A 230,686-nucleotide genomic window follows, 5' to 3' on the forward strand; every position below is an offset into this window, starting at 1 on the left:
TTCATTAGTAACTGGGTAGAAGATTGGCTGCTCTGGCAGTCTTGGTGGCCACGCCTTGTAGCCGGACTCTTTTACCAGTTCCAGCTCTTTCTGTCCTACTGGCCGGAAGCAAACGACTGTTTTTATGGTGTCTACTTTTTTGCGTGTAACTATGGCATCTAGAGGAGCGGCCGATAAAAAACATTATTATGTCAAGACTTGCCCCCTTATGTTCTTCCCACTTGTAGTATCCTGCCGTGGATACTTTCAACAGGCGACACATCATCGTCAGCGGGAAGTCGTCCCGGCACTGCTCGATCAGTGCGCACTTCAGTCTTGGTTTTTCACGAGGTACGCCGTCGCCTTTTTTAGAAACTCGACCTCTTTCCGGAGCGTCTCATTCTCTCGCGTCAGCTTCTGCACAGACTCGCTTTCTTTCTTGGATTAGTCTACCCCATCGACAGAGTTGAATTATTTATCAGAGAGGCGGTGGAACTGCCGCCTCCAGTTATAGATCTACTCAGGGTGAATACCCAGCTAGAACACCCCTTCCATTAGCTCATGTGCACGCGCTTCCAATAGTTTCGACCGCTCACGCACAAAATTTGAGTAGTCTAATGAGCCGAAATTGCCGGGAATAATCGCCCCTTTGAGGTAATCATCCCGCTTTGATTCTGCTATATCTTTAACGTATTCAGCTGGAGATTTGTCCTTTATTTTGTTGTTGTCGGCACGAGTCAGAAAGCAGATGTTAGCAAGGACATTGATCTCCTGTCGGTCGACGCCAGCTTTATCAAGGTGGGCACGAGGGAAAATGTGATGATACTCGTGCTTACTGCCTTTCTTGAGTACTTTATCCAAATCTATAGCCGCCCCACTTAGAAATGATTTAGGTGAGGTCGAGTTAAGCATAAGAATTAGCGCTTTCGAGTTGGCATTACCAGTCGAAAAATTTGAATGCTCAAAATCAATCTTAACCACCTCTTTAGGTAAGCTAAAAGAGTAAGTTTCATCATCCTTGAGTTGCAACATTTGACGAATATCAAAGGCCTGTTTCTCGTTTACATCTGCACTGAATCTTCTAGAAAAAATTGATATCCAAAACCATTTTAGAATAACTTCCTTTTGTCTAGACGAGTATTTCTGACCGTCTTTTTTTGTGGTTGCAAAATAAACACTAAGTGGTACCAATAGAGCGGGGAATGGCAACATCTTAAAATGTTTAACTCCGGCTTCTCGACGAAGAAAATCAATAGCACCGAGAATTCCTGCATTTATTTCATCAAATCGGTCACGGATATCATCGCCTTTAAGGTCAAGAATTGTCTTTGGCGTAGTGGTTCCTGAAATAACCCCAGCACAAACCTTCAGGAGTAAATCCCTCTCCTTGCACAAATCGCCAAAATTGTGATCCTCTATTTTCTCTTCAAGATCCTGAAACTTTTGCACCAAGTCGAACTGATCTGACCAGCTCCAAGCCGCTAAAAGTTCGAATACATCGAGTTCCGTTCCTGCTCGATTGATTCGCTCAAATACAATAGCCACCTTATTCCGATCTTCAGTTTCAAATATTTCATTTGGGATAAGGTAAGTTTTAAATTTCTCTTGGACAGCATCAATTTTGACCACATCGTCGTCTGATAGGTCTCTTGTAGCTTTTCGGTACGCTACACTATCGAAAAATGTTTTGACTTGAAAATGTCTTGATGGATCTACTTCAGTAGGATCGAGCGCGGCAAATAGAGACTCCTGTATTGCTTCCTGTGCAGACATATCGAAGTAAACGTCGACCCATTCCTCCGATACTGGAGTAAGCTCCGTTTGGAATACGCTAAATAAACTTGTTAACCGTTGTTGGCCGTCGAGTACGTAATTTACAGGGTAGTCTTTTTTGGGAGGCGGTAGTTCAAAGCACCCCAGCCTTTTCTCTGTTTCCAGTCGCTTATCAGTCTTCCACAGGATCATAGTACCAATAGGAAATCCCTTATAGATGCTATCCAGAAGAAATGCTACTTGCTCTGGCTCCCAAACGAAGTCACGTTGAAAAGCAGGTATTCGGATATCACCGCTTGAGATTCGGTCAATAAGCTTAGTGATTGTAATTGGCTCACTCATTGGTAGATCCTAAATTTAGTTTCGGCACTTAACTATTCGCATAACGCCGTGCTCTGCGGAAAAATTGTCCGACAGCAGCGCTTTGTTATGGCTACGATACCCTACCTGGCGGCATGAACTCATAACCTGTTAGCTCACAAGACAGTTCGTCGATAAACTGTAACGGCGCGATGCTTATGAACTCCGAAAGAAGCCAGTTGTACCTGCCTTCAAAGTGCTTTGCCAGGCGTTCCGGGCTATATCGCGCTAGCTCGCTTAGTCTATGCATAGCTGCAAATATTAATGTTATTGTTGAACGCTCAATAAAACCTTCAACTCCGTTACTACGTTTTATGTACCAAAGACGTTGAGGGCTATGTATATAAAAAAGATCTTTTCTCAGTGTTTTATGATATTGCTGGTATCTCAGCAAGCTTTGGGCCTTTTGAGACGGAACCCATTGAAATCGCCGCGTGGAACGAATAACACAACGATCTGTGATACCTTCATCTCTTTCGTAGTTATTAGATAGCCTATTCACAGTATTCATATTTGAATATTTCTTATCCAATTCAGCAGAGAACCACGCCTCATTTGTAGTTCGGGAACGAACTATTTCTGGATTCTTGATCGGTATGAATAGCTCTGGCGCGGAATCATAGGATAGGTCATAGGCCCTATGGATGAATGGCATGTTATACAACAAGTGCTGCAGACTATGCTCTTCATTATTGGCTGATTCGTCCAGATGACGACAAAGCTCCGCAAGGATACCCCCACCTTTAAATTTAACTATTTCGTTCGAAAGGTATGTTTGGCCTGCTCTTTGACGTCCGCTAACACCATGCCTATCACTAAAAGTAATATTTTTGGCGAGCAAAAAAGCTTTAGCTGCATTCAACATGCAGTAATAGGCAGTTAGAGGTGAAGAGTTTTTAGGCAACTCAGTCGTTGCATGATAAAAGTGTTGCGCTTGCTGCCAATAAAACAGGGCTTTTTCTTTGTGATTCCGCTTGAACCATAATCCCATATAATCCCAGGTGCTCGTTACAAGAATAGTCTTCTCATTAAAGCTTGGATCGCTAACCGCCTTGTGAATCGTTAGCGGCTTGTTCTTGTATTGTATCTCTCGATGCGCCACTAAGACTCCAAAATATTAATTGCCATAACAGCTTGTTTGTGGGCGTGAGCATGAATAGGAGCCACCGAAATGCCTATGCCTGCCCACAAAGTATCCACATATGTACCAAAGCCCGTGAAGTGCCCATATATGGATATAAACCGCTATCTAGCCACAAAATGATAAATACGTCACGTTTTCAGCTCATAAAATCCATTACACACAATTACAGCGACGATGATCGACAGCCTTAGCCCTATAGGGCTAACGCTGACAGCAATACCAGCTGTAAAAAAAGACCACCGCAAAGGGTGGCCTTTCCATTAGTCGGGTTAACTACCGATCAGAAATTCGCGCTAGCCCGCAAATACCAGAACCCACCATTAAACCCGAACGGTGACGTCAGCGCCTGGCGGACGCCGAGGAATTGCAGGGTACCGTTGCCTTCTTCATCGGCTTCCACATCAAAAATATTCTCGCCGCCTACGGCAACGGTATAGTTCTCTGCGAAGGTGAAGCGGGCTTCGATGTCGGTCAGGATCTCGCCGCCGTAGCGGGTGGCATTGGAGGTGTCGTTACCGTCGGCTTCCAGCTGGCCGCCGGTAGATTGCCAGTCGCCGTAGCGATTGAAGCGCAGGTAGCCCTGCAGCATGCCGCCGGTGTCGTAATCAAACGTGAGCGTGCTGCGCTGGTTGGGCACCTGGTTTTCAAAGTCGAATACGCGGGTGGCGTTGACGGTGTTGGGGGCTACGTCGGTCACTTCCTGTTCGTTGTAGTTGTGGCGCAGGTCCACTACCAACAGGCCGCCGGCGAGGTCGAAGTCACTGGTCACCGCCAGATCAATACCGCTGACTTCGGAATCGAAGGCGTTGGTGAAGTAGTTAACGTTGCTGTTCAGCAGCAGGTTGGCATCGGCAACGCCGGCGCTGGTCAGCATGTCTACTTCGGCATCGCCGATGGTGTTGTTACGGAGTGCGAGGCGGTCTTCGATATCGATGTTGTAGTAATCGATGGTGACGCTGGTGTTGGGCAGCGGGTTGATCACCGCACCCAGGGTGAAGCTGGTGGACTCTTCCGGGCTCAGTTCCTGTGCGCCCAGTACCTGGGCAACCGGGTGGTCTACCGGGTAGGTGCCACTGGGGGTCAGGCTGCCGTCGGAGTTGGCGGTGGTGGTGACATTGAGGGTATTTACCTGCCCGGGTGTGGGCGCGCGGAAGCCGGTATTGGCGGTGGCGCGCAGAGCAAATATCTCGGAGAAGTCGTAGCGTGCGGAGAGCTTCCAGTTGGCGGTAGAGCCGAACAGGTCGTAATCCTCATAGCGCAGCGCTGCGCCGAGGGTGAACTGATCGGTGAGGTCGGCTTCCATATCCACATAGGCGGCCATGCTTTCACTGCTATAGCGGCCGGCCGCTTCTGTGGGGAACCCTTGAAAGCCGTCGGAGCCTACACCGAATACGGCAGCGGTGGGCCCTACCGCAATGGAGGCGTCATCACCGGCGCCGATTTTGTAGGTTTCATCCCGCCACTCCGCACCGAAGGCGACGTTCAGAGGTGTGGCCAGTGCGGCAATTTCGATGGGCTGCACGAAATCGGCATTCACACTGGTCTCTTCCTGGGTAAGCGTACCCGGGTTGAAGCTGGTGGGAGACAACAGCCCGAGGCTTGGGTTGATGGAATCCTTCAGTACGTATGTCACCTCGTTCTCGGCGGTGCGGGCGCGGAGGTCCCAGGTCATGCCGGAAGGCAGCTCACCGCGGGCACCCACCACTGCAGAGATATCCACAATGTCGGCACCGAACTGCGGGTTGTAGCCGCCGGGGAACTGGGTGTAAATCGGGTTGCGCAGCACATAGCCACTGGGGCTGTTGCTGTCAGCCACCAGGTAGTCAGCGGGGTCGAGGTTCTGGCCGAGGATGCTGTTGACCAGATCCATCGGTGCGTTGTCCGGCATAAAGTCGCCGTCGGCGTCAGCCTGCAAGGTGGCGCGGGCGTCGAATTCGTGTTCCGGATCCAGTACCGGACCGCGATAGAAGAAGTCGGAAATGGTGGCATTATCGGAATAGCCGAAATTGCCGTAGAGCTCGACGCGGTCGTTGAGATCGTAACCGGTGTTGATGAACAGCTTGGTGGTCTCCACTTCCGGATCGCCCCAGCGCTGGCCCAGACCATCTAGTGGCACCAGATCTGCGCCCACTACCGAGCCGACAAACTCAGCATCCGGGCGCGCGGCGCCGCGCCAGGTTTTGTCTGCGGTCGAGTGCTCTACCGTGGCATTTACGAAGCCCCGGTCACCGAGGCCGAAACCGGCGTTGGCGGCGAGACTGGTACGGGTGCCGTCGCCCTCAAAATATTCACCGGTCTGCGCGCTCAGGCTCACGCCCTCGGCATCGTCTTTCAGGATCACGTTCACTACGCCGGCAATGGCATCGGAACCATACTGCGCCGATGCACCATCGCGCAGTACTTCGACTCGGGCAATAGCCGCGGAAGGAATCGCGGAGAAGTCCACCGCCTGGGAGCCCTGGTTGTTGGTGCCGAGTGGGGCCAACTGCAGGTTCACCAGTGCGGAGCGGTGACGCCGGGTGCCGTTGACCAGAACCAGGGTCTGATCCGGAGAGAGGTTGCGTAGAGTTACCGGCCGGATGAAGGCGGTACCATCGGCAATAGGAAAGCGCTGGGTATTGAACGACGGGGCGATTTTGGAAAGGGAGTCGGTGAGATCGAAACTGCCCTGCTCGGACAAATTGGCGCCGCCGAGCACATCTACCGGCGACAGGGTTTCGGTGGGCAACACGCCCTCCTTGCGTGTACCGGTGGCGATCACCTCTTCCATCGCCTGTTGATCGTTACTGGTACTCTCTTCATCGGACTGCGCCATTGCCTGGCTAGCTGGGATCAGCATCGCAGCGGCTACGGCGAACGAAAGTGCATTTTTATTGAAATTATTCATAAAGTCCCGTCCTATTATTTTTCAAATTAATTGGGATGAATGTTTCTATTTATTATTGCCATTTGGTTGTCACCCTTGACGCAGGAAACGTTTACGTTAACGTCAAAAGCTGCACCAGATTAGGGCAAGGCCAATGGCACTTCAATGGGAAACAAGACGGGGAGAGGGAAACGCCAGACGTGTCACAAAGGGGATGGAACCGGTAGATAAATTTGGCGCCACGACGAATCAGGGCGCCTTTTATCCACCCTCAGGTGAGAGATTTGAGCTCTGGGCTTGGGCTCAGGGCGTGGTCTGTAGTGACGACATGGCAATATTCCCCAGCAAGGTTTGATAAATACAGCCAAAAAACATCGTCTGCCGGATAGAACTTTCCATTCAATCCTTTCATGCCGTAGGCTGCGGTAGCGTCTTGGGGGAGAAACACCGAGAAACCCAATCCGGCAGCGACTCTAATGGTTGCATCGATCGAATTATTTATAAGTACTCCACAAATCACGATCTCTGTGGCACCCAGGCTTCTAATTGCCGACTCGAGGTTGGTTCCGATGAACGCACAGTTTTCGCTTTTTGTAACAACACTCTCGCCGGGAGCAGGTTTTACAATACGCTTAAATGCAAATCCACTCGATGATTTATGGTAAGGCGAATTCTCATATTTGGATGAGTGCCTTACGTGGATGACTGGCAGGTTTTTAGCGCGCCACCCACCAATCAGACGAGACATATTTTCTTCAGCGTCAGGATTATTTCTCTCCGTTGACTCATAAGAATCAATGGCTTCCTGTACATCAACCACCAAAAGGATCGGGTTTACTGAATTAAACACGGTTCACTCGCCACGTATAACGGATTGATCATCGCTGTTTATGCTCGCAGACACGCTGGAAGGTTGACGACAGCAAGGGCTTATCTTTTCCAGTTCAAACTGAACTGTACTGAGTTATCCAGCCCTTTATCACCGGTATAACTGAACAGAGCCAGGGTACCATCCCATCGCTTACCAAAGGTCATTTTGGCGAATGGTTTAAAGTACGTTTCGCTGCCAAGCCCCACACCTTCGGTGTCACAGTTGCTGCAATTGGAAATTTCGCGCTCAGCCTCCAGTTGCCGGAACCCAACATTCAAGCCGAGAATAAGGTTTCCACTGCTGCTTACTGGATACTGTACGCCGGCATCGAGGTTGGCAGTAACGGCACTGATGGAAGAGCTCTCGGTACCGAAGCCACCGCCTTCATATTCTACGTCCTGCTCAAACTGATCTTCATCGTCGATCAGGATTACGCCCAGGGCGATATTGAAATTGAACAGGCCTTTTTCACCGCTGTACCCCGCTCCCAGACCGTAGCCGCTGTCAGATATACCCTCGTAACGCGCCACTTCTGGGTCAAAGTTGAAGAGCTCACCCTGGAAAGCCCAGCTTCCCTGATAAAAACTGTTTATTGGCTTTGCCGTACCCATTTCCTGCGCAGCCGTTGTGGAGGAAATAAATGTGGCGAGTGCCGCCACAAGCAGGTTTCGGTTTCGAATCAAAATCTTACCCCTTGTAATTCTATTTTTCTCTTTACCTATTTTTCGCCTATAAAACAAAGATACCGCACCCGGTTTGCAGGCACGGTACATTAGAAATTCTGGCGCAAAATTATACAAGGGTGAAGTTCAGAACTGGTCACTCTTTGAGCTTTGCAGTCCGCACTTCATTGATCAACCCACCGGCAATTACTGTGGCTACTTCTTCATCGCTCATATTGTGGGTAACCGTCAGGGTTTTTACGTCTGCAAGCTGAACCTGTACCTCTCGCCCATTTTGCAGTTGCGCTGGGAGGTCTTGCAGCGCCAGCATGTCCTCCTGGTTCAGGCGAGCCAGGTCGGAGGGTTTCTGGAATAGCAGTGGCACTACCCCAAAATTGATCAGGTTGCGACGGTGTATACGGGCCATGGATACGGCGATAACGGCACGCACGCCGAGGTAGCGCGGCGCGATGGCCGCGTGCTCGCGGCTGGAGCCCTGGCCATAGTTGTCGCCGCCGATGACGAAGCAATCTCCCTTATGCTTCATAGCGCGCTGATAGAAGGTTTCGTCGATACGCGAGAAGGTGTAGTGGCTGATGGCGGGGATATTCGAACGCAGTGGCAATATGTCGGTGCCTGCCGGGAGGATTTCGTCGGTGGACACATTGTCGCCGGTTTTGAGCAGGATGGGGCCGCTCAGTTCCTTTGGCAGTGGTTCAAAGTCCGGGAGTGGCTGAATGTTGGGGCCTTTTTCCAACTCTACAGGAATTTCGTTGCTGGTATCTTGCGGCGCAAGCAGCAGCGGGCGCATGTCGTTCAGTGTTTCCGGTTCGGTGAATTCCGGATAGTCCATGTCCATATCGCGCGGGTCAGTGATCTTGCCGGCGAGCGCGCTGGCGGTGGCGGTTTCCGGGCTGCACAGGTACACCTGGTCTTCTTGGGTACCGGAGCGGCCGGGGAAATTGCGCGGCACAGTGCGCAGGCTGATACGCCCACTGGCGGGAGCCTGGCCCATGCCGATACATCCGTTACAGCCGGTCTGATGCAGGCGCGCACCGGCCTGCAGCAAGCGGTTGAGGTCGCCACTGCGGCTGATCTCCTCCAGTAACTGGCGGCTGGTGGGATTGATGTCCAGGGAAATCTCTTCGGGAATGCTTTTTCCGTCCACCATCTGCGCGGGAATGACAAAGTCCCGCAGGCCAGGGTTGGCGGAAGAGCCGATATAACTCTGATAGATAGGCTTGCCGGCCACTTCGCGCACGGTAACCACGTTGCCCGGACTGGAGGGGCACGCAATCATCGGTTCCAGTTTGGACAGATCGATCTTTTCGTGGTGGTCGTAGCCCGCCCCTTCTTCCGCTTTCAATTCGACAAAATCGTCTTCACGCCCCTGCTGCTTGAGAAATGCGCGCAGGTTGCCATCCGCCGGGAAGACGCTGGCCGTTGCGCCCATTTCCTGGCCCATATTCGCAATCACGTGGCGATCCATGGCGGTGAGGTTGTCGAGCCCGGGGCCGTAATACTCGAATACTTTGTTGACGCCGCCTTTTACATCGTAGCGCCGCAGCATTTCCAGAATGACGTCTTTGGCACTGACCCAGGGTGGCAACTTGCCGGTAACTTCCACACCGATGACTTCGGGCATCACCAGAGAAAATGGTAAGCCGGCCATGGCCAACGCCACCTGCAGCCCGCCCGCGCCCATGGCGAGCATACCCATGGCGCCACCCGCACAGGTGTGGCTATCGGAACCCAGCAGGGTTTTTCCCGGTATGCCAAAGCAGGCCATGTGCACGGCGTGGCTGATACCGTTGCCGGGGCGTGAGAACCAAACACCCCACTTGCGGCTGGCACTGCGCAAGAACAGATGATCGTCGGCATTCTTGAAGTCCGCCTGGATCATATTGTGATCCACATACTGGGCGGAGAGTTCGGTTTTGACTCTGGGTAAACCCAGCGCCTCGAACTCGAGCATTACCATGGTGCCAGTGGCATCCTGACACAGGGTCTGGTCGATTTTGAGCTGTACGGCTTCGCCTGGATTCATCTTGCCGCTAACCAGGTGTTGCTCGATCAGCTGGTGGGTGAGATTTTTGGCCATGATGTCTCTCCTGTTATGCGTTCGGTGTCGATCGCCTGAGGTGAATCAGTTGGAAAACTCCACGTGTGGGGCTCCAGAATCAGTACCAATATAGTCCGGTGCGCACTGGATGAAATCTTCCTGATCGAGCCCCGCGTCAATCAGGAATTTCTGTACGTGACGGCTGCGGCGATTGGACAATCGCAGTAGCTCCTCGCGAATACCGCGGGGAGGGTCTTTGTAGAAATTCTCGCGGCTCTCGCCGGCACCACGCATGGCGTTCACTTCGTGGGGGAACATATACTCGAGATCTCTTGCGGTCGCCACACCACAGATGCCGGGGCGGGCCTTCTCGTTGTCGCGCATTTTTTCTACCATGCCGTTCAGCTGGGCTTTGGCAAACTCACTCAGGGTATCGTTTCCGGGCTCAAACTCAAGGTCGTTAAAGCTGACGGCGCGGAAACGCGCCCAAGCCAGTTTTGCCAGGCTGTACACACCCACCGGGGTAAAGTACGCAAACAGCGCTTCTAGAATGGCCCGCTGCAACAAGTCGCTGAAAATAAAGCTGAAGGAAAACTCGGGGTCGTACAGATCTCCGGTGACTGGCATATCAAAGTGCACGTCGCCATTGCCGTCTTTCATCAGCGCCAGGGCAAAACCCAGGGGAATAATGCTTCGCTTTACTGCCAGATGATCTGTATCACGCACCCTTCGCACTTTGATTTTTTGCAGTTCCATCTGTGCCAGTGCATCGACCTGATTATCGTCCACCTTGATATTCACTACGGCATCCAGCTGGCCCTGCAGAATTTTGTAACCAAGCAGATTCGCCATATAAGGCGTTGCCGGAATCAGATTGGCCCCCTCCACATAGCCGAGCAAGCCCGCATCCCACTTGCTGTCGTCCAACAGATTAACCTGGCCTGCCAGGTGCATCTCACTGAACCCGCCCGGGCGCGCATTGAAAACCAGCAGCGCTGGCGGATCCTCGTGGTAGTTGCTCAGGCCCTGCAGCAATAGATTGATTCGGCGGATCGGCAGGCGCGCATGATAATCGTTGGTATTGTCCAACCACAGGAATCGACCGCGATCCACATACACCTGACGCACCCGATAGCGGAACCGATTGGCCCCGCGCGCCAGATCCCCCCGCTGATAATGGTAACGGTCCAACTCCGGTGTTTCGCTGCGAAAACGCTCCCAGACCCCAAGCTTTCCCTGCCGACCGCGCGCGAGGATACTGCGCGGCTGGATCAAATCTACTGTATCGATTTTTAAGAGTTTTTCCGGTGGGAAATATTCAAACTGACTGACCCGCAGGGTTTCAATCTCGGTATTCCACTGGTGATTCGCAAACTCCTGGGCGCGCTCATCCCGGCGAAATACGCGGCTTTCGGCAATTTCCATATGCAGCAGGCGGATGACTTCCTTTGCCACCGTTAATTCGCGAACTTCCACATAGCCACTTTCCAGTAGCTGATCGCCCTCAATGTCGATAACCATCAGTTGTTCGACCTGTGCCAAGGAGAGGTCCAATCTGCGCTGGTCGAAACTGAATTTTCCGGAGGTGAGAATACGCTGCAGATTGACGCAATTCTGCACCCCGCTGATATAGCCAGCCGGCAGGCAGCTGCTGATATTTTCCAGCTTGAGGTTTTCACTAACCAGTTCGCGGTGGCCAAAGCTGAGCAGGTCGGCCTCCAGTGTGGCGATGTGCAGTAATTCCGAAGGCAACCCCGCGGGAAAGTCCTGCTGGGTCATACGCAAGCCATCCACCTTGATATTGCGGAACTGACGCTGGGCTTTACCGCTGCGCAGGTTACCCAGCAATACTTTGTGCTCACTGCCCACAGAAATCCGGCCAACCTCATAACAGGGCGCGAGCGCCTTTTCGCCGAGGTTAAATGGGCTCAGACATCCGCTGAGGCCGCTCATTTCTGCGCGCTGTAATTCCAAGGTCTTGGGAGAGAAGGCCAGACCATTCACCGCGAGATGCGTGAACCCAAGACGCTTGCGTTGCCCATGGCGGAAAACGAAGTCTTCCAGAGCGATATGGCCGGTTGTACGCAATTCATCCCCTGCGGTGAGCTTCTGGTTGCCACTGATATTTAATATGCCGAATGAGAAACACAGAGGATCTTTACGCGCAGCCTGCTCCGGCAGACAGCCAGAAAAATCCTGCGCGACCAGATCTTCCACCTGCACCCGTGCGCCGCCGGGCCAGCGCACGGATTGCCACTGCAGGTGCGCCAGTTGCAACGGGCTCCCCACCGCGGGATCAAGCTTCAGGCTGGACGCCTGCAGGGGGCCCAGCGCGAGCCGCGCAGTTTCTCGCGCTGCTGCTGTTTCCCCTGCACCGAGGCGCACAAGATTGTCGCCGCTCAGATGCAGGCTTCCGGACGACAGGCAACCGGCCCAGCGCGCGCTGTTTTCCCTGCGCAATTGTGGGGCTGCGAGCCAGTCGTTGAGACCGCATCCACTGATGCTCTCCAGGCGCAGATTGTGCAAGTTCAGCTGTACCGGCTGGCTAGCTATTGCGGGCTGCACCATACCGAGCTGTTCAATCTGGAGGCGCCCGAGCAGCAACTGGGAGGGATCCTCGAGCCGGTGGTGGAGGGCCAGCTCGACTACGGACAAGTTGCCATTTTCCGAGCCGAGATTTTTCCCCCGCACGCAGCGCGGCAACATCCGGTCCTTGTCACCAGCGGGCCAGCAAAAATCGATAGCCTGTGCCTGCAGTTGCTGAATATCCCACGCCGCGCGAGCGCCGGCGGTGCGTGGGAGGTTGGCGTGCAGAGCGAGGCCCTGCAGCTTGTCGACGTCGAGTGTGAGGTCCTGCTCGCTGCCGCTCAGGGTGAACTGGTCGAGCACCAGGTTATTGAGATCGGCGGTGAATCGGTCGCGACCATAGTAGAGTTCGAAGCGGTCGCCGGTGCGCAGGGTTTGTAGATCGACACAACGGTTTTTACCAAAACAGAAATCCGCAGCGTCCAGCACGGAACCGGGAAGCTTGAGCTGTACGCGCGCGGGGCGGGATTGCAGGCGGAAATCGGCCTCGGGTAATTGCAACTGTGACAGGGTCAGCAGGGATTGCTTGCTGGCACTTTGTATATTGGCGGACTCGATGCTGAGTTCGGCGGCAGCAAACAGCACGCGTAATTGTGCACCGCTGTTTGTGCTGGTGGTGCGCTGCCGGTCGACAACCAGATGTAATGGCTGTTTTTGCTGAAGGTTGACCACCTCGAAACATTCCGGCCTGCGTTCGGCAGCACCTCCCCCGGTCAATGCCTGCCAGGACACCGGCAGGCAGCCTTCCAGCTTGTTCAGTGACAGGGACGCCAGCTCCAGTTCCAACTCGCGGGCAACAATTTCGCTGCCGATCGCCGTGGACGATTTATCCCATTCCCCATTGCCATCCGCCAACAGCTCCCCAGGCAATTGGCCTTTTTCCGCACCGTCATCCAGGTTTTCATCTGCGGTACTTTGCTCCGCAAACCAGCCGTGCGCGTCCTCACCGGCAAAGTATTCCCCCGGCTTCAGTTTCTGGCTGCGCAGACGGAAAAAACCATGGCCGGTGTGAAGTTGCTGTAACGCCAGGCCGGTCTGCGCCGCCAGATCATCGCTCAGGTGGTCGGACAGCAATAGCGAAGCCAGCGTCAACTCGCCGAGTACAAGGTAGGGAGAAGGCGCCAGTTCGAGTACAAAATCTCCTTTGCCATGCAGTTGCTCAACCTGACTGCATAGCGGCGAGAGCCGCTGAGGTAACAGGCCATCCGGTACACAACCCACCAGCCGTTCGAGATTTACGTCTTCCAGCAGATAGCGTTTTTTGTCGGGGGACAGTTCGACCCGCTGCCAGTGGAGATCACTCAGTACCAGCTGGTCTTCGGGTTCTGCCTGTGCCGGCCCCAATTGAAACTTCTGCAATGCGAGTGGCCCACTATCCAGCGCCCAGGATTGGGCGGGCCGATTCTCTCTGGGTACTTTGCGTGCGAACTGCAGATTGAATGTTTCCGGCAGCTGCAATTGATTGAGCAGGACGCAGTGATCTTCCCGCTCCCACAGCTGACCGGGAATGCACCCGGTCGCGCCATCCAGGGACAGGTTTTGCAGTTGCAGCCGCCGGCGATCGTTGCGGTATTGCAGCGCCCCCACACGTAGGTGATTAGCATTTACCGGATTGCGGGCCGGCGTGGTTGCGTCCAGGTCCACGAGGGTGCCCTGGGTCAGGCTCGCCTCCGCCAAGTCGACGCGAAAACCGTTCAGCCATGCAAACGTCGTGGGCTGGGGAAGCCGCAGGCTGCCCGCGCGAATACAGTAGTGATGAGCGCCAGCAGCGGAAAGTCCCGCGCGCAATTGATTGGGGCACCAGGAAAATCCGCTGGCACCCGCGCTCTGCCACTCCAGGGATTTTGACGCGCGCAGAAAGTCGAAATCGTTGATGGCAATGGTTTCCGCGTGCCAGTTGGGGTGGCGCCGGTTTTGATAACGCAGCCGCACTTCCTGCCCGTTGACCCGGTGCCAGGCGATTTCCGACGCTTTACCGAAGGAAAAACTTGCCGGCCCACGCACCTGTAAACGGCGCGCGGTGGCGCAGTGACTGGTGATGCGGCGTAAGCCGGGCACGGCTTCTCCCCAGCGTGGCGGCGGACACCCGGCGAACTTGCGTGTGGTGGCTTCCGCGAGGGTCAGCAGATTGCCGGGGCGCTCGAAGTGAATATTGCGGGTTTTCAGGCGCACCACCGCCAAAGTGGGATTTTCCTGAGCAGACTTGCGCATGTCGCCCTCGCCGGGCTCCTGAGTTTTGCTGCCAAGCCCCGTCGGAGATTCCTTGCGGGGGTGTTCATCCCAGGCCAGCAGGTTGTCCAGAGCCAGATCATCGGCACCGATGGAAAACTGCAGCGGTTCGCCGGTTTTATCCCTGCGCCCGGCCACATAAAAGTCATCCAGCGTCAGATCGCCAAAACGGGCGCAACTGGGCGAGTTCCACTGCGGCTTGTGGTGGTAACAGACCACCGCATTGCGCAGGGTGGCGGCGGTCAGGTCCACACGCCAGTTTCTGGGCTTTTTCTCGCCGCCCTCGCTTAGCCGCCAGCCGCCGATTTCCCATACCCGGCCGTGCTTGCCGGGCTCGGACTCGAGATCCATATAGGCGTCAATCAAGTCCACCCGTTTGACGTGAACCTTGCCTTGCAATAAGTGCCACCAGCTAAGCCCAAGGGTGGCTTCGCGCACATTGAAACCGCGCTCAAATTCGTTGCGCACCTGCACGCCGCGCAGATGTGCGCTCAGGCGCGGCAGCGATATATCCATGTGCTCGATCTGCGCTTCCAGTCCGCGCTCGTGCAACCAGCGTTGCACCGCTCCGGGCAACAGAATGGAAACAAAGATATTCAGTGCGCCAATCAATAACAGAACGGATACCAGCAGCCACAGGAGGCGGCGGGTTCCTCGATATTCTGCAGTTTTATTCGTGGGCGGTGTGAACATCTAGACTCGGCGCACAAGGAATTTCGCGCAGCCGGTTTTGTGAGATTGGACGCTGCACGCTCCCTACATTAAAGACCAGCAGACTTGTGAGGGATGTCGCGAAACGCCGCAACAAGCCATTTTTATGCGCGAATGATTTCCCGGCGGCGCCTTAATTACAGATTCCGGCGCCACATGCTTCACAACAGCGCGCCCAGGCCGTGCTAAAGCCCGCAGCCCCGTTACACTGTTTATATTTCAACCAAACTGGTACAAACAAACCGGTCAGGGCAGGTCTCCGTGAAAGAGTCAGATAAGCAACACATGGGAGAGCACCCCAATTATCAGGACATCGTGCTGATTGGCGGCGGGCACAGCCACGCGGTTTTTTTGCAGTTGTGGGCAAAGAAACCTTTACCCGGCGTGCGGCTTACGCTGGTGTCACCGCAGGTGCAGAGCGCCTATTCGGGGATGCTACCGGGGATGATTGCCGGCCACTACGGCTTCAGCGACATTCATATCGACCTACCGCGGCTATGCCGCGCAGCGGGCGCGCGCTTTGTTCAGGCGTGCGCGCATCATATTGATCCCGTGGAAAAAAGGGTGTCTCTGCTGGGGCGTCCGGACCTGGAATACGATCTGATTTCTCTCGATGTCGGCGCCACCCCTTGCCGCAAGATTCCCGGGTCCGATCTCGCCATTCCGGTCAAGCCCGTGGGCCATTTCCACCGCTACTGGCAGCAGCTGAAACACCAGGTGCACGGTGAGCACCAACCACTGCGCCTGGGGATTGTGGGCGGTGGTCTGGGCGGCTGCGAACTTGCTATGGCCATGTCTTGGGCGCTGGAAGAACAGATATACAGCGGACGGGTGGAAATCCACCTGCTGCACGCAGGCAACCGGTTGCCTGAGGAATACGCACTACTGGCGCGCAGAATGGTGGCGCGAGAACTGGGGCGCCTGAAAATACGTACACACCGCAACTGGCGGGTGGCGGAAATTACCCACCGCGGCGTGCACAACGACGAAGGAGAATTCCTCGCTCTGGACAAGGTGCTGCTGTGCACCGAAGCCGGCGCCCCCCCCTGGTTGGCGCAGTCCGGCCTTGCGCTGGATGATGGCGGCTTTGTGCAGGTGGATGCATTCCTGCGCACCGTACAGCATCCATCGGTATTCGCAGCCGGCGATGTCGCCAGCCCGCTCACTGCCGACAAGACGGAACACAGTACTTCCCGGTCCGCCCGGAACGCACTGGATCAGGGCCCCGTGCTCTATCACAATCTCCGCGCCACACTGCTGGAGCAACCACTGAAACCCTACCGGGCAACAAAGCGCTTTTTCAGCCTGTTGTCTTGTGGCAGCCAGCGCGCTATTGCCGCCCGTGGCGGTTTTTCCTGTGCCGGCAGGCTGCTGTGGCTGTGGAAGGATCATCGCGACCGTCAGTTGATGCGGCGTTTCGAATCCCTGCCCGTGGCCGGTATAAAACCACAGCGCGCCCTTGCCGCGCCCGCACTGTCCGCGCTCTGGCATAACCTGGTACCGAGAGCACCCCACGGCCTGGAGCAGCGCGACAATATTTCCATCGCCGGGCTGCGCAATTGTGACACCACTGCGGTACGGGGGACGGAGCTACTGGACCGGACCCTCTCGTCACTGCCGCAACCTCAGCCGATTGCATCGACCCTCGCGCGCGGCAATGAAGCTGCTGTTATCAAGCTGCCCAGTGGAAAGTTACTGGCACAGAGCTCGGATCAGCTGCGCGCACCCGTGGCGGACCCCTGGCTGTTCGGGCGTTTGAGCGCCCTGCACGCACTCTCTTCGCTGATCTCTACACAGGTGCAACCACATACCGCGCAGGCACTTGTCACCCTCCCCCACGGGGCACCGGAGCTGGCTGCCCGCGATCTGCAACAATTGTTGGACGGCGCCGCACGGGAACTCAATCAACACAATTGCGCCCTGAACGGCGGCAGCACAACCGAGGGACCGGCGCTACAACTGGGGCTGACCATCAACGGTGTAACCGAGCCCGGGCAACCCGATGCCAGGGCTGAACTGCAGGCGGGGGACTGCCTGATACTCACCAAGCCGCTCGGTATCGGCACACTGCTGGCGGCCGAACGCCAGGGCAAGGCCCACGGCCGCTGGATACAGCAAGCGCTGGAATTGATGCTGCAGAGCAATGCCACCGCCGCAGATATCTTTGCCTCCAATGACGCCCACGCCATCAGCACTATCAACGATGCCGGCCTGCTGGGCCGGCTGCTGGAAATACTCCAGTATCAGGGCCATCACACGAGCCACCACCGCAGCCACCCGGCAGACCTGGAGCAGTCCAATCACCCGAGCGAACTCCGCCTGGGAGCCAGCCTGTTTGCCGATGCACTGCCCCTGCTCCCGGGGGCCACTTACTGCGCCGAGCACGGCCTGCTGGCCCATTTGCATTCGCACAATGCCCGGTCGTATACGGCCCTGCAAAATCCCGCCGCCTGGCGAGCCAAGCCGCTGCTGCCACTACTGGTGGATCCACAAATCTGTGGTGGACTGCTGGGCGCAGTACCTGTCGAGTTCGCCGAAGATTGCCTCACCGCACTGCAGGCTTCCGGCTGTCGCCACGCTGCGATTATCGGGGTTGTAGACGAGCTTCCCACGAGCAGTGACCAGCTGCTCTGCGCGCCGCAACCGATACACCTTGCACAGGGCGGCGACTGGAAAAAACTGGCCCGTCGGCACAGCGAACTGATTTCCTGAGACAGGGGCTACCGGCCCCAACACGCCAACAAAAAACGCTTTCCGATGAAACACTTTCCGCTGAAACTATTTCGGCCGTTGCCAACGCGGCTGAGTGCGCTAGTATGGCCACCCATACCATCAAAAGAATCCGAGGAAGGGCAATGTACTCTTCCTCCCGGGTCTTCACAGAGACCGTCGCCCGATTGCGAACGTGTACCCCTAAAAACAGGTTCGACTCCCGATCGTCCAACCATTGACGCTTGGACATCTCAGGGCGCGCGAAGAGCACGATTTTTTTAGCTCTACAGGAAATCTCTGTCATGAAGAAAATTGTCATTGTCGGCGGCGGCGCCGGCGGGCTGCAATTAGCCACCAGTCTCGGCCGTCACTTCTCCTTTAACCGTTTTCACCGCCGCAATACATCCCCCGCGGCGGAGATCACCCTCGTCGACAAAAATCGCACCCATATCTGGAAACCCCTGTTGCACCAGGTTGCCACCGGCGCACTGGACTCCAGCCTCGATGCCCTCAATTATCAGGTCCACGCCCGCGCGAATGGATTCCAATTTGAACTGGGCAGCCTGCGCGGCCTGAACCGGAAAGAAAAAACCATTGAACTGGCCGAGGTCTGCAGCGATGACGGGCAAGCGCTGGTGCCGGCGCGCAAACTGGAATACGACTACCTGGTGTTTGCCCTGGGCAGCCAGAGCAACGACTTCAATACCCCCGGGGTACGTGACAACTGCCAGTTTCTCGACAGCGCCGAGCAGGCGCAGAAGTTCCACACCAAGTTACTCGACCAGTTTTTGCAACTCGAAAACCGCGTAGCGGAAGAAGTGCACATCGCCATTGTCGGCGGCGGCGCAACTGGCGTGGAGCTGGCGGCAGAACTGGTGGACGCAGTGCATGAGATGGGTCACTACGGGCGCATTAAAAATGGCGACCTCAAGGTGACCCTGATCGAGGCCGGCCCACACCTGTTACCCGCACTCCCCCCACGGCTCGGTAACAGTTCAGAAAAAGAGTTGAGCAATCTCGGCGTGCGCGTGCTTACCGCTACCCAGGTAGCCGAAGCGACGCCTACGGGGTTCGTAACCAAAGACGGCGAGGAAATCCCCGCGGCCATTCGTGTGTGGGCTGCGGGCGTCAAGGCACCAGACTTTCTGCAAAAGCTGGACGGCCTGACGCTCAACCGCCAGAACCAGATCGAAGTGGAAGCAACCTTGCGCAGCAAAGCCGACCCGTCAATTTTTGCCCTCGGTGACTGTGCCGGCTGCATCGACGCCGCCGAGCACAAGGTACCGCCACGCGCTCAGTCCGCACAGCAAATGGCCAAAACCGCACGAGAAAACCTGATCGCACTGGTGGAAGACCCCGAAGCCGGGCTGCAATCCTTTACCTACAAGGACCGCGGCTCGCTGGTTTCCCTATCCAAATTCGATGCGGTTGGCAGCCTGATGGGCGGGCTGGTAAAAGGCAGCTTCACCATTGAGGGACGCCTGGCCGGGCTCGCCTACCGCTCCCTGTATCGTATGCACCTGGCGGCTCTGCACGGCTGGCCACGCGCCATGCTGCTGTATGTCATCGGGCAGGCCAACCGGTTTGTGAAACCGCGGTTGAAGATGCACTGAGTATAGCGACGCACAACTTTCCCCCTCCTAATCTTCCAGGCCTTGCCTAGTTCACACCCGCGCCATGACATCCCGTGTCATGGCGCGGGTGTTCCCTGCTGTCGAAAATTCACCTTCTCCCTGTAAAAGGGTGTGACAAATTTCGCAATCAGAAAAAGCGGGCGCAGCATGGAAACCGAAGAACTCCTCGAGAAAAAATCAACCACCGAATTCCCAAGACCCAGAACGGTGCCCAACTCGGGAAGCTACAACCAGGCCGGTACGGTGTTCCAGATGCCCGCCCACTTCGGCGGCGTGGAAGGCGGCCTCGCGCCACTGGTGTACCGCGACACCATTACCGCCGCCACCATGTACGAGACCGACGGCGAACAACTGGCGCGCCTGCTGCCGAAGAATTTCTCGCTGCTGCGCAACGAAATCATGGTCGCTTCCATGATGAACCGCGGCGTGGATTGGATGGGCGGCGAGCCCTACAACATTCTCGCGGTCAATGTGCCGGTGCGCTTCGAGGGCGAGCGGGATAATTTGGAGGGTTGGTACAACCTGGTCACCTGGGAAAACAATCCCATCCCCATCCTGCCCGGCCGTGAATCCGCGGGTATCCCGAAAATTCCCGGCAATATCGAGGATTTCCGTTTCGACGGCAGCGAGATGCGCTCCTGGGCACACCTCAGTGGTCACACCTTTTGCGAACTGCACTTCACCAATATCGCCGATGCGGATCCGCAAACCGAAGCCGCGGTAAAAGAAGAATTTACCGAAATGGACTGGATGGGCTGGCGGCACATCCCGAGCCTCGGCAACCAGGGCGGCGCCGACCTCTCCCACGCCACGCTGTTTCCGCAGGAATTCGAGTGCCGCTCGGTGCGCATCGCCCGTGCAGAGGTGCAGTGGTTTGCCCCCCAGCCCTGGAAGCTGCCCACCCAGGTACACATCATCAGCCAGCTGGCCGCCCTGCCGGTCAGCGGTACCGGTAAGGCCCTGCTGCTGGACGCGCGCAATGTACTGCGCGCCGATCTCACCAAGGTTCTCTACTAAGCGGCGCTGCCAAGCAACTCTACCCAGTAACTCGACGGATCACTCACGGATTTCAAGGTAAGTCATCGTTATGAGCAAACTCTTTCAAGACAAGGTCGCCATCGTCACCGGCGCCGGCAATGGGCTCGGAAAATCCCACGCCCTGGCCCTGGCGCGCCTCGGTGCCAAGGTAGTGGTGAATGATCTGGGTGGCGACCGCGCCGGTCAGGGCGCCTCTGCCACGGCCGCACAACAGGTGGTGGAAGAAATCACCGCTGCTGGCGGTACCGCGCTGGTAGATGGCGGCGATATCACCCGCTATGCCGACGCTGAAGCCATGGTGCAAAAAGCCATGAACGCCTGGGGCCGCGTGGATATCCTGATCAACAACGCCGGCATCCTGCGGGATAAATCCTTCGCCAAAATGTCGCTGGAGGATTTCCGCTCGGTGGTGGAAGTGCACCTGTTCGGTACCGTCAACTGCTGCAAGGCGGTGTGGGAGCCCATGCGCGCGCAAAATTACGGCCGCATCCTGATGACCACCTCCGCCTCCGGTCTCTACGGCAACTTCGGTCAGTCCAATTACGGCGCGGCGAAAATGGCCGTGGTGGGATTGATGAACACCCTGCGCCTCGAAGGCGCCAAGAACAATATCCACATCAACGCGCTGGCTCCCACCGCCGCCACCCGTATGACCGCAGAATTGCTGCCGCCGGATTTTGCCGACCTGCTGTCTACCGAATCCGTCACCGCCGGCGCATTAGCCATGTGCACCGAGGAAGCCCCCAGCGGCGAAATCCTGTGCGCCGGCGGTGGCTGCTATTCCCGCGCCACCCAGTTTGAAACCGAAGGCGTGTTCCTCCCCGCCGACAAACAGCAACCTGAACAGGTCGCCGCACAGCTGGCGCAGATCTCAGACACCCGGAACCCACACACCCTGGACTCCGCTGCCCAGCAGACCGAGCGGTTTATCCGCAAGGCACTCGGTGCGCTGCAAACAGGCGCTCAACCAAAAGGGGCAGCCACGGCCAACGCCTGACGCACCGCTCAAAGAATTACGGAAAAGCATTATGAAAGAAGCACTGATCGTCTCCGCCGCGCGCACGCCCATCGGCAAAGCCTACCGCGGCGCCTTCAACAATCTGGAGGCACCATCACTGTCGTCCTTCGCGGTGCAGGCGGCCATCACCCGCGCCGATCTGGATCCGGCAGACATTGAAGACTGCGTATGGGGCGCGGCCCTGCAGCAGGGCACCCAGGCTGCCAATATCGCCCGTCAGGTTGCCATGTCGGCCGGCCTGCCGGTGCGCGTTGCCGGCATGTCGCTCGATCGCCAGTGCGCTTCCGGCCTGATGGCGGTGGCCACCGCGGCCAAGCAAATCGTGCACGACGGAATGCCCATCGTGCTCGCCGGCGGCTGTGAATCCATTTCCCTGGTGCAGAATGACAAGCTCAACCTGCACCGGGTCGCCGACCCCCAGGCGATGGCCAATGTGCCCACCATTCATATGCCGATGCTGGACACCGCCGAAGTGGTGGCCAATCGCTACAGCATCGACCGCGAAGTGCAGGATGCCTATGCACTGAAATCCCAACAGCGCACCGCCGACGCCCAGGCCGCCGGTCGTTTCGACCGCGAGTTGGTCAAGGTCACCGCCACCAAACTGGTGCAGGACCGCAACACCGGTGAAATCAGCGAGCAGAAAGTCACCCTGGAAAAAGACGAATGCAACCGCCCGGAAACCGATCTCGGCAGCCTCAACGGGCTGAAACCGGTGCGCGAAGGCGGCTGTATTACTGCCGGCAACGCCTCACAACTCTCCGATGGCGCGGCGGCGATGATCCTGATGGAAGCCGCGGAGGCCGAGCGCCGCGGCCTGGAACCACTGGGTGCCTACCGCGGTATGGCGGTGGCCGGTTGCGAGCCGGACGAAATGGGTATCGGCCCGGTGTATGCCATTCCCAAACTGCTGAAAAATCACGGCCTCACCATGGACGATATCGGTCTGTGGGAGCTGAACGAAGCCTTCGCCGTGCAGGTGATTTACTGCCGCGACAAACTGGGTATTCCCGACGAGCGCCTCAACGTCAACGGCGGTGCCATTTCCATTGGTCACCCCTACGGCATGAGCGGCGCGCGCATGGTGATGCACGCGTTGATCGAAGGAAAACGCCGCGGTGTGCGTTACGTGGTGGTCACCATGTGTGTGGGCGGTGGTATGGGTGCCGCGGGCCTGTTCGAGGTGCTCTGATGTCCAATCCCGATAGCCACAGCGCACCGCACCGGCGTCTTAACCCGCTCACGGGGGAGTACGTACTGGTCTCCCCCCACCGCAACCAGCGCCCCTGGCAGGGCCAGGTGGACGCGCCACCGCCCGGGGAAACCCGGGCCTATGTGGAAGATTGTTATCTGTGCGCGGGCAATGCCCGCAGCGGCGGTGCGCGCAATCCGGGCTACCGGGATACGTTCGTTTTCGACAATGACTTTCCGGCGCTGCTCGATACCGCCCCCTCCCAGGCACAGGCCTCGTCCCACCCCCTGTTAAAGCAGGAACCGGTATGCGGAACCTGCCGGGTGATCTGCTATTCACCGGAACATCATCGGAGCCTCGCGGAACTGCCGGTGGAAAGCATTGCCCGGGTGATCGACACCTGGGCTGCGCAATCCGCCGAACTGGGGCGCGATTACCGCTACGTACAGCTGTTTGAAAACAAGGGTGCGGTCATGGGCTGCTCCAGCCCACACCCCCACGGACAAGTGTGGGCGATGGACGCACTGCCCAGCGAAGTGGTACGGGAAGAGGAACAGCAGCGCAATTATCTCAAGCATGAGGGGCGCTCCCTGCTGATGGAGTACGCGCACCTGGAAAGTGCCAGCGGCACCCGCACCGTGGTGGAAAATTTTCTGTGGATCGCGGTGGTGCCCCACTGGGCCGCCTGGCCCTTCGAGACACTGGTACTGCCCAAATTCCCGCTGACGCGACTGGAAAATGCCAGCGCCGAAGAGCGACGCCAACTGGCGGATTTGCTGAAGCGATTGCTGGTGCGCTACGACAACCTGTTTCAGACCCGCTTTCCCTACACCATGGGCTGGCACGGTGCGCCTTACCCGAATGAGGGCAATGAGACTGGCGAGCGGCAGACCGACCTCGGCGAAGTAAATAATGAAGACCAGCGCCACTGGCAATTCCACGGCCATTTTTACCCACCGCTGTTGCGCTCACACAGTGTGCGCAAATTTATGGTGGGCTTTGAAATGCTCGCGGAAGCACAACGTGACCTTACCCCGGAGCTGGCCGCGCAAATGCTGCGCGACTGTTCCGAACAACATTTTGCCGCGGCAAACCACGGCGTTTGATCGGCAACCGGAGACACACCATGCGTCTGGATTTTTTCTGCACCTACTGGGGCTCACACCATATCCCGCTCGTGGATTTTGTCGAAAAGGTACTGGCTGCTGGCTACCGCGGCATCGAAACCCCGATCCCTGATGCGCGCAATCAACAGGAGCAGATCGCCGCATTGATGTCCGCCAGCGGTATCGAGCTGATTGCCCAGGTGGTTCTGTGCAAAGAACCCAATTATGCAAACTACCGCGCGCAATATCTCGATGAAGTCACCGCACTGGCGGAGCTGAAACCGCGCATGATCAACTGCCATACCGGACGCGACTATTTCAGTCGCGAACAGAACCTGGAATTGATTGGCGCCGCCCAGGCCATTGCCGACCAGCACGGCGTACCCATCGTGCACGAGACCCATCGCGGCCGTTTCAGCTTCAACCCCTGGACCATCGAGGAATATCTCGATGCCCTGCCCGAGCTGCGCCTCACCGCCGATTTCTCCCATTGGTGTGTGGTGAGCGAATCCCTGCTGGAGCACCACCCGAAATTGATCCAGCGCATCGCACCGCGCTGCGGTTATATCCACGCCCGCGTGGGCCATTCCAACGGACCGCAGATCGTCGATCCGCGCTCGCCCCACTGGCAGGGGGAAGTCGATGCACATATCCACTGGTGGCAGACCATTCTCGACAGCCAGGAAGACCGCACGGCGTTTGCAATTACCCCGGAGTTTGGCCCACCCACCTATATGCCGGTGCACCCGCAAACCAACGCGCCGCTGGTCAACCAGTGGGACATCAATCTGTATATGAAAGACCTGCTGCAGGAAAAGCTGAACTAGCCGGCCGCGACAACAAAAACGGGAGATTCCGATGACAACGAATACCGACCAGACGGCGCCTATCCGCTGGTACAAAACACCGGTAGACAAGCAGGCGTTCCGCGCGCTGCTGGAAAAAAAGGATGGACCGGGGTTATTTTTGGTGGCGGTCACCCTGGCGCTGCTGGTGAACTTTGGCTACCTCGCCTACGCCACCCTCGGCACCCTGTGGAGCTATCTGTTCTTTTTTATCTACGGCAGTATCTATGTGCTGTCGGGTATGGCCGCCATGCACGAGACCCACCACCGCACCGCGTTCAAAACGCCGTGGTTGAACGAAGCGGTGAACTGGATTTCCGGATTCATGCTGCACAAGGAAGCGCGCTACGATCGCTGGCGTCACCTGCAGCATCACGCCTACACCCTGTATGAGGAACAGGACCCGGAATTCTTCACCGCCCGCCCGCCGGTGTCTCCCTGGGTTCTGCCCTTCGCCACCGCGCTGTTTTACCCCCGGGAACTGATTATTCCGTTTGTTCACGCCACCGGAAAACGTCCCGCCTATATCGACGAACGCATCAACGACAAACAGTGGCAGGACATCGTCTGGTCCTCCCGGTTGTTTGTGCTGGGTGTAGTCGCCCTGGTGAGCTGGTCGATTCTGGCCCAGTCCTGGTTGCCACTGGTATTTACCCTGTTTGCCCCCTACTACGGCGGCCTGCTTGCGACCCTGGTACAGACCACGCAACACACCGCACTGGCTGTGAACAATCCGGATCACCGCACCAGTACTCGCACCACTTATATGAACCCGCTGCTGCAGTTTTTCTACTGGAACATGAATTACCACACTGAGCACCATATGTACGCAGCGGTCCCTTTCCATGCACTGCCGAAACTGCATCAGCTGGTTAAACACGATTACCCGGAACCCTCGGATGGATTTGTGAATACCCTGAAAGAAATTCTTCCCGCCGCACACCGTGTGCGCAAAGCACCGCAGGATTTTATCCGGGTGCAGCTCCCCGAACACTCGTAAAACGCAAGCGGATAAAATCCCCCCAACAAAAAAGCGCTGCCAAGGCAGCGCTTTTTTGTTGGGTCGGATTCGCCCGTTCAACCGTCACGCGGTGGCAAGGGTCTGCTCCGCGATTTTCTGCGCATCAACCAACAGACCGGCTCCCGGCGCTGCGGCCACCGCGTAAACCTCCGGGGTAATGCCACTGCGTTGCTGGTAGCGTCGCGCGCAATCCTGCTCGAACGCCGTCACTTTGTCGCGCTCCACAAACGCCACCAGGCATCCGCCAAATCCGGCCCCCGCCTGGCGTACCCCAATAATGCCGGGTGATTCCAACGCGGCCGCAAACATCGCTTCCATATTGGGCACCGTAATCTCATACAAATCCCTGGCGCCCATAAACGAATCGCGGCACAACCGGCCAATTGCCACCCGGTCATCGTTTTCAAAAGCGTGTGCGAGATCAAACACCCGCTGGTTTTCCTCGACCACAAACTGACAGCGGCGCGCAGCCACCGGATCCAGCTGCGCGCTGACCTCGGCGAAGTCCTCCGCAGTCAGGTCCCGCAGTGAGCCAATGTCTCTGCCCTGGGCCTGAATCTGGCGAACACCGGTCATACAATTTTCCCGCCGTTCACCATACGCAGAATTGGACAGGCTGCGCGGGGTGCAGGTATTGCAGATTACCGGGAGGATATCGGCGGGCAGCGCCGCATAGGAGTGCTTCAGATCGCGGCAATCGAGTAACAGCAGGGAATCCGCTTCGCCGAGAATCACACTGTACTGATCCAGGACACCGCAATTGACGCCGACGATTTTATTTTCCGCACGCTGGCACAGTAGCGCCATGTCCACCGGGTCCAGCTGGAAACCACCCAGTTGCGAAAACAACACCGCCACTGCAGCCTCCAGTGATGCCGATGAACTGAGGCCGCTGCCAATGGGCAGGGTGCCGTGCACCATCACATCACAACCGGTCAGCGGGTACCCGTCTTCCACCAGCAATTGCGCCACTGCCTGCACATAGATCTGCCAGCCGGAAAGTCGCTCGGCGAGAACATCGCGGCAATCAAACTGACCATCGCCTTCGATATTGAGGGAAGACAGGTGCACCTGGTGATCGTCGCGGCGCGCCGCCACCAGCCAGGTATCGCGATCCACGGGCACGGTGAGCACGAAGCCACCGTTGTAATCCGTGTGGCTGCCCATGGCATCGACGCGCCCGGGGGCGCGCACCCAGCACTCTGGCTCACGTGCATATTTTTTGCGGAATGCCTCCGCGACGGCATCAAAGCGCGCTCGATCAAATGCAACGCCCGGTTGGCTGTCACCCTGGGTTGTGTGTTGTTTTCCCATGCCGTCACCGCCCCGCCGTCAGGCGGCTATCCCGGTGATACACCAGCGGATTCAGGGTACTGGCCACCTTGTCGCCGGCGACCAGGCCGGGCATCCAGCGCTGCAGATCGCGGTGCTGATTGAAATTCTGCGGCTCGGAAACCCGGCAGCCATCGGCCACCCAGATCACCGTCATCACTTCGCGCATACGCGGGCTCGAATTGGCGCCCGCGGAATGCAGTGTCCAGCCCGCGTGAAAAGTCGCATCCCCCGCACTCAATGCGGTGTCGCAACTGACCCGGTAACCGCGGTCTTGTACATAACTGGAAAACGCCGCTTCCGAATCATCAGAAATCGGCTGATCTCCCAGATAGCCATCGCGGTGGGAACCGGAGGCAAACTGCAGAATCCCCATGCTCGGGTCCAGGTCCACCATCGGCATCCACATGGTGATGGTGTTGTCGGTGTCCACCGGCCAGTAGTGCTGGTCCTGGTGCCAGGGGGTATGGCCGCCGCCGGGCTCTTTGTAGAGCGCCTGATCGTGATAGATACGTACCCCATCAACCCCCATCAAGCGCGCGGCAATTTCACCGTAGCGCTGGGCACAGATGTACTTACGCACTTCCAGATCCCGGGACCACAGATTCATATGCTTGAGAAACGCTTTCTGATAGGTATCCCGCTGTGCCATGGGCAGTGTGGTGTGCTCGGTGCGGGCAATGGCATCGGCAACCACCTGGCGCTGCTCGGCAACCTCACTGGCACTGGCCACGCCGCGCAGGGTGATGTGGCCATCGCGCGCGAAACATTTCGCCGCGGATTCCGGCAGATCGTAACTCTGACTCTGCCAGCGGTAGGATTCGGAATGGGGTTTCTTCTGAACGGGAGTTTCCATACTACTTTTCCAAAAACATTAGGCGGGAATCGCCTGAGCGAAAACTTCGCGCAGAGCGGGCTTGTGAATTTTTCCGGAAGCGGTACGCGGCAGTGGTTCGTCGCTAAACAGAATTTCCTGGGGAATCTTGAACTGCGCCAGGTGGCCCTTGAGAAAGTCGCGAATGGCATCGGCGTCCTGCTGGCCGTCACCGGTGTACACCACGGCAGCTACGGCCTCGCCGAGACGTTCGTCGGCAATCCCCACTACGCCCACTTCCAGTACATCCGGGCACTGGTACAGAGCGGATTCCACCTCCAGGCAACTGATGTTCTCGCCACCGCGAATGATGATGTCTTTGATGCGGTCGACGATATACAGGAAGCCCAGCTCGTCCCGGTAACCGACATCGCCAGTTTTAAACCAGCCATTCTCGAAAGACTTGGCGGTGGCCGCGGGGTTTTTCCAGTAGCCGACAATGTTTGCCGGGCCGCGGAAACAGATCTCTCCGGTTTCCCCTGCCGGCACTTCCGCACCGGTCTCATCAGCGATTTTCAGTTCGGTCACATTGGGGGTCACCATGCCCACGGAGCTGGGCCGCGCCTGATACATGCCCCCGGAGACCACACAACCCAGCCCATTGGTTTCGGTAAGGCCATAGGCACCGCCAGCATTGAGACCAAACTCATCGTGAATACGCAGCGCGTGCGCCGCCGGTCGCGCGGCACCGCCTGCAAACACTTCTTCCAGCGAGCTGGTATCAAACTGCCCGAATTCCGGATGGTTGAGCAGATCCTGAGACATGGTGGGCACACCGTTGAAATAGGTAATGCGCTCGCGCTCGATCAGCGCAAGCGCCGCCTTTGGATCCCATTTGTGCATCAATACCAGTTTGCGGCCGCTGGCAATGGACAACAGGAAAATCGCGTGGGAGCCGGTTACGTGGAAAAACGGTACCGTGACCAGTGCAGCAAGTTTTTTATTCGGGTCGGTAAGGTCCTCACCGAGACCGGCGGCATGATTGGCCACACTCATCAGCGCCCAGCTCATCAGCGCGGAAATAATTCCTCGATGGGTGGAGAGTGCGCCCTTGGGGTTACCGGTGCTGCCCGAGGTATAAAAAATGGATGCCTCGTCCTCGGGGTCTATGTCAGTCGACGGAAAGCTCTCCGCGGATTCCTGCACCAACGATGTATAGTCCACACAAGTATGCGAGTCCGGCGCGGTGGCCCCTGGCTCGACCACGTGAATCAAATGAATATTAGGCCCGTGATCCTGCCCCAGAATGCGCTGTGCGCGCTCGCCGTCCACCACCGCGATATCGGCGCCGGCATCCTTGAGCGCGTAAATCAGTTCTTCACCGGTCCACCAGCTATTGAGCGGCACCACCACCGCACCCATGGCGGTAATCGCTAGAAACGCGATACACCACTGGGGGTTGTTGCGCATGGCGATCGCTACCTTGTCGCCTTTTTTGACGGCGAGCTGCTGTTGCAGCCCGCGGGCGAAGGCGCACGCCTTCTGATAAACCTCGCGGAACGACAACCGCTGCTCGCCAGAAACCAGAAACTCTTTATCACCATGGGCGAGCATCATCTGGTACAGCTGGGCGAGATTGGCCGGTGCCGGTTTGTAATAGCGAATAGCGTGACCATCGCGCTGGGCTTCGGCAATTTCGAATGGCTGCCCGCTCTGGGTCAGGTGCGCAACCGCTTGCTGGTATTTCTCAACCTGCTGCTGCAGGGACACCGGAGTTTTGTTGTTATTTTGCATAGATTCCACTCATCAATGGCTGGTCGGCTGCAGCGCCGACCTAGTTGGATAATTCCGCTTGCAGACGCTCGCTGGAGGCGCCACTGGCCGCCAGCTCCCGCAAACGCTCCTGACATTCTTTACCCGCACGCATAAAGTCTCGCCAGTGCACACCGCGGTCGATCACCAGCTGACTGAGCGCGGGAACATCCGGTTTTGGCTCTTCTTCCTTTTGCGCGTTGTGTTTCGCTTTGCTTTTCCCTTTTTTCTTGGGAGGCGCAAAACCGGTGGCAAATTTTCGGCCGAGAAAGGAACCGTTCAGCCAGCCGGCGGTGGAGAACCCCTCGGGCAAGGGTTCGATACCGAGATACTCGCGCACTTCACTTAGCGGGCGCGGGAACAACTCTTCATAGGGGTAGGCCTGCGGCGGGAAATGCGCGCGGGCCTGGGCACCGCGGCGATAGGCTTCCTTGAGCAGGCGCCGCCATTCTTTCCAGCCCACCTTGGGAATAATGATACTGCTGAGGATTCCGAAGGGACCGGCAAATGCGAGCCAGCGGGGAACACCGTTCAACCCCTGGGCGTAGAGGATATTCAGCATCTCGCCACTCAAGTCGGTGCCATAGCCGGAGAGAATATGCGAGGGATCATGATCAAACAGACCGCGCTCCAGCAACCAGCGGGTATCCTCGTCCATATCGATGGAATCGAAAAATCCATCCCGGTAGGCAAGGCCCGCGAGCAGGTAGGCGGGGGCGATACCCGGTGCACTCATCATCTGGTAATAGGCGTGTCCGAAAGAACCCTCCGGCATGTTTTCCAAGTTCTTCAACTGGCAGGCCTCGCCAAAATCCGGTTTATCCCGCAGCAAACGCGCACCCACCGGATGCTGACGCATCTCTTCAACGTCCTTGAGAATCTGCGGGCCGGTAAGATAAATACGCGCACGCGGCACCTGCTTCGCGCCGCCCTCACTCACCGGGTTAATCATCCAGCGAAACGCCGCGTACAGGCCGCGTAGGTAATAGCGCCGATTGAGATGGATCATAAAGCCTCCTGCATTGCACTCTGTTTTGCGGACTCGACGGCAAGCGGCAATCCGTTGCGGGCAATCACACCCCGGTACCAGAGACCGCTGTCTTTTACCGTGCGCTCCCCGGTGTCGTAATCCACCCACACCAGCCCGAAGCGCGGCTCCAGGCCCTCAGCCCACTCGAAGTTATCCATCAGCGACCACTGCAGAAAACCCAGCACATCAACGCCGTCGTCAATCGCGCGGTGCACCGCACCCAGGTATAGAGAAAGAAACTCGATGCGGCTGTCATCGGCGACGGACTTGACCCCGTCGACATCCACCAGAGTGTCGTCCATGGCGCAGCCGTTCTCGGTAATCATGACCGGCAGGCCGTAGCGCTCGTGGGCGTCGGTGAGCACCTGATACATGCCCTGGGGGAAAACCTCCCAGTCCAAGGCGGTGTAGTGGGCGCCGGGCACCCGGTGGTCATCGCTGGCGACACCGGTGGGCGACTGGCCATCGGGTTTTACCCAGTAGCGGGTGTAATGATTGATACCGAGAAAATCACTGGGCGCAGACATGGCCGCGAGGTCGCCGTCTTGAACCAGGCCCGATTGCGCCTCGAGCATGGGTACAAGGCTCGCCGGGTATTCGCCTTTCAGCATGGCGTCGGTGAACAGCCGGTTGAAGCTGGTGTCCGATTGTTCCACCGCCTGGCGGCCCGCTTCAGAGCCGTCAGCGGAATCGAACAGGGCCTGGTGAATTACCGGGCCGATGCGACTATTCGGCACATTGCCGCGCACCCGTGCCACCGCCATGCCGTGAGACAGGTTCAGGTGGTGCGCCACACGGAAATAGCTATTCACGTCCTGCAGGCCCGGTGCGTGACTTCCGTGCAGGTGGCCGTTAAAGGCAAAAACATTGGGTTCGTTGTGGGTAAACCAGGTTTTCACCCGGTCGCCAAAGGCCCGCGCTGCGGTTTCGGCGTAGTCGGCGAAGTGGTGGCAGATCTCGCGATTAAGAAAACCGCCGTGGTCCTGCAACGCCTGCGGCAGATCCCAGTGAAACAGGGTCACCATCGGTTCAATATCGGCCGCCAGCAAGCCGTCGATCAACCGTTGATAAAAATCGATACCCGCCTGATTCACCGCGCCGCGCCCGGCGGGAAAGATTCGAGGCCAGGCCAGGCTGAACCGGTAAGCCTGCAGCCCCAGATCCGCCATCATGGCAATATCCTGCCGCCAGCGATGGTAGTGATCGCAAGCAAAGTTCGCATTGCTGCCATCGGCGATGCGCCCCGGCTCCGCGCAGAAGGTGTCCCAGATCGAAAGGCCGCGTCCGCCCTCGGTGGTCGCGCCCTCTATCTGGAAGGCGGCGGTGGCGCTCCCCCACAGGAACCCATCGGGAAAACGCCGGCTGCCACCCGCGCGGGCGGCCGCATCGAACCCGGAATCTACTTTATTGTTTTGCATCCCATTCTCTCCTGCGGGTCTCTCTCAAGCCCCCGTTGCGCCGCAACATCGCCGGCAACTGACAATGACAACCAACATTTGCAGTTGAAAAGATTTATTTTCAATATATCTTATTCACTCTGTGTGGAACAGGACATCGCTGGTCGGCACGGAAAAATAAACGCCAATGTGCGCCAATTTCGGGAGAAGAATAACGATGCATTTTCTAGTGACAGGCGCCGCGCGCGGGATCGGCGCGGCCATCTGTGAAGCCGCACAGGCCGCGGGCCATCAGGTCACCGCGTGCGACATCGACAGTGGCGCGCTGGAAGCGCGCTGGCAGGACACACCCAACTTGACCACCGCGAGGCTGGATGTAACCGATGCACAACAGTGGAGCGCCGTCACCGAAGCGCGCTGGCAAAGCGCACCGGTGGATGTGCTGGTGAACGTGGCGGGTATTCTGCGTCCGGCGGAAACCGGCGAAATGCGGGCGAGCGACATCGACCTGCAATTCAAGGTCAACACTCTGGGCGTGATCTACGGCACCAACGCGCTGGCGGAAAAAATGATCGGCCGCGGCAGCGGTCACATCATCAATGTGGGATCCACCGCGGGTCTGTTTGCCACCCCGGGTAACGCAGTGTACGCGGCGAGCAAACACGCGGTGCGCGGATTCACCATTGCCGCCGCAGGGGATTTGCGCCCCCACGGCGTAAACGTAAGCCTGGTTGCGCCCACGGCGGTACAGACCGAGATGCTCGACCAACAACGGGGCGACCACCGCGCCGCGCTTTCTTTCGAAGGCAAGCGCGCGCTGACACCCCAGGAGGTGGCGCAAATGATCATCGGCGAGGTGCTGGAGAAGAAACCGCTGGAAACCTACCTGCCAAGCTCCGATCACTGGACCGGCCGACTGTGCACGGCGTTTCCCGAGCTGTTCCTCAAGGTGGCAAAGAAAGCCCGGGAAAAGGGCGTGAAGAATTTCAATTCCGCCGCCTTTGGCGGCAGCGGTGGTAATGGCGGTAGCGACGGTCAGTAAACCGTCGCGATCACTGCTTTCCGCAAACCATCAAGAGAGCTGGTATTCCTTGCGCAGCAACCAGTCGCGCAGGGATACCGGCAGTTTTGCCAGGGTGCGCAACAAACGGTTATTGCCACCGCCGCTCACGATACGCGGCGCGCGCGACAACAGCAGCTTGGGTGCGATCTGAACGGCAAAGTCTTCGGCACTCATGGCCACTTTCTCGCCCCCTTCAAAACGCTTTCGAATACCCGCGTAGAATTTCTGGTAGCGGGAATCGGCACTGCCAAACATTTCCACCCCGGTGGCGGAGCGGGTTTCAATTTCCGTACTTACCGCCGCGGGTTGCACCGTGGTGACCTCGATATTGAAGGGCAACAACTCCATACGCAGCACATCCGAGAACATGTGGATCGCCGCCTTGGTAGCACAGTAGGTTGCCGTGAATGGCGCCGGCAATTCGCCGACCACGCTGCCCACATTGACGATGCGACCATGGCCCTGACTGGCCATATGCGGGAACACCGCCTGGGTAATGCCGATACAGGCGGTCAGGTTGGTATCCACGAGACCTTTCAGCTGCTCAAAATCCGCTTCCACCGCCGGTGCAGTGCTGCTGATCCCCGCATTGTTGATCAGCATGTCGATGGAGCCCGCTTCGCTGACCACGGAGCTTAGGGCATCTTCGACACTGCGCCTGTCGAGCACATCGAGACGCAGTGGAATCAGGTTTGCGGATGCGATGTCCTCGAGTACTTCCGGCCTGCGCGCAGTGGCGTAGACCCGACAACCGCGGCGCGCCAGCTCCAGGGCCAGGGCGCGCCCGATACCGGTGGAACAACCTGTGATCAATACATTCTGGATTTTTTTCATGGCCTGCGACCTTCCTGTAGACTAGCAACCGGCTGACAGGGCCATCCTGACCTTTGCCCGCCCGGATTTGCGGAAATGACCCGCAAATTCTGAATCGCAGTGCCCGCGCTGAACGCGGACCTGCGCCCCGAACATCCGTGTTCGGGTGTTGAACCCAATGGAATTCCGGTATGAACAAGACTTCACCACTCTCCGACTTGCTGCCCGTGGGCGACCTGTCCCGCGGTGTTGGCCAGAAGCTCACCAAAGAACAGCGCGACCTGCAGCGCATTGAGCGCATGACACTGGCGGCTTTCGAACTGTTTACCGAGCACGGTTACCAGAACACCACCATCGAAGCCCTGTGCACCCAGGCCAATGTCTCCACCCGGGACTTTTACAAACTGATCAAAACCCGCGAGTCCCTGTTGGCGCGGGTGTACGTGCGCGTGTTCGAGCACGTGGAAACCTGCATTGCCATCGCCCTGGAAAATGCCGAAGGGCTCAGCAACATGGAGCGGGTGCGCACCGCGGTGGACGCCTGGGTTCACGCTTACACCAATGACTACCGCTACGCGCGCCTGTCCTATATCGAAGTGGTGGGCGTGTCCGACGCACTGGAAAGACTGCGCCGCGAAGCTCACCAGCGCTTTTCCGCGCTGATCCGCCAAGAGTTCGCCAATCAATCCCGCGACCTGGACCAGGTCATGCACGGCAAACTGCCGCTGGCCATTGTCGGCGCCTGTAACGAGCTGGTGGTGGACTGGTTGAGCCAGTCCCCGCGCCCATCACCAGACGAGCTGTCTACTGAGGTCAAGGAAATGTATACGATTATCTTCGCGGGCCTCGACGCTTCAGCAGCCAAAAAATAAAAAGGGCGGAGCCACTGGGGGACTCCGCCAATCGCGACACCTCATTTCGACAAGGGTGTTCTTGCCCCCAAAAGCGGAGGAGTCAACAGGGGTCTAAAAATCAAAGGCCTGGACGTCATAGGGCTGGAAATCACAAAGCTGAGAGGCAAGACTTAAAACCACTCAGGCTGCATATCGTGGAAGCTTGATTCCAGTGTCCGCGCAAGCCCGAACCAGTGGTAAATCTTTCCCAACTCCTGGCGAAAGAAATACACCGTGGCCTGACGTTTACCCAGATAGAATTCTTTTTCCTGCAGGTGCAGGTTTTTATCGGCCAGCTGTCGGCAGGCAATCACCCCCTGACGGAGCCACAACCAGGCGGCCACGATATGCCCCGCGCCGCGCAGGTAGCTCACGGAATTGGCAAACACTTTTTCCGGCGACGCCTCACCAATACTTTCGAAAATTTCCCGGGTGGTAGACTCCCAGTTTTCTACCGCCTGGCGCAGCGACTCGACAAATTCCGCCAACTCACTGAATTCGCCGGCCTCAAATAGCGTGGTCTCAATTTTCTGAATCAACAAACGGAAACCCTGCATCTGGTTCATCGGTACCTTGCGCGCGAGCAAGTCCAGTGACTGGATACCGGTAGTGCCTTCGTGGATAGGATTGATGCGGTTGTCCCGGTAAAACATTTCTACCGGATGCTCATTGATATAGCCGTGCCCACCGAGCACCTGAATGGCCATATCGTTCGCCGCGAGCCCGGCCTCCGACGACCACGTCTTGATAATCGGAGTGAGGAAATCCAGCAGTATGCCGGCCTCCTCACGAGCACTTTCGCTGTCGCTGGTGTGAATGTCATCAGATAGTCTTGCGCCTAGCAGGCACAGCGCCATGGCGCCCTCAGACAGCGCCTTCTGCCCCAGCAACATACGGCGCACATCCGGGTGGTGAATGATATTGACCGGCTTCGAGCCGGGATCGCGATTGGACAGCAAGCGACCCTGAGGGCGCTCGTTGGCGTAGGCCAGGGAGTATTCGTAGCCGGCTAACGCCAGTGCTGCCGCACCGGTGCCGACCATGATGCGGGCCTCATTCATCATCTGAAACATATATTCCAGACCGCGGTTTTCCTCGCCCACCAGATAGCCGATAGCGCCATCCTGGTCGCCAAAGTTGAGCGCAGTGGATGTCTGCCCGCGACCGCCCATTTTGTGGAACAGGCCGGAGAGGTGTACATCGTTGCGCTCGGCCAGCGCGCCTGTGGTCGGGTCCAGCAAAAATTTGGGCACGACAAACAGGGAGATACCGCGCGTGCCCGCGGGGGCGCCTTTCACCCGCGCGAGCACCAGGTGCACGATATTCTCATTGAGATCGTGATCGCCACCGGAAATAAAAATTTTCTGCCCGCTGATACGGTAGGTGCCGTCTCCCGATTTTTCCGCGCTGGTACACAGGTCGGCAAGTCCAGAGCCGGCACCGGGCTCGGTCAGCGCCATGGTCCCAGCGAAACGCCCCTCGCGCATGGGCCGTACCCACTGTTCGACCTGCTCTGGCGTGCCGTAGCGCTGCAGCAGGTTGGCATTGCCGCTGGTGAGCGCGGTGTAACCGGACGCGGCACTGCCGGCAGCGGTCAACCAGGTGTAAATCACCGTGTTGACCAGCTCCGGCAACTGCATGCCGCCCAGCTCGAAATCCGCACTGGCACTGGCCAGCCCGGAATCAATAATCGCGGCGACCGCCTGCTTGACCTCATCCTGCACGCTGACGCTGTGACCGGTGAAGACTGGATCGGTGGTATCTACCGCGTGGCGGATGGGCAGCAGGTGGCGCTCGGCCACAACGCGGGCGGTATCCAGCGCCGCCTCGATGGTTTCACGACTGTGCTCACGATAACGGTCCCGCTCACACAGGGATTCCGCCTCAAACATTTCGTACAGCAAAAAGCTGAACTCGCGCTCTTTCAAAATCGCAGCCGACATCACTCAAATTCCTTAGCTGGTGTCCAGTTGCAGGCCAGTGTGCAGCGCTGCTGGCGGCGAAACCATGACATCCAGTGTCGGGAAGCACTCCCTGTCTGGCGCGAATTATCACGACGGGAATTTGGCGCAATTTAGTGCTCGCACAGGAAGTTGAAAACCTGATACTATTTTTGAAAAGATTTCTTTTCCAGCGGAAAACCCAGGAATCACTATGCACCAGCTACAACATAATAATTGCAGTGCAGTACGCCCGATCACCCCAGCGCCCCAGCCCGTAGAGACAGGTCACCCGGCGTTTGGCCGCTTCTTGCGGTTCTGGCGTGGCGTCTTCCATCTCAGCCAGGAGGACCTGGCGGAGCGGCTGGATTGCTCCCCACGACATGTGAGCCGCCTGGAAAACGGCAGCAGCCGCCCCAGCGAGGCCATGGTGCGCCAGATCTGCAGCGCCCTGGCACTTGGGCGGCGGGATTCCAACCACCTGATGGTGGCCGCGGGCTTTGCGCCCGACGAGGAGTTCCTCGACTTTCACGCACCGGAATACCGCTGGTTGCGCAAGGCCATGGCCATGAACCTGCGCGCCCTGGAGCCCTACCCCACCGCGCTGCTCGACAGCGCCGGCAACCTGGCCATGGTCAACCACAGCTGGGTGCGCTTTTTCCTCAACGCGGTACCCCGTGCGCGCCTGGACACCGTGGGCAATTACTACGAATTCCTGTTCCACCGCGACGGCGTCGGCGGCCATGTCAGTAACTGGGAGAATGCGCTCTCGGTGATTCTGATGACGATTACCCAGCACGCTCTGTTCACCAACAAGGAAGAGGATTTGCAGGTAATGCAGCGGCTGGAAAAGCACCCCTACCTGCCCGCGGACTGGAAACGCCGCGCGGCGGCCATGGAGCCCATGACCAGCTTCCGCCTGCAAATCACCATTGACGGAAAGCTGGAACGCTTTTTCAGTGTTATGAGTACCGTTGGTGCGCTGGGGCCATCGGAATACAACTCCGAGCCCAACTATTCCATTCACACCCTGTATCCGGAAAGCGATGATTTCGATCTCGAAGGCCTTGCCGAGCGCGCGGTGGATCATCCACTGCTCGCCTATTAGCCGTTAAGATGGACCCATGCGCACACCGTGACACGCAGCGGGAATAACAATAAAACCATGCACATATACGGAAACTGTTTATGTCGCCCTTACCCACGGCCAATGGCCGCTTCTGGCTCTATGCCCTGCCCCAGTTCGCCATCGCTTATGTGACCCTGGCGATCGTTAATTTTGTACCGGCCTTTTACGCCTCGGAAGTCGGGCTGCCGATGCTCACCGTCAGCGCCATGATGCTGCTCTCCCGCGCTCTCGATGTGATCACCGATCCACTGATCGGCAATCTCAGCGACCGCACCGCCTCTCCCCACGGGAGGCGCAAGCCGTGGCTGGTTGCGGGGTTGCCAATTTTGATTGCCGGCGCCTGGATTCTGTTTCTACCCCCGGAGGGTGCCAGCGGTACCTATTATTTCGCGGCCATCTCGGTGCTGTTTCTCGGCCTCACCATGATTCAGCTGCCGTATATCGCCTGGGGCGCCGAGCTGTATCAGGATTACGACACCCGCACCCGTATCACCAGTATCCGCGAACGGGTCGGCGCGCTGGGTAGCGCCGGTGCACTGGTGACCGCATTGATACTGGGAGTATTCGGGGTCGTCTCCCTCGGCAGCACCCTGCAGGCCATGGTCTGGGTCATCACCTTGGGAACACCGATACTGATTGCCATCGCCCTGGTGACGGTGCCAGCGGAGCCACCCGCAGCCGCTCACGAGCAACAGGTACCCTTCTGGCAGGGTATTCGTGTCGCGCTGGCCAATCCGGTGTTCCGGCTGTTCGCCGCGGGGATTTTTCTTGTGTATCTGGGACTGGCACCGGCGGGCGCTACCGGCTGGTTCCTGTTCGACCATATTCTGCAACGGGGCGATCTCTACGCGCCGTCGATACTGCTGGATTTCGCGTTCAGTTTCGCCGGCCTGCCGTTCTGGACCTGGCTCGCAACACGCACCTCCAAGCACCGCGCACTGACCGCCGCGCTTTTGTGGACCGCGTGCGTCAGCCTTTTGATTCCCCTGGTGGTTCCCTACGGACCCTTGGCAACCATGGCGATCAGTGCGGTGCGCACCTTTGCCCTGGGAGGCATTCTTATGCTGCCGTTTGCGATCGTCGCGGATGTGATTGATATGGACCGGCTCAAAACCGGCCAGCAGCGCACGGGCATTTACATGGCGTTTGGCGGTATCACCATCAAGCTCGCGGTCACGATTGGGGTTTCCCTGGCGCTGGCGATTCCCGGCCTGTTCGGGTTTGATGCCACTAGCCGCGACAACAGTGCGGACGCCATGTTTTCCGTCACCGGCACCTACGCCTGGCTCGGCGCGGTGTTTTTTATTCTGGCCGCGCCACTGTTCTGGCGCTTCCCGTTGAGCCGCAAGGAAGTTCAGGCGATGCAGGCGCTGATTGCTCGCAATCAGGGAGAGGGTGCCGCACATTTACCGCAGGCGGGGCCGGACGGCGAGATCGCTTGCGCCAGCCAGAATTAATCCGGCATTGCGCGGGCGCTTAGCAAGAAAGGAAAAATAACAGAGCGTCTTTTTAGCTCAGCGCTTCTGTGAGGTGCCGTCCTGGTTGCCCAGAAACAGACCGATTACGGTATCGCAATGGGCATCAATCATTTTGTTGCTGAGCATATCCATGCCGTAAACCGCGCGAATTTCTTCACTGGCCAGAAACGGATGGTGGATGGCGCCAAGGAATGCGTATTCCACCAGTACCGGATTCAGGTTGGGAAAGTAGCCGCGCTTCTGTAACGCCTCAATGCCGTCCTGAAACTGCTGATTGGATTCGCGAATCAGGTTCTGTACCGCCCACGCCAGCCGGGGGTTGGGTGCCGACGCTTCGCGCATGGTCATCTTGATGTATTGGGGATGACGGGCGGCGTGGTGCACATAGGCACGAATCCAGGCGGCGGTTTTTTCAACCGACAATTCCTGATCCTCACCAAACGGCGGCGGCGGCAAGTTTTCCGATAACAGGTCGTGCGCGCGCATCAGCGCCGCCTGCCACAACCCTTCTTTGTCGTTGAAATAAAACTTGATCAGGCCCTGACTGACTCCGGCGCGCTCGGCGATGCTGCGCCAGGTCGCCCCTTCATAGCCGCGCTCGGCAAACTCTTCGATCGCCGCTTCCAGCATGCGAAGCTCGCGGGCCTTGGCCTTGCTGTCATTTTTTTTTGCAGATGCTGACACGGTAGAACTTTCTGCCACGGTGATGCCCAATAGTAGTCGCTTTTTACAGAAGAAAAAAAACCGCACGGATCGCCGTGCGGTCAAGGTCAGATTCTACTGCAAAGTGCTTCAGGAAGGTATGCCGGCCCAAATGGGCCGGCGAGAGAGGACTGCTTAAAAATTGTAATTCAGCGCCATGCCAAAAGTGCGAGGCTCTACGGTAAATACATTGGTGAACAGACCGGCAGACGAGTCGGCCACATACATACCCTCGATGTGATCTTCGTCCGCCAGGTTTTTGGCAAAGGCGCGCAACTGCCAGGTGCCATCCTTGTCGGTCAGAGTGGCCTGTGCGTTCCAGATATCCCAGGCATCGATTTTATCGATGTCGTCGTTGTAGACGCGACCGTACATATCATCCTGCCAGTAGTAATCCAGGCGCAGCGCCAGGTCCGCCGCATCCAGATTCCAGGTGTACTCAGCACCCAGGCTCGCGGTCAGCTCCGGCGAGTTGGGCATGGCGTTGCCGTCAAGATTCTGCTCGATACCCGGCACAATGGCGTAGGGTGCCGGCAGACCAAGTGCGTCGGCGGAACAGCTGGTTACGTAACCCAGGCCCGGATCCGGTGCACCATTGTGCATCAGCACACAGTTGGACGCGGTGGTTAGATCTTTCAGTAACGATACATTCTCGGCACCGTTCGTAGGATCACGCGGGTCAATGGAGGAAAAGTCCTTAACCTCAGTGTGCAGGTAAGCGATGTTTGCGTTAAACAACCAGTTGTCGGTGGGCGCGTAGACGAACTCGGTCTCCAGACCATAGATCTCCGCCGCGGTGTTCTCGGTAAAAGAGGTGCGGTCAATAATTTTGGAAACCTGCAGGTCTTCGTAGTCGTAGTAGAACAGGCTGAAGTTCGCCTGCAGACTGCGCGACAGCAATTTGTTCTTCGCACCCAGCTCGTAGGCGTTTACGTACTCCGGGTCATACAGGGAGCTGAAGTCCGGATAGGCCACCGGGTCGAAAGGTGCATTGAAACCGCCGCCCTTGTAGCCGCGACTGAACGACCCGTAGAACAGGGATTCATCAGTGGCTTTCAGGTCCGGCGCCCAGTCCAGCACGATGCGGCCGGTACCTTCGGTCCAGCTGTCCTCCGCGGTGCGGCCGGGGCTCACCGCGCTCCAGTCCACATCGGTACCAAAGGGCAGTAAAACCGGAATGCCATCGGGGCCGTTGTTAAACAGGTTCGGACGATCGTCGATGGACTTTTCGTCTTTGGTAATCCGCGCACCCACGGTCAAACGCAATTCATCGTTGATGTCGTAATAAATCTCTCCAAAGGCCGCGCTGGAGGTCAACGCATATTGATTGGTCTGCTGGCGGAAGCTCGGGCTTACCCAGCCGGTACCATCAGCACCAAACGTCGCCGGGAATACCACGGAGAAGTAGTCCAGTCCGGTGCCAACTACCCAATAGTCATCGCTCAACTCGGCGTCCATATAGAAAGCGCCAGCGAGGAAGTTCAGCGGGCCATCAAAGTTGGAAGCCAGGTGTGCCTCAAAAGTGTGCTGACGCACGTCATTATTCGACTGATCATATACATCCATAGAGTTGCCGTAATAGGCAACGTCGCCACCCACCAGGCCGGTGTTGTTTGCGGACGGCGCAGAGGTCGGCAGGGTGCCATCGGCAAAGTAAGTGGCATAAGTATTTGGTGCAACAAACGGCAGTAGCGGTGAAGGTGTCCACTCGATGGTGCTGGCGTTCATATTGAAATCCTGAACCGACAACATGGAGGTTTCCTGATAGCTGCCGGTCATGGCCAGGGAGTAATCGCCAAAGTCGTGATCGAAACGCAGGATTGCCAGGGTTTCCTCTACTTCGAAGACCGGATCGGTGTCCGCATTCACTTTGCGTAGATCCGCGGGGTTTTCAGCAATGGAGCCCTCACCCGCAACCGGGGCCAAGGCCTCCAGCAACAACGGCAGAGTCCCGGTGATTTGAGCGAGCGGGTTCACATTGTCAAAGGTCAGCTCATCCGGGGAGCAGCCCAGCAGTCCGGTGGCGTCTGCTTTACACAACTGCTTCTGACTGCGAGTCCGGGTGCTGTCCTCTTCAAACTGGGAAACCATCAAATTGAGACTGGTGTTCTCCCCCGGGCTCCAATTCAGTGACAGGCGCGCGGACCACTGATCGCGGCCATCGATATCATTACCGGTAAACAGGTTCTCGGTGTAACCGTCACGTTCCAGGGCGATCGCTGCCAGACGCACGGCAAAGGTATCGGAAATAGGCAGGTTGACCGCACCCTTCACTTTCTTGTGGTCGTAGTTGCCGTACTGCCCCTCAAGGTTTGCTTCCACTTCATCGGGGTTGGCGCGCGCGGTAATCATATTCACCGCACCGCCGGTCGAGTTGCGGCCAAACAGGGTGCCCTGTGGGCCGCGCAGTACGGCCACCTGCTCCACATCGTAGTATTCGGTCTGAAACATACGCGGTGCCAGCAGTGGCACTTCATTCACATGAATGCCGACACCCGCATCGGAAGCCGCGGAAATAACGTCCTGGCCCACGCCGCGAATTTTAAAATTGCTGCCTACAAAATTGTCTTTGGAGAAGGACACATTCGGTGCAGAAAAGCGCATATCTGAAATGCTGTTGATCTGCTTTGCTTCCAGCGCACTGGCATCAAACGCCGTGGCCGCAATGGGTACGTCCTGCAATCGCTCTTCTTTTTTTTGTGCAACGACGGTGACTTCTTCCAGCTCCCAAGCCAGTGCCGGCGCAGCCGCCAGCAGTACTGCAGTGGCAAGCACGCTGCGCTGAAATTTTTGATTGGTGTATTTCATCATCAAACTCCCTCTGGTCTTTTTATTACTTTTGTAACCGGGCGAACCGCCCCGGAAGTTCGGCATACTCTGCCGATCCATACTACATGTGTGTGTAGATCCATTGCAGCCGTACCGCTTTTTTCGGCCATTTCTTTCGAACAATCAGTAACGCAAATTTACTCGCCAACCACGATGGTTTTCGCACTGGAAGAGCCCTGCATATCGCACAGCATACGGTAGCCATTCAGCATGGTTTGGGCATCCACAATCATGTCCAGGTCACCGGCTTCATCCAGCTGCACGTTGCAGCCGTAGATGGCAAACCACACGATGGTGGGACCGTCCTGATCTTCGGGGATCATCAGCGTGTGGCGACTGCCGGCAGGCTCATACAGGTAGCTGCCCGGCCCATTGACTGCCTCCGGAGATTCCTTGTAAAACCAGCGCCCCTGCAGGGTGACCGCGAACACCTGGCCGGAGTGATAGTGCGGGGAGATCTTGGCGCCCGGCTGAAAGCGGTTGAACACCACCCACAATCCCTGCTTTACATCCACCTGCAGCACTTTTACTTCAACGCCTTCGCCAATGGTGACGAAGTCCAGGTCGCCCTCGGCAATGTGCAGGGTTTCTGCATGCCAGTCCGGAATCTTCGGCAGTGCTGCCGCGATCTGATCCACATCCATCGGTGCCTCTACGGTGTTCTCTACCGCGCTCTCATCGGTCATGGGACTCTCCTACTCTCTTTTTATCCTTGGGTCTGGTTTTGGACCTGGTTAACATTTTAAGCATATGCTCAACGAATTTATCGAACGAATCCTTTATATGCAATAGAAACTAATTCTTTTTTTGAGCAAACACTTAATGATAGGCTTTGCGGCTCCACCAGTGGGCATACCAATAATGGAGAAACCGCATATGCCATCACCATCCTTACCTGCCTTCCTCTGGTCCATCGGGGAAGAGGGCTCCGACCCCTGGGTAACCCGTCAGGGCGGCCAGTACCGCATGGACCAATACACCTACAGCCAGCACCTGGAACACCAGGCTCAGGACCTCGCCGATATCGCCAGTACCGGTGTGCGCCACGTGCGCTACGGTATGCCCTGGCGACTGACCGAAAGCAGCCCCGGTGTTTTCGACTGGACCCTGTGGGACCAGGCTTTCGCCGCCTGCGAGCAATCCGGCCTGGTGCCCATCGTGGACCTGCTGCACTTCGGTCTGCCGGACTACTGCGACGGCTTCGGTAACACCGAGTGGATCAGCCACTTCAAACGTTATGTATCTGCGTTCCTGCGCCGCTATCCCGATCCGCAGTACTTCACCCCGATCAACGAGCCCTGCTTCACCGCCATCGGCTCCGGTTATCTGGGTGTCTGGAATGACCAGAAATCCAGCGAGGCAGACTTTGTTCGCCAGCTTACCTACCTGACACTGGGCAACCTGGAAGCACTGGCGCTGATCCACGCGGACCGCGAAGCGCTTTGGGTCAGCGCAGAAACCTTTAACGTCCCCATTGCCACCAGCCCCGAGTTTGAAACCCAAGCAGAGCGCCAGCGGCTGTTTGGCTGGCTGGTCTGGGACCTGCACCTCGGGCTGGATCCGGTGCCGGAAATTGCCGAGGCGCTGGCACAGTGCGTTGAACCCGAAGTGCTGAGCCGCATTCGCGAACTCGCACAAAAAGACCGCCTGATTGCCGGCCACGATTTCTACCCCAATGGGGTGCAACCCATCGGTGACACCGATAAAACCTTTTCCATCGATGAGCGCCTGGCACTCTATGAAGCCGATGCGCGTCGCTGGCATCAGCGCTACCAGGTGCCCTTCTGGATTTCCGAAACGTCCAACTTTGGCCTCGACGTCAGTAACCAATCCGAATGGCTGCAGAAATTCGCGCAGTCCATCGGCAAGCTGCGCGCAGAAGGCCTCCCGCTGGATGGCTTCTGCTGGTACAGCCGCGGCGACCAATACGACTGGGGCACACTGATGCGAGAACCCAATGGTGTGGTCACCGAAGTGGGGCTTTACTCCGCCGCGCGCAAAGCGCGCCCGGTGCGCGACCTGTTTACCCAACTCGTTCAGGCCGGGGTTCCCGCCACTGCAACCGCAACTCTCCGCGAGGATGCTATCGCCGTTGCCGACTGAGTTGTGGCCCCATCATCCAAGCCAGCGCCCCGCATTCCCGCGGGGTTGTCTCTCCAGATGTGTTTAGATACCGCAGCAAAACGTCAGACAACGGCAGGCATAACTTCCCCGAGCAATCAGCCGCAACCGCTCCCGGAAATTCAAATAAAAAAGTGGGCCGCCACCTGGCGACCCCGCCCTGAATCATTCAGAGCCACTCACTACCCAGCGATGAGACAGCGAAGAGATCCTGTGAGTATTTCTTCATCGTTAGACAAACCTTAGCCATGCATTGGCAACGCTTTACAAGCCCGTCAGAAGTTTGCCCGCAGGGAAACTCCCAGCAACCGGTCCGCTTCCTGAGGCCGGTACTGCACAATGTTGGCGGAATAGCCGGTGATAAAATCCTGGAACATGGAGGTCACATGGTTTTCCCCCAACAGATTGCGACCAAACATGGTGACCAGGTAACGACCATCGGCAGTGCCAAAACCGACACTGGCATTCCAGATACCGTACGCCTCCTGCACCGTGCGCGGATTCTGGTCCAGGTTGAATTGCACATCGCCCTGCCAGCTGTAACTGAGCTGGGCAAAGGTCAGCAAATCGGTACCGGCCAGCACACGCTCGTAACGGCCACCGGCGTAGGCTTTCCATTCGGGCGCCATCGGCAACTCGCCGCCGGCCAGGTTTTTGCTGTAGGGCGCGCTGTCGGTACAGGCGGAGTCTTCCATTTCCGGGACGTAACATTTCGCCCGGGGATAGTGCTGAATTTCCGCGTCGAGATAGGTGATCGCCATATCGAACGTAAATCCATCAGCGGGCTTCCAGGCACCTTCGAGCTCAACACCCTGGGTGCGAACTTCACCCACGTTGGCCAGGACAAACTGCTGGTCCGCGCCGCTGAACTGTTCCGCCTGATAGTCCGCATACTCACTGCGGAAGACGGTGGCCGCCCAGTAGCCGCGGCCGTTACCCAAAGCGCCCTTGACGCCCAGCTCAATGTTGTCGGAGGTTTCCGGGTCAATGGCCTGCACCGCACTGGCGGCGTTACTGGCAATCAGGCTGCTGCGCACCTCGCCAGTTGGTCCTTTGTAGCCCCGGGCGTAACTGACATACCCCATCAGGTCATCGGCAAACTGTTTCTGCAGACTGATTTTTCCAGAAAGCGCACTGCCGCTGACGGTGTCTTGCTGCGACGCCGCCGATGCCTCACCAAATCCAAAGCCGGGCAGCGGGTTGGCCTCGGTGACCGCAAAATCCAACTCGGTGCTGTCGTATTGGTAACGCAGCCCGGCGCGCAGTTCCAGGTCGTCCGCAAAGGCCAGAGTGCCCTGGCCGAACAGGGCATAGTTTTCACCCTGCACATTGCGATTGAGCCCGGCCAGGGTCAGCGCCGGTTTACCATCCACTTCCGGCAGCCCCATCAGGACACTGGCAGTGGACAGGGAAACGATATCGCCCGCGGGATCAAAGCAGGGGCTGCCCGGCGCAACACCCGACAGGGTCGGTTCTATGGGCAAACCAAGCACGGCGGGGTAGGTGCAGAAATCGAATTCGCGGCGGGTGGTATCGTCCAGCTCGTAGCGGCTGCCATAGGCACCGAGGATGTAACTGAACTTTTCATCCACCGGTGATGTAAAACGTATTTCCTGGGAATACTGTTCGATATCTTGCAGCACGAACTGATCAAAATTGATCGGGCCGAGAGAGCCAAGTGGCGTCGGCAGTGGCGAAAGATACAGCGGTTCGCGCAGTGCCACCGGTTGCTCGTCCACATCATCGGACTTATCCATCTGCCACTGACTGTAGGCCGTGACCGACGTCAGGGTGTGCTCGCCGGCAAACTGCCAGTCAACATTCAGGTGTGCGCCCTCTTCCTCACGCACTTCGCGATCGGTGCCACTAGCAAAGCTTTTGGTGCTGCGCGCGCCCGGTGCAACACCGTAGGCATCCATAAGGGCGGCAAGCATGGGGTCGGAAACTTCGCGCCATTGCAACTCGTGGCCGTCGATTTCCCGCTCCAGCTGATACGCAGAAAAACTCGCATCCAGAGACTCGTTCAGCTGAGCGGCCAATTGCACGCGTATTGACGTGGCATCCTCACCATTGACGCGTTCACCGGTAGTGGCGTTTTCAATAAATCCATCGCGCTCTTTCTGCGCAACCGAGATACGCCCCTGAACCCGGTCTGAAATTGGCCCACTGAGAGATAGTTTGGAGAGTGCGTCGCCGCCCTGAACGAGCTGAGTTTCCGCACTGGCGGAGAAAGACGTCGTCGGCCCCTTGGTTACAATATTCACCAGACCCGCGGAGGCATTTTTTCCAAACAGAGTACCCTGAGGACCGCGCAACACCTCCACTCGTTCGACATCGATCAGGTCAAAAAACGCCTGCGCAGAGCGGGTCATCACCACGCCGTCCACCGCAAACGCAACCGTCGGCTCCACCTGCACAGAAAACCCGACGCTCCCCATACCGCGAATGCCAATATTGTCATTATTGAAATTCAATGAGGGTGCGACGCGGGAGAGGGATTCCACCGACGCGATCATTTCACTATCGATCAGATTATCGGATACCAGGTTGACGGCTACTGGTACATCAACCAGCCGTTCCTTACGCTTCTGCGCGGTAACAGTGACCTCTTCGATAGCAAGTAGAGATTTATGCGCGCCATCTTGTGCGGCTGCAGCAATGGCTGCGGTCAGCGGCAGGACGGAGAAAAGTGTTCCGGCGGCGACTGCCACCGATGCGCGTACGGCTGTTTTACGTGGAGTGGACGTTTTCATGCTCACCATTCATTCCCTGATTGTTATGTTTATTAAGGCAATGCATTGCTATCTACCAGCAATAGGGTGTCAGGCTATATTCATCGAACCCTGCCCGCCCACGACATGGCATGTCCGCTGTCGGTCTTTCCTGATGAGATTTTTTTAATCGGCGAAATCAGGGTTGATAAACCGGTGCAAAGTTTATGAACGGGTGCGGGCCGCCAGCGCTCGTTTGATCTCAGCGTGACGCTCGCGGGTGATTTGATAACGGGTGGCAAAGTAGAAAGGGATCAGGTAAAACGCCGGAATCAGCAGGCCGCCAAAAATCCCCAAGTCGAATACGGTTTGCGGATTCACTTCCCCAGGTACGGCATTCGCGGGCCAGCGAATAATGAAATCCAGCATAAAACCGACCACCAGGATTCCGACGCCGGAAACCGCCTTGCCGGAAAACGCGATGGCCGAGGAAAACACTCCCTCTTGACGTAGGCCGGTCTTAAGCTCCTGAGCATCCAGCGTGTCGGCAACCATGGACACAAAAAGAATAACAGTCACACTCAGCGAGGCCATGCGCAAAAATTCGTTGCCCACCAGAAGCTGCAGTAACAGCGGATCACCGTTTTCCGGCAGAAAGCCCAGCAGGCGCGCCCCCACAACACAAAGTCCGTCCGTCAGTGAGAACAACATGGATCCGAGCAGCACGTCTTTTTTGTCGAAGCGCGCCTGCAATGGGCCCACAATAGCGGCACCAAACAGTGCGCCGAGGCCACCGAGCGATAGCCAACGGAGGTCGTCCGGGGAGAATTCCCAGAAATACGTGTGAAAATAAATCTCGAACCCCGCGACAACACCGGTCAGCACCGACGCCAGCAGCAGCCCCACAAACAGCACCAGAAAATCGCGGTTGGCCAGCGCCAGTCGAACATCCCGCAATGCAATGCCCACCGAAAAAGGCCGGGCCTTGTCTGGCTGGCGCAGTCGGGGCACCCACCCCACAGTCAACTGCGTGGTCAACAACGCGGTCAGGGATACCGCCAGGGCAATCACCAGGGCAAAGGTATCGTAGGCCTCGGGATTCAGTTGCCCTTTGGAAAAGGCCTCACTGGCGGGGAAGATAAAACTCCAGCTGCACCAGATAAACAGCACACCGCCCAGGGCACCGAGTACATAGCGGTAGGTAATGATCGCACTGCGCTCGTGGTAATCGTCGGTCAGTTCCGCAAACAGCGCACTCCACGGCACCAGAAAAAAGGTCATTGCCAGACGGGAAGCGGAGGAAAAAGCCAGCAACCAAAGAAACAGCTGTGTTTGACTGAGCCCTGCGGGCGGCGAGAACAAAAAGTAGAGCGTAAGCCCGAGGGGAATCACCGAGGCGTACATCAGCGGGTGGCGACGCCCAAGGCGGGTTTTCAGCCCATCCGAGTAGGACCCCACCAAGGGGTCACTGATTGCATCAAGCACCACCGAGAGCATCAGTGCGAGCGACGCGGTGGACGCAGGTAGCGGCAGTACCTGGCTGTAAAACAGCAGCAAAAATGTATTGAAGGCAAAGGTCTTGAAGGTATCCGGCAGCGCACCCAGTGCCTGGAATAGCTTTATTCGCACCGAAAGCTTTTGCTGGCGCTCCTCAACCGATGGCAAGCCATCCCCATGAGATTGCGTAACGACGGTCATAAATAATTTCCATCAAGCAATTGATGTTTCCCCGGCGCTTACACCCGCTTTGATCCCAGGCCGGGAAGGCGCAGCGTCTTCGCGGGAAACACCGGGAAACTGGAGAATGAAGTTGGCTCCCAGAGCGGTCGCCGGGGTTTGGTAGCCACGGGGCACGGAGGGATCGACCACTGCCTCGGCAACCGCCAGCGCAGTATATGCAGTCAGAGTGTAGGCCTCGGGCGTTTCCAGGCGGGCGGAGTAAGTCTCTCCACGCGCATTGGTTACTTCGGCGAGCAAGTACTGCCTTGCGGTATCTCGTGCTTCCGCCTCCGGGCCGTTGGGCAACAGACGAATAAAGCCCCGCAACAGCCACTGCACGAACTTTCGGTTCAACAAGAACGCCTTCGCAAACAGGACCGCGCGACTGGCAGGCTCTTTCTTAGTGGGGAAAAAGACCTGAATATTCGGGATTCTCGTGGAGTGCCAGGCGGTAACCAGGTCGCCCCAGGGACCAGCGCAGAAGCGTTGCTCGCCATCACCGCAGTCACGCGATCGCCCTTCAGACACAAGCCGCCGGATCAAACGTCCGTTTTCCCGGATCGGAACACCGCCGCCAATCATGCCGAGCCCCGAGCGCATGGTGCCTCTCGACATACCGACGCCACCGGAGAAATACATCTCGAGTTTCTCTGCATTTTCTACCCGGCTACTGACATGGGCCGCAAGGCAATCGGATGGCACGACGTCAAAGCCCGCCCCACTCAGCAGGGTTATGCCCGCAAGACGCGCCCGGTCGTGAAATTGCGCGTGGTCCTCGAAAACTTCCAGCTCACCGGTAATATCCACGTAGTGCACCCGGGTCGCAATACAGGCTGCGCGCATCGGTGCGGCCGTATGCCGATACGGGCCGGCGAGGTTGAGTACCACATCAAACTCCCTGACCGCATCCAGCAGTGTGGCCGAATCCTGCAAAGAGAGGCATCGGCTGGGTAAGTTGAGGCGGTTGCCCAGCTCAGACAGTTTTTCTTCATCGCGCCCACCGAGTACGGCATTTGCCGCCTGTTTCGCGGCAAGCTCGGCAACCAGCTGCCCGGTGTAACCCGTGGCGCCGTAGATAAAAATTTTCGGTTTTTGCTTACTCGACATCGTGTTGACCTACCTACCCTGGTGAGTATGTACATAAAAAAGGCGCTGAACCGTGGCAGTCTTGATATCAAGTACTTGCCGCCACGTTTCAGCGCCACTTTATCGTTCGATCAATAACACTTGATCAGTCCGTATTGAACAATCAGTAAACTTCCGCTTCAAACAGCGAGAATCCAATAATGGTTCCGCGGGTGTTCAGCTTCAGTCGGATGTAACGGGCTGAGGTGCTGGAGAAATTCACCACATCCGCACCACCATCGCCCGCGGCAACACTGGCAACGGTGTTCCAGCTACTGTTGTCGTTGGACACCTGAATGTCATAGTTAGCGGCGTAACCGCCTTCCCCATTGCCACCTTCCCACAGCAGTTTTACCTGGCTGACGGTCTGTGTACTACCCAGGTCAATCACCACCCACTGATTGTCGATAAACCAGGAAAGCCAGCGAGTAGTGTTGTTACCGTCGGTGATATTAGAAGGGGCACAGCAAGGCTCCTGGGAGCTGACGGTCACGGTTTTGCCCAGAGCGAGGTTGCCACCCGTCGACGGCGGTGGGGTGTCGTCTTCGCTGAACACAGCGGTCAATGACAGGTTGCTATTTACCGTGAGCGACAGCGGATTGCTGTTGCCGCTGGCATCGCCACTCCAGTTGGCGAAGCTCCAGCCACTGGCGGCAGTAGCCGTCAGGCTGATCTGGCTACCAGCGTTATAGGTACCACCACCGGTTACAGAGCCGGAACCCACAGTGCCTGTGGATACGGTATAGGTATCGGGGTCCGGATTGGGCGGAGCGCCGTTCAGGCGGTAAGCCTGTAGCATATTGCCCTGGCCACCCGCACCCGCACGGTAGCCGCTATCGGTAAACAGCATATTGCCCGCAACAATCGGCCAGTTTGCATCGATGGCACCGCCGTTACCCATAACGCCATTGGTGCCCATGCGATCGAACACCGTGTCCTGGGTCCACAGCACATTGCCGTTGTCCGCGTCAAACGCCATCACGTAACCGGACAGGGTGCCGGTAAATACCACACCGTCAATGACCACCGGGTTTCCGGAAATCACGGGTTTGTAGTTTTTGCTATCGCGCGCACTCCAGAAGTCCGCGCTGTTCTGCCAGACAATGTTGCCAGTGTTGATATCAATGGCGTACAGACCTGGAGTGGCGTTGGGGGAATTCTGCAGTTCACCGGATCCGGTGCCCGCAAGGAAATCAAATACACGCTCGGTTTTGGGGCCGGTTTTATCACTCACCGGAACATAAACGAGATCCCGCTGGTCGTCGATGGCAAAACCCCAGTGCACGCCGCCATAAGTACCGCCAGCTCCGATGCGGGTATTCCAAACCAGCTGGCCGTTGTCGGGGTTGATGCCAAAAACGTCACCAGATTTGGAGGCGGCAATCAAAATATCCTGGCCATCGATGCGTGTCGCCAGAGTCGGCGTCGCATTCAGGTCAAAGTCCAGAGCGTTGTCGCTGTTGATATGGTCGGGGTCACAGTTGGGCGGCTGCTGGCCACCAAAAAGTACCCAGTCGGTGCAGCCGAGGTTGAGAATATCGCTGGCGATTCCCTGGAAGGTCCACTTCTTGACCCCGGTATCCAGGTCCAGGGCGATGACAGCATTACCACCGTTGGTCTGCGGGCCGGTGTACTGCTGACCGGTTCCCACATACAGAGAATTTCGCTTGGCATCCACAAAGGGCACACCCCAGGCATTGGCACCAGAGGGTCCCTTGGCCGGGTCGCCCACGTATTCGTAACCAGGAGTCTGGTCGATGGTATAACGCTTCCATTTCAGGTCACCGGTCCAGGCATCCAGCGCGAGTACCACACCGCGGGAATCACAGCAGGCGTAGCCCGTGTTGTACGCCTCATTGATTTCGTTATTGGAAAGTCCGAGATAGACGGTGCCGTTGTGCAGTACCACAGAGGAGCGGGAGGAAACAAACGGGTGGTTATCGTGCTTGCGACGCCAGATCAGATCACCAGTGACGTAGTCGCGCTTTACGATTTCCGCATTCCCGTTGGTGTAATACACCGCGCGCCCGCTACCATTGGCATCTTTAGCACCGAAGGTAAAGCCACTGGCCACTTCCGCCGCTTCCGATTGTTGCCAGATGACACAACCACTCTGCTTGTTCAGCACGGTAACGTTGCCACCGGTATCGCCGACGATCACCGACTCGCCGGTAACGCCGAGCGAGCTGCGTCCACCGAGCAGCCAGGGGTGGCTATAGGTCCAGGCCAGCTCCAGATTGCTGACATTATTTTTGGTGATACTGGTATTCGGCTGATAGTGATTGGCAGACTGAGGGCCACTCAGGCTTGCGCCGTGCCCACTCCAGAGAATACTGGAGGTTGCGCTCAAGCCGCCGGGACAATTATTTACCGTACCGGTCACAGCGACAGGCTCGTTACTGCCACAGCCGGACAGAAGTGCGCTTAGTAGTGATGCTCCGGCGATCCACCGGAGAGCTGAAAGCATTTTCATAGTGTGCACCTCGCGCCTGATGCGCGTTTGCGATTATTATTTTTTAATCTTGCAGTGAAGGGGGCATCCCTTCACTGCAGCAGAACATTAAAATCCGCAGGCTACTTCGTAAATCGGGTAGAAGGGATTGTCGATATCACTATTGGGATCGGTCTGCCCTTCTTCCAGAGGAACCACAGTGCCACCAGCCAGGGTGCCGCCGTAAAAACCGCTCGGCATCAGGTCAGCCCACGGCTGTGGCAGGAAGTTTTCCAAATACACAAAACCTTCACGCAAAATCAGTTCGTCGGTGGGATTGGCGTAGGTCTGACCGCTGTTCAGCAGGCAACCATCTTCACTCAGGCTCATAAAGCCATTGGTGCCGTCAGATGTATCCGGCGCTTCACCATAAGTGGTCACGATACGGTTGGTGGTGTAATGCTGAAGCTTAAGTTCGGGCACTTCACAGCTTCCGAAGCTGAAGGTGTAGTAGTTGCCATCGTCGGTGTGACACATGGGCTGCACTTTTTTCGGATAACCCAGCGGAATACCGGTGTCATAGCCGATCTGCGCATTCAGTGGTTGATAAATCGGCCACCAGTAGTCATCGCCGTTGTAGTTGATGCGGATTTGCACCACACCTTCCAGATAGTAATCGCCACCGGCCATGGAGCCGATCACACTCATCTGCGGGCGCGCGGGTACAGACATACCCGGTAGGTCCGGTATCAGTGTTGCGTATTCCGCGTGCTGTGCCGGGGGGATATCGCGCACGATCATCAGGCTTTCGCCACGACAGGCGCCGAGCAGGAGCGCCGCAAGGAGGATGCATATTCTACTCATCATCGAAGAGCTCATTATTTTTTTCCTTTATCGTTGATTGTTTGGGCTCAGATTCCCGATCGTTAGATTTCCAACCTACAGGTTCAACATCGCACGAGTTGCAATCCAATGACCCTTGAGCAGGTCAAAGCTGACAAGATTCCTCCCGCTTATCCATGACATCCAGTGTCCTGTTGTAGCATTGTTGCCAGATCTGCAGGCCGGGTCTCATCGCAGCACGCGTCGGTCCAAAAAAACGCCAGCGTCACTTTACCGGCCGATGGGATTACCTATATCGTTTCACTGCGCTGACAGACGCCCGACGATTGCGCCACAGGCGAAGCAGCTGAAGAAACGACGATGTATGGGAAACAGGCAATCACAGTTGGAAATAAAAACGAGCACAGGAACCCGTCCGCAATGAAACTTTTCTGTAAAAACGCCCTGGCCACAGGCCTGATATTGGCCGCTGGCGCCGCGAACGCGACTGACGCACCGGCCGGATCCCACCGTCTGGAACAGTTAAGTGTGACCGGGACCCGCGAGTTGCGCCCCAGCAGCGAGCTCGCCGAATCCCTTTCCCTCGTCGACCAGAATACCCTGCAGGCCATCAGCGCCACACACCCGAGCCAGGTTTTAGCCAGTGTGCCAGGTGCATTCATCAATCGCGGCAATGGTCAGGAAAGCCTGATCGCCCTGCGCTCCCCGGTGCTCACTGGCGCGGGCAGTTGCGGCGCGTTTGCCATAACCCAGGATGGGGTTCCGGTGCGCGGCACCGGGTTTTGCAACGTCAATCAACTGTTCGACAGCCATTTTGAACAGGCCGGGCGCATTGAGGTGTTACGCGGGCCAGGCACGGTGCTCTATGGCTCCGATGCGCAGCACGGGGTGATCAATATATTGAGTGAGAGTCCCGTGGACGGACAGGAGTCCACAGCGATCATTGAAGGTGGCGCCAATGATTTTCAGCGAATAAAGCTGGACCACAGTGCTGGCGATGGCCAAGGTGGCTTCCGACTCGGCTTTAGTGGTGCGCGCGACGGTGGCTATAAAAACGATTCCGGATTCGACCAGCAGAAACTACAGCTGCGCAATGATAGCCAGTGGGAAGAGTGGTCCCTGCGCACACTGGTGAGCCTGACCAACCTGAATCAGGAAACTGCTGGTTATGTGACCGGAAAAGACGCGTACAAAGATGAAAGCCGTAAACGGGAAAATCCGAACCCGGAGGCCTTTCGCGATAGCCAGTCGGCCCGCGCACAAGTGCAACTGGAACGCACACTGAGCAATGGAGGCCAGCTTCAGGTCACACCTTACGTCCGCTATACGGATATGGAATTTCTGATGCACTTTCTGCCCGGTACGCCACTGGAACAAAATGGCCAGCAAGGGCTCGGCGTGCAGACGGCCTTTCGCCAATCAATCGGTAGCGGGGCTCAATGGATAAACGGATTTGACCTGGAATACACCGACGCCTGGCTGAAACAGACTCAGGACGGAGGCTTTTCATCCTTTCCCGATGGCAAACACTACGATTACTCGGTTTCCGCGGTGGTCGCCGCGGCCTTCACCCAGGTGGAGCGACAACTGAGCGATACTACAACCGGCACTGTGGGTGCGCGTGGAGAATATCTGCGCTATGACTATGTCAACCACATGATTAGTGGTGACACCACCGAAACCGGGGAGATCTGCATCAATGGATTCACCGGTGCCATTGGCTGCCGCTACTCGCGGCCCGAAGACCGCAGCGATGATTTCAGCAATCTCTCGCTGAATGCCAATGTCATTCACCACTTCTCTGAACAGATTACCGGCACGCTGCGGCTAGCCCACGGCTTCCGCGCACCCCAGGCCACGGAAATGTATCGCCTGCAAAATGGCCAGACCCGCGCGGACCTTGATTCCGAATCCATCGACAGCCTGGAAGCCAGCCTGCGCCACACTTCCGAGAATTTCCGCTACAGCCTGACGGGCTTTTATATGGAAAAATCCGACGTGGTTTTCCAGTCTTCCGACCGCCTGAACCTGAATGATGGTGAGAGCCGACATTACGGCGTTGAATACGAGTGGCAGTGGCTGCTGAGCGACAACTGGCAGCTAGACGTGGCCGGCACCCTGGCCCGACACCAGTACACAAATAATGTGAGCGAGGCCGGTTCGGGCCTGATCCAGACCGACGGTAACGATATCGATACGGCGCCCCGTCAGTTGCACAATATGTATCTGCGCTGGAAACCGGCGAGCACAACGGAGCTTGCCCTGCAGTGGCAGTACACCGGCAGCTACTACACGGATATTGAGAGTGCCCACCGCTACGATGGACATGAACTGCTGCATCTGCGGCTGAACCAGGCCCTGGCCGCGAATACGACTTTTGGCCTGCGCATTGAAAATCTGGCGAACGTGGATTACGCCGAGCGCGCCGACTATTCGAGTCTTGGAGGCGGAGACCGCTACTTTATCGGCGAACCGCGCAGCGTGTACGCAGACCTCCGCTTTCGCTTTTAATCGGACCCCTTTTAATCAATGTACTATGGCCGGATCACTACCGGCCCGCCCAGGTTTGCGCCGGGCGCTTTCCACGTCTCACCCCACAACAGCTTCCAGCGCATGGGCCAGCTCAACACACAAACGGTACCCTCTTCGGCAAAGCGATAGTTTTCGCAAGGCACATTGAGGTCAATGGTGCCGATTTCGGCGTAGGCCGGTTGGCGATAGCGGTAGTGGTCGATGAGATAGCGCAGCCCGTCATCGAACGGCAGATAGTGCCAGCGTATCCGGATCGGCGTATTGGTGATACCGGTGCGGCCCTCGCCTTCTCGATACCAGCTGGCCAGCTGGCCGCTGGATGCATAGGTGCGGACTACGGTAATACGGCTTTGCAGGGTGTCGCTGCCGTTGTAGGTGGTAATTTCTGATTCGCGCAGCTGTCCGCGGCTGTTGTAAAGATACTCCGCCAGTTGGCGTGCCTCCGGAGTGCCATCAGCGTTGTTATCCAGTGTCATTTCTTCACTGAAGAGATTGTCGTCACTGGTATAGCGGTAGGTGAATGTCCGGCGGGAATCGACATTACCGTCTGCGTTTACATCAAATTCCCAGGTCTGCTCGCGCAGCTTGCCACTACTCAGATAGATGTAGCTGTAGGTATTTTCCCGGTCCACAACGCCATCGCCGTTGTCGTCGATCTGCTGGATTTCTCGCAGCAAACGCTCACCACTGCTGTAGCGGAAATCCACTTCGGACCGCACATCGACTATACCGTCAACCGAGGCCAGGTCGCCGTCGTCCAGGGTGTCGACCATTTCCAGTAGCAGGCCATTGCGGTTGTAGCGGAATTCAAAACGCTGCCGCCGTTCGATGATGCCATCTGCATTCTGGTCCAGTTCTTCCCGACGCCAGTCCAGTAGGCCGTCATCGTTGTACAGGCTCTCTACGCGAAATATTGAGTCCACAATTTCGTCGACATTGTCATCCAGCTCGTAGATGGAAAAAATGTTGTTGCCGCCGTCATCGTAGTCAAACCGGTACACCCGCCGCTGCCGTACGAGCAATTCGCCATCTTCTTCAATCACCTCGACGAGGAATCCGTTGTCGTTGAAAAAACGCTCGGAGCGAAAGAACGCATCCACCGTGCCGTTTTCGTCCGTGTCGGTTTCCCGCAGGAGAAAAATCGGACGCCCTAAATCGTCGTAGGCAAACTCCAGTCGCTCGCGCCAGTTGGGCGCAGGCAAGGCATCCGGTAAAAGGGTGTAGCGCATGATCCGCGGCAGGCCGAGGCTGTTGTAGTCCCAGCGCACCTCCTGCTCGATACGGTCATCGTCCTGGATATCCCGGGTTTCCCGCGTGGGCAGGTGCACTGGCACCACAATTCCCAGGACGTCGTAGAGATACACAAGTGGCGCATCCAGCGGCAACTGGTATTGGATGGAAAAGGCTGTCTTTATCGCGGGCAGGGAATCCACACCGCGCCGGAAAGGAAAGGCGTAGAGGTCATAGAAAAAATCCACGCGGTAGTCCGTAAGGTCCGCGTTCCAGCCGGTGAGATCAATGCCATTCCCCGGGTCCTGATCGCGATCCAGAATCAGAAGTAGGCGCATCATATTGGATACGCGGTCCAACGCATCCACCTGCTGATGGTTTTCCAGCGCTGCGCGCAAATCGGCCTCGTCAGCATAGGGGGCAGCTCCGGCCAGGTCGAACAGTGTCAGTTCCGCGGCACCTGGCGCGCCCCCCAGCACGACGCCCCCGAGGAAAAACTCCACGTCTTCTCCGTCGCGATAGCGAAACGTGCCACTGCTGTCGGTCACCCCGGAAAAGCTCGGCGTGCGGTAGCCCAGCCCCTCCACTGCTCCGGCCAGGAAGGTTCCGGTCATTTCCGCACCCGTGCCCACACTGCCCCCGCTCGAGCTTCCCGAACTACTGGAACCCGAACGGGCGGTAGAATTGGAATTAGCACCCAGCGCTCGCGCACTAGGGTCGCGGTTGTCGCTGCTGCCGAAGTCACAGGCGGCCAGGATCAGGCAGAGGGATACACAGAGATACCGGGTAAAAGCCCTTGGCCACTGTGAGTACAGATCTCGGGAGGATCTCGGGGGCAATTTGCGGGACAATCCCGAGGACGATCCCGAGGACAGTCTCCGGGTCAGTCGCGGGAGACGGATAACAACACCCGGTAAAACAAGCCTTCCTGGCACTGGGCACTCCTTTTCGAGGAACAAGCCGAAGAGCAACTCGAAGAACAGCTGAAACTACAGCTCAAACAACAACAGATTTCGACTTCAAAAAAGTATTGTTGAAATCTGCACACAAGGCGTGCGAGGTAGCGCGGGATTGCACTGATTGACGTGAATTGGATGGGGTTTCGCGGGCTTACACGTGTTTCTGCGCCAAAAAACAAAGCCCCCGGCAGCTGGGACTGCCGGGGGCTTTGTTTTGACAGGAAAACCCTGGGGGGCGAGAAAATCAGATTTTCCAGGTCTTAACCAAGTCCAGACCGTGCTCGGCCACCCACTGATTCAGCTGCTTCGGGTTGCGCTTTTTCTTTTCAATCGTGGCGTTGGTGTAGGGGTTACGGTAGTGGCCTGTCTCCAGTTTGGGCTCTGCCGGCTTGCTGGAAGCGGCGCGACGAGTCGTGCGACGCGGGGTTTCACCTTCGCGCTTCAATGCGCGGGCTACCCGGGCTTTGAGACTGCGCACGTAATCCGGTGCGTCTTCATTGCTCAGCTGTGCGACCAGCCAATCAACGATCTGTTCTCCGCGGGCGCCGTACAGCTCCTCTTCTTCCATCTCGTATTCCGCTGCCAGATTGACCAGCGCCTTATCAAAGGCTATCACGCCCTGCTTTTTGCGCTCGGCTTTGGCCATCTGCTCCTGCAGCTCTTCGATTTTGGCCTGGTGCTCAGCAATCTGCTGTTCAATCTGATCGTGTTCCTGAAACATGTAATTTGAGCCTCGATATCTAGGGTTGTTGTTTTGGATATTGCTTTAAATGTTGCTTTGAATCTTGTTTAAGATCGCGCTGGACAGGTGAATACTCACCCGTATTTTTAATATTTATTGGGAATCTCTCTCAATAGCAGATAAGCCATTCGCCATCTTTACGGCCTAGATTCACCGACATACCGGGGCGATATCCACTGACCAGAAGATAGCCCATATAAGATAGTCCGGAATAACCAGTGCATATCCACAATTAAACGGATTTATATAACTGACCGTCGAAATATTGAAATACCGCACATAATCCCGCCGGTATCGAGATCAACACTTTCCGACTGCGATGCAGTAAATAAAAGAGATACGGATTGATATACGCCAATTTCAATCAAGTGGATTGATTTTGTTTATAGAACCGGGAAACCGCTAAATCCCAACAATGGTGGCATTTGCGGATATTTCAAGCTCTGTATTCCCCCCCGGCACACCGGGATAATAATCCCAATCCGGGGTAGTTTCCGGAAACTGGCCGGGAGCCAGCGAACGCCGCGCATAATACTGCGTTATTTTTTATTAGCCAACCGGTTGGATATCTTTTTATCTTTCCGCGCTCCCCTCCCCCATTGTTCTATTCTTGCCAATGTATCCGGAACCAATATTCCGGGCCACAACAGCAATCCGGGGGAGTTCAGTTCATGACGAAAACACGGGATATTCACCATATGCCCACGCTGGCGGCCCTGATGACGCCATTTCCCTATCATATTGATATAGACGCTTCCATCGAAGCCGCCCTCGCATTGATGGAAGAACACAAGGTGCACCACCTGCCGGTCACCCGCGACGGCGACCTGGAAACCATTATCTCTCAGGGGGATATCGAACGCGCCCAGTCGCCGGGGCATCGCCTGGAAGAGCAGCAGCTCTATGTCCGCGACCTGGCCGCACGGCGACCCTATATCGCCGATATCCATGATCCGCTGGACAAGATACTGCTGGCGATGGCGGATACAGGGATCGGATCAGTACTGGTGATGAAAGAGGGGGAACTGGCCGGTATCGTGACCGTCACCGATGCGCTGCGCTTCTGCGGGGAGTATCTCGCGGATCTTGCGCGGTCACCGGATGACGATGTGGCTTAACGAAACTCTACAGAAACCGGCAAGAAGATCCCGCTGCCGGGTAAGCCCGGGTCATAGCGGCCAGACCCACAACAGCATGGGTACCGATACGGCGACCACGATGATCTCCATGGGCAACCCCATGGGCCAGTAGTCGCCGAAGCGGAAGCCACCGGGGCCAAGTATCAGCGTGTTATTCTGGTGGCCCACTGGGGTAAGGAAGGCACAGGATGCGCCGATGGCCACCGCCATCAGAAAGCTGTCTGGATTCACATCCAACTGTCCCGCCACACTCAATGCAATGGCACACATCACCGCCGCGGTCGCCGCGTTGTTCATAAAGTCCGACAGCGTCATGGTAACCACCAGAATCAATACCAGGGCGAACACAGGGTTGCCCTGGGCCAGGTTATCCAGCATCGACTTGGCCACCACATCCGCCGCCCCGGTGGAGCCCATCACCTCCGCCACCGCAATCAACGCTCCCAGCAATACAATCACGGAACCATCGATAGACTCGTACATATTGCGCAGGGGCACTACTTTCAGCGCCATAAAAGCCAGCACACAGGTCGCAAAGGAAATGGCCGCCGGCAACAGGCCAAACGCGGCGCCCGCCACCGCCAGCCCCATGGCCACCAGCGCCACATAGGCTTTTTCCTTGTTGGGAATGGTGATATCCCGCTGCGCCAGTGGCACACAGCGCTGTTCGTTGGCGAAGCTGAGCAGGTTCTGCTCGGTCCCCATCATCAACAGGGCATCGCCACTTTTCAGCATGGTAGAGCGCAGGCGCTTCACCGAGCGGCGCCCCTGGCGGGAAAGCGCCAACAGATTGATCTCGTAACGCCCCGCGAGGCGCAGGTTTTCCGCGGTGCGCCCAATCAGGTAAGAATCCGGCAGCACAACCAGTTCACGCAGTACCACCTCGGCGCGGTCGCGCGCGCGCTTGTCGTCTTTTTCCCGACTTTCCTCTTCCCGGCTGTTGGCATCCTCCTCCACAGGTGAACCGTCCGGCGGAGCGGAACCTTCGTCTCCCCGGGCCAACTCTGGCGGCACGTCCACCGCACTCATATCGACTAGATCGCGAGTCAGGCCGGTCGGGCTCTGTGCCTGAGTGAGCGACTTTTCTGCCGCCGCTTCACTGTTTCGCGCCTCTTTTTCTTTGGGTTCCTGCCCCTCTTTTCCCTCTTTGTCCTCGTCCCCATTTTTATCGCCATTGGTCGGGTCTGCCGCCAGTGTCAGTCCCAGGCTGGAGAGTACTGCGGCGAGGGCTTCCGGCTCGGATTCGATCACCAGTAGATCACCGGCGCGTACCCGCAGCCCCGGCATGGCAGTGGAGACCCGCGCGTTGTTGTGCACCAGGCCGATCACCTGCGCATCTTCATCGCCAATCATCTTCACCAGGTCTGCCAGGGATTTGCCGATGGCGGCACTTTTCTCACCCACCAGGGCTTCGGTGAGATAGCTGCCGGTATCAAAGGTGCGCGCACCGGCCTGCGTGCGCGCCGGCACCAGGCGCCAGCCAACCAGGGCAACGAACGCCACCCCCACCAGTGCCACCACCAGCCCCACCGGGGTGAAGTCGAACATGCCATAACTACCAGCGCCGGCACTGGCGCGAAAGCCGGACACAATAAGATTGGGCGGGGTACCGATGAGCGTGGTCATGCCGCCGAGAATGGTGCCGAAAGACAAAGGCATCAGGACTTTGCCCGGAGGGAGCTCGTAGCGGTCTGCGAGATCGGTTGCCACGGGCATCAACAGCGCCATGGCGCCGACGTTGTTCATAAAGCCGGACATGCCGGCGCCGAGGGCGGTGAGGGCCGCGATAGCCAGGGTGATACCGCCCTTTTTGGGCACGACTTTCTGTGCCAGCGCATCCATGGCACCGGTGCTCTGCAATCCGCGGCTCAGTATCAGTACGCAGGCAACGGTCACTACCGCTGGGTGCCCAAAACCGGCAAAGGCGTCTTGCGGCTCAATCAGGCCGACAAAAACACAGGCCAGCAATGACGCCAGCGCCACCATATCGTGACGCCAGGGGCCCCAGACAAACAGGACAATGGTGACGGCAAGAATCAGCAGAATGACGATCTGATCAACGGTCATGGATAGATGAGATTCCACAGTGGGTTTGCCCGCCGAAAAGCGATCGGGCCAACCTCAAACATAGCGGATTTTCGACTACTGATTGGACACCAGCAGCCGTTTGAGCCCAAACCGCCGGGACAGCATACGGTCCCGCAACCAGCGCGGCAGCCAGCGGGCCATCCAGGGAAGCAGACGGCTTTTATTGCCAATCCGCAGCAGAATGGCCGGGCGTTTGCGCAGCAGTTCGGCGGCGAGACGCTTGGCCAGATCCCGTGCCAGGGTGGCATTCTGCTGGGATTCGACAGCGCGGGCGCGAACATGGTCTTCGCTGCGCTTGTACCAGGAGTCCGGCGCCAGAAGACCGCGCAGAGAGGTTTCCGCGTGGCGACCGAACTCAGAGGCAATAGCACCCGGCTGTACAGTCACTACACGGATACCGAACGGCTTCAGCTCCAGACGCAACACATCGGACAGGGAGTGCAGAGCAGATTTGGACGCACAATAGGCCCCGGAGAAGGGCGTGGGCATGACCCCGGAGACCGAGCCGATATTGCAGATGACACCGTGACGGCGGGATTTGAGCAGAGGTGCACAGGCCCGGGCCAGGGCCATGGGAGCAAAGACATTGGTGCGAAACTGGGCTTCCAATGAGCGGGTATCCAGCTCCAGCAGTGGCCCCATCTGACCGTAGCCGGCGTTGTTGACCAGGATGTCGAGGCGACCGTAAGCGGTCTTGATGGCGTGCACTACCCGGTTGATATCCGCTTGGGAGTTCACGTCCAGCGACTCGGTGGCGATACCCACATCGGCCAGCTCCAGCAGGCTTTCGGCACGGCGCGCAGTGGCAATCACGATGGTGCCGCGGCTGTGCAGGGCAAGCGCCAGTTCGCGACCAATACCACTGGAGCAGCCAGTAATCAGCGCGACCCGGTCCGGCACCACGTAACCGCGACCAATCTGCGCCAGGCTTTCGGCAGCAAAGGAATGATCTGACGGGCGAAACCGGTTGGCGGGAGGCTTGCTCACTTTACTGCTCCAAAACTGCGCTCGATCTTAATCGGATGGGTCCGCGGCCGGACTCGGTGTCAGTGTAAAGTGGGGGTTCTGGATCAACCCGAAAACATTGCCGAAGGGATCGAGGAAACTGGCCATCAGTATGCCCTCTCCCACATCGACCACTTCTCCGTGCTGGCGCGCGCCGAGGCTGTTCATACGCTCTACCTGGGCGGCAATATCTGCCACGCCCCAGTAGGCAACCACCCCATCCGCGCGGCTGATCACGTTGCGCGCGTTGGGATCCAGCCCCAGTTCGAAACCGCCGACACTGAAGCCCACGTAACACTCGGCCTCAAAGTAGGGTTCAACTTCAAGCAACGCGATATACCACGCTTTGGCTTCTTCCAGATTACTCACGCCATAAATGACGCTCTGCACCCCTGAAAACTGACTCACCTCAGACCTCCTGTTGGAGATTTGTTGCCGGCACTGCTGCGTATTTCATCGCAGTTGTCGCCAAGTTATTCTTGTTTGATTGTTGTTTGTTTTTTGTACATGCCGATTTGCCCGCTTGGGGATCAATCGAGCTCCTGCTCCAGCTGTTCGAGCAGGTCGAGGGGTTCGATTTCTTCCCCCTCCATTTCCGCATTCCAGTTAATGCCCACCAGCAGCACGTCTTCGTGCATGCCCTCGAGCCAGTCGTCCATAAACTCTTCAAGATCGACAGGGACCACCTGGTAGCCTGCCCAGTCATCGACAATATGCGCTTCGGCAAACTCCCGCTGGGACCAGAACGGCATGACATCGGTGTCTGCCCGGCGCTCGGACTCACACAGGGCGAAACCATCGTCCCCTTCCAGCGCCCACACACAGCCCAGCTCTACCGCCTCCGGCAGAAAGCGGGCGCAGTTTTCCTCAAAATCGTCTCCGAGAGGTTCCAATTCCATACCGGCTTGCCTTAAAAATGATGTGGGCAGTTTACGCCAGATTGGGCGGGATAAGTAGAAGCTTGCGCTGGCTTGTGGCTGGCCACTACAGCTGCAACGTGTGGCCATTGTCTTTGAGCCAGCGGCGAAGCCGTTTGTACTCTGGGCACAGGCTGGCAACCAGTGCCCAGAACTCCCGGCTGTGATTGTGGTGCTGCAAATGGCACACCTCGTGAACAACCAGGTAATCCACCACCGGCTCCGGCGCAAGACATACCAGCCAGTTGTACTGCAGCTCACCGCGAATGGTGCAGTGCCCCCACTTGCTGCGGGTGCGGCGGACTTTTACCGAGGAAAACGCCAGGCCGAGAAGCCCGGCAAAGTAAGCGGACTTTTCGTGCAGCAACGCCAGCGCTTCGCGCTGATAAAGTTTTTGCAGAGCAGCCTGGATCTGGGCTGCGCCCGGCTCGCGCGCACGGCTGTACAACTGGATAAACCCATCGCGTATCCCCGCGTCGGCAGCGCAGGCTGCGCGGTCCAGCTCCAGCGCATTGCCCAGCCAGGGAAAACGCGCACCAAATGCAAAATGATGCTCCGGAACCTGAGCCTGCCGTTGCGCGACACCGCGCAACTGATCGCGCACCCAGGTAATATTTTCCCGCAGAAACTGATGCCCGTGCCGCTCCGCACAACGCTGGGGAATCCGCACTTCCGCGCCCTCTTTCGTGACCACCAGCCCCAGGCGCTTGCGCCGTGGCGAGCGGGATAAACGGTAGGCCACGTCTTCGAAAGTAAACAGGTCCCCGCTCACGATAAATGCATCAACAGTTCAGAAAATTAATGGGAAGGCACCGGCACCACCGCCATGGTGATACGGGAAATACAATTGAGCTTGCCTCTGGGATCGTGAATACGAATCTCCCAGACCTGGCTGCTGCGGCCGATGTGTATCGCGGTGGCCTTGGCGGTCACCTCACCATCCGGCACCGGGCGCAGATGATTCGCGTTGATCTCCTGGCCCACACAATAAAATTTGCGGGTATCCACCACCATATTCGCCGCCATGGACCCAAGCGTCTCTGCCAGCGCGACACTGGCACCGCCGTGGAGAATCCCGAACGGCTGACGGGTGCGATCCTCTACCGGCATGGTACCGACAATATAGTCATCGCCGATTTCGGTAATTTTCATTCCCAGGTAACTGGGCATGCAATCGCCCATACTCTGATTTACTTCTTCCAGCGTCGGATCGCTGTGCCAGATTGCCATAAGTCACCTTGTATAATTTGCTGCCGCTATTTTTTTACAGAAAATGTCTGGCAACGAATATCAGTAAAAAAGCAGCGGGTTGAAAGCACCAAAACCACCAAAGCGCATCATCTCACCTTCCAGGTGACGCAGCTCCCTCAGCAGGCTACGGCGCTGGCTGCGCAGTGCACGGACTTCCTCTTTGCTCTCCGCGTCATCCATGGCCCGCTCTACCCTATACACCTCGCGCTCAACATCCTCGTAGCGGTTGGCCAGTGCAGCGTATTGCTGTTCCGCCTGATACACCGCAAGGCCTTGCTGATAATTGGCCATGAAAAGGTCTGCGGTAGGGCCGGTGCACACCCCTTCATAGTCGCGTCCACGGCGGCCAACAGCAAAACCGTTTTCCGGGGTGCAGTACTGCTCCACACCCTCTTCGTGACCACGCATCCAGGCGGCGGTATCGGTGCGTACACCGTACTCGTGACACTTTTGGGCGATCTGGTAGACGGTGGCTTGGCTGCGGCCGCGGGCACCGTCTTCGATGCCGCGCTCGTACCAGAGGCCGGCCTGACATTCGTTTTCTGAAATTACGGCGCAGCCACTTGAGAAGGCCAGAATTACGGGAACCGACAGCAGGGTGGTTATTTTCCAGAGCTTCATATTGTCATCCGCGGGTCGTACAGCTGTATTACATGTCCGTACCCGTGAACCTTCGCTGAATCAGCCAAAGCGTTTGTCCGCCACAAACGGATTAGTCTGGCGCTCCTGACCGAAAGTGGACATGGGACCGTGGCCGGGGATGAACTTGACGGCATCGCCCAGGGGCCAGAGTTTTTTGGTAATGGAGTCGATGAGGTCCTGGTGGTTGCTCTGGGGGAAGTCGGTGCGGCCGATGGAACCGGCGAAGAGGACATCGCCCACCAGGGCGAGGTTGCTCTCCCGATGGAAGAAAATGACATGGCCGGGGGTATGACCGGGGCAGTGAACAACTTCGAGCACATGGTCGGCGACGGTGACGGTTTCGCCGTCGGTGAGCCAGCGGTCGGGAGTAAAAGTCTCCACCGCGGGGAAACCGAACATCTGGGCCTGGGTGCTGATCTGTTCAATCCAGAACTGATCGGCCTTGTGAGGGCCCTCTACGGGGAGTTCGAGATCCCGGGACAGAGGCTTGGTCCCGCCTACGTGGTCGAGGTGGCCGTGGGTGAGCAGAATTTTTTCCAGCGTCAGGCCGCGCTCTTTGACGGCGGCGAGAATAGTATCGACATCACCACCCGGGTCGACCACAGCCGCACGCTTGCTCTCATCGCACCACAGGAGGGTACAGTTTTGCTGGAAGGGCGTGACGGGAACCGAGTGAAATTGCAGAGCCATGGGAGTACCTGTTTTGTCTTCGGTGCCGAGTATAACGCCCGTGGTCCTATCCGGCTAAGGTGACTCTGGTGCTCCGTAGCTAGTGCAGGGGCGGCGCCGCTACCGGGTAAGGGTCTGTGAGACACGCGGTGAACCCATCCCTGGGGCTCTGCACCGCCATCCATGGCGGTGAAGGTCTCACAGACCCTTACCCGCTATCGACACCTTCGATTCAGAGATTTGAGTCCTAAATTGCCGCCGCCGTCGCCCGCTGCATAGGGCTCGGTCTGCGTGTAGAGGACTTCTTCAGCACCTCTTGCACATCCTCAATCAGATTCTTCTGCACCAGCGCGTTCTGCCAGTAGCCATCGTGGGCAACCAGTTGCGGTCCCCAGCTGGCGGCACTCCAATCGGCGAGAGGTCGGGTCTCGTAGTCGCGATAGACGGCCTGGTTGTACGAGGGGCTAAGGGGTTTGAGAGGCCAACCGAAGAGGTCGTCCGGGTGGTAGAAGTTTTTCCAGCGGAAGTTGTAGCCACGGGTATCGGCAGTCACGGCCTGGATCTGGTCGCGGGCCATGGCGGCGGTCCACAGGGGGTTGCTGGCGCCGAGGGTGTACCAGTGGGCGAGGGTTTTGCCGCGCAGAAATAGGTCTTTGGCGGAGCCTTTATGGACGCCTTTGGGGCCACCGTCGCGCCAGATGCCGTGACTGATGGTGGGGCGCTGGGCGTCCCACAGATAGTTCGACAGGATGCTGCAGCCGATGGAGTGACTCAGCAGTATGACCGGGGCGTTGTCGCTGGTGGCTTTGGCGGCGCGCTCGAAGGTCTGGTAGATGGCCTGCTGGGTTTTGTCGTAGTTGCCGCCGCGCTGGTCGATATCGGCGAGCTGGGAGGCGGCTTCGGCGAGGCCGTAGAGCATGAACTTACGCGCCCGCAGGTAATCCATGTCGCGCTTCTGCATGGCGTCGAACACGCGCTCGAGGTTGGGCTGCAGGTGGCCCTGGCACTGGATGGTGTCGGTGTGGATGCGGGACCAGTCGTCCCCGAGGGCTGATTTGAGTGCCTGAAACATCGGCTCGGCAAAGTCTTCAGTCACGGCGCCCATCCCCGGCGCCGCAAGGATTACCAGGTCGGCCATTGTTCGCTCCCCGCGAGTGTGCTCTTGGTGTTGTTTTTAGTGCTGCTTATTATTTTATCGTTGGATACGAAACCCTCACCGGGGTTTTTCCGCGCATCGGATATTTATGTGTTCTGTCGAGTCTGTCCTGTAACGAACTGTGACACGAGTACCACAACGGCAAAGAAGTCACAGGGAAAGTAACACCGGACGGTCGCGATGGGAAGAAATGCGCCACAAATGAGGCATTAGGCGCCAGACATTGCCGATAGACGGGAAATTTAACAAAAAACTGCAGATTTTTTCACGCCGCAAGGAACTACCGCGCCAGACGCCCGTCAAACAGTACAGTTCCCCTGATCACGTTCGCCGTGTCAGCGATTGGTGATCGAACTCTCTCATCGTATCTCTGCTTGAAGCCGGCCTTGCGCCGGCTTTTCTTTGTCTGGGCGTCCTGCGCGGGCGCTTTACGCTGGCTCGGGTCGCTCGGCCCGGCAATAGGTGTCTACAAACTGCTGGTGCGCGGGCAGCTCGGCTACCGCCCGCTGAATATTGCCCTGCAGCGCCTGTAACGCCTGGCGCAGCTGTGCCTCGCTCATCAGGCGCCCCATAGGATGGTAGGTCTCGGGGGTAAGGCGCTGCCCCAGCATGACCTGCACCCAGCTGTCGGTTCTGAATAACTCATCCGCGGTGCGGTGTACCTGCGCACTTTCCCGGAACAGGGCGATTCGCTCCTCGAGAGACGCCGGTACCTGCATATGCCGGCAGTAGCGCCAGAACTCGGTGTCTTCGCGCTCGGTCAGCTTGTAGTGCAGCACCACGAAATCCCGCACCTTTTCCAGCTCATCCCGGGACTGCTGATTGAAGCGCGCCTGCAGGCTCGGGGTAATCCCATCAAACGGGAACAGCTGCATCAGGCGAGTGATGCCAATCATGATCAGGTGAATACTGGTACTTTCCAGAGGCTCGACAAAGCCGCTGGCAAGCCCGAGAGCGATGCAGTTTTTTTCCCAGACTTTTTTGCGACGGCCGGCGCGGTAGCGAATCAGGCGGGGATCAAACAAGGGCTCGCCGTCGATTTCCTCCAGAAATTGCGCCCGCGCCTCGTCATCAGATTGATAGTCGCTACAGAAAACCATGCCGTTGCCCATACGCGACTGCAGTGGGATCTGCCAGCGCCAACCGGCACTGCGGGCGATGGCGCGGGTATTCGGCCGCGCCGGCCCCACCAATTCCGACTGCACGGCGAAGGCGCTGTCCGTCGGCAACCAGTGGCTCCAATCTTCGAACCCGCACTTCAAGGTATCTTCTATCAACAGCGCGCGGAATCCGGTGCAGTCGATAAACAGATCGCCTGCGACTTCACGGCCATCTTCCAGCAGCAAGGATTCGATATAGCCACTCTCGCTGTGGGTGCGCACCTCGCGGATTTTTCCCTCAGTGCGTTTTACACCGCGCCCTTCACACTGTCCCCGCAAAAATTGCGCATAGCGGGTAGCATCCAGATGGTAAGCGTAATTCAAACCCGGCTTTTCCGAGGTGGCGAACTTTCTCGCATTCAGCGCCTGGGTTTCCAGACAGTATTCGCCAATATCTCCACCAAAGCCGAGGCTTTTGGCGTGCAGCCAGAACTGATGAAATTCAGCCATCCAGTTGGCTTTGCCCAGATGCCCGAAACCGTGCACATAGCGGTCCCCGTCCCTGCCCCAGTTTTCAAATTCGATACCGAGTTTAAAGGTGGCCTGGGTCGCGCGCATAAATTCCGCTTCGTCGATCCCAAGTAATGCGTGGAAGGAACAGATGGTAGGGATGGTGGACTCCCCTACCCCAACAGTGCCAATCGCATCGGACTCCACAAGTTCGATGTCGATCAGTGCACCCAGTTGTTTGGAGAGTGCCGCCGCCGCCAGCCAACCGGCGGTTCCGCCACCGGCGATAACGACTTTCTTAACGCGTTGATGCTGCATTTTTATTTTCCTCTTTGTCACCGGCCGCGAATCAACGATTCAGCCGTTGCATCAATTGTGCGCGCAAGCGGCGCGCACTCAGGGTATCCAGTTCTGCCAGTGCACCGCGCGCCTGTTCCGGTAAATGGGCGCGGGGCAATTCCGGGTCGCCGAACAGGTAAAAATCGAACAGGGCGCGCCAGGCCTGCTTTTCGCTGTCTGGCCTGTCGCGCAAGCTGAGCATGCCGTGCAACAGAGTGTTCATGGGGGTATCCATAAACGCCGGCGAGGGGTTCCACCAGTAATTGACCATGGCATTAAACGGCGCCTGCGCCTCCACCTGATGCCACCAGAGCGCCGGGTAAAACAGCAAGTCGCCGGGTTCCAGGTCGGCCACTTGAGCAGTGCTTATGGCTTCGCGAAAATTCGGGTACCGATCGAAATCCGGATTGCGGAAATCCACCATACTGACCACCTGCCCTCCCGGTGTGGGCTCCAGTGGCCCTGGGTAGAGATTCGCGATCTGCTCAGGGGGAAACAGAATAAAACGGCGCTTGCCCACAAGAGAGCAGGCAATATTGAGGGACTTATCAAAATGGGCGCGGGCCACGGTGCGGTTGCCGAGCCAGATACTGGCAAGCGGCGCAAACTGGGACAGGGCTTCACACCGGGGGAGCAGGTCGTTGTGCTCGCGGAATCCCGGCAGGCAGGCATCAATGGTGGTCGAGCCGATATACAGGGAGGGCGCATTCGGATCCTGCAGATAATTTTCCACATGCTGAAAAAAATCATTCAGCAGCACCCGCTCGGTGGAAAAATTGAGGCCGGTGAGCGTCTCGTTATAACCGAACTGCCCGTCAATTTCCGGCGCGCCCATATAGGCAATCAGCGGTGACCCATTGTAAAACTGCTGCAGATACGCCATAGCCGCCTGTGGCGATTCCAGTCCGGCCTTGACCAGGGGCCAGTCTCGGGCGAACCCTTTGAGCACTACCGGCGCATTGCCAGCCACCAACTCTTGCAACGGAAGTTCGGCGAGCGCGGCACCGTCGATTGCGGGAACTGTGTGAGTAAACATCGCCATTTACCTCATGTTTTATTAACCGAGCGACCAGTCAGGCGGCAGCCGCAATCCGACCACGCTTTCTTTCGATCAGGCGGGACATATTGCCGAGGGACGCCAGCACGTGAAATGCCAGCTGCAGAACCCCCTGGCGATTGAGCGTTTCCAGCTGCGCGCCCGTCAGCGCAGCGAGTTTATCGGCACTGATGGTACTGAAGTGCTCAATGGTGTACTGCTCGTTTTCTGTGAGCTTAAGTTCCAGCTTGACCGGCTCGATCAAGTCACAGGATTCAAACGCGGAAAACATGGTTTTGCTTTGCGTCAGGCCACGGTGGATCAGCTGCAGTATGCCGCTAATGCGACCAAGGTAAGGCGAGTGGCCACCGTGAGTAAGAAAAACCGGCTGGCCGTGATGGCGATTGACCCGAGGGTTTTCCATATCCACATGAATCATGGGCTCGCCCGAGGCGCCCTGCAGGCCAATCAGAAACGGGCCGCGGGCTTGCACGGCGGGCACATAACTGGCATTCCAGCCAGTATCATCGAGAAACAGATTTTCGTCCCGGTCTAACCCCAGCAGAGCAATGGACTGATATTCTCCGGTTGCGCTGTCGCGATGAAACAGGATGGGATATTCCCGCTGGATTTCTGCGTACTCCGTGGGAACGGTCAACACCTGGTTGACATTGTCGCCGAATTTTTCAGAGTACCCGGTAATGATTTTAAGATCGTGATGGTTGACGTTGTCCAGTAGTACCGAGTTGGTCATGTCTCTCACCTTATTGTTATTTTTACAATTTTCTACAACGCAGAAAGGGGCCACTGCAAATGCAGTGGCCCCTCCAGATTGAACAACCCGCAGGTTGTTGGCAAGTGCCAATTGCCCGAAAGCATCAGAACTTGTACTGCGCACCAATCAGGTAGCGGGCATCCAGTTCCTGGGCGTGCCACAACTGGTTCTTATCCCGACCAAATGCTTGCAGACTTTCTTCCGTCAGGTTCAAACCTTCAAACAGCACGGTGAAATTATCGTTCACTTCGTAGCTGATGTTCATATCCACCTGACCAAAATCGTCCATGTAGACCGGGTTATTGGAAGCACCCCGGTTAACATCCGCGAGGAACTGATCGCGCCAGTTGTAGGCCAGCCGCGCAGAAAGACCGAAGTTCTCGTAGATCACCGCCAAGTTAGCACTGTCGCTCAGGCCAAGCAGTGCAAATTGGGTTTGCGCGGGATCTGCGCCGTTGTCAAAACCGACATCGCCGCGCACGGTGGTCAGGTTGGCCTGCAGCCCGAATCCTGTTTCACCAAAGAAGTGCTGTGCTGCCAGTTCAAAGCCGTGAATTTTGGCTTCGCGATTATTCACCGGTGCGGACACATCAAAGGCAAAGTAAGGGTCATCGGCGTTGGCAACAACATCGTAATCCGTGAGGATATCGTCCACGTAACCCTGAGGCAGATTACCGTCAACCAGCTCGTTCTCAAACATGGTTTTGGCATCGTCGATACCAAAGTTGTCGATCAGCGCCGTCATGGTAAACAGGTGCGCTTCACTGGTATCTACACCCATTTCATCCAGTGCGGCCAGTGCATCTCCGGAGCGAGTGCCCGGCGCTCCGGAAGTCGGGTCGCGCAGGTCGAATAGTGACTCACTGAATTTACCGTCGCCAATAAAATTGGAAACCCGCTTCTCATAGAAGCCTGCAGACACGTAGCTGCTGTCGCCGTAGTACCACTCAACAGACAGGTCAAAGTTGTCGGATTCCAGTGGCAACAGGCCGGGGTTACCACGGCTACCCAGGGCAACAGCACCCAGCGCGGTGGGGCTCGGTGGGGTTTCTGCACTGGTGGACGCCAGCAGATTACTGTAGTCCGGGCGCGCGATGGTTTTACTGTAGGAAACACGACCTTTCAGGTCTTCACGAAGATCAATAGAAAAGTCTACGTTCGGCAGAAGATTGTTGTACTTCCCGTCCAGATCCACAGGTAATACATTCGCGGATAGTTTGCGTTCAAAATCGTTATCAGACTTCCACACGATATCGGACGGAACCTGGATCAACGACGTGGAAGTGGTATCGGTCTGTTCGAAACGTGTGCCAACCACCAACTGAGTCGGGAAGCTACCCAGTTCACCATCCAGCGTAAACTGAAAGTATGCTGCCAGAATATCTTCCTCAACAACGTTAAATTCCTGAGTATCGATGTTATCGGAAGACCAGGGACCCGCGAGCGCCATAAACAGCTCACCGGCATCACCGCGGAACGCATTCAGATCCTTGCTGCCAGGGTTATAGTCTTCAAACATACAGGTCATGCAGAATGCATCAACGAGATCCGCAGGAATGTCCGGTGTGCGGTTACCCCAACCACCCAGTGTCTGGGTGGTTTGCATCCGCGCCTGGGTCATTTCTGAACCGATGGAGCTCAGGCCAAAATCAATGCGGCCATTGCTGAGCTCCCAGCTACCGTCGAAGGCAAACTGATCAATCTGGTGCTCTTGGCTGGAGGTAGTTGTACGAGCGACAGACGTGGCCAGCTCACTTGCGTCGATCTGTCCATTCCCGTTACCAGCATCGTCATTGAAAACAATGTCGTGTACCGGGAAGCCGCTGCTCATATCCAGGGTGTGACCATCTACAACGAAAGCGCCGATACCAAAGCGAATAGAACTGGTACCCAGCGGGCCATTGGGGTTGGCTTGCGACTTGGAGGTGTGCGCGTCAAAGCTCAACGTCAGACTGTCGTTCGCGTCCCACTCGGCATTGAAACCAAAGGACTCCAGGCTGTCTTCGCTGGTACGAAGCTGCTGTTCAAAACCAATATCCTTCACATCGCCGGGAATATCCTGATATTGGTAAAGCGGTGTTGCCACAACGGAGTTGCCATCAAAGGTCAGCTCGTTGCGGATCGCGTTGAACCAGTTGCCCTGATCGGTGCGCTGCTCCAGCTGTTCGTTGTTCGCATACAGGGCGTCCGCGGTCAGGGTCAGGTCTTCGCGGGGGCGGAACTGCATGGTGAGCTGGGCGTTGGTGCGCTCGCGCTCGTGGCTGGATACGTGATAGCGACTGTCGTTGGGGATAGCAACCAACTGATCGTCTGCCGGAGGATTGTTTACTACGGTGTTATTGCCGACGTATTCGCTGGAGCCATCGTTGAAGCTGGCACCGCTGCGAATATTCCAGTCGTGCACGGTGGCACTGCGGGTGCCACCTTGGCGCTCCTGATAAGAACCGAATAGCGCTACGCCAAAGGTTTCCTCTTCATTGGTCCAACTGAACAGGCCGGAGGTTTCCGGGGTGATATCTTCCCCGTCAAAGTTCACACCGGTATCGTGCATACCCTTTACGCCCAGGGATGCCTGAATACCGGGGTTATCCAGTGGGCGAATGGTGTTGATATTGACCGTTGCGCCGATACCACCGGTAGGGGAGGAGGCGCGGCCAGTTTTGTACACCTCGAGCCCGGAAACCCCTTCAGACGCAAGATTGGAAAAATCGAACGAGCGGCCAGTCCCCTGCTGATCATCCGCAGATTGGTCACCGCCAATCATCACCACGTTTGCAGTGGGCATCTGACGACCATTCAGCGTCACCAGGTTGAAGCTGGGGCCGAAGCCGCGCACGGTAATTTCAGAACCCTCACCATTCACCCGGTTGATGGATACCCCGGTAATCCGCTGCAGGGATTCCGCCAGGTTGGTGTCGGGGAACTTGCCGATATCTTCGGCAGAGATGGCGTCAACCACACCGGCGGAGTCGCGCTTGATGTCCATCGCGCGCTCCATGGAGGCGCGGATACCGGTAACGGTGACTTCTTCCAGAGTGGTGCTTTCCTGCGCGAACAGTTGTGGTGCGCAGGTCATTGAGGCAATAGCCGCAACCACTGCACCGGATAATTTGGAGCGTTTGAACATTTGGTCTTCCCTCTTCGATTTCAGCCGCGGCCGACGCTTCTCGCTGAACTCCCCCGAGAAGGCCTTAGCAGCTTTTATTGGTTATTGTTTAAATTTTGAGCTTTGGCTCTACCGCCACCTGTATAGCGACAGTCCCTGCCCCAGTAAGCCTGGCGGTTTCTGCCCTATCTAAGTGAAAGACGATTGATTGGTGGCGATAGTCCCCCCTGGGGTAAAAAATCCCGGATATAAAAAAGCCACCGGGGTGAGCCGGTGGCTTGGTACCTCGATCGGGATCTCGATCAATCAGTTACATACATTACCGGTAATCGTCGGGATTTCCGCGCTGCTGCCGCCTTTGTCGCCCTGCATGCCGAAGCTCACGGTCTGGCCAGCACCGATGGTGTCGTTCCAGCCAGCGCTGGTTGCGGTAAAGGGTCCCATCCCGTTCACCACGGCATTCCAGGTATTGGTCAATGCGGTACCGTCGGAATACCCCCACTGCACTTCCCAGCCGCTGACGGGGTCATCGCCGGTATTGGTCAGGCGTACTTCTGCGGTAAAGCCGTTGCCCCACTCGTTGGAGACCACGTAATCACAACTCACACTGGCATCCACGCCACCTCCGGAGCTGGAAGAGCTGCCGCTGCCGGAGGAAGAACCGCCGGAAGAGCTACTGGATGCCCCGGATGAAGAACTGGACGAGGAGCCGCCCGAGGAAGAACTACTGGAAGATGAACTGCTGGACGAGCTGCTGGATGAAGAGCTGCTACTGGATGACGATGAACCACCACCGTCAAACGCCACATCCACGCAGCCGTGGAAACGCTCCCAAGTAAAGTAGTTCCGCCCCCACTCACCGTAAATAATATGCCGGCCTTCACGCTCGGGCACTTCACAGGTGGTGTGGAACAGGTTATTGGCTTTCTCTACGACCACATCCGGATTGGCCGTGGGGTTGGCATCATCGTAGTTCAGTACACAAAAGGCTTCTTCCTCAAAATCCTCCCAGGTCAGGGTGCCCCCAACCTGGTAATCGAAATCCTCTTTGGTAATCCAGTAGCGGAATTCTTCGGTGTCATCCCAGTGCGGGCCCCAGCTGATATTCCAGCTGAACGTCTGCTCGCCGCTGCTCATGGTGCTGGTGGGCCAGTCAAGCTGGTAGTCCCAGGGGGTGGGGCCACCGTCCCAGGTTTCGCTGTCAAAACCACATACATGGGTACTCTCTGCCTGCGCGCGGCCCTGCGCGTGGGTGAGCACACTCATAAACTGGTAACTTCCGCTGTAATCTTTCTGCGCAGCTTCCACACAGGCGGGGGTGGTTGCCATATCGGGTTTTTCATTCAGGCCGCAATGGGCGTTGCGCGATGGCGGCTCCACGATCAGACCATGACCAAATGCTGCGCTGGCAAGCAGTGAGGCACCTACGGCGCTCACCGCTTTTATCCATACCTTTTTTTTCCAAATACATTTTCTCATCATCGTTTTCCTCATTGTTCTGCGTTATATCGGACTACTACTGAAGAGGTGACGGGCGAACATCCCAGTGGGAACCCGGTGCACTGCGACAAAATGCCACAGTGTGGATAAGATCAAACTTACAGGGTGAAACAGGCGCAACAAGTGACTTGACGGACGGATTGTTAACTTAAATAGAGAGATCGCAGAGCAGATCCCAGGGTCTGATACGTCTTAAGAAAAACCACAATAATATTCACGACAATGCTCACAGGAATTCTCATGTCTTCGCCTTTCGGAGCAAGTGCGCTCACCGCCACCATTGCCACTACGATCGCCACCACCATCGCCGTCATGGTCCTCGCCAGTTCCGCCGCACTCGCCGACAAAACACCCGCGGACGCACACAGCACGAAGACGGCACCCAGCCAAACCAGCACACACATTCGGTTAAACCAGCTCGGTTACCACCCGGCCTCGAGCAAACTGGCGGTTTTGCTCACCGCGGAAGATCCCGGCAAGTTTTCCGTGCGGGATGCTGCAAGTGAACAAGTGATTTATCAGGGGGCGTGGCAAAAATCGACGGAAACGTCCTGGGGTGGAAGTGCGGCCTGGCAGGCCGACTTTTCCGAACTGGAACGCCCGGGGCGTTACTACATTGAGACAGATGCTCTTGACGCTGATGTGGTTGAGGGCGGCAGTCTGGACGGCGACAACCGCGATCCATCCGCACGCCCCTCACACGTTTTTCGCATAGACCAAAATGTGTTTGACACACTGGCCACGGCCAGCCTCAAGGCATTCTATTTTCAGCGCGCATCGGTAGCCATCGAGGGTGACTATGCCGGTCCCTGGGCGAGGGCGGCTGGTCACCCGGACGACAAAGTGCGGATTCACCCCTCCGCCGCCAGTCCCGAGCGCCCCGCAGGTACCACGGTTGCCGCCCCCAAAGGCTGGTACGACGCCGGCGACTACAACAAATATGTGGTCAACAGCGGCATCACCATGGGCACCCTGATGAGTGCCTTCGAGCGCTATCCGGACTATTTTTCCGCACAGTCCCTGAATATTCCCGAATCCGAAAATGCCCTGCCGGATATTCTCGATGAGGTGCTGTACAACCTGGAGTGGATGGCGGCAATGCAGGACCCGCACGACGGCGGTGTCTACCACAAACTCACCACCGCGAATTTTGAAGGCATGGTCGCCGCGCACCAGGCGGTGCAACCCCGCTATATGGTGCAGAAGACCACCGCGGCCACCCTCGATTTTGCCGCGGTAATGGCGCAAGCCGCGCGGGTATTTGCCCCGTATTTCCCGGAAAAGACCGCCGATTATCTGCACGCCGCACAGCAGGCCTGGCAGTGGGCGGAAACACACCCCGCCGTGCACTACCGGCAGGGCCAGCTCAACCAGCAGTTTGAGCCGAACATCACTACCGGCGCCTACGGCGACGAGCAACTGGACGACGAACGCTTCTGGGCTGCGGCCGAACTGTACCTGGCAACAAAAAAAGATCGCTACTGGCAAGTGCTGGCGAGCAGCACCGCGGACTACCAATTACCCAACTGGGCAGATGTGCGCTGGCTCGGTTACTACAGCCTGCTTGCACACAAAGACCGTTTACCGGAAGACAGCGGTACTTGGCGCAGCGCCGCCGAACTGTCTCTGGTCAAGGCAGCACGCAGCCTCCAAACGGCGGGCAGCCGCAACGCCTACCGGGTGCCCATGGTCAGCGACCCGGCGTTCTTTGTCTGGGGCAGCAACGCGGTGGCGGCGAATCAGGGGATTCTGTTTCTGGAAGCCTTTCGCATCACCAAAGACAGCGACTTTCTGCGCAGCGCCGAAGACACCCGCGACTATCTGCTCGGGAGAAACGCCACCGGCTACTCCTATGTCACCGGCTTTGGCCACAAGAGCCCGCAGCACCCCCACCATCGACTGGCAGCGGCCAAGCCCGACCTGCCGCCGCTGCCAGGCTTCCTTGTGGGAGGCCCCAACCCCGCACAGCAGGACGGCTGTACATATACCAGCAAGGTCGCGGACGAATCCTTTACCGACGATGTCTGCAGCTACGCCAGCAATGAAATCGCGATCAACTGGAATGCGCCCTTTGCCTACCTGATCAACGGGCTGCACACGATCGAGCGCAGTCACTCCGGCAGCTGTCCCCACCACTAAAACCCGATGCATAAATAGAAGGCATGGCCAGCCCGCACAGCGCCATGACGCGGGAACAAACTAATGTTCATGTAACGGGGATTTGCATTCTCCGTCTCCGCATTTCGAGACTCTATGGGTTAACGGCTGAGGAGATGCAGGGCAGTTTCTGACGGCAGCCGCCGCTGGCTGCAACAAAATACCGCTGTGTGGAAGGCGTCAAAGTATGGAGGGGAGTCAGGCGCAATCGAGGTGCGCCCAACGCAAAAAGGCCGGCGGGTTTCCCCACCGGCGCCACAATCGATGCTGGCCAGTACAAGGTGAACTTTTTTCGACAGGCGCCGGGTAATCCCCCGGCGCCTGCCGCTCACTGATCAAACCAATACTAGAACTTCACGCTGGCGCCAACAAAGTAGCGCGCACCGAACTCATCCACACTGTGGATAACACCATAGGTAGGCAGGCGTTGCACCAGCGGCTCGTTGAAGATATTCACCGCCTCAAGGGAAACGTCCAGGTTCTCCGTCGCGTGCCATATCACGGAGGCATCAACCTGGTCGTAGTCGTCGTAACGGCTTTCGGTACCACTGTTGTTGTAGTTTCCGTGCCAGCCATCGCGAGCATTGTAAGCAACACGCGCGCTGATCAGATCGTTTTCGTAGTAACCGGAGAGGTTGTAGGAGTTCTGGGACACTTCATCTACGTCAACTACTTGCCCTGCGGAGTTGGTTACGGAGCTGTCGGTGTAGGTGTAGTTGGCCTGCACACCGAATCCATTGCCGAAATCGTGCTGGTATTGCAGCTCGATACCGGAAATATCCGCGGTGCCTACGTTGCGTGCTCGGGTTACCTGACAGGTCTGCGAACAACCATCCAGCGCTTCCATGGCGGTAGTAAGCTCGATGTAGTCACTGATGTTCTTGTGGAACAGGGTTGCACCTACAACCGAAGCATCGGTGAAGTACCACTCCACACCCATGTCATAGTTATCAGACTTGTAAGGATCCAGATCCGGGCTGCCGATTGTGGCGGTACCCATATTGATCGCGACGGTGGAAGCCATCTGCATATCGTCATAGTCTGGACGGGATACGGTCGAGCCTGCGGCGAAGCGGAACAGCAATTCTTCGGAGATATCTGCAGCAAAGTTAATGCTGGGCAGGATATTGGTGTAGCTGCGCGCACCCTTGGCCGGCTCTCCAGCGATCCGCCCTTTGGACAGTACATCGGTATCCACCACACGCAGGCCGATGTTGCCGCGGAAACCATCGCCTTCGAAGTTCGCCTTGGCGTAGGCCGCGGTAATTTCTTCGGCAATGGAGAAATCACTGGTCACGGTGATGGTGTCAGCGCGGTTGGCATATCCATAGTCCCAGATGCCCCCGCTGACCACCGCAAAGCTGTCGAGAGTACCGTTGCGCCCCTCCTGGCCATGCAGACCGGAAGCCACACCGCCGTTGAAGTCCGCCAGGCTCAAACCTTCGGCCATGGCCGCGGCGAGATCAACATCGCGGTTATCTACACGGCCCAAGTATATCTGATCCTGGTATTTCAGCCCGGTATCGACGGTGGTGAAAATTCCCTGGTTTACATCGATGGCGAAATCGGCCTGGTAATACTCGATTTCATTCTGGCGAATGTTGTCGAGGAAAGTAAATTCCTGGAACAACTGCATGCGGCTGTGATCAGTCACATAGTTTGGATCGGTCGGAATAATCTCGTGTGCGTCGGCAAGATCGAAGGTAAAGCCAGTGCTCGCACGATCGTCCAGGTCTCCCCACCAGGTACTGGTTTGCGGCGTGAAGCTGTCCGCATTAGAGCGGCCCACCACCACATGGGAACGCCAGCCATCACCCTCATAATCCATGGTCAGGTTGAGCGCGTCGGTTTCCATCTCAGGCTTGCGAAGCACCGAGTTATTAAAGAATGGCACACCGCCTTCAGTCAGGTTACCCGGCATTACGGTCGCGCTGGTTACCGCACCGAATTCGTTAGTAACAACAGAGTCCGCATCCAGATACGCACCGTTGAAATCGGGAATGGCAAACAGTGCCGTATTCACATGGTCGTTATCCAGTGTGAACAGGTTGTAATCCAAGGAGAAGGTCAGCGCATCAGACGGTGAATACTGCATGGTGAACTGGCTACTGGCACGCTCGCGCTCTTCATCAAACAGAATGGATGCCATGCCCCAGGTCATGGTGTGAGAGCCACCTTCTGAATCCGGCACGTGATCATAGGGAGGTGCAAAGGAGCTCAGGGTTTCACGCACTACATGCTGCTGCTCGGAGGAATGCGCTACCAGCACGCCAAAAGTGGCGTCCGCGTTTTTCCAGCTGACCAGCCCGGAATAGGACGGAGACCAGTCTTCACCGGCTTCGCTGTAGCCGTTTTCCACAGATGCTGTCGCCGTGAATTCATCCATCTCCAGCGGTTTGCGAGTGCGCAGGTTTACGGTGCCACCCAAGGCGCCTTCATTCAGGCTGGCATCCACCGACTTGTACACATCCATGCCGGAAATCTGCTCGGCGGACAGCAGCTCGAAGTTGAAGCTGCGGTTGGTCCCACCCAGGTCGAACCAGCCAACACTGGCCACGTTCTGACCGTTCAGCAATACCACGCTGTGTTGTGGAGCGGTACCGCGAACGGTAACGCCATTTACTTCACCAAAACCCCGCACCACGGTAACGCCGGGAACACGCTGCAAGGCGTCGCCGATGTTTTTATCCGGGAACTTACCGATATCTTCGGCGGAAACAGAATCGATGACCGCGTCCGCATCGCGCTTGCTGTCGAGCGCGCTGCGCAGGCTACCGCGAATACCGGTCACCTGAATTTCTTCCAGAGTTGCATCCTGAGCAAAGCCCGGCGCAGCGATTCCAGCCAGTGCAAGTGCACTGATGGAGCCGTAGCGCAGGGCCAGTTTGTTGGCATGTTGAACGGCTGTTTTCAAACTGACTGACATGTTGAGTCCTCTTATTTTTATGAAGCAAAGCCAAGCTCCCCCGTATACCCCCTGGGTCGGCTGATGTTTCAGCTTTATCGAGCTGAAATTAGTCTATGCATTGGACTAATATTATGTCAAACAATTTTACTTATTAATTTTTACGGGGAAATGTGTGCGGGTAACACTGGGTAGGCCACACAGGACGGCGGCCCGGAAAGGAGAAAGCCAGAGTTTCCAGGCGGCGCGGAGTTGCCCGGATCGCGGTGACTGTGCACGTCAGGCGTACACAAGTTCTTGTAACTCGGTGACGTTACCCACCGCCTCGATGTCGACCGCGCCCGCCCCTTCAGAGCTGATTGCCGAGTAAATGGGCAAGGTAGCCGCACCCAGCAAAGCCATATTTTCCATTTTGGGGGCACGAATAAACCGGGGAATCTCCCGTTCACCGAACTGGGATACCGATGGGATAAACGGACGCAGACGCCGGATAAACTGATCGATAAACCAGTCCGGAATATCACCGCCGAGAATCACCGTCTGCGGATTGACCAGGTTCTCCACCATGTTGAAAGCAATGCGCATGGGCTCGCTCATCTGCTGGAACCAGGCATCCAATACCGCTTTGTGCTTGTCGGGGTCGGCAAGAATTTCCCACCAGTCCTGGCCGGGTTTGATCTTGCGTCCCAGTGCTTTGGACAAAGAACCGAGCGAGGCATATAGATCAAGACACCCATGGTTTCCGCACCGGCACTGTCCGCCATGCTGGTCAACGATGACGTGCCCCAGACGACCGGAAATGCCGTTGTACCCGCCAAACAGCTGGCGATTGAACACAATGCCTGCCTCGAGACTTTCCCCAAGGTGAATGTAAACAAAGCTCCGCAAGTCCCTTGCCGAACCGTAAAGCATCTCTGACGCGGATACGGCTGCCGCTACATTCTCACTCACCACGGGCAAGCGGATCCGCTCAACCAGCTGCGTGCGTACCTGCTGCACATGCTGATCAGTGAGATTTCCCAATTGACCGGCTTTTCGGGGATCGCGGCTGAACGACTGCGGTGGCGGCATTACCAGTCCCACACCCAGAACACGTTCGCGGCCCGCAGGGGCTCCCTGTAAACACGTATCCACAATCTGCGCCAAGGTCTCCACCAGCACATCTGGGCCCTGCTCGCTGAACGGGAACTGTCGCACTTCCATCGCTTCGCCAGCGATGTTGTACAACCCGGCTTCGATGCTGCGCGCCTTGACCCGAAGTCCGATGGTATAAGCTCCCTCGGGATTCAGGTCGAGCATCTTCGAGGGTTTGCCTACACCCTCGCGACGAATTCCTGTCTCGTGAATCAGACCGGCGCCGGCCAATTCGTCAGTGAGGTTGGAAATGGTCTGCTTGGTAAGCGCCGTGCGCCGCGCGATCTCCACACGGGAAATGGGCCTGGCGGTAGTGATCAGGTTAAGCACCAGTCGCAGGTTCGATGTTTTACTCTGCTTGGAATTATTGCCTCTCAAGCCGCTCTCCCTTCATCTAGTAATGCCAATATCGACTACTGCGCTCATCAAGTGCACAACAATCCTCGCTCGGCCGCATCTATCGCAAATTAACCGCAGCATAAAAGCTTAATTGCATTTAGTCAATTTGTTTGACTTGGAAATCAGGCTTCGCCAATATTGCGCTCATACACACAGGGAAAGCCCCTATTGAGCACTTCTGCAAAGCGCTGCAGCAACGACGCCGGAAAATAAAAATTATGTATCGAAAGTTCCTATTTCCTCTGCTACTTACCAGTCAGCTGGCGCATGCTGCACCGGATACCCAGACAGGGTTGAACGCCCCCCTGCGCGGCCCCCTGGGCAACATCGCGGTCAATGCCGAACAAGCAACTCTGTTGCAGCCGGAAGATATCGCCCGGGTTCACGAACAGGCCAAGCAACGGGGCAAGGGATTCAAGGCCGCACTGGTATGGCACGGATCCAGCAACTGGGTAAACGCCCTGAGCGAGGGGGCCAAAGATACTTTTTCCCAGTTGGATATCGAGATAGTCGCAGAAACCGATGCCCAGTATGACCCCGCCAAACAGGCGGCAGACATCGAAAATGTCATGGCGCTCAAGCCCGATATCATCCTGTCACTGGTAATCGACAGCACCAGTGCCGCCACCAGCTATCGCGCAGCGGTCGATCAGGGCAGCAAGCTGGTGCTGCTGTCCAATCCAATTCAAGGCTTTAAACCCGGCCAGGATTATGTGGGCATCGTCACCGATGACATGCGCGGGATGGGGGTCGCCGCCGCGGAAATGACCCGGGACGCCATTGGCGGCAATGGCGCCATCGGCATGATCTACCACGATGCCGACTACTTCATCACCAATAACCGAGACCAGGCATTCCGCGATGCCATTCAGCGAGGGCTCGCCGGTAATGAGCAAATTCGTATCGCAGTAGAGCGCGGTTTTACCAAAGAAAGCGAAACCTCGAATATCGCCTCCGCCATGGTATTGCAGCACCCGGAACTGAAAGCCATTTATGTGGCCTGGGATGCCGCCGCAGAGGGTGTGATCGAGGGGCTCCGCTCCATGGGGCGCGGCGATATCAAAGTCGTCACCCATGATCTGGGGGTTAACAACCTGGTGGACATGGCGATGAACGGCAGTATGTACGGCACTATCGCCGACCGGCCCTATGAGATAGGCCAGGCCATGGCTCGCCTCGGCGCCTACGGACTTATTGAAAAACCTGCACCGGCATTTTCCGTGGTCGGCTTCGATAAGGTGCAGCGGGACAACATCCGCGGTATCTGGAGCAGTGCCTATCGCACCGAACTCCCCAGGCTACTGGACAAGGCGCTGAAATAAATAATCGGCAACCTCGCCGCTCCATACCAACAAACAATTAGAACAACACTTAACCGGGGTCGAAGCATGCTCTCTTCGCTGAAGTTCAACAACTGGTTCTCTGCCAGTGCCCTTATTCGCAAGGAATACTTTGTCTACTACGTTTTCTTTCTGGTGTTACTGTTTTTTACTGTGACACTGCATGAATCCTCATTCTTTTCACTGGCGAATTTTATGAACATCATTCGCCAGACGACACCAATCACCATCATGGCGATCGGATTGACCTTCGCGCTTGCCGGTGGGCACATTGACCTGTCGATCGGCTCGGTGGTGGCACTGTCGGCTCTGGTTGCCGCGGTATTGATGCAACAGGTACCCATGCCGGTCGCGGTATGCGGCGCATTGATGGTCGGCGTTATCATTGGTCTGATCAACGGCCTGCTGATCGAATGGCTGAAAGTCTCCTCCCTGTTGATCACGCTGGGCACGATGGGTGTAATTACTGGCCTGTCACGGCAGATTACCAACCTAGAATCCGTGCCCATTATCAACAGCAGCTTTAATTTTATTTTCGGCTCCGGCAGTTTTGGCGCCATTTCCGTATTACTGGTGTGGACCATCGTCGCTTCGTTGATTGGCTATATCGTGCTGCGTAAATTGCGTTACGGCCGCCACCTGTTGGCCGTGGGCGGCAATGAGAATGGCGCGCGCGCGATGGGTATCAATACCGTAAAAATCCGTATCGCCTCTCTTGTTATTGCTTCCACTTCTGCTGCTATTGCCGGCCTGCTCTATGCCGGTCGCCTACACGGTGCGCGGTACACACTGGGGGAAGCCGACTTGCTCACGGTCATCGCCGCGGTTGCCATCGGCGGCACCAGCCTGTTTGGCGGCCGCGCGTCCATTCTGGGTGCGGTAATCGGATCCTGGCTGATGGGGCTGATCAACAACGGCTTGATTCTTTCCGGATTTTCTACAAATGAACAAATGATTGCTCGCGGACTGATCCTTGTTGTCGCGGTGGCCATCGGTGTGAAGGAGCAGCAGAAATGAGCAACGAATTGCTGAAACAACCCGCACTTACCATTAAAAATATTTCCAAGAGTTTCGGCGGTATTCAGGCGCTGAAAGATGTCAGTTTCAATATCAACAAAGGCGAAGTAGTTGCCCTGTTGGGTGATAACGGCGCAGGTAAGTCCACACTGGTACGTTGCGCGTCCGGCATTCACCCGCCGGACACCGGAGAGATCCAGGTCAATGGCCGCGCGGTAAAAATAGCCTCCCCCCAAGATGCGCGCGACCTGGGTATCGAAACCGTATTTCAGGATCTCGCCGTTATCCCGGAGTTTGACATCACCGCAAACCTGTTTCTGAACCGGGAAACACTGTCAAAAAATCCACTGCTGCGCTTTTTTGGCTGGCTGGATGACAGTGCCATGGAGGCCACTGCCAGCCGTTCACTACAGAGGTTGAACTCGCGCATTCCGGACCTGAGTGAAGCCATCAAAAAACTGTCTGGTGGGCAGCGCCAGGCCGTAGCCATTGCACGTGCGGTCAACAGTGGTGCCGATGTCGTCATTATGGATGAACCCACCGCGGCCCTCGGCGTCGAGCAGAGTGCACAGGTGAATGAGCTAATTCGCCTGATCAGTTCACAGGGCGTGGCGGTACTGTTGATCAGTCACAACATGCAACATGTAATGGAAACCTGTGATCGTGCTGTAGTGTTAATGCGTGGCGAAAGTATTGCGGATGTCGCGATCAACGATGTCTCCCCACGGGATCTTGTGGGTTTCATTACCGGCGCCCAGCGCCTGAGCGCATAAAACGGCGCAACAACCAATTGTCGCGTGGATTTAAAAGGATTAAGCGATGCCACAGGATACTCTGAAACATGTCAGCACGCTGATCAAACATATGTCGCTGGCAGAAAAAGTCGGTCAGTTATTCATTCTCGGTTACTCCGATAAAGACACAGAATACGCGAAGTCGCTGGTGCGGGACCTGCACGTAGGCGGCTTCTACCTGACCCATGACAATGCGGAAACTCCCGAGGAAGCCTACGCACTTACGTCACAGCTGGACTACGAGGCGCATTTACGTGCCTGTGATGCACCACTGCTTCTCGCTGTGGACCAGGAAGGCGCCTGGGGTGTACTGGTAGAGCACACGACCACCGGGCCCGGCAACCTGGCTCTGGGCTCGGCAGACAATCTGGCGCTGACGGAAAAGATGCACCAGGTACTTGGCCGTGAGATTCGCGCACTGGGCTTTAACTGTATCCTCGGCCCCTGCTCGGACATCAACAGTAACCCGAAAAACCCCATCATCGGCGTACGCTCTTTTGGTGAGGATACGGAAAAAGTCGCGGCGCATGCTGCAGCGGCGGTAAAAGGGCTACGCCAGGGTGGCGTGGTGTCTTCGGCCAAACATTTTCCCGGCCACGGCGATACCGGTGAGGATAGCCATCGCCTGCTTCCCACTGTGGATAAAACCTGGGATCAATTGCGACGTAGTGACCTTGCACCCTTCCAGTCCACCATCGATGCCGGCGTGGATCTGATCATGACCGGTCACATTCTTTATCCACACATCGATCCGCAAAACCCCGCCACTCTGTCAAAGAAAATTCTGCAGGACATATTGCGCAAAAAAATGGGGTTCAGAGGCCTGGTTATTACCGACAGTATGAATATGTGGGCCATGCGAAAAAACTACGCACCGGCGGAGGCTGCGGTACGCGCCCTCGCTGCAGGCGCCGATCTGATCATGCTCAGCGAAGAGCACTATGAAAATCAACTGGGAAATTACAAGGAAAAGCAGCGCGAAACCATTCTGGGTGTGATTCACGCAGTAGAGCGCGGTGAGCTGGCAGAGTCCATCATCGATACGGCCCTGACCCGCGTACTGTCCGTGAAGTACACAGGTGCGGAGTTTACTCATCCCTCGCGTTTTGTCCGCGGTGCACTGCAAAGCGGCGAGCATCAGAACATTGCCGCCGAGTGTGCCCACAAGGCACTGCAGGTTGTACGAAATCACTGTGGCGCATGGCCGCTAAAACGCGATGGTTTTACCCTCGCCGGCGGGTCCAACCCCGCCATGCACCAATTGGTGACCGGCACCCGCGGCATTGGGCCCAACGAACCCCATGCAGCCTATGATGTATTCCGGCAAGAGCTCCGGGCGCGGGGATGCAACTTTCGGGAAGTCGGGTACGAACTGCTGGACACACTGCTTGCCGAAGACAGCCGTGTTCGTATTGAACTACCCCTGGTGATAGTCACCGAAGACTACCCCTTACCGGGATTGGATTACGACGGCGACCAGCAGGCAGAGATCGTCCGACGGGCCGTGGCAAAGTTTGGCGATGCCGTGATCGTGATCGCACTGCGCTCCGATTATGAACTGGCAGCCTTTCCAGGGCTCTCCACCTACGTCTGCAGCTACTCCAGTCGAGCTTGCAGTGCCCGTGCAGCAGCACAACTGCTTAGCCAGGACCTGGAAATTTCAGCGAAAAACGCAGAAACCGCCTGACGCTCCTCCAAGTGATCAGTTGGAAAAAATACAATAACAACGGTACCAAACATGCGCACTTTGAATCTGGTTGGCTCCGCCCTGCTTACCTCGCTGCTCATCGGATGTGATCAACCCGCCAACGGCGCGGAAAGTACGATGAAGCAGCTCTCATCCACCACCTCAGAACGGGTTGCGAGCAGCCTATCGGTTACCCTGGAGGTACTAAAAAACTTCCAGGGGGTGGACGGCGATCTGCGACAGCAGTGCAAACGTGCTGGCGGCATCGGGGCCAAGTGCTCCACTTATCGCATGTCGCTGAACAACATTGGCGCGAAACTGGCCTCGGGACAGAGCGGCTGGAATCTTTATTTCCACAGTATCCGACGCAACCTTGTTCTGCTGAACAGCGATGCCTTTGCACTTGAGCACGTTAAGGGCGACCTTCACCGGCTGGTGCCTACGGCGCAATTCCCTGGACTTGCCAAGGGGCAGACTCTGCAACTGGATATCCTCATCGAAGAGCGGATCCAGTTCGAATCCGATTTTATGCCACGCTTTTTTATTGCCGACGATGCAGGTAATACGCAGGTCATTGCCAACACCGACAGCGAAACGCTCTCGGATTTTGTCCGCCCCATCATCAGTAATGACCCGCTGAACTGGAAACACACCGCGGACGACGGCAATACCCTGGCGAGCGCAGCCAGTCGCTACCAGAGTCATACAGCCGCCGGCACACCCGTAAATGATGGCCGCGCGCGGATTATCCCCAAGCCCCTGTCCAGCACTCCTTATCCTCAGGCGCCACTATCGCTCACGGCAGGTATTCGTGTAGCAGGCACAGTACTGGCCGAGAACAGCCATGTCGCAATCCAACATCGGCTGCAACAACTTAACCTGACAGAAACCGGCGATGCGGCATATCCCGTTGATATAACCATCCAACCGGAAACCTTCGACGAAGCCATTGCCGGCAGTTATCGCCTCGACGCACGGGGTGGGGGCGCAACCATTATCGGCTTTGATCAGGCTGGTGCATTTTACGGGATGCAATCCCTGCTCTCGCTTGTGGATGCCAAACAGCGCACGCTGACCCTTGCCCATGTCGAAGATGCACCGCGCTTTCAATACCGCGGTATGTTTCTCGATGTAGCGCGCAACTTTCACAGTAAAGAGGTTGTACTCAAGCTGCTGGAGCAAATGAGCGTATACAAGCTCAACCGCTTTCACTTCCACCTGTCTGACGACGAAGGCTGGCGCCTGGAAATACCAGGCCTTCCAGAACTGACCGAAGTGGGCGGTAAGCGCTGTTTTGATCTGAGCGAAAAACGCTGCCTGCTACCCCAACTGGGTTCAGGGCCAGACAACGATAATTTCGGCAGCGGCTTCTACACCATGGCCGACTATATAGAAATCGTGCGCTACGCCGCTGCTCGACATATCGAAGTGATTCCCGAGTTTGACACCCCGGCTCACGCGCGCGCCGCTATCGTCGCCATGGAAGCCCGGCATCAAAAATACCAGGAGACAGCGCCCGACCAAGCTGACGAATTCCGACTGATCGACCCGGAGGACAGCACCGATTTCCTGTCAGTACAGTTTTATAATGACAGCTATGTAAACCCCTGCATCGAGTCAAGCTATCAGTTTGTCGCCAAACTGGTTCGCGAGGTGCAACAGATGCACAAAACCGCCGGAGCGCCACTGACCACATGGCACTTCGGTGGAGATGAAGCAATCAACCTCCGCGCATTCGACAGTTTCGAGGATGCACCGGGTACCGATCCGGAAAAAGGCGATGTCGCCGCTGCTTCCCGCCAGCAGCCCTGGTCCGGCTCGCCCCAGTGCCAGCGACTGGTTGAAAACGGCACCGTGGACTCCATCGAAAAACTGGGCAATTATTTTGCCACGCGTGTCAGTAAGATAGTGAGCGACGCCGGCATCCCCACGATGGGCGCCTGGTATGACGGTCTCAAGAATATTGAAAATCCCCATACACAGCTGAGTACTCGCGATAACTACATCAATTCGTGGGCGCCAGCCTTCGGCGATGGCGGCGACAAAAGTCACCGCCTGGCGAGCCGGGGTTTCGGTGTGGTGCAGTCTCATTCAGACCACCTGTATTTCGACATGCCCTACGAAATGGACCCAAAAGAAAACGGCTATTACTGGGCCTCGCGGAACTCCGATACCCGCAAAGTTTTTGGCTACTCGCCACTCAACACCCCGCAGCTAGCGGAAGTGTTTCCCGATGCTGACGGCAAGCCCTGGGAAGGAGAATCGCCGGGCGCAGATTTTTCGCAATCCGTAGTGGGAATACAGGGGCAGCTCTGGAGTGAAACCACCCGTACCGACGAAATGGTTGAGTACAAAATTTTTCCGCGCTTACTCGCACTTGCCGAGCGCGCCTGGCACAAGGCGACATGGGAAATCGACCCAGATGGTCAGGTGTTTAACGATCAAAGCAACCGTGTTGACACAACACAGCTGGCCGATGACTGGCTGATGTTTTCCGCAGCGCTCGGCAACAAAGAGCTCTACAAGCTGGACCTTGGTAATGTGGGCTACCGCGTTCCTGTGCCCGGTGCAGTTGTCGAAGCCGGCATACTGAAAGTCGCAACCCCATACCCGGGCCTTCCAGTAGAGTACTTCGACGGCCGCGAGTGGCAGCCGGTCACTCAGGAAACGGCGCCGGAGTCGATTATCGGGTTAAGGGCACGCAGCGCCGATGGCAAACGTGCGAGCAGAAGCGTGGAACTCTGAGGGCGGCAAGAAGATCACGCACAAACGACGTTTCCTCCCCCCGGGGGGAGGACGCGGGGCGAAGAGAGGGCTGGCACACTAACGTTGTACAATTGCGCCTCCGGGGTTCTGATGCGGTTCTGGTGAATGGAAACCCCGGCTCAAGCCACGCTGACCGGTCAATGCCATGCTCCTAGCCTCCAAGTACAGCCTCCCCGACTGCCCGGAACACACCCTGCAAAGGCCCCGGTTGCAGTCTCTTCTGGAACAGAGCCAGAGTGACCAGCTATTACTGGTCACCGCCCCCGCCGGATACGGCAAGACCACCCTGGTCACGTCCTGGGCGGCGGAGCAGGACAACCCGGTGGCCTGGTACTCCCTGGACGGCGGCGACAACGAGCCCGGCCAGTTCTGCCGCTATCTGGTGGAAAGTGTGCACCGTGCCACCGGCAATGGCGTGCCCGAGACTAGCAAAATTCTCGCCGCCCAGCACAACCTCGACCCCTCCCTGGTCATCAGCCAGATGCTGTCGGAACTGCGCCAGCTCCCCAGCGAACTGCGTATCGTCCTCGACGACTACCATCAGATCGACAACGCTGCGGTACACGATGCCACCCGGTTCCTGCTGCGCCATGCGCCCGCCGGTATCGGCGTGGTGATTACCAGCCGCAGCCAGCCACCACTGGGGCTGGGCGCCCTGCGCCTGCAAGGACGACTGCTGGAACTCTCCGCAGACGAACTGGCACTGACCACCGACGAAACTACCCAACTTCTGACTCAGCGGCTGCCGTTTGCCCTCGGCAGCGACCGTGTAGCACAGCTGCATCAATTGTCCGAAGGTTGGCCACCGGCCATTCAGATGTTTGCCCTCTCGGTACGCAACCAGGAAGAAGTGGACCGCTACCTGGCGGAGCTGGAGCAGGGCCACGGGCACATCCTCGACTATCTGGCAGAAGAGGTACTCGAACGGCTGGAGCCGGAACTGCGCCAACTGCTTGCCCGCACCTCCATCCTCACCCGCGTCAACGGCCTGCTCGCGGAGCGGCTGAGCGGCCAGAGCGGCGGCCAGCAACAACTGGAAACCGCCGCCAGCCGCGGCCTGTTTCTGCAGGCACAGGATTCCAGCCGCCAGTGGTTCCGCTTTCACCCGGTATTTGCCCGCTTCCTGCAGCGTCAACTATCTGATAGCGGCGAGCTTACACAGCTGCACCAGACCGCCAGCGACACCTGGCAGGAGCTCAATCAGCCCCTGGAGGCTCTGCGCCACGCCCTCAAGGCCCAGGACCGCGAGCGGGTGCACAAGCTTATCGCCGAACAGGGCGAGCAGTTCCTGCGTGAAGGCCAGTTCCGCGTACTGAACGACAGCCTCAACTGGCTTGGCGAAGACCAGATCAAACGCCACGCTTCCTTTACCCTGCTGGCCGCACGCCTGGCCCGCGACAGTTTCGATTACGACCACTGCAACAAACTGCTGGCCGCCGCCGAGAGTTGGTTACAGCGGGAAGACCCTAAACAGTGGCAGGATTTCGAAGGTGCCTTCGCTGCCATGCGTGCGCAGGTATCTGTGTCCCGCGGGCAGATTCTGAAGGCCAAGGAATACGCCCAGGAAGCACTGGAACTACTGCCCGACGAGCAGGACAACGAGCGCATCGCCGCCCAGCTGGTCATCGGCGAAACCAGCTTCTGCCTCGGCGAGCTGGACCAGGCCATGCACCATATGGAAGCGGTGGAAAAAGCCACCCTCGCCCGCCAGGACATTCCCAATGCCGCCTGGGCCCTGTGCCAACAGACCGAGATCGCCTTCGCCAACGGCCTACTGAAAAAGGCCGCCGCACTGCAGGCACGGGCGCAGCGGTTGGTAGAAGAACACCACCTGGTGGGACTGCCGATTTCCGAATTCATCTATCGTCTGAAAGGTCAGCTGCAATGGGAAGCGGTCGACCTGGACGGCGCCGCCGACTCCGCCCGCCGCGGCATGCAGATCAATCGCAAGGTAGGCGAACGCTGGTTGCTGCCCGAGTACACCCTGCTGCTGAAAGTAGCCCTGGCCCGCGGCGACAAGGACGAATGCCTGGAGTGGATGGAGCGCGTAGAGCACCTGCTCGCCGGAGAGCACTACCACCGCGACTGGGTGGCCAATGCCAACGCAGCCAGAATGCGTGTGTGGCAGGCCCTGGAAAATACCGATGCCATCGCCACCTGGCAGGAACAGGCAGAGCCTGTGGCCGACCGCCCCAGCAATCACTTCGAGCAGTGCCACGGACGCAACCACGTGCGCGCACTGATTTCCCTACACCGCTGGTCCGACGCCAATCGCCTGCTGGGTCGCCTGCAACAGGTGGCCGAAGAGTGCGGCCTGGTCACCGACCAGCTGCGCAACCGCGTCCTCGCTGCGCACCTCGCGTGGCTGCGGGACCGCAAGGAACCCGCACTGGCCCACCTCCGCGCGGCACTCACCATCATGCAGGACAGCGACCTCACCGCCAGCTTCCTGCAGATCGGCAAGCCAATGATTGTGTTGTTAAAAGCGGCACAGGACGAAACCGGAGAGAATAGCCTCGACGAGCGACAGGCCGACAAGGCCCAGCAACTGATCAAACTCGCCCAGCAGCAACCAGAACTGGGCGGCGGCATCCGCATCGAACTGGACGAAACCATCGTGCGCGAAATCCTCGCCAGCGACGCCGTGCCCGACTTCCTACGCCACTCCCCCCTCACCCCCCGGGAATGGCAAGTCCTCAACGCCATCCACTCCGGCCTCTCCAACGAACGCATCGCCCGGCACTTCAAAGTCGCACCGAGCACCATCAAAACCCATATCCGAAGTCTGTATCAAAAACTGGATGTGAAAGATCGCCAGCAGGCGATTGCGCTGGCGGAGCAGTTGTTGCGGTCGGTGCAGGACAAGCCCTAGACGGACGGAGAATGGAAATAAGCCGGTTTTAACAACCGGCTTTGAGGGATTTTTGCGGTTGCGGAGCTTCGGATGGCTCCGGGGGGTAGATATTGGTGGGCCACTTCAGCGGGGCAAATTCTTTGCAGAGTTGCATATTGCCGATTTCGGCTTTTACCTCATCGACGCGCGCCTGGGTTTCTGGGCCGAGTTCCAAGGTAATGCTGTTGAAGATAGCATCTTGCAATTCTTGCATTGGTGAGACGTCAAAGACTGGGCGGTGCTCAGAATCAAAGCTATAAAAATCCTGCGCAAAACATATCTCCACAAAGTGCCCATCGCTAATCGGGAACACAAAAATATGTTCGGGGCGAACTAATTTCATCGGATCAGAACCCCGGCTGATTTTAAAACTCGCGCTGGGCACGGGTAGATGTGAGTACCGCTGCCAATCTATAGGGCCGTGAAAACGAGGAATATGAGAAAGCTCATTTTCCCAGTTGTGATGCCCGTAGCGTTCATTCAAATAGTGCAATAAGACCACTTCAAAGGCCTTGGGGTTAAAAAAAGACAGGTTCTCAAATCTGTGCTCGTTGAACCGGCCAATAACACACACGCTGAATATCAGCTCCCCTTTGCACCCGGTCATCCACGGACCGTAAAACGCCCACAGGCGTCTTAGAAGACAATTGATTCCCCAGAGCTTCGTAACGGGCTGTGTCGTGGAGCACGCAGGTTTAAACGACTTCCGGCAAGCGTCAAAGTGGTTGCTGGTGAGCCGGAAAATGATGATCCCTGAGGCAGGCAGTACTGATCACGGCGCCGCCACTCCAGCGGCGGCGACCTTGAGGCCGCCATTCAGCCATGCTTCGGAATGGTAGCCCTTGCTATAGGGATCATCCTGATTCCTTAGCCGTACACCAGCCACGCTAAACTGGCTAAGTGCGCCACGTGCACTCAGCCCGGTGTCAGCGATACGCTCATTTAAGCGCATCTGTAATTGGTGGGCCAACTTCAGTGCTTTAGCGGGCGAAGTGCGGGGTTTGTGGAAGTAAACTGTATGCTTTTTCAGGCTTACACCTTTATCTACCAATATTTGCATCGCCTGAGTCAGCACTGCGGAGCCACCAAAATCCGCAGCCCATGCCACGCCCTCCACATCGCGAGCCGCTGCCATGGAGGTCGCCAAAAGTAGCGCAGATGCGCGACTGCTTGTCACTGACAAGGGGTCATAACGGAAAAGGCTTCCCAGCTGATCCCTACCCGGAGTGAAGTGCAAGTCTGCACCACTACCAGGAACTTGAGCGGCACCAGCTCCCAGATACTTAAACGTTCGAGGAATTGTATTTCGAACTGCATCAGACGCCCTCTCCCCCCCTATAAGGGAGGAGGTAAGGCAGCACCGACGCCGCCATACTGACCCTAACCTAATAGCTACACATAACAGCATTAAAAACGGACTCAAGGCATGAGCGGTAATCCCAACAGCAACCCAACCGGGGAATGGTGGCGCAACAGCGTTATTTACCAGATTTACCCCCGCAGCTTTTGTGACGCTAACGGCGACGGAATTGGCGACCTCCAGGGTATCTGCCAGAAGCTGGACTATGTGAAAACCCTCGGCGTCGATGCCATCTGGATCTCTCCTTTCTTCAAGTCGCCGATGGCAGACTTTGGTTACGATGTATCCGACTTCCGCGATGTTGACCCGATCTTTGGCAATCTTGACGACTTCGACCGGGTGATCGAAAAGGCTCACGAGCTCGACCTTAAAGTCATCATCGACCAGATCCTGAGCCACACCTCCGACCAGCACCCCTGGTTTGAAGAGAGCCGCCAGAGCCGCGACAACGCCAAGGCCGACTGGTATGTGTGGGCAGATGCGAAGGAAGACGGCACTGCACCGAACAACTGGATGTCCAACTTCGGCGGCAGCGCCTGGCGCTGGTGCTCGCGCCGCCGTCAGTACTACCTGACCAACTTCCTCAAGGAGCAGCCGGATCTGAACCTGCACAATCCTGAGGTTCAGGAACAGCTACTGGCCGACCTGAGATTCTGGCTCGACCGCGGGGTCGACGGTTTCCGCCTGGACGCGATCAACCACGCGTTCCACAACCGCTCCCTGCAAGACAATCCGGCGCGCCCGGTCAAGCTGGATGCCAACGGCCTGCCGCCGGTAAACAGCTACGAGTACCAATGGCATATCCACGACAAGTCGCAGCCGGAGAACCTCACGTTCCTGCAGCGGGTACGTGCACTGATGGACGAATACCCCGGCTCTACCACCGTGGGCGAGGTGGGCGACGATAACACCCACAAGATCATGGCCGAGTACACCACCGAGAATCGTCTGCATATGGCGTACTCGTTTGACCTGCTGTCAGAAGACTGCAGCGCGCAGTTCCTGCGCGAGACTCTCGAGAAAAACCGCCGGGTGACGGAAGAAGGCTGGCCCTGCTGGTCCATCTCCAACCACGATGTGCCGCGTTCTTTCAGCCGCTGGAACAAGGGTTTTGGCCCGGAGGCCGCTGCAGCCCGCGCACCGCTGTTCCTGCTGATGCAATTGATGCTGCGCGGCAGTGTATGTCTGTATCAGGGTGAGGAGCTGGGCCTGCCGGAAGCGGATGTGGCCTTTGAGGATCTGCAGGACCCATACGGCATCAACCTCTGGCCGGAATTCAAGGGCCGCGACGGCTGCCGCACCCCCATGCCCTGGTTCAACGGCGGCGAGATCAATGCGGGCTTCTCCAAGGTCAATCCTTGGCTGCCGGTAGCACAAGAGCACTACCACCTGGCCGCCTCCGTCCAGGAGGATGACCAACACGCCATGCTGAATCGCTTCCGCGCGTTACTGAGCTGGCACGGGAATCTCACGCCGGAACTGGCCACCGCCAGCCAGCGGATTGTGGAGACAGGCGATGACCTTCTGGTCTTCGAACGTGGCAGCGAAGGGGATCAGGAGCGCTTTTTTGTAGCACTGAACCTGGGTCACGAAGCCGCAGACCTTGCTCTACCAGAAACATTTGCCGGCAGCGAAGATGTGACCCCCAGCTGGTTCGCCGGCAAGGTGAACGGCAATGTGATCCATTTGCCGGTTGCTGGCGCACGGGTCTTCTCCAGGAAGTAAGCCCGGAACCAACTCCGTAAATAACCCACAGGAAAAATCGAAAAAATTCGGACTTTATTGAGAAATTGGCACGCACTTACGCAAGTGCAGCGAACTCGACCTGCTTAACGCGCTCAAAGGGTTACCTCTCAATAAGATCGTCAATACGTTGCTCTCTCGTCAAAGCACGACTTCCAGTTTTCTGGAATTTTGAAGCCGGCTACATAGCCGGCTTTTTTTTGCCTGTCTCCCCTGTACCTTTCACTCCCCACGCACTCCCTATGCACTCCCCATGCACGATGGCCTAGCTTGCCAAAGCAACCCGCAATTGACGTGAAAAGAAACGATATATTCCCGCCTCCCGTCATTCCATTTAAATGTAATAGGCGCCAAACCCCAACCCTAATATGCCTCTCACTTGCCCAGAGGTTCGCTCATCGGCGTTACCAACCGGCAGGCTCATCCCGCGGCCAATTCGGGATACACCGACGCGCCGCTTTGGGGAAATTCACAGGTCAGGTTTGTGCACACCGGTGCAGGAGCTCGTTCGTCCCAAATAAAGTGACGATCTCTTCTGAACGGACTGAGTAAACACGCCAAACGCCGACCTGCAAATTGCTCGCAAGAGCAGATGAGGTACGCATGCAAGGCTCTTCCACTTTTATCAAACGTGCTTTCAAAAAAATCGCCCTGGGCACCAGTGTGCTCCTGGCCACATCCGCCGTATTCGCGCCGCTGGCCCAGGCCGGTGATTATCCGTATCCCTACCAGCAGCACAGATCCATGACCGATGGCAGTGCCTGGTGGCGCCGGGATGTGGTGGGGGGCGCACCGCATATCATTATCGATATCAGTGAACAGCGCGCTTACTTCTATAAGGGTGGGCGCCTGGCAGGAATTTCTCCGGTAGCCACGGGCATCGCCGGCTACCGCACCCCCACCGGCAGCTTCCGGGTATCGGAAAAAGACATCGATCACCGCTCCAACCTGTTTGGCCACTATGTGGACCGGGCCGGCTATGTGCGCAAATCCAGCGTCGATGTGCGCCGCGACACGCGCCCGGCGGGCACGGTGTTCCGCGGTGCGTCCATGGACTTTTTTATGCGGGTAAATGGCGCGGTGGGTATGCACGCGGGTAAAGTGACTGGCCGCCCGGAATCCCACGGTTGTATCCGCCTGCCTTGGCATATGGCGAAGATTTTTTACGAGAATGCGCCCATGGGTACCAAGGTGACGGTGCGCCAGTAAGACTTTATCGGTGATCAATTCGCCAGTACAAAAAAGGGCAGCTTCCGCTGCCCTTTTTTTCGTATTCAGAATCGAAGTTCAGCCCAGGCTGCCCAATACGCTGCGCATGGTCCAGAAATCCCAGCCTTCCGGCAACAGTGCGCGATCTTCCTCTGTGGCAACAATCCCCCGGCGATGTTCCGGCCACGCCAATACCGCGATGCCCTCGTAGCCGGTAAAACCGTGAAACAGTATCGGCGCGGACAGCTTGCGCTCCAGTTGTTCACACAGCGGATGCCAAGATAGCGGCAACTGGCGACGCACCCGCACCCAGTCCCGCTCACCTGGCTCGGATTCCGCGCCCTGCAACTCCTGATCGACTTTACGTTGCGCATCGTGACGCGCATGACTGGCTTCCAGCGCACTGGCATCCGGCAGTGTCAGCACTCCCATGGCCTGCTGTTGCGCGCAGAGCGCACAGGCATCGACCGACAACCCCAGGGCCACACCGCGTTCCACCGGTACAAACCAGTCGCGCCCTACAGGCACCTGCCACTCACAAAATCCGCAGGTACCGCTCTCGGCAGATTGCGGTGCGATCTGCTCCAACGACTGCGCCACTTTACCCGGCGCCCAGAAGTGCGCGTCTTCTCCCGGAAAAAACTCCTGCGCATACTGGCTTACATGCCAGTGAAAGCTGAACGCAGCGGCCACCCGGTTGCGATCCCGCGGGCCCAGGCTGCGAAAGCCGCGGTGGTTTACTTTTGCCAGGCAGTATTCACAGGCGTGTGGAGTAGCCTCCAGTCCTGGGGCCGCCAGCACTTCTCGGGCGGTACCGATCCAGACAGCCTGGGCGGTATCTTCCAGCGCGCCACAACAACTGGCCACATGGATGCGGTGAAAGAATTCCCTCCGCACCTGTTGATCGTCCACTGCAACCACATCCACCGCGTACACCATCACCGGGTGACCCCGGTACATCCAGCCGTGCTCGGTCTGGTCAAGGTCCCCGAGGGTGACCTCCATACCCTTGATCAGGGCCTGCTCGATGGAGCCATCTACCACTTCGTTCGCCTCGAGATCTACTGATGTATCCTCGACATCGGCCAGTACTTCCACGGTGGTATCGTCTTCGGCTGCCCTCTCAGGGATAGATTCAGAGACAGATTCAGACGCAGAGTCGGAAACAGACGGGGCGACAGGCGCAGCCCCCATACTGGATATGGCCTGCGTCAGAGCTTCCAGATGACGGCTCCAGCGGCTCATCAGAAAGACTCCTCGAGAATACTGTGGATCTTGGTTTCAGAATTGGTGATCACGCGGAAAGCCACTCGCTTGGATTGTTCGATGTTCTCACTGCCATCGGCATTGTAAATCGGTCGCGAGGAAGAATACCCGACCGCCGCCACATTCTGCATCATCCAGGCGTGGTGCGTGGTTACTTCATCCAGTGTGTACACATACTGCAGTACCGAGCGCGCGCGGTCCTGGGACAGGCGCAGGTTGTTGAAGTACATGGCGTTGCGAGTCATATTCTGCCCCCAGCCGGTACTGGTGTGGCCTTCGATACGCACCGCTTCCACGGAGGCCTTAAATGGGGCCAGCACATTCATATAGCGCGGGAAGAACTCCTCAAACACCACCTGGTAGCTGACGCTGAGCGCCGCCTCGCCGGTATCGAACATCGCATCGGAGTTGTTGAAGGCGACGGTCAGGGTATCCCGATCGATGGTGGCGCCCCAGCGCGCCAGGTCAGGGGCAAACTCGCTTTGCAGTGACTCGTAGATCGCCAGCTGGTTTTCCTTGTAGGACATGGCGATGGTGCGGATCTTTTCCCGCTCGATCATTACCGAGCGCATCATCGCCACAGCGATGCACAGAAACACCATCATCAGCCCTGCCATCAAGTCGGACACGCTGATCCAGGCGGACTCACTCTCACCACGCCCCCGCACACTGGAACGGGAGAACCCGGCCCTGGTGGACATCAGGCAATTTCCTCGCGGGCGCGCTCAGTGGCGGCGGGTTGCGGACCGGACTGGGAGGCTGACTGAGACAGGCGCTGCATTTGCGCCACCAGCTGGCGATAGTCGCGGGTGAACTGGCCGCTGATCGCGGCAAGGGCCTGCCCCATGGCCCCAATAACGCCTTCCACCTCTTCTTCCATCTTGCGCTCCACCAGCTGGTATTGTTTGCCGATGGAGGTCTCTGCGTCGCCCATGCTTTTGCGAATGACGTGGCTGAGGGCATCGACCATTTCCTGGTGGGTGCGCGCCTGCTGCAGCGCCAACTCCTGCATACCATTGCGGTGGGTCGTGACGGATTCCTGCACCAGCCCCTGGATAAAGTCGGCATCCAGACTGGACATTTTTTCGAAGGCGCCAGACACCGACTGGATCTGCGCACCCAGCAGTTCGCTCTGCTTGGCAATACTTACCAGCGACTGTTTCATATCGCTGGTCATCACCTGCTGCACCACATCGATCCCCTGCACAAACTGGTCGATGCGCTCGCCCAGGTGCGGTAACACCTCCTGCATCTGCGCGCTTACCCCGCGGTAGCGTTCCAGCTGCTCGTTCAGTGCCTGCATCTGCTCCCGGGCCTGTGTATTCACACTCTGCATGCCGTCAAAGAACTGTGGCATTTCCGCCAACTGCTGGTGCACCTGCTGCAGGTCCCGCGCCACCTGAACCAAGCCCATCACCGCGGTATCGCAGTGCTCGGACCAGTACTCCACGCGCTCTTCATGCGCTTTGTACTCGCGAGTGAGGGTTTCCACCATGGCATCGAAGCGGGCAAAGTTTTCCCCGAAGCGGGTCATGTTTTCGCCGAACTGGTTTTCTACACGTTCGTTGAACCGCTCGACTACCTGCGCCATTTCTTCCACCAGCGCCTGTGAGACCTGCCCGGAAAAATTCGCCAGCTGAGCTTCACTCTGCTTGAGCTGCCGCTCCTGACCATCGACCAGCGCGCTTTGCAGCTGCTGCAGGGATGCTTGAATATCCGCAAGCTCGACTTCCGGTGCATGATCACCGGGTATGGGAATAAAGCGGGTGAGCGCACGCAATACGATGGAGAGGCCGATACCGCAGACGCTGGTGATAAACGCGGTTTTCAGACCATCCAACAGTGTGGCGATACTCTGGTCAATATCGGCAAGCCTGAATTCAAACAGCCCGATGATCACACCGGTGAAGGTGCCGAGAATGCCCAGTGACGTGAGCAGCCCCGGGGCCTGCTCTACAAATTCTCCGGCGCGACGCACAAACCGGCAGACCAGTGCCAGGGTAAACAGCACCAGCATCACTGAGAGGAACCCCTCGGTCACCGCATCCGGACTCAGGGCGACGAAAACAGAGCGCAAAAATTCAGACATGGAAGCAATCTCGCTTGGCAACTTCTCGATTTAATTTTTAGTGATGAGTTCCGGTATTTTCTCCGGTTACCCCTTTAGCTGCAGCACAAATTCCTGCACCGCATCGCCCGAGGGCAGGCGCCCCAGGTGGTGGCTGAACAGGCGGTACCCCGGCAGTAACCGCATCAGGTCCGCGGTGTTGCCGAGGCTGCGTTCGCTGCGCCCTTCAGAAATGCCGGAGACCGCTACACGCTCATCTTCCAGCACCTCAAACATAGCCGGGCGCAGGGGCTGCTGGCTGGATTTGTACACCAGGAAATGCAACTGGCCACCGGCAGACATACGCCCCGCAAACAGTGTCCCCAGCGCCTCGATTTGCGCGGGACTGCAGAAATTCAGCAGATCCCAAAGGAACACCCCATCGAGCTTTGTGCCCGGGTCAAAGCTGAACATGGAGTCGCTGAAGCCACTGCCCTCACCGTGCATTTTCTTGCGCCAGGCAAGTGACGCATGCAGGTCTTCCACATACAGTGAGCCCACTTTCTTTTTCATCGCGTCGATATTGCGCCCGTTCTTGCGCCCGCAGTCCAGCACCGTGGCACCGGCAGGCAGAGCGCCCAGGGTCTTGCGAATACCGGCAAATTCCTGGCGTTCGTCGTCGCGCACCTGGCGAAAGTAGGCACTCACATCGGACGCACCGCCGCTGCGCACCTGGTTGCGCGAGGTGGTGCTGTCGTATTCGAGAAAGTGCTCGGTGACATTCTGGTCCATGCCCTCCCGCTTCATCAGCGAGTTGAACAGGCTAAAGCGGTCCATACATTTCAACAGGGTGACTGTCGAGTGGCCCTTGGACGGCACTTCAGGATAACTGGGGTCATCCACATATTCGAAGCAGAAGTTTTCCAGCAAACGGAAACGCCGCGGCTTATGCGGCTGGTTGCGCCCGGTATAGCGCATGGTGTGCAGGATGGTGCCTTGTTTTAGGTGCGGTTTCAGCAGCTGAATCAGGTGTTGAATCACATCCAGCTCCAGAAAATTCAGCAGGTCCCAACACAGGATGATGTCGAACTTCAGGTTTTCCGGCTTGGGGATCAGGTGTTCTTCCAGTGCCGCGAGGGGATCGTTGCGGTGCTGGTTATCGCTGAGGTATTCCACCAGGTCTTCGATATGACACTGGCAGTTGAGGCCGAGAAAGGCCTGAGTGGTACCGGATGAGAGCGGCCCGAGATCGAGTATTCGGTCCCCGCTTTTGACCATCTCGGTCGTTAACGCAGCGAGGCCAAAAGAGCGGTGTTGCATTGTTTATCGCAAGAATTCGGGGCGTGAGCCAGGAATGAACGTGCAACGCCGCACGGGGGGATGCGGCGTTGCTGCGGATATCAGCTGTCAGCCAGCTCCGCTTCCTTGGCCTGATCCTTGGCGCTGTCTTTCGGGGCAGCAAAAGACTTCTTCGCGGCGGGTCTGCTCGGCGCTTCATCTTTTGGTGGCAGGTTCGGGTGAACCAGTTTTTCCTTGAACTCCGAATGGCGAGAGCGCATCTCATCATCGGTATCCACCATATCCATGGAGCCGCGGAACTTACCGCCGTCGTCCAGCTGGATGCGCGGAGCGATCAGGTTACCCTTCACCACCGCGGTATTGCGGATTTCAATCAGTTCGTCCGCCAGCGCGTCGCCGGTCAGCGTACCATTGATAACAATGTTCTGCGCGTGGATATTCGCATTGATTTCACCTTCGCGACCGATGGACAGATCATGGCCTTCCATAATCACGGTGCCTTCGATGGTGCCTTCAATGTGCAGGTCTTCGGTACCGATCAGTTCGCCGCGGAACTTGATGTTTTTACCGATTACAGAGCGATCCTTCGCCATGGATGCATCGAGCTTGTCCGCAAACGGACGCTCTGTCGCACCATTATCGTTCATTCCGGAAAGAAAAGAGTTGGAATCCAGATTCGCATCTGGTTTAGGGTCGAGGGGATTCGCCATTGTTCAACCTAATGTAACCGTAGAGTGCTGTTGTTTTTAGTGAAGCAACGTTTTTAGCGGTTTTCTCTTACAGTTCCCATAGCGAGTGAGACAAAAATCAACTCTTGCACTCACTTTGTGAGGGGCTTCACAATAATACTTTCTGCGCCAGAGAACTTCACTGCACTTTCGATCAAAAAGCGGGCAACCTTTTATTTGCCGGCGCGGGCCAGACATGCGCCATCGCGGCTACCTGTTTTCTGTAATCGTTGAAAAAACATCCGAACCTATTAAAAAAATGTCGCAATCCCAGCATCAACGGGTTTCAGGAAAATGCCGCGGCGCGCCCAACAATGGCGTTTTTACCGGCTTGGCCGCACCGGGAATGATCACAATGGAATTCCCCCCCGGGTTGGTATCGTAGGTAAACGGGCCAATTTTTTTCCAATTGTTCATCAGCCACAGGTTGCCCGAAGGGTCCACACCACCACCCGTAATACGCTCCAGCGCATCACTGGTGTAGCCGGCCTTGGGGGAGATAGGGTCGCCAAGCTGTTTACCGGGCGGGCAATGGCCGCTACCACATATATGTGCGATACCCGTGTCCGGCCAGGTGGTACTTTCATCCACATCCTTCGTTGGGGTGTGGCCAAAATTGAACACCCACAATGTATCGTCTCCATCTACTGCATTGCCCCACGGAATACTCAACCCGCCGAGAGTCACGGTTTGTGCCATACCACCGCCTTGCGGAACAAAAACAACGGAAGGATTGCCACCATCTTGTGGGTCGAGAGGATCGATACAGGGGACATTCACCGAGTCGGAATTGGAGATCCACAGGTTCCCTTTACTGTCACTGGATATCCCCATCGGCCATGCCAGCTCCACCCCGTTGAGCGCAATCTCATGGACCTCACCGCGCAAATCAATGCGGTAGAGCTTTTCGGCCTTGTTGCCGGTTACCCAGGCGCGCCCGCGATTGTCGATGGCAATGGCGAAGGGTTTGAGCAGCGGCGACTCCCCATCCCGGTAGTGCGCCTTGGACCCCGGCAGGCGAATATTTTCGGCGCGCAGCGGGTTGCCGTCGCGTATCAGTGTGACCGAGTCATTCCCACAATTCGCCACCCAGATATTTCCCCGGCGGTCCGATACTGTTGCCTGCGGCCACCAGATACGCCCCCCAGTGAATCCGTTTTTGCCCGAAAGCGGTAAGCCGTTCTCAAGAAAGAGCGAAACACTGTTGTGAGTAGCTGGAATCTTGTTTGCCGGATCCGGCGGCACCGTCCCGTCTGCACACGCCGGCGCCTCAAAACCGAAATTTCCGACCCACACATTACCCTTTGGATCCAGCGTGATTCCGAAGCCGGCGCCACTCAGCCCACCACCGAAGAATGGCGACGCATCGAACTGCTCACCCCAGGGGTGGAACTTCATCAATCGCTGGCCGGCACAGGCAGTTTCTGTTGTGGCTCTAGGAATGTAATTATCGTTCACCCACGCATTGCCGTGGCGATCAAGAGCGATGTTACCGGGGCCGTTCATCAGATTAAAACGATCCTGCGCTGAGTAGCGCCCACCAGTAAATTTGAGAAACAGCAACCAGTTTCCGGGCTGCTCGGTCAGTGCCGGCTGGTAAATTGGTGAAAGCAGCGAAAGACCGAAGAGCGGATCCGCGGTGGTCATTTCGTAATTGGTAAAGGAAGGGTTTTTAGTGATATTCGCCAGTGCCAGAAGCACACTCTCCACCGGGGTATGCCCTTCGGGTGTCGTGATTGCAAACAGTGTTTCGCAATTCGAAGCGTGGGCGACACAGGCAGCCACCGCATTACTCAGTGCGTTAAAGGTGGCCAGTGTCGAGGTGTCGGCACCATTGGGTTTGTGCAGTAGTACCGCGCCAACCTCACCATTGTGCGGGTTCGCCATATTCGCGGCCATCTTCACCGCGTTGCGCACTCCCACCGAATTCCCGGAAATTTTTCCGGGCTGAATAAATTGCGCGAAGGCGTTGCCTACCGCCACAGTGGTGCGCTCGTTCAACACCAGATGCTCGGGAATATCCGCGCCACTGATCGCCGCCGCCAGCATGACCGGCTTCCGCTCTGCAATGACAAATAGAACCGGTGCAAACTTACCGGGGAGTGCGACGGGAAAATGGTAGGGCAATTTGAATTCACCAGCGCTATTGCTCTGAGTGCTGGCAATTTTTTGGTAGTCGCCATTGACGGAAAAACTGGCATAGAGGGACACACGATAACCGGCCAGAACAGACCCGTTGCCCATCACGGTACCGTGAATAGCCGGAAAGCGCGGATGCCAGCTGGGCCAGGAGTGATTTTGGGTGGAGGATGTGGAAAACGAAGAGGGCTGGGAAGGCACACCGGAATTCGCGCCAGCGACGCTGTCGGAATGTATCGCCAGAGCGCCAAACAGACAGACCAGCAGGCCCCAGAATATCAGACTAAACCGGCCGCGCGCTTGGCGAGCCCGTGTTGAAAAACCTCTGCTGTACCCCATTGCCCGACTTCCCTGTCAACATCACAGTAAAAGGCATATCTCCGCCATTGGCGTGGCCTGAACGCATTCCAGTCGCATTCAGGCTCTTTACCAGGCTACCCAAAAATCGCCCTGAAAAAAGTATGGCACAGCAGGACTGTGGTTTAGCGGGAGGCCGCAGAACTAAAGTATTTTGACGCCGCGCGATTCACCCGCCCGGACAACCGCAGTGTGGATACCATGGTGGGGATCGCCATCACCGCGTACATGCCGATAATGAGGCTGTTCACAATATTCAATGACAGTACCGCACCAAGCACGATCAGCAGCATATAAATGATTGTGTAAACTACCTGAAAACGCGTGCCAAACAGAAACACAAAACACTTCATGCCGTAGTACCAGAAGGTAACAATGGTACTGAACGCCAGTGGCACTACCATGATCAACAGCAGAACCGGCCCCCAGCCGCCGAACACACTACTGAAGGCATCGGCCGTAAGCGATACTCCCGCAATACCTTCGGCCCCCTGCCACACACCGGTGAGCAATATCACCAGTGCGGTACAGGTGCAGATGATCAGCGTATCGACGATCGGCCCCACCATCGCCACCACACCCTCGCGCACAGGTTCCGTGGTTTTTGCCGCACCATGTGCAAGGGATTCAGTGCCGATACCAGCCTCGTTGGAAAAGGCCCCACGACTGATGCCGGTGGCAATTACCGTGCCCAAAGCACCGCCGGCTACTGCCTTCCCGGTGAAGGCATCGGAGAAAATCAACGCAAAGGCCGCCGGAATTTCCTGCCAGAAATAGCCGATCACCCCCAGCGTAAGCAGCAGATAAAACACCACCATCGCCGGCACAATGCGCACTGCAAAACGGCCGATACGCTGAATACGCCCCACAATCACTACCAGTGCCGCCAGTGCCAGCAGCACACCCAGCCCCAGATCAAACAGGAACGCATTATCTGCACTCACCCAACCCAAAGGCTCGGCAAAAGACACACGCAACAGCTGCACTGTCTGATTCGACTGAAAAGAGGGCAGCAGGCCGGCGAGCCCGGCAATGGCGAACAGATACGCCAGAGGCAACCAGCGCTTGCCCAAACCCTCACGAATCACGTACATGGGCCCGCCCTGGATTTCACCACTACTGTCACGACCGCGATACATCACCGACAAGGTCGCTGTGTAGAACTTGGTGGCTACACCGACCAGCGCGGTCACCCACATCCAGAATATCGCCCCGGGCCCACCAGTGCTGATGGCGATGGCCACACCGGCGATATTGCCCAATCCAAGCGTACCGGAAAGCGCTGTGGAGAGCGCCTGGCGATGGGGTACCTGGCCGGGATCATTGGGATCGTCGTACTTGCCCCGCAGCAGATCGATACTGTGCCCGAGATGACGGTAGGGTCGTGCGCGGGAACTGATCAGAAGAAACAGACCACCGCCCACCAAAAGCACCAGTAGCGGCGTGCCCCAAGCGTAGGCGACAAAGGTATTGAGGGCGGATTCTAGCGATTCGATAAAAGACATGGAGTTGCGACAAGTCAGTGGAATAAACCAACCATACTCGCGCATGCCGTCGCAAATCTCAAACAGTGCAGCAGAACCCTCTTAGTATTACCTTGAACACAATGTCGCCGACCCAGGCCGAAGCCGTTTGGCGGCTCCGAGTTAATCTGTACTCAGCTATCCTCTTTCGAAACTGCATCAAGACCAGGAGCCAATGGCGTGTTAAAGAGAACGGGATACTGCAGAATCCTACCCACATCAGCCCCACAATGGAGAAAGTCCAATGAGCCTGAATCAGTCCAACAATCATAATCGCCGCCTTGTTCTCGCATCCCGTCCCAGGGGCGCCCCCAGCGCGGACAACTTTCGCCTCGAGCAGGCCGACATCCCCAAGCCCGCTGAGGGTCAGGTTCTGCTGCGTACCGTGTTTTTATCCCTGGCCCCCTATATGCGCGGCCGCATGAGCGATGCCCCGTCCTATGCGGAGCCGGTGGCAATCGATGACGTGATGGTGGGCGGCACTGTCAATCGCGTGGTGGAATCCCGCCTGGATGGCTTCGCCGCAGGAGATTGGGTGCTCTCCTATTCCTGTGGCTGGCAGGATTACGGCCTGTCTGACGGCACCATGCTGGTCAATCTCGGTAAAAACCCGGCGCAGCCGTCTCTCGCACTCGGCCTGCTCGGGATGCCGGGCTTCACCGCCTATATGGGCCTGCTGGATATCGGCGCCCCCAAAGAGGCCGAAACCGTGGTGGTTGCCGCAGCGACCGGCCCGGTGGGTGCAACCGTGGGACAAATTGGCAAACTGAAAGGCTGCCGCGCGGTCGGTGTTGCCGGCGGCCCGGAGAAATGCCGGTTCGCGGTGGAGGAGCTGGGTTTTGATGCCTGTATCGATCACTACGCCGCGGATTTCGACAAACAACTGGCCGCAGCCTGCCCCGACGGGATCGATGTTTACTACGAAAATGTCGGCGGCAAAGTGCTGGACGGCGTCTTGCCCCTGTTGAACACCAACGCGCGCGTCCCGGTGTGCGGCCTGATCGCCCAATACAATGCCACCAAGCTACCCGAGGGCCCCGACCGCCTCGGCCTGTTGATGGGAACGATTCTGACCAAACGTTTGAAAGTGCAGGGCTTCATCATTTTTGATGACTACGGCCACCGCTACGACGAGTTTTATCAGCAAATGTCTGAGTGGTATGCCGCAGGCAAAATCAAATATCGCGAGCAGGTGGTCGACGGCCTTGAGCAGGCGCCGGAAGCCTTCGCCGGGATGCTGGAGGGTAAGAACTTTGGCAAGCTGGTGGTGCGGGTGGGTGCGAACGGCTAATACCGCTGAATAGCGGCACAAGGAAATGGCACCTTTTTGTTAAAAGGCGCGGCTGGAAAACGTCGATTTCAGCCGCGCTTTCCAGCCCGATGAGTAAGCCTCATAAATCGATGGTCTCCTCCAGCTCTGCCCCTAATGGAGCCAAAGTCACATAGCCCCCCGATATTTTTACCCGCAAATTCAGCTTCTTCGCGACCTCAGTTAATGCGATATCCCAGGGGACTTGATCAAGCTGAAGACTGTCTATTTCGCCATGCACCAGCTCAATCCCACTGACCTTGAGCCCACCGTATTCGGCGAACATCTCAATCACTTTCCGGCCATCGACCTGCTCTATCTGCATCGATAACAGCTCGTGCTCCGGAGCCTCAGGCTCCGCCATACCAGGAAACTTGCCCACCAATGCGAAACAGGTAAATACCAAAGCGGCAGCCAGCCCCAATATTTCCACCCGCCACAGGGACCATGTGCGGGGTTTCCGTTCGCTGAAAGGTTGCCGCAGCGCTAGCAGCTCTGGCTTGCGGCGCAGTAGCTGCTCATTTAAGCCTGCCAGCAATTCCTGCACATCAGCACCATACACTTCGCAGATACGCTCCAGGCAATCTGCGGATGGCAGAGCCTGGCCACTTTCCAGCTTGGAAAGATACGACTGTTCAATCCCCACTTTCCGCGCTGACTCGGTCTGGCTCCAGCGAAGCCCCGCACGAATCAGCTTCAGACGACTTCCAAGACTCTCCATACACCTGCAACAGCTGATTATGGCACCAGGGCAACCAGAACCACCCCGGCGCAAGGTATTACTTTGAAGAAGGGTTTACTCCCTTATCGAAGTCTACCAACATTTTCAGTACATCGCGGCAGGACACTCCCTCTACCTTCAATGTGACAGGCTCTTGTGTATGGACAATCCGGTGATCAATGTAAGTTTCCGAGCATTTCTCCACCACTTCGTTCCATACCGACAATAGCGGTTTCTGTTCAGCGCTCAAATCAATGGAATCTTCGGCTGCAAATACGGTAATGGGCAACGCGGACAATATCATGGCAGCAATACAGCGCATGCTGGTCTCCTCTAGCTTTTGATGAAGCGGATAAATTACCGCTACAGCCCGCCATTCCCGAAGGAATAACCCGGAATATTCAGGAATATCGCGGTATACGGGCAAACCTACTTAGGCATGCGAAGAAGTTACTTATAAAAAAGCCCCGACCAGCGGGGCAAACGGAAGATGACATCGATCAGCGATATCAAAGAGGAAATCCAAAAATCCCAGCGGCGCGGTCAGCCCTCGGCCTGTGCGAGATCACCATCGGTCTCGGCCGCTTGCGGCTCGCTCACCCACAGGGCGCACACCGCCGCCAACAGCCAGCTGGCGCCGCCGAGCATCAGCGCGTAAATCGCTTCATTATCGAAGAAGGTGCGCAGTACAAAGCCCAGCACACTGGCAGCAAGCAATTGCGGAATCACGATAAAGCCATTAAAGATGCCCATCATCACACCCATTTTGCGCTGCGGCACATGGGTAGACAGCATGGCGTAGGGCAGTGACAGGATGGACGCCCAGGCAAAACCCACGCCCAGCATCGGCAGCAGCAGCCACTGGGGATCGCGGATAAACAGGAAGGAAAGCAGCCCCAGACCACCCAGTGCCAGATTCAGGCTGTGGGACAGGCGCATACCAAAGTATCGGGCCATCAGCGGAATCAGCAGCGCTGCCAGCGCCGCGAAACCGTTGTAGGTGGCAAACAGGATACCCACCCAGTCGGCGCCATCGTTGTAGGCCTGGGAGGTCACTTCACTGGTACCAAAGTGGAAGCTGGTGACCGCGGCGGTGGTGTAAATCCACATGGCGAACAGCGCAAACCAGGAGAAAAACTGCACCCACGCCAGGCGTTTCATGGCGTCGGGCATGGAGTAGAGATTGGAAACGATGCTCTCCAGCATCCCCTCGTGGGCGTCGGCCGAGCCGGCGCGTCCGCGGCGCAGTGCCAGCGCCAGCAACTGCAGCCCGCCGAGACCGGCAATCAGCCCAGCGAGAATATACAACTGCTGATCCAGCCCCTGCTGCCACACGAAGGCAGCAAAGGCCGCGCCCACCACCAGCATGGCACCACCGATCTTGCGGTAGCCGGCACTGTGGTCCGGCGCAGGCTCTTGCGCCTGCTCCGCCAGCTCGGGGGATTCGGCGGCTTCAAATGCAGCCTGCTCCTGCGGGCTGTATTCACGGGTACGGAACACACTCCACAGCACCGCCAGCAGGAAGCCGATGCCGCCCACGTAGAAGGAGATTCGTACGGAATCCGGCACCACACCTTCCGGCGCGGTATTGGCCACATCAAACCAGTTCGCCAGCATCCACGGCAGCGCGGAGGCCACCACCGAGCTCACACCGATAAAGAAGCTCTGCAGCGCGTATCCGAAAGAGCGCTGCTTCTGCGGCAACATATCGCCAACCAGCGCACGGAACGGCTCCATGGAAACATTGATGGACGCATCCATCACCCATAGCATGCCCGCGGCAATCCACAACGTGGGCGAATGGGGCATAAACAGAATGGCGATGGAAGACAGCACCGCGCCCGCCAGCAGGAACGGGCGGCGGCGGCCGAAGCCGGTCCAGGTGCGGTCACTGAAATAGCCGATCAAGGGCTGCACCAGCAGGCCGGTTAACGGCGCCGCCACCCACAGCACAGGGATATCATCGATCTCGGCCCCGAGGGTCTGGAAAATACGACTGACGTTGGCGTTTTGCAGGGCAAAGCCGAACTGAATACCGAGAAACCCGAAACACATGTTCCAGATTTGCCAGAAGCTCAACTGGGGCTTGGCGCCGGCCGCTGCCGCCTTGGGGGAAGTTTGAGACATTGGGATCACCGCTGACTGACTTATGGTTATGCAGCGATTGTGTCAGCAGGGGCTAACCGGGCCATCCTCCCCGGCGGGGGTTGAGAGGTAACTCATACCAAGCCGCAGCCCCAATAAAGTGCAGAAAACTGCACTTAACATCTATTTACTGACCAAAAGTCCCAAATATAGCATCTTAAAAATACACTTAACAAAGTCCGATAATTGGAACATAATCGACCCAAAGTGGCCCGACATCCCAATTAAAGGACTTTATGGACTACACCATCAAATCCCCTGCCGCCATTGCCGAGGCGCTGGGCCAGCGCCTGAAGCAGGCCCGCCTGAACCGGGACTTCACCCAACGGGAAGTCGCCGAGCGCGCCGGTGTCAGCCGCAAGGCCGTACTCAATGCAGAAAAGGGCAAGGCCCAGCTAGAAATCCTGGTCGCCATACTCCAGGCCCTCGACCTCACCACCCAGCTGGACCAGTTCCTGCCCCCGCAACCGCCCTCGCCCATTCAGCTCGCCAAACTCCAGGGCAAGCAGCGCCAGCGGGCCTCGGGCCAGCGCGATAAACAGCAAGGGGATGAAGAAGATTCCCGGGAGGAGCCAGAATGGTAATGGAAGTCATCAGCGTCGATTATCAGGGTCAAACCGCCGGCGCCGTCAGCTTCGATACCGACACCGGTATCGGCGCCTTCGAATACGACCCGGGTTTCATCGACACCGGCATCGAACTCTCCCCCCTCAAAATGCCCCTGGGGCGACGCATCTACAGCTTTCCCCAGCTCAACTTCGAAACCTTCCGCGGCCTCCCCGGGCTGATCGCCGACTCCCTCCCCGACGACTTCGGCAACGCCGTACTCAACGCCTGGATGGCCGCCCAGGGCAAACACCCGCAAGACATCACACCCCTGCAACGGCTGCAGTACACCGGTAAACGCGGCATGGGCGCACTGGAATACAGCCCCGCCACCCGCGTCAAAAAACTCAACGCCTCTCAGAACGTCGCCATCGACGAACTGGTGGCCATCGCCCAGGAAGTGCTCGACCACCACAGCGGCTTCAACGTGCACCTGGACAAAACCGGCGAGGACAACCGCGAAGCTATGATGGCGCTAATGTCCGTCGGTATAAGTGCCGGCGGTGCGCGCCCCAAAGCGGTACTGGCCTTCAACAAAGACTTCACCCAGGTGCGCTCCGGGCAGACCGACGTACCGGAGGGCTTCACCCACTACCTGATGAAGTTCGACGGCGTCAGCGAACACAATAAAAACCGGGAAACCTTCGGCGACCCCATGGGCTTCGGCGCCATGGAATACGTCTACCACCAGATGGCCACCCACTGTGGCATCCACATGATGCCCTGCCACCTGCTGCAGGAGGGCGACCGCCGACATTTCGTCACCGAACGCTTCGATCGCCGCGGCAACCACAAAATTCACATCCAGACCCTGAACGGTATTGCCCACGTCGATTACAAACGGCCGGGCACATTTTCCTACGAAGAACTATTCGCCGTAGCGCGGCAACTAAAGCTAAGCGCCACCGATGCAGAGCAACTGTTCCGGCGAATGGTATTCAACATCGTCGCGCGCAATCACGATGACCACGCCAAAAACTTCGCCTTCCTGCTCGAAGGGAAAACCTGGCAACTGGCACCGGCCTATGACCTGGCCTACAGCTACAAACCGGGCAGCAAGTGGGTGAACAGTCACTGGATGAGCCTGAACGGCAAGCGGGATGGATTTACCCGGCAGGACTTCTACAGCCTGGAACAAATCAGCCCTCTGTTCTCAAAACGAAAGGTTGATGGAATAGTTGAGGATATAGTGGAACAAGTCTCCAACTGGCGGAAAATCGCCAGGGAACACAGCGTGCCTGCCACGTTTGTAGACGAGGTTTACAGTAACCTGCGGCTTGACCTGGCCCGCTCGGGCGGAACCAGCTAAAGAAGGGATCAGGAAGCGAGCACAGAGGGCCGCGCCCGAATATACACACAACACCTACTGTAAGTGACGCATCCCGCAATATAGAGATGCCGCCTTTATTTGGTGATCTTTAATAAACTAATAAGTAACATTTATGATTCAGAGAATACTTTTAATTTCAGCATTAGCCACCCTCCTCACCGGTTGCAACCCAAGAGTAGAGCACGCATGTTCGCACTCAAACGCAGCACCATCAGCTGTCGAGAAAAATAAGCTTGAAGAAGTAAAGATTAATAATGAATTTTTGTCAGGCTGTGTCACTGAAAAAATATCAGAATTTTGCGAAGACACATGTCCAGAAGCAGTGAGTCACTGTACAGCCGAACAAAACCCACCCATAAATTATTCGCAATGGCTAAATATATACGACTCCTGCATGGTTAAGTGAGCAGAATTAGACGCAATAAAATTTGATAAAAACATCCAGCATATTGTAGTTGACCGCTACTCTAGAGATGTATTCATACCCTTATGGAACAACTATGAAAACATGAATATTGATTTAGTTAATGGAGACCCTCCACCAAACATCCGCCCGATACCACCCTGCCCTAAAAATATTCACGAATTTTGGAGAACATGGTTAACCAGAGGGTATTTTGAGTGGGAGCGTGAGGGTTATCCTTTCTGGTCAAATTTAAGGCGTGTGCAATCTTGGTTTGACGTGAGGAATCCCGATAATGTACTACTCATTCATTACAATAATTTATTGAACAATAGCGAACTCGAAATAAAGAGGGTAGCGAACTTTATCAAAGTGGAGATACATGACAGCGAAATCAAAGCGCTAGCCAACCACATATCCTTTGATACCACCAAAAAGAATATTGATAAGTTATTTCCCGGCGGTATCGGATTTTTTGAAATGGGACAGACACCTTCTTCCATAAAGGGAAAAACGGGCGCTGGAAAAATGTATTAACTCAGGGTGATGAAAAATAAAGTTGACCCGGTGCAAGCGAAAGACATGCAGTATATGCCTCAGGGAACTCTCAAGTATGGTGCGCCAGAAAGTCGCGGCACATAGGTCCGACCGGTGATTGATCCCCCCCTAGCCCCTCTGGATACAAAGAACTTACCAAACAATATTTGTCCGAAAGCCTTTCCTCTACCCACTTATATCGGTTAAGTTCCCCGATTCCGGGTGCATGGGAGAACCTAAGAAATGCTCAGTCATAAACTATAATCTAGTCTTTTCGGCAGCCATTCCATCTGGGTATCAGCTAATCAATAGTACTTAATTCTGCAGTCCACCGGAGACAAGATATGAAAAGCTTGAAACAACAAACCGACGCTAAGATTGCAGCGGGAAGACAGGCTAATCCCGATTTCATGAAAGGTGTCGATAGCATCATTGAGCAGGCAAAATCCCTACAGCAGGGCAGTGATGCCATTAAGGTTGGTCAGGAGGCGCCTGACTTCGAGCTTCCAGATTCCGAAGGAAAGCCGACATCATTAGGCTCACTACTAGAAAACGGCCCTCTCGTTCTCGTATTTTACCGTGGTAGCTGGTGCCCATACTGCAACTTGCAGCTCAACGCTCTGCAGGAATACCTGCAAGATATTCGGTCACTCGGCGCCTCCCTGGTTGCTATTAGCCCACAGGTACCTGACGGCACAATGACACCAGATGAAATTAGTAAAATGGATTTCGCCGTTTTGTCCGATCAGGACGCAAAAACAGCTTCACAATATGGACTCGCATGGGAAGTACCGGAGTTCCTTATCGAGCATATGCGGGTAGACCGCAATCTTGATCTCGAAACGATCAACAATGGCAACGGTAGCGTGTTGGCGATTCCCGCTACATTTGTATTGGATCGAAACGGCGTTGTCACATGGCGCCATGTCGATGTTGATTACAGAACCCGTTCAGAGCCTGCCGATATTGTTGAGGCCCTGCAAAAACTTTCCTAACTCAGGTACATTCTCCATCGTCACACCCAGGAAGATCTGAATGCGACGATGGAGAAAAAATAAGTTGTCGAACGGACACTAACTGCGGCTTAATCTAACCAGGACGCATAGGGTATTCTGCAAAACAAGCAGCATAGTCATTGCACAGTGAATCTCGTCAGCCACGGAGGGCACAATGGCAACACAATTCCCCGAGCTTGAAGGCGCTCATATCGAATTCATCAAGCAGCAACATATCTACTTCGTCGCCACCGCCGGGGCGGAGGGCTATGTGAACAACTCTCCCAAGGGGATGGATTCCTTTCGAATTATCAACTCGAAACAGATTGCCTGGCTAAACCTCACCGGCAGCGGCAACGAATCGGCAGCGCATGTTCTGGAGAACGGGCGTATGACCATCATGTTCTGCTCTTTTGGCAAGCAACCGCTGATTTTGCGCCTCTATGGTAATGCGCGTGTGTACCACAAGCGCGATGCGGAATGGCAGGATTACTCCGAGCTTTTCCCCACGCAACCCGGCGCCAGGCAGATTTTCGTCGTTGACCTGGCGATGGTGCAAACCTCTTGCGGCTTTGCGGTCCCTTATTTCGAATTTGTGAGCGACCGCCCGACGCTGGCCAAGTGGGCAGAAAATACTGGAGACGCTGGTATAGAAGCCTACTGGCAGAAGAAAAACACCAAAAGCTTGGACGGAAAAGACACAGGTATCCGATGATCTCGCCCGCCCGTTTTACCACCAAGCTCGTATTCAGTTCACTCCTTTTGAGCAGTGCTCACTCTGCTTCAACGGAAATTAAGCCGTTCACCTCGGACGGCTGCAGCGCCTTTCCGGATGGAACGATAGAGCAGAGCAAGCTGTGGCTGGAGTGCTGTCAGGCACATGATTATGCCTACTGGAAAGGCGGCGCTATGGCAGAACGAGAAGCGGCGGATGATGCCCTGAAAGCTTGCGTGGAAACGACCGGCGAAGAACAAATCGCCCTGCTTATGCTTGCAGGGGTTCGAATTGGCGGAACCCCCTACCTGCCCACGGACTTTCGCTGGGGCTACGGTTGGCCCATGTGGCGAGGATACAAGGCGCTTTCCCCCGAGGAAAAAGCAGCGATCAAGCGTCGCGAAGCCGCCAGCATAAACAAATCAAACGAAGTATCCGATAAATAAGTTCAAGTGGGTCAGAGGGAAGCGAATCGCCGCAATCAGCGCTTCCGAGCCAGAAATATGGTGTGCCTCGCTCCTTTACCGGGGCGCTCGCGCACGGTTTTGGCTTCCACCTGAAATCCGGCCTTCTTCAAACGGCTGACGTACACGGTATCCGGCGACGCCGACCATACCGCCAGCATCCCGCCCCGCGACAGGCTCCGGTAAATACTGCTGGTACCCTCAATAGAATACAGCCAGTTGTTATCGCTGTGTGTCAGCCCCTCCGGGCCGTTATCCACGTCCAGTAACACTGCGTCGTATTCACCGTCGCGCTGAACCAGCAGCTCGGCCACATCGCCAATATGCACCGCCACCCGGCTATCATCCAGCGGCCGCCCCGCGCAGTCACCAAGGGGCCCCCGGTTCCACTCCACCACCTCGGGGATCAGATCTGCAACGATCACTTCCGCGCTGGATGGTACAGCCTCCAGTGCGGCGGCCAGGGTGTAACCCATCCCCATGCCACCGACGACAATACGGGCATTTTGTTGAGTCTTCAGGTGAGCGCAACCGAGTACCGATAGCTGTTGCTCGCTATTAAACCGGCGGCTGTTCATCAGCTCACCACGGGGGCCGGACAGGGAAATGGAGAACTCCCGGTCGCGCTGGCGCAGGGTGAGAATGCCGCCATTATTGGGAATCTGGGCGGTGCCGAGTTCAATCCAGGGTTTCATATAATGGCCCCGCTGTGGCTGGGTAGGAATGGGCCGGCACTTTAGCACACGTTGGTCTAGGGCGCTGGTGACGCTATGATGACCCCAACCCTCCCATCGACCCAGCGATCGGAGTCGAATGAAACTCCAGTGTTTACCCTGTACGAGACACCTATGAATCGCCGCAAGAAGGTTAATCAGATCCTGAAGAAGAGAGCCAAAAAAGCAAACGAAAAGCTCAACCCAAAGAGCAAGCCCCGCTATATTTCCAAAGCGGAGCGCGCCAAACAGGATCAGACCACGGAGCAATCTCAGGACGAAAACCGGAATCTGCCAACAACCTAAGGACAGGAGCACTTTATGAATTTAGGCGCATTTTCAATCAGCCTTACCGTGAAAGATATCGAGGCGTCGAAGAAGTTCTATGAATCTCTGGGCTTCGAGTCACTGGGAGGTGACTGCGGGCAGGGTTGGACGATCCTGAAAAACGGCGAGCATATTATCGGGCTGTTTCAGGGCATGTTTGACAAGAATATGCTCACCTTCAACCCCGGCTGGGATCAGTCCGCGCAGAACACCGATACATTCACCGACGTAAGAGCGCTGCGTGATGAACTGGTGGAGCGCGGCATCAATATCGTTAGTGACAATGCCACAAGCCCGGCGGGTCCCGGCAGCATCGTTATTGAAGATCCAGATGGCAACCCTATCTTGATCGATCAGCACCGGTAATCGATTTTCGCCTCCAGCGCGGCCGCGATAGAAAATAAAGATAAAACCGAATGTCTCATCCTTTAATCTACCCGATGTTCACGCATGTAGTATTCACTGCTTTTCTGTACGTGATCTTGACCATTGCACGGGCCCCATCCATATGGGGAATCGGTAATCGTCCTGATGGCAGCAATCCCTGGGCTGATATTGAACCCCGCATCAGCCGGAACCTTTCCAATCAATTTGAGTGGCCGCTGCTTTTCTACGTCGCCTGCCTGATACTGCTTTTTCGAGAGCCAGAAAGTATCACTCTCTTTCTTGCGTGGGTATTTATCGGCGGCCGTTTTCTACACAGTACCATTCAGATTTTGACAACGAACGTCCGGCTTCGAGGAATTGTCTTCACTATCAACTTTCTGGCGGTGCTTGGTCTTTGGTCGGTACTGGCGCTCAACTCACACAATATTGCATAGCGCCCTACCCGTTCGCACATCAAGCGGATACGGCTCAAGGCTTGGCAATGGTCGGATGATCATGTCAATGTACATCGGTGGCGGCCATTGACGCTCGCCTAGCCATTTCAATCTCCCGCTGAAACAACTGTCTCATGGCATAGCGATATATTTCAGGGCTACTCGCGGCGTGAGTGCCCCCTTCAATAGAATTAAAACGAATACTCCAGGGAGCTCCCGGGCGGTCCGCCCAGTGCTCATGCCACTCGCGCGCCAGCTCACGATTTTCCCGATAACGGTCTTCCGTAGCGCTGGAAACAATCAGCATCAGGTCATCACGTTCGGCTTTTGCAGGCTCTGCGAAAAATTGCTCTTTATTGGGGTGTAGGCTTGGGTTACCCGAAATTCGTCCCCAGAACAAATCCGGGTGATTGAAAGCAGAATAGAGCACCATGAAACCACCGCGACTCTGGCCATAGAGAACTCGTCTGGTTGGGTCGGTTCGGTATCTCTCTTCTACTGTTGGCAGGAGTTCCTGTTGCAGAAACTGGTGGAAATTCTCTGCTCCACCGCTGCGATTCCACCGAGTAGTTTCCGTAGAAAAATCCGCATCGCGCCAGTTAACCGAGGGGTCAAACCCACCATAAGCGATACCGACCACAATCGCCTCGGGAATCTTGTCGTCATAGTGAAGAAAAATATGGTTGGCAGCGAGGATCGGGAATAGTGAATCGCCGTCCAGTAGATAGATTACCGGGTACTGCTTTTCCGCGGACTGTTCATATTTTTCCGGGAATCGCACATAGATATGGTAGGGGCGCCCGACATGTCGTGAGTCGAGCCTGAAATAATCGCCTTTCAAGGCCGGAAGGTAGTCCAGCGGGGTATGAATTTCGTCCGTCATAACTACCTCGTCGGTCTCGTGAGGATTACAGCCGACCACATAGATGCTTAGGCAAATTGCCACTAATACCGTTAATATCCGCCCCATCAATAGATTTCTCTCAAACGTAATTCAATTCGCGAAATGCTTGACCATGATGAGCAAAATTTTCCTTCCAGTCTAGATACACAAAATCAAAAAAGGGCCCGGGGAAGTCCCGAGCCCTAAGAGGGATATAGCGTTTTTTCTGCGCTTAAACCATTCGGATTAGTGCAGCACAATCACTTCATTGGCATCCAGGTTCAAAATCGCGGAACCCCCGCTCACGGTCACTGAATCACCGCCCACCAGGCTGCTGTACTGTCCGTCTGCCAACGCCAGGCTGCTCACATTGATTGCGGTATTGCCACCGCGGTTTACCGCAACCATCACCACGTCACTGCCCTGCACGCGCTCGAATACCAGTACATCCTGGTTGACCCAGCGCTGGTTGTAGCTACCGGAGGCCAGGGCCGGGCTCTGTGCACGCAGATCTGCCAGTGCCTTGATCATCAGGAACGCATCGCTGGTTTCACTGAACGACGGCATGGCTTCACGATTGTACGGGTCGTGACCGATCTGGCCGTCACCGTTGGCGTCGAACCAGGTGGAGTTCTGCTCACTGCCGTAGTAAATGGTCGGGATACCCGGCAGGGTCATCACTAGCGCCATACCCAGGTTCTGACGCGCATCCGCCAGTGCCTTGTTGAAGCCTTTGCCGGTACGGCCGTTGTCCACAGCACCGGAGGTCTGCAGGAACACGCTGGTACGGGTAGCGTCGTGGTTGTCGAGGAAGATGGGCTGCCAGCTTTCGCGTCCGTTGCCACCCATCGCGCCAGGACGAGACTCAATATGGGTATTGAGTTCGGTCATGGTGGTGTCACCGGCGATCGTTGCTTCGATTTTGTCGCGCAGATTGAAGTCCAACAACTCAGATTTACCGTTGTCAGAATTCAAGAATGCCATGGATACTGGGTCGTCGGCCCCTGCGCCGTACCATTCACCGAAGATGTACACATCCGGGTCAACCGCACGCACTGCATCGTTGAAGCGTTTGATAAAGCTCGGCTCGATGTGCTTGATGGCGTCGATACGGAAAGCATCTACACCGTGCTGCATCCATTTGACCGCGGCATCGATCAGGTACTGGTCGGCGGCGCTGTTACTGTTTACCCCGTGGTTGAAATCGGTGAGGTTGAACAGCGTTTTGTTGGTGTAGGACCAGGGGTCGTCCCACTCGGTACCACAGGTGGTGGATGGATTACTGTCGCCACAATCGGCGATGGCGCCGTTGTGGTGATACCAGGTGCCGTTGTCCTGATTCACGTCGGTGATGAAGGCGCCCTCTTTGTAGAGTGCGCCGAACTCATACTGGTCGTCCTGGTTGGAGTGGTTCAGGGCGATATCCAGCACCAGCTTCATACCACGGGCTTCCATCTCGGCGTCCAGCTGATCTACCAGCGCCCAGTCACCCATGTGCTCGTCCACTTCGTAGAAGTCGCGGCCCCAGTAACCGTGGTAAGCACCATCGTTACCAGTAGCGTCGATGTTGTCATTCAGCGGCGTAACCCAGATGGCCGTAATACCAAGGTTTTCCAGGTAATCCAGCTTGTCGATCAGCCCCTGAATGTCACCACCCCAGTACTTCTTCCACTCGGACAGGCCGCCGGCCTGTTTGCTGGCGGAAGTGCCGGCGGGGTTGTTACCGCCATCGTTGCTGGTGTCGCCATTGTGGAAGCGGTCCACAAATACGAAGTACATGCTGCGGTTGCGGAAATCACTCAGCGGCGGCGCAACGACTTCACAGCCATTGGCATCCACGCTGGCACCCGCCGGGGTGTTCGGGCACTGGTCGGTGCCATCGGGCACGCCGTCGCCATCGCTGTCTTGGGGCGCTGTACCGCAGTTTTCGCCGAGGTTGGTGGTCACGCTCAGCACTACGCTGTTGTCACCGTCGACGACGACTTTGGTCCAGCCGCTGGCTGCGACGTCTTCCGCGGGGAATTGATCGCCGCCCCAGCCGCCATCGGGGTCGACCTTGAAGCGCGGGCCGCCGTTGCCGTCACCGGCAGCGAAGTTACGGCAGGCTTCGTAATTGCCGGTGCCGGCAACGCGGGCCAGCAGATCTCCGGCAACCCAGCCGTTGTGGGTGCCGCGCAGGTGCAGGGCGAGGCTCGGTACAACTTCACAGCCATTGGCTTCTACGGTTGCACCGGCGGGGGTATTGGGGCACTGATCGGTGGAGTCCGGCACGCCGTCGCCGTCGGTATCGACAACCACTGCGCAGCCGTTCGCGTCCACTTGCGTACCGGTGGGGGTATTCGGACATTGATCGGCGCTGTCGAGCACACCATCGCCGTCGGAATCGGACCCGCCGCTTCCGCAGTTGACGGCCATATGGGTGGTCACGCTGACAATGCTCAGGCTGTTGCCGTTGACCACCACTTCCGTCCAGCCGCTTGCGGTTGCGTCTGCTGCGGGAAATTCGTCGCCACCCCAGCCGCCGTTCGGGTCAATTTTAAAACGCGGGCCACCGCCACCATCGCCGCCGGCGAAGTTGCGGCAGGCACTGTAGAGGCCGCCACCAATATCGCTCAGCAGATCACCGGCTACCCAGCCATTGTGGGTGCCGCGCATGTGCAACTGCAGGGTGACCACGACTGCGCAGCCGTTGGCATCGACCTGGGTGCCGGCGGGGGTATTGGCGCACTGATCCTGACTGTCGGGCACGCCGTCGTTGTCCGCGTCGGGCGCGCCGGCGGGCTGGATGCTGTAGTCCTTGGTGTCGGTATAGAACTCGATATCCCAGGTGCCGGCGGCTACGGTGATGTCCGGGCCATTCTGCTGCTGGTTGGCACCGTAGTTTTCGTTCCAGTCACCCCAGCGGTCGATCTTGAACTGGCCCGCGGCAGTGAACACCACGTCTTCGGCGACCATGGTGTTGCTGCCGACATCGGTCATCTGATCCGCTTGCCAGTTGTTGTGGGTACCTCGCAGGAACCATTCCGCCTGCGCCATGGAACTCGCACCCAGCAGCAGCGCCGCCAGGGCCAGGTAGCTCTTGTTCATGTTCATCATCTCGGTTGATTATTTTTATTGATCACGCACCCGGCGAATTTTTGACTGCAGTTCCGCGCTGATAAGGGCTCCTCTACATGTTGGCGAACTGACCAGTCGATACCTCCTCCCTGCATGGGGCGTGGAGGAATAGCACGACAGGCCGGAACGGAGGTCGGCAAGCAAAACTCCCCCCGCAGGGAGGGGGATAACAGGGAGCGAAAGTGCGGGCACAATGGTGAAAAAAAGTGCGAACAGTCCGACTGGATGAAGCGCCCAAGCCATTAACAGGTGACCGCGATGATGATGGATACACCCCGCCGCCCCCCAGTCCCCATGTCGGGACTGCTGTTCTCAGCCCTGATGGCACTCACAATGGGCTGTAGCGCCGCAGAGCAGCCAGCCGTCGATCGCGTGGAGCCGCCCTTCTGGTGGACCCAGATGGCGGAGCCCAATCTGCAGCTAATGCTGCACGGGGACGATATTGCAGACGCGACGGTCAGCCTGGACTACCCAGGGGTGACCCTGAGCGGTACCGAGCGCGAGCAGAACACCAACTATCTGTTTATCAATCTCACAATCAGCGACGACGCCGAGCCCGGCACCCTGCCCATCCGGTTCACCCGGGCCGACGACACGACGTTCACCGTTGAATACTCACTGAAACAGCGCCGCGCCGGCTCCGCCGAACGCCAGGGCTTCGACAGCAGCGACGCCATCTACCTGATCACCCCGGACCGCTTCGCCAATGGCGACCCGGCCAATGACCGCACCGCCGACACACAGGAAGGCCCGGACAGAAACAATCCCGGTGGCCGCCACGGGGGGGATATCGCCGGAATGCAGGCCCACCTCGATTACATCGCTGGGATGGGTTTCACCCAAATCTGGCCCAACCCGCTGATCGAAAACAACCAACCGGAATATTCCTACCACGGCTACTCCGCCACCGATTACTACCGCATCGACCCGCGCTACGGCAGCAACGAAAGCTTCCGCGCGTTTGTCGCTGCGGCGAAGGAAAAAGGCATCGGCGTCATTCAGGATATGGTGCCAAACCATATCGGCAGCGGGCACTGGTGGATGCAGGACCTGCCGAGCAGCGACTGGCTCAACGGCAAAGGGATTGAGACAGGCGAGTACGAATACACCAATCACGCGCGCACCGTGCATATGGACCCCTACGCCAGCCACAAAGACCACCAACTGTTTACTGACGGCTGGTTTGTGGACTCCATGCCCGATCCCAACCAGCGCAACCCGCGCATAGCCAACTACCTGATTCAGAACGCCATCTGGTGGGTGGAATACGCGGACCTGTCCGGTATTCGCGTGGACACCTATGCCTATTCCGATGCGGATTTTCTCACTCGCTGGTCCGCGCGCATGATGCGCGAATACCCCAATTTCAACATTGTCGGCGAGGAGTGGACCCGGCAGGCGGCACTGGTGGCCTACTGGCAGGCGGGCAACAACAACCGCAACGGGTACGTCTCACATCTGCCGAGCATGATGGACTTCCCCCTGCACTACGGCCTGCGCGACGGGCTGGAAAAACCGGAGAGCTGGAGCACGGGCCTCGTCACCCTGTACGAGGCGCTGGCCAACGATGTGCTATATCCGGATCCGGAAAATCTCGTCATTTTCGGTGGCAACCACGACACCAGCCGCCTGTTCAGCCAGCTGGACGAAGACTCGGGTAAGTTCCGCATGGCCGTAGCCTATCTGGCCACCATGCGCGGTATCCCGCAGTTCTATTACGGTGATGAAATCCTGGCGAAAAGCCCCAAGCACCGGGACGACGGCGTGGTGCGCAGCGACTTCCTCGGCGGCTGGGCTGGTGACAAGGTCAATGCCTTTACCGGCAAAAAACTGAGTGCGGAACAGAAAAAGGCCCAGCAGTTTGTGCGCACGCTGTTCAACTGGCGCAAAGATAAAAACGTGATCCACAGCGGCAAACTCAAGCACTTTGCGCCCATCGATGGTCTGTACGTGTATTTCCGCTACGACGAACAAGACACTGTGATGGTGGCCATTAACAAGAGCGACCGACCACGTGAGTTACCACTGGCGCACCTGGCGGAAATATTTGGAAACAAAACCAAAGCCATCGATATCAGCAACAGAAAACCCCACTCACTGAGCGAACTGGTAATCGCACCCAGCGATGTACTGGTTGCCGAGTTATTCTAAAAAACAAAAGTAAGCGACGATGAAAGAAGTAAACATTCTCAAGCCCAAAAGGCTGCTGAAGAAATTCGGGCTGGCTACCCTGCTGCCCACGCTGATGGCCGCCGTAATACAACCGGCGCTCGCCAACTCTGCCCCTGAAACAGTGCGCAGTTACCAGGGGCATCAACTCCTGGACGATAAATTGGTTATCGAAACCAGCGACAGCCAGGTAACTCTGACCCCGCTCAATTCCGGCGCTATCGAAGTGCACTACCAACGCGAAGGCATGAAACAACTGCCTTCCTTTGCGCGGATTGATCAATTGAGTGGTGATGTACAGGCACAGTTGAGTGTGTCCCAGGGCGCGCTGCGCTACGCACTCGGCGACTTGACCGCTGTGATTCAAAAATCGCCCTTTGCCATTGAATATCTGCGCAATGGCGAGCCGCTGCTAAACGAAGAACACGGTTTCTTCGCCAATCAGACCCTGCGTGGTTTCCGCTTCAATCTCACCGACGATGAAAAACTGATTGGCGGTGGCCAGCGAGTGCTGGGCATGAACCGCCGCGGCCACCGACTGCCGCTGTACAACAAAGCCCACTACGGCTACTCCACCGAATCCGAGCAGATGTATTTCAGCCTGCCGGCGGTGATGAGCAGCAACAAATATGTGCTGCTATTCGACAACAGTGCCACCGGCGCCATGGACCTGGGTGCCAGTGAAGAAAACGTTTTGCAGTTTGAAGCGGTGGCCGGGCGCAGTGCCTATATCGTGGTGGCCGGAGAATCCTATCCAAAACTGATCGAAAACTATGTCGACGTTACCGGCCGCCAGCCGATGCCACCGCGCTGGGCGCTGGGCAATTTTGCCTCGCGCTTCGGCTACCGCACCGAGGACCAGGTGCGCGAAACGGTAAAGGCTTTCCGCGAGGAAGACTTCCCACTGGATGCGCTGGTGCTCGACCTGTACTGGTTTGGCCCGGACATCAAAGGCCATATGGGCAACCTGGCGTGGGATACCAATGCCTTCCCGCAGCCGGTAGAAATGATGGCAGAGCTTAAGGAACAGGGGATCGAAACCATTCTGGTGACCGAGCCCTTCGTACTTTCCACTTCCGAGCGCTGGGATAGCGCCGTTGCCGGCAATGCGCTGGCAAAAAATTTGGCCGGCAAACCCAAGCAGTTTGATTTCTATTTCGGCAACACCGGTTTGATTGATGTATTTTCCGAAGATGGCCGCGACTGGTTCTGGAACATTTACAAGGATCTGAAAAGCCAGGGTGTATCCGGCTGGTGGGGCGATCTCGGTGAGCCGGAAGTACACCCGTCAGATACGGTACACGCCATCGGCATGGCGGATGAGATTCACAACGCCTATGGCCACCGCTGGGCACAGATGCTGTTTGAAAACGAAAAGGCGGACAGCCCGGATGCGCGCCCCTTTATCATGATGCGCGCGGGCTTCCCTGGCTCCCAGCGCTTCGGCATGATTCCCTGGACCGGCGATGTGTCACGAGGCTGGGAAGGCCTGCAGCCGCAAGTGGAACTCTCCCTGCAGATGGGACTACTCGGTTTCGGCTACACCCATTCGGATCTGGGTGGCTTTGCCGATGGAGACAGCTTTGATCGTGAGCCCTATATCCGCTGGCTGCAGTACGGCGCCTTCCAGCCGGTGTACCGTCCACACGCGCAGGGGCACATCGCTCCGGAGCCCGTGTTCCACGATCGCAAAACCCGCGATATTACCCGCGAGTTCATCAAGCTCCGCTACCGCCTGCTGCCCTACAACTACACCCTGGCATTTGAAAATAGCCAGACCGGTATGCCGCTGATGCGCCCACTGTTTTTTGAAAATGAAAACGACCTGGCGCTGATGGACAACAAAAGTGCCTACCTGTGGGGCAACGATTTCCTGGTGGCTCCGGTCATGGAAGCCGGCGATGAGGTAGAGGTGCAACTGCCAGGCGGAGTCTGGTTCGATTACTGGAATGACAACCAGTACGCGGGGGATCTCGCGCGCATCGATGTAGATCTGGAAACCATCCCGGTGCTGGTGCGCGCCGGTGCGTTTATCCCCACGGTAAAGGACATGCAAAACACCCGCGAATATTCCAGCGCGGAATTGCGTCTGGACTACTATGCCCACGAATCCGTCGCCCAGTCGTCCGGCAGTGTTTACGAGGACGATGGCGTTACCGCCGATGCGTTTGCGAAAGGGCAGTATAAAAAACTGCTGTTTAGTGGCGAGCGCAGCGCGAGTGGCATTCAGTTCCATTTTGACCGGGAAGGCGGTGGCTACACCAATTCACCGCAGAGCCGCCGCATTGAGCTGGTACTACACAACTGGCAGCAGGCGCCCACCGGCATTGCTGCCGGTGATCAATCCATCAGCCTGGTGAAGCGTGAAAAGCAGCTCGCCGAGAATACGGCCTGGTACGACAAGCGCGCCAAAACCCTGCATGTGAAATTTGACTGGGCGGAAAAAAATCAGAACCTGACCGTCACCCATTAAAAGCCACCGTGTAGGTTGGGCAACGCCCAACCTCCGAACATGATCAGACGTTGAATCTATGAATAAATTACTGAACCTGGTAATCGCATCGTCCATTGCGGCCTTCACGATTACCGCCTGCAACCAGGAAGCCGAAACCGCGAATAGCAGCAAGCCCGACACGGTTATCGCGGCCAGCAACGGCAAGCCGGTCATCTACCAGGTGCTCCCGCGGCTCTTCGGCAACACCAACCCCACCAACAAACCCTGGGGCACCATCGAAGAAAACGGCGTGGGCAAGTTCAGCGATTTCACTCCCAAGGCGCTGGAAGAAATCCGCGCGCTGGGTGCCGATTACATCTGGTACACCGGCTCCCTGCACCACGCGGTGGTGCGCGATTACACCGCTTTCGGCATCACTAACGACGACCCCGACATCATCAAAGGCCGCGCCGGTTCACCCTACGCGGTGAAGGACTACTACAGCGTGAACCCGGATCTCGCGGACGATCCTGCCAAACGCCTGCAAGAATTCCAGGCATTAATCGCGCGCTCCCATGATGCCGGCCTCAAGGTCCTGATCGACATCGTCCCCAATCATGTCGCGCGCGACTACCACTCGCTGGCCAAGCCCGAGGGCGTGCGTGATTTCGGCGCGGACGACGATACCGGCGTGGCCTATGCCCGCGACAATAACTTCTACTACGTCCCCGGCGAGCCCTTCCAGGTGCCGGTCGCAGAGGATGGCTACCAGCCCCTGAACGGTGAAGCCCACGCGCTGATCGACGGCGCATTCAGCGAGGTTCCGGCCAAGTGGACCGGCAACGGCAGCCGCGCACCGCAACCGGAACAGGGCGACTGGTACGAGACGGTAAAAATCAATTTCGGCGTGCGCCCGGATGGAAGCCACGATTTTGCCCAACTGCCCGCAGGCTTTGCACAGAAAGACTTCCGCGCACACGCGGCCTTCTGGGATCAACAGGACGTGCCCAGCAGCTGGAAAAAATTCCGCGAGATCACCGACTACTGGCTCGCCTTCGGGGTGGACGGCTTCCGCTACGATATGTCCGGCATGGTACCGGTGGAGTTCTGGAGCTACCTGAACTCCTCCATCAAAGTGCAAAAGCCAGACGCGCTGCTGCTGGCAGAAATCTACCAGCCGGACCTCTACCGGGACTATATCCACCTCGGAAAAATGGACTACCTGTACGACAAAGTCGGCACCTACGATGCGATCCGCGCAGTGATGGAAGGCAAGTCCGGCACCGACCCGCTGGTGGAGATTCAGCAGAGCCTCAGCGGTATCGAAGCCCACATGTTGCGCTTTATGGAAAACCATGACGAGCAGCGCATTGCCAGCCCGGAATTTTCCGGTAATGCGCAAGCAGGCATACCCGCCATGATCGTCTCCGCCACCATCAGTGGTGCGCCGACGTTGCTCTACTTCGGCCAGGAGCTAGGTGAGCCTGGCGCCGGCGACGCGGGCTTCGGCAAAGCCAGCCGCACTACCATCTTCGACTACTGGTCTGTGCCCAGCATCCGACGCTGGAATAACGGCGGCCAATTCAATAGCGAAAAACTCAGCGACAGCGAACAATCCCTGCGCCAGGCCTATCGCAAGTTGCTGAATTTCACTCGCCAGAGCCCGGCGCTCACCGGCAAATTTATGGATCTGCACCGTCACAACCGTGCACACGGGGAAAACTACGGCGAGCAACAGTACAGCTTCGCGCGCTGGGAAGGCGGCGACCGCCTGTTGGTCGTTACTAACTTCGCCGGCGATGACCGTCAAATCACCCTGCAGCTGCCCAGCGAGCTGATCGAGGCATGGCAACTGGAATCCGGTAAGTACACCCTTACTAACCAGCTACAGCCGGGCACCGCGGATATGACCATTGATGAGAATAAGGCCGGTATCATCGAGATCTCACTGCCTGGCCTGTCGGGCAAGATCCTTAAAGTGACCCCCTGATTTCTGAAGGGGCGCTTCGGCGCCCCGCTCTGCCTCCTGGCCACCAGCTCCTATCTCCCGCTCTCACCTCCAGCCCCCATCTCCTGTAGGCGAAACCTTCGCGACCTGATACTGTCCTAGACTTCGCAGTCAGTGGTTTACACTGACTTTTGAAGCGCCAACCTTGGTTTTGAAATCGGGTGCGCGAGAATCAACGGGAGGATATGCAGATGGGTGGCTATATCAAGGAGTGGCTGATTGCCCTGCTGGTCACAGCAGCCGTGGCATTTGGCATCTACTGGTTTGCGGTGCGGGATATTCCCAAGCCGGATGTCCCCGCCCCGGTGCCCGAAACCGCGCCGGAAACACAATCCAATGTCGACCTGGAAGAACCTTCCGAACCCGTGATCCCGCCCGCCCCCGAGCCCGCCGAGCCGGAAGATCCACCGCGTCAGCTACCCGACCTCAACGACAGCGATGAGGAGGCCCGCAAAGATATTATCAGCCTCTCTTCCGACGGTGCGCTGGCCAAGTGGATCGTCCCCGACGAGGTGGTACGGAAATGGGTCGCCGCGGTAAATACCGCGACCAAGGGCGACCTGATGCACAAAAACCGTCCCTTCAACAACCTGAAAGACAGCATCGTGGTCAAAGACCTCGAGACCCGCGACGATGGCCAGAAGGTGTACGTACTCTCCCAGGAAAACTACCAGCGTTACGACCAGCCCGTACGTTTGTTTGCGATGGTGGATACCGACACCGCCGTCAACCTCTACCAGTTCTGGTATCCGCGCCTGAAACAGGCCTATGGCGAACTGGGGCTAAAGAACAAAAACTTCCACGCCGCCGTTCTCGCCGCCATAGACCAGGCCCTCGCCGCCCCGGAAGTCGAAGGCCCCATTAAACTGGTGCGTCCGACGGTGTACTACAAATTTGAAGATGAAAAGCTGGAAAAAATGCCCGGCCTGCACAAACTGATGATCCGCCTTGGCCCCGACAATGCGGCACGGGTTAAAGAGAAGCTGCGGGAGCTGAAAAGCGCGCTGCAAAATATGCCTTCCGAGCAATAAAACTTCTCAAAAAAACAAAGCCCCGAAATCGGGGCTTTGTTTTAACCTGAAAACGAAATCAATTCCCTAAACGACCCCTCCAGACCAGTGACGCTCTGGCAAAGAATCTACCCCCATATACCGCGCTATATCCCCGAACAATTGATGGGTGCCGTAGATGCGCTGGCCGTTGTTTGCGCCATCCCCACAGTTGATGATGCGCCCCATCTGCAGCGCGCCGCCGGCGCCTCCGGCGAGGGTGACGGCACCGGCGGCGCCGCCGTGTTTGGAGCCGTCGCCGACTTCGCTGAACATCACTACTAATGTGTCATCCAGCAACCCTTTATTTTCGAGCTGCTGCAAGGTGTAGGCGAGGAGGGAGTGGTACCAGCGCACCTGGGCGGTGTGGGGGACGTCGCCGGGGCGGTGGGAGGCACTGTGGCTGGCAAATTCGTTATACCAGCGGGTCATGGCGCCCACGGGGCCGCTGCCGTTGCTGTGCTGAATTCCCTGACTGATGGCGTCCTGGGCCATCTGCCAGCACTCATCATAGGAATAGTTCACCAGGTTCCCATTCTCATCGCCTTTCGAAAGCTGCAGGGTGGCGACGCGATTCAGACCACAGGAGAAAGCACCGACGATATTGTCCACCTGGGCGCGGGCCAGGTGCGGGAACATTTGCCATTCGGTGGGCGATAGAGGGCTGGAAGATGCGTAGTATGGATCACTCATTACGCTGGTATTGAAACTGCACTCGCCCACCTGATTGCCGGCCAGATCCCGCAGTCGCTTCAGTGCATTTTCATGCAGACTGAGCTTATCGCGCTGGGCATTTTCCAGTGTGACATCGGCGAGACTGTCGAAGTCGTTGAGAATGGCCTCGTAATAGGCCTGCTTGTCCGGATCAGCACCACCGGTCCCTCCACCTGATATGCCCACCGCCAATTTCTGCGCCGCGTCCGCCGGGTCGTTATTCGGAATGGGGCGCGCACCGGACTCCACATTGCGCGGTTTGGAAATCATGATGTCGGAACGATTGCCGGTGCGTACGCCGAGGCTCAGTACCCCTTCGTTGCCCAGCTGTTCGGCGATCAGGTGGTCGACACTTGCGCTGCCATAACCGATCTGGTTATTGCCGGTAAGAATCCCACGCATATCGTTATAATGAGCACCGGCGCCGTCGCCGATATCAAGAGTGAGGTTTTGCAACACAATCAATCGATTGTGCCAGGACGACAATGGCCCCAAACCAAAACTGAGTTCCTGACTGCCACTGATGCTGCCCGGCCCCTGATTGGGCAGCCAGTTATAGGGGACGACACCATTGGGATAGTAAAGGAATAGTACCCGCTGGGCGCCGCCGGTCTGGGCGAACACACGCTGGCCAAGCATGCCACCTGCCAACGGTAACAGCATCCCCGCCTGCGCAAGATTGCGCAGAAATTTTCTGCGCGAGCGACTGCTGGATTCATTGACCGACGTAAAACCGAATTTATTGAAGAATTTCATTATTGTTATCTCCTAGCGGCGCAAAGTGAATGCATCGGAAAGTACGAGCGTTCGCAACATATCGCGCATACCACCGCCGTTACGCAGGTCTTCACTGGCAGTGTGAATAATCACATCATCGCTGGCGCCCTCTTCGCGCCCTACCACGTAGCGGTAGAACTGCCGCGCAAAGCATGCCTCGCCCTGGTCGCTACCGGCGATCAGGCTGGCCAGTTCCGGCACTGAATAGAAATCGTAACTGGCACTGGTGGGATCCATCACCGTGGCCGGTGTGTACAGACTCTTGATGCTGCCGCTGTCGTCGATCTCGCGCTGCTCACCGGTACCGATGGTTTCGATGGTGCGGTAAAGCGCATCGCTGCCGAATCGCTCGAAACCGAAACCGACACCGTCGATGAACTGATGACAGGCGGCGCAGGCGGGATCGGAGGTGTGGCGGGCGGTGGCCTCCCGATTGCTGTCGGTATCTTCAAACACCACATTGAAGTCCGCAGCAGCCGGTGGTGGGAACTCCTGGCACATCAGCACTTCCCGCACATAGACACCGCGTTTGATCGGTGCCGGGTTAACGGTACTGGTGCGCGAGGCGAGGAAGCTGCCGTGCCCCAGCAGGCCGCTACCACTACGCGGATCACCCGCAGGGAAAGTCCGCATAGCCCAATCACTGCCAGCGCTATCCAGGCCGTAATGTGCCGCGAGATCGTCGTTGGCCCAGGTGTAATTGGCGGAGAGCAATTCGCCGAAGGCGGCATTGGTGCGGATATTTTCCAGCACGAAACCTACGGTCTCTTCCTTGAAGGCGGACACCAGATCGATATCACTCACTCCCGGGAAGGGGTACTGGTTGTTGATCAACCAGCCACCGATAAATCGGCGCAGGCCACGTTCCGCGCGCGGATCCGCCAGCAGACGATCCACCTGCGCTGCGATATCAAAGTTCTGTTCGCTTGCAGCCAGCAACAGTGTGTCGTCCGGGGTGGTGACCCAGAAGGTGTAGGACAGCAGTGTTGCCACTTCGTAGTTGTCGAGCCGGTACAATTCGCTCTCACTGTCCAGCGCGCCCAGCTCGGAACGATACATAAAGTGCGGCGACATCAGCATGGCCTGCAGGGCCAGGCGGCCATCGTCGTCGCTACTGTAGAGCCCTGCGTAGCGGGATATCTCCGCACTCTGCAGCGGGCGCCGGAACAGGCGGAAGCCGAGAGTATCCACCACACACTGCACATCGCCACAGCCGCTCACCAGATTCATAAAACCGGTTTGCCCAATGGCCAGATCCGCGACCTGCTCTGAAACCATTTCATAGCCCAGGGTGCGATCGTTGTCCGCGGAAAGATAAGACGCAGTGTCGAAGTTGCGATAGCGACCGTCTGCGGGAACGGGATTCATCAGCGAGCTATCGAAATCGATGCCGAAAATATCCCGCACACTATTGAGGTATTCCTCCCGGGTAAGCAGACGCAGGTTGCGCTGATCCAAGTTGCTGCCATCGCAGTCGCTGCTGTTGCAGCTACCGCTGTCCCAGGCTTCATCCACAATCAGCCGCGCCACTTCATAGGCACAGGCACCGGCCTCGTCGCCGGTACAATTGGCAGCGGCGTCCATGGGCATAAAGTCTTCGATGTACTGGGTGAGATCCCCCAACTGCCAGTTGCCGCCGGTTCCGGCGAGTGCCTGGGCAACGGCACCCTGGCCCTGGTCTCCGTGACAGCTTGCACATTGCGCGGCATAAAAATTCTGCCCGGCCTCGTATTCATTGGTTGCACTGGGGAAGAGTGCCACCAGAGAAAGGTCGTGCTGAGGAATCAGTAACTGCACCTGCGGCAACGATGGATCGCTGACGATATAAGGTGCTGCATCGCCACTCCAACCACCGAAAATAGTACCCAGCGGCGCGTCGCTGGCATTGACGGTAATCACGCTACCGATGGCGTAATCCCGTCCGCCGTCTGCCGTCGTGCCACCCACCACGGACACTCGCGAAGTATCGCCACCAACCGGGCCTTCCGGTGTCCAGGGTTCCCAGGCGCCGCCGACAAAACTGGAGGATTCTCCAATATTCCGCTGGTCTCCGGTCTGCTGGCCACCGCCACTGTTAAACACCAGATTGACCTGGCCGTTGTGCAGATCTTCCTGCTCTACGGAGTGGGTCCACCAGCCATCGGCATCGGGCCCGCTCATCAACAGCCCCGGCCACTGGGTCAGCGCCTGGTCCTGACCGTCGACGGTGACAAACAGGTGTACATAGACCTGCGCCCAGTTGTCCGGGTTGTCGTAACGCAGGCGGATGCCATCAAAACCTTCCGCCAAATTTAATGACGCAGTGAATTCACCGAGGCTCGCCTCTACGGTAACGGCGCCGGTGCCCGTGCGGGTGACCAGACCATTCTGATCGATGCTGGCAGGACCACTGGCAACCGACCAGCTGACCTGCCCGAAGATATTTTCCCGGGTGCCATCAGCGCGAAGACCCACCGCAACGAGCTGGCGGCTGCTTTCCAGGGATTGCCCCTTGGGCGCAATCTCGAGCCCGGTGATGGCGGTGTCGATGGAAGTCACCGCAATGGTCAACTGAGCACTGAATCCGCCCTGCTGCACGGTGACAATGGCAGTACCTGTGTTGCCCGCGCGCAATACAAAGTCATCGCGGCCCACCGCTTCCACCGCGAGCACATTGCTATTGCTGGAGCTCACGCTCGGTGTATTGGGCACCGGTGCGGTAAATCCGTTGTCGTACAGAGAATTCACCTGCACCGTCAGCGCATCGCCGCCATTCAGGCGATCACTGTCGGCATCCAACTGAATACCCACCTGCTGCAGACTGGTGCCATCGATCCACTCGCGGAACAATGCTTCCGCCACTGGATTGGTGTAACGGGTGCCTTTGGGCATGCGGTTGTTATCGGTGGTCTGGTAGATGTACGCCAGGCTGTTGGCGTGATCGAAGGGACGCAGACGGGCTGCACCGCCGGTGGTTTCCACATTGACCAGGCGCATATCCCCGAGCGGAGTGTCGTAGCGCAGGTCCATAAAGCCGCTGGCGTGACAGTGGGAACAGTTGGTTTCAAGATAAGTACGAGCGCGTTCATCGAGATCCGCACTGGTATCTGCCGCATCCACGAAGACATCGTGGCTGTCGGCACTACCGATGTCTTCCGATAGCAGCGCGATGGTGTTGAACACATCCAGCTGATTGGCCACCGAGGTATCGGTTTCGCCATACTGAAACGCCCGGTTCAGCTGACGGGTGTGCACCGCCAGGGGCTCGCGACTGCCACTTCCTATGTGGCAGGATCCGCAGTCGGCGGCTGACTGCACGGCCCGCTGACGGTTTTCAAGGCCGCCATCCATCACTGTGAGGGTTTCGGTTACAAGATCAGCATCGCTACCGGCGCTGTTCCAGTAATAGTTGGCTGCCTGCCACTTGCCGGTATCCTGGCGGAACAGTACGGAAGTGGTAAACGGCTTTTGCGGATTATCTGCAGCGGCAATGCTCTGGTGTTTTACCAGCACGGTGCCGATCGGCAGATCCCATTTACTGGTTTCATCAAAGTCGACCTGCTGGTTATTGGGCACCGCAATAAAATGCCGCAGGTCCGCACCGTCGAACCAGCCCTCGGTGTTGAGTGCGTATTCGATGACACCGCTCACCGGCTCCAGCGTTTCCAGATTGGCAAACAGCCCCGTTTCGGAAAGCTTGGTAGGAATCACCGCCGCCTCCGCATCGTCGTCCAGCACTTTATAGATGGTGGACTGACCGCCGTACTCCACGCCGTAGGTGGAGACTAGCAACGTATCGCCACTCAGATCAGTACCGAAGGAGGCGATGTTTTCTGGGAAGGCATCACTGATCAGTGCTTTGGCTTCGCCATCGACAATGGACCAGATACGCTTGGTGACGTAATCACCGAATACGAAATTTCCGCTCAGACCAGGCAGGGAGTTTCCGCGATAAACGACACCGCCGATAATCGAGTAACCGGTTGGGTGCGCATAACCATCCCGCGGCGGCTCGAAATCGGTGCTGCAATTTTTACCCGGGTCACCGCCAAGGTCGCCGCGGTTGTTGGTGCCTTCACACACCGGCCAGCCGTAGTTTTTCCCCTTCTCGATCAGATTGACCTCTTCAAATCCGGCCTGCCCCACTTCGGTTTCCCACAGGATATAGGGCGCTTCGGTATCGAAGCTCCAGCGCCAGGGGTTGCGATGGCCGTAAGACCAGATTTCTTCGCGGAAACCGGACACTCCGACAAACGGGTTATCCGCCGGGATTGCGTAGTATTTCCCTTTGACCGCCTGCTCCAGCGGTTTGATACGGATAAAGGTTCCCAGAAGATTATCGGTTTCCTGGGCGCCGTTATTGGTGCGTGGATCTTCCGGGTAACTCATGGTGGCGCTGTGTCCGTAAGCGCCGTCGCCAATACTTAAGTAAAGGTAACTGTCCTCTGGGTGGAACTGCATCATGCCACCTTTGTGGTCCGGGCCGCGCTGGGGCACCCGCAGTATTTCCGTGCGCGAAGAAGCCAAAGCCTGCGACGGATCATTCGGGTTATCTACGGTCCAGCGTTCAAGGATCGCGTCGCCGTAACTGCCATCGGGAGCGCGCACGTTGTCATCGGTACCGTGGATGTAATAGATATAAATATGGCCATTACTGGCATAGCCCGGATCAAAGGCCATGCTCAATAGCCCCTGTTCGTGGTAGTTGCGCACCTCGCTATTGATATTCAGCAGTTCGCGGATTTCGCCCGGCGCCACATCTTCGCGATTGGGAAAGGCAAAGATAGCTCCGGTTTTGTCCACCACATAAATCAAGTCGTTGATGCCATCCGGAATCACCATCACCGGGGACATAAACTGCCCCTGAAGGTTCGGATAGGCCACTTCGAAGCGGTAATTTCCATCGGAGACATTACCGCTAATGGGAAAGTTCAGCGGTTGTGCCAACATTGGACGCGCGCTTGGGGGAAGATCATCGTCCGGCTCTTCATCTAACCCACAGATCACTGCCGGCAACCATTGATTGTTGATGTAACAGGGATCGCCGCTGTACATCAGGTCCGCCGTCTGTTGGCTACCATTGTCACTGAAGATGACACTGAGTGAATCCGGCATGACGTCATTGTTCAAATGGTCCGCGAAGTCATAGCAGTAATTTCCCGCAGATACCGTCATCGCCACACCGGGCCAACCGGGCAGGTTACTGACGCTGCCGCCGGGAGCCGGGTTCCAGAAATAGATATGCGGCGCCGCGTAGTTCTGTGGGTTGTCGAAGCAAATACTGGCTGCGGTTTGTTCGGGGGGCGGTGCGGCGATTTCAGACACCGCGATGGCTTTGCTGACATCGTCAAACGTGATGCGGTAACGGCCATTTTCCACCGAGTAGTCAGCGCCTGGATACGCCTCATTCCAGTTCTGGAAGTGACTGATTTTGAAACGGGGGTTGGCGCTGTCAAACGTTTGCTCGGTGACCCAGACACCGGCGGTGGCGTCGTAGGTCATGGCCGTGGTATCCCAGTCGTTGGGCGTACCTCGAAACCAGGCCTCGGACCAGGTTTGCGCACTGGCGCCGAGCGGTAGGGCGAGCAGACAAGCCAGCGCAACACACGCGCGCAGGCAAACGGCAGCCACAGAGTGAGACACTCCGGCTTTCACAGGGGCAGAAATCATCGCTATGCTCCGGGAGTTATTGTTATCCGGATGGCCGCCCTACGTATTGTGGGCGACTTTTAATTATTCGCTGACAACCTCTCAGCGGTATGTGCAGGAACCGCTATGGCACAGCTTCAAGTTACTCCGTTACCGGGGGATTACCTCACCCTCCCCAGGGGCGTAGAGAACTGCTGCGCCGCCATTCACAATAGATGGCGCGGGGAAAATATTCAGGCAAAAAAAAGCCGGCGCTAGAAACTCTAGAGCCGGCAAGCCTTTCGACGAGAAAGATAAGTTGGGGCCGTAGCTGGCCCCGGGGCGCCTGGATTCCCGCCTGTGCGGGAATGACAAGGTGTTCGGTTACTCGGTTACATTGATGCCATCAAGAGCGTTTAGCGTGCAGTGATCTCTGTGGGTTCAACCGCACCCAGCAAGAGGGTGTCGAATTCGGTATTGAATGTGAGCACGCCACTTTCTACCCGGGCCTCGGCGCCGGAATAGTAATCTTTTACCAGTGTGCCTTCAGCGAAAACGTCAGCCGCATCTACCGACTTTTCTCCGGCGGGCATATCCAGCGCAACCATTACGTGATCCTCGTCCAGAGTACGAGAAAAGATATATGGTGTTTCGCTCAGCTGCTGGTGCACACCAGCACCCACCGACAGATGAGACTGACGGAACTGTCCAAGCTTCTGCCAGTGGCTCAAAATCTCACTGGTCTTGGCCCGCTCAATACTGCTCCAGTCCATGGGCACACGCATGGAGGCATCGCCGTAGGCCTGCTCGTCAATCATCGGGCGCGCGATTTCGTCACCATAGTAGATCTGCGCCGCACCGGGTGCCAGCATCAGTTTCAGCGCGGCGGTTTTCACCTGCTTGCGCTCGCGGTCGTAAGAGCCTTGGTCGTCGTGCGAACCGAGGTAATTCAGCACGGAAACACCGTCCAGCGCGCCGCCGTGCAGGATGCTCGAGTACTCGCTGAAAATGCTCTCCATATCCTGGTCCGCGTGGGCGGCGAAGCCCATATTGATCAGACTGTCGAATCCGTAGTTAAAGAAATCCACCTTGCGATCACCGAAGTCATACAGTCGGCCATCGCTGCTGGCAAAATTGTTGACGCCGTAGTGGTAAACCTCACCCACCATAAAAAAGTCGCGATCATCCAGCGCTTGTTGCGGGTTGCTCTCCTTCCATTCCACCAGCGCCAGGCTGGCTTCTTTTTTCAGTACCGCCCAGATTTCCGGCTCAACGTGCTTGACGGTATCCACACGGAAACCATCTACGCCGTATTCACGCACCCAGTCGGTAAGCCATTTAACGATGTAGTACTTGGGCGCGCGCGGATAGCCCGTACGCGCAAAGAAAGCATCCAGCTCCGCCACTTCCTGGTCGAGACGGCCTTCGCGCTGCCACTTTTCGGTAAGCTGAGGCGGCAGGTCTACGGGCTGTTCGCTCTCCGTGAGAATGTCTGGCAGGTTGTCGGTCAGCGCGCACTGCACGTTCTGGGCAAAACTGCTCCAGTCGCACTGGGGGTTGGTACGCACCCAGTCGGAGGGCCACAGCGGGTCAACACTGGTAACCGGACCGGTGTGATTGATGATTACGTCCAGCAGGATACGCACACCCTTGCTCCGAGCCACCTGGATCAGCTCCGCCAGTTCGGCTTCGGACCCGAAGTTGGCGTCCACCGCGGTCCAGTCTTTTGGCCAGTAGCCATGGAAGGCGTAGGTGCGTTTATCACCCTCGTCATAGCCGTGGACATTCTCGATCACCGGCGACATCCAGATAGCGTCCACACCCAGGTCGGTGAAGTAGCCTTCTTCCAGTTTCTGGATCACGCCGCGCAGGTCGCCGCCGAGGAATCCGCGCATATGCGCCGCATCCCCTTTGCGACCATAGGACAGGTCATTGTCTGGATTGCCGTTGTGGAAACGGTCCGGGAGCATGAAATAGATAGTGGCACTATTCCAGAATTGGTCTGTGGTCGAGAAGGAATCCGCGACTGTCTGCTTGACCTCAGTCAAGGCGGTGCTCGCCACATCGTGCGAGGATGCCTGCGAGCCAGCCTCGGAGTCTGCCGCGGGGTTTGCGCCGCCGTCGGAGCAGGCGGTGATGGTCAATGCCGCTGCGGAGATCAGCGCAGCCAAACCGGTCATTTTTTTCATTATCTTCTCTTCGTCGTTATCGAACGGTCATCACTGCAACCTAATGTACCTATCTGTTCCACAGATTCATCCTCCCGGGGCGGGGCGTAGATGAAAAAATCGGCAGCTGGTGATAGTCTTGATTCCCCGCTCGCGGGGCCGCCCAAAACCGAGAAGAGCCCACTACAAGGGGCCTCCAGAATAGAGGGCGGTACATCTGCGCTGGAGAAGAAACAGGACTGCGCAGAGAGCACTCTTAAGTAACAACACTTGATGAGAGCACTTAGGGAACCAGATTTCTAATTTTGAAGGAGTGAACATGCAGGAGAAACCTGTTGTATTTGTGGTAGTAGATCCCAACGATGACCGCCACGTAGCCCTGGAGCGCGCCCTGGCCACCGCCCGCGAGCGCAACCCGCAGCCAAAACTGGCCGTATTCGTGGCCGTCGATGGTGAAGCCGTCGACACCCGCGCGGTGAACGATCACCTGTTCCGCGACGAGTTCTGGTTCCGCGACCAGATCCGCTCGCCCATCGAAGAAGCCGGAGTGGAGTTCGAGATCAATGTCTGTTGGTCCAGTGACTGGCAAGGCGCAATCATTCAGGAAGCCAAACGCTACAACGCGGAAATGATCTACTTGCCAGTGCACGCTCGCACCAGCAGCCGTCGTTTCACCTTCGCTGAATCCAAATGGCAGGTGCTGAAGCAGGCCAAATGCCCGGTAGTACTGATCCGCCCGGGCGCCAAAGATCGCCGCAAGGTGGTACTGGCCACCGTCAACTATCAGGCCCAGAGCACCCAGCAACGCCAGCTCAACCGCCAGATCACCGAGCGCGCCAACTACATCGCCGAGGTGTATGGTGCCGAGTTGCACCTGGTCAACGCTTACCTGGACTCCATGCTCTACCCGGACCGCGGTGCTCTGGCCAAGCTGGCCAAGAAAACCGGCGTTCCCACCGATCGCATCCACGTGAAGCAGGGTTATACCAACGAAGTGGTTGCCGAAATTGCCAAGGAAATCGATGCAGACGTAGTGGTGATGGGCACCCTGAACCAGTACGGCGAGACCGGTTCCCTGCTGCGCGGCAATACCGCCGAGCGGGTGATTGGCTCTGTAGAGTCCGATGTGATGGTTTGTAACGCGTTTACGACAACTGCGCACTAACGCACTTTTTCAGGGCTCCGTATTCACGGGGCCCATCTCCTCCTCTTCACCCCAAGACTTACCTTAAAACCGTTGAACCAAGTGGATTCACGGAAAGCAGAAAATATTTCAAACCATTTCCCTTAAAAAAAATGCCCATCAAGCATTGCTCGACAGGCATTCTTTTGAATCCCGAGGGCACGCCCACGGGACAGACTCCCACGACTTAGAACGTATAGTTTACACCCAGGAAGTACTGACGACCAAAGTACTGGATTGTACCGGTTTGGGCCTCGTTACCGAAGTAGGTCTTGTTGGGTTCATCGGTCAGATTGTTCGCCTGGAATACAAACTGTACACCGCTATCGAGCTGATATGACGCTTGGTAATCAACGACTGTTTCGGAGTCAAAGAATGCCAGTTGACTATCAACCGCAACCTGCTCACCAACGTAGGTGTCACGGTAACGTGCACTTACGCGGGTCGAGAAATTGTCGTAGTCAAAGAACACGGTGGTGTTGAATACGTTCTTGGAAAGACCCGGCAGAGGAATCCGGATGGACGCGCCACTGAGACCAGTTTCCGCTTCAATTTCGCTATCGGTGTAGGAGTAGCCTGTGGTGAAACCAAGTCCAGACCAGACACCGGGCAGGAATTCCAAAGTTTGCGTATAGGCAAGTTCAATACCCTGGATATAACCAGCGTCTTCATTGTTATACGCAGTTTGGAACTGGCCACCAACGAAGGGATTTCCAGATTCCGGATTCACGTCAGGAATATCAATACCTGCCGCAGCAAAATCAAACGGGTCAATGGTGATATCGGTTACGAGAGATTCAATATCTTTGTAGAAAAGCGCGGCGACAATGGCCCCTTCCGTTTCTTCAAAGTAGTGCTCGTAAGAGATATCCAGCTGGTTGGCATACATCGGGCTCAGCAGCGGGCTGGTATTACCCCAAACGTTGAACTTGTCCTCAGTTGCCCCTTGTTCAACCCAAGAGCCACCACCAGCCTTGAGCTTATCAATCGGCGGGCGAGACATCACCTTGGCGAGCGCGAAGCGCAACTGGTCGTTATCGGTCAGGTGGAAGTTCAGGTTAATAGACGGCAGGTAGTCGGTGTATTCTTGGCCTACAGTGCTGACAATGTAATCGGAGTTGGTTACACCGCGTTCGTCGGTAATTGGAGTGCCCAATCCACCGCCGACCTGGAGAAGGCCAGTACTATATTGATCGGTATTGACCACACGCAGGCCCATGTTACCGGTCACATTGACACCCAACATTTCGGTATCAATATTTGCCTGGAAGTATGCCGCGAGGACGTCTTCGTTGACATCACCGCTTTGGATCATGGTCCAGTTGTTGTCCCAGTTAGAAGTGGCAACAAAGGGGTCTCTTCCCGCTGCGGCATTGGCAGCGTTGACCAGGGCAACGGCCTGATCAAAATCAATCGCAAGGAAGTCCGGGTAACCAGACAGCTCACCACCGAAGCTCTGTGCATCCACCATGTCCGCGGTTAACTGGATCGGCAGCTCAGAGGGGTGGCCACCGAATTCCCAACCGTAACCAGCCTGTTGGCGCTGAGCAGAAAATTCACGCTCGGAATAACGCACGCCTGCTTCAACGGAGGAGAAGAAAGCCGTATTCAAGTCGTACTTCATGTCGAACTTGTAGGCATTCAGTTCATTGCGATTGATGTAGGGCCACATGCCCACTTCAGTCAGGGCAATGGTGTTCAGGTCGGTGTAGGATTGATCAGCGGTGAATGAACCCGGGTTCAGGCCATTCAGCAGGTAGTGAATCGTCTCTGCGGCACGACCATCGGCAGGATTGCTGGCATCGTTGTACAGAATCGCACGGGTACCACCGTTAACAAACTCACCGTCGGCTTCTGAGTATGAGATATCAGATGAAAGGGTCAGCGGGCCCTGGCTCCAGGTCACGTTGATACCGCCGGACAACACTTCGGTGTAACGAGAGTCATTGTCGTTGATATTGAACACAGCGAAGTTGCCGGTTCCATCACTGGAAACAGTCGCACCAGTAACCGCGCCATTGTTCACCGTTTCGTCACTCATATTGCCGGCAAACACGTTCTTAACGCGGAAGCCGCGAGCAAAGTTCTCGGAATCAAACTTGGAATGGAAGACATCGCCCTGAACACTCAGGTTCTCGTTGGGCTCCCACTGGATTGCACCCATGAAACCATCGCGGGTTTCTTCACCGCCACGAACTTGAGCCTCGAAGCCTTCGCTGGCAGCCACGGTTTCACCGTCGACTTCGGTAGAACCATTGTATTGGAAACCAACAAACTGGCTTGATGCACTCGGCTGATACAGGCGTGCATAGCCCAACGCCACACCCAGAGTGTCGTCAGCGAACTTACCCTGGTAAGAAGCCGTCATCCGGTGGCCAGTGGTGTCAGCATCGGTAATATCGTCGCCACGGTCATTGATCATGCCGCGGGTACTGACGTGGAAGGTGTGATCTTGATCGTTGTCCAGCGGATTGACTGTTTTTAGCTCAACCGTGCCCGCAACACCGCCTTCGATCAGGGATGCTTTGGGGGACTTGTAAACAGTCGCTTGTGAAATCAGTTCTGATGGATACTGGTCGAACTCAATTGCGCGACTACCGCCAGTAGTCACCTGCTCCCGCCCATTCAGGGTGGCAAATACAAAGCCGCCATCCATACCACGAATATTCAGCCCGCTCGCCTGACCGCCAGTACGCACGGCGGTAACGCCGGGCAAGCGCGTCAGGGCATCTGCGATAGAATTGTCTGGGAGCGCGCTGAGGTCACCAGCATCGACAACTTCGGCAACCACATCAGAGTTCCGCTTGGCAGCCACGGAGCCCAGAATACTGGAACGAATACCAGTTACGACTACCTCTTCAAGTGCCTCATCCTTAAGTGTCTCATCCTGCTCCTGAGCAATGGCTCCCATGGAGGCGGTCGCAGCTGCTGCGATGGCTGCCGACAGCAGTGCCGGCCGGAAATGTTTGTTAGTCAGACTCATCATCTTCTCCCTTGGACTTATCGTTATGGTGAGTAATGCCATCCTAGGCTTACCCGAAGTCCATATCCTCCACCCCCGAGGGGGGAGGAGGGGGGAGAAGCTGGGGCCGGCGGAGGAGGAGTTACCATCAGCGACCGGCCGGGTCACCACGCAGGGCCCATTATACGCCCTGAACAAAAAACATTCAGCCTTCAACCACCTGACTGGCACATACCTGACTAATAGGTATATATGGGCAGGCTGCCCGGTATCTGGCCGCATTCCCCTTGCTCTGCGTCGCTTACCTCACCGAAAATACCTGATCTTGTACCAAATACATTCAGCCCCCTAATAACGATAATTCTGTGGAAGCGATCATGTTGACCCTCCCCCCCTCTATTCGCCCCTTGTTGTTGACCCTCTGTACCCTGACCCTCACTGCCTGCGGTGGAGGTGGCGGCTCAGGTGGCGGCGCGTCCAGTAGTTCGAGCAGTTCCGGCGGCAATGCGTCCGGAAGCTCAGGGAGCAGTTCCAGCAGTAGCTCTTCCTCCGGTGGCAGCAACTCCAGTAGCAGTTCTGGTGGCCCCGTCAATCGCGCGCCGGAGATAGCCAACCTGGCAATCAACCCGGTGGAGCCCTACACCAATACCCCGCTGTCTGCGAACCTCTCCGCGTCCGACCCGGACGGAGGCAGGCTGGACTATAAGTACACCTGGCTTGTTAACGGCAGTGCGGTCACGGGAGAGAGCAGCGGCCACCTGCACCAGGACTATTTTGCCAGGGGCGATGAAGTGCAGCTGGAGGTCACCGTTTCCGACCAGGAGCACAGCGTCAGCCAGGTCGCCAGCGCCACCATCCTCAACAGCGCTCCGGTGGTACAGGCCAGCGCCGAGAGCCAGGTAACCAGCCTGCGTAACGTCTGGCTCTACGGCAATGTACACGACGCCGATGACGACGAGCTGACGTATCACTGGGAACAGGTATCCGGCCCTGAGGTCACGCTACGAACCCCTGACGCAGCCAACACCGCTTTCACCTCGCCGGACGAAACCGGCGAGCTGGTGTTCCAGTTGACAGTCAGCGACGACGAGTTCACTCCCGAGCCGGCGCAAGTGCGCATCCAAGTGCGCAACAACGCCCCGGATCTCATTACCCTCGCGATCACCCCGGAGCCGGCTTTTACCGATACCACACTGGAATCGGAATTCAGCGTACTCAATTACGATGGCCGCGAGCTGAGCTACGTCTACACCTGGATGGTGAACGACCAGGCCATTACCGATGCCGACGGCGAGACGCTGGCACCGGAGCACTTCCGCAAAGGCGATGTAGTAACTCTGACTCTGGAGGTCACCGACGGGCTGGGCGCAGACAGCATGTCCACCCATATCACCATCGCCGACAGTCCGGCGGTCTTGAGTGTGAGTGGCGCACCGGAAACCGCCGAGTACGGGGAGCCGGTAAGCTTCCAGATCAACGCAGAGGACGCGGACGCGGAACCGGTGGAGCTGGCCTTCCTCGCCCGCCCCAATGGCATGAGTATCGATGACAGTGGCCTGGTCAGCTGGACACCCGGTGGCCCGCTGTTTAGCAAAGAAACCGATTTTAACTGGGCCATCACCGACGCCAGCAATTCGGAAGCCGGTGAAGTGGGTGGCACCATCCGTGTCATTGATGAAGACCGCCAGTACCCGTTGAGCCGCAGCGGTATCGAAGTGCCGAAAAATCGCGAACAGATACGAATCCGCGACCTTGATAAGGACGGTGACAACGAGCTACTGATCACCGACGGCCACTCACGGCTTTTCACCCTCACCTTCAACGGTACCGATTACGTGCAGGACTGGCTCTACCCCTTCAGTCTCGCTGGTGTAGAGCAGAAGATTTCCTCAATCGCTGCGGCTGACCTGGATGGTGACAACCACGATGAAATCTTTGTGGGCATCAGTAGCAGTCATTTCGTTGGCCTTACCCAGCTACTGGTGCTGGACGGTGCCACCAGAACCCTGAAGCAGTTCGTCGAGCTCGATGGCAACACGGTCAAGGCCATTTATCCCGCTGATCTCGACAACGACGGCGAGCTGGAGCTGGCCCTGCTGATCAACAGCGAATCCAGCTACGACAGCCCTCAGGTCGCCCAGATACGCAATGCCACTACGCTGGAGCTGGAGTGGTCCTCCTCCGAGCTGGCGCTGGGCAACAGTATGGCGCTGGGCAATGTAGACAACGATGCAGGCCAGGAACTGGTGTTTTCCAAGGGATACGTGTACGGGTTTAACGGCGCCACCTATGTCAATGAATGGATTCACGGCACCGGCTTTGGCTACGGAGATGTGCACGTCGGCGATGTAGACGCAGATGGCGTAGACGAGATCGTCGGAGTGACACTCGGCACGGACAATGAATACTATCTGGAGGTGTTTGATGTGCGCGAAAAGGCATCTGTAGCCAGCCGGAACCTTGATTACCGAACCAATATTGCCCTCGGCAATCTGGACAGCGATCCGGCGCTGGAAATCCTGCGGGGCTATGGCGCCGCCGCCCACTCGTTCGACCGCGCCACCGGCCTGAGTGAAGACTGGGTAATCACTGGATACCGGCACGACCCCACCGCCCTCACCATTGGCGATAGCGACAACGACGGTGCACCGGAGATTCTGTGGGCGGATGGCACGGACAGTACCGGTGAAGATACCCTGCACATGGCGGGAATGAACCCGGGCTTCGAGGAGGAGTGGACGAACCTGGATCCCAGCCAGCTGGACGGCCCGTTCCTCGGGGGTGAGCGTATCGCCCTCGCCAGTGGCGAGGAGCGGCTGGCATTTGCCACCCTCGAAACCGACAGTGGTTACGGAGACTCACGTATTCTCTATTTCAATCCGGTAACCGGCGACCTCGATATCAGCTCGACACGGGGCCGCAACTGGACCAGCTATTTCGCCTTCTGCCCCGTGGATTTCAACAGTGATGGTATCGACGAACTGTTTATCGCCACCAGCGAAATCCGCGACCCCCAAGTGTATCTGTATGAACCGGCCAGTGACAGTAACATCTGGACCGCACCACCGCTGACAACATCCGGTGTCGCCGTCGACAGCGGCGACCTGAACGGAGACGACCTCCCCGACCTGGTAGTGACTACCTACAATGCGGGCGCCTACGCCTACGATGCGAGCGCCTCTACCCTGCTGTGGAACAATAGCGAAGTGGGGGGCGTGGATATCGCCGTGACGGATCTCGATGGGGATGGAACCAACGAAATCATCTCCGCGTCCCCCAGCGGGATTACCATCACCGCAGGCGAAAGCTTCAACAATGTCCACTCCACCAGTATTACTGCACTGGAAGAAATTTACGACAATTCCCGTGTTGTGGATATGGCGGTCGGGGATATCGATGGTGACGGAAAGCAGGAAATTGCCGTGGTGACGAGTTATTACTCGGATGACAGCTGGGTTCTGGTGTATGAGTCAAACCTGACTCTGCGCTCGGTATTCCAACTGGAGAATGTCAGAGATTACCCCACCATTGCAATCGAAGGTTATGGCGATGGTGCGCGCAACCTCCTGGTCAGCACCGGGCCTTCCAATTATTACGGCGGTGGCAGCGCCTTCCTGCGTGTGCTGGACCCTGCATCCGGCAGAGAGGTGAGCCGCTCCCCGGAGCTGATCAGCGCTTCACCAAAAAACAGTCTTTACTATCTCGATATCAACGGGGACGGCATTGTGGAACTGAGCTTCGGCACCGGGGCCAGCATGAATGTGACCCGCTGAACGCACCGCTTGCTGGCCAGTCTGCGGACTGGCCAGCAGATTCCGTGGGTGATTTAAATGTAACGGTATGCCGCCTGATCAGCTTTCCAGCCAGGCGGCGGCGCCGATCAGCGCAGGGTAACCGGCCTTCAGCACCTCGACACGCACGCCCTGCAGCCAGTCACTCAGGCGGCCTTTATTGGTGAAACGCTGCTCGAAGTGGCTCTCCGGCAGCAGGGCTTCGATACGCGGCAACACGCCGCCACCGAGGAAGATACCCCCGCGGGCCACGTAGTAGAGGGCCGCATCACCGGCGGCGCTGCCGAGGAAGTTGAGGAAATCGATCAGGGTTTCCCGGCACAGCGGGTCGGAGCCGTCCAGGCCGCGGCTGCTCACATCCGGTGGGGTGAAGTCTTCCGCCGGGCGGCCGTGCAGGGCGCAGACCGCGCGGTACAGGTTGACCAGCCCGCCACCGCTCAGCACATACTCGTTGTAGACCGGCATCTGCTCGCGGGCAAGGATCTGCAGCAGTTCCAGCTCGCGCTCGCTGCCCGCCGAAAGGTTGGCATGGCCGCCCTCTCCCGGCACCACACGGTAAGCACCCGCTTCATGGATGATTGCGGCCACCCCGAGACCGGTGCCTGGGCCGAGTACGGCCATGCAGCCATTCGCTTCCGAGGGCACGTCCCGCAGGGCCCACTTGTCTTCGCTCTGCAACCGCGGCAGGGAGAGCGCCAGCGCGGCGAAGTCATTTACCACCAGAGCGCGCTCCAGGGAGAAACGGGCACACAGCTCTTCTGCGCGGATATCCCACCCCAGGTTGGTCATGGTGACACGACCGCCCTGTGGGGTCTTCTCGACCGGTCCGGCTACTGCGATACAGGCCTGCGTGGGCTGCGGACCCTCCAGTCCTTCCAGCCACTGACCAAGCGCGGAGTAGAAATCGGCAAACTTGGCGCAATTCACCACCTGAATGGATTCGAGCCGATAACCACTCTGATGCGGGTGGGCAACGGCGAAGCGGGCGTTGGTTCCGCCGATATCCGCGACGATTCTGGTCATTAAGTGTTCCTTACACGTTCTCTATGCAGCAGGAGCCGCCAACAATCCGGCCAGCTCGATTCGCCAACAGGGCAAACAGACACCCTTAAAAATGGCGGTATAAGGTAATGATTTGCCGACGAAAACTCCAGCCCTCCCCCCTCCTGGCGGTCACAAATTTGGGGGGATGAGGCGCCCAGAGCATCATCTACAGGCAGAGCGGGTGTGGAGAGGCCCTTGAGAGCAGCATGAAACGTGATTCGGAAAGAAAAATACCGGCAGGGAGCACCTGCCGGTCCAGCTATTACGGGAGGTCGACGAGAAAGGACCACTAGCAGGAAGAGAGATGATGTCGGGCAACCGGCGCGGCAGGAGTCGCCGAGGAATACCAAAAGTAACTCGCTCGCCGCACAGGCGTTGTTGAAACCCGATGAAACCAGTTTGCTTGTAGCGCCAGGCTGCGTCGCCCCACTTTGAGTGAATCGGTAAACTGGGCGGTGTCACTTTCGGGTTTTCTGCAAACGGGATGGTCAGCCAGAGGCGATGGCGTCGGCCCACGCTCCTCCCGCGGCGGGAATTCTCATATACTCTGCTACCAGAAGAGCGATAAAAAACCATAAGAACGAAACACCATTCGGCGATGACCCCATGAAAGAATACATCTTCAATATCCACGACGTGGTGCTGCTGATGACCGCGGCGGAGTGCCTGCTGCTGGCGGTGTTCCAGTCGATCCTGCCCACCCGTGCGCGGCACGATGGCCGCCTGCTAACGGCCTTCCTGCTGATCATCGCAGTGGCCTCAGCCTGTACTTTACTGCTGTGGAACGACCAGTTCTCAGTGGCTCCGTGGTTTGAACAGACTCTGCTGCCGTACCTGTTGTTCGCGGCTCTGCTATTAAAGGGGCCGGCCATCTACCTGTATGTCTGCTCCCTGACTCAGCAGAAACTGAACCTCAACCAGCGCCACGCGCTCCATCTTTTACCCGCGGCGGTCGGGCTTCTGTGTATCGCGGTATTTGGGCTCTCCAGCGGTGACCTTCGGCACCTCCCCAACCCGGGGCTGCCTCTACCGTCTACAGCGACCGAATTTATCTGGGACATGGCCGCTCTGGTGCCTTTTGCCTACGCCGCCGCTGCGCTACGACGGATTCGCCGCTACCGCCACGCGCTCAAAAACGAGTACTCCCACTTCTCTGAAACAGAGCTGACCTGGCTGTCAGCCCTGACCTGGGGTGTGTTTATCGCCTGGACCTGGACCATGGTGGTACACGTGGTGGCAAAGTTCTCCAGCGATGTGGTCGCGGACTACATGGGCATTGCTGACAACTACCTGGCGTTCATCCTGATCAACGCATTTTTCGCCTACAGCCTGACCTACGCACACCAGTTACTGGTGACCAAGCCCGAAGAGGAGACCCGCGAGATCAGCAGCGAGGAAGAACCCTCCGAGCCCGCGATTGCCAAGGTGCGCAACGCAATGGAGGGCGACAAGATTTACCTTAAAAAAAACCTAAACCTGGAACAGTTTTCCGAGCGGATCGATCTGCCCGCAAAAGAAGTCTCTGCCGTTATCAACAAGCATTTCGGGACAAACTTCTTCGAGTTTGTGAACAGTTACCGGGTAGAAACCGCCAAAGCACTGCTGTCTGATCCGGAAAAAGCCGACATGACCGTGCTGGACGTGCTGCTGGAATCCGGCTTCAACAGCAAATCCGCATTCCACCGCTTCTTCAGCCGACTAGTGGGAATGTCGCCCACGGAATATCGCAAAAAGTCACTGGCATTGGGGGCGACGTCCTGACAACGATCTCCGTTTATTCAGCCTGACGGTTTTTTGCCGGCGGGTAGCACCCACTGGGCGCAGTTCCTCGATCGTCCGTCCTGCTGCGTCGTCGAGCGGGAGACGGCGTGTGGGCACCCTGCGGTGCCCTTTTTAACCCGCTCACTTGCTCTTCAGACAGGCGCGCCAGTCCCGCAGGTGCTCGCGTTTTTTCTCTTTCCAGACCTGACGCTCCTCCTTGATTCTTAGCAATTTCCCCAGCCACCCGCCGGCAAACAGGCCTTTTCCGTTGTGTGAACGCAATGTTTCAAGGATCGAATTAAGGCGCTCGCGCACCACTTCGCAAGCTCCCTGCTCCGCGCTTGTGGCTGCGCCACCAGAGAAATAAATATTGTCGATGGACAGATCATTTATCTCGCCAAAGCCGAGTACCTGGAACAACTGACGCATGTCGGTCAGCGCCAAATCCGCGGACAGGTTGGAAACCGGAATAACGATATCCTGCCACTGGCCATCGCGTACGAAGCCGTACGGATCATTGCCCGGGGTAAAGGTTACCCAGGTCTGGCCTATGTGCTCGACATTGCCACTCTTCAGGCCAACACGAAATTCCGTCTGATCGGTGGTGCGCATGGAAAAGTGCAACGCCGCTTCACTGTTGTCGAAGGCGCTGAAATCGAACCCTTCGCGGGCGGCAAAGCCCATACCAAACCAGCCCTTGCCGGTGGAAGACAGGTTGAGTGCGGTCTCGCCTTCCCACGCATTGGTTACGGTCGCGGCATCAGCAAGGTTCAGTGTGCCCTCCCAGATAAACAGGTCACTGTCCTGCCCTTCTACCAGCGCACCGGCGGAGGTATTGGCTGCCGTTTCGGTGTAGATACCAAAGCTGCCATTTTCCGGTGCTGGCAGTGGTGCACTTTCGGTGAGGTAAATATTGTCGATGGCAATTTCGAACGCCGCCGCGGGAGCCGGGCCGGAAATAGCGAACAGGGTCTGTACGGTCTGCATATCCACACCACCGAATTTCGACAGCGGAATCGATACCTTGTGCCAGGCACCATCGCGCACCAGCCCATACTGTTCGCCACCGTTGGCCAGCACAACAGTGCCCTGCCCGCCGGCGGTACTCATCATATGCAGTTCAATATTTACATCGCTGTTAATGCGCATGTCGAGATTGAGCGTGCCGTGCTGGTAGTTTTTCAGGTTGTAGTCCGGGTGCAGTAGTCCCATACCCCACCAGTTCCCCGGTTGCACGCTGAAGCCCAGTGCCTCGCTGCCTTCAAACGGCGTAGGAGCGCTGTCTTGCATATTGCTCCAGACATAGAGGTTGGTGTTGTCTTCCCAGTCCAGAGTATTATCCACAGCGTGGGTTTCGGTAAGAACGCCAAAGTCTCCGCTGAGGTATTCCTCGCTGGCCACTTCAAGTTCGGTATGCGCATTGGCATACAGGCGCACGTAGTCCACATACATTTTTGCCGGGAAGTCTGCCGTGATCTGCGCAGGGTCGGTAATCTCAACGAAGTTCCAACCGCCCACCGCCAGGTTCAGCAGGATATGCATGGGATTGTCGCGAAATTCAGACAGTTCAGGCGCGGTGATATCCATGGTGAGAACGGTGGTGTCGTCCACGGAGATAACGATCTGCTCCGGAGTCCAATCCAACCGATACGTGCGGTAATCCGTATACAGCGGGTCGGCAAGTACCACGTGCTGGGCGTGGGATGCCTGCAACCAGTCACTCCAGGTTCCGGTCTCATGCCACCAGTGCACGGCACCAGACACGGCATTATTTACACTGCCGTCGTCGATTGCCGATTTAAAACCGGCTTCCAGGATATCGATCTCGCCGGATTTCGGCCAACCATCCACACCGTAGTTGTCACCCAGCATCCAGAACGCCGGCCACAAACCGTTATCCAGTTTGGGGAGTTTGATTCGCGCTTCCAGAGTGCCGTAGCGGAAACCGACACGACCATTGGTATGCAGGCGAGCGGAAGTGAACGGTTTTCCTTCGTAATTTTCCCGGCGCGCCTCGATGACCAGGTTGCCATCTTCGATGTAGGCATTGCTCTGGGAAGCGGTATAAAACTGCATCTCGCCGTTGCCAAAACCGCTGCCACCCGTGTTATAGGTCCACACACTGCGGTCGAGCTTCTCACCGTCGAACTCATCCGCCCACACCGGATCTGCTTGCGCAGTGGCAGTACTGGCTAGCACCGGCTGTGCCGCCAGGCACAGCGCGCTCAGCCACAGATGTTTCTTTTTGATCAGATTGGTTATTTTCATTATTTCTCCCATAAGGCATCGTTTATTGGATTGCCGGAAAGAAATGTAATACTCGGCTCATTCCATGCCGGACGCTTTTTCAGGGCGCAGCAAACCATTGCGGAAATATCCAGAGTTCCTCCGGACATCCACAATGTCTGATTAAAATCAGGTCACTACGGTTTGCGTTTAAGATGTACTACTAAAGAAGTACTAATAAAGAGGTACTGCATTTGAAGCCGATTACTCGGCAGTATTTTTATTGTTGTTCTGTATCCCGCTGCCAGAATAGAGGTTCCCACGAAGGTGGCACTACCTGGCAGCCGGGAATCCGGTCAGATATCAGCTACAGCGGATGTCCACATCATTTTTCTGAGCGATGTGAATATCGTGAATGGTCAGATCAAGTGCGCCGGCGGTGCGCACATAGAAAGGCGACAGCACCATATCCAGTTTTGCGCCACCCTTGGCCAGACACTGCAGATCTACGGAAACCGATTTCCATTCCCCAACAGCCGTATCGTTCAGCAGGTCGGTAATGGGCTGCTCGGCACCGCAGTCCATTCCACAGTTCATACCAAGGCTGACAGCCTCACTGGGCGCAGCATCGACTTTTACATCAAATACCAGTGCACCCCGATTATTCAGGTAGCTGGAAAGATCCGTGCGACTGTTGGCAAAAAATCCAGCCATGGCATTGCCTTCGCCGGTCCACTGTACCCGGCGGCTGTCTTCCTGCACCTTGCGGTCCACAGACTGCACACTGATACCTGAGAGCTTCGCCACACTGCTGGTAATAACCGACAGGTTATTGGCGGCATCCATGACCTGGAAACTCCAGGGATCCAGTGCACGCCCGTTGAATACGGCCAGCGCTTCACTGCCGTCGCCCTGTTGCAGGCCACTCTCTTCGGAAAGCGCGGCGACCTGAACAGAATCGCCGTAGCGCAGCCCGTATCCGTAAGTGAACTGGGCCAACTGCTCATTCTCGCCACGATTGCGCACCGTGGGTTGGGCATCGTTTGGCCAGGAAAAGGTGAGCTTTCCGGTGAAATCGTGGTGCACTTCGCCTTCGGCGTTGCGGAAGATCACATCGGCCACACCAGTACCTTCGGTACCCGGCTGCCAAATGACCACAAAGGCATCCGACGCGTTGATTTCCGGGTTGGTCCACAGCGGGCGGCCGGTAATAAACAAGGAAACCACCGGAATACCCTGTTCGCGCAGACGCTGCATCAGGGCCAGGTCACTCTCGCCCGGATAATCCAGGTTCGACACATCTCCCTGCATTTCCGCGTAGGGATCTTCCCCAAACACCACAATGGCCACATCCGGCTTCTGCTCAAAACTGCCGTCTACCGAGAGTTCCGCTGTGCCGCCGGCACTGCCCACGACTTCGGCAATTCCGTCGTAAACGGAGGTTGCACCGGGGAAGTCACTATTCTGGTTGCCGGTCCCCTGCCAGGTAATACTCCAGCCACCCGACTGCTTGCCGATATTGTCGGCGCCATCACCGGCGACCAGCACGCGCTGGTCGCGCGGCAGTGGCAGCAGCTCGTCGTTATTTTTCAGCAGCACAAGGGATTCACGCACAGCCTGACGGGCGATAGCGCGATGCGCCGGAGCACCGATCAGGGACTCGTCTGCGGCGAAGGCGCGTTCAGACGGCGCGCCGTCGTCGAACAGGCCCGCGCGGATTTTCACACGCAGAATACGACGCACCGCATCATCGAGGCGCTCGGCGGAAATCTCACCGCTTTTGGCCTGGGCCAGGGTATTTTTGTACAGCTCTTTCCAGCTCGGGTCCGGCGCCATGAACATATCCAGGCCGGCGTTGATGGACTGCGGGCAGCTTACGTTGCTGCAGCCATTCACAAACTGGTGCCCGGCCCAATCACCGATAATGAAACCGTCAAAACCCAGGCGATCTTTGAGCACATCGGTCATCAAATATTTATGACCATGCATTTTCTTTCCGTTCCAGCTGCTGAACGATGCCATCACCGTCTGCACGCCAGACTCAATCGCGGAAAAGTAACCCTGTGCGTGGATGTCCATCAGCTCCTGCTCACTAATGATCGCATCGCCGCGGTCGATACCATTTTCGGTACCGCCATCTGCCAGGTAGTGCTTTGCAGTACTGACAACGCGCTTGCCGCGCAGCAAATCGCTGCTGTCGGGCGCACCCTGCAGCCCCTCTACCAGCTCGCCGCCGTAGGCGTGCACGACTTCCGGGTCTTCAGAGTAGGATTCATAACTGCGCCCCCAGCGATCATCGCGAGTTACTGCAAGCGTCGGCGCGAATACCCAGTCGATACCGGTGGCCGACACTTCGGCGGCGGTCGCCTCGCCGATCTGGCGCATCAGATCGGGGTTATGGGTGGCGCCCAGGGCGATATTGTGGGGGAACAGAGTCGCGCCGATGACGTTGTTGTGACCGTGCACCGCGTCGGTGCCCCAGATCATCGGAATAGCTACGCCGCCGTCGCTGGTGTCCATAGATGCGTGGTAATAGCGATCGGCCAGCGCTACCCAGTCGGCGACGCTTGCGTGCTTGTTGTCATCGGGAAATGCTCCACCACCGTTCAGGATGGAACCGACATGGTAGTTCTTGACGTCTTGCGGGGTTGCGGAGCGGATCTCGACCTGCATCATCTGGCCGACTTTTTCTTCCACACTCATATTCGCAAGCAGAGCGTCGATACGCGCTTCCACCGCTGGATCTTTGGCTATACCGCTGGTCAGTTGCGGCCAGTCTGCGGTCAGCGCGGTGCTCTCTGCGCTGTCATTACCCGCCTGAGCAACGGCCATTTTCTGCTCACTACAGCCCGCGAGCCCCCCGCCCGCGATCAGACCGGAGATGACCCCCAGCAAAATTCGCTTCTTCATCACCGCAACACTCCCATTAATTTCTGGCCCGTCATTTTCTGGCCCGTTATTTTTCCGTCATCATGTGACTTTCTGTTGGCGCGCGGTCGCAAAATAGTGATATCCCCATAGCGCACCCGGCTTTTCCAGCCTCCTTTTTACGGATTGCCTCGAATAGGGTCGTCCCACTTTAAATTTCCGGGGCAAAATGGTGCAGACCACCTTGCCACCGGCCTGCAAAAGCCAAAATGGGACGCCTTTTCGGTGCCGGGACTGTCTTATTTGGTGAGCTTCACATTATCCACCTGCAAAACAGCGCTCATCTGGTTGTCCCAACCGGGTGAAATCACAAAGGGGGTATTCACACTCGCGGAGTTGAGCCCACCCTGTTCCAGTTCCAGTAACGGAATCTGGTAATGGGTCCATTGGTTTAAGGGGGGCATATCCAGTGGGTAGTCGCCAGACGAGCACGGGTGCACACAGTCTGCGCGGTACGTCAGCGACGCGGCGCCGGCATCGGCGGGCTCTGCCAGTACTTGCAGGTCGAACTCGACAAAGGTGTAGCCGCTCAGATCATAGGTGGCCTCTGACTGAAAAAAGCCGATCCCCTGATCGGTGTTGTAGGTGATCTGCCCCACATCGCCATAGTCGGCACCGGCATCCACCACTTCAAACCCGACATCGCCAAAAGCAGCCCAGGTGTACCACTGATACGGAGGCTTTACTTCCCCGTCAAATACCACCAACTCATCGCCTTCACTGTCCGGTGCCTGTGGCGGTTGGGTGCCGGGGTTGTGCACAAACTCACCGTCGGTACTGGCGCAGCCCTTGCCGGTCTCGAAATCTTCCGTGCATTGATACACCCGCACATAGTCAATCTGATATTCCTGCGGAAAGGCAGATTCATCGATACCGGTATCGTTGACGTTGGCCGGCCAGTCGCCGCCCACGGCGAGGTTCAGGATGAGGTGAAAGGTCTGATCAAAGGGTGCGTTGGGGTTCTCCAGCGCAGCGGTGGTGTACCAGCCATCCGCCTTTTGTGTCGCATAGTGATCGCCATCCACATACCAGCGAATCTCACCCTCTTCCCACTCCACCGCATAGGTGTGGAAATCATCTGCCGGGTTCAGGTCACCGGGGATCTGGTACGCCTCACCGGTGTGCACATTGCTTGGCCAGTTATCGCCGTAATGTAATGTCCCGTATACGCGATCTTCACCACCGACGTTCAGATTGACCGCCTCCAGAATATCGATCTCACCAGAAAGCGGCCATCCTCCATAAGTGCCCTCGGTAGGCAACATCCAGAACGCAGGCCAACTACCTTGTCCATAGGGTAATTTCGCGCGCATTTCGAAACGGCCGTACTTCCAGTCTCCCATACCTTTAGTACGCAGGCGTGCAGAGGTGTATGCACCACTGCCGGAGGTATCGTTTGGATCGTACTGGGGGTCGTCATCAAAACGGTTGGGGCCGGAGGCATCTTCACGTATGGCTTTGATATGCAGTACATCGCCGGCTACCCAGGCATTGTCGATATCATCGACGTAACATTGCGCCTCATTGTTGCCGCCGCCGACGCAGTTTTTCTCAAACGCCCACTTCCCACTGTCGATGGCATCACCAGAAAACTCATCTTGCCACACCAGGCAGTAGCCGGAATTCATTGGGTCTTCCATACACTGCTCAGGACGAGTATCGACGACTGGCGGCTCCGGTTGTAGATTGCTGTTGTCGTCATCATTGTTTGAACTGCCACCACCACAGGCGGTGGCTGCAACCGCTAATGCCAAGGTAGAAGTACGGAATAAAAATCTGGACATCGCTGTCTCCTATTGTTCTTGGTTATTGTTTTACTTGTGCCATCTATCGAATGCGGGTCAGTTTTAGCGCGAACAGCAAATTCCCGTCGCCCCACATTGAGTAAACGTTTAATGTGGGCCTTCGGTAGCCATCGGGTAGAACATAAAAAAGGGCGCGGTGGTTATTCCGCGCCCAATACTAGAAAGGTGTTTTTGAAATTTGGCTTACAGCGAGTTCAGAAAATCCAGCACGTCCTGTTTCTGCCCGCCGGAAAGTCCCTGATAGGCATCTTTAGACTGCTGGCCTTCACCGCCGTGCCACAAAATTGCTTCCTCGATGGAGCGCGCGCGGCCATCATGCAGGTAGCTGTGTTGCGGGGTGCAGATTTCATTGCCCTGACCGCCAATGGGGTTTACTACACCACCGGTGACACAAGCAGAAAGCCCCAACCCCCACAATGGTGTGGTACGCCATTCCGCACCGCTAGCTTCGCCTTCACCGAGATTGTCTGCGAGACCCGGCCCCATATCGTGCAGCAACATATCCGTGTAGGGGTGAATGGTTTGATTGCGCAGCTCCGCAAATGGATGATCACCACTGGTCTGCTGCGTTGGCGTGTGACAATCGGCGCAGCCAATAGTACTGAACAGTTGCTCGCCGTTTTGTACGGAAGGATCGTCATAATTGCGCTGCGGGCGCACACCCAGCAGGGCAATATATTTGGTGAGATCTTGCAGGTGCTGGTCTGCCAATTCCGCGCCGCCAATGCCGCAGTCGTTCTGGCTGCTACCGCAGTCCGGCTGCGGGAATACCGACGTCATCACACCCATATCGTTGTTAAGCGCACCGGCTAACTGATGGCGAATACTCGATGCGCCGGCTTTCCAGCCAAAGCGGCCCAGGCGGGTTTCACCGGACTCCGGATCCAGCACACGATTCACACGGCCCGAAATACCATCGCCATTACTGTCGTTCGGATCCGCTTGCGCAATCACCGCACTTTCGGCAATGGCTTCCAGCAAACCCATGCCTACCAGGTTCGGTGCAATACGTGCGGAGAAACGCGCGGGGGTTACACCGCTAAAGGCATAGTTGGGGGAGCGCAAACCATTTTGTTCACTCCAGAATGCAATGGATACCTGGCCTTCACTGGCGGCGCCGTCGCGCGCTTTTGGCTGCAGCGCACGGCCAAGGAACGGATCCGGGTTGCCGTTGGCATCGGCGACTTTAAAGGCCCACTTATCCAACGGCTCTCCCACCGGCGCGGCGGCTGCGCGACCATTGCGCTCGTGACAACCCGCACAGCTGTCGTTCACGTAATGCGGGCCAGCAAGGCCGACCATGTCCTGTAGCGGCGGATTCTCCAAAGGCCGCTCATCGTGCATACCGTCGATAGCAGAGCTATGCAACACGCGGCGGCCACGCATAAACGGTTGTGCGTTCTCATAGCCGATATTGGTCGCCATCTGCATAAAGTGGTTGTCCGTCTCACCGGACGTCAGCGCATGAATGGTGGTATCACCACCCAGCCAGGCCTGCTCCGGAATTTTGAACGAATCTTTGATGCCCCCAAATGGCGTACTACCACCCACATCCCAGGGCACCAAACCTTCGCCGACAATATACAAAAAGGTGGTTCCGTAATAATTGGCGCGGCCATTGGGTACGCTGTCGTCCAGGAACTGACTGAGTTCAAACTCCAGCAGGTCGCCCACCTGAATGTTGCGACCTTCACGGCAGTTATAGGTGCGCTCCTTGTAATAGTTGTACTGATCCACAACTACCATGGTGCCGTTATCGCAATACTCCGCAACGGTACCAACGCCGCGATAAAACCAGCGGTTCTCCGCTTCGGTATCACTCAAGCGGAATTCGGTTCGCACATTCATACGAACGCTGTCGCCGCCCTTTGCCACTTCATCAATAATTTCGATAGCCGCGGTGCGATCTTCCCAGTAAAAACTCAGATAGTGATCGTACGCCTGGAACTGGTCTTCTTTGGCGTGGCGGTCCCGCGCGCGGTCGGAAAAATGTGTAACGAGTGCGGTGCTCGTTTCAAACTGAACCGCGGGCTCCTGCGCAGTACTACTGTTATACAACGGCACAATATTGCCGAGGCTGCCGCCGCCGGAAGAAGAGCTACTGGAAGAAGAACTGCTTGAGCTGCTTGACGAACCGCCGCCGGATGAGGAACTACTGGAGGAGCTGCTTGACGAAGAGCTACTGGACGAGCTCCCTGCCCCACCACCAGATGAAGAGGACGAGGACGAGGAAGACGAGCCCGCGCCCTGCCCGGAAAATGTGTGCTGAGTGACGGCGACAGACTCACCCACACCTCCGGTAATTTTGGTGTAATGCACCGAGATTACATCTCCGGCAGAAAGCCCGGGAATATCATAGGTCCACAAGGTTCCATTCTGCTGCATGCGTACATTCTGCTGACCACCGCCATTCACTGAGTAGTGGATATCCACGATATCCCCACCCGTGACGCGCGCCTGCAGGGTAGATGCATTCAACTCCACCAGGCACCCGCTATCACAACTCACCGCAGAACCGTAAACACCCAGCTCCCAAATGGAATAACCCCAGTAGTTTCCGGCACTGCGGCTAACGCCGTGAATACGTACATGCCGGTAGACACCACTCACTGGTACGGTATCGGTACGGTGACCGAACTGGCCGCCGGTCTGCATGGAGAGGGTGGTCCAGGCGCTGCCGTCGCTAGAACCAAGAATTTCATAGGTTTCGGCATTCGCCGCTTCCCAGAAAATTTCTACCTGGTTGAGGTCGTAGGGCAGGCCGAGATCCACGGCGATCCATGAAGGGTCTGTCTGTGCCGCCGACGCCCAACGGGTGCCCGCATTGCCATCGATGGCATTACTGGCAGGCAGGTCTGCGGTGCTGGCAGAAATACTGGCGCCTGTGGCCAGGTTAGTTTGCTGCGCCAGAGCAGGCACAGATAAGACGGCGGCCGTCGTCGTGATCAGAGAAAGAACGGACACTAGAATAGTGCTCCGCCCATTGGGGAGTAAACGCATGATCAAACCTCGCTTCATCATTATTTTGATTATTGGAATGCGAGCGCGGTAGCGCTCGTCTCAGGTCATCGCGAGATTGAAGCTAATCTTATGGTAAGTTTCCGTCGTCCCACTTTCCGGTTTTTGTAAACATGGCCCATCAAAAGGCCAATTGTCAGGCAAACTCACGCCAAACATGTCACGCTTTTCAGCACGCCGCAGATTTACAGTAGTGATCAATAAATTCCATATGCGGCGGCCAGCTATCCACAGTGCTGCGCACCTGGTTGCGAATACCTGCAAGGAAGGATGCCAGCTCATGCTCACTCATCATGTCGGCAATGGGATGATAACTGCTAGGCATCAAACCCTGCCCCAGCATCACCTGTAACCAGGATGTCTCGCCGAACAGTTCCTCGCCATACTTATAGACACGGCCACTTTCCCGGAACATTTCCATTCTGTGTGCAAGGGAATCCGGAATATCCATCGCACGGCAATAGCGCCAGAATTCCGTATCCTCGCGGTCGGTCAGCTTGTAGTGAAGAATAATAAAGTCCCGCACATTTTCCGTTTCATCCAGCACCATTTTATTGAATTCATCGATATCGACCTGTTTGATGCCCTGCGCCGGGAACATCGTCAGCAGACGAATGATACTGCGTTGGATCAGGTGAATACTGGTGGATTCAAGAGGTTCAATAAATCCCCCGGATAGACCGACCGCCACACAGTTTTTATTCCAGTGCTGGCGTCGGGTTCCGGTGCGAAATGGAATGACCCGCGGCTCAATCAGCGCCTCGCCCTCTACATTGTTCAGCAGTTGCTGTCGGGCTTCCTCTTCCGACTGATAGTGGCTGCAGAATACGAGGCCATTGCCGGTACGAGTCTGCAGCGGAATGCGCCACTGCCAACCCGACTCCCGCGCGATCGAACGGGTGTAGGGCACCGGGTTCACACTCTTGGATGTTTGCACCGCGACCGCACGATCACAGGGAAGCCAGTGCCCCCAGTCGTGGTAACCGGTGTGCAACGCCTTGTCGATCAACAATCCGCGGAAGCCGCTACAGTCAATAAACAAATCCCCTTCCAGGCGTGCACCACCCTCCAGCAGCAGGGCCTGGATATAGCCACTATCGCGATCCAGTTGCACTTCGCAAATTTTCCCTTCCACACGGGTTGCACCGCACTTCTCCGCAAGTGCCCGCAGGTATTTGGCATACAAGCTGGCATCGAAATGGTAGGCGTGGGTGCGCTTTTGACGCCCCCCGGTCGCAAATCTTCCCTCGCGCGCCGCCCGATGCTCCACGCAATAATCACCAATTTCCTGTTGAATGCCCTGCTGTAAGCCTTTTACCCAGAAATGGCTAAAGTTACACGCCCAGCAATCCTGCCCGGCATCGCCAAAGGAGTGAATATAGTCCTCACCCACGGCCTTCCAGTTCTCAAAAGAAATACCGAGTTTGAAGGTGGCGTTGGTATAGGCCATCACCTCGCGCTCGTCGATACCGAGCAACTGGTGGAAAAGATGCAGCGATGGAATGGTTGCCTCACCCACCCCCACGGTACCGATCACTTCCGACTCCACCAGGGTAATATCCAGGTTTTTCCCCAGCAGTTTCGCCAGCGCCGCCGCTGTCATCCAGCCCGCGGTACCACCACCGGCGATCACCACTTTGCGTACCCGTTGATTGCTCGTCATCACATCTCTCGTATTGTATTTATTGTTAGCGTTTCAGATCATTTTGTAATTTGGCCCGCAACTGCATGGCTGCATCCAGCGCCAGTGGCTGCTCCAGCATACCGCGGGCCCCGGGGGCGATATGCTCGGCCGCGCCTTTTTCCGCATCAAAAATATAGTAATCGAACAGCGCTTTCCACGCCTTGCGCTGATGAGCGGGCAAATTTCGCAACCCAAGCACCGCGTGTAGTAGCGCATTGGTGGGGCGCCCCATATAGGCTGCGGAATCCCGCCACCAATGGGTATAGAGTACGTTGAGCTGGCCCATGCTTTCCACGTGATGCCACCACATACCCGGAATATACAGTGCATCCCCGGCTTCCAGCACCGCGACCTGCGCATGATCGAGCGCGGAGCGAAAACGCGGGAATTTTTCGAAGTCCGGGTTGTGGAAATCCACCAGACTGATCTCCTGCCCTCCCGGTGCAAATTCAAGTGGACCCGGATACAGATTATTTATCTGATCCGGAGGCAACAGGGTAAAGCGGCGCTGGCCGGCGATATTACACGCAAGATTATTGGGGAAATCGTAGTGTGCGGCGATCCGCACTTTATTGCCGAGCCACAGGGAGCCTACCGGCGATACCGTATGAACCCCCGCCTCGTTGGCGGCGGAAAAATGGGGAAACCAGTAACTGACTTCACTCGACGGCATGTAGCGCATGGGCGCATCCGATTGCCCAGCATGGCAAAGAATCTCATCCAGCAAAGTCCCCAGCGGCGTTTGCCGGACCTGAAAATTAAAGCCACTCATGTCTTCGTTGTAGAACACGCGACCACCGGTTTTCGCTTCACCGTAACAGCTGTTGACCGGGTATCCGCTGTAGTGCTCCAGCAAATAGTCGGCCATTGCACGGTCAGACTTTTTTGCCGCAGCCACCGATGGGAAGTGCGCACAGTAACCGCGCAAAATAAGTGGCTGAGTCACTCCGGCGAGATAGTCTAAAATCGTCTTCGAATCCGCCCCCCAGACTTCACGGGTCTCAGGAAGGCCAGCACGTTCAATAAATGGCGCGTCCAAGGTATCGCCCTCAGTGTGCCGCGAGGCGTCGGTTCTTTTCATCAATCAGGCGACGCATCTGGGACTGGGACGCCATAACCATATATATGGCTTCAAGGAAGCCCGCCTCGTGCAACTCCTGCAAGTCTCCAGCATCGAGCCCCTTCAGCCGCTCCTCATTGATGGTATAGAAACCCTTAAGCTGATTGGTTTCGCCATTATTCAAGGTCACTTCCAGCGTAAAGGGCTCCAGTAGACCGTGCACTTGCAGAGTGCGTACAAATTTCTCGCCCTGCTCTATGCCCTGATGCACGGCCTCCAGCATATCGGCGACTTGATCCAGGTAGGTAGTGTTACCGCCGTATTCGAGAAACAGGGCTTCACCGCGCACGCGATTCACCCGCGGATTATCAAGATCGATATGTATTACCCGCCGGCTTTTCTGAACGCCATCCTCGACATGATGCTGACGACCAATCAGGAAGGGCTCGCGACGGATGGCCAGGGGTATGTAAGAGGAATCCCATCCGTGCTCATTCAAAAAAAGATTCTCCCCGGGCTGCAATCCCAGCAACGCGAGTGGAAAAAAATTACCGGTGCGGGCGTCTTTCTGGAAGAAAATCGGGTATTGCCCCTGCAGGGCACGAAATTCCAGGGGAAACGTCAGTGCGAACCATTGATCATCGCCAAGTGCAGCGGAGCGCTCGGTCACTACGCGCAACGCGCGGTGATCTACATTGTTCAGCAATACTGCATTCGTCATCGTCCTACTCTCACCGTTATTTTTATCTGACGTAAAACTCTGTAGCAAAAAAAGCCGCTGCCCCTACTTCAAGAGACAGCGGCTTTCCTTTGCCTTAACGAAACATCCTGTGAAATGACTTAGAAGGCGTAGCGGGCACCGAGCTGCCAGCGTTCACCACCCTGATACAGTCCCATCAACTGGTACTTGTCACGGCCATGCACACGCACATACTCGTCGGTTACATTGATGCCTTCGAGGAAGACCTGCATGCCTTCGATCTGCGGAACCTCATAGCTGATGTTCAGGTCGATCTGACTGTAGGCTTCAACGTACTGGGGATGCTCTCCGGTATCCTGACCACGGGCGCTCAGAAACTCATCCCGCCAGTTATAGGCGATACGCGCCTGGAAGCCGTTCTTTTCATAGAAACCCACCAGGTTGGCGGAATCACTGAGGCCAATCATGGACTCCTGATCCATCAATAGCAGCGGATCGTATTGCAGATCGGAATCCACGATGGTGTAGTTCGCCTGCATACCGAATCCGGACTGGCCGAAGAAGTGCTGCACCGCCAACTCCATACCGTCGATGGTATTGTCGAGCTCGCCGTTCACCGGCTGGCTGATGCGGAACACGATATCGGGATCGGTTTCCGGGTTGCCGGTAACCTGCACGGTATCGATTTCGCCTTCTTCGGTGTAGGTTACGTGGACGTAAGGGCTATCCGCGTAGTTTTCGCCGATATATCCAATAATCGTAGTGTCCTCACCAGCAGCAATCGCTGCCCGCGCTTCTTCCACCAGTGCACCATTGGAGGGGTTGGGGATATTGAAGATCGTTTTTTCGGTGAGACCGCTACTGATAAAGTTGGAGACTTCCTTGCGGAACAGGCCGACAGAGGCGTAACTGGTATCTCCGTAGTACCACTCCAGGGACATATCGTAGTTCAGGGACTCAAACGGCTTCAGTCCCGGGTTGCCGGAGGACCCACCACCAATACCGCTATTCGCCTGGCCACCAACACTGGTACCGCCTTTGATGTCGTTATAACCCGGGCGCGTGATCGCTTCACTGATCGCTGCGCGCGCAACCACTTCGTCGGTCAGGTCGATACTGAACGCGAGGCTCGGCAACACGTAATTGTATTTACCGGTCTGGGTCAGGTAGTCCCGCGCATTGTCACTGCTCGACAGGGACACTTCGGCCCCACCGCCCCAAACCGCCGTGTCGAATGTCGGCACGATGGAGGTAGACACCACTTCAGTCTCCTCATAGCGAAGGCCGGCATTGACGCGATACGGCATGCCGCCCAGCTCGGAGCGGAAATTGTACTGGGCGTAGGCCGCGTTGGATGTTTCTACTGTGGTGCGGTCTGATTGCGCCCCCCAGTCGGTGGACGCGCAGAAAGCCGTGCCGCAGTCGCCCAATGCAGTAGACCGACCCAGGTCGTCCGGGTCGCTACCGTAAAGCTGCTCGGCAATTGCGCGTACCGCATTGAAGTCCCAGGCAAAGTAGGTATCCAGTGCGTTCTGATTGCCGTCGATTTCGGAGAAATCGCCCCAGGACATGTCAAATTCGTCGGACAGATCCATCTCCGTGAACAACTCATCCGGGAGATCGTCGGCGCCGCCAGCACCACCCCAGCTGTTGCGCTGTACAAACGTTTCCTGCGAGGTATTGCTGACCTCCTGACGGGAAATGCCAAAATCAATATCACTGGATTCATTCAGTTCGAAGTTACCACCGAAGCGGAACTGATCAATCTCAGAGTGATCTCGATTGTTCTGGAATACAGAACCGGTAACCAGAATGTCCGACGCCTTCACACCGTCTTCGGTAATGACATGTAGTGCAGGCAGATCCTGGGTGAAATCAATGGTAGAGCCCTGACGAACCAGCGCCGCAAGGCTCAGGGTACCGCCGGTGCCCCAGGGACTATCCGGGCGACGCTCGGCTTCGGAGTGCTGCGCGTCAAACTCGAGACTCAGGCGGTCGCTGGCCTGCCACTCCAGATTAACCCCGAACATATCGCCTTCGAACACTTCGGCAGTGCTACCACCACCCATGGCCACATCGCCACCTGTGCCGAATTCGGAGTAGATAATTGGCGAAGAGATGGGGCCATCGGTCCAGATACCCTGCTGGCTTCCACCCCACTCACCCCAGGTGTGGTACACGGAAATATCATTGAACTGCTTGGCGATCTTGTTCTGGTAGTAGTTGTAATCAACGGTCGCCGTCACATCTTCATTGGGCGCCCACTGCAGTACCAGCTGGCCGTTGGTGCGCTTGCGCTGCTGCTCTTCAAATTTGTACACCAGGCTGCGCGGCGTGGAGTAGATCTCGCCCTCACCAGGGCGATTCACCTGGTCTTCCAGTGGCAGGAAGGCACTCCAGTCGTTACTGTTGGTCACCCCGTCGGCACTGAACCAGCCGGGAATCGTGGACTGGGAACTGCCGCTTTCGCGCTCGGAGATATTGCCGGAGATGGCCACACCAAATTTGCCGTCGGCAAAAGTGTCGGAGTAAAAACCACTGAACTCAGGGGTCATATCGGCATCGTCGGAGGACTGATCCATCACGCCTTTCGCCGCAAAACGGATAGTGCGCTCTGGGGTTTCCAGGGGACGCGCGGTGAGCAGATTGATCGTGGCCCCCATGCCGCCCGATGGCAGGGTCGCATCACTGGTTTTGGCGACTTCGACACCGGTTACCATATCCGACGCAATATTCTGGAAGTCGAAGGAGCGGCCGCCGGTGGTACGCGCCAGCTGGCGCCCATTCAGGGTGACCAGGTTAAAGTCGGGACCGAGGCCGCGCACCGTCACCCGGCTGCCCTCGCCGTTGACCCGGTCAATGGACACACCGGAAATCCGCTGCATGGATTCCGCCAGATTCGTATCGGGGAACTTGCCGATATCTTCGGCGGAGATAGCATCCACGACGCCCTGGGCGTCGCGCTTGGTATCCATGGATTTATCGAGACTGCCGCGGATGCCGAGCACTACTACTTCTTCCAGTGCTGTATCTTGTTGAGTTTGAGCCAGGGCATGGCCGCTCATGCCTGTCAGGGCTGTGATAGCCACCGCAATAGAATTCTTCTTGAATCCGGTCATTTTATTCATGGAGTTGTCTCCCCCATCGTCACGTCATTTTATTTATTGGTTTTGTCAGAGCGGGTACCTCTAGAGACCGCAACAGGGTAACCCGATCTGACGCCAGGCTATACTCCCGCCGTGCGCCAGATTGCGTCGTCCCACCTTCACAATTTACCGTGAAATGGACTATCCCACCTTGATCCCGGCAAAGCGGGAACGGAAAAGACGTTTACATTCAGTAGGTTACAAGAGCCGTGTATTTTCGCACCAGAACCATGCGCGAGGGGGCACATTTGCGAGCAGGCAGTCAAAAAAGCGGCGCTGCACAGAAATGACCAGTGAGACAGTGAGCTAAGGCGATACCAAAAAGCAAAAAAGCGGGCACCAACTGGTACCCGCCTGCCAATACAAACCTGTCGATCAAAGAGAGAGAAGATCTACCACCAGGTTGCGTAGAGAGCAGTAAGCAATAACACCACCCCGAGCCCGGCCAGATTGAATGCCTGGTCGGTGGCGAAGAGCGCGTTGGAATCACCGTGACTACTGCCGACCGGGTCCTGCTCGTCAGTGCCCTGGGGGCGCTGCAGCAGCGAGGTGATCACCGCCAGCGCCAGGCAACACAGGAACACCAGCCCCACCCGGTCGATAAACGGCAGTTCTGGCCAGGTCAGTTTCAGTACCAGCGACAACACCGCAGAGCCCAATGCCGCTACGAGCGCGCCGTTGGCGGTTGCCAGTGGCCAGAAGATGCCCAACAGGCAGAGCACCACAATGCCCGGGGTAAAGAAGCCGGTGAATTCCTGAATATACTGGAACGCCTGGTCAAAGCTGCCCAGCAGCGGGCGCGCGCACACCGCCGCCAGCAGCAGGGACACGGCACCGGCAATGCGCCCGACGCGCACATAGTGCACCTCGCTCTGCCCGGGGCGCTGGTGGGCGTACAGGTCCATGGTAAAGATGGTGGCGATGCTGTTGACCATGGAACCCAGAGAGGAAACGATGGCGGCAATCAGCGCGGCAAAAATCAAACCTTTCAGGCCCGCGGGCATCAGGTTCATCAGCGCCGGGTAAGCCTGGTCCGGGCGCGCCAGATCTGGCAGCAGTACCACCGCGGCAATCCCCGGCAGCACCACAATCAGCGGCATCAGCAGTTTCAGGTAAGCCGCAAAGACAATCCCCTTCTGCCCCTCGCGCAGATCCTTGGCCGCCAGCGCGCGCTGGATAATGTACTGATTGAAACCCCAGTAAGACAGGTTCATGACCCACATACCGCCGACCAGTACCGAAATGCCCGGCAGGCTGGCGTAGTGCGGGTTATCCGACGAGAGAATCATGTCGAACTTGTCGGGTACCCGCTCCACCAGTGCGCCAAACCCGGCAATCACGCCGCGCCCCTCGCCGATCAGGTCCAGCGCTATATAGGAAAGCACCAGCCCGCCAAAGATCAGCAGCACCACCTGAATCACATCGGTGAGCGCCACCGCCTTGAGCCCGCCATACAGGGAGTAGGCCAGGGCCAGCAACACCAGAAAGGCCATGCCACTCACCAGGTCGACACCGGCGATGGTGTGAATGGTCAACGCGCCCAGCCACAGGATGGCGGTCAGGTTGACGAACACGTACACCCCGAGCCAGAACACCGCGAGAATGGTTTTTACCCGGTTGTCGTACCGCTGCTGAAGGAACTGGGGCATGGTATAGATACGGCGGGCGAGGAACACCGGCAGGAAGTATTTGCCCACAATAATCAGGGTGATGGCCGCCATCCATTCATAAGACGCGATGGCGAGGCCGATGGCATAGCCGGAACCGGACATGCCGATAATCTGCTCTGCGGAAATGTTTGCCGCAATCAGCGAGGCGCCCACCGCCCACCAGGGCAGGCCCTTGCCGGCCAGAAAATAATCCTGCGTGCTTTTTTGACGACCGTCTTTCTCCCGCGACACCAGCCAGGCAATGGTCACCAGCAAAACGATATACACAGCGACGACCACGGTATCCAGCACCGTGCCGCCAATCAGCGGAATATCCATAATGATTTTCTCTCTTCCACAGGGAAATGTTGCGCAGGTGATGGTCTGCGGCTCCCGGGATTCAGTTATTGTATTGCCGCTTTAATACGGCTTTTTTCTCAGTGGTCGATCGACAGGGGAATGCTAACGGCAACCGCAGGTGCAGGCCACCGGCGCGTCCCATGAATACGTTTTCACAAAGTGGGAAAACCATTTTCTGCTGCTATTCGACCAAGGTCACCGGTTTTGCAGTTGCGGAAAACGTTTTCACCCCATACTCTCTATGGCAGTGATGGAAATAGAAAAACAATAAAATGTTGCACAGTCCTCGCAAACCGACGGCACCTGAAATACCCAGACTGCCAAACCTGCATTTCTGGCAAATCTGGAGCCTGTGCTTTGGATTCGCCGGTATTCAATTCTGTTTTGCCCTGCAAAACGCCAACGTCAGCCGGATCTTTCAGTCTCTTGGCGCCAGTGTGGAAGAGATTCCGATTCTGTGGGTCGCCGCTCCCATTACCGGCCTGTTGATTCAGCCCATCGTCGGCTACCTGAGCGACAAAACCTGGAACCGCTTTGGCCGCCGCCGGCCATTCCTGATTGCCGGCGCCTTTGCCGCCGCCACCGCACTGCTGGTCATGCCCAACTCCACCGAGCTGTGGATGGCCGCCGCCATGCTGTGGATTCTGGATGCCTCGCTGAATGTAATGCTCGGCCCCTCGGTGGCTCTGGTGGGCGATATGCTACCGGAAGAACAGCGCTCCAGTGGTTTTTCCATGCAGAGTTTTTTTATCGGTGTGAGTGCGGTCATCGCCTCCGCCATGCCGTGGACCTTGAACCACTGGTTTGATGTGGCGAATGAAGCGGGCAACAAAGCCATCCCGGATTCCGTTACCTACGCGTTTTATATCGGTGCCGGCTTTGCTCTCTTCACGGTACTGTGGACCTGTTTCACCACCCGCGAATACAGCCCGGAGCAATTGCAGCGGGAAAAACACTCTCTCGGCGAGAAATGGCAGGACACCTACAACGCCGCCAAAAATCAGCCGCGCTTTGTTCGCCAGGGCATAGTATTTTTTCTCGGTGGGCTGCTGAGCAGCGCCCTTGTGCTACTCCTGGGTCTCGACAAGAAATTATTGATCCTGACTCTGGGTATCGCCGGTTACGGCGGTTTCCAGTTGCTCGCCGCCCATATGTACCGGCGGCGCCGCTATCACAACGGCCTCTACCAGATCATGCACGACATTCTGGAAATGCCCACCACCATGCGCCAGCTGGCGGTGGTGCAGTTTTTTACCTGGTTCGCGCTGTTTTCCCTGTGGATTTATGGCACGCCGGCGGTGGCAAGCTTTCACTTTGGCGCGACGGATACCGACTCCGCGCTGTATAACGAGGGCGCCAACTGGGTGGGCATCCTGTTTGCCACTTACAACGGATTCGCCGCGCTGGCGGCCATCGCCATTCCGCTGATGATCCGCGCCATCGGTATCCGCCAGAGCCATATGCTCAACCTGATATTGGGTGCCGGTGCCATGCTCTCTTTTCTGTGGGTCAAAGACCCGCAGTGGTTACTGCTGTCCATGGTGGCCATGGGCTTTGCCTGGGCCTCGATTCTGGCCATCCCCTATTCCATCCTGTCCTGCGCCCTGCCCCAGCACAAAATGGGCACCTACGCCGGCATCTTCAATCTGTTTATCGTGATCCCGCAGATACTGGCTTCCAGTCTGCTGGCGCTGGTGGTGCACCACCTGTTTGCCGGCCAACCCATTTACGTACTGGGTCTTGCGGGCCTGCTGTTACTGGTCGCCGCGGTTGCCACGCACTTCGTGGAAATCGAAACAATCGGCGCCGAGCCGAACCCCGCCGCGGCCACCTGAAGTGGCCACCGCGCGCATGTTGAGCGCCATGCGCTTTTACAATGCGCGTCCGCGGCGCGCTTTAGCCGGCCGCGCGGTTATCACTACACCCTTTCCGCTCTCTCATCCGCTCGCCTATCGATTCCCCCCGCACGTTGCCCGCTCCCCGCCAGGCCAATGAAATGGTGTTTTCTGAAAACGTTTTCTGCCTGAAAACGTTTTCAGCTGGAGAAAACGTTTTCATCCTGTTTTCATGGGTTTTTCGTTGACGCTGTGATTTTGACTTCATTACGATGAAAAAAATCGCGAAAACGCCGGATCTAAAAATCTCGATTTTCGGCGGCGACCAACGAAAAAAAGTGCAGCTGCAACAGCGCTTCCACAAGGCTGTGACAATAAAAATTCGCGAGCGGCACGATAGCAAGATGAGAGAAAGCGACGCCCGGCGGCAAAGCCAAATTGCATAGACAATGTCTATCACCAGCCACAACGCCATCAGCTCCTTTCACCACCCGATTCGCCCACCCCAAGGGCGGAGTACTTGCCCGGTTTGTCACGTGCAGGTGTTTATGTTGTTTGGGACCAATAACAAATAACCAATTTTGGTGATCAGGGGAGATTCATGAAGAATTCCAACCAATTCCGCAAAAAGACACTCGCGTCTGCCGTTGCGTCTTACGCACTGGTGGGCGTCGCTGGTGTAGCCATGGCCCAGGAGCAGTCCGACGCTGCACTGGAAGAAGTTGTGGTGTACGGGGTCAAGCAATCCCAGCAAACCGCGATTAATACCAAGCGCGATGCAAAATCCATTGTCGACGGCATTGCCGCTGAAGATGTCGGTAAACTGCCGGACACCACCATTACCGACTCGCTGCAGCGGATCACCGGGGTGCAGATCCAGCGCTCCGCCGGTGAAGGTGGCAGCCTGAGCGTGCGCGGCATGCAGCAGGTTTCTGTACTGCTGAACGGCGAACAGTTCCTTGCCGCCGGCAACCTGGCCAACGCCCAGCCGAACTTTACCGACGTGCCCTCGCAGCTGCTGCGTAGCGCCAACGTGTACAAAACCCACGATGTGACCAATGCCGTGTCTGGCATTACCGGTACCATTGATATCGAAACCTTCCGCCCGCTGGACTTCCAGGACGGACTGAGCACCGCCAGTGGCTATGATGTTTCTTACGGTGAAATCAGCGGCGAAGCGGACAGCACCTTCAACGCCTTGCTGAACTGGCGCAACGACGTGATCGGGGTGATGGTGTCCGGGGTGACCGGTCAGAAAAACCTGGCCAACGATTATGTCGGCCATGCGGGCGACCCCCAGGGTATGGAAATGGGCCCGGGCTCCGATTTCGCCGGCGACTGGACCGTAAACACCAACTACGGTTACCAGTTCTTCAACGCAGGTAATGAGCGCAACCGCGACGGTATCAACCTGGCACTGCAGGCGGACCTGGGCAATGGTCTGGACCTCGTGGTGGAAGGCTTCCACACCGATGCCACCGAATACCAGCGCCGCGTGGGCCTGGAGCTGTCCAACCGCTGGCAGGGCCAGGGCAACACCAGTGCCGAACAGCAGGCTCTGTGGCACTCCCGCTACAGCGATAACTGGAGCGGCGCGCAGATCGCCTCCCCCACCTCCATCAGCAATTCCGTCACCGGCAAGGACGGCCGCAACTGGGTAGTGGCCGACGAGTTTGATGTAGAGCCCTACTGGGTTTACTCGTTAACGTCCAACCGCAAAATCGACACCGCGTCCACCAACTTCAACGTGGAGTTGAACTGGGACAACGGCGGCCCCTGGAGCGGCAGCCTGCGCGCCATCAGCGCGTCTGCAAACAACGATCAGGTATACGCCACGGCGCAAACCGGTATCAACAACCTGCGCGGCGACACCCTTCAAACTATCGGCGGTCACTTCTATCCCACCGATATTATTGAACGCTACAACCTGACCCTCGACCCGGACCGCCTCGACGAGGTCGGTGTCAACGGCGGCCGTTTTGTACTGCCGAACCCGCTCGGCTACGGCGAAGATCCGCAACTGACCATGGCCTACCGCGATTACAAGGTTGCCATGGCCGGGTTTGACCGCCCCATCGCCGGCGGCCTCACCGATGCCAACGGGGAAAAATCCCTGGCCGAGTACATGGCCAGTAAAGACAGCTGGTTCTTTGAAGGCCTGCAGCTCGAGCAGAACAGCAATATCGAATCCGACCTGAACGCGATCAACCTGAACGTTAACTTCAAGCCGGAAAATCTGTTCGTCACCGATGTGGAGTTCGGCCTGCGCCCGAGCCGCCGCACGGTGGAAAAAGAAAACTACGATTACTGGGCACAGTTCTACGTAGGCTCCAACAATCGTCTGACCAGCCCGGAATTCCCGGCGGCGAAAAACGAAGTAGGCTGTTACGCCCAGTGGCGTTCCATCGACCAGAAGTTTGACGGTGGCGGTACCGGCGCTGAATGTTCCGCTGGTGAGCGCCTGGTCGGCGCAGAAAACGATCCTAACGCCTTTGTGCCATATTTCGCGCTGGCACCACAGGGGCTGGACTTCCACGGCCTGGGCACCGTCTTCGTTGACGACCTGGGAGATAACGTCAGCGGTGTTCCCGGTTTCTGGGCCATTGACCCGAAAAGCTTTGATGACGCGGAAGGTGTGAACCGCCGTATCTTCGGGGATATCAAACCCATCGTGAACCCGGGCACCAGCTACGATCTGACCCTGAGCGAGCTGTCCAGCTACGTGAAGTCAGATTTCGAGTTTGGCAATGTCTTCGGTACCTTCGGGGTCAAGGTGATCGAGTCTGAAATCGAAGCGGTCATTTACCAAACCACCAGCGTTACCCGCACCAACGGTGGCTCCAACTACTACACCGGCCGCACCACCGAACGCAAACGTCGCACCGATGTATTGCCGTCGTTGAACCTGGCCTGGAATGTGACCGACGATGTGATGTTGCGTTTTGCCGCGGCGAAAAACAAACAGGATCTGGATCTGGATAATTACGGCAGTAGCCGCACCATTTACACCGCGGCAGACCCGGCCGATCCTACCCAGCGAATTCCCAGTGGCTGGAATTCTGCCGGTAACATCAATCTGGAACCCTGGCTCACCAGCAACTTCGACATTTCTGCGGAATATTATTTCGGCGATGCGAGCATGTTGAGCATGGGCGCCTACCTAGTGGAAATTGATTCTTTCCGCGAGACCCAGGAGAGCACCATTGATGTGGATTACAACGGTAAAACCTATACCATCAAGGGCAGCGGCCCGGTGGTGGGTGAAGGCGGTGAGGTTAAGGGTATCGAGCTGGGTGCCAAGCTGGCGCTGTCGGATCTGACCGAGCAGGCGGTGTTGCGCGACTTCGGTATCGAGGCCAACTACACCTACTCCCCCAGTGAGGTGCCCGGTGATCACTCTGACGTGACTGGCATGAAGTATCCGTTCGCCAATAACTCGGAGAATACCTACAACTTTATTACCTGGTATCAGAAGGACAAGTTGCAGGCACGTATCGCGCTGAACCACCGCAGTGAGCGTTTCATCCAGTCTTACGGCCCGCTGAACTTTGCCAAGTATGCTCCGGAAGAAACCTATCTGGATGCGAACATTTCCTACGATGTGTGGGACGATGTGACCGTTTACCTGCAGGGTTCCAACCTGACCGGTGAGGATGTACGGGAAGTTTACCGCCTCGCCGATGGAGTGGAGCAGGAAGCGTTGATCTACGATAACGAAGCTCGTTACTCTCTGGGAGTGCGTGCGAAGTTCTGATCAAAAAGCGCTAAATAATGTGGTACCCGCCCGGAGAGATCCGGGCGACTGTACCCGATTGGGGAGTTAACAAAAAACGAACTCTCCAGTCGGGCACAGCCTTCTCTGAAACCTTTGCAGTTCCTATAAAAACAAAAAAGAAAATAAGAGAGAACAAAATAATGGGCAGGCCAAACAATCGCATCGTGATTGCCGGGGGCGGCACTGCAGGCTGGATGACGGCGGCGGCGCTGTCGCAGCATTTTGGATCACAGGCCACCATTACCCTGGTGGAATCTTCCAGTATCGGCACCATCGGTGTCGGTGAGGCCACCATCCCCACCATTCGGAATTTTTATCGTCGGCTGGGCTTGCAGGATCAGGATGTGATCCGCGCGACCCAGGCGACCTGTAAGCTCGGCATCCAGTTTAATGACTGGCACAAGCCCGGCTCTTCGTTTATCCACCCATTCGGCATGTACGGTCAGGACGTGCGGGGAATCGATTTTCATCAGTTCTGGCTGAAACTACACCGTCAGGGGCGCGCGGCGCCACTGGGGGAGTATTCCCTGGGGGCGACACTCGCGGCGGCGGGCAAGTTTGTACCGCCTTCGCCCAATCCTCCGTCCACGCTTTCGGTGTATGACTGGGCGCTGCATTTTGATGCGGCGCTGTTTGCGCAGTTGATGCGCGACGTCGCCACCCGCCAGGGGGTGACGGCGGTAGATGCGGTGATTGCTCGGGTGTCCCAGCGGGAAGATGGCCGTATCGCGGCGCTACATACCGAGTGCGGACAGCGGGTTGAGGGCGATCTGTTTATTGATTGCTCGGGCTTTCGCGGATTGTTGATCGGCGAGACGCTCGGCGTTGAGTACCAGAGCTGGCAGCAGTGGCTGCTATGCGACTCGGCACTGGCGGTACAGAGTGAAAGTGTGGAGCCACCAAAGCCCTATACCCGGGTCAATGCTCAGGAGGCTGGCTGGCAGTGGCGGATTCCGCTGCAACAGCGAGACGGCAACGGCCATGTATACTCCCGCCAGTTTATGAGCGACGCCCGCGCCGAGGAAATCCTGCGGGCGAATATTCCTGGGGCGTTGAATGCCACGAGCACCTTGAATGCCGAACCGCGCAAGATCGGATTTACACCCGGGCGGCGTGCCCGCGCCTGGGAGAATAACTGTATTGCCATTGGCCTCTCCGCCGGATTTCTGGAGCCGCTGGAGAGCACCAGTATTGCCCTGATTGAAACCGCCATCGAGAAAATCAAAACTCTGGTCACCAACTTCGATTTCCATCCGAGTGTGGTCGAGGAGTTCAATCAGACCACGGCGCTGGAATACGAGCGCGTGCGGGACTTTCTGATTCTGCACTACAAGGCGAGCCAGCGCGACGACAGTGAATTCTGGCGCTACTGCCGCAATATGGCGCTGCCAGAATCGTTGCAGCACAAACTGGACCTGTTTCTAAACAGTGGCTATATCGTCAACTACCGCTGGGAGATGTTCCACCAACCCAGCTGGCTTGCCATCTTTGCCGGTTTCGATGTGCTGCCAGAAAACTACGATCTGCGGGTAGATCAATTCCCTGACGAACAGATCGAACACAGCCTGAATGAAATGCACCGGTCACTGCAGCGCGCGGTGTCTGGCGCCCCCGATCATCAACAGTTTATTGCGGAATGTTTTCCAGCGGAGAGGCCCAGCGAGGTAGCGTTATGAACCCCTTGAAGAAAATCACCATCGTGGGCGGCGGCACCGCCGGGTGGATTGCGGCGGCGGTGCTGTGCAATCAGTTTTCCGCAGAAGAGCTGTCGGTTGAGCTGGTTGAATCTGCGGATATCGGCACCATTGGTGTGGGTGAATCCACCATTCCGCCATTCCTGGAGTTGCTGCACTCGCTGAACATTGATGAGAAAGATTTTATTGAAAAAACCCAGGCCAGTTTCAAGCTGGGAATTCAGTTTTCCGACTGGAAACAGCTGAATGAAACCTACTTTCACCCGTTTGGCAGCATCAGCGCCAACATGGATGAATATGTGTTCTACCAGAACTGGCTCAAGTCCTGCGCCGAGGGAGACGACTTTGCCCTGCAGGATTTTTCCGCCTGCTCGGTGATGGCCAAACACAAGAAATTTTTCCTGCCCCAGAGCGCAAGCAAGACACCGGTTTCCGAAGCCAGCTATGCCCTGCATCTGGATGCGGGCCTGGCCGCCCGATATCTGCGGGATTATGCGGAGCAGCGCGGGGTCAAGCGCACCGAGGGCAAGATCGTGGATGTGGTGCAGACGGACAATGGCGATATTCGCAGTGTGCGACTGCAGAGCGGTGAGGAAATTGCCGGTGACTTTTTTATCGACTGCTCCGGCTTCCGCGGCCTGTTGATCGAGCAGACACTAAAGGCCGGCTACGAGGACTGGTCACACTACCTGCCCTGTGATCGCGCGGTGGTGGTACAGACAGAAAACACCGCACCACCGCCCCCCTACACCCGCGCAACCGCCCAGGCCGCGGGCTGGAGCTGGAAAATTCCGCTGCAACATCGCACCGGCAACGGCTACGTGTACGCGAGCCAATACTGTAGTGATGAAGAAGCCACACAGACCCTGTTGCAGCAACTGGAAGGCAACCCCATTACCGAGCCCCGGATAATTCCTTTCCAGACCGGCATGCGCAAAGAGATCTGGAAAAATAATTGCCTGTCGCTGGGGCTGGCATCCGGATTTATCGAGCCACTGGAAAGCACTGCCATCCACCTGATTGCCCGGGGCATGGTGCACTTTATGCGCCACTTCCCCGAGAAAGACTGCCAACCGGCACTGTCTCGTGAATTCAACCGGCGCATGGCCACCGACTACCGGGAAATCCGCGATTTCATCGTGTTGCACTACTGCCTTACCGAGCGCGAAGACACGCCGTTCTGGCGCTGGTGCAAAACCATGCAGTGGCCGGAATCTCTGCAGTACACCCTGGACTACTTCAAAACCCAGGGCGGCCTGCCGGAAGAGATCGACCGGCTGTTTGCCCCGGTGAGCTGGCGCTCGGTGTGTGAGGGTATGGGTCTGCGCCCGGGCTCTTACTCACCCCTGATCAATAGCTTCAATTACGCCACAACGCGCTCGCACCTGACGAACTACCGCCAGGCGCTGGAGGATTTCATTCGCCAGTTACCGGATCACGAGGTGTTTATCGAAAAACACTGCCGCGCACAGAAGCCCATTGCTGCCTAGTGGGCCAAGCGTAGTGATCCATGCATAGTGGTCCCTGAGTCATTGTATTTTTCCGTTGTCATCTTGTGCTCTCAGGCTCGTAAGAGTCATCTTCGCGTTACCCCGCGCCAACCGGCGCGGGGTCTTTTTTTGTCGAAGCCAAATTGAAAGCGCACCAACGTGACCGAAATCGTTTTCAGGAAATGAAAAGATTGAAAACGATTTCAGTCTATAGACTTTGATCATGGCGAATTATTAACATCCAACACGCACTTTGGTATGCGACGCCGAGCGTCACTAAAGTCTCAGAATAAGAACCTTGGAAATTTTGCGATGAAAAAAACAGCCCTCACAAAAAGCAGCGCTCGCCGTGCGCCCGTCAAAACATTGGTATCGGCGGCGATAATGGTTCTGGGCGCGAGTGCCGCCAATATCGCCCTGGCAGAAGCCGCGAGCCAGAAGCTCACCTCACCCTCTGGCGAAATATCCCTGGAGTTCTATCTGACAGACAAAGGCCAGCCCGCCTACCGCACCCGCTTTCACAACAAGCCGGTCATTGGCGAATCCCTGCTGGGCCTGGATTTTAGAAAGGCGCCGGACCTGCTGGAGAATTTTTCCATCATCGAGGTGCATTCCCGCAGCGCCGACAGCACCTGGGAACAACCCTGGGGCGAGGAGCGCTACATCCGCGACCACTTCAATGAAATGGTTGTGCAGCTTCAGGAAAAATCGCCAAAGGCACGCGCGCTGAACCTGGTATTCCGCGCTTATGACGACGGAATTGCCTTCCGCTATCAGGTGCCGGCACAAAGCCATCTCGACAAGGTGGAAATTCTCGATGAAGCCACCGAATTTAATCTGCTGGAGAATATGTCCACCTGGTGGACACCGGCGCTGGCAGGAGAGAAGTACGAATATCTCACCCAGAACACACCGCTGGATCAGGTCGAGCTGGTACACACACCGCTGACCATGAAGGGCAAGTCCGACCTCGCCATCGCGATTCACGAAGCGGCTCTTAAGGACTACGCCACCATGAATCTTTCCGGCGACGGCACGCGCCTTAAGGCCGCGCTGGTGCCGATTCACAAGGACAATCCGGTCAAGGTAGAGACCAGCGCACCCTTTGCCAGCCCCTGGCGCACGGTACAGATAGCAGAAAAAGAGACCGACCTGATTACCTCCTACCTCGCCCTCAACCTGAATGAGCCGAATAAACTTGGCGATGTGTCCTGGGTACAACCCGGAAAATATGTGGGTATCTGGTGGGAACTGCACCTGGAAAAAGGCACCTGGAACCAGGGCCCCAAGCACGGTGCCACCACGGAAAACACCAAGAAATATATCGACTTCGCCGCCGCCAACGGTTTTGACGGCGTGCTGGTGGAAGGCTGGAACGAGGGCTGGGATGGCGAGTGGTACAACCACGGGGGTGCCGCGTTCAACTTCACCAAAGCCTATCCGGACTATGACGTGGATGCGGTCACCGAATACGCGGCGAAAAAGGGCGTATACATCATCGGCCACCACGAGACCGGATCGGAAACCGATAACTACGAGCGCCAACTGGAAGACGCCTACGATTTTCTGCAAAAGCACGGCATGAAGGCGGTAAAAACCGGATATGTGGAGAGCGGTGAATTGCTGACCAACGGCAACTACCACCACGGCCAGAAGTTTGTACAACACGCGGAGAAGGTGACCAAAGTTGCTGCCGCCCACAAGGTCATGGTGGTGGCCCATGAAACCGTCAAGGATACTGGCGAGCGCCGCACCTACCCCAACCTGATTTCCCGCGAAGTGGCACGAGGCCAAGAATACGACGCCTGGGCCAAAGATGGCGGCAACCCACCGGATCACACCACCATTATCCCGTTTACCCGCCTGCTTGCCGGGCCCATGGATTTCACCCCGGGCACCTTCGATATCACCCTGCCGAGCCGCCCGGATAACCAGGTCAATACCACCCTGGCCAAACAACTGGCGCTGTATGTAGTGGTGTATTCACCGGTACAGATGGCATCGGACCTGCCGGAAAACTATGCCAAGTATCCCGATGCGTTTCAGTTCATCAAGGATGTCGCTGTGGACTGGGAAACCACCAGGGTACTGTCCGGAGAAATCGGTGAACACATCGCCATTGCACGCCAGACCCGCGACAGCGAAGACTGGTTTGTGGGAGCCGTGACCGATGAAAAGGCCCGCGAGGTCGCCGTGGATCTGAGCTTCCTCAACAAAGACCTCAGCTACACCGCCACCATTTACCGCGATGGAGAAAAAGCGGACTACCGCAGTAACCCGGAAGACTATGTAATTGAAACGCGCAAGGTCAAAGCCGGGGATACCGTGCGCGCACAACTGGCGCCCGGCGGGGGTATGGCCATCAGTCTGCTGGCCAATGAACATTAACACTACCGAATTCGATCCACTCAGCAATTAGCTAACAGTAATTAACAAGCAGCAAACTCACAGGATGCTGTCCCCGCCCGGAGTTCCGGGCGGGGCTCTCAAAAAACAAACCTGAATACGAATACACAAATAATAATAACGATGGCCTGACGGTGCCGATCACCTGAAGTCCGATTTTTTCACCGGCGGCGATTGTATCCGCTCGCCGCACACCAGCAGATCCCTTCTGCGCTGTTCGATTTTTCTTTCACCTGTAGTCCGGTTTACGCCCGGAGGTAGCTCCCTACGCCTTTTTTTCGTGGGAGTCCCGCAGTACGCGTAGCAAAACAATAACCTTCGAGGAAACGATGATGAATTTCCGAACCGATAAATCGCCACGCTTTAGTGGCGGCGGCAGGCTCCCATTGCGGGCCCTGAGGGCGACGTCGCTCGTCGCCGTGAACCTGTGCCTTGCGATTAGCGCCCAGGCCCAGTCCCAAAGCAACCTCGCACCCGGTGCACAGATCACTGCAACTTCTTACGCAGATGTCTACGGCCCGGGCAATACCAATAACGGCAATCAGGCCAGTTACTGGGAGAGCGCCAACAACGCGTTTCCCCAGTCACTGACTGCGGACCTCGGCAGCGTGCAATCCCTTGAGCGTATCGCACTGAAATTGCCAGCCAACTGGGGTGCGCGCAATCAGACTCTGAGCATCAGTGGCAGCAGTGACGGCAGCAGTTATGCGCCCCTGGTGGGCAGCGCCAGCTACACCTTTGCCCCCGGTAGCGGCAACAGCGTCAGTATTCCGCTGTCCAGTGCCGACGCGCGATTTGTGCGGGTCACGGTGACCGCGAATGATGGCTGGCCCGCGGGGCAGTTTTCAGAATTTGAAATTTACCCAGACCCGGGTTCCGGCAGCAGCGGCGGCAGTAGCAGCTCCAGTAGTAGTTCGGGCGGCACCGGCAGTAGCGGGGGCAGTAGCGGGGGAACGGCACCGAGCGGTGACCCGATCAATGCAAGCGCAGCCACCGGTTCCAGCGCCGTGGGCCACCTGCCCGCCAGCAACCTGATTGACGGCAACCCGTCGTCCTACTGGGAAAGCACCGGTGCCCTGCCGCAGTCGGCCACCATCGATCTCGGCAGCCCGCACTTTATCAATCAACTGGCAATGAAGCTGCCACCGGATGCCGCCTGGCAAACCCGCAACCAGACCATCACGATTCTCGCCAGCGAAAACGGCAACGACTTTGTGACGGTAGCCGGGGCACAGGGTTACACCTTTGATCCGGCCAGTGGCAACACCGCCTATGCGAGTTTCGGGGAAACCCGCGCGCGCTATGTGCGCCTCAGTATTTCTGGCAATACCGGCTGGAGTGCAGCACAGCTTTCTGAAGTCGAAGTCTACGGCCAGCCAGATCCGGTGCCGCCCCAGGCGCCGCAAAATCTGACCGTGGCCGGCGGCACCGCAACCACGCTGTTTTTAAGCTGGGACGCCGCACCGCTGGCAGACAGCTATGAAGTCTTCCGCGATGGCGTGTCGATCGCAACCGTCACCGATAGCGCATTCGCCGATAGCGGGCTGACACCAGCGAGCAGTTACAGCTACAAGGTGGTTGCCCATAACAACTTTGGCAGCTCCGCCGACAGCAACACCGTCAGCGGTCAAACCCAGGAAGAAAATGCCGGGCCCGATCCCACCCTGCGCGGTGCCAGCATGCCCTACGCCCTGTACCAGGCGGAAAATGCGGTGACCGGTGGCGGTGCCCAGGTGCTCGCGCCCAACCGCACAATCGGCGACCTCGCCGGTGAAGCGTCCGGCCGCAGTGCCGTCACTCTGAACAACACCGGCGCTTATGTGGAATTCACCACCGCCGAGCAGACCAACACCCTGGTGACACGCTTCTCCATTCCCGACGCACCCGGAGGCGGCGGTATTTCCGCAACCCTGAACGTGTATGTGGATGGCCAGTTTGAAAAAACGCTGCAGCTGACTTCCAGGCACGCCTGGCTGTACGGCAATGAAGCGTCGCCCCAGGACAATCCCAGCGCTGGCGCACCGCGGCATATTTACGACGAAGCCAACCTGATGTTTGACCGTGTGATTCCCGCAGGCAGCACCATCCGCCTGCAGAAAGATGCGGAAAACAGCAGCCAGTACGCCATCGATTTTATCAGCCTGGAAAATGTGGCTCCGATTCCCAATCCGAATCCGTCCACGTTTGTGGTACCCAGTGGCTTCAGCCACCAGGCGGTGCAGCAGGCAATTACCGATGCCGCCAGCAGCGGTGCCGAAGGGGTTTATTTGCCGCCGGGGAATTATGAAACCAATTACAAATTTCAGGTAACCCAGAAGCCCCTGAAAATTGTCGGTGCCGGCCCCTGGTATACCCGTTTTTATACACCGCAAAACCAGAGCAACACCGACGCGGGCTTTGCCACCGCCAGCGCTGCCAATGGTTCCACCTTTGCCAATTTTGCGTTCTTCGGCAACTACGTCACGCGCAACGACGGCCCGGGCAAGGTGTTCGACTTTAACGGCGTGCGCAACATGACCCTGGACAACCTGTGGGTGGAACACCAGGTGTGTATGTTCTGGGGCTCCAGTGTGCACAACACTACTATCAGCAACGCGCGTATCCGCAACACCTTTGCCGACGGGGTGAACTTCACCAACGGCAGCAGCGGCAACCACGTGTTCAACAGTGAAGCCCGCTCCACCGGCGACGATAGTTTTGCGCTGTTTGCGGCAACGGATAACGGCGGCGGTATTGTGCAGGACAACCTGTACGAAAACCTCACCGCCATGACCCCGTGGCGCGCTGCCGGCCTCGCCAGTTACGGTGGCCAGGGCAACACCTTCCGCAATATTCATGTGGAAGACACCCTCACCTACAGTGGCGTTACCATCAGCTCCCTGGACTTCGGTTATTCATTTACCGGCTTCCAGTACAACCCCACCACCAATTTCGAGGGCATTACCATCCTGCGCTCCGGTGGACACTTCTGGGGCGACCAGGTGTTCCCGGCCATGTGGTTGTTCTCGGCATCGAGCACCTTCCGCGGCTTGCGTATCTCCGATCTGGAAATCGTCGACCCGACGTACCACGGCATCATGTTCCAGACCAAATATGCCAGCAGCCAGCACGAGAATGTGTTTGAGGACACGGTGTTTACCAACGTAAGCATTTCTGGGGCGAAAGTAGACCCGCAGTATCCGAACCGCTCCGGCTTCGGTATCTGGTCCAACCCCATGCCGGAAACCGGCCAGGGCCCGGCGGTGGGCAGTGTGGAATTCAACAATCTGACCATGTTCAACAATGTGGTGAACATCAAGGATGAGTCACCGGATTTCCACATCACCATCAATGGCTTCAACGGTTCCGGATCGAGCAGTTCGAGTTCGAGCTCAAGCAGCTCCAGTTCCAGCAGCTCCAGCAGTTCCAGTTCAAGTTCGAGCTCCAGCAGTTCCAGTTCCGGCGGCAGTTCCGGCTCCGGTTCCAGCTCAAGCTCAAGTTCGGGTTCGGGTTCGGGCTCTGGGTCCAGTTCGGGTTCCGGCACGCCGCAACCGGTACAGTCCGGCAAGTCGCACTCTGCCACCAGTGAAGATCCCTACCACACCGCCGCCAACGCACTGGATGGTGACCAGGGCACTTACTGGGAGAGCGCCAGCAATGCCTTCCCGCAAACGCTGACCATCGACCTCGGCAATACCCACTTTGTGAGTAAAGCCGTGTTCAAACTGCCCAACCTCAGCGCCTGGGAGCCGCGCACCCAGAGCATCGAGATCCGCCGCAGTGGCGATGGCAACAGTTACACCAGCCTCGCCAGCGGCAACTATGTGTTCGACCCGGCGAACAGCAACAGTGTTACGGTGAACTTCAACGAGGCTCCGGCGCGCTATGTGCAGATCGTTATAACCAGCAATACCGCCTGGCCCGCCGCGCAGCTTTCCGAAGTGGAAATCCACGGCTACCCGGACCCGGTACCACCGGGCACACCGCAATCGCTGAGCGTCACTGGCGCAACGGACACTTCGATTTTCCTGGCGTGGCAACCGAGCCCATTGGCCAGCAGTTACAAAGTGCTGCGCGACGGGGTTGAAGTCGCCACCGTGAGCGGCAGCAGTTTTGAAGACACCGGTCTCGATGCGGAAACCAGCTATAGCTACACCGTGCGCGCGGTAAACCAGTACGGTGAATCCGCGCTCAGCGCATCGGTCAGCGGCACGACACTGGAGGAAGGCAGCGGCCCCATGCCGCACCCGGAACCCAACAGTGATCATGGTGCAGCCGTGCTCTACGATCGCTACGACACCTACGCCGCAGACATCGGCGGTGGCGCGTCCATTCAGACTGCTCCCACCTTCGACCAGAGCCTGATCGCATCGGAAGCCAGTGAGCAGAGCTATATCACTCTGCCGGCCAGCGGCAGCTTTGCCGAGTGGACAGTGCGGGACGGTGAGGGCGGTGCCGGTGCGACCATGCGCTTTACCATGCCGGACTCCGCCGATGGCATGGGCCTGAATGGCTCCCTGGATGTGTACGTCAACGGCCAGTTTGCCAAAACCGTAGATCTCACTTCCTACTTCGCCTGGCAGTACTTCTCCGGCGATCATCCCACCGACGCACCCGGAGGCGGCCGCCCGCTGTTCCGCTTCGACGAAGTGCACTGGAAACTGGACGCGCCACTGCAGGCCGGCGATGTGATCCGCATCCAGAAAGGTGGCGATGCCATCGAATACGGGGTGGACTTTATCGAGCTGGAAAATGTCCCCGCGCCCATCGCCCGTCCGGGCAATTCGGTAGCGGTGACCGACTTCGGTGCAGTGCCCAATGACGGCATCGACGATCTGCCCGCGTTTGAAGACGCTGTGGATCAGGCGGTGGCCACCGGCCAGAGCCTGTATATTCCGCCGGGCACCTTCCACCTGAACGATATGTGGCGCGTGGGCAGTACCGACAACATGATCCAGGACCTGACGGTACTGGGAGCCGGTATCTGGCACACCAACATCCAGTTCACCAACGCCAATTCCGCCAGCGGCGGCATCTCGCTGCGGATTCTGGGCAAGCTGGAATTTAGCCATGTGTACATGAATTCCAACCTGCGCTCCCGCTACAGCCAGAATGCCATCTACAAAGCGTTTATGGACAACTTCGGTACCGACTCGCACATTCACAATGTGTGGGTAGAGCACTTTGAAGCGGGCTTCTGGGTGGGCGACTATGCACACAACCCGGCAATCCACGCGGAGAATCTGCTGATCGAACACAGCCGTATTCGCAACAATCTGGCAGACGGGGTCAACTTCGCCCAGGGCACCAGCAACAGCACCGTGCGCAACTGCAACCTGCGCAACAACGGTGACGACGGCCTGGCGGTGTGGACCAGCAACTACAATGCCGCACCTGCCGGCGTGAACAATGTGTTCTCCCACAACACCATCGAAAACAACTGGCGCGCAGCGGCCATTGCGTTCTTCGGTGGCAGCGGCCACAAAGCCAGCCACAACCTGATTGTGGATACCGTGGGCGGCTCCGGCTTCCGGATGAATACCGTATTCCCCGGCCACCACTTCCAGGGCAATACCGGCATCGAGTTTACCGACAGTACCATCATCCGCAGTGGCACCAGCCAGGATCTGTACGACGGCGAACGCGGCGCGATCGACCTGGAGGCCTCCACCGATCCGATCAGCAACGTGACCATCAGCCGTATCGATATCTACGATACCCAGCGCAGTGCCATTCAGGTGGGTTACGGCGGCGGCTTCACCGGCGTGGTATTCAATGACATCGTCATCGACGGCACCGGCCTCGACGGCGTGACCACCTCGCGCTTCTCGTCACAACACCCCGGCGCCGCCTTCTATTCCTATACCGGCAACGGCAGCGTCACCATCAACAACTGGACCACCAACAACGTGGCCCACCCGGATACGATATTTATCCAACCCGGGTTTAATCTGCAGATTCAGTAAATCTCGTCAGTGGTAATTTGGGGGCGCTTCGGCGCCCCTTTTTTTGTTTCCAAAATTCAGATTCGATTGAAAATTTTCAGTCTTCAATCGCTCTTACCGGAAACTACAGACCACTGAAAACGTTGCCAGAAAACGACCCATCTCGAATATTGAACATCCACAGAAAATCATCCTCATCACAACGAAACTCATGCGCATGGCACCCACAAAAGCTATCATCGGTGCGTCATGCAGTACCGACAAGAAGTGTTTGGACAGATGTAAAACAATTATAAAAACGAGAGAAAACACCATGACTGGCATTATCGAAATTGCCAAAGCGGCGAATGTGTCCCCCTCCACGGTATCCCGGGTGATCCACAACCCGGAACTGGTCAGCGAAGAGAAGCGTAACCAGGTGCTCGAAGTCATCAACCGCACCGGCTATACCCCGAGCAATCTCGGTGCCGGGCTGCGCAAAGCCAAGACCAACAACCTGGTCGCCATCATTCCCGACGTTACCAGTGCGTTTAATTATCCGGTGATCCGCGCCATTGAGAGTATCGCGCTGGAAAACGGCTATTCCCTGCTACTCGGCGACACTCAGGAGCTGGAGAGCCGCGAGCGCTCTTTCGCGTCCATGGCCCGCTCCCGCCAGGCCGATGGCATTCTGCTGTTCTGCTCCAATCTGCCTTTTGATATAGACCCGGAAATTCCACTCAGCGAGCAGCTGCCGCCACTGGTCAACGCCTGCGAAACCAGCGATCTACCCGGCTTGCCCAAGGTCAATATCGACAATGTGGCCGCCGCCGAGGAGGCGGTTAATTATTTGCTCGGCCTGGGCCACAAACGCATTGCCGCAATCACCGGCCACGTAAAATCTCCCAGCACCCAGGATCGCCTGAAAGGCTACCGTTACGCCCTGCGCGGCGCGGGCATTCCGGTGGACGATGGGTTGATTGAGGCGGGAAATTACGGGCTGAAAGACGCGGAGCAGGCCACCCGCAAACTGATGGCGCGGCGGGATCGCCCCACGGCAATTTTCAATTTCAGTGATGAAATGGCCATGAGCTGCCTGGCCACCCTGCACGATATGGGGCTGCGCATCCCCGACGATGTTTCGGTAATGGGCTTTGACGATATTTCCTACGCAGAATACTGCTACCCGGCACTCACCACCGTGGCCCAGCCGATGACGGAAATCGGTATTGAATGTATGGAGCTGCTGCTGCCGCAACTGAATGGCAAACCGATGCAGGCGTGCAATAAAATCCTGCCGCACCGGCTGATGATCCGCAAAAGCACCGGACCGGCGCCGGCGGGCTAAACCGAGGCGTTCAGTCCCAGCTGTTTACCGTGCGCAGACTGCGCTGGATGCTGTCATAGGGCGCAGCGGCATCGTCGCGCTCCACAAAGCCGTATTCCAGCCCGGCCTTTTCCGCGTGCGCTAACAGGGCGGGGAAATCGATCACGCCGCGCCCAACATCGGCCATCGCACCCTCGCTGGTGGCGTCTTTCAGGTGCCACAGCGGAAAGCGGCCGGGGTGCCGCTCGAAATAGGCTAGCGGGTCCTGCCCGGCCTTGTGCATCCAGTACACATCCATTTCGAAAAACACCAGCGCCGGGTCGGTGTTGTCCAGCAGCTGCTGATAGGGCACAAAACCACCGGTCTGTTCAAATTCGAAGTCGTGATTGTGGTAGGCGAGGCGCAGACCGGCCTCGCGGCACTGACGGCCCCAGTCATTCAGGTTCTGCGCCAGCCGATGGTAATCTTCTGCCGTGCGCCGACTCTCGTCGAGCCAGGCCAACACCACGTACTCGCTGCCCAACGCTTTGGCCTCGGCAACCACCGAGGGGAAATCCGACTCCATCTGCTCCAGAGGAAAGTGGCTCGCCGGCGCGCGCAATCCATTGCGCTGGAGCAGCTGCTGTACCTCAGCGGCGCTGTGACCGTAGAAGCCGGCTAACTCCACTGTCTGATAACCGGCTTCCGCCACCTTCGCCAAGGTGGTGCCCACACTTTCTTCCATTTGATTGCGGAGGGTATACAGCTGGACTCCGTTCAGGTCAGGCTGGGCAGTTACATCAGCGGGCATGGTCCCTCCGGTAGCAATCAATACACACAGGGCGAAATTCGTCAGAGCCTGTTTGGGAGCGCTTTTTTTCTTCATAAGGCGTAGCGTCCATCTGGATTATTGTTATTCAGTAGCCCGCTTGGTTCGGTCATCCCCTAGCCTTTTACCGCCCCGGCGGACAGGCCGGACACCAGGAAACGCTGCAGGGCGAGAAACAACAGCATAACCGGCAGCGATACGATAATGGAGCCGGCGGCAAAAAATCCCCACTCAGACGCGTAATCGCTGACAAAGAAGCGCAGCCCTACGGGTACCGTGTAGAGGGACTCGTCATCCATAAAAATGGAGGCGAGGATGAATTCGTTCCAGGCGGTCATAAACGCGAACAGGCCGGTAACGGCGATGGCCGGGCGGGCCAGCGGCAGGATGATGCGGGTGAATATGGTCCAGCGCGAAGCGCCTTCCAGTAGCGCAGATTCTTCGATCTCGTAGGGCAGCGTGTCGAAGTAGCCTTTCAGCATCCACACACAGAATGGCAGTGCAGTAATTGAGTACACCAGAATCAGCCCCAGCCAGGAATTCCCCAGCCCCAGCCACTGCACCACAATCACATACAGCGGGATCAGCATCAGCACGGCGGGAAACATCTGCGAGATCAGAAACAGCATCATGCCGCGCTCGCGACCGGCGAAGCGGAAGCGGGAGAAGGCGTAGGCGGCGGAGCAGCTCAGGGACAGGCCGACGACCGTGGTAGCGAGAGCGACCACCAGGCTGTTACCCAGCCAGCGCAGAAAGGGCTGCTCGTCGAGCAGCGCGCGGAAGTTGTCGAGGGTCCAGCGCTCTGGCAAAGGGATCAGGGCTTTTAAATGCTGACCGAGGCTGGCATCGGCGGGCAGCTGGACCAGCGTGAGGGCCTGCTGGCCGGAGAAGGCGAGGCTGACGACCCACAGCAATGGGTAGATGACGATCAGCGATGAAATCACCAGCAACACAAATCGCCAGCTGAAAATATCCCGCACGATTCGTATAAGAGCCTGACCGCCGGCGAACAGGAGCCAGCGTCGCAACCGTTCGCCTGCAGGCAGGCTCCCGCGGGGTGCGGTGCGGTTCGGGGAGGTCATCGGTTGCCCTCCAGGGTTCGGCTCACCTTCGTCTGCCACAAGGCATAACAAAACAGCAGCGCCAGAATCACCATGGAATAAGCGGCGGCATAGGCATACTGGTATTTTTCAAACCCAATGCGGAAGGCCTTGGTGATGAGGATGTCGTTGGCTCCCGCAGGGGCACCGTCGCTCACCAGATAGATCACGTTGAACATATTGAAGGTCCACACCACCGACAGAATCACTGCGGGGATCAACACCGGTTTCAGTAGCGGCAGGGTGATGCTGCGAAACTGCAGCCAGCGGCCAGCGCCCTCCACTCGCGCAGCTTCATACAGCTCGCGCGGGATCGATTGCAGGCCGCCGAGAATAACCACCATCATAAACGGAATGCTCAGCCACACATTGGTCACCAGCCCGGTAAAAAAGCTCGCGCCGATGGAATCAAACCAGGCCACCGGCGCCACCCCCACCACCTGCAGCGCCTGGTTGATGACTCCGAATTGCGGGTGAAACATACCTTTCCAGACCAGCGCGGTGATGTAGTTGGGAATGGCCCAGGGCAGAATCAGAATCAGGCGGAACAGGCCGCGGCCGAAGATGGGTTTGTCCAGCGCCAGCGCCAGTAGTAACGCCAGCCCCACTGCCAGTACAACATTGCTCGCCGTCCACAATACGGTAATCAACAGGGTCCAGTAGAAGTTGTCGAAATCGAGACTGCGCTCAGTACCCTCCCCCTGCCACAGATCAAAATCCCCGAGGATGGAAGTGTAATTATCCAGACCTATCAGGCGCGACCACAGCGGTGTGTGCTCGTTGAATACCGTGGTATCGGTAAAGGATAGCAACAGGCCATACAGCAGAGGAAAAAACACCAGCAGGGTCATACCCAGCATGGCGGGCAGAATATACAGATAGGCAGTGCGATGAGTTTGCCAACCCACCATCAAGGTATTGCGATAACGCCGCCATAACCAGCCCGCCAAAATGACCAACAATATCGGTATAGCCCACAACCACACGGGCATGGTCGCAGGCGACGCACCGCGCGCGCGCGAGCGCTCCAACCTCGCCAGGTCGCCGCTGATGCGCCGCTGCAACTGGTGCAGTTCCGCTTGCGGCTGCGCCGCCCCCTTGACGACTTTTTTCAGTGCATTCTCCAGCGGCACCCATACAAGAGTCATCGCCGGCAGGTTGGGGATCGGCAGCGTATGTTCCAGCTGCTGGCGGAAGGCCATGGCGGTGTCGTTGGTGGCGATACGCGGGTGTTCAAATGCGCTGATATTGGCGGGCAACTGGCCGCCCTCGATGGCCATTTTCTCGGCAGACGCGCGGCTGGTGAGATAGTCCATTACCGACACCGCCGCCGCGGGGTTCTTCGACCAGGGGGAGAGGAACAATCCCTCCACCGCCACCCACGGCGAGAGCGGCTTGCCGCTTTCGCTGTTTATCGGCAGCGGCACCACCCGGTAATTCACTTGCGGAGCGATTTCCCCCAGCATCCAGGGGCCACTGATCACCATGGCCGCACGCCCCTGATTAAACAGACTGGTGACCAGGGTGCTGCTGGGTTCTTCCGGCAGGATATGGTCTTCCCGCACCCAGCGCGCCAGCATTTCCAGCGAACGGATATTCGCCGGGCTGTCCAGGTCCAGATTGCCGCCGCGATCAAACGGGCCGGGCCCAAAGCTGTTCATCAGCGCACCGTGAAAAAATGGCTCGGTATAGCTGTAAGCGAGGCCAAAGCGCCCCGCATTGCGGTCGGTGTGACGCTCTGCTTCCGCCACCATCGCATCGGTGGTGTGAGGCGGTGTATTCACAAGATCGGTGTTGAGAATCAGCGCAGGGCTTTTGAAATTGAACGGCAGACCGTAAAGCTCGCCGGCAAATGTCATGGCGTCGATCAGGTTCGCGGGAAAGCGTGCGCGCAAGTGCGCGCTGACATGGGAATCGATGGGGGCCACGGTATTGCCGGCGATTGCCCAGCCACCCAGTCGATCGTGGGCGAAGACGAACAGGTCCGGGCCCTGGCGACGAGGGAGTGCGGCGGAGAGTTTATCGGCGTAGCCGCCAAACGGCACAGCCAGGGTTTTTACCTGTACCTGATCCTGGCTGCGGTTGTAGTCGTCAATCAGTTGCTCAAAGGCCACGCGCTCGGCACCGCGGTAACCGTGCCAGAGATTGAGGCTTTCCGCAGCGCGGGCGTGGCCGGAGACCAGTATCCACAGGAAAAACACCCACCAGAGCCAGCCTGCTGGCAAACACATCGCCAGGGCAGGATGTTCGCCAGCAGGCCGGCGCTTGGATGATGCGCGAGTCAGCACGCGTCTGCACCGACCCGGGCAGCACCGCTGCGGATACGCTGCTGGCTTTGCGCGTCAAACAGGTAAACCGCCCCAGGATCAAAGGCCAGCTCTAACGTATCGCCCATAGTGAGCACTCGCAAACCCGGCAGCCGTGCAATCACTTTGCTCCCCCCAGTGCGCAGGTGAATCAGCATCTCCGCCCCGAGGCTTTCCACCAACTCGATGCTCCCGCGCAAGCGCGGCCAGTTGGCCGGGGCATTGGCGGCGTGCACCAGCTTTTCCGGGCGCAACCCGAGTATCAGGGAGTGGTTCAGCCCCTGCAGCTTGGGCCGCGGCAGGGTCAACAGGTCGCAGGTCAGCTGCGTGCCGTCGTTCGCCACCGTTAACAGATTCATCGGCGGTGAGCCCATAAAACCGGCGACGAAGGTGTTGTCCGGGTCGCTGTACAGCTCCAGCGGCGTGCCCACCTGCATCAGCGCGCCTTTGTCCAGAATCGCAATGCGGGTGCCGAGGGTCATGGCCTCGACCTGATCGTGGGTGACATACACCGAGGTGGTGCCCAGCTGGCGGTGCAGGCGGTGAATGACCGCGCGCATCTGCACCCGCAGCTCAGCATCGAGATTGGACAGGGGCTCATCGAACAGGAACACCTGGGGATCGCGCACCATGGCTCGGCCCAGCGCCACCCGCTGATTCTGGCCGCCGGAGAGCTGGCCCGGTTTGCGGTGCAGCAATTCACTCAGCCCCAGGGTCTTCGCCGCCTCGCGCACCCGGCGATCGATACCGAGCTTGGGGAAATTGCGCACCCGCAGGCCAAACGCCATGTTCTCGAACACGCTCATATGCGGATAGAGGGCGTAATTCTGGAACACCATAGCGATGTCCCGGTCTTTGGGGGGCAGGTCATTGACCCGGTGGCCGCCGATAAACAGGTCGCCACCGCTGATGGATTCGAGCCCGGCAATCATCCGCAGAGTGGTGGATTTGCCACAGCCAGAGGGGCCGACGAGGACCATAAATTCGCCGTCGCGCACCTCCAGGTCCAGGCCCGGCACGGTGGCAGGGCCATCGTCGTAGCGCTTGTTGACGCCTTTGAACTCAATATTGGCCAAGGGATCGGTACTCACTCATCGTCGGACTTCCACTTTTATTATTGTCGTACGGTAATGGGCAGACTTCGCTACCTTACCCCGATTGTGCCCCATAAAACCCGCCAGTGCCTCCCCTCTCCATCGTCGTTCGCCGCGCCAACATCGCCATCTCAGGTTAGCTGATGCGACGAATTTGCCGCGTCAAAACCGGCTCCAGAGGCAGTCTCGAACTTATGTACTAGATTTACCCTGCGCAGAGGTACCGCGCTCAGTAGTCGATAAGTATCCATAAGGACTAAGAGTTATGCGCCAAGCCCCGATTGCGGCTTTTATTGTGACATTTGGCATCACCCTCGTGACTTTATCCGCCTGCTCGGTAAAGCCCGTGGCAATGGACGATGCCACCATCGACCAACGCGCCAGCGGCGACTGGCAGACAGCGTTTGGCAATCAACAACCCGTCACCGGCCCTATTGACCTCAATGAGGCGATCGCTCGTGCCATCGCCTACAACATGGATAACCGCCTGAAGTTGATGGAAGCGGTGGTGGCCAATCGCAACCTCAGTTTGTCCCGCTGGGAAATGCTGCCGGAAATCGCCGCCAGTGCGGGCTACAACCACCGCAACAAACAACACTTCGCCAGCAGCGAAGACGTCAACGGCAACCAGTCCCTGGCCCAGTCCACCTCCCTGGATAAAACCTACAGCACGGCGGGACTCGAGCTTTCCTGGAATGTGCTCGATTTCGGCATCAACTATCTTTCGGCCAAACAGTCCGCCGACGGGGTGATGATTGCGGTCGAACGCCAGCGCAAGTTGATGCACAACGTCATTATGGACGTGGAATACGCGTTCTGGATGGCCGCCGCCGCCCAGCGCGCACAGAGTGAGCTGCCTGGCCTCATTGCCCAAACACGCAGCGCACTGGAGAAATCCCGCGAGAGTGCGGAGCGCGGATTGCGCCAGACCGAAGCCAGCCTTGCCTATCGCCGCGACCTGCTGGATTTGATGCAGCAATTGCTCGCGCTGGAAGGCGATATGCACAACGCCAAAATAGAGCTGGCCTCCCTGATGGGGCTGCCACCCGGCAGCCAATTTACCGTCAGTGCCGCCCCCAGCGATGTGTTGCGCAGCCCCTTTGCGGAAATGAGCGCGCAGGAACTGGCGCAGTACAGCCTGCGCAACCGGCCGGAATTACTCGAAGAAGACTACCGCCAACGTATTGCCGCCACCGAAATTCGAAAAGCCTGTTTGCAGTTGCTGCCCGGGCTGGAGCTGCGCTCGGGCTATTTCTACGACGACAACAGCTACCTGCTCTACAACGACTGGGCGGAGAGTAGCCTGCGCCTGACCTGGGACCTGCTCGGCACTGTCGTCGCCGGCCGCGATCTGGTGGGCTACGCGAAAGATAGCGAGCGCCTGGGTGATGTGCGCCGCGCTGCACTTACGGTGGCGGTGCTAACTCAGGTGGACCTCGCCTTCAGCCACATACAGCGCGCCCAACTGAACCACAACTACGCCATGGAAGTGGCGGATATCGATCGCCAGATGGCGAGCCAATCCCAGGCCCGCTGGCGATCCAGCCAGGGCACCGAACTGGAAAGTATTCACGCCGCCACCCAGTCCCTGCTGTCCAGTGTGCAGCGGGATGTGAGCTACGCAGATTGGCGCAGTGCCAATGGTCGCCTTAGCAATGCGGTTGGATTCCAACCGGAGTTCTACATCGACTACCGCCAACCTCTGGAGGTGATTCAGCAGCAGGTGGCGGATATGCGCACCCAGAGCGCCAGTATGGAACTGCTACCCGTTGGCGGCTACAACCCGGAAGGGGTGGAAAAGCGCGAGGCGGAAATCCGTGAAGACGGCCAGGCCGCTGCGCACTGGTAATCAATAAGTCTTGGAGTGCCGGGACTGCGCCTGACTTGCGCCTCGTACTTAGGCCTCGTGTTGAGTTCATGTGTCTAGGTCGAGTATTTAAAGTCGCGTATGGGCCGAACCTCCAAGCCAATCCCTGTGGTAGATGTACTCGTGGTATCTGCAATGCAAACTCAAACTCTAGCCCACGCGGCACTAGTGCTGTTGTTGGGGCTCTCCTTATTCAGTGACGCCGAAGCCGGCGAACAGACTAGCGCCCCGGCCAAACTCAACGCGCTGAGTCGCGTACAACTCTCCAGCGAACTCGCCGCCCGACTGACCGAAGTGCGCCTGCGCGCCGGCGACCGCTTTAAACGGGGCGACCTCCTGGCCCGTTTCGACTGCACCGAACTCAAGGCCGAACTGGAAGGTGCCGAATCGCAACAGGCGCTAGCCCGCCGGCAACTGGATGCGAACATTTCCCTGCGCCAGCTGGGCGGCAATATCAGTGAACTGGAAATGGTGCAGAGCGAAGCCCAGCTGGCGGAAGCCAAAGCCAATGCCAAAGTATTGCGACACCGCAATAGCCATTGTGAAGTGCGCGCGCCCTTCGACGGTTTTGTAGTGAGCCGTTCGATCGAGCCCCACCAAAGGGTGGAAGTGGGTGCGCCACTGTTAGAACTGGTCGACAACCGCGGCCTGGAAGTGGAAGCCATCATTCCCTCCGGCTGGCTGGAAAAACTCACCATAGGTGCACACTTTGAAGTCACCATCAATGAAACGGGGCGCCAGTACAGCGCTGAACTACAGCGCATAGTGCCGGTGGTCGATCCGGTTACGCGCACTGTTCGGGTTATCGGCACCATTGGACAACCGCAGGAAAGTGGCACCGGTGGATTCAATCCCGCACTGCTGATTTCCGGCATGAGTGGCGAAGCGCACTTTTCCCTTCCGGAAAACAGCGATGCCCTGCTTGCCAATGGTGCAGATCCTGCATTAAGCGGAGCGAACTGACGTGGACGCCCGGCTGCTGGAAAAACTCAATAATTTTCTCGCACTTGAGAAAAAACTGCGCGGTGCCGCCGATTTGCAACAGATCGCGCGTATCGCCTGTAACGACAGCCAGTCACTGCTGGGTTTCACTGCCTGTCTGTTTTTTTCCGGCAGTGAACTGAAGCTGATCGGTGGCTCCAATGTCACAACCATAGATGCCACCAGTAGCGAAGCACAGCACTGGCGCCAACTGGTGCGCAAGCATTTTCCAGATGCCATCCAGCAGGGGCTGGCACAATTGGACATTCCGCTGGCCGCGGCAACCGGCAAAGACATTCAGCATCAGTCACTCACCCTTGTGCCCCTTGGCACCGGCGGTGCCGAGGGCTGCCTGGCACTGCTACGCACACGGTCACTCTCCGAGCAGGAACAGGAAATCGCGCGGGAAGTTGCCGCGGCTATTACCCAGGCGATACTGGCGCTACGCGGTACAAAACAATTCACCCTCAGACGCTGGTTGCGTCGTCGGCCACTGGTGATCGCCGCCGCCATTGCCGCGGTCTGCCTACTACCTGTGCGCCAGAGCGTGCTGGCGCCGGCCACCCTCGCCGCGATAGAACCGCGCATCGTTTCCGCACGCACCGATGGCGTGATTCGCGAGATCGCTATACGTCCCAACGCGTCGGTCACCGCAGGCCAGCTGTTGTTCACCCTGGAAGATGCCGAGGTCACCGCGGAGATTGATCGTGTGCAGCAAGAAATCTCGCTCTACCAGGAGCGCCTGCGCATGACCCGACAATACAATTTCCAGCAGGCTTCCGCCGGTCACAAGCTGGCACAGGCAGAAACGGATCTATCCATTCGCAATCTCGATCTCGACTTTCAAAAATCCCAACTGGATAAAACTCGCATCAAGGCCGCCAGTGACGGTGTGGCGATCTATACCGATCCGGCGGAGTGGATTGGCCGCCGTATCCGTGCTGGTGAAAAAGTCATGGAGATAGTGCAACCGGCCGCGCGCCAGATTCAAATCGACCTGCCCACGGCTGATGCCATCGCACTTCCTGAAAACGCGTCCACCGTGTTCTACGCCGAATCCGACCCGCTGTCGCCCATCGAAGGACAGTTGCACTACCACAGCCTGCTCACCACCGAGGGCGAAAACCTTCCCGCCAGCTACCGCCTGCTCGCCAGCATCCAGCAGGACCGGCCTCAGGTCCGCATCAATACCCGCGGCCACGCGCGCATTTACGGAGCGCGGGTACCTCTCATCTACTACTTACTCCGCCGACCACTGGCCGCGGCCCGCCGCTGGGCCGGAATTTAGCGGCATCACAGGAGTACCCGAGAGGTAAGAGGTAACCAATTGCAGTCTTCGCCCTTTATCAGTCCCGTTATTCGGCAAACCGACACCTGGCCAGAGCTGCGCAAAGACCTGCAGTTTCACCGGGTACAGGAAGATGCCGAGCAGCACACCTGGATGCTGTTTGACCCGCTGCGCGGACAATATCTGGAGCTGGGTGAACTGGAAATTCTGGTATTGCAGCAGTGGCATCTCGGCTGCGAGGAAAAAATTGCCGAGGTAATTGCCCGGGATCACGGCTGCGAGCTTTCTCCCCGACAGGTCGCCGCGGTATACCGCTTTGCCGTCGACAATGAATTGCTGCAGACCGACAGTGAAACGCTGTCACAAAAGTTGTCTTCCGTCAGCCCGCAGCAACAGCGACTGCATAAATTACAACGCAGCATTTTCTGGCGCCGCCCACTATTCACACCCGACCTGAGTAGCCGGCTGTTGTTACCCCTGGCCCGGTGTACCGGGACGCGCGGTTTCTATGTCCTGCTCACAGTGACAGCCGTCTTCTGCGCAGCCTCCGTAGGGCAGCACTGGACAGAATTCCTGGCCTACTTTAATGCCAGCTGGAACGCCGTGGGCGCCCTCACCTTTTTCTGTTGCTACCTGCTGCTGAGCCTATTCCACGAACTGGGCCATGCCAGCGTGGCCAGACTCTACCAGGTGCGTGCCAACAGCATCGGGGTCGGATTGATCGCACTGATGCCCATCATGTTCAGTGAAATTACCGACGCCTGGCGGCTGCCAAGAAAAGCGCGTTTGCACATTTCCGCCGCTGGCGTTCTGTTTGAAGCCACCCTCGGGATGGCCGCGGCGGTAGCCTGGTGCCTGCTCGACGATGGTCTGCTACGGGCACTGGCCTTCTACCTCTTTACCACCTCACTGGTGACGACACTGTTCATCAATGCCAACCCGCTAATGAAGTTTGACGGCTACTACCTGCTGAGTGATTACACTCGAGAAAAAAACCTGCAGCAGAGCGCAACCAATGCTTTCCGCAGCTGGAGCTGGTCAAAGTTATTGCGGGGACAACCGGCACCCATTGATCGCCGCCAGCGATTGCTCGCGCTGTTCGGCTTCGCCAGTCTGCTGTATCGCATTGTGGTCTTTGCCACCATCAGTTACGCCGTCTACCAGCTGCTGTTCAAAGCCGCGGGCCTCGCCCTATTTCTACTGTGTATTGTTCTGCTTATCGCAGTTCCCGCTTACCGGGAAGTGAGCGCCTTTTTCAATCATGTGAAAAAACAGAAAGCCCTGCTGCAGGGCAATCCCAAGCCGTCGCAACAGGACACCACCATGGAGAATAATGATCCGGAGAGTGCAACGAGCGGCCAGCCGGAGAATGCCCACACCAGTAGCCTCAATCGCATTCAACAGCTGAAACAGACCCTGCAGGTATTGAATCCCTGGGTAGTCGGCACTCTGTTCACACTAGTCGCGATACTGCTGACGCCTCTGCCGTGGCCGGTTCAATTCCCGGCCAGCACTTACTTCGCCAATCAGCAAAACGTCATGGCGCCGGCGGGCGCCGTGCTGCAAACCCTGTCCGTGACTCCGGGTACCGCAGTAAGCGCCGGCACCGTCATCGCCGAGTTACACGACAATGAACTGGACTACCGCATCGCCCGCACCCGGCAGGAATTGAAATTATTGAACCGCCGCCAGCACAGCGATGGCTTTGCGACAGAGCTCGACGTGCTGGACGGTGTTTATTTGCAGGATCTACTCAGCAAGCAGCAGTTACTGCGCGCACTGGAAACCGAAAAACAGCAACTACAGATAGTGGCCAGCACCTCGGGTACCGTCGATTGGGTTCTGCCGGGGCTGGCGCCGGGACAATACCTTGACGTCAATATGCTGTTTATCGCCATCGCCGATCGCAGCACCTTGCGGGGCCACGCCTATGGTGAGCCGCAGCAACTGAGGCGCTTGCCGTCAGCGGAAGGACAGAAAAGTACACTGACCGGCAGACTTTTTGTACACGGCCGCTGGCAGCCGTTGCCGGTTACCGTCAACAGCGTGGGACAGATCGCATCGCGACGTATTCAGGACCCCGCGCTCAGTTCCGAGCACGGTGGCCCACTACAGGTACTGCCCGATAACCCGGAGCGCAGTGCAGAAGCATTGCACCTGCTCAATTTCGAATTACAGGCTGCCAGTGATGCCGCCCTGGGAGCGCAGGATTTGTCCATCGCCAGATCCCAGCGTACCGGTACCCTGGTGCTGTTTGGTGAACCCGTCAGCCTGATGCAACTGTTTGTCGACCGGATCGCCGGTGTACTGATTCGCGAAAGCGGCGTTTAAACAACTCTGCACTCAACGCAGAAATTTCTCGGCCGGCCAGGAAGGCCTGCGCCAGAAAACCACAAGGAAAGAGGTATCCCATGGAACTCAATGAGTTTTCCAGATCATCCCTGGCCCAGGCGATCAACCAGCAGGGCCGCCAGCTCACCAGCCTGCGTCGCACGCTGGAAAAACGGGTTCTACTGGATGCGTCCGTGGCGGCGGATATCAGCCATTCGACCGGTGATACCTCAGCCCCGGACACTGCCGAAAGTGCAGACACCAAAAACGGCAACAACCAGATCGGTAACAGTGGCGACGAGGACAACACCGCAGAATCATCGACACCGGGTGCCAGCCAACGCCAGGAGCTGGTCGTCATCGACCTGCAATTGGACGATGCCCAGGCACTGATCGATGACCTGATCCAGCAGGCCGATGAGGTTACCGAGGAGAATGGATTTCTTCAGCTCGCCACCGGCGAGCGCAGCGTCAGCCTGCTGACACTGGATGCCGACGACAGCCTGCAAACGGTGACGGATTATCTCACCCACAGCGACCAGACCTACGACGCCATCCACCTGATCTCCCACGGCGGTGCCGGCGGTATCGACGTGGGCGGGGAAGAATTATCCCTGACCAGCCTTGTCGCCAATGAAGCAGGCAGCCACAGCGCTCAGTTGCAAAGCTGGGAAACCAGCCTGAGCGCAAATGCCGATATCCTGTTGTATGGCTGCAATACCGGCTATAGCCTGACCGGCGAGCAGTTTATCGAACAGGTTGCCAGCCTCACTGGCGCAGACGTGGCGGCTTCCGATGATGCCACCGGTAGTGCGCTGCGCGGTGGTGACTGGGAGCTGGAGCAACAGAAAGGCGAAGTGGAAACCGATATTGCTTTTTCCAAGTTGCTGCAGGGCACCTGGGAAGGATTGCTCGCCGCAGAGCCCGGTGCCACCATCGATGCGCCCGCGGAAGATTTCATCAATGAATCCACCGATATCACCATAGAATTCGACAACCTGGGCACCGACACAGGCTATGGTCCCTTCCTGGATGTAGTGCTAGGCCCCGGTGCAGACTTGCAGAATATCGGCGGTTCACAGGGTGCCAGCTTTGTCGAATACACCTTTACCGGCGGCCAGTGGGTAGATAGCAATGGCAACCCGGTGCTGTACCATCCCTATGATTTCAACCAGACCGGGGCCATCCCCCTGCCACCGGGCCAGGGCGAAGGCTCCACCTGGTACGCGATTCAATTGCCGTTCGGATCTTTTACCGGGGACCAGCCGCCTTACGAAATCATCGCCTCGATTTTGCTTGACGAGGCCACAGGCGCGATGGTGGGCACACCCATTCCGATTTGGGTCAGACCCGGCTTTGCCTACGGTAACGACCCCCTCAACAACCCGGATGTAGACCCGCCGATTGTCGCGCCCCCCATCGTCGACCAGATTACCCCCACTGTGATGCTGGTGGACAAGGTGGCGCTGGACGGCGATGGCGATAATGCGTCCATTGGCGACGACGGCGAGACGGTCACCGGGCCCAGCGAACCGGTGACCTGGCAGGTAACCGTCGATATTGCCAATGCTTCGCAGATCGACAATCTGGTGATCACCGAAGAAATACCAGAGAACTTTTACTATCTGCCGGGCACGGTAACCGTAACCTACGCAAACGGCGCTACACCCAACTTCACCATCACCGAACCACCGGAAGGGGCAAACCTCAATTCCGAGTTGATCGTCACTTTTACGGACCCTGTCGAGGGCACCACCGTCGACAATGACATAGTAATTACCTACTCCGGCTACGTGCCGGATGTCGACGCCAATGGCAATCCCATTGTGATCAATGACGGGGCCAATGACGTGGTACTGAATACCGCCTCCGTCACCGGCGACTATAACGGACAAACCGTCACCGATGATGACGATGCACAAATCATTGCAACCGCCACGGCCCTGCAGAAAGACGTTGCCCTGATACAGGATAACGGTGACACCGGGTTTACCCCCGGAGACCGCGTGCAGTACACCCTGACGATGCAGGTTTCCGACTATATGTCGTTGGATAACCTGGTCGCGAACGATCTGGTTGGGGATGGTCTGGAAGTAGATCCGAGCTCCATTTCGATGGAAGTTTTTTTTAACGGCGACACTTTCGCCGACACGACCGTCGGTGCCGGAAACTCCACGGTAACGGTAAATGGCAATGGATCCACTTCCGTAAACGTAAATATCTCCCAGGAACTAGCAGATCGCGGCATTACTTCCGGCAACCTGGAAGGCGACCTGGTACCGGATGCCGTCACAGATGGCACCACTACCGTCACCATCACTTATGAAGCCACAATCCTTGAGCGATACGTTGAAACCGGCAACGCCGTTGATGCGCTGGATACCATCAACAACCAGGCCAGCGTGAGTGGCACTGCCACATCGGCGAATGGGCAAACGGTCGAGAACAACAGCTCCGAGGAAATCGTTATACAAGGCGCGGACTCCAGCAAAAGTGTGTACGCGGTCAATGGCAGCACAAATCCAGACGACCTGGATGAGATTTCTGTTGGCGACTCGGTAACCTTTGCCATCGAGGTTGATCTGGGCACGCTTGACTATCAAGGTATTACCCTCACGGATTACCTGCCGCAGCCAGTGTTCCTGGCTCAGGCGCCCACGTTTGTTGATACCGCACAAGGCACGAATACGCCGGGCGTCAATCAGTGGGGTTTTGGCCCGAATACAGAATTCGCCAGCTGGCCACCCGGGTACCTGGACGGTGCCAATGTCACTACGAGCGCCGATCTCGGCAACAACTCGATCACATGGAATTACGAAGCGGTAAACCAGGACAACTCGGCAGGGGGCATCGTACAGCTGCTGTTTACCGTAGAGGTGCAGGACCAACCCTTCACCGATGGCTTGCAACTGACCAACATCGCCTCGGTTGCCATTGAGAATACCGATGGCACTACCATCCTCGACCCAGATGGCGTTCAGGTTGAAGTACTGTCACCAGAGCTCATCCTCACCAAGGGTGTGGTTTCTACCGATAACGGCAATGGTATTTTCGATCCCACCACAATTGGGCCAGTCACGTTTGAAGGCCCCGGGGGGGCCGGAACCCCACCCTGGGCCGGCGGCCCGATTACCAGTGGCAATCTGGATACCGCACCGATTGATTCGAACCTCAGTGACGTGGATGCCGGGGACACAGTCAAGTTTGCGATCACCCTGGAAAATACCGGGGGGTCCGACGCCTTTGACCTGGTAATCAGCGACTCCCTACCTCCGGGTTTTGAAATTCCAGCGGGCGCACCAGGACTCAACCTGCAGGTATTTACCGGTGCAGGTGACCCGGTGAACTTCAGCGGAGACCTGTTCAGCGGAGGTATTACGCTGGAAGACCCTTCCGCCATGGAAGGTGCACTGAACGAGGGCCGGGACCCGGATACCGGAGCCACCACCGATGGCAGCAACATCATCATCATTACTTATGACCTGATTGCCAGCGACGATGTACGGCCCAATCAAATCATTGAAAATACCGCACAACTGGAAGAGTACGGCGGTGTTGATGAAGGCAACGACTACACCGCGGGCAACTCCAATATCAATTGGCAGGATGACGCAGATGTAGAAATCGCGGGCAACACCGTGGAAAAAGACTTGGTCGGCACCAATATCAATTCCACTACCAATGCCAATAATGAAGCCGTTATTGGCGAGGTCATTACCTACACCGTCACACTGACGATTGCTGAAGGGGAAACACCCTCAGCCAGTATTCGGGATACTCTGGATCAGGGACTGGAATTTATCGGTATTACGTCGGTAACCACATCATCCGGCGATATTGCCTCTACAGTGCCGCTAACACCCGCGGGGTTAGCGCCAACCGTCAATGGGCAGCAAGTTATCTTTGACCTGGGCGATATCACAAATACCAATCGCGACAACAGCGTAGCCGAAACCATTACGATCACCTATGAAGTGCTGGTGGATAACGTCGCGGCTAACCAGAGCGGTGCTCAGCGCAATAACAACGCGCGCTTCTTCTGGGACAGCACCGATGACACGGTCGACAATCCTACCGTTCAGGACAACAACAGCGCGCCCAATGTCACCGTAATAGAGCCGGATCTACAGGTCGATAAAACCCTGACCAATACACCGGTACCCATCGACGGCGGCGATGCAGTCCAGTACACCATTGTCGTCTCACACTCAGCCTTTTCCGACACCGACGCCTTCGATGCGACCTTTACCGATACCTTGCCGCCGGAGCTCACCGGTGTTGCGCTCAGCAGCGCGACCTTGACCGTGAATGGGCTAGATACCGATGTACTCAATCTTTTTCAGACCAACGGCAATACCATTGAAACAATTCCCGGTCAGTCCTTCGACCTTTTATTTGGCGATACGCTGACACTGGTTGTGGATGCCACGGTCGTCAATAACGTATTGGTAGGCACCCAGGTTTCAAACACGGCGACCGTCGACTGGCAGAGTATTGATGGCGACGACCCCAATGAGCGCACCGGCGAGGACGGTGCCGGCGGCTCTCCCGACGACTATGAAACCGACGATACGTTTAACTTCACGATAACTTCGCCAGAGGCCGCGAAAATTATCGTCCAGAGCTCCATCGAAGACGCGTTCAACGATCGCGCCCAGGTCGTCATCGGCGAGACGGTAATCTTTCTCGCCGGAATTTTGATACCGGAAGGCGTGGTGGAGGATGGCAACTTTACCGATACCCTGCCCGCGGGCATGGAATTCGTGAGCCTGAACAACATCATTATCGGCAATGATCTCACCTTGACCGGCAGTACATTTGGCCCACCGACAGAAACTGTTAACCCGGATGGAAGCACCACTCTTGACTTCGGCTCGGTAGATCAGATTTTAAATGTCGGCGGCCAGGACCCTCTGGAGATCGATGATCTGATCGCCTTCGTGTATACGGTACGTATCACCAACGTCGACACCAATCAGGCCGGCACCGATCTGACCAACAACGCCGAGTTCACGTCCAGCGTCAATAACGTATCGAGCTCTGCAACGGTAACCGTCATCGAGCCACAGCTGACGATCGATAAATCCGCCAATATTCTTCAGGGCGATAACGGTGACCTGGTCAACTACACCATTACTGTCGAAAACCCGGATGACGGCAGCAGTACCACCGCCTACGACATCAGCTTCAGTGATCCACTACCGGCCGAACTCACCGGTGCCACGGTCAGCGCCACACTGACCTCCGGCGCCGGGATTTCGGATATCTCCGGTAATTTCGTCATCGTTGGTGGGGAAGTAGTGCTCGACCCGCAAGCGGCACTGGATTTGGAGCCGGGCGAACTGGTTACCATTACCGTGTCTGGAACCCTCGCCAACACCGTCGCCGGCAGCACCATCACCAATACCTCCGATATCGACTGGACCAGCCTTGACGGCGCAGATCCCAATGAGCGAACCGGTGACGATGGTGAGGGTGGCCCACTCAACGATTACGCCACCAGTGATCAGGTTGAAATCACGGTGAATGGGCCGGCATTCGAGAAAACTCTGGTTTCCACTTCGCAAAACGACGGTCTGAACGATGACACTGAAGCAACCATTGGCGAAATCGTTACCTTCTCGGTTACTGTCACTGTTCCGGAAGCAACCCTGAGCGGGCAGATTACCGACGTCTATGGCCCCGGTTTTGAATTCATCGATCTCGTCGGTGTCTCCGCCAGTAACCCGGGGGCAACTCCCATCACTCCCGGGGATGTTACCGTCACAAACGATGCCGGTAATAACACGGTGGAATTCGACTTCGGCACACTGCAGAATACGGACACCGACAACACCACCGTGGAAACCATCACCCTGACGTACCGGGTGCGGGTGACCGACATTCCCGCCAATGTGCAGGGCGTTACGCTCACCAACGATGCCACGCTCAGCTACGACACCGATGGCGACACCATTCCGGATGCCGATCTCACCGACGACGCATCCGTGGATATCGTCGAGCCGGAACTGATCGTCGATAAACAACTGTTAAGCGGATCACCGCTGACACTCGGGGGGCTCGCCACTTACCAGCTCACCATTCGGCTCGATCCTTCCAGCGGTGCCAACGCCTACAACGTCACGATTGAAGACGCGCAGCCGCCGTTTATCGCATCGGTAGAAAATGTGCAGATCAGCGTGACCGGTGGCTCCCCCACTATCGTCAACAACTCGACCGCTAATTTGCTCTCACTGGACGTCAGTGAAATAGACAGCACCACGGTCATTACCATCACGATCGATGCACGGGTTACCAGCGACACCGCAGCGATCGGCCAGAGCACAACGAACACGGTGGAAGTGGAGTCCACCAGCCTGGACACACCTCCGGGAGGCAACGACACCGCTATTGAGAGGGAGTATGACTATACCGACAGCGTTACTGCGCCCATCGGCGCGGTGGATCTGTTCGTGGACAAGGATGATGCCGGCATCACCGCCGCGCCTGGCGACGATATTACTTACACCATCAACTACGGTAATACCGGCAATATTGATGCCACCGGTGTGGTCATTACCGAGAGCCTCCCCGAATACGTCACGTTCAATCCGGCCGATAACCCGGGCTGGACTCTGAATGGCGACATTCTGACCTTTAACATCGGCGATCTGGCTGCCGGAGCAAGTGGCTCGGTAGAGCTGGTGGTGACGGTCATTGACCCACTACCCGCCGGCGTTGATGAAACCAATAATACCGTGTCCATTGACGGCGACGAGAGCAACGGCACCGACCCAACGCCGGATAACAATACCGACGAAGATGTAACACCACTAGAGGCGGCTCCCGACTATGTAATCGACAAGGTGGAGGAATTTGACGATCCCGCGTTCCCCGGCGAGACCATCAGCTGGAGCATCACCATCACCAATGAAGGCAACCAAGACGGTACCGGCGTAATCATCACCGACCAGTTGCCATCCACGCCCTTTGTTTCCGGTTATACCGCGAGTGACGGCGGTGTGGTGGATACCGATGCAGGCACGGTAGTCTGGGATATTGGTGATCTCGCGGTTGGTGAAACGGTGACAGTAACGCTAACCGGTGTGGTAGCGGACCAAGTGCCTCCGCGAATCCCTCAGCAAATCAATGCGGTGGAAGTCACCGACGACGGCACCAATGGCCCAGACCCGACGCCGGAAAACAATGTCGACAGTGAGACGTTCGATATTACCGAAGTGGATCTTTCCATCACTAAAGACGACGGTGGTATCAGTACTACGCCCGGCGGCACCGTTGTCTACACCCTGACCTACAGCAACCTCGGGACCGCTCTGGCAGACAATGTAGCCATCACCGAAACACTGCCACCGAACACCACCTTTGATGCGACGAGCTCCACCGCCGGCTGGGTGGACAATGGCGATGGCACGCTGACGTTTGACCTTGGCACCCTGGATCCCGGCGAAACCGGCACCGTGGAATTCGCGGTGATCGTCGATGCCCCTCTACCCGCCGGCGTCGAAGAGATACTCAACAATACCGAGATTTCCTATGACGACGGCCGCGGGCCGGACCAGAACCTGGACAACAACACCGCTGAGGACAACACCCCAATTGATGCACAGCCAGACTATGTAATTGATAAGATCGAAAACTTCACCGATCCCGCCAACCCCGGTGACACCATCGAGTGGACCATCGAAGTTAGCAACCAGGGCAATCAGGACGGCACCGGTGTAGTGGTGACCGATACTCTTCCCGATCTGGGCTTGTTCAATAATTTCACCGCAGACAATGGCGGAGTCATTGATTTGAGTAACGCCACCGTCACCTGGGATATTGGCGACCTTGCGGTAGGAGAATCGGTGACATTAACCTTGTCGGCAGTCGTAAATGACTTGGTGCCCTCGGCTATTCCAACTCAGCTAAACAGCGTGGAAGTCTCCGATGATGGCGCCAACGGACCGGATCCCACGCCCGAGAACAATAACGACAGCGAATCATTCAGAATCGTCTATGTGGATGTGGCCATCGACAAGTCGGCCAGCACCGATACGGCGCTCCCGGGCGACACGGTTATATATACCCTGGAATACACAAACTTCGGCACGGCACTCGCCACTGGTAATGTGATTACCGAAACACTTCCCGAAAATACACAATTTGATGCAGCCAACTCGACACCGGGCTGGGTAGTCTCCGGCGATCAATTCACTTTCGATATTGGCGACCTGGCACCGGGAGATGATGGGCAAATTCAGTTCGCCGTGATCATCGATAATCCGTTGCCTGCCGGTGTCGATACATTCAATAACAGCGCCCGTATCGACGACGACGGTAATAATGGCCCCGATCAGAACCCAGACAACAACACCAGTACAGACCGAAGTAATACGGATGTTCTCGTTCGGGCGGCGCCAGACTACGCCATCGACAAAATCGAGAACTTTGCCGATCCCACACGACCGGGCAATACTATCTCCTGGACCATTGTCGCCACCAATGAGGGTAACCAGGATGGTACCGGGGTGGTTATTACCGACCAGCTGCCGGATCAATCGTTATTTTCCGACTTTATCGCCAGCGATGGCGGCATTGTCGATACGGTGGCCGGCACCGTCACGTGGAATATCGGCGACCTGGCGGTGGGCGAGAGTGTGACACTGACGCTGACCACAACGGTAAACGACCAGATCCCCGCGAATGTCAGCGGGCAGGTCAATACCGTGACTATAGATGACGACGGCGACAACGGGCCCGATCCCACACCGGAAAACAATACCGATAGCGAGACGTTCGAAATCCTGTTCGTCGATCTGTTTATCGACAAGGACGACAATGGCGTGGTGCCGCGCCCGACCGAGTCCATCATCTACACACTGGACTACGGCAACCGGGGCAACGCCACCTCCACCGGCGTGGTCATTACCGAAACCCTGCCCCCCAATACCACCTTCGACGCAGCCAACTCCACCCCCGGTTGGGTGCAGAATGGCGATACCTATAGCTTTGACGTGGGCAACCTGGCCCCCGGGGAACGGGGCAACGTTACCTTTGCCGTCACGGTGAATTACCCCATCAGCGTCACCATTCAGCAGACCGAAAACACCGCGATCATTACCGATGATGGGGACAATGGCCCAGACCAGAACCCAGACGACAATATCGATACGGATAAGACGCCATTCGAGAACGACACCAATGTCGACAACATTACTCTGTCGCAACTGCGCCCGGACTATATCTACCCTCCCCGCGAGTGGGTGCGGCAGGCGCCGGAGCTGCACGGGCGGCTGATTTCTGTTGAGACCGAATCCACCAGCGCCAACCTGCAGGGCGGACGCAACGGCGGTAACTTCGATCCGGCATTTGGCTCCGTAGACGGTAGCTTCTACCCCAATGACTGGTCGCGGGTATTCCGTAACGACCTCACCATTGACTCAGGCATGAGCCAGAGCAGCCTCGGTCAGCCCGCCAAGTCCAGTCCGCTGGAAATGCACCGGGATTTCGCCCCCTACCGCGCAAACTCCCTTTTCGGGGAATTTGAGCGGCCCGCGGCAAGTCCGGAGCCGGAAGGCACTCCGCAATCGGCACCAGCCGCCGAACCCCTGCCCGCGCCGCTACAGAGCCTGCCGGAAGAGCCTGTGGACCTGGGTGCAGGGCGCAACCCGGTTCAGCAGCAGCTGGACGAAATTGTCCGCGAATTGAGCGAGGCGCGAGTATCACCGCTGCTGGCAGCACTGGCGGCAATGACAGTGGAGGAAGCCCAGCACAGGCCCGGCGAGTGAGCTGCAACCCTGGCGCGTACCAATTAGCCCGCCAAATGGCGGGCGACACAATATGTCAAATGACTGGTGCGTTCGGTCAACTCACTGCGCAGAAGATAACTTATGTTGCTGCGGTGGGCGGACCATGCGGAGAGTCATTCATGCACCGGATTTCGAAATCCGTCCGCAAAAATCCAGAGTATGGGGTGTGGCTGCCGTACAATCAGAGCCTTATGCAACTGCGCGCATCAAGCCCGATCTTTCGAAACGGTGTATTCGAGCCGAACCGTCGATCAGCAATCACAATAATTGAGTTTCAGCCGAGCCAAGACCATGACCGAAACCACCGCCCCTGTAGAAAATCAGCAATCTCAGGAACTCCAATCCCTGCTGACGCAGCAGCGTCAGGCTTATATGGCCAACCCATCGCCAGACCGTGAACAGCGAGTCAACGATCTGCGCACCTTGGCGCGCATGATTCGCGAGCATCAGGACGACTTGGTCAAAGCCGTGAGCGCCGACTACGGCAACCGCTCCCACCACGAAACCCTGTTTGCGGAGATCTTTCCCGCACTGGACGGCATCAAGGACACCATCAAGCGGCTCAAGAAGTGGATGAAGCCCCAGCGGCGGCATATCGACATCACCGCCTTCCCCACTTCATCCACCAAGGTAATTCCTCAACCGCTGGGTGTGGTGGGCGTGATCGTGCCGTGGAACTTCCCCATCAACCTTTCGTTCGGCCCACTGATCAACATCTTTGCCGCCGGCAACCGCGCCATGGTGAAAATGTCGGAAAACTCCCGCAACCTCACTGCACTGCTCAAGCGCATCAGCGGTGACTACTTCCCGCAAGACAAGCTGGTATTCCTTGAGGAAACCGGTGGTGTGGGCATCGAATTCTCCGCTCTTAAGTTTGACCACCTGATTTTTACCGGCTCCGGCGCCACAGGCCGCAAGGTTATGGCCGCCGCTGCTGCGAACCTGACACCGGTCACCCTGGAGCTGGGGGGTAAATCCCCGGCGATTGTCGGCCCGGATTACGACACCGATACCGCTGTCGAGCGCGTGCTGTTCTGGAAGCTGTTCAACGCCGGGCAAATCTGCACCACGGTGGATTACCTGCTGCTGCCGGAAGAAAAGGTTGAGGCCTTTGTGGAAAAGGCCAAGAAAGTTTTCAAGAAGCGCTACCCCGAAATTCAGCACGCGGATTACACCTCTGTCATCGACGAGGGCTCCTTCCAGCGTATCTGGCAGACTCTGGACGACGCCCTCGCCAAAGGCGCCACCGCCATCGATCTGACCGATGGCCAGGGAAGCCGCGAAGACCCACTGAAAAAATTTCCCGCGCACTTGCTGATTAATGTCAGCGAAGATATGGATGTAATGAAGCGGGAAATTTTTGGCCCGCTACTACCAATCAAAACCTACAACAGCCGTGAAGAAGTCGCGGACTATATCAACAGCGGCGACCGCCCTCTGGCGATCTACCCGTTTACCAAAGACAAGGAATTGCGGGATTACTACATCGACCATGTGATGTCTGGTGGTGTAAGTGTAAACAACGCGGTACTGCACGTGGGTCAGCACGATATTCCGTTCGGCGGTGTCGGCGAAAGTGGCATGGGCCATTACCACGGCTACGAGGGTTTCCTGACCTTCTCCAAACTGCGCCCGGTGTTCTATCAGGGCCCACTGGATCCGCTGAAGCTGCTGATGCCTCCGTACGGCAACCTGGCGAATAAAATGATGAAGCTGATGCTGCGTTTGACCAAGTAACGCAGGCACCTGATTTTCAACGTATTGCGAAGAGAATAAATTTCGCCTTCGCAATACGGTTTCAATACCTCTCCCCTCAAGCCCGCCCCCTCAAGCCCGAAACAAAATTGCGATAAAACCGTAATTTTTGGTAGGGTATTTCCAGAGTTTAGCCAGTCTGGCGCTCTTTTTTCTGGATTTCATTTAAGAAAACTTCCAGCACCACCGCGACGATGCAACATCGCCGTGCATCCCGGGCAATGATGCCCGCTATCAAATCGCGCAATCCAGCTCGGATTCATACGGAACACGCGCGATTACAAGGAGAAAAATATGCCTGCACCAAACCGCAGCACCCATCACCATTCTGACGCACAAACCAACCAACCCGTTCTTCCCCGCCGCGCCCACCGCACATTACTGGCCAGCGCCATCGCCCTCTCCACCGCACTCGGCACAAACACCGGCTTCGCCCAGCAGTCTGTTCTCGAAGAAGTTACGGTCACTGCACAAAAACGCGAACAGTCCATGCAGGATGTCTCCGTTGCCGTGAGCGCGTTCTCCGGCGATGCCATCGACAAAATGGGTTTTGAGGAAGGGCTGGATATCACCCAGCAGGTTCCCAACATGAACTTCTTCGCCATCTTCGGCGAAGCGTCCAGCCCCTCGGTCAGCCTGCGCGGCATCAGCCTGGTGAATTTTTCCGACTCTTGGGAATCTCCAGTATCCATCTATGTGGACGACGTTTATCGCGGTAACCCGGCAGGCTCCGCTATTCAATTGTTTGACCTGGAGCGCGTGGAAGTATTGCGTGGTCCCCAGGGTACCCTGTACGGCCGCAACACCACCGGCGGCCTGGTGCATTATGTATCCCGCAAACCTACCGAAACCCTGGAAGCCACCGCAAGCGCCAGTTACGGCACCTATTCCGAGCGCATTCTCGAAGGCACCGTCAGCGGTCCGCTCAGTGAAACCGTGCGCGGCCGCGTCGCGATCAAAAGCACCCACAACGACGGCTGGCAGACCAACACCGTGAACGGGGAAAAGCTCAACGACACCGACAGCTTTGGCTATCGCACACAGCTGGAAATTGACCTCGCCGACAATGCGGGGCTGCTGCTGAATGTGCACGGCAGCAAGGCCGATCAACAATCGGTGGGCTTTGCCCACATGGGCTATCTACAGGAAGCAAATGAAGGCGCCGACAAGTGTGCCATCAGCGCGATACAGGCCGGACGCTGCACCAGCGCCTCGTTCGGGATGACCGGTATTGAAGCCACCGAAGGCAAGTACGGGCCCGAGTATGTCGCCACAGGCGCTACCGATGGGCTCGCCACTCAAATTGATACCTTTGGTACCTCCGCCACCCTCAACTGGGACTTCGAGAACTTCTCGCTTACCTCTATCACCGCCTACGAAGAGCTGGATAAATTCCTGCAAGACGATGGCGACGGCACCGCGGTCATTTATTTTGATGAGCAATACGGTGTGGATGCCGAACAGTACACTCAGGAAATTCGCCTCGACGGCAACACTGAAAAAACAAACTGGGTAACCGGGTTTTATTACTACAAAGACGACCGCGGTTTAATTACGCAGGCACCCACCACCGCGGACGGACTGTGGCACCAGGAAATCGTCACCCTTGACAGCGAATCCTGGGCCCTGTTTGGCCAACTCGAATACGATCTGAGTGAATCTCTGACATTGATCAGTGGCCTGCGCTATACCGAAGAAGAGCGCGATTTCACCCAAGATGCAGGCCCAAGCTTCTATGACGAAATTGATACCACAGGGGAACTGAGCGATAGCGCCACCACAGGTCGCATCGGGCTTGATTGGCGCCCAAGCGAAGGTACACTGGCTTATGCCAGCTACTCCACCGGTTTTAAAAGTGGCGGATTTTCTGGAAGTTACAACGCGCTGCCGGAATCAACTCTGCCGGTTGGCTCGGAAAGTATTCAGAACTTCGAACTCGGCCTGAAAACCACTCTCGCCGAGGTATATCGTCTGAATGCCGCCGCCTTCCACTACACCGTGGAAGACTATCAGGCACAGGTATTTCTCACGGTGGCCGACGGCAGCGTGATCACCAATGCCGGGGATGTTACCGGCAGTGGTGCCGAGGTAGAACTGACTGCACCCATCACCGATAACTTTGAAGTCATCGCCGGCGCCGGCTGGCTCAACACGGAATTCGATTCTGAGCAGATATTTTTCGTCGCCGACGATGCCTACACCCTGGATGGCAACGAACTCCCCTCCGCTCCCGGCTTCACCTACAACCTGGTTGCCCGCTATTACCAGAGCCTTGGCAGCAATGGCGATCTGGTACTGCAGGGCGATTATTCCTGGCAGGATGACCACTACCTGCAGGTAGAAAACGATCCCTACTCAATGCAGTCCGCCTACGGCCTCGCCAACGCCAAAGTCAGCTGGCACTCGCCGACGGATGCCTACAGCATCGAAGCCTTCGCCCGCAATCTCACCAACGAAGAGTACTTCACCTACCAAAACACCCTCGGTTCCGACTGGGGTTACGGCGTGTGGGGCCAACCCCGCACCGCCGGATTACGATTTAACTGGAAGATGTAAAACATCCCCCCAAAAAAGCCGCTCCATTCGGAGCGGCATTTTAATTTCAGCCCTACCTGACTGGTACGTTCATACCCCGAATTTCACTTCAAGACCGCTTGCTCCATCGGTAGAATCCTCCGCTTCCGTTCAAGCACTTTTCAAAAGGAACTGAAAGTGAGCACTCTTCTCCTGTGTAACCGGGCACTAAGCGCACCCGCCATTCAACGAGCCTGTAGCGTCAATCTTCAGCAATATTCCGAACTCCACAATCCCGCGCCGCAATTTGTCAAAGCCAATACACCTTACCTTTTGAACGGTCATAGTGACGCTCAGGGCAAGCACATTCAGGCACTACTGGCACCGAAGCATATTTCACAGCCAGTTACCGAGCTGTCGCTAACCTTCGGTGAAGACAACACCCTGGCCCTTGCTGCCATAATGGGGCAATTGAAGGATTACAATATTGCGCTGACCGGCGCTTCGACCAGTGTTTACGGCGAGCGCATCAGCGGCTTCGCCAAGTCGGTAAAAGAGTACCAGGTGGCACTGCTCAACTACCGAGATGCCATACAGAACAGAGCAAGCAATCAGGCACAACTGAAGCAGAGAGCACACCATGCCTTCAACCGAATGCAGACACAGTTCCGCGCCGAACTTCATGTGGTAAACAGCCATATCCGATCCCGCCGGGGAACCCCGCTGACCAGTGTCGAGCGAGGCATCAATATTGCCCGCAGCAGCCGCAATGTGGCGAAATTGCAACTCAGTAGTGAGATTGAGGCGCACAGGCTGGTAAAGTTGAGTCAGCACACCAAGCTGCTCGGGAACGGGCTGGCTGTGATCGATTTTGGGTCCCGCGTGGGCAAAGTGCATAATAGCTATCAAGCTGGAGGAAATTGGGAGCGTGATCTCTTTATCGAATCCAGCTCTTTTGCGGCCGGAGCAACAACGGGTTTACTTACAGCTAAAGTCGGATCGGCGGCTCTCATATTCGCTCTCGCGCTCACGCCTGTTGGGTGGGCTGGCCTAGTACTAGTTGCAGGAGGAGCGCTTGTCGCTGCTTCGTCTGCCGGGGCGGCTATTTATGCGACAAATAAGACTCAAGAAAATGCAGGGGCAACTTATGACAACATCACTCAATGGATCAATTAACCATGTCGATTGAGTTCAAGCTATTCACTGTGTTTTTTGCGTTTATGTTTTTGACCTGCATCCTGTTTATCATGTTCGGGCAGCTAACTGTTCGGAAACTAAGAAAAAATCCGGAAACGAAACATCAGCTCGGTATTGAATTTACCAGCGGCTGGGACATCCTTAATGTTGCACAAGCATTAGCTATCCCAAAGTCTTGGAGTAAGAAAATGGAAAAAAGCCCAATTTCATTTTTAAATGCCGATTGTGAAGCCATCGAAAAGCATACAAACAAACTTGATAAGTTGTTGGCCAAGATTTTTACGCTGTTTTTTCTTGGTACGGGAGTCTCGCTTCTGGCAATGCTTTCTTACGATCTGCTAAAAGGTTAATTCGCTTTACAAACCTGCCGCGGTACCCGCTAAGCCATATCCAACGCATTTAGAGCTTCGGATAGACTTTTCACCGGAATCACCTGCATCCCCTCAATATCGGTTTTTAGCCGGTTGGCCGCGGGCACAATGGCCTTGCGGAAACCGTGTTTGGCGGCTTCCCGCAGGCGCTCCTGACCGGACGGCACCGGGCGGATTTCGCCGGCCAGTCCTACTTCGCCGAAGATCATCAGGTCGCGATCGAGGGGGCGGTTGCGGAAGCTGGAGACTACCGCCATCAATAGCGTCAGGTCGGCACTGGTTTCCACTACCTTTACGCCACCCACCACATTGATAAACACATCCTGGTCCCCTACCAGTACACCGCCGTGGCGGTGCAGGACCGCGAGCAGCATATTCAGGCGATTCTGATCCAGGCCCACCGCAACCCGGCGCGGGTTGCCGAGGCTGCTGTCATCCACCAGTGCCTGCAGCTCCACCAATAGCGGGCGCGTTCCCTCCCATACGGAAGTCACCACCGAGCCCGCGGCAATTTCATCGGCGCGCTGCAGGAAAATCGCCGAGGGGTTGGAAACTTCTTTCAAACCCTGCTCGGTCATCGCAAACACCCCCAGCTCATTTACCGCACCAAAACGGTTTTTGTGCGCGCGCAGGGTGCGGAAGCGGGAATCGTGGGTGCCTTCAAGCATGATGGAACAGTCGATAATATGCTCCAGGACTTTGGGGCCGGCGAGGCTGCCGTCTTTGGTGACGTGACCCACCAGAATCAGTGCGGTGCCGGTCTGCTTGGCGAAGCGTGTAAGGTAGGCCGCGCTCTCGCGCACTTGCGCCACCGAACCCGGCGCGGACTGCACTTCGGCCATATGCATGACCTGAATGGAATCCACCACCATGACTTTCGGTTTCACTTCACCGGCAGTCAGGCAGATCTGCTCCACATTGGTTTCCGACAGCATTTGCAGGTGGTCCGCCGGTAAACCGAGGCGCTTGGCCCGCATGGCCACCTGTTGCAGAGATTCCTCCCCGGTGACATACAGGGCAGGCAGACTTTGCGAGAGATGACACAGGGTCTGCAACAGCACGGTAGATTTACCCGCACCGGGGTGCCCGCCAATCAATACCACCGACCCCGGCACCAATCCGCCACCCAGCACCCGGTCCAGCTCACTGGCATTGGTGGGAATGCGCGGAAGCTCGCTGAGATCGATCTCGGAAAGCTTCTGCACCTTGCCCTGCCCCGCCGCACCGGCGTAACCCGCCTGCGCCTCGGTAAAGTTGGCCGCGCGGCTGTCGGTATGGGCCGGTCCCAGGCGCACTTCGCTCAGACTGTTCCAGGCTCCACAGGCGTTACACTGCCCGGCCCATTTGGTGTAGTCGGCTCCGCAGTCATTACAGACAAACGCGGTTTTTGTTTTTTTGGCCAAAGTGCTCTCTCTATTCCCGGTCAGGTGGTTTGCTCAGGATTCTACCCTTCCAGAGCAGTCGGGGAAAATTGGCGGACGCGCCCGTGCACCCAGCGGTATAACACCGGCAGCACAATCAGTGTCAGCAGCGTAGAAGAAACGATGCCCCCAATAACCACCGTGGCCAGTGGCCGCTGCACCTCCGCGCCGGTGCCCGTATTGAGCGCCATGGGCACAAAACCGAGGCTGGCCACCAGCGCGGTCATCAGCACCGGGCGCAGGCGCAACATGGCTCCGTCCACCACAGATGTATACAGCTCACCGGTTTCCCGCCAGCGCTCACGAATAAACGACAACATCACCAATCCGTTTAATACCGCCACGCCCGAGAGCGCAATAAAACCGACACCCGCGGAAATCGACAGGGGCATATCCCGCAGCCACAGAGCCAGCACGCCGCCGGTGAGTGCCAGCGGCACGCCGGTAAAGATGATCAGCGCATCCCGCAAAGAGCCGAATGCGACCATCAACAACAGCAGGATCATCAACAAAGTCATGGGCACCACGATGGACAACCGATCTCTGGCAGACTGCATCTGCTCGAAGGTACCGCCATAATCCAACCAGTAGCCCGCGGGCAACCGGACATCCGTCTCGATACGCTCCCGTACTTCCTGGACGAATGAGCCCAGGTCGCGACCGCGCACATTGGCGCTGACCACAATCCTGCGCTTGCCATTTTCCCGGCTGATTTGTGCCGGCTGGTCGGTCCACTTTAGTTCAGCCACTTCTTCCAGTGGTACAAAATCGCCCGCGGGCAAGGGTACCGGCAATGAAGAAAATGCATCGACATTTTGTCGCAGGTTTTCCGGCAGGCGCACCATAAGCTCAAAGCGGCGGTCGCCGAAGTACATCAAACCCGCACTGGTACCACCGATCGCTGCAGCTGCATAATCCTGCAGCGACTGCACATCCAGCCCGTACTGTGCGAGCGCCATACGGCGCGGAACAATGGAAAGCACGGGCAGCCCCTCTACCTGTTCAAGGCGTGCATCGGCGGCGCCATCTACCTTTCGAACCTGCGCGAGCAGTTCAGCCGCGGAACGGCGCAGCTGTGCCAGGTCATCACCGTACAGCTTGATCGCGAGATCCGCGCGCACGCCAGAGATCAGCTCGTTGAAGCGCATCTGGATAGGCTGGGTGAACTCGTAGTTGTTGCCCGGCACCGATTCAATCGCATGTTTTAACCGCTCGATCAATTCTTCACGGGGCAAATCGGGATCTGGCCATTCGGATTCCGGTTTCAAAATGATAAAGGTATCCGCCACATTGGGTGGCATGGGGTCAGTGGCCACTTCTGCGGTGCCAATGCGGGAAAAAACCCGCGCGACTTCAGGTTCCTTGCCCAGCGCTACATCCAGTTCTTTCTGCATTTTCACTGCCTGTTCCAGGCCGGTGCCGGGGATCCGCAGCGCGTGGGTGGCAATATCTCCCTCGTTCAATTGCGGCACAAACTCCGAGCCCAGTGTGGTGGCAAGCCAGCCGCAAAACAGCACCAGTACGAGCGCGAACGACACCACCAACCAGCGCAGCTGCAACGCGGCCACAAGAATCGGCCGGTACAGGGTTTTCAGGCCGCGCACCGTCTTGTTCTCGCGTTCACGAATATTCCCGCGCAGAAACACCGCTACCGCCGCGGGCACCAGCGTAAAGCAGAACACCATCGCCGCCAGCAGCGCCATCACCACCGTTGCCGCCATAGGGTGAAACATTTTTCCTTCCACGCCGGTAAGCGAAAATAACGGTACGTACACCAGGGTGATAATCAGCACCCCCAACATACTGGGACGTATCACCTCATTGGTTGCCGCAAACACAATATCCAGCCGTTGCTTTAACGGAAGCTCGGACGTGCGCCCGTGGCTGGCCTGGGCAAGCCGTCGCGTGGCGTTTTCCACAATGATGACAGCGCCGTCCACAATCAGTCCGAAATCCAGTGCACCGAGGCTCATCAGGTTGGCTGACACACCGGCCGTCACCATCCCGGTCAGCGTTGCCAGCATGGCCAGGGGAATTACCGCTGCGGTGATCAGGGCCGCGCGGAAATTTCCCAGCATCAGGAACAGTACGGCAATGACCAGCAGCGCCCCTTCCAGCAGATTCGTCTGCACCGTGGTGATGGCTTTATCCACCAGGCGGGTGCGGTCGTATACCGATTCCAGCACGACGCCATCCGGCAGAGACATCTGCACTTTTTCCAGCGCCGTGCCGAGGTCCGCGGCCACCGTACGCGAATTCTCTCCCATCAACATCATCGCCAGGCCAAGTACGGTTTCGCGGCCATTTTCTGTTGCAGCACCGGTGCGCAGCTCGCGACCGATAGCGACACGACCGATATCAGCAACCGTAACCGGCGATGTCAGCTCTCCGGTTGTATCTTCCGTCGGGCGCTTCACCACTACATTTTCAATATCGGACAAAGACTGCAGCTGCCCCGGTGAGCGCACCAGTAGCTGATGGCCTCCGACCTCAACAAACCCGGCGCCGCGGTTTTGATTGTTGCGCCGCAACGCGCGAATCACATCCTCCATGGTGACGCCAAAGCTCAGCAGCTTGCGCGGATCCGGGGTTACGTGAAACTGTTTGCGGAATCCGCCAATAGCGTTGATTTCGGTCACCCCGGATACCAGTGCTAACTGCGGCTTGATGATCCAGTCCTGAATTTCCCGCAGCGCGGTACTGTCGTACGGCTCACCGTTGGGCTGCCGCGCATCTTCCCGGGCGCTCACGGTGTATAGAAATATCTCCCCCAACCCGGTGGCGATTGGCCCCAGTTTGGGTTCGAGCCCCGGGGGCAGGTCGCTGCGGATGGATGCCAGCTGGTTGGCAATCAGGTTACGGGCAAAAAAGATATCGGTGTCTTCTCGAAAGACCGCCGTCACCTGGGACAGACCATAGCGCGACAGGCTGCGGGTGTACTCGAGCCCGGGCAGGCCCGCCAGCGCGGTTTCCACCGGGAAGGTTATCCGCTGCTCCGCTTCCAGCGGGGAATAGCCCGGCGTTTCCGTAAGGATCTGCACCTGGACGTTGGTGATGTCCGGGACTGCATCGATGGGCAGGCGCTGATAGCTCCACAGGCCCAATACAATGACAATGAGGCTGGCACACAGCACCAACACACGGCGCTCAATGGCAAAGCGCAATAACGATTCAATCATATTGATACCACCTCAGTGCGCGTGTCCGGCAGCGGATTTTTTCAGCTCCGCCTTGAGCAGGTAGCTGTTTTCCGCCACATAGCGCTCGCCTTGTTCCATGCCTTCCAATACTTCACTGAAGGCCACACCACGCCGCCCCAACCGCACCGGATGCGGTGCAAAGTGGTTGGGCTTGGTCTGTACAAAAACCACCGCCTGGCCATCCAGGGTTTGCAGCGCGCGGTTGTCGATGGCGAGACCGGCAGGATCGGTGCCCACCGTCACCCGTCCCTCCACAAAAATGCCGGAAGACCAGGAACCGCTCTGATTGTCTACCGGCACACGGGCGCGCTGGAAAGGCGCACCATCCGCACCGGGAACGAGGTTCTGCAGCTTGCCCTGAAATGACTGCTCGCCAGCGACAATTTCTACGCTTTGCCCACTGCGAATTTGCGCCAGCCGCTGGGGAAACACCTGCAGGTCGGCCCACAATCGGCGGTAGTCCGCCACGGTAAACAGAGTCTGGTCGCTGACAAATTCTCCGGAGCCCGCGTGTTTTTCTGTTACCACACCATCGAAGGGCGCACGCAACTTGTATTCCTGCAAACTTTCATTGGAATTGATCGATGCCAGGGTCTGCCCCTTTTTCACCCGGTCGCCAATACTGACCGCCACATCGGAAACCAGCCCGGGGTAGCGTGCACGGATATGGCTGATGGCGGTGGGCTCCGGTTGCAGCTTTCCGTACAGGGTGACAACTCTTTCGATTTCCCGCGCTTGTACGGTAGCGAGCTTGATACCCGAGCGGGCCAGGGTCTCGTCAGACAACTCGACGATATTTTCCTCGTGGTGATCCCCCTCCTCTTCATGGTGGTGATCCCCCTCACTGGCCCAGGACGAATTTCCCCAGAGCACACTGGTAAAGAGCACACTGGTAAAGAGCACACTGGTAAAGAGCACACTGCTAAACAGCAGACACAGGGCAGAAAGAAAATGGATTCGTGTATTTTTCATGGTGTTTCCTGAAATCATTTCTCGCTGGCCTGCAACGTATTGTGGGGGGCTAGCGGTTCAGCGGTCAGTTGCTCCATTTCCGCCTCAGCAAGCAGCGCGCGGGTGGCGCTCTGGATGAGCGCGCTGCGCGCATCGAGCAATTCTTCGCGCGCCGCGACCCATTCCTGGTAGCTGTAACGGCCCGCACGATACAGGGCTTCCGTTTCAGACATGGCGCGAGCAAGTGTGGGGATAATGTCGGCGCGCAGCCGCTGCACGGCGTGCACGGCCTGAGCGCGATCGGAATAGGCGCGATATAGCTGGGTGTGAAGTTGCAGGCGCGCGCTCTCTTCGCGCAGAGCGATTCCTTCCAGCGCGGCGCGGTTGCGGGCGATCTCTCCCTGGGCACGACGCCCGCTAAACAGCGGCAGGCTGACTCCGGCCACCAGCGACGTGCTATCGGTTTCGTTACTCTGGCGCACCCCAAGCCCCCAGCCCAGATCGGCGCGGGCGGCGGTGCGCGCGAGGCGCAACTGCGCGTCCTGCACGCGGGCCTCGGAGGCGTACCGCATCAGCAATGGGTTCTGCTGCGCTCGGGCGAAGTAGGTGGAGAAATCATCGACAGCCTGCAGGCGATACAGCTGCCCAGTGGGAACCGAAAAATCTGCGCGGGTTTCCCCCCACATCGCCGCCAATGCCACCCGCTCCGCCTGCAACTGTTTCTGTAGCTGACGGTGCTGCAGCTGCGCTCGGGAGAGTGCGGCTTCCGCGCGCAGCTGTTCCACCCCAGGGGCGGCACCTGCGGAAATCCGCGCTCTGACCGAAGCCACAGCATCTTCCGCAAGATGCACGGCATCTCCCGCCAGCGCCACCTGCTCTGTGGTCGAGAGTACTTGTACATAGCGCCGGGTGACTTCACCCAGCAGGTCCAGCGCCTGAATCTCGCGATCGATATTCAGCAGGCGCCGCTCGCTGACGATCACTTGCCCGCGCGCATCCCGCTTGCCACCGAGTTCAATCACGGAAGACAGGCCAACCGTAAACTCGGTATTTTCCGTACCATCGGTACCGGCAAAATTTTCCAGCTCCGCATCCAGATTCAGCGCCGGGCGCAGATTCGCGGTTTGCGCTCGGCCATCCAGGGACTGGTGGCGATATTCGAATACGGCGAGCGCGGGATGGCGCTCCAGCGTACGGCTTACCGCCTGCTGCAGGGTCAGTGGGGGCAGCGCATCCTGAGCCTGCGCAAAGATCGGCAGCGCCGGAATGGCAAGCAGGATCCCCAGCAGTACGTTCAGCACAGGCGCGCCGCGAAACAGACGCCAGTTCAGTGGCGTCGCAAAACAAGACATACATCGATTCCCGAGTGAGGGTTGAAATTCAACGGGCGGGGCTGTGGTAAGCCCCGCAGAAGTTTCACGTCACTCAGGCAATGGGAGGTCGGTAGAGGGCGGAGATAATCTCGTGGGGGAAGGCCGCATCGGTGGCTGAGAGCCAGTGGGTGCCAGAGATAGACCACTGTGCAAAATGCCCCGCGGGCAGGCACAGGCTGGCGCCGGCATGACAGTGGCAGCAGTGATTGCACTCCTGATCCAGGCCCGCCGACGCAGCGGTTTCACAGGGCGCGGTGTTCTCGGCGTCATTGCAGTCCACCAGCTCCTGTGCCGCGCTCACGACAGACTCCGCCAGCTCAGAATGGCCGTCATAGCAAGCTGTCGCCTGCTGGAATACCAGCAGCGTCAGCAGCAAATAGCCAAACAGGGCACTAGCGGAAAGTTTCGGCATGTCGTCAAAACCGTCGAATACGACTTCATCAATTCAGGAACGGGATACAGGTTCGTTAAACTAGCAAAATATGCGCAGACACTCAAAGCACTGGCAGCCCCCCGGTACAGGGATTAGCATAAAGTCACAGTTTCCTAATTATTTGTGCAATGACATTACCGGCAGTCTGGCTATTACACACCAATGATATTCCCCCGGGCAGCGAAGAGGCGCGCGCTCTCGAAGCCTTGCTGAGCGGCGACGAGCGCCTGCGGCGCGAGCGCTACAAAAGGGAAGAGGCGCGTTATCAGTTTCTGCTGAGCCGCGCACTGTTGCGCCGGGTGCTGGGCAATATCTGCGGGCAGGCGCCGGAAACACTGATATTCCAGGTTGCCGATTCCGGCAAACCCCGATTGGCCGAGGTGCCGGAACTGCACTTCAGCCTCAGCCACAGCGGCCAGTGGATTGCGCTCGGGGTTTCCTGCGAGTCCGATATCGGTGTGGATATCGAACAGCCCACCAGGCCACGCAATTTTCTGAGCATTGCCCGCCACTACTTTCACCAGGATGAGCGCACTCTGCTGGAAACCGCGCCGCCGGAGCTACTGCCGGTACACTTCTACCGCTTGTGGACCATGAAAGAAGCCTTCTTCAAGGCGCGCGGCACGGGTATTTCTGAAGGTCTGGGGCGGATCAATCTGGCCGGGTTCCATCTTGGGCATGGCATCGCTCTGGATGCGTCCTTCGAAGAGCCCGGCGCTCCCTGGCAGTTCAACTACTCCATGCACCCCATGCGCGACGGCAACCACGTGCATTTGGCTCTGGCGGGACGCGACCCGGCTCTAGGGGAGCTGAATGTGGAGCAGATTCATCGCGGATTCGGGGATTAGAGAACCCGGCCTACATCCCTACCATTACTCCACGACTAGCGCACCGCGATACATCTGCATCTGGCAGTGGAACGGATACTCTCCCGCATCTGCCGCGGGAAGGGTAACGTCGGTGACCTGATCCACCGCCAACTGGGCGCTCACTTCCAGGTCGGGAAACAACACCCACTCGGCGCAGGGTGAGGCGTCTTCACGGCGGAAATGCAACACGGTTTCCGTGCCCGCAGGCACGCAAATACGGTCCGGTTCGTAGACGCCATCCTTGACTAGAATTTCCAGTTTTTCATCCGCGCCCACCGCTTGCAGTGTGTTGCGCTTCGGCGCCAGCCAGAACCACCACAGCGTCAGCGCAATCGCGGCCAATCCCGACAGGTTGATCAATAAGGATTCCATTATTGTTCACCTCCATTCCCGTTGCCCGAATCGTGGGAAGGCTTGAAAAAACGCAGGCGGTTGGCATTGCTCACCACGGTGACCGAAGAAAATGCCATGGCGGCACCGGCGATCACCGGGCTCAGTAACATGCCGGTGATTGGGTACAGCACCCCGGCGGCGATGGGGATACCCAGGGTGTTGTACACGAAGGCACCGAACAGGTTTTGCTTGATATTGCGCAGGGTCGCGCGGGATAGCTCCACCGCGTCCGCAACACCGTGCAGGGAGGAGCGCATCAGGGTAACGTCAGCCGATTCGATGGCTACATCGGTGCCCGCACCGATGGCAAATCCCACATCCGCACGGGCCAGTGCCGGTGCATCGTTGATGCCGTCCCCGGCCATCCCCACTTTGGCGCCGCCTTTCTGCAAGTCGGCGACAATCCTTTCCTTATCTTCCGGTAACAGATCCGCGTGCACATGTTCGATGCCCAGCTGTTTGGCCACCGCATCTGCCGTTGCGCGGTTATCGCCGGTGAGCATCTCGATACGTAGTCCCAGTTGTTGCAACCGATTCACCGCCACCTTTGCGTCTTCGCGGATGGGATCGGCCACCGCAATAATACCGGCGAGTGCACCATCCACCGCGGCATACATGGCGGTGCGCCCCTGCTCCGCCAGGGCTTCGGCCTTCGCTGGCCAGTCGCCGGTATCGATACTTTCGCGCTGCATCAATTTGCGATTGCCGAGCAGGATTTTTTTGCCGTCGATTTCGCCGCTGACGCCGTGAGCGGTGATGGCTTGAAACCCGTTTACGGCACTGAGGGATAAATTTTTCTGTTTGGCGGCGGCGACAATCGCTTCCGCCAATGGGTGCTCGGACTGGCTTTCGAGGCTGGCCAGTTGCTGCAGCAATTCATCTGTATCCCCGGTGCTGTCGATATCCGTCAGCTTTGGCGCGCCCTCGGTCAGGGTGCCGGTTTTGTCCACCACCAGGGTGTCGAGATCGGTCGCCTGCTGCAGAGCCTTACCATTGCGCACCAGCACACCGTTTTCCGCGCCCTTGCCCACACCCACCATCACCGACATGGGTGTAGCGAGACCAAGGGCGCAGGGGCAGGCAATAATCAGAACGGAAGTGAGCACCACCAGCATGTGTGCAATTTGGGGATCGGGACCCCAGTTGTACCAGACGAGTGCGGCAACCACCGCAATGATCATGACCGTGGGTACAAAAATTGCGGAGATGGTGTCGGCCAGGCGTGCAATGGGCACCCGTGAGCTCTGCGCATTTTTCACCATCTCGATGATCTGCGAGAGCCGGGTATCTGCACCGACTTTCTCCGCTTCGAACAGCAGGCTGCCATTTTTGTTCAGGGTACCGGCGCTGAGTCCATCACCCTCGGCTTTCTTCACCGGTACCGGCTCACCGGTAAGCATGGATTCATCCACCAGGCTCTCGCCCTCGATCACGCGGCCGTCCACCGGAATTTTTTCCCCGGGCCGCACCCGCAAACGGTCCCCTGTCTGCACCTGCTCGATGGGGATATCCACTTCTTCGCCGTCGCGGAGCACCCGCGCAGTGGGGTCCTGCAGCTCCAGAAGTTTTTCTACCGCGGCACTGGTTTTGCCGCGTGCACGGACTTCCATCGCTTGACCGAGATTGATCAGGCCAATGATCATGGCACTGGCTTCAAAATAGACATGACGTGCGGATTCCGGCAGCACTTGAGGCAGTACTACCACCAGCATCGAGAACAGCCACGCGGCGCCGGTACCCAGTGCGACCAGAGTGTCCATGGTGGCGCTGTGGTGACGAAGCGCCCGCCAGGCACCGGTGTAGAAGTGTCCTCCACACAAGACCAGCACCGCCAGGGTGAGCAGGCCAACCGCTCCCCATGCCATCTGCTGGAAAGGACTGTTTACTCCCATCTCCCCGGTAATCAGTCCCCACGCCATCAGGGGAACACCCAGGCCGAGTGCAATTCCTGCGCGCCAGAGTAATTGCCGGTAGTGATCCTGCTCTTCCTCACGCTGCTGGTCACGTAACTCCCGCGCATTCGCCTGTACCAGCTCTGCACCGTAGCCTGCGGATTCCACCGCCTCGACGCAATCTTCTGCCGCGACCTCCCCGTCTACCACCAGGGTTTTGTCGCCCAGATTTACCCGTGCCTCTTCAACACCGGCAACGTCGCTCAGCGCGGCTTCAATTTTTCTGACACAGCCAGCGCAACTCACACCCCGCAGGCGGAAAGTTTGTGGCGAGGCTGAGGGGGTGTCACTCATATCGTGCTCCATCAACACCTTTCGTAACGCAGTGTTTGCAAAAACCAGCAGGGTAAAGAAATGGCCCGGGTAAAATACAACCAACCACCAGCCACAACAAGGCAAGCAGAAAAGCAACGGACGGAATCAGCCCCGCCCAAGCCGGAGGATTGGTCGACACTATGGCGCCAATAGAAAAGCATTTACTTTTTTATAGGCAAGCAATGCTACCTTAATATAAAAACAACTTGCTTACTTTATTTCTCATGCCCATCGCCAACGCAAAAACAACACTCTTCTCTGTAATGCTGGTGACCTTGATTGGCACCGCCGGCATTGCCCTTCCCTATCCTGTTCTCGCACCTTTGTTTCTCGACGGGCCAGCCAGTGACCTCACGCGCTTTATGGGCTTACCGCGAAAGCTGCTGTTGGGCGTAATACTCGCACTGTTTCCACTGGGACTACTGCTGGGAAGCAGTGTGGTGGGCGCACTGTCCGATCACTTTGGGCGCCGGCGCACTCTGGTGCTCACCCTTATTCTGGCTGCAGCAGGTTACGCACTCTCCGCATTGGCGCTCAGCGCGCATAACTTCCTACTGTTCGCTGTGGCGCGGTTTGTAACCGGGCTGTGTGAAGGCAATATAGCGATCGCGCGAGCAATGGCTGCGGATTTGCACCCGGTCATTGATCGAACACGCGCACTGTCACTGGCGATGGCCTGCGCCTATGCGGGTTGGCTACTTGGGCCGCTTAGCGGAGGATACCTGGCGCAATATGGGCCAGAAGTCGTGTTCTGGGCTGGCACTGTGGCAGTACTCACCTGTGCACTGGTGTCACAGATAATGATGCCCACAGATACTCCGCGCCAACCGGGTGGCAGCAACCTGTTACGCCTGATCCGCGCACAGAACTCAATGACCTTATGGCAACAGCCCGCGGTTCGGGCGCTGGCAATGTTCAACCTGTTGTTCTGCCTGGGGGTTAACGCCTTTTACGAGTTTTACCCATTCTGGCTGGTGGAAGAATTCGGCTATCAGCCCCATCAGATTGCATGGAATACAGTGGTGGTCACCGGTGTGATGATTGCCACCAGTGTCGTGGCAATTCCCGCACTTAAAAGGCGTTTTGGCGCGAACCCAGTAGTGTCGAAAGGTGCACTTGGATTGGGAACACTTCTGATTGCTCTGCCGTGGACAAATAGCCAGATCGCCATCGGTATGTTTGCCCTGATCGGTGTCGGCATCGCCAGCGTCAACGGTGTCTTTCCGGCCATTATAGCTGAACGCTTCGAGCACTATGGCCAGGGGCGCGTGATGGGACTGCTGACCGCCAACTTCTGCCTGTCCAGCACCGTCATCGCATTGGCAGGCAGTGGTCTGGCATTACTGGGGAGCCAGTGGACACTGGTGCTTGGTGGCCTGTTGTGTATCGCAGCCGCAACCTGGTTTGCAATGCTCCACCAAGCATCCGATGATTGGCCCGCAAAAGCGAACACCCATTGACCATGCCGAAATCAAAAAAAGAACAGCCCGAAAGTAGCACGGACTCGCGCGAACAGATTCTCTATCTGCTGAAAAGCCGCGGAGCTCAGTCCGCCCGGTTTATCGCAGAAAGTCTGGGGATTACCTCGGTGGGCGCCCGCCAGCACCTGAACCTGATGGCGAGCGAAGGCCTGCTGAATCGCTTTGACCGCGCGGAAAAAGTGGGGCGCCCGGCGAGCTATTGGGAGCTTACAGAAAAAGCCCATAAACGCTTCCCCGACCGACACGACGATCTCACCGTGAAGCTGATTGACAGCGTGCGGGAAGTATTTGGTGAGGTGGGCCTGGATAAACTGATCGGTCAGCGCGAGAAGAAATCCCTGGAGGAATACCGGCGCGTCCTGGCAAGCTGCCAGACACTGGGCGCTCAAGTAAGAGCGCTTGCCGAGCTCCGAGACAGGGAGGGCTATATGGCCCAGGCAGTGTATGAAAAACGCGGTGTCTGGCTACTGATAGAAAACCACTGCCCCATTTGCGCCGCTGCGCGCGAGTGTCAGGGTTTCTGCCGCTCGGAACTGGAAATTTTTCGCCAATGCTTGCCGCAAGCACAAGTGGAGCGCTGTGAATACCTGCTCGACGGTGCCCGGCGATGCGCCTACCGGATTTCGTCCACGACTCGCTAAGCCGCTACTCCGAGGGGCAGACCGAAAAGTCACGTCTCGCGAGCGAGTATGCCTTTCCCCATTTCCATCCGCCCCCCATATCCACTCCCGGTGACCGGCCCCGCGATGGTATCATCGCCCCATGAAACACCCCCTGCTCCCGGAACGCCCCCTCGTCATTTCTCCTACTCTGGCCGCCACTCTTGGCCTGGAGGAAGCCGTATTGCTGGGCGCCCTGGGAGACCTGATACCCTTTCTACCTCTGGAGTCACATCCGGGCCGAGACTGGTACACCGCTGAAAGCGAACAACTTCAGCAGCTGCTGCCATTCTGGGAGCCTGCGGATATACAGCGGGTGTCCACCAGCCTGCGCAACCAGGGTGCCCTGCTGCTGGGGGCAGCCCCCTACGGCAGCAGCGCGATGCTCAAATTTGCACTGCCTGCCACTCAGGCACAGGTTGGACGCCAATCGCAACAGGGGCACTCCGACACCCAATCGCCGCAGGCCGATTTCCAGTCGCAGCAGGCGCTAGCGCACCGCTCCGCCAATACTATTTCCCCCAGTTGGCAGCCGGATAACGAAACGATGGCGCGCATCGCGCAATTGGGTGTACCGGAACATTTCGTCCGTGAACAATTGCCCGAGTTTGTTACCTACTGGCGCGACCGGGGAGAAAGCCGGCACTCTTTCGGCTCTCTGTTCCTGAAACTGGTAAAAACCAAATGGGAATCTTTCCGGGCCACCCAAGGGCGTAAACTTCCGCTGCCCGAACAGTGGCAACCCAGCGAAGACACTCTGCGCAAGCTCGCCGACGAGGGTGTACCAAGCACTTTTGTACGCCGCGGCCTGCAACGCTTCGTGGAGTATCATCGCAACAGCGCCAAGCAATCGGTTTCCTGGGATCTGGAATTCAATGACTGGGTAACCGAAGACTGGGAGAAGCAGGAAACGCCGTTTATCGAAAAACGCAAGCCTGTAGCCATGACCCGCGACTGGCAGCCCAGTGAAAATACCTGGGAACAATTGCGCCGACTGGCCATCAATCCCAGTTTTGCCGCAGAATTACTGCCTGAGTTTATTTATAAATGGCTCGAGCGCGGTGGTCACAGCGCGCGCTGGGGAGAGCAGTTTATCGAATACGCGCGTACGGAGTGGGCGTATTACTGCCAGGGAATCGAGAGAAACCCGGTTGCCAAGCCCATCTCCCGCAACTGGCAGCCGTCCAGCGACTGCCTGGGCCACCTTTTAAGTCAATGCGAGATCGACCGCGAATTTGCTCTCTCATTGGTTCCTGAATTCATTCTCTATTGGCGCAGCCAGAATACCGCTCGTAAAAGTTGGGATGCGGTTTTTGTGCGCCATGCGCGGCACAAGTGGGCCGAGCGCAACAAGTTCGCGATAGGACAGCACCATGGCAAGCCAAAAGAATCCGGGCAAACAGGTAACCAGCGCACCAGGGACACACCAGTCTGGGACATCGTCACAGACACAAACTGGTAACCCGGAGCTGGAAGCGCGCAAACGTGCACTGAACGAAGTGTTCGGCCTACTAAAGCTGAGCTATCACAATCAGTTCAATTCCGCCTTCCAGGATGTGCAGACTCTGAACCACGCCAAACGCCTGTGGCTGGAGTCCCTTTCCGGTTTTTCACCGGAACAGATGGTGGCCGGAGCGAAACGGGCAATCAAGCAGTGTGAGTATTTACCCACTATCCACAGGATGCTGCAGCTGTGCGCCGAAGGTGAAAACGGTCTGCCGGGTCCCCGCGCCGCATATCGGGAAGCCTGTAATGCGCCTAGCCCGAAGGCCAACCAGAAGTGGAGCCATCCAGCGGTTTACCACGCCGGACGCGCCGCAGACTGGTTCTTCCTGGCTAATAACCCGGAGTCTTCCGCCTATCCTGTGTTTGCAAGCCACTACAAAAAGATCTGCGAGCGCCTGATGGCGGGGGAGAGCCTGGCGGCCCCGAAACAGGTTCAGCTGGACCACAAGGCAGCCAAACCTCTGTCAAAAGCCGAAAATGCCAAGAAGTTGGCGGAATTGCGCGCGCGACTCAAAATATGATGTGATGTACGGGCTGGAATACAGCCATATGGCGATTTTCAAGGATTTATCGAGAAGCCGCCACTAAACACAACGTCATTTCTCAGACTCCAGAGCAGGTATCGCCATGGTCAGGCTCCCCCTTCTGCTTGTGGTACCCCTTTCACTGCTGGGCAGCGGCCTTGCCAGTGCAGACTTCTATTCCCATCGTTACGGCGGAGTCAGCCTACAGAGCACCGCACAAGAACCTCTCTGCAATGACGCCAGAGGGTTTGTGGATAACCTCAATCGCGATCGCCAGTCCGCCGAGTTTTCCACCTGCTCCGACAGCGGCCCCGGAGCCAAGCTCTACACCGGGTGGCGCTGGAGCCCGAACTTTGCGGTTGAGGCAGACCTCCGCCAGGCGTCCACGACCACCAGCCAGTTCACCGTCAGTAATCCACAGCTCACCCACCTGAACGTCAAAGATAAAGTCACCACCCGAATGGGCAACGCCTTCTTTATCGGCCACCTACCCGTAGGCCGGTCCGGCTTCAGTGTATTCGGCAAACTCGGCGGCGGGTTCTGGCTCAGCCAACTTCGCTCCAGGCAACGAGGTGATGCGATCGCTGTATTCCAACTGGAGGATGGCTCTCTACAGCCCGTGAGCTTCCCGGTCGACAGCACCTTTACCGAGAGCACCAGCGGCTTCCACTGGGGTTACGGTGCCGGTGTGAGCTACAGCTTCAGAGACCGGTGGACGCTGCGCGCAGAGTGGGAGTTATTTCCCGAGGTCGGTAGTGATGAGCTGCTGGGTGAGTATGAAGTGGAATCCGCTTCACTCGGATGGAGTGTGCATTTTTAGCCCGCGCGCCACAAAGGCCAATACGCTATTCACTATACCCCGATTACCGGGGTATTTTTTTGTTTGCCTGTTGATGAACTTCCCAGTTCTTGTGGATTGATTTAAATACGGTTTTTTTAGTTATTCACAGGCGTGTTACACACAGAAACCTTGGACAGAGCTGTGGGTAAGTGTGGG

143 protein-coding genes are annotated in these 230,686 nt (G+C 57.2%); 63 read left to right on the forward strand and 80 right to left on the reverse strand.

Annotated elements, in window-relative coordinates:
• Positions 1-516: 516 nt before the first annotated feature.
• The 7 genes from Q1A74_RS12685 to Q1A74_RS12715 form a co-directional block, all read right to left on the reverse strand.
• The gene (locus Q1A74_RS12685; RefSeq protein WP_299596518.1) at positions 517-2,094 is read right to left on the reverse strand and encodes a DUF262 domain-containing protein; all 1,578 of its coding nucleotides are present in this window, start codon (positions 2,092-2,094) and stop codon (positions 517-519) included.
• A 91-nt stretch (positions 2,095-2,185) separates the two neighbouring features.
• Positions 2,186-3,214 carry a YaaC family protein gene (locus Q1A74_RS12690; protein WP_299596522.1) on the reverse strand — a complete coding sequence of 343 codons (1,029 nt, stop codon included), beginning with the start codon at positions 3,212-3,214 and terminating at the stop codon, positions 2,186-2,188.
• Positions 3,215-3,536: 322 nt separating this feature from the next.
• Positions 3,537-6,143 (reverse strand): TonB-dependent siderophore receptor, encoded by a 2,607-nt coding sequence (locus Q1A74_RS12695; protein WP_299596525.1) that lies wholly within the window; start codon positions 6,141-6,143, stop codon positions 3,537-3,539.
• 250 nt (positions 6,144-6,393) lie between these two features.
• Positions 6,394-6,972, reverse strand: a complete 579-nt coding sequence (locus tag Q1A74_RS12700) for a cysteine hydrolase family protein (RefSeq protein WP_299596529.1) — start codon at positions 6,970-6,972, stop codon at positions 6,394-6,396.
• Between the two features lie 80 nt (positions 6,973-7,052).
• Entirely contained in the window at positions 7,053-7,676 is a 624-nt protein-coding gene (locus tag Q1A74_RS12705; RefSeq protein WP_299596532.1) for a hypothetical protein, read from the reverse strand.
• A 136-nt stretch (positions 7,677-7,812) separates the two neighbouring features.
• Positions 7,813-9,756 carry an aconitate hydratase gene (locus Q1A74_RS12710; protein ID WP_299596535.1) on the reverse strand — a complete coding sequence of 648 codons (1,944 nt, stop codon included), beginning with the start codon at positions 9,754-9,756 and terminating at the stop codon, positions 7,813-7,815.
• Positions 9,757-9,801: 45 nt separating this feature from the next.
• On the reverse strand, positions 9,802-15,225 hold the full coding sequence (locus Q1A74_RS12715) for a DUF748 domain-containing protein (RefSeq protein WP_299596538.1): 5,424 nt from the start codon (positions 15,223-15,225) through the stop codon (positions 9,802-9,804).
• Between the two features lie 279 nt (positions 15,226-15,504).
• On the opposite strand from Q1A74_RS12715, the gene selD reads away from it, so the two are divergent.
• From selD to Q1A74_RS12755, 8 genes are all read left to right on the forward strand, one after another.
• Positions 15,505-17,955, forward strand: coding sequence for a selenide, water dikinase SelD (gene selD / locus Q1A74_RS12720; RefSeq protein ID WP_299596543.1), 2,451 nt, complete (start codon positions 15,505-15,507; stop codon positions 17,953-17,955).
• 302 nt (positions 17,956-18,257) lie between these two features.
• Positions 18,258-19,568 carry an NAD(P)/FAD-dependent oxidoreductase gene (locus Q1A74_RS12725; protein ID WP_299596549.1) on the forward strand — a complete coding sequence of 437 codons (1,311 nt, stop codon included), beginning with the start codon at positions 18,258-18,260 and terminating at the stop codon, positions 19,566-19,568.
• 168 nt (positions 19,569-19,736) lie between these two features.
• Positions 19,737-20,606 carry an acetoacetate decarboxylase family protein gene (locus Q1A74_RS12730; RefSeq protein ID WP_299596555.1) on the forward strand — a complete coding sequence of 290 codons (870 nt, stop codon included), beginning with the start codon at positions 19,737-19,739 and terminating at the stop codon, positions 20,604-20,606.
• A 70-nt stretch (positions 20,607-20,676) separates the two neighbouring features.
• A complete protein-coding gene (locus Q1A74_RS12735; protein WP_299596560.1) occupies positions 20,677-21,624 on the forward strand; it encodes an SDR family NAD(P)-dependent oxidoreductase in 948 nt (315 codons plus the stop codon).
• 31 nt (positions 21,625-21,655) lie between these two features.
• Positions 21,656-22,837 (forward strand): acetyl-CoA C-acyltransferase, encoded by a 1,182-nt coding sequence (locus Q1A74_RS12740; RefSeq protein WP_299596565.1) that lies wholly within the window; start codon positions 21,656-21,658, stop codon positions 22,835-22,837.
• Positions 22,837-23,943: a UDP-glucose--hexose-1-phosphate uridylyltransferase gene (locus tag Q1A74_RS12745; RefSeq protein ID WP_299596570.1), complete on the forward strand. Its 1,107-nt coding sequence runs from the start codon at positions 22,837-22,839 to the stop codon at positions 23,941-23,943. The genes Q1A74_RS12740 and Q1A74_RS12745 overlap by 1 nt, the downstream gene beginning before the upstream one ends.
• A 20-nt stretch (positions 23,944-23,963) precedes the next feature.
• Complete coding sequence (locus tag Q1A74_RS12750; RefSeq protein ID WP_299596575.1) at positions 23,964-24,770, forward strand: TIM barrel protein; 807 nt, start codon at positions 23,964-23,966, stop codon at positions 24,768-24,770.
• 31 nt (positions 24,771-24,801) lie between these two features.
• Positions 24,802-25,788 (forward strand): fatty acid desaturase, encoded by a 987-nt coding sequence (locus Q1A74_RS12755; RefSeq protein ID WP_299596580.1) that lies wholly within the window; start codon positions 24,802-24,804, stop codon positions 25,786-25,788.
• A gap of 84 nt (positions 25,789-25,872) precedes the next feature.
• On the opposite strand, the gene galK is transcribed toward Q1A74_RS12755, so the two are convergent.
• Genes galK through Q1A74_RS12780 form a run of 5 tightly spaced genes read right to left on the reverse strand, consistent with a single transcriptional unit; the run spans position 25,873 to position 32,215 of the window.
• A complete protein-coding gene (gene galK, locus Q1A74_RS12760; protein WP_299596585.1) occupies positions 25,873-27,123 on the reverse strand; it encodes a galactokinase in 1,251 nt (416 codons plus the stop codon).
• 4 nt (positions 27,124-27,127) lie between these two features.
• On the reverse strand, positions 27,128-27,997 hold the full coding sequence (locus tag Q1A74_RS12765) for a phytanoyl-CoA dioxygenase family protein (protein WP_299596590.1): 870 nt from the start codon (positions 27,995-27,997) through the stop codon (positions 27,128-27,130).
• Positions 27,998-28,015: 18 nt separating this feature from the next.
• Entirely contained in the window at positions 28,016-29,749 is a 1,734-nt protein-coding gene (locus Q1A74_RS12770) for a class I adenylate-forming enzyme family protein (RefSeq protein ID WP_299596596.1), read from the reverse strand.
• A gap of 40 nt (positions 29,750-29,789) precedes the next feature.
• Complete coding sequence (locus Q1A74_RS12775; protein ID WP_299596599.1) at positions 29,790-30,776, reverse strand: Coq4 family protein; 987 nt, start codon at positions 30,774-30,776, stop codon at positions 29,790-29,792.
• Positions 30,773-32,215 (reverse strand): GH1 family beta-glucosidase, encoded by a 1,443-nt coding sequence (locus Q1A74_RS12780; protein WP_299596602.1) that lies wholly within the window; start codon positions 32,213-32,215, stop codon positions 30,773-30,775. The genes Q1A74_RS12775 and Q1A74_RS12780 overlap by 4 nt, the downstream gene beginning before the upstream one ends.
• Before the next feature lie 196 nt (positions 32,216-32,411).
• Here Q1A74_RS12780 and Q1A74_RS12785 point away from each other — a divergent pair, with 196 nt between their 5' ends.
• Positions 32,412-33,236 carry an SDR family oxidoreductase gene (locus tag Q1A74_RS12785; RefSeq protein ID WP_299596605.1) on the forward strand — a complete coding sequence of 275 codons (825 nt, stop codon included), beginning with the start codon at positions 32,412-32,414 and terminating at the stop codon, positions 33,234-33,236.
• Positions 33,237-33,266: 30 nt separating this feature from the next.
• On the opposite strand, the gene Q1A74_RS12790 is transcribed toward Q1A74_RS12785, so the two are convergent.
• The gene (locus tag Q1A74_RS12790) at positions 33,267-34,091 is read right to left on the reverse strand and encodes an SDR family oxidoreductase (protein ID WP_299596608.1); all 825 of its coding nucleotides are present in this window, start codon (positions 34,089-34,091) and stop codon (positions 33,267-33,269) included.
• A 170-nt stretch (positions 34,092-34,261) separates the two neighbouring features.
• Between Q1A74_RS12790 and Q1A74_RS12795 the strand changes: the two genes are divergently transcribed.
• Complete coding sequence (locus tag Q1A74_RS12795; RefSeq protein WP_299596611.1) at positions 34,262-34,942, forward strand: TetR/AcrR family transcriptional regulator; 681 nt, start codon at positions 34,262-34,264, stop codon at positions 34,940-34,942.
• 152 nt (positions 34,943-35,094) lie between these two features.
• Here Q1A74_RS12795 and Q1A74_RS12800 read toward each other — a convergent pair whose 3' ends face one another.
• Complete coding sequence (locus Q1A74_RS12800; protein ID WP_299596614.1) at positions 35,095-36,906, reverse strand: acyl-CoA dehydrogenase; 1,812 nt, start codon at positions 36,904-36,906, stop codon at positions 35,095-35,097.
• Between the two features lie 211 nt (positions 36,907-37,117).
• Here Q1A74_RS12800 and Q1A74_RS12805 point away from each other — a divergent pair, with 211 nt between their 5' ends.
• A complete protein-coding gene (locus Q1A74_RS12805; RefSeq protein ID WP_299596617.1) occupies positions 37,118-38,011 on the forward strand; it encodes a helix-turn-helix transcriptional regulator in 894 nt (297 codons plus the stop codon).
• A gap of 80 nt (positions 38,012-38,091) precedes the next feature.
• Positions 38,092-39,489 carry an MFS transporter gene (locus Q1A74_RS12810; protein ID WP_299596620.1) on the forward strand — a complete coding sequence of 466 codons (1,398 nt, stop codon included), beginning with the start codon at positions 38,092-38,094 and terminating at the stop codon, positions 39,487-39,489.
• A 57-nt stretch (positions 39,490-39,546) separates the two neighbouring features.
• Here the strand turns inward: Q1A74_RS12810 and Q1A74_RS12815 are convergent, their stop codons facing one another.
• The 3 genes from Q1A74_RS12815 to Q1A74_RS12825 form a co-directional block, all read right to left on the reverse strand.
• Positions 39,547-40,194 carry a TetR/AcrR family transcriptional regulator gene (locus tag Q1A74_RS12815; RefSeq protein ID WP_299596623.1) on the reverse strand — a complete coding sequence of 216 codons (648 nt, stop codon included), beginning with the start codon at positions 40,192-40,194 and terminating at the stop codon, positions 39,547-39,549.
• 153 nt (positions 40,195-40,347) lie between these two features.
• Entirely contained in the window at positions 40,348-43,020 is a 2,673-nt protein-coding gene (locus tag Q1A74_RS12820) for a TonB-dependent receptor (protein WP_299596626.1), read from the reverse strand.
• Between the two features lie 158 nt (positions 43,021-43,178).
• Complete coding sequence (locus Q1A74_RS12825) at positions 43,179-43,727, reverse strand: 2,4'-dihydroxyacetophenone dioxygenase family protein (protein ID WP_299596629.1); 549 nt, start codon at positions 43,725-43,727, stop codon at positions 43,179-43,181.
• Between the two features lie 190 nt (positions 43,728-43,917).
• Between Q1A74_RS12825 and Q1A74_RS12830 the strand changes: the two genes are divergently transcribed.
• Positions 43,918-45,144: a family 1 glycosylhydrolase gene (locus tag Q1A74_RS12830; RefSeq protein WP_299596632.1), complete on the forward strand. Its 1,227-nt coding sequence runs from the start codon at positions 43,918-43,920 to the stop codon at positions 45,142-45,144.
• Positions 45,145-45,437: 293 nt separating this feature from the next.
• On the opposite strand, the gene Q1A74_RS12835 is transcribed toward Q1A74_RS12830, so the two are convergent.
• From Q1A74_RS12835 to Q1A74_RS12855, 5 genes are all read right to left on the reverse strand, one after another.
• On the reverse strand, positions 45,438-47,915 hold the full coding sequence (locus Q1A74_RS12835) for a TonB-dependent receptor (protein ID WP_299596634.1): 2,478 nt from the start codon (positions 47,913-47,915) through the stop codon (positions 45,438-45,440).
• Positions 47,916-48,098: 183 nt separating this feature from the next.
• Entirely contained in the window at positions 48,099-49,571 is a 1,473-nt protein-coding gene (locus Q1A74_RS12840; protein ID WP_299596637.1) for an MFS transporter, read from the reverse strand.
• Positions 49,572-49,583: 12 nt separating this feature from the next.
• Positions 49,584-50,699, reverse strand: a complete 1,116-nt coding sequence (locus Q1A74_RS12845; protein WP_299596640.1) for a trans-acting enoyl reductase family protein — start codon at positions 50,697-50,699, stop codon at positions 49,584-49,586.
• A 142-nt stretch (positions 50,700-50,841) separates the two neighbouring features.
• A complete protein-coding gene (locus tag Q1A74_RS12850) occupies positions 50,842-53,190 on the reverse strand; it encodes a PQQ-binding-like beta-propeller repeat protein (RefSeq protein ID WP_299596643.1) in 2,349 nt (782 codons plus the stop codon).
• Between the two features lie 87 nt (positions 53,191-53,277).
• On the reverse strand, positions 53,278-54,015 hold the full coding sequence (locus Q1A74_RS12855) for a hypothetical protein (RefSeq protein ID WP_299596646.1): 738 nt from the start codon (positions 54,013-54,015) through the stop codon (positions 53,278-53,280).
• A 396-nt stretch (positions 54,016-54,411) separates the two neighbouring features.
• Here Q1A74_RS12855 and Q1A74_RS12860 point away from each other — a divergent pair, with 396 nt between their 5' ends.
• Positions 54,412-56,502 (forward strand): TonB-dependent receptor, encoded by a 2,091-nt coding sequence (locus Q1A74_RS12860; RefSeq protein ID WP_299596649.1) that lies wholly within the window; start codon positions 54,412-54,414, stop codon positions 56,500-56,502.
• 23 nt (positions 56,503-56,525) lie between these two features.
• On the opposite strand, the gene Q1A74_RS12865 is transcribed toward Q1A74_RS12860, so the two are convergent.
• Both Q1A74_RS12865 and Q1A74_RS12870 read right to left on the reverse strand, forming a co-directional pair.
• A complete protein-coding gene (locus tag Q1A74_RS12865) occupies positions 56,526-58,367 on the reverse strand; it encodes a hypothetical protein (protein WP_299596652.1) in 1,842 nt (613 codons plus the stop codon).
• Positions 58,368-58,956: 589 nt separating this feature from the next.
• Positions 58,957-59,433 carry a hypothetical protein gene (locus Q1A74_RS12870; protein WP_299596654.1) on the reverse strand — a complete coding sequence of 159 codons (477 nt, stop codon included), beginning with the start codon at positions 59,431-59,433 and terminating at the stop codon, positions 58,957-58,959.
• Between the two features lie 692 nt (positions 59,434-60,125).
• Here Q1A74_RS12870 and Q1A74_RS12875 point away from each other — a divergent pair.
• Entirely contained in the window at positions 60,126-60,572 is a 447-nt protein-coding gene (locus Q1A74_RS12875; RefSeq protein WP_299596656.1) for a CBS domain-containing protein, read from the forward strand.
• Positions 60,573-60,623: 51 nt separating this feature from the next.
• On the opposite strand, the gene Q1A74_RS12880 is transcribed toward Q1A74_RS12875, so the two are convergent.
• The 14 genes from Q1A74_RS12880 to Q1A74_RS12945 all read right to left on the reverse strand — a co-directional run bounded on the left by Q1A74_RS12880 (position 60,624) and on the right by Q1A74_RS12945 (position 76,666).
• Positions 60,624-62,660 carry an SLC13 family permease gene (locus tag Q1A74_RS12880; RefSeq protein WP_299596659.1) on the reverse strand — a complete coding sequence of 679 codons (2,037 nt, stop codon included), beginning with the start codon at positions 62,658-62,660 and terminating at the stop codon, positions 60,624-60,626.
• Between the two features lie 75 nt (positions 62,661-62,735).
• The gene (locus Q1A74_RS12885) at positions 62,736-63,668 is read right to left on the reverse strand and encodes an SDR family oxidoreductase (protein WP_299596662.1); all 933 of its coding nucleotides are present in this window, start codon (positions 63,666-63,668) and stop codon (positions 62,736-62,738) included.
• A gap of 27 nt (positions 63,669-63,695) precedes the next feature.
• Positions 63,696-64,094, reverse strand: a complete 399-nt coding sequence (locus Q1A74_RS12890) for a VOC family protein (protein ID WP_299596665.1) — start codon at positions 64,092-64,094, stop codon at positions 63,696-63,698.
• 122 nt (positions 64,095-64,216) lie between these two features.
• Positions 64,217-64,585 carry a DUF2750 domain-containing protein gene (locus tag Q1A74_RS12895; protein ID WP_299596668.1) on the reverse strand — a complete coding sequence of 123 codons (369 nt, stop codon included), beginning with the start codon at positions 64,583-64,585 and terminating at the stop codon, positions 64,217-64,219.
• A gap of 85 nt (positions 64,586-64,670) precedes the next feature.
• On the reverse strand, positions 64,671-65,375 hold the full coding sequence (locus Q1A74_RS12900) for a M48 family metallopeptidase (RefSeq protein WP_299596671.1): 705 nt from the start codon (positions 65,373-65,375) through the stop codon (positions 64,671-64,673).
• A 26-nt stretch (positions 65,376-65,401) separates the two neighbouring features.
• On the reverse strand, positions 65,402-65,833 hold the full coding sequence (locus tag Q1A74_RS12905; protein ID WP_299596675.1) for a hotdog fold thioesterase: 432 nt from the start codon (positions 65,831-65,833) through the stop codon (positions 65,402-65,404).
• A 60-nt stretch (positions 65,834-65,893) separates the two neighbouring features.
• Positions 65,894-66,475, reverse strand: coding sequence for a DUF2799 domain-containing protein (locus Q1A74_RS12910; protein ID WP_299596678.1), 582 nt, complete (start codon positions 66,473-66,475; stop codon positions 65,894-65,896).
• A gap of 60 nt (positions 66,476-66,535) precedes the next feature.
• The gene (locus Q1A74_RS12915; protein ID WP_299596681.1) at positions 66,536-67,186 is read right to left on the reverse strand and encodes an MBL fold metallo-hydrolase; all 651 of its coding nucleotides are present in this window, start codon (positions 67,184-67,186) and stop codon (positions 66,536-66,538) included.
• 226 nt (positions 67,187-67,412) lie between these two features.
• Positions 67,413-68,303: a hypothetical protein gene (locus tag Q1A74_RS12920; RefSeq protein ID WP_299596684.1), complete on the reverse strand. Its 891-nt coding sequence runs from the start codon at positions 68,301-68,303 to the stop codon at positions 67,413-67,415.
• A 446-nt stretch (positions 68,304-68,749) separates the two neighbouring features.
• Positions 68,750-70,249 carry a tryptophan halogenase family protein gene (locus Q1A74_RS12925; protein WP_299596687.1) on the reverse strand — a complete coding sequence of 500 codons (1,500 nt, stop codon included), beginning with the start codon at positions 70,247-70,249 and terminating at the stop codon, positions 68,750-68,752.
• A gap of 31 nt (positions 70,250-70,280) precedes the next feature.
• Positions 70,281-71,306 carry a cupin-like domain-containing protein gene (locus Q1A74_RS12930; protein ID WP_299596690.1) on the reverse strand — a complete coding sequence of 342 codons (1,026 nt, stop codon included), beginning with the start codon at positions 71,304-71,306 and terminating at the stop codon, positions 70,281-70,283.
• Between the two features lie 37 nt (positions 71,307-71,343).
• Positions 71,344-72,060, reverse strand: coding sequence for a SapC family protein (locus Q1A74_RS12935; protein WP_299596693.1), 717 nt, complete (start codon positions 72,058-72,060; stop codon positions 71,344-71,346).
• A 124-nt stretch (positions 72,061-72,184) separates the two neighbouring features.
• The gene (locus Q1A74_RS12940) at positions 72,185-75,208 is read right to left on the reverse strand and encodes a TonB-dependent receptor (protein ID WP_299596696.1); all 3,024 of its coding nucleotides are present in this window, start codon (positions 75,206-75,208) and stop codon (positions 72,185-72,187) included.
• Positions 75,209-75,493: 285 nt separating this feature from the next.
• Positions 75,494-76,666: a lytic polysaccharide monooxygenase gene (locus Q1A74_RS12945; RefSeq protein ID WP_299596699.1), complete on the reverse strand. Its 1,173-nt coding sequence runs from the start codon at positions 76,664-76,666 to the stop codon at positions 75,494-75,496.
• A 261-nt stretch (positions 76,667-76,927) separates the two neighbouring features.
• Between Q1A74_RS12945 and Q1A74_RS12950 the strand changes: the two genes are divergently transcribed.
• Positions 76,928-78,826 carry a glycoside hydrolase family 9 protein gene (locus Q1A74_RS12950; protein ID WP_299596703.1) on the forward strand — a complete coding sequence of 633 codons (1,899 nt, stop codon included), beginning with the start codon at positions 76,928-76,930 and terminating at the stop codon, positions 78,824-78,826.
• 364 nt (positions 78,827-79,190) lie between these two features.
• Here Q1A74_RS12950 and Q1A74_RS12955 read toward each other — a convergent pair whose 3' ends face one another.
• Together Q1A74_RS12955 and Q1A74_RS12960 are read right to left on the reverse strand one after the other, a co-directional pair.
• Positions 79,191-81,770 (reverse strand): TonB-dependent receptor, encoded by a 2,580-nt coding sequence (locus tag Q1A74_RS12955; RefSeq protein WP_299596706.1) that lies wholly within the window; start codon positions 81,768-81,770, stop codon positions 79,191-79,193.
• 258 nt (positions 81,771-82,028) lie between these two features.
• On the reverse strand, positions 82,029-83,261 hold the full coding sequence (locus Q1A74_RS12960) for an ROK family transcriptional regulator (RefSeq protein WP_299596709.1): 1,233 nt from the start codon (positions 83,259-83,261) through the stop codon (positions 82,029-82,031).
• A 239-nt stretch (positions 83,262-83,500) separates the two neighbouring features.
• Here Q1A74_RS12960 and Q1A74_RS12965 point away from each other — a divergent pair, with 239 nt between their 5' ends.
• The 6 genes from Q1A74_RS12965 to malT all read left to right on the forward strand — a co-directional run bounded on the left by Q1A74_RS12965 (position 83,501) and on the right by malT (position 93,758).
• Positions 83,501-84,604, forward strand: a complete 1,104-nt coding sequence (locus tag Q1A74_RS12965; RefSeq protein ID WP_299596713.1) for a substrate-binding domain-containing protein — start codon at positions 83,501-83,503, stop codon at positions 84,602-84,604.
• Positions 84,605-84,670: 66 nt separating this feature from the next.
• Positions 84,671-85,639 (forward strand): ABC transporter permease, encoded by a 969-nt coding sequence (locus Q1A74_RS12970; RefSeq protein WP_299596716.1) that lies wholly within the window; start codon positions 84,671-84,673, stop codon positions 85,637-85,639.
• Complete coding sequence (locus Q1A74_RS12975; protein WP_299596719.1) at positions 85,636-86,412, forward strand: ATP-binding cassette domain-containing protein; 777 nt, start codon at positions 85,636-85,638, stop codon at positions 86,410-86,412. The genes Q1A74_RS12970 and Q1A74_RS12975 overlap by 4 nt, the downstream gene beginning before the upstream one ends.
• 46 nt (positions 86,413-86,458) lie before the next feature.
• Positions 86,459-88,120: a glycoside hydrolase family 3 N-terminal domain-containing protein gene (locus Q1A74_RS12980; RefSeq protein WP_299596722.1), complete on the forward strand. Its 1,662-nt coding sequence runs from the start codon at positions 86,459-86,461 to the stop codon at positions 88,118-88,120.
• A 51-nt stretch (positions 88,121-88,171) separates the two neighbouring features.
• The gene (locus Q1A74_RS12985; protein WP_299596725.1) at positions 88,172-90,865 is read left to right on the forward strand and encodes a family 20 glycosylhydrolase; all 2,694 of its coding nucleotides are present in this window, start codon (positions 88,172-88,174) and stop codon (positions 90,863-90,865) included.
• Between the two features lie 166 nt (positions 90,866-91,031).
• The gene (malT, locus tag Q1A74_RS12990) at positions 91,032-93,758 is read left to right on the forward strand and encodes an HTH-type transcriptional regulator MalT (RefSeq protein ID WP_299596728.1); all 2,727 of its coding nucleotides are present in this window, start codon (positions 91,032-91,034) and stop codon (positions 93,756-93,758) included.
• Between the two features lie 28 nt (positions 93,759-93,786).
• Here malT and Q1A74_RS12995 read toward each other — a convergent pair whose 3' ends face one another.
• Together Q1A74_RS12995 and Q1A74_RS13000 are read right to left on the reverse strand one after the other, a co-directional pair.
• Entirely contained in the window at positions 93,787-94,386 is a 600-nt protein-coding gene (locus Q1A74_RS12995; RefSeq protein WP_299596731.1) for a hypothetical protein, read from the reverse strand.
• Positions 94,387-94,551: 165 nt separating this feature from the next.
• Entirely contained in the window at positions 94,552-94,914 is a 363-nt protein-coding gene (locus tag Q1A74_RS13000; RefSeq protein WP_299596734.1) for a hypothetical protein, read from the reverse strand.
• A 291-nt stretch (positions 94,915-95,205) separates the two neighbouring features.
• Between Q1A74_RS13000 and Q1A74_RS13005 the strand changes: the two genes are divergently transcribed.
• A complete protein-coding gene (locus tag Q1A74_RS13005) occupies positions 95,206-96,864 on the forward strand; it encodes an alpha-amylase family glycosyl hydrolase (protein ID WP_299596737.1) in 1,659 nt (552 codons plus the stop codon).
• A 621-nt stretch (positions 96,865-97,485) separates the two neighbouring features.
• On the forward strand, positions 97,486-98,091 hold the full coding sequence (locus Q1A74_RS13010; protein ID WP_299596741.1) for a L,D-transpeptidase family protein: 606 nt from the start codon (positions 97,486-97,488) through the stop codon (positions 98,089-98,091).
• Positions 98,092-98,169: 78 nt separating this feature from the next.
• On the opposite strand, the gene Q1A74_RS13015 is transcribed toward Q1A74_RS13010, so the two are convergent.
• The 7 genes from Q1A74_RS13015 to Q1A74_RS13045 form a co-directional block, all read right to left on the reverse strand.
• Positions 98,170-99,336 (reverse strand): hypothetical protein, encoded by a 1,167-nt coding sequence (locus tag Q1A74_RS13015; protein ID WP_299596744.1) that lies wholly within the window; start codon positions 99,334-99,336, stop codon positions 98,170-98,172.
• The gene (locus tag Q1A74_RS13020; protein WP_299596746.1) at positions 99,336-100,058 is read right to left on the reverse strand and encodes an OmpA family protein; all 723 of its coding nucleotides are present in this window, start codon (positions 100,056-100,058) and stop codon (positions 99,336-99,338) included. Before Q1A74_RS13020 ends, Q1A74_RS13015 begins: the two co-directional genes overlap by 1 nt.
• The gene (locus Q1A74_RS13025) at positions 100,058-101,446 is read right to left on the reverse strand and encodes a hypothetical protein (RefSeq protein ID WP_299596749.1); all 1,389 of its coding nucleotides are present in this window, start codon (positions 101,444-101,446) and stop codon (positions 100,058-100,060) included. The genes Q1A74_RS13020 and Q1A74_RS13025 overlap by 1 nt, the downstream gene beginning before the upstream one ends.
• A 66-nt stretch (positions 101,447-101,512) precedes the next feature.
• Positions 101,513-102,724, reverse strand: a complete 1,212-nt coding sequence (locus Q1A74_RS13030) for a hypothetical protein (RefSeq protein ID WP_299596751.1) — start codon at positions 102,722-102,724, stop codon at positions 101,513-101,515.
• Positions 102,725-102,804: 80 nt separating this feature from the next.
• The gene (locus tag Q1A74_RS13035) at positions 102,805-103,413 is read right to left on the reverse strand and encodes a polymer-forming cytoskeletal protein (protein ID WP_299596754.1); all 609 of its coding nucleotides are present in this window, start codon (positions 103,411-103,413) and stop codon (positions 102,805-102,807) included.
• 294 nt (positions 103,414-103,707) lie between these two features.
• Complete coding sequence (locus Q1A74_RS13040; RefSeq protein ID WP_299596757.1) at positions 103,708-105,675, reverse strand: hypothetical protein; 1,968 nt, start codon at positions 105,673-105,675, stop codon at positions 103,708-103,710.
• 377 nt (positions 105,676-106,052) lie between these two features.
• Entirely contained in the window at positions 106,053-107,432 is a 1,380-nt protein-coding gene (locus Q1A74_RS13045; protein WP_299596760.1) for a sodium:alanine symporter family protein, read from the reverse strand.
• Between the two features lie 262 nt (positions 107,433-107,694).
• On the opposite strand from Q1A74_RS13045, the gene Q1A74_RS13050 reads away from it, so the two are divergent.
• On the forward strand, positions 107,695-108,741 hold the full coding sequence (locus Q1A74_RS13050) for an NADP-dependent oxidoreductase (RefSeq protein ID WP_299596762.1): 1,047 nt from the start codon (positions 107,695-107,697) through the stop codon (positions 108,739-108,741).
• Positions 108,742-108,841: 100 nt separating this feature from the next.
• Here Q1A74_RS13050 and Q1A74_RS13055 read toward each other — a convergent pair whose 3' ends face one another.
• The 3 genes from Q1A74_RS13055 to Q1A74_RS13065 all read right to left on the reverse strand — a co-directional run bounded on the left by Q1A74_RS13055 (position 108,842) and on the right by Q1A74_RS13065 (position 111,607).
• Positions 108,842-109,480, reverse strand: coding sequence for a helix-turn-helix domain-containing protein (locus tag Q1A74_RS13055; RefSeq protein ID WP_299596765.1), 639 nt, complete (start codon positions 109,478-109,480; stop codon positions 108,842-108,844).
• A 58-nt stretch (positions 109,481-109,538) separates the two neighbouring features.
• Positions 109,539-109,802, reverse strand: coding sequence for a hypothetical protein (locus Q1A74_RS13060; RefSeq protein ID WP_299596767.1), 264 nt, complete (start codon positions 109,800-109,802; stop codon positions 109,539-109,541).
• A 221-nt stretch (positions 109,803-110,023) separates the two neighbouring features.
• Positions 110,024-111,607, reverse strand: a complete 1,584-nt coding sequence (locus Q1A74_RS13065; protein WP_299596770.1) for an MFS transporter — start codon at positions 111,605-111,607, stop codon at positions 110,024-110,026.
• Between the two features lie 254 nt (positions 111,608-111,861).
• Between Q1A74_RS13065 and Q1A74_RS13070 the strand changes: the two genes are divergently transcribed.
• From Q1A74_RS13070 to Q1A74_RS13095, 6 genes are all read left to right on the forward strand, one after another.
• The gene (locus Q1A74_RS13070) at positions 111,862-112,209 is read left to right on the forward strand and encodes a helix-turn-helix transcriptional regulator (protein ID WP_299596773.1); all 348 of its coding nucleotides are present in this window, start codon (positions 111,862-111,864) and stop codon (positions 112,207-112,209) included.
• On the forward strand, positions 112,203-113,540 hold the full coding sequence (locus Q1A74_RS13075; RefSeq protein WP_299596775.1) for a type II toxin-antitoxin system HipA family toxin: 1,338 nt from the start codon (positions 112,203-112,205) through the stop codon (positions 113,538-113,540). Before Q1A74_RS13070 ends, Q1A74_RS13075 begins: the two co-directional genes overlap by 7 nt.
• Positions 113,541-114,000: 460 nt before the next feature.
• Positions 114,001-114,501, forward strand: coding sequence for a sulfotransferase domain-containing protein (locus tag Q1A74_RS13080; protein WP_299597001.1), 501 nt, complete (start codon positions 114,001-114,003; stop codon positions 114,499-114,501).
• A gap of 344 nt (positions 114,502-114,845) precedes the next feature.
• Complete coding sequence (locus Q1A74_RS13085) at positions 114,846-115,496, forward strand: peroxiredoxin-like family protein (RefSeq protein WP_299596779.1); 651 nt, start codon at positions 114,846-114,848, stop codon at positions 115,494-115,496.
• Between the two features lie 175 nt (positions 115,497-115,671).
• Positions 115,672-116,211, forward strand: a complete 540-nt coding sequence (locus Q1A74_RS13090) for a pyridoxamine 5'-phosphate oxidase family protein (RefSeq protein ID WP_299596784.1) — start codon at positions 115,672-115,674, stop codon at positions 116,209-116,211.
• Entirely contained in the window at positions 116,208-116,657 is a 450-nt protein-coding gene (locus tag Q1A74_RS13095) for an FAD-binding oxidoreductase (protein ID WP_299596787.1), read from the forward strand. The genes Q1A74_RS13090 and Q1A74_RS13095 overlap by 4 nt, the downstream gene beginning before the upstream one ends.
• A gap of 35 nt (positions 116,658-116,692) precedes the next feature.
• Here Q1A74_RS13095 and Q1A74_RS13100 read toward each other — a convergent pair whose 3' ends face one another.
• Positions 116,693-117,370, reverse strand: coding sequence for an MnmC family methyltransferase (locus Q1A74_RS13100; RefSeq protein WP_299596790.1), 678 nt, complete (start codon positions 117,368-117,370; stop codon positions 116,693-116,695).
• Positions 117,371-117,445: 75 nt separating this feature from the next.
• Between Q1A74_RS13100 and Q1A74_RS13105 the strand changes: the two genes are divergently transcribed.
• From Q1A74_RS13105 to Q1A74_RS13115, 3 genes are read left to right on the forward strand one after another with little or no spacing between them, the layout of a single operon-like run.
• On the forward strand, positions 117,446-117,694 hold the full coding sequence (locus tag Q1A74_RS13105) for a DUF2986 domain-containing protein (protein WP_367275397.1): 249 nt from the start codon (positions 117,446-117,448) through the stop codon (positions 117,692-117,694).
• Between the two features lie 15 nt (positions 117,695-117,709).
• Positions 117,710-118,081, forward strand: a complete 372-nt coding sequence (locus Q1A74_RS13110; protein ID WP_299596793.1) for a VOC family protein — start codon at positions 117,710-117,712, stop codon at positions 118,079-118,081.
• A gap of 50 nt (positions 118,082-118,131) precedes the next feature.
• Entirely contained in the window at positions 118,132-118,536 is a 405-nt protein-coding gene (locus Q1A74_RS13115) for an MAPEG family protein (protein ID WP_299596796.1), read from the forward strand.
• A 64-nt stretch (positions 118,537-118,600) separates the two neighbouring features.
• Here the strand turns inward: Q1A74_RS13115 and Q1A74_RS13120 are convergent, their stop codons facing one another.
• Both Q1A74_RS13120 and Q1A74_RS13125 read right to left on the reverse strand, forming a co-directional pair.
• Positions 118,601-119,419, reverse strand: a complete 819-nt coding sequence (locus Q1A74_RS13120; RefSeq protein ID WP_299596799.1) for an alpha/beta hydrolase-fold protein — start codon at positions 119,417-119,419, stop codon at positions 118,601-118,603.
• Between the two features lie 246 nt (positions 119,420-119,665).
• Positions 119,666-122,506 carry an alpha-amylase family glycosyl hydrolase gene (locus Q1A74_RS13125; RefSeq protein WP_299596802.1) on the reverse strand — a complete coding sequence of 947 codons (2,841 nt, stop codon included), beginning with the start codon at positions 122,504-122,506 and terminating at the stop codon, positions 119,666-119,668.
• A 288-nt stretch (positions 122,507-122,794) separates the two neighbouring features.
• Here Q1A74_RS13125 and Q1A74_RS13130 point away from each other — a divergent pair, with 288 nt between their 5' ends.
• The 4 genes from Q1A74_RS13130 (at position 122,795) to Q1A74_RS13145 (ending at position 130,178) form a co-directional block, all read left to right on the forward strand.
• On the forward strand, positions 122,795-124,687 hold the full coding sequence (locus Q1A74_RS13130) for a glycoside hydrolase family 13 protein (protein WP_299596805.1): 1,893 nt from the start codon (positions 122,795-122,797) through the stop codon (positions 124,685-124,687).
• 19 nt (positions 124,688-124,706) lie between these two features.
• Positions 124,707-127,178, forward strand: a complete 2,472-nt coding sequence (locus Q1A74_RS13135) for a TIM-barrel domain-containing protein (RefSeq protein ID WP_299596808.1) — start codon at positions 124,707-124,709, stop codon at positions 127,176-127,178.
• 58 nt (positions 127,179-127,236) lie between these two features.
• Positions 127,237-129,129: an alpha-amylase family glycosyl hydrolase gene (locus Q1A74_RS13140; RefSeq protein ID WP_299596811.1), complete on the forward strand. Its 1,893-nt coding sequence runs from the start codon at positions 127,237-127,239 to the stop codon at positions 129,127-129,129.
• Positions 129,130-129,308: 179 nt separating this feature from the next.
• Positions 129,309-130,178: a DUF3014 domain-containing protein gene (locus Q1A74_RS13145; RefSeq protein ID WP_299596814.1), complete on the forward strand. Its 870-nt coding sequence runs from the start codon at positions 129,309-129,311 to the stop codon at positions 130,176-130,178.
• 66 nt (positions 130,179-130,244) lie between these two features.
• Here the strand turns inward: Q1A74_RS13145 and Q1A74_RS13150 are convergent, their stop codons facing one another.
• From Q1A74_RS13150 to Q1A74_RS13160, 3 genes are all read right to left on the reverse strand, one after another.
• Positions 130,245-131,666 carry a DUF1552 domain-containing protein gene (locus tag Q1A74_RS13150; protein ID WP_299596817.1) on the reverse strand — a complete coding sequence of 474 codons (1,422 nt, stop codon included), beginning with the start codon at positions 131,664-131,666 and terminating at the stop codon, positions 130,245-130,247.
• A 12-nt stretch (positions 131,667-131,678) separates the two neighbouring features.
• Positions 131,679-137,336: a PQQ-dependent sugar dehydrogenase gene (locus tag Q1A74_RS13155; RefSeq protein WP_299596819.1), complete on the reverse strand. Its 5,658-nt coding sequence runs from the start codon at positions 137,334-137,336 to the stop codon at positions 131,679-131,681.
• 374 nt (positions 137,337-137,710) lie between these two features.
• Complete coding sequence (locus tag Q1A74_RS13160) at positions 137,711-139,483, reverse strand: alpha-amylase family glycosyl hydrolase (protein WP_299596823.1); 1,773 nt, start codon at positions 139,481-139,483, stop codon at positions 137,711-137,713.
• 298 nt (positions 139,484-139,781) lie between these two features.
• Between Q1A74_RS13160 and Q1A74_RS13165 the strand changes: the two genes are divergently transcribed.
• Positions 139,782-140,627: a universal stress protein gene (locus tag Q1A74_RS13165; RefSeq protein ID WP_299596826.1), complete on the forward strand. Its 846-nt coding sequence runs from the start codon at positions 139,782-139,784 to the stop codon at positions 140,625-140,627.
• Between the two features lie 205 nt (positions 140,628-140,832).
• Here Q1A74_RS13165 and Q1A74_RS13170 read toward each other — a convergent pair whose 3' ends face one another.
• Entirely contained in the window at positions 140,833-143,628 is a 2,796-nt protein-coding gene (locus Q1A74_RS13170; protein WP_299596829.1) for a TonB-dependent receptor, read from the reverse strand.
• A gap of 356 nt (positions 143,629-143,984) precedes the next feature.
• On the opposite strand from Q1A74_RS13170, the gene Q1A74_RS13175 reads away from it, so the two are divergent.
• A complete protein-coding gene (locus Q1A74_RS13175; RefSeq protein WP_299596832.1) occupies positions 143,985-147,380 on the forward strand; it encodes an FG-GAP-like repeat-containing protein in 3,396 nt (1,131 codons plus the stop codon).
• A 78-nt stretch (positions 147,381-147,458) separates the two neighbouring features.
• On the opposite strand, the gene glk is transcribed toward Q1A74_RS13175, so the two are convergent.
• Positions 147,459-148,421: a glucokinase gene (gene glk / locus Q1A74_RS13180; protein WP_299596835.1), complete on the reverse strand. Its 963-nt coding sequence runs from the start codon at positions 148,419-148,421 to the stop codon at positions 147,459-147,461.
• A 627-nt stretch (positions 148,422-149,048) separates the two neighbouring features.
• Here glk and Q1A74_RS13185 point away from each other — a divergent pair.
• Positions 149,049-150,203 (forward strand): AraC family transcriptional regulator, encoded by a 1,155-nt coding sequence (locus tag Q1A74_RS13185; RefSeq protein ID WP_299596838.1) that lies wholly within the window; start codon positions 149,049-149,051, stop codon positions 150,201-150,203.
• 141 nt (positions 150,204-150,344) lie between these two features.
• Here Q1A74_RS13185 and Q1A74_RS13190 read toward each other — a convergent pair whose 3' ends face one another.
• From Q1A74_RS13190 to Q1A74_RS13230, 9 genes are all read right to left on the reverse strand, one after another.
• Complete coding sequence (locus tag Q1A74_RS13190) at positions 150,345-152,471, reverse strand: glycoside hydrolase family 16 protein (RefSeq protein ID WP_299596841.1); 2,127 nt, start codon at positions 152,469-152,471, stop codon at positions 150,345-150,347.
• A gap of 321 nt (positions 152,472-152,792) precedes the next feature.
• Positions 152,793-155,339 (reverse strand): glycoside hydrolase family 3 N-terminal domain-containing protein, encoded by a 2,547-nt coding sequence (locus tag Q1A74_RS13195; protein ID WP_299596844.1) that lies wholly within the window; start codon positions 155,337-155,339, stop codon positions 152,793-152,795.
• A 257-nt stretch (positions 155,340-155,596) separates the two neighbouring features.
• Entirely contained in the window at positions 155,597-157,141 is a 1,545-nt protein-coding gene (locus Q1A74_RS13200) for a glycoside hydrolase family 16 protein (RefSeq protein WP_299596847.1), read from the reverse strand.
• 204 nt (positions 157,142-157,345) lie between these two features.
• Complete coding sequence (locus Q1A74_RS13205; protein ID WP_299596850.1) at positions 157,346-160,126, reverse strand: di-heme oxidoredictase family protein; 2,781 nt, start codon at positions 160,124-160,126, stop codon at positions 157,346-157,348.
• 223 nt (positions 160,127-160,349) lie between these two features.
• Positions 160,350-161,843 (reverse strand): tryptophan halogenase family protein, encoded by a 1,494-nt coding sequence (locus Q1A74_RS13210; RefSeq protein WP_299596852.1) that lies wholly within the window; start codon positions 161,841-161,843, stop codon positions 160,350-160,352.
• A 25-nt stretch (positions 161,844-161,868) separates the two neighbouring features.
• Positions 161,869-162,945 carry a cupin-like domain-containing protein gene (locus tag Q1A74_RS13215; protein ID WP_299596855.1) on the reverse strand — a complete coding sequence of 359 codons (1,077 nt, stop codon included), beginning with the start codon at positions 162,943-162,945 and terminating at the stop codon, positions 161,869-161,871.
• Positions 162,914-163,645, reverse strand: a complete 732-nt coding sequence (locus Q1A74_RS13220) for a SapC family protein (protein ID WP_299596858.1) — start codon at positions 163,643-163,645, stop codon at positions 162,914-162,916. The genes Q1A74_RS13215 and Q1A74_RS13220 overlap by 32 nt, the downstream gene beginning before the upstream one ends.
• A gap of 119 nt (positions 163,646-163,764) precedes the next feature.
• The gene (locus Q1A74_RS13225; RefSeq protein WP_299596861.1) at positions 163,765-166,752 is read right to left on the reverse strand and encodes a TonB-dependent receptor; all 2,988 of its coding nucleotides are present in this window, start codon (positions 166,750-166,752) and stop codon (positions 163,765-163,767) included.
• A gap of 410 nt (positions 166,753-167,162) precedes the next feature.
• Positions 167,163-168,758 (reverse strand): sodium/sugar symporter, encoded by a 1,596-nt coding sequence (locus Q1A74_RS13230; RefSeq protein WP_299596864.1) that lies wholly within the window; start codon positions 168,756-168,758, stop codon positions 167,163-167,165.
• 293 nt (positions 168,759-169,051) lie between these two features.
• On the opposite strand from Q1A74_RS13230, the gene Q1A74_RS13235 reads away from it, so the two are divergent.
• The 7 genes from Q1A74_RS13235 to Q1A74_RS13265 all read left to right on the forward strand — a co-directional run bounded on the left by Q1A74_RS13235 (position 169,052) and on the right by Q1A74_RS13265 (position 187,230).
• Positions 169,052-170,614, forward strand: a complete 1,563-nt coding sequence (locus Q1A74_RS13235) for an MFS transporter (protein ID WP_299596866.1) — start codon at positions 169,052-169,054, stop codon at positions 170,612-170,614.
• A gap of 601 nt (positions 170,615-171,215) precedes the next feature.
• Positions 171,216-174,368: a TonB-dependent receptor gene (locus Q1A74_RS13240; RefSeq protein ID WP_299596870.1), complete on the forward strand. Its 3,153-nt coding sequence runs from the start codon at positions 171,216-171,218 to the stop codon at positions 174,366-174,368.
• A 161-nt stretch (positions 174,369-174,529) separates the two neighbouring features.
• Positions 174,530-176,065: a tryptophan halogenase family protein gene (locus Q1A74_RS13245; protein ID WP_299596873.1), complete on the forward strand. Its 1,536-nt coding sequence runs from the start codon at positions 174,530-174,532 to the stop codon at positions 176,063-176,065.
• Positions 176,062-177,573, forward strand: a complete 1,512-nt coding sequence (locus tag Q1A74_RS13250) for a tryptophan halogenase family protein (protein WP_299596876.1) — start codon at positions 176,062-176,064, stop codon at positions 177,571-177,573. Before Q1A74_RS13245 ends, Q1A74_RS13250 begins: the two co-directional genes overlap by 4 nt.
• A gap of 312 nt (positions 177,574-177,885) precedes the next feature.
• Positions 177,886-179,961, forward strand: a complete 2,076-nt coding sequence (locus Q1A74_RS13255; RefSeq protein ID WP_299596879.1) for a glycoside hydrolase family 97 protein — start codon at positions 177,886-177,888, stop codon at positions 179,959-179,961.
• A gap of 350 nt (positions 179,962-180,311) precedes the next feature.
• Positions 180,312-185,924 (forward strand): discoidin domain-containing protein, encoded by a 5,613-nt coding sequence (locus Q1A74_RS13260; RefSeq protein ID WP_299596882.1) that lies wholly within the window; start codon positions 180,312-180,314, stop codon positions 185,922-185,924.
• A 292-nt stretch (positions 185,925-186,216) separates the two neighbouring features.
• Positions 186,217-187,230 (forward strand): LacI family DNA-binding transcriptional regulator, encoded by a 1,014-nt coding sequence (locus Q1A74_RS13265; RefSeq protein ID WP_299596884.1) that lies wholly within the window; start codon positions 186,217-186,219, stop codon positions 187,228-187,230.
• Positions 187,231-187,240: 10 nt separating this feature from the next.
• Here Q1A74_RS13265 and Q1A74_RS13270 read toward each other — a convergent pair whose 3' ends face one another.
• From Q1A74_RS13270 to Q1A74_RS13285, 4 genes are all read right to left on the reverse strand, one after another.
• Positions 187,241-187,999 carry a sugar phosphate isomerase/epimerase gene (locus tag Q1A74_RS13270; protein ID WP_299596886.1) on the reverse strand — a complete coding sequence of 253 codons (759 nt, stop codon included), beginning with the start codon at positions 187,997-187,999 and terminating at the stop codon, positions 187,241-187,243.
• Between the two features lie 134 nt (positions 188,000-188,133).
• Complete coding sequence (locus tag Q1A74_RS13275; protein WP_299596888.1) at positions 188,134-189,099, reverse strand: sugar ABC transporter permease; 966 nt, start codon at positions 189,097-189,099, stop codon at positions 188,134-188,136.
• The gene (locus Q1A74_RS13280; RefSeq protein ID WP_299596890.1) at positions 189,096-191,342 is read right to left on the reverse strand and encodes an extracellular solute-binding protein; all 2,247 of its coding nucleotides are present in this window, start codon (positions 191,340-191,342) and stop codon (positions 189,096-189,098) included. The genes Q1A74_RS13275 and Q1A74_RS13280 overlap by 4 nt, the downstream gene beginning before the upstream one ends.
• Positions 191,343-191,398: 56 nt before the next feature.
• Positions 191,399-192,514 carry an ABC transporter ATP-binding protein gene (locus Q1A74_RS13285; RefSeq protein ID WP_299596893.1) on the reverse strand — a complete coding sequence of 372 codons (1,116 nt, stop codon included), beginning with the start codon at positions 192,512-192,514 and terminating at the stop codon, positions 191,399-191,401.
• 268 nt (positions 192,515-192,782) lie between these two features.
• On the opposite strand from Q1A74_RS13285, the gene Q1A74_RS13290 reads away from it, so the two are divergent.
• From Q1A74_RS13290 to Q1A74_RS13330, 9 genes are all read left to right on the forward strand, one after another.
• Complete coding sequence (locus Q1A74_RS13290) at positions 192,783-194,366, forward strand: TolC family protein (protein ID WP_299596895.1); 1,584 nt, start codon at positions 192,783-192,785, stop codon at positions 194,364-194,366.
• A gap of 153 nt (positions 194,367-194,519) precedes the next feature.
• Positions 194,520-195,347: an efflux RND transporter periplasmic adaptor subunit gene (locus Q1A74_RS13295; RefSeq protein ID WP_299596896.1), complete on the forward strand. Its 828-nt coding sequence runs from the start codon at positions 194,520-194,522 to the stop codon at positions 195,345-195,347.
• Between the two features lies 1 nt (position 195,348).
• Positions 195,349-196,653, forward strand: a complete 1,305-nt coding sequence (locus Q1A74_RS13300) for an HlyD family efflux transporter periplasmic adaptor subunit (protein WP_299596898.1) — start codon at positions 195,349-195,351, stop codon at positions 196,651-196,653.
• A gap of 39 nt (positions 196,654-196,692) precedes the next feature.
• A complete protein-coding gene (locus tag Q1A74_RS13305; RefSeq protein WP_299596900.1) occupies positions 196,693-198,984 on the forward strand; it encodes a M50 family metallopeptidase in 2,292 nt (763 codons plus the stop codon).
• An 80-nt stretch (positions 198,985-199,064) separates the two neighbouring features.
• Complete coding sequence (locus Q1A74_RS13310; protein WP_299596902.1) at positions 199,065-208,754, forward strand: isopeptide-forming domain-containing fimbrial protein; 9,690 nt, start codon at positions 199,065-199,067, stop codon at positions 208,752-208,754.
• A gap of 312 nt (positions 208,755-209,066) precedes the next feature.
• Entirely contained in the window at positions 209,067-210,512 is a 1,446-nt protein-coding gene (locus tag Q1A74_RS13315) for a coniferyl aldehyde dehydrogenase (protein WP_299596904.1), read from the forward strand.
• 312 nt (positions 210,513-210,824) lie between these two features.
• The gene (locus Q1A74_RS13320) at positions 210,825-213,086 is read left to right on the forward strand and encodes a TonB-dependent receptor (RefSeq protein WP_299596907.1); all 2,262 of its coding nucleotides are present in this window, start codon (positions 210,825-210,827) and stop codon (positions 213,084-213,086) included.
• Positions 213,087-213,242: 156 nt separating this feature from the next.
• Positions 213,243-214,220 (forward strand): hypothetical protein, encoded by a 978-nt coding sequence (locus Q1A74_RS13325; protein ID WP_299596910.1) that lies wholly within the window; start codon positions 213,243-213,245, stop codon positions 214,218-214,220.
• A gap of 2 nt (positions 214,221-214,222) precedes the next feature.
• Positions 214,223-214,591 carry a hypothetical protein gene (locus Q1A74_RS13330; protein ID WP_299596912.1) on the forward strand — a complete coding sequence of 123 codons (369 nt, stop codon included), beginning with the start codon at positions 214,223-214,225 and terminating at the stop codon, positions 214,589-214,591.
• Between the two features lie 29 nt (positions 214,592-214,620).
• Here Q1A74_RS13330 and radA read toward each other — a convergent pair whose 3' ends face one another.
• The 5 genes from radA to Q1A74_RS13355 form a co-directional block, all read right to left on the reverse strand.
• On the reverse strand, positions 214,621-216,015 hold the full coding sequence (gene radA / locus Q1A74_RS13335) for a DNA repair protein RadA (RefSeq protein WP_299596914.1): 1,395 nt from the start codon (positions 216,013-216,015) through the stop codon (positions 214,621-214,623).
• A 41-nt stretch (positions 216,016-216,056) separates the two neighbouring features.
• A complete protein-coding gene (locus Q1A74_RS13340; protein ID WP_299596916.1) occupies positions 216,057-219,212 on the reverse strand; it encodes a CusA/CzcA family heavy metal efflux RND transporter in 3,156 nt (1,051 codons plus the stop codon).
• A gap of 12 nt (positions 219,213-219,224) precedes the next feature.
• A complete protein-coding gene (locus Q1A74_RS13345) occupies positions 219,225-220,205 on the reverse strand; it encodes an efflux RND transporter periplasmic adaptor subunit (RefSeq protein ID WP_299596918.1) in 981 nt (326 codons plus the stop codon).
• Between the two features lie 14 nt (positions 220,206-220,219).
• Positions 220,220-221,536 carry a TolC family protein gene (locus tag Q1A74_RS13350; RefSeq protein WP_299596920.1) on the reverse strand — a complete coding sequence of 439 codons (1,317 nt, stop codon included), beginning with the start codon at positions 221,534-221,536 and terminating at the stop codon, positions 220,220-220,222.
• A gap of 73 nt (positions 221,537-221,609) precedes the next feature.
• Complete coding sequence (locus tag Q1A74_RS13355) at positions 221,610-221,969, reverse strand: hypothetical protein (RefSeq protein ID WP_299596923.1); 360 nt, start codon at positions 221,967-221,969, stop codon at positions 221,610-221,612.
• 149 nt (positions 221,970-222,118) lie between these two features.
• On the opposite strand from Q1A74_RS13355, the gene Q1A74_RS13360 reads away from it, so the two are divergent.
• Positions 222,119-222,838: a 4'-phosphopantetheinyl transferase superfamily protein gene (locus Q1A74_RS13360; protein WP_299596926.1), complete on the forward strand. Its 720-nt coding sequence runs from the start codon at positions 222,119-222,121 to the stop codon at positions 222,836-222,838.
• Between the two features lie 24 nt (positions 222,839-222,862).
• Here Q1A74_RS13360 and Q1A74_RS13365 read toward each other — a convergent pair whose 3' ends face one another.
• Together Q1A74_RS13365 and Q1A74_RS13370 are read right to left on the reverse strand one after the other, a co-directional pair.
• Positions 222,863-223,231, reverse strand: a complete 369-nt coding sequence (locus Q1A74_RS13365) for a cupredoxin domain-containing protein (protein ID WP_299596929.1) — start codon at positions 223,229-223,231, stop codon at positions 222,863-222,865.
• Entirely contained in the window at positions 223,231-225,498 is a 2,268-nt protein-coding gene (locus Q1A74_RS13370; RefSeq protein ID WP_299596932.1) for a heavy metal translocating P-type ATPase, read from the reverse strand. Before Q1A74_RS13370 ends, Q1A74_RS13365 begins: the two co-directional genes overlap by 1 nt.
• A 227-nt stretch (positions 225,499-225,725) precedes the next feature.
• On the opposite strand from Q1A74_RS13370, the gene Q1A74_RS13375 reads away from it, so the two are divergent.
• From Q1A74_RS13375 to Q1A74_RS13395, 5 genes are all read left to right on the forward strand, one after another.
• Positions 225,726-226,979, forward strand: a complete 1,254-nt coding sequence (locus Q1A74_RS13375) for an MFS transporter (protein ID WP_299596935.1) — start codon at positions 225,726-225,728, stop codon at positions 226,977-226,979.
• Between the two features lie 2 nt (positions 226,980-226,981).
• A complete protein-coding gene (locus Q1A74_RS13380; RefSeq protein ID WP_299596938.1) occupies positions 226,982-227,641 on the forward strand; it encodes a metalloregulator ArsR/SmtB family transcription factor in 660 nt (219 codons plus the stop codon).
• Positions 227,642-227,762: 121 nt separating this feature from the next.
• Positions 227,763-229,121, forward strand: a complete 1,359-nt coding sequence (locus Q1A74_RS13385; protein ID WP_299596941.1) for a DnaT-like ssDNA-binding domain-containing protein — start codon at positions 227,763-227,765, stop codon at positions 229,119-229,121.
• Positions 229,033-229,686 carry a replication protein P gene (locus Q1A74_RS13390; RefSeq protein ID WP_299596944.1) on the forward strand — a complete coding sequence of 218 codons (654 nt, stop codon included), beginning with the start codon at positions 229,033-229,035 and terminating at the stop codon, positions 229,684-229,686. The genes Q1A74_RS13385 and Q1A74_RS13390 overlap by 89 nt, the downstream gene beginning before the upstream one ends.
• A 106-nt stretch (positions 229,687-229,792) precedes the next feature.
• Entirely contained in the window at positions 229,793-230,509 is a 717-nt protein-coding gene (locus Q1A74_RS13395) for an outer membrane beta-barrel protein (RefSeq protein WP_299596947.1), read from the forward strand.
• The last annotated feature ends 177 nt before the right edge of the window (positions 230,510-230,686 follow it).

The organism is uncultured Microbulbifer sp., assembly GCF_947504145.1.
GTDB lineage: Bacteria > Pseudomonadota > Gammaproteobacteria > Pseudomonadales > Cellvibrionaceae > Microbulbifer.

What these genes read in the sequence shown, in the direction of transcription:
- Q1A74_RS12685 (WP_299596518.1), bottom strand. Translation starts at nt 2,094, where the DNA reads ATGAGTGAGCCAATTACAATCACTAAGCTTATTGACCGAATCTCAAGC.
- Q1A74_RS12695 (WP_299596525.1), bottom strand. Translation starts at nt 6,143, where the DNA reads ATGAATAATTTCAATAAAAATGCACTTTCGTTCGCCGTAGCCGCTGCG.
- Q1A74_RS12710 (WP_299596535.1), bottom strand. Translation starts at nt 9,756, where the DNA reads ATGGCCAAAAATCTCACCCACCAGCTGATCGAGCAACACCTGGTTAGC.
- Q1A74_RS12715 (WP_299596538.1), bottom strand. Translation starts at nt 15,225, where the DNA reads ATGTTCACACCGCCCACGAATAAAACTGCAGAATATCGAGGAACCCGC.
- Q1A74_RS12725 (WP_299596549.1), top strand. Translation starts at nt 18,258, where the DNA reads ATGAAGAAAATTGTCATTGTCGGCGGCGGCGCCGGCGGGCTGCAATTA.
- Q1A74_RS12730 (WP_299596555.1), top strand. Translation starts at nt 19,737, where the DNA reads ATGGAAACCGAAGAACTCCTCGAGAAAAAATCAACCACCGAATTCCCA.
- Q1A74_RS12735 (WP_299596560.1), top strand. Translation starts at nt 20,677, where the DNA reads ATGAGCAAACTCTTTCAAGACAAGGTCGCCATCGTCACCGGCGCCGGC.
- Q1A74_RS12740 (WP_299596565.1), top strand. Translation starts at nt 21,656, where the DNA reads ATGAAAGAAGCACTGATCGTCTCCGCCGCGCGCACGCCCATCGGCAAA.
- Q1A74_RS12745 (WP_299596570.1), top strand. Translation starts at nt 22,837, where the DNA reads ATGTCCAATCCCGATAGCCACAGCGCACCGCACCGGCGTCTTAACCCG.
- Q1A74_RS12750 (WP_299596575.1), top strand. Translation starts at nt 23,964, where the DNA reads ATGCGTCTGGATTTTTTCTGCACCTACTGGGGCTCACACCATATCCCG.
- Q1A74_RS12755 (WP_299596580.1), top strand. Translation starts at nt 24,802, where the DNA reads ATGACAACGAATACCGACCAGACGGCGCCTATCCGCTGGTACAAAACA.
- galK (WP_299596585.1), bottom strand. Translation starts at nt 27,123, where the DNA reads ATGGGAAAACAACACACAACCCAGGGTGACAGCCAACCGGGCGTTGCA.
- Q1A74_RS12765 (WP_299596590.1), bottom strand. Translation starts at nt 27,997, where the DNA reads ATGGAAACTCCCGTTCAGAAGAAACCCCATTCCGAATCCTACCGCTGG.
- Q1A74_RS12770 (WP_299596596.1), bottom strand. Translation starts at nt 29,749, where the DNA reads ATGCAAAATAACAACAAAACTCCGGTGTCCCTGCAGCAGCAGGTTGAG.
- Q1A74_RS12775 (WP_299596599.1), bottom strand. Translation starts at nt 30,776, where the DNA reads ATGATCCATCTCAATCGGCGCTATTACCTACGCGGCCTGTACGCGGCG.
- Q1A74_RS12780 (WP_299596602.1), bottom strand. Translation starts at nt 32,215, where the DNA reads ATGCAAAACAATAAAGTAGATTCCGGGTTCGATGCGGCCGCCCGCGCG.
- Q1A74_RS12785 (WP_299596605.1), top strand. Translation starts at nt 32,412, where the DNA reads ATGCATTTTCTAGTGACAGGCGCCGCGCGCGGGATCGGCGCGGCCATC.
- Q1A74_RS12790 (WP_299596608.1), bottom strand. Translation starts at nt 34,091, where the DNA reads ATGAAAAAAATCCAGAATGTATTGATCACAGGTTGTTCCACCGGTATC.
- Q1A74_RS12795 (WP_299596611.1), top strand. Translation starts at nt 34,262, where the DNA reads ATGAACAAGACTTCACCACTCTCCGACTTGCTGCCCGTGGGCGACCTG.
- Q1A74_RS12800 (WP_299596614.1), bottom strand. Translation starts at nt 36,906, where the DNA reads ATGTCGGCTGCGATTTTGAAAGAGCGCGAGTTCAGCTTTTTGCTGTAC.
- Q1A74_RS12805 (WP_299596617.1), top strand. Translation starts at nt 37,118, where the DNA reads ATGCACCAGCTACAACATAATAATTGCAGTGCAGTACGCCCGATCACC.
- Q1A74_RS12810 (WP_299596620.1), top strand. Translation starts at nt 38,092, where the DNA reads ATGTCGCCCTTACCCACGGCCAATGGCCGCTTCTGGCTCTATGCCCTG.
- Q1A74_RS12820 (WP_299596626.1), bottom strand. Translation starts at nt 43,020, where the DNA reads ATGAAATACACCAATCAAAAATTTCAGCGCAGCGTGCTTGCCACTGCA.
- Q1A74_RS12825 (WP_299596629.1), bottom strand. Translation starts at nt 43,727, where the DNA reads ATGACCGATGAGAGCGCGGTAGAGAACACCGTAGAGGCACCGATGGAT.
- Q1A74_RS12830 (WP_299596632.1), top strand. Translation starts at nt 43,918, where the DNA reads ATGCCATCACCATCCTTACCTGCCTTCCTCTGGTCCATCGGGGAAGAG.
- Q1A74_RS12835 (WP_299596634.1), bottom strand. Translation starts at nt 47,915, where the DNA reads ATGAAAACGTCCACTCCACGTAAAACAGCCGTACGCGCATCGGTGGCA.
- Q1A74_RS12840 (WP_299596637.1), bottom strand. Translation starts at nt 49,571, where the DNA reads ATGACCGTCGTTACGCAATCTCATGGGGATGGCTTGCCATCGGTTGAG.
- Q1A74_RS12845 (WP_299596640.1), bottom strand. Translation starts at nt 50,699, where the DNA reads ATGTCGAGTAAGCAAAAACCGAAAATTTTTATCTACGGCGCCACGGGT.
- Q1A74_RS12850 (WP_299596643.1), bottom strand. Translation starts at nt 53,190, where the DNA reads ATGAAAATGCTTTCAGCTCTCCGGTGGATCGCCGGAGCATCACTACTA.
- Q1A74_RS12855 (WP_299596646.1), bottom strand. Translation starts at nt 54,015, where the DNA reads ATGATGAGTAGAATATGCATCCTCCTTGCGGCGCTCCTGCTCGGCGCC.
- Q1A74_RS12860 (WP_299596649.1), top strand. Translation starts at nt 54,412, where the DNA reads ATGAAACTTTTCTGTAAAAACGCCCTGGCCACAGGCCTGATATTGGCC.
- Q1A74_RS12865 (WP_299596652.1), bottom strand. Translation starts at nt 58,367, where the DNA reads ATGACCGGAACCTTCCTGGCCGGAGCAGTGGAGGGGCTGGGCTACCGC.
- Q1A74_RS12870 (WP_299596654.1), bottom strand. Translation starts at nt 59,433, where the DNA reads ATGTTTCAGGAACACGATCAGATTGAACAGCAGATTGCTGAGCACCAG.
- Q1A74_RS12875 (WP_299596656.1), top strand. Translation starts at nt 60,126, where the DNA reads ATGACGAAAACACGGGATATTCACCATATGCCCACGCTGGCGGCCCTG.
- Q1A74_RS12880 (WP_299596659.1), bottom strand. Translation starts at nt 62,660, where the DNA reads ATGACCGTTGATCAGATCGTCATTCTGCTGATTCTTGCCGTCACCATT.
- Q1A74_RS12895 (WP_299596668.1), bottom strand. Translation starts at nt 64,585, where the DNA reads ATGGAATTGGAACCTCTCGGAGACGATTTTGAGGAAAACTGCGCCCGC.
- Q1A74_RS12905 (WP_299596675.1), bottom strand. Translation starts at nt 65,833, where the DNA reads ATGGCAATCTGGCACAGCGATCCGACGCTGGAAGAAGTAAATCAGAGT.
- Q1A74_RS12910 (WP_299596678.1), bottom strand. Translation starts at nt 66,475, where the DNA reads ATGAAGCTCTGGAAAATAACCACCCTGCTGTCGGTTCCCGTAATTCTG.
- Q1A74_RS12915 (WP_299596681.1), bottom strand. Translation starts at nt 67,186, where the DNA reads ATGGCTCTGCAATTTCACTCGGTTCCCGTCACGCCCTTCCAGCAAAAC.
- Q1A74_RS12920 (WP_299596684.1), bottom strand. Translation starts at nt 68,303, where the DNA reads ATGGCCGACCTGGTAATCCTTGCGGCGCCGGGGATGGGCGCCGTGACT.
- Q1A74_RS12925 (WP_299596687.1), bottom strand. Translation starts at nt 70,249, where the DNA reads ATGCAGCATCAACGCGTTAAGAAAGTCGTTATCGCCGGTGGCGGAACC.
- Q1A74_RS12930 (WP_299596690.1), bottom strand. Translation starts at nt 71,306, where the DNA reads ATGTTTACTCACACAGTTCCCGCAATCGACGGTGCCGCGCTCGCCGAA.
- Q1A74_RS12935 (WP_299596693.1), bottom strand. Translation starts at nt 72,060, where the DNA reads ATGACCAACTCGGTACTACTGGACAACGTCAACCATCACGATCTTAAA.
- Q1A74_RS12940 (WP_299596696.1), bottom strand. Translation starts at nt 75,208, where the DNA reads ATGTTCAAACGCTCCAAATTATCCGGTGCAGTGGTTGCGGCTATTGCC.
- Q1A74_RS12945 (WP_299596699.1), bottom strand. Translation starts at nt 76,666, where the DNA reads ATGAGAAAATGTATTTGGAAAAAAAAGGTATGGATAAAAGCGGTGAGC.
- Q1A74_RS12950 (WP_299596703.1), top strand. Translation starts at nt 76,928, where the DNA reads ATGTCTTCGCCTTTCGGAGCAAGTGCGCTCACCGCCACCATTGCCACT.
- Q1A74_RS12955 (WP_299596706.1), bottom strand. Translation starts at nt 81,770, where the DNA reads ATGTCAGTCAGTTTGAAAACAGCCGTTCAACATGCCAACAAACTGGCC.
- Q1A74_RS12965 (WP_299596713.1), top strand. Translation starts at nt 83,501, where the DNA reads ATGTATCGAAAGTTCCTATTTCCTCTGCTACTTACCAGTCAGCTGGCG.
- Q1A74_RS12970 (WP_299596716.1), top strand. Translation starts at nt 84,671, where the DNA reads ATGCTCTCTTCGCTGAAGTTCAACAACTGGTTCTCTGCCAGTGCCCTT.
- Q1A74_RS12975 (WP_299596719.1), top strand. Translation starts at nt 85,636, where the DNA reads ATGAGCAACGAATTGCTGAAACAACCCGCACTTACCATTAAAAATATT.
- Q1A74_RS12980 (WP_299596722.1), top strand. Translation starts at nt 86,459, where the DNA reads ATGCCACAGGATACTCTGAAACATGTCAGCACGCTGATCAAACATATG.
- Q1A74_RS12985 (WP_299596725.1), top strand. Translation starts at nt 88,172, where the DNA reads ATGCGCACTTTGAATCTGGTTGGCTCCGCCCTGCTTACCTCGCTGCTC.
- malT (WP_299596728.1), top strand. Translation starts at nt 91,032, where the DNA reads ATGCTCCTAGCCTCCAAGTACAGCCTCCCCGACTGCCCGGAACACACC.
- Q1A74_RS12995 (WP_299596731.1), bottom strand. Translation starts at nt 94,386, where the DNA reads ATGACCGGGTGCAAAGGGGAGCTGATATTCAGCGTGTGTGTTATTGGC.
- Q1A74_RS13000 (WP_299596734.1), bottom strand. Translation starts at nt 94,914, where the DNA reads ATGGCAGCGGCTCGCGATGTGGAGGGCGTGGCATGGGCTGCGGATTTT.
- Q1A74_RS13005 (WP_299596737.1), top strand. Translation starts at nt 95,206, where the DNA reads ATGAGCGGTAATCCCAACAGCAACCCAACCGGGGAATGGTGGCGCAAC.
- Q1A74_RS13010 (WP_299596741.1), top strand. Translation starts at nt 97,486, where the DNA reads ATGCAAGGCTCTTCCACTTTTATCAAACGTGCTTTCAAAAAAATCGCC.
- Q1A74_RS13015 (WP_299596744.1), bottom strand. Translation starts at nt 99,336, where the DNA reads ATGAGCCGCTGGAGCCGTCATCTGGAAGCTCTGACGCAGGCCATATCC.
- Q1A74_RS13020 (WP_299596746.1), bottom strand. Translation starts at nt 100,058, where the DNA reads ATGTCCACCAGGGCCGGGTTCTCCCGTTCCAGTGTGCGGGGGCGTGGT.
- Q1A74_RS13025 (WP_299596749.1), bottom strand. Translation starts at nt 101,446, where the DNA reads ATGTCTGAATTTTTGCGCTCTGTTTTCGTCGCCCTGAGTCCGGATGCG.
- Q1A74_RS13030 (WP_299596751.1), bottom strand. Translation starts at nt 102,724, where the DNA reads ATGCAACACCGCTCTTTTGGCCTCGCTGCGTTAACGACCGAGATGGTC.
- Q1A74_RS13035 (WP_299596754.1), bottom strand. Translation starts at nt 103,413, where the DNA reads ATGGCGAATCCCCTCGACCCTAAACCAGATGCGAATCTGGATTCCAAC.
- Q1A74_RS13040 (WP_299596757.1), bottom strand. Translation starts at nt 105,675, where the DNA reads ATGGGCAACGGGTCTGTTCTGGCCGGTTATCGTGTGTCCCTCTATGCC.
- Q1A74_RS13045 (WP_299596760.1), bottom strand. Translation starts at nt 107,432, where the DNA reads ATGTCTTTTATCGAATCGCTAGAATCCGCCCTCAATACCTTTGTCGCC.
- Q1A74_RS13050 (WP_299596762.1), top strand. Translation starts at nt 107,695, where the DNA reads ATGAGCCTGAATCAGTCCAACAATCATAATCGCCGCCTTGTTCTCGCA.
- Q1A74_RS13055 (WP_299596765.1), bottom strand. Translation starts at nt 109,480, where the DNA reads ATGGAGAGTCTTGGAAGTCGTCTGAAGCTGATTCGTGCGGGGCTTCGC.
- Q1A74_RS13060 (WP_299596767.1), bottom strand. Translation starts at nt 109,802, where the DNA reads ATGCGCTGTATTGCTGCCATGATATTGTCCGCGTTGCCCATTACCGTA.
- Q1A74_RS13065 (WP_299596770.1), bottom strand. Translation starts at nt 111,607, where the DNA reads ATGTCTCAAACTTCCCCCAAGGCGGCAGCGGCCGGCGCCAAGCCCCAG.
- Q1A74_RS13070 (WP_299596773.1), top strand. Translation starts at nt 111,862, where the DNA reads ATGGACTACACCATCAAATCCCCTGCCGCCATTGCCGAGGCGCTGGGC.
- Q1A74_RS13075 (WP_299596775.1), top strand. Translation starts at nt 112,203, where the DNA reads ATGGTAATGGAAGTCATCAGCGTCGATTATCAGGGTCAAACCGCCGGC.
- Q1A74_RS13085 (WP_299596779.1), top strand. Translation starts at nt 114,846, where the DNA reads ATGAAAAGCTTGAAACAACAAACCGACGCTAAGATTGCAGCGGGAAGA.
- Q1A74_RS13090 (WP_299596784.1), top strand. Translation starts at nt 115,672, where the DNA reads ATGGCAACACAATTCCCCGAGCTTGAAGGCGCTCATATCGAATTCATC.
- Q1A74_RS13095 (WP_299596787.1), top strand. Translation starts at nt 116,208, where the DNA reads ATGATCTCGCCCGCCCGTTTTACCACCAAGCTCGTATTCAGTTCACTC.
- Q1A74_RS13100 (WP_299596790.1), bottom strand. Translation starts at nt 117,370, where the DNA reads ATGAAACCCTGGATTGAACTCGGCACCGCCCAGATTCCCAATAATGGC.
- Q1A74_RS13105 (WP_367275397.1), top strand. Translation starts at nt 117,446, where the DNA reads ATGATGACCCCAACCCTCCCATCGACCCAGCGATCGGAGTCGAATGAA.
- Q1A74_RS13110 (WP_299596793.1), top strand. Translation starts at nt 117,710, where the DNA reads ATGAATTTAGGCGCATTTTCAATCAGCCTTACCGTGAAAGATATCGAG.
- Q1A74_RS13115 (WP_299596796.1), top strand. Translation starts at nt 118,132, where the DNA reads ATGTCTCATCCTTTAATCTACCCGATGTTCACGCATGTAGTATTCACT.
- Q1A74_RS13120 (WP_299596799.1), bottom strand. Translation starts at nt 119,419, where the DNA reads ATGACGGACGAAATTCATACCCCGCTGGACTACCTTCCGGCCTTGAAA.
- Q1A74_RS13125 (WP_299596802.1), bottom strand. Translation starts at nt 122,506, where the DNA reads ATGAACAAGAGCTACCTGGCCCTGGCGGCGCTGCTGCTGGGTGCGAGT.
- Q1A74_RS13130 (WP_299596805.1), top strand. Translation starts at nt 122,795, where the DNA reads ATGATGATGGATACACCCCGCCGCCCCCCAGTCCCCATGTCGGGACTG.
- Q1A74_RS13135 (WP_299596808.1), top strand. Translation starts at nt 124,707, where the DNA reads ATGAAAGAAGTAAACATTCTCAAGCCCAAAAGGCTGCTGAAGAAATTC.
- Q1A74_RS13140 (WP_299596811.1), top strand. Translation starts at nt 127,237, where the DNA reads ATGAATAAATTACTGAACCTGGTAATCGCATCGTCCATTGCGGCCTTC.
- Q1A74_RS13150 (WP_299596817.1), bottom strand. Translation starts at nt 131,666, where the DNA reads ATGAAATTCTTCAATAAATTCGGTTTTACGTCGGTCAATGAATCCAGC.
- Q1A74_RS13155 (WP_299596819.1), bottom strand. Translation starts at nt 137,336, where the DNA reads ATGATTTCTGCCCCTGTGAAAGCCGGAGTGTCTCACTCTGTGGCTGCC.
- Q1A74_RS13160 (WP_299596823.1), bottom strand. Translation starts at nt 139,483, where the DNA reads ATGAAAAAAATGACCGGTTTGGCTGCGCTGATCTCCGCAGCGGCATTG.
- Q1A74_RS13165 (WP_299596826.1), top strand. Translation starts at nt 139,782, where the DNA reads ATGCAGGAGAAACCTGTTGTATTTGTGGTAGTAGATCCCAACGATGAC.
- Q1A74_RS13170 (WP_299596829.1), bottom strand. Translation starts at nt 143,628, where the DNA reads ATGAGTCTGACTAACAAACATTTCCGGCCGGCACTGCTGTCGGCAGCC.
- Q1A74_RS13175 (WP_299596832.1), top strand. Translation starts at nt 143,985, where the DNA reads ATGTTGACCCTCCCCCCCTCTATTCGCCCCTTGTTGTTGACCCTCTGT.
- glk (WP_299596835.1), bottom strand. Translation starts at nt 148,421, where the DNA reads ATGACCAGAATCGTCGCGGATATCGGCGGAACCAACGCCCGCTTCGCC.
- Q1A74_RS13185 (WP_299596838.1), top strand. Translation starts at nt 149,049, where the DNA reads ATGAAAGAATACATCTTCAATATCCACGACGTGGTGCTGCTGATGACC.
- Q1A74_RS13190 (WP_299596841.1), bottom strand. Translation starts at nt 152,471, where the DNA reads ATGAAAATAACCAATCTGATCAAAAAGAAACATCTGTGGCTGAGCGCG.
- Q1A74_RS13195 (WP_299596844.1), bottom strand. Translation starts at nt 155,339, where the DNA reads ATGAAGAAGCGAATTTTGCTGGGGGTCATCTCCGGTCTGATCGCGGGC.
- Q1A74_RS13200 (WP_299596847.1), bottom strand. Translation starts at nt 157,141, where the DNA reads ATGTCCAGATTTTTATTCCGTACTTCTACCTTGGCATTAGCGGTTGCA.
- Q1A74_RS13210 (WP_299596852.1), bottom strand. Translation starts at nt 161,843, where the DNA reads ATGACGAGCAATCAACGGGTACGCAAAGTGGTGATCGCCGGTGGTGGT.
- Q1A74_RS13215 (WP_299596855.1), bottom strand. Translation starts at nt 162,945, where the DNA reads ATGAAAAGAACCGACGCCTCGCGGCACACTGAGGGCGATACCTTGGAC.
- Q1A74_RS13220 (WP_299596858.1), bottom strand. Translation starts at nt 163,645, where the DNA reads ATGACGAATGCAGTATTGCTGAACAATGTAGATCACCGCGCGTTGCGC.
- Q1A74_RS13225 (WP_299596861.1), bottom strand. Translation starts at nt 166,752, where the DNA reads ATGAATAAAATGACCGGATTCAAGAAGAATTCTATTGCGGTGGCTATC.
- Q1A74_RS13230 (WP_299596864.1), bottom strand. Translation starts at nt 168,758, where the DNA reads ATGGATATTCCGCTGATTGGCGGCACGGTGCTGGATACCGTGGTCGTC.
- Q1A74_RS13235 (WP_299596866.1), top strand. Translation starts at nt 169,052, where the DNA reads ATGTTGCACAGTCCTCGCAAACCGACGGCACCTGAAATACCCAGACTG.
- Q1A74_RS13240 (WP_299596870.1), top strand. Translation starts at nt 171,216, where the DNA reads ATGAAGAATTCCAACCAATTCCGCAAAAAGACACTCGCGTCTGCCGTT.
- Q1A74_RS13245 (WP_299596873.1), top strand. Translation starts at nt 174,530, where the DNA reads ATGGGCAGGCCAAACAATCGCATCGTGATTGCCGGGGGCGGCACTGCA.
- Q1A74_RS13250 (WP_299596876.1), top strand. Translation starts at nt 176,062, where the DNA reads ATGAACCCCTTGAAGAAAATCACCATCGTGGGCGGCGGCACCGCCGGG.
- Q1A74_RS13255 (WP_299596879.1), top strand. Translation starts at nt 177,886, where the DNA reads ATGAAAAAAACAGCCCTCACAAAAAGCAGCGCTCGCCGTGCGCCCGTC.
- Q1A74_RS13260 (WP_299596882.1), top strand. Translation starts at nt 180,312, where the DNA reads ATGAATTTCCGAACCGATAAATCGCCACGCTTTAGTGGCGGCGGCAGG.
- Q1A74_RS13265 (WP_299596884.1), top strand. Translation starts at nt 186,217, where the DNA reads ATGACTGGCATTATCGAAATTGCCAAAGCGGCGAATGTGTCCCCCTCC.
- Q1A74_RS13270 (WP_299596886.1), bottom strand. Translation starts at nt 187,999, where the DNA reads ATGCCCGCTGATGTAACTGCCCAGCCTGACCTGAACGGAGTCCAGCTG.
- Q1A74_RS13275 (WP_299596888.1), bottom strand. Translation starts at nt 189,099, where the DNA reads ATGACCTCCCCGAACCGCACCGCACCCCGCGGGAGCCTGCCTGCAGGC.
- Q1A74_RS13290 (WP_299596895.1), top strand. Translation starts at nt 192,783, where the DNA reads ATGCGCCAAGCCCCGATTGCGGCTTTTATTGTGACATTTGGCATCACC.
- Q1A74_RS13295 (WP_299596896.1), top strand. Translation starts at nt 194,520, where the DNA reads ATGCAAACTCAAACTCTAGCCCACGCGGCACTAGTGCTGTTGTTGGGG.
- Q1A74_RS13310 (WP_299596902.1), top strand. Translation starts at nt 199,065, where the DNA reads ATGGAACTCAATGAGTTTTCCAGATCATCCCTGGCCCAGGCGATCAAC.
- Q1A74_RS13315 (WP_299596904.1), top strand. Translation starts at nt 209,067, where the DNA reads ATGACCGAAACCACCGCCCCTGTAGAAAATCAGCAATCTCAGGAACTC.
- Q1A74_RS13320 (WP_299596907.1), top strand. Translation starts at nt 210,825, where the DNA reads ATGCCTGCACCAAACCGCAGCACCCATCACCATTCTGACGCACAAACC.
- Q1A74_RS13330 (WP_299596912.1), top strand. Translation starts at nt 214,223, where the DNA reads ATGTCGATTGAGTTCAAGCTATTCACTGTGTTTTTTGCGTTTATGTTT.
- Q1A74_RS13340 (WP_299596916.1), bottom strand. Translation starts at nt 219,212, where the DNA reads ATGATTGAATCGTTATTGCGCTTTGCCATTGAGCGCCGTGTGTTGGTG.
- Q1A74_RS13345 (WP_299596918.1), bottom strand. Translation starts at nt 220,205, where the DNA reads ATGAAAAATACACGAATCCATTTTCTTTCTGCCCTGTGTCTGCTGTTT.
- Q1A74_RS13350 (WP_299596920.1), bottom strand. Translation starts at nt 221,536, where the DNA reads ATGTCTTGTTTTGCGACGCCACTGAACTGGCGTCTGTTTCGCGGCGCG.
- Q1A74_RS13355 (WP_299596923.1), bottom strand. Translation starts at nt 221,969, where the DNA reads ATGCCGAAACTTTCCGCTAGTGCCCTGTTTGGCTATTTGCTGCTGACG.
- Q1A74_RS13360 (WP_299596926.1), top strand. Translation starts at nt 222,119, where the DNA reads ATGACATTACCGGCAGTCTGGCTATTACACACCAATGATATTCCCCCG.
- Q1A74_RS13365 (WP_299596929.1), bottom strand. Translation starts at nt 223,231, where the DNA reads ATGGAATCCTTATTGATCAACCTGTCGGGATTGGCCGCGATTGCGCTG.
- Q1A74_RS13370 (WP_299596932.1), bottom strand. Translation starts at nt 225,498, where the DNA reads ATGAGTGACACCCCCTCAGCCTCGCCACAAACTTTCCGCCTGCGGGGT.
- Q1A74_RS13380 (WP_299596938.1), top strand. Translation starts at nt 226,982, where the DNA reads ATGCCGAAATCAAAAAAAGAACAGCCCGAAAGTAGCACGGACTCGCGC.
- Q1A74_RS13385 (WP_299596941.1), top strand. Translation starts at nt 227,763, where the DNA reads ATGAAACACCCCCTGCTCCCGGAACGCCCCCTCGTCATTTCTCCTACT.
- Q1A74_RS13390 (WP_299596944.1), top strand. Translation starts at nt 229,033, where the DNA reads ATGGCAAGCCAAAAGAATCCGGGCAAACAGGTAACCAGCGCACCAGGG.
- Q1A74_RS13395 (WP_299596947.1), top strand. Translation starts at nt 229,793, where the DNA reads ATGGTCAGGCTCCCCCTTCTGCTTGTGGTACCCCTTTCACTGCTGGGC.